Source organism: Cryobacterium roopkundense, assembly GCF_014200405.1.
Lineage (GTDB): Bacteria > Actinomycetota > Actinomycetes > Actinomycetales > Microbacteriaceae > Cryobacterium > Cryobacterium roopkundense.
On record NZ_JACHBQ010000001.1, the window covers coordinates 1541176 to 1771861 of the forward strand.

The following is a 230686-nucleotide window of genomic DNA, read 5'->3' on the forward strand; positions in this document are numbered from 1 at the left end:
CGACCGCGCCGTCGACGGCCTTCGGCTCGCACAGCCCAGAGGAATCAACGCCGCCCGCGCTCCTGGTGCACGTGCTCGGCGCGGTCCGAAACCCCGGCCTCTTTGAGGTCGTTCCGGGGGCCCGCGTCCTGGACGCTGTCGCGCAGGCCGGGGGACTGACAGACCAGGCCGACCAGGCCGGCATCAATCTGGCGCGCGTGCTCACCGACGGCGAACAGTTCTACGTGCCCCGTGTCGGCGAGTCTCCACCGGCGCCGATGCCCGGCGCCTCGACCGGCCAGGCCGGCGCTCCAACGGCCAAAGTTAACATCAACACCGGGGCGGCCGCCGATCTCGACACCCTGCCGCACGTGGGGCCGATGATGGCCCAGCGCATCATTGACTACCGCACCGCCAACGGTCCTTTCTCGAGCGTCGACGACCTGCGCAACGTCACGGGAATCGGCGACAAGACCTTCGAGGCGCTGAAGGACCTGGTCACCACGTGAGGCATGATCTGCGGCTGGTTCCCCCGGCCCTCGCCATCTGGCTGACCTCTGGGATTCTTATCGTGGTCCCCGATCAGAGCCGGGTGGTGTCAGCGGCCTGCTGGGTCGCTGCCGGGCTCAGCCTCTGCGCCATGCTTGTCGTGCGCAGACCGCGCTGGCGCGCGGTCTGCGGCGGGTGCGTTGTCTCCGCAGCTGCCGCGGCGCTCGTGGCTGTCGTCGTCGGCGTGACCGCTCCCGCGCGCCTGCCGGACGCTCTCGTCGATGCTGCGTCGCGGCACCAGACAGTCACCGCAACGGCCACAGTGTGGTCCGTGCCCGTGCCGGCGACGAGTTTCGGACGGCCTGCCCCGGCAGGCGGGGACCGCGAGCGCTTCAAAGCGACCGTGGTGAGCATCGGTGCTGCGGGCTCACTGACCACAGTGTCCGTGCCCATTGTGGTGTTCGCCCCTGCTTCGTCGGACCCCGGCCGCACGGCATCGATCGGGTCGACCGTAAGGCTCGTCGGCACTGCCCGGCTGGCGGACCCTGGTGACGCCGCAGCGGCCCTCTTCTTCTCAGACACTGCGGCCCGGGTGGTGGCAGAGGCGCCGTGGATGCTGTCGTGGGCGAACGCGTTGCGCTCCGGCTTCTCCCGAGCGGCGTCGACGCTGCCCGGGGACGGTGCCACCCTGTTGCCCGGTCTCGCGATCGGTGACACGAGCGCGGTCACCCCCGCGCTCGATGACGCCATGAAGGGCAGTTCGCTCAGCCACCTCACCGCGGTCTCGGGCGCGAACTGTGCGATCGTCATCGCGTCGATCATGCTGCTCGGCTCCGTCGTGGGACTCCGACGCCGCCTCAGGATAGCCCTCGCGCTCGGCGCGCTCCTGGGGTTTGCGGTCCTCGTCACGCCCGAGCCGAGTGTTCTGCGATCCGCGGTCATGGCCTCCGTCGCCCTCGTGTCCATCGGCATCGGGCGACCAGGGCGGGGCGTCGCCACCCTGGCACTGTCAGTGATCATTCTCCTGGTGTCCGACCCGTGGCTCTCTCGCAGCTACGGTTTCACCCTGTCGGTGTTGGCGACCGCCGGCCTGCTGGTCGTCGCGGGTCCCCTCGCCCAGGCCCTGGCGCGCTGGATGCCGAAGGCTCTCGCCCTGATCATCGCCATCCCGTTGGCCGCGCAGTTGGCGTGCCAGCCCGTGCTGCTGCTGCTCGATCCCGCCATCGCCCTCTACGGCGTTCCGGCGAACCTCCTGGCCGCTCCAGCCGCGCCCGTCGCCACGCTTGTCGGCCTGCTCGGCTGCCTGCTGCTTCCGGTGCTGCCGGGAGTCGCCTCGGGTCTGATTACAGCGGCCTGGGTCCCCTCGGCATGGATCGCGGCGGTCGCGAAGGCGTGCGCGGACCTCCCCGGCAATCGTCTGCCGTGGCTCGAGGGCCTCCCCGGGGTGATCCTGTTCTCCTGTGGCACGTTGCTGGTCTTCGCCCTGCTGCTGAGCCGCAGAACAGCGCCCCGCCGGCGCTGGGCCGCGGCCGCGCTCGCCCTGTTGCTCGCGGGTGGGGCCAGCTATGCCGGAATCATCGCGGGCGCGGGGCTGGGGCGCACCGTCGCCTTTCCACACGACTGGCAGATCGCGGCGTGCGACATCGGCCAGGGTGATGCCGTTGTCGTGCGCGAGAGCGCACAGATCGCCCTCGTCGACGTTGGCCCCGATCCCGCGCTGTTGACGACGTGCCTCGGCCAGCTCGGAATAGATCGCATCAACCTGCTGGTGCTCACGCACTACGACCTCGACCATGTGGGCGGGCTGACGGCCGTGATCGGCCTCGTGGACACCGCACTCGTCGGAATTCCCGAGAACGCACAGGACAGGGCGCTGCACGAGAATCTCGCCGCCGGAGGGGCGGAGGTGAGGCAGACGGCCCGCGGTGACTCCGGGACGCTGGGTGGCCTCGCCTGGCGCACGCTCTGGCCGATATCGGGGTCCACGCGCATGCAGACCGGCAATCCCGGAAGCGTGACGATCGAATTCGACGGCGGAGGCACCCGTTCGATATTTCTCGGGGATCTGGGGGAGGAGGCCCAGAATGCACTGCTGCGGGCGTCGCCGCCTGGCCGGGTCGACGTCGTGAAGGTCGCCCACCACGGCTCCGCCGACCAGAGCGACGCTCTGTATGAAACGCTCGCCGCCCGACTCGGTCTGGTCTCGGTGGGTGCCGACAACAGCTACGGGCATCCCACCCAGCGACTGCTGGACACCCTGGGGCGTGTCGGTACTCAGATCGAGCGCACCGACCTGGAGGGGCTCGTCGTCGTGTCCCGAACGGCCGATGGAGCACTCAGCGTCTGGTCGGAACGGGTGGCGTCCTCGAACCGCCTCGCCGAGGCGACGGCGCGAGGGGGATGATCGCGACGGTGGGCGGTTAAGCTGGACGTTGCAGTCGAAGGGAACGGTATGGTCGTGAAAGCAACAGCAGGTCGGTCAGCGCCCAAGGGTAAGGTGGCCACGCCCAAGACGGTCATTGCGCAGCTCGCCTGGCACCAGGTGCGCCCGGCACCGATCGTGCTCGTCTCGGGAACCGAGACATTCCTGGCCGAGCGTGCCATCCGTCAGCTTCGCGATTTTCTCAAGCTCGAGGATCCAAGCCTCGAAATCACCGACGTGCAGGCCGACAGCTACGCTCCCGGGGAGCTCCTGACAGTGGCCAGCCCGTCGTTGTTCGGCGAGCCCCGCCTGATTCGGGTCAGTTCGGTAGAGAAATGCAGCGATATTTTTCTGGCCGAGGCTCTCGATTACCTGAGCAATCCCGCCGAAGACACCTACGTGGTCTTGCGACATGGTGGGGGAGTGCGTGGCAAACGCCTGCTCGAGAGCATCAGGGGCGGCGAGGGCGGTGGCATCGAAGTGGTGTGTGCCGAGCTCAAGAAAGACACCGAAAAGTATGAATTCGCGTCCGCGGAATTTAAGGCCGCCGGAAAACGCGTCACCGCGAGCGCACTTCGCTCGCTCGTCGCGGCGTTCTCCGACGACCTCGCGGAGCTCTCGGCGGCGTGCCAACAGCTCATTTCCGATGCGACGAGCGAAATAACCGAAACCACAGTCGATCGGTACTACGGCGGACGGGTCGAAACGAATGCGTTCAAGGTCGCGGACGCGGCGATAGCCGGTCGCAATGGGGAAGCGCTCCTCACCCTGCGCCACGCCCTCGCCTCCGGCTCGGATCCGGTTCCGATGGTGGCCGCCTTTGCAAGCAAGATCCGTACCATGGCCAAGGTCTTCGGCGCCAGAGGCTCGTCCGGTCAGCTGGCCTCCACCCTCGGTCTGGCGCCGTGGCAGGTGGAGCGCGCCCAACGCGACCTCCGCGGCTGGACCGACGAGGGTCTGGCCCGCTGCATTGAGCTCCTGGCCGAGACGGATGCCGCGGTCAAGGGGGCGGGACGCGATCCTGTCTTCGTGCTGGAACGCCTGATCGGCGTCATCTCCCGCCGCGGTCACGTCTAGCGGAGCCCGGTTCGCTACCGGTCGGCGACGCCGAGCGTGATGCCCGAACGCTGGAGGTACAGCCAGATTCCCCGTTCGAATTGCGGGTTCCCGCAGGTATCCGCGGTCACTCGAACCGGAATCGTTCGGGACGTGCCCGACAGGTCTGCCGTCCTGGCCTCTGCCTCGAAGGACCCGGGTAGCGTCGGGCAGTACTCCAGGATGACCCGGCCCGTGGGGTCGGAGAACTGCACCAGCACCGTCTGCTCGGGCTTGGGGGCCACCGCGAGCACCGCCATCACCCCGAGTACCAGAACGAGGCCGGCCGCCACAGCCGTGAGTACGGCTGGGAATCGGGCACGGCCGCCCCGTGTGGTGACCGGCGTGGCCAGGTTGGCAGGACTCTCTGTACTCATCACCGCGTCAGTGTAGCCCCCGAGTCAGGAACGGAAGCGGTCCCAAAGGGGGGCACACCGCGCCAGGAAACACGTAAAGCCCCCGCCGTGAGGCGAGGGCTTTAGGTGAGTGCTCTAGCGAGCAGCGGGACTAGACGAGGGCTGAAACAGCCTTCGCGATAGCCGACTTCTTGTTCGCTGCCTGGTTCTGGTGAATGACACCCTTGCTGACGGCCTTGTCGAGCTTCTTCGAAGCAACGGCGAGGCTGACGACAGCCTTGTCCTTGTCACCAGCGGCAACAGCGGTACGAGTCGCGCGGATGGCCGACTTGAACTCGCTCTTGACCGACTTGTTGCGCTCCTGAGCCTTCTTGTTGGTGCCGATTCGCTTGATCTGCGACTTGATATTTGCCACGTTTATACGCTTTCGTTAGATTCTGGTTGGGATGCCGCTGAGCGATAGAGGGCGCTGCTACGGCGATAATCGTATGGGGTGGGACCCAACACGCAAGTCAACAGCCAACGATACCAGCAAGACGCCCCGCGCCACAATCGTGGAGGGAAATGGTGCCGGGCGTCGGTGCCTAGAGTGGAGTGATGACTTCTCTGACAGCAATCATCAACGCCCACGTCGTCCCCGTTTCCAGTCCGGCCATCGTCGGGGGCACGGTTTTGCTCGAGAACGGCCTCATCTTGTCCGTGGGTGCCGACCTGGCCATCCCGGCGGGGGCGACCATCATCGACGCGGCAGGCAAGTGGGTGCTGCCCGGCTTCATCGAGTCGCACGGCCACGTGGGCATCCACGAGGAAGCCAACGGATGGGCCGGTAACGATACCAATGAGATGACGGGGCCCAACATGGCGGCGGTGCGCGCCATCGATGCCATCGACATCGACGACGAGGGGTTCCGCGATGCTCTGGCCGGTGGCATCACGACGATCGTGGTCAAGCCAGGGTCTGGCAACCCTATCGGTGGACAGTCCGTCGCGATCAAGAGCTGGGGTGGCCGCACGATCGACGAGCAGGTGATCAGCGACGCCGTCAGTGTCAAGTCCGCGCTCGGCGAGAATCCCAAGCGGGTCTACGGCGACAAGAAGCAGACGCCCAGCACGCGGCTGGGCGTGAGCCTCGTCATCCGCGAGGCCTTCACTCAGGCCCAGGACTATGTCCTGGCGCGCGACGCGGCGGCCGGCAAGGGTGAGCCGTTCACGCGCGACCTGGGCAAGGAGACATTGGCCCGTGTGCTGGCGGGGGACCTCGCCTGGGACCAGCACGTGCACCGCCACGACGACATTGCCACCGCGATTCGACTGGCCGACGAGTTCGGTTACCGCCTCGTGATCAACCACGGCACGGAAGGACACAAGCTGGCGGATGTGCTCGCCGAACGAGGCATTCCCGTGATCTACGGCCCACTCTTCACTGCACGGTCAAAGGTCGAACTGCGCGACAGGGCGTTCTCCAACCTCGTCGCGCTGGCTGCCGCCGGTGTGCAGGTTGCGATCACCACCGACCACCCCGTCGTGCCCGTGAACTTCCTCGTGCACCAGGCCTCCCTCGCTGTGAAGGAGGGCTTGCCCGTGCAGACCGCGCTCGAGGCCCTCACGGTGAATCCGGCCGCGATCCTCCGCCTGCACGAGCGGGTCGGATCGCTCGCCGCAGGACTCGACGCCGACGTCGTCATCTGGTCCGGCGACCCCCTCGACGTGAACTCCCGGGCCGAGCGAGTTCTCATCGGCGGTGTCGAGGTGTATCGCTGGGCTGACGGTCGCGGCCAGGTCGTTGAGCGCGCCGGACGGTTCTCCTAGGTCCGTCCGCACCCGGCGCGTACCCGCGCCGGGTGCGGACATGAAAGAATGGGAAAACTATGTCACCGAGAGCCCTTCAGGCGCTTGAACCCGCCGCCACGCCGCCCGAGTTCATCCGCAACTTCTGCATCATTGCCCACATTGACCACGGCAAGTCGACGCTGGCTGACCGGATGCTGCAGATCACGGGCGTCGTCGACGATCGCGCGATGCGTGCCCAGTACCTCGACCGTATGGACATCGAGCGCGAGCGGGGCATCACCATCAAGAGCCAGGCAGTGCGTATGCCGTGGGAGCTGGACGGCAAGACCTACGCCCTGAACATGATTGACACCCCCGGTCACGTGGACTTCACCTACGAGGTCTCTCGCAGCCTCGCCGCGTGTGAGGGGGCGATCCTGCTGGTGGACGCTGCCCAGGGCATCGAGGCACAGACGCTCGCCAACCTGTACCTGGCGCTCGAGAACGACCTCACGATCATCCCGGTGCTTAATAAGATCGACCTGCCGGCCGCCGAACCCGACAAGTACGCCAGGGAACTCGCCGACCTGATCGGTGGGAAGCCCGAAGATGTGCTTCGGGTATCGGGCAAGACCGGTGCTGGCGTCGCCGAGTTGCTCGACTTGGCGACCCGATCCATCCCAGCGCCTGTCGGCGACCCCAACGCGCCCACCCGCGCCATGATCTTCGATTCCGTGTACGACAGCTATCGGGGTGTGGTGACCTACGTGCGCATGATCGACGGCAACCTCGGCCCGCGCGAGAAGATCCAGATGATGTCGACCCGAGCCACGCACGAGATTCTCGAGATCGGCGTGATTTCCCCGGAACCCACGATCAGCAAGAAGGGCCTCGGCGTGGGTGAGGTGGGCTACCTCATCACCGGCGTGAAAGACGTTCGGCAGTCAAAGGTCGGTGACACCGTCACCACCGCCCTGCGCCCCGCAACGGATGCCCTTCCCGGCTACACCGAGCCCCAGCCCATGGTTTTCTCCGGGTTGTACCCGATTGACGGCAGCGACTACCCGGCCCTGCGTGAGGCTCTCGACAAGCTCAAGCTGTCGGATGCCTCCCTCGGCTACGAACCTGAGACATCCGTCGCTCTGGGCTTCGGGTTTCGCTGCGGTTTCCTCGGCCTGCTGCACCTCGAGATCATCACAGAGCGCATCGACCGTGAATTCGGCATCGACCTCATCACGACGGCGCCGAGCGTGCCGTACGAGGTCACAACCGACGACAAGAAGACCGTCACGGTCACCAATCCGAGCGAATTCCCGAACGGCAAGATCGCCAAGGTCGAGGAGCCCATCGTCAAGGCCGCCATCCTGGCCCCCAAGGACTATGTCGGCGTCATCATGGAGCTCTGCCAGAGCCGCCGCGGCACACTCCTCGGCATGGACTATCTCGGTGAGGACCGGGTGGAGATCCGCTACACGATGCCCCTTGGCGAAATCGTGTTCGACTTTTTCGACAACCTGAAGAGCCGCACTGCCGGCTATGGATCCCTCGACTATGAGCCCACCGGTTCGCAGGAGGCCGACCTCGTGAAGGTGGACATTCTGCTGCAGGGGGAGCAGGTTGACGCTTTCAGCGCGATCGTGCACCGAGACAAGGCCTACGACTACGGTGTGCTCATGACCGGCCGGCTGCGCAAACTCATCCCGCGCCAACAGTTCGACGTGCCGATCCAGGCCGCCATCGGTGCCCGTATCATAGCCCGTGAGTCGATCAGCGCCATCCGCAAGGACGTGCTGGCCAAGTGCTACGGCGGCGACATCTCGCGAAAGCGCAAGCTTCTCGAGAAGCAGAAAGAGGGCAAGAAGCGCATGAAGATGGTCGGTCGAGTTGAGGTGCCGCAGGAGGCCTTCATCGCCGCACTCTCCGGCGATGAGCCACCCAAGAAAGAGAAGAAGTAGCCCTATGCGTCGAGCCACTTTCACGGATGCCGCCGTGACCTACGGTGCCATCGGCGGCACCCTGGCCCCCGACCTGCTGCAGTACCCGCCGAAGGGTCACCGCCCGATGGAGCGCAGCGTGCGTCTCGGCAGTGGAGCCGAACGGTTCGAGGTGGCCTCCAAGCTGCTGATGACCTGGGGCGTGCAGCGTCAGAGCGGCATGAGCGTCACCGACCTCGAGGCGGGTACCGGCGTGCAGTACACGCCCGTCGAGTTCGCCCCCGACGGCACACCGCTGCCTGCCCGAACGGACTCGACTGACGAGTCAACGTTCGCGGCCGACGGCACGCCCTACATCGTGAACGGCATGACTGCGCAGCTCGAAATCAAGGTGGGACCGCTGACGGTCAAGGCACCCGTGCGAGTGGTCTACGTTATCGCCGAGGCCAACCGGGTGGGCTTCGCCTACGGAACAATGGCGGGACACCCCGAAAGCGGCGAGGAATCGTTCATTCTCGACCGGCGCGACGATGATTCAGTCTGGTTCACGTTGCGCTCATTCTCCCGCCCGAGCACGTGGTACTTCCGGCTCGCGGCACCCTTCCTTCGGGTTCAGCAGGAACGATTCACCAAACGTTACCTGCGCGCCCTCCACCCGGTCGGGTCGTTGTAAGCGCGTGGCTGGTGCACTTCCTCTCGGCGACCCGGCTCCGGCCGACGGACGCCTTCCCTCTCTCGCCTCCGTCGGCGCGTCCGATCGAGACTTCGGTGTCTACCTCCACGTGCCCTTCTGCAAGGTACGCTGCGGGTACTGCGATTTCAACACCTACACGGCCACCGAGTTGCGGGGCGTCAAACAGAGCGATTACGCCAGCCAGGCCGTGCTCGAGGTTCAGGCGGCCGGTCGCATCCTGACTGATTCCGGCCTGCCGTCGAGGCCGGCGGCAACGGTCTTCTTCGGGGGAGGAACGCCCACTCTCTTGCCCGTCACCGACCTCGCGAAAATGCTGCACGCGGTCGGTGACGAATGGGGAATCGCCCCGGGGGCGGAGGTCACCACTGAGGCCAATCCAGATTCGGTGGACGCCGGGTACCTGCAGTCGCTTCGGGACGCCGGCTTCACGCGGGTGTCTTTCGGCATGCAGTCGGCGGTGCCACGCGTGCTCGCCACGCTCGAGCGCACACACGATCCGGAGCGGGTTCCCCTCGTCGTGGCGTGGGCACGGGACGCCGGGCTCGACGTGAGCCTCGACCTCATCTACGGCACCCCTGGCGAGACCATCGACGACTGGCGGGCGAGTCTCGAGCACGCCATCGCGCAGGCACCTGACCACCTGAGCGCATACTCCCTCATTGTCGAGGAGGGCACGAAACTCGCACGGCAGATTCGCCGCGGCGACGTGGTGCCGACCAATGACGACCAGCAGGCAGAGTTCTACGAACTTGCAGACGGTCTTCTGGCCGCGGCCGGTTACCACTGGTACGAGGTGAGCAACTGGGCAACGGATGCCGCACACGAATCACGACACAACCTCTCGTACTGGCGCAGCCAGGACTGGTGGGGCATCGGTCCCGGCGCGCACAGCCACGTGGGCGGAGTTCGCTGGTGGAACGTCAAGCATCCGGCGGCCTACGCGGAACGCGTCCTCTCTGGGGTGTCGCCCGCCGTGGGGCGTGAGACCCTCGACGATGCGACTCGCGAGCTGGAGCGCATCCTGCTGCTCAGCCGCATCCGCAGCGGGATCCCGATTGCGTCGTTGTCCGCGCCCGGACGGCGCGAGATCGCCGGTCTGATCGCCGACGAGCTCATCAACGCACGAGCCGCCCTGGCCGGCGCACTGGAGCTGACTCTGAAGGGGCGCCTGCTCGCGGATGCTGTTGTGCGGCGGATTTCGGACTAGCTCGTCAGCTCACGAACTTGAACGCGAGCGGGTAGGTGTAGCCCTCACCGCGATTGGCCGCGAGGGCCGCGATGATACTGAACACCACGAGGATCACCCAGATGGCGGCCAGGGTGAGGTAGCCGATGAAGATTGCCATCAGCACCAGGGAAACCGTGGCGCCGATCGCCATGGTGATCTGAAAGTTCAGCGCTGTCGCGCCGTGAGCTCGAATGAACGGGCCACGGTCCTTCAGCAGCAGGTACCCGATCAGGGACGGCACGAAGTACAGGAAGATCCCACCGACGTGGATGAGTGTGGCCCAGAGCTTCTCGTCGGCCGGGCTCAGTGGTGCCACGGGGGACTGGTAGGGATTGGCGGGGGGAGGCGTGGCGTCGGACATTCGGTCTCCTTGATCGGGCACCGGGTGTGTGGCTGTCTGCCACCGGCTCGAACAGCGTACCCGGCCAACCTTGACGGACGGCTACTTAATGAGGCGCAACGAGATCGGGTACCGATAGCTCCCGCCGTTCTTCACCGTGGTGAAACCCATGATCGAGAAGACAATGTCGACGATCCACAGCGCGAAGCCGAGGAACGAGAACAGGAATCCGACACCAAAGGTCACCATCGCCAGGAACGTGCCGACGAAGAACACGGCGAACCAGGCGATGAGAACCGTGATCTGAAAGTTCAGCGCCTCCTTCGCCTCGGTGTCGGTGATGCGGCCCCGGTCTTTGAAAACAAGCCAAATGATCAGGGAGGGAAGGAACCCCAGAATTCCGCCCAGGTGGGCAAAGGACGCCCACTGGCGGTCCTCGGCGTCGGTGAGCGGTGCCGCCGGTGCGGCGGCGGGGTACTGGGGTTGCGGTTGGCCTTGGCCCGGATTCGGGTCGGGAGGAACCTGCGCGTGTGGATCGCTCATGATCATGCCTTTCACACTGAACGGGTAGACGGGGCACGTATACCCACAATTTACTGCCACCCCCGTGTGGGGGCAATGGGCGATGTGTGACTCGGCGGGATATGATTGGCACTCAGGCAATGTGAGTGCCAACCCAGGTGCCCGCGCGTGCAGTCAGCCAACCGGAGAGGCGGTCATCATGGTTTCCGATCGCGGCCTCGACGTTTTGCGCGTCATCGTTCAGGACTATGTCGCATCCCGGGAACCGGTCGGCTCCAAGTCAATCGTGGACAGGCACGCGTTCGGGGTGTCCGCCGCCACGATTCGAAACGACATGGCCCTCCTCGAGGAGGAGGAGCTGATCGCCGCCCCGCACACCTCGTCCGGTCGCATCCCGACCGACAAGGGATACCGGGTCTTCGTGGATCACCTCGCCGATCTGCGGCCGCTGTCGCCGGCACAGCGGCAGGCCATCGAAACCTTCCTCGGCCACTCCGCCGATCTCGACGAAGTGCTGGTGCGCAGCGTTCGGCTGTTGTCCCAGCTGACGCACCAGGTCGCACTCGTGCAGTATCCGTCGCTGTCTCGCTCGAAGGTGCGCCACATCGAGTTGGTGTCACTGACGGACACTCGTATCCTGTCCGTCCTGATCACGGATTCCGGGGCCGTCGAGCAGCGCGTCATTGATCTGCCTCGCGCGGTGGACGAGGTGACGCTGAGCGACGTGCGCGCGAAACTCACGAACGCCGTCGTCGGTTTGAGCATGACGGATGCCGCGGCTGCCCTGGCTGCGACGCCGGCGGTTTCGACGCGGCCGGAATCGCCCGAGCTGCAGCACCTGACCGACTTCATTTCCGACACCCTCCGCGAGCAGATCGGCGCCAATAAGCAGAACAAGCTCGTTATGGCGGGTGCCGCCAATCTGGTGCGCACTGAGGAAGACTTCACCGGGAGTATTTACCCGGTGCTCGAAGCCATCGAAGAACAGGTGGTCCTGCTTCGCCTGTTCGGCGAGATGGCGACCGACCAGCACGGCGTATCGGTGAGCATCGGCCGGGAGAACGCGCCGTTCGGCTTAGCCGAGACCTCGGTCCTGACGAGCGGCTACAGCTCAAACGGAAACTTGGCACGCCTCGGCGTTCTCGGGCCTACGCGCATGGACTACTCCAACAACATGGCGGCGGTTCGAGCCGTGGCCCGCTATCTCTCCCGCCTGCTCGGTGAAAACTAGGCGCCCCGCACACTTTCCATCAATCCACTCTGCCGTACATCACACACGTTTCAACAGATCAACAAGGAGAGCCACCTTTGGCTGACCACTACGAAGTCCTCGGCGTGAGCCGCGATGCGTCTACCGACGAAATCAAGAAGGCGTACCGTCGCCTCGCCCGCCAGCTGCACCCCGATGTGAACCCAGGCGCCGACGCGTCCGAGAAGTTCAAGAGCGTCACCCACGCCTATGACGTACTGAGCGACGCAAAGCAACGCCAGAAGTACGACCAGGGGGGCGGTCAGAACGGCGGAGGATTCGATGGCCAGAACTTCGGCAACTTCGGGGACATCTTCGAGACCTTCTTCGGTGGCGGCGGCGGATCGACGCGCGGGCCGCGTTCACGCCGCGAGCGTGGCCAGGACGCTCTCATCCGCGTCGAGCTCGATCTCGCCGAGGTCATCTTCGGCACCCATCGCGACCTCGAGGTTGACACGGCCATCCTCTGCGACACCTGCAAGGGCTCCTGCTGCCAGCCTGGTACATCCCCGGTGACCTGCGATATCTGTCGGGGTACCGGCAGCATTCAGCGGGCTGTGCGTTCGCTCCTCGGCAACGTGATGACGAGCAGTCCCTGTGGATCATGCCGCGGCTTTGGAACGATTATCGCGACGCCCTGCACAACCTGCTCCGGACAGGGCCGCGTTCGTGCGCGCCGCACGGTTCCCGTCGACATTCCTGCCGGAGTCGACACCGGGCTGCGCCTGCAGATGCCCGGCAGTGGCGAGGTCGGTGCGGCGGGTGGCCCCAACGGTGACCTCTACCTCGAGATGAAGGTGCGTCACCATGACGTCTTCAGCCGTGACGGCGACGACCTGCTGTGCTCCCTGGAGGTGCCGATGACCGGCGCGATCCTGGGCACAACCGTGACCCTCAAGGCGCTCGACGGTGACGTCGAGGTCGAACTTCGTCCCGGCGTGCAGAGCTCGGAGATCCTCACAGTGAAGGATCGCGGTGTGACGAAACTGCGCGGCAGCGGGCGAGGCGACCTCAAGATCGGTATCCAGGTCGTGACGCCGACGCGGCTTGACCACAAGGAGCGTGACCTGATTGAGCAGTTCGCGGCCAGGCACTCCGCGCCGGCGCCCTCGCTCAGCCACTATCAGCAGGGCCTGTTCGCCAAGCTCCGCGATCGTTTCCTGGGCTAGGCATCGGGCGCAACGACGTGGCTAATTTCTACCTCGCACCGGGCTTGCTGGCACACGAGTGCCGCACCGGTTCCGTCGTGAGCGTGGCAGGCCCAGAGGCCCGGCACGCCGTGACGGTGAGCCGGATGCGGGCGGGCGAACGCCTTCTCATCGGGAATGGTGCCGGCCTGGTCCTGTCGGGCACCGTTGTGACGGCCGACCCCGCGGAGTTCACGCTGCTCGTGGAGACCGCGACGCACACGGCGGCCGTGACTCCCCGCATCCGCCTCGTGCAGGCGCTTGCGAAGGGGGATCGGGACGAAATGGCTGTGCAGGCGGCGACTGAGCTGGGCATCGACGGTGTCATTCCCTGGACCGCAGCGCGTTCCGTGAGCCGGTGGGAAGGCGCGAAGGTGCGCAAGGGTCAGGAGCGCTGGACCAGCATCGTTCGTGAGGCGAGCAAGCAGTCCCTCCGGGCCTGGCTGCCGAAGGTGGGGGAGTTGTGCACGACGAAACAGCTCGCTGCCCTGGCCGTAACCACGCACATGCTTCTGCTGGAGCCGTCCGCCACTACTCGGCTGACCGAGTTGGCTCCGCCCGCCGACGACCGGGACATCGTGCTTGTTGTCGGGCCGGAAGGCGGAATCGCGCCGAGCGAGCTGGGCCTGCTTGAGCAGGCCGGCGCGATGCAGGTTCGACTGGGCGACACGGTTCTGCGCACGTCAACGGCCGGCCCGGCCGCGCTGGCGATACTGAATGCGATGCTCGGGCGCTGGTAGTCCCGCTTAAGATAGAGGTATGTCTTCTCAGGGTGTCGAACCGTCCGTCTTCAGCCGCATCATCGCACGCGAAATACCGGCGACCATCGTGGCGGAGACCGACCGGGTGATCGCCTTCGAGGACATCGCCCCGCAAGCTCCCGTGCACATCGTGATCACCACCAAAGACCCGCAGTACCGCAATGTCGTCGAGCTCGCAGCGGGTGACCCCGAGCTTCTCGCGGAGCTCGTGCGAGTGGCGCGAACGATCGCAGACGAGCGCACCCGGGGGGAGTTTCGGTTGGTCTTCAACACCGGTGCCGCATCCGGGCAAACCGTCTTTCATGTGCACGCGCACGTGATGGGCGTCGGCGCGGCCGCAGACTCCCTGGGAGAGGGTTCCCTTGGCTCCCTCTGACCTGGGTTCGCCCGATTCGGAACGGTCCGACGTGACCAAGCTTCGCATGCACGTTGATGGCATTGCCATGGTGCGCCTGCTCGGCCCCGAAGACCGTTACCTGTCCACGATCGAGAAACAGTACCCACACGTCAGTGTGCACGTGCGAAGCAACGAGATCACCCTCGAGGGGCTGCCCGCTGAGATAGCGGCCGTTCGCCGACTGATCGAAGAACTGCAGTCCATGATCGTGCACGGACACGATCTCGGCGAGGCGCAAGTTGCGTCGTCGGCGCGGATGCTCCGTGCCGATGCGTCGACGAGCCCGTCCGAGCTCCTGGGGGCCCCGATCCTGACCGCGCGCGGTAAGAGCGTGCGAGCCGAATCCGTGGGGCAGAAGAAGTACGTCGATGCCATCGACGCGCACACCATAGTTTTCGGCATCGGACCGGCGGGCACCGGTAAGACGTACCTGGCCATGGCGAAGGCAGTTCGGGCCCTGCAAAACAAAGAGGTGGAGCGCATCATCCTCACCCGCCCGGCCGTCGAGGCGGGTGAGCGGCTCGGTTTTCTGCCCGGAACGCTGACTGACAAGATCGACCCCTACCTGCGCCCGCTCTACGACGCCCTCGGGGAGATGCTCGACCCGGAGCTGATTCCCAAGCTGCTCGCGGCCGGGACAATCGAGGTCGCACCGCTGGCCTACATGCGCGGCCGCACCCTGAACTCGTCTTTCGTCGTTCTCGACGAGGCGCAGAACACGACGCCCGAGCAGATGAAGATGTTCCTCACCCGTCTCGGTTTCGGCTCGAAGATGGTTGTCACCGGTGACGTCACACAGATCGACCTGCCGGCCGGCTCGAGCGGGCTGAAGCTCGTCACCCGCGTGCTCGACTCCGTGGACGACATCAACTTTTCGTACCTGACCAGTGCCGACGTGGTGCGACACACACTCGTGGGGCGCATCGTCGATGCCTACACCGAATACGACGCGCAGCGGCAGGCCCTGCGCCACGAAAGTGCCGAGGCCCGCGATTTCGCGGCCCGCGGCCCCCAACGCTCGGGCGGTCCGCGGGACCGCCTTCCGAAACGGAGTCAAAGTTGAGTATTGAAATTAACAATGAGTCGACCATTGAAGTTGACGAGGCTGCCATCCAGAGACTGTCGGCCTTCGCGCTAGACACGATGCACGTGCACGCCGACGCCGACCTGGCCATCGTTCTCGTCGATGAGGGCGCGATGGAGCAACTGCACGTGCAGTGGATGGACGAGCCGGGTCCCACCGACGTGCTGAGCTTTCCGATGGACGAACTGCGCCCTGGAACCGAAGAAGCCCAGACCCCGCCCGGGTTGCTCGGCGACATCGTGTTGTGCCCGCAGGTGGCTCAGTCGCAGGCGGAGACGGCCGGCCACAGCACTCTCGACGAACTCCTGCTGCTGACAACGCACGGCATACTGCATCTCCTGGGGTTCGACCACGCCGAGCCGGACGAGGAGAAGGAGATGTTCGGAATTCAGCGCGACATCCTGCTCGGTTTCACGATGCAGGAACGGCACCGCGGCTGATGGTGATCGGTTGGTTCCTGGCGGCGGCGATCTTCCTGATCGCCTTCGCCGGGTTGATGGCTGCCGTCGACGCGGCCATCACCGCGCAGTCCAGAGCGGATATCGCTGGGCTCGTGGAGACCTCGCGGGCGAAAAGGTCTCTGCGCGCGATCGCGGGGGACACCGGTGCGCACCTGAACGCTATCAATTTCATGCGCATCATCGCCGAGACTACGGCAGCGGTGCTCGTGACCCTCGTCTTCGCCACGACGATCGACCGCCTGTGGCTGGCCCTCCTGCTGTCGGCGTTCATCATGACGGCCGTGTCGTTCGTGCTTGTGGGCGCGAGTCCCCGCAGCGTCGGCCGGGCGCATCCCATCACCCTGCTGCGGGCCAGCGCCCTGCTCGTGCACTTCGTGCGAGTACTTCTCGGACCTATCGCCAATGCCCTCGTCGCGCTGGGCAATCGGGTCACGCCGGGGCGGAGTCGCCTCGCAACGTTCACCTCCGAAGATCAGCTGCTCAGCATGGTCGACGAAGCCACGGAGCTCGACGTGATCGAGGAGGCGGATCGCGAACTGATCCACTCCATCTTCGAGTTCAACGAGACAGTCGTGCGCGAGGTGATGATTCCGCGCACGGACATGATCACCATCGAGGCCACCGCCACGATCGATGCGGCCATGGGCCTGTTCCTGAGCTCAGGCACGTCGCGCGTGCCCGTCGTAGACGGCGAGGTCGACGATGTCACCGGCATCCTCTATCTCCGGGACGTCGCCCGGCTCATCTACGAGCGTCCGGCGAATGTCGAAACGCTCACGGTGTCCGAACTCGCGCGAGGGGCCGTGTACGTGCCCGAATCGAAGAAGGCCGATGCGACTCTGCGGCAGATGCAGGCCGAGTCGAATCACCTCGCCATGGTCGTCGACGAGTACGGCGGAATCGCTGGGCTTGTGACCCTGGAGGACCTGATTGAGGAACTTGTCGGTGATATCTCCGACGAGTACGACCGGGAATCGATCGAAGTCGAAGATCTCGGCGAGGGACATTTTCGTGTCAGTGCACGTTTGCCCGTCGATGAACTGGGAGAATTGTTTGACCTCGAACTCGACGACGACGACGTCGACTCCGTGGGCGGCCTCCTGGCCAAGGCCCTGGGCCGTCTCCCGATTGCCGGGTCGGTGGCGGGGGTCAGCGGGTTGATCCTCACCGCTGAGCGAACCGAGGGTCGACGCAAGCGCATCAGCACGGTGCTGGTGGAACGAGACGAAGCATTGATTGACGCGCAGACGGCATTCCTTGGAGTGTCGGACGATGAAGGAGCAAGTGGCCATGACCAGCACAAGTGAAAACCGAGCCGACGTGTATCGCGCCGGATTCGTGTCTTTCGTGGGACGCCCCAATGTGGGCAAGTCCACGCTCACGAATGCCCTCGTCGGTGAGAAGGTCGCCATCACATCGTCGAAGCCGCAGACGACGCGCCGGGCCATTCGCGGAATTGTGCACCAGAAGAACGGCCAATTGATCCTCGTGGACACCCCGGGAATCCACAAGCCTCGCACGCTGCTCGGCGAACGGTTGAACAGCCTGGTGACGGCCACCCTGGCGGGCGTCGACGTGATTGGGCTCTGCATCCCCGCCAACGAGCCCATTGGCCCGGGCGACAAGTTCATCAACGAGCAGTTGGATGCCTTCCCCCGTGCGCGCAAGGTCGCGATCGTTACGAAGATCGACGCGTCATCGAAGACGAATGTGGCCAACCAACTGCTGGCCGTGTCACAGCTGCGCGATTGGGAGGCGATCGTTCCGATCTCGTCGACCAGTCGCATCCAGCTGGACACTCTAGCGATCGAGCTGCTCAGGCTGCTGCCGACCTCGGATGCTCCGCTATACCCCGCTGATACGGTGACCGATGAGACACTCGAATCGCGCATCTCCGAGTACATTCGCGAAGCGGCCCTCGAAGGCGTCACCGACGAACTTCCGCACTCGATCGCGGTGACCATCGACGACATCATTGAGCGGGACGACCAGGAACTCGTGGAGATTTATGCCAACCTGTTCGTGGAGCGAGACAGTCAGAAGGGCATCATCATCGGCAAGTCCGGCAGCCGCCTCAAGGACGTCGGCATACGTGCCCGCAAGGAGATCGAACCGCTCGTGGGCAAACGGGTATTCCTGTCTCTTCGGGTCAAGGTCGCCAAGGAATGGCAGCGCGACCCCAAACAGCTGGGGCGGCTCGGCTTCTGATCAGTGGCCTGGTTGAGCCTCGGGGGAGCCGGAGCCGCCAAACGGTGCTAGCCTGATTTCGTGTCGTTCGGTGAGCTCCTCCTTAGCTGCCGCGACGAGTCCTAATCTGAGGCCTCCCTCGTCGCGGCGTTTGTCGTTGGCTGCTGACAATCCTGAGGAGATCACAGATCATGAAGAACAATCAGACCGCATCCAACCTGCCGGTGCACCGCTACCGTCCGTACCACGAGCAGTTTGGCATCGACCTCGCCGACCGCACTTGGCCGTCCAAGCACATTACAGAAGCTCCGCGCTGGTGCGCTGTCGATCTGCGTGACGGCAACCAGGCCCTCATCGACCCGATGAGCCCCGAGCGCAAGCGCATTATGTTCGACCTGCTGGTGCGTATCGGCTACAAGGAAATCGAAGTGGGCTTTCCGTCCGCCAGCCAGACGGACTTCGATTTCGTACGCAGCCTCATCGATGAGGACGCCATTCCGGATGACGTCACGATTCAGGTGTTGACGCAGGCCAGGGAAGCCCTCATCGCGCGCACGTACGAATCCATCAAGGGCGCCAAGCAGGCCATCGTGCACCTCTACAACTCCACGAGCGTGCTCCAGCGTGAAGTCGTCTTCCGCGAAGACAAGCAGGGCATCATCGACCTGGCCCTGTTCGGTGCGCGCACCTGCCGGGCCATGGAAGCCACCGTGCCAGGCACCACCGTGTATTACGAGTACTCGCCGGAGAGCTTCACGGGCACCGAACTCGAATTCGCCGTCGACGTGGCCAACCAGGTGATCGAGATCTTCGAGCCCACCCCGGAGCGCAAGGTCATCATCAACCTGCCGGCCACGGTCGAAATGGCCACGCCCAATGTGTACGCCGACTCGATCGAGTGGATGTCCCGCCACCTCGCGCATCGTGAAAACGTCATCCTGTCCCTGCACCCGCACAATGACCGGGGAACCGCCATTGCGGCGGCCGAATTGGGCTATCTGGCCGGTGCCGACCGCATCGAAGGCTGCCTGTTCGGCAACGGGGAGCGCACCGGAAACGTCGATCTCGTCGCACTCGGAGTCAACCTGTTCACACAGGGTGTTGACCCGCAGATCGACTTCAGCAACATCGACGAGATCAAGCGCACCGCCGAGTATTGCAATCAGCTCCCCGTTCCCGAGCGCAGCCCCTGGGCAGGCGACCTGGTCTTCACCGCATTCAGCGGTTCCCACCAGGACGCCATCAAGAAGGGCTTCGAAGCGATGGACGCGGATGCGGCCAAGCAGGGATGCTCTGTCGCCGACCTGGTCTGGGCGGTTCCGTACCTGCCGATCGACCCGAAGGATCTCGGCCGAAGCTACGAGGCCGTCATCCGGGTGAATTCCCAGTCCGGCAAGGGCGGTGTCGCGTACCTGCTCAAGACCGACCACTCCCTTGACCTCCCTCGCAAGCTGCAGATCGAGTTTTCGGGAGTCGTGCAGACGAAGACTGACAGCGAAGGCGGCGAGGTCACGAGCGCCCAGATCTGGGACATCTTCAACGACGAGTATCTGCCGGCTAGCATCAAGACTCCGGACGCCAAATGGGGCCGCTTTGAGCTGTTCTCGACGCGCACCTCAAGCGACCTGGCGGGGCACGTTGCCCTCACTGTGGACCTGCGCGACGGTGACAGCGTGGCAACGTGCCACGGCGAAGGGAACGGCCCGATCAACGCGTTCCTTACGCTGATGGCCGAGCGCGGCATCGAGATCACCCTCTACGACTACGTGGAGCACGCCCTGTCCGCCGGTGGGGACGCTCAAGCGGCCGCCTACGTCGAACTCGACGTGAACGGCAAGCGCTTCTGGGGAGTCGGTATCGACGCGGACATTTCGACAGCGTCGCTCAAGTCGGTTGTTTCGGCCGTGAACCGTGGCATCCGTTCCGAAGTGGGCGACCGCGAACTCAGCGTCGTCTGAGCGCATCCCGGCCGGACCCATCCCGGCTGTCATAGCGTCGCGGTGAAGGCTCGTCCCGTTCGCGGGACGAGCCTTCAGGCGTTGCGTGCTGCAGTGTCAGGGGGTGCGCGGAACGCTCTCGGCGGTCTGCGGCTGCACGACTGCCGGCTCGGGCATAGGATCCAGGACGGCTCGAGTGTCCGCGATGGCGCCCGACAACAGTTCGCGGAGCAGCGCATCCGGGTCGGGGATACACCCTTCAGCAATACCCTGCACGGAGACGCGCAGAATGGAGTCTGCCGTGCGCGGCGTGAACTTGGCGTGCGACCACGAGCGCACGGAGGCAATGAAGTCCCGAGCCCACTTCTCTGCGTTGGGCACCGCGTCGAGCGCGGCGCGGATCCGTGCGGAGATGGCAGGGCTGCCAGCACCGAGCCGGTCAAGGTTTCGTTCGCACGACAGGATCCCCACCGCGAGGGCGCGTTGACGATCCAGGCTTACCACGGGGAGGGCGGCGGTAGCCGCTCGCAGGGAGACCATGATCTCCACCCTCGGGTCGGTGCCGCGCAACCCGATCACGGAGGGGATCAAGTCAGTGAGGCGTGAGCGACCGTCATCCGATGTGCAGTCGTTGACCATGCGGGCCAGGGAGGCGAGCACGGGATGTGTGCAGGCCGGATGGTCACTCCAGGACTCTCCAGCCAAGTACGAGGCGAATTCCATGAAGCAGCCACCGCTGCGCGGGTTGCGATGTTTTCCCCGTGAGAGCACGGGCATGACGTCTGGCATAACGCTCTGAACCGGTTTCATAAGTGACCTCCACGCCACGAGAATCTTTCACAGACAGTCTCCCCCCGCCACGCGCTAAATACCAGTGTCATAAGTGGGAGAATCAGATGTGCCTGTTTACCGTGATGAAGCCGTCGTGCTCCGAACCCACAAGCTGGGTGAGGCCGACCGGATCGTCACCCTGCTCACCCGCACGCACGGCAAGGTTCGGGCCGTGGCCAAGGGCGTTCGGCGGACCGGGAGCAAGTTCGGCGCGAGGCTCGAACCTTTCATGGTCGCTGACGTGCAGCTCTATGAGGGGCGCAGCCTCGACATCATCACCCAGGCGGAGTCCCTCGGGTCGTACGGCGCTCTGATCACCGCGGACTACGACAGTTACACGGCGGCGAGCGTCATGGTGGAGACCGCGGACAAGCTCACGGAGTCCGAGGGATCCCTGCAGCAATACCTCCTGCTCGTCGGCGCGCTTCGATCACTGTCACGCCGCGAACATGGCCCGAGCCTGACTCTCGACTCGTACCTGCTGCGCGCGGTGTCCATGGCGGGCTGGGCACCCAGTTTTCAGGATTGCGCCCGCTGCGGCGCCGTGGGCGACCACTCGGCCGTCGTTGTGCAGCTGGGAGGCGTGGTGTGTGATGACTGCGCCGCCCCCGGCTCGCCCCGGCTCGATGTTGCCACCATCACACTGCTGAGTGCGCTGCTGACCGGCGATTGGGAACATGCGCAGTCCGCACCCGCGAAGACTCAGGCCCAAGCCGGCGGCATCGTCGCGGCATACACCCAGTGGCACCTCGGCAGAGGGCTGCGCTCCCTGGAACACGTGGCCAGATGACACAGACCAACCCCCCCGCCCGGCGCGGCTTCCTGCGCAAACCCGGCGCGAAGACCCCCTACACGCATAAAGATGCCGTGGCCTTCAAACCCCTCGACTGGACCGGCGTCTACCCGCCGAGTATCCCAGCGAAGGCCGTTCCGGAGCATGTCGCGATCGTCATGGACGGTAACGGACGCTGGGCGAACGCCCGGGGGCTCACCCGCATCGAAGGGCACAAGGCGGGGGAGGCCTCTCTGCTCGACGTCGTGGCGGGCGCCATCCAGCTCGGCGTTACACACCTGAGCGTCTACGCCTTCTCGACCGAGAACTGGAAGCGCTCGCCCGAAGAGGTTCGCTTCCTGATGGGATTCAACCGCGACGTTCTGCACCGCCGCCGCGATCAGTTGAACGACTGGGGCGTGCGCGTGCGGTGGGCGGGCCGCAAGCCGCGACTGTGGACATCCGTCATCAATGAGCTGCTCTACGCCGAGCAGCTCACCGCGGGCAACACCGTGCTCACCCTCACCATGTGCGTCAACTACGGTGGTCGCACGGAGATAGCGGATGCCGTGCGCGAGCTCGCCGAGGAGGTGGCGGCCGGCAGGCTGAAGCCGTCCGGAATCACCGAGAAGGCCATTCAACGGCACCTCTACACGAGCGACCTGCCCGACGTCGATCTCTTCGTGCGCAGCTCGGGCGAGCAGCGCACCAGTAACTTCCTGCTCTGGCAGAGCGCCTACGCCGAGATGGTCTTTCTCGACACGCTCTGGCCGGATTTCACCCGGGTTGACCTCTGGCACGCGATCGAACTGTACGCCTCGCGCAACCGCCGCTACGGCGGCGCTGTCGACGCCCCCACCGCCTGACTGGAACCACGCTCCACCTACTGGAACGACCTTCCAAGGTACGTCTCAACTGCGAAACGACCTTGGCCGGGAATACGGCACGGGGTCGCTGCGGTTGCGCCAGAGTGACCGAAACAACGAGCGTGACCGAACCGACCACTGGCACCGACACCATCAAGGTAGACATCTGGTCCGATGTGCAGTGCCCCTGGTGCTACATCGGCAAGCGAAAATTCGAGGCCGGAGTCGCTGCCTTCGGCGGCAACGTCCAGGTCGAGTACCACAGCTTCGAGCTGAGCCCGGATACCCCTGTCGACTACGCGGGCACGCCCGTGCAGTACCTCAGCGAGAAGAAGGGTATGCCACTCGCCGAGGTCGAGCAGATGCTCGAACGTGTCACCGGCATCGCCGAGAGCGTCGGCCTGCACTACGACTACGACTCCGTGCACCAGACGAACACAGTCATCTCCCACGAGCTGCTGCACTACGCCAAGGCACATGGACGACAGCTCGACATGAAGGAGCGGCTGCTCAAGGCGTACTTCGTCGAAGGCAAGCACGTGGGCCGCATCGAGGACCTCGCCGACCTCGCGGCCGACATCGGCCTCGACCGCGCCGACGTGGTGCGAGCCCTCACCGCCCACGAGTTTCTCGCGGACGTGAAAGCAGATGTCGCCCAGGCCACCGAATACGGCATCCAGGGTGTTCCGTTCTTCGTGATCGACGGGCGCTACGGCATCTCCGGGGCGCAGGATCCTGATACGTTTGCCCAAGCTTTGAACCAGGTACGCACCGAAAAGTCTGAGGAGAAAATCGCATGAGCGACACCAACACCACGAGTACCCCCGCCGACGCCACGGCGCGCCCCACGATCGAGCTCCTCGGCCAGTCCGGTGAAGCCGCCGGCGCCTGCGGCTGCGGCTCGTGCGGGTGCGGCGCATAACCCCTAACACTTTCTCGACGGCGGAGGTGCCCACAACTCAGGTTGCGGGCACCTCCGCCGTTGTTAGGTCGGGGTGCATTGTTCTGGAAGAATTGACGAACACATGACTCTTACACTTCCGACCCCCGCGCCGCTCAAGATCGGGCCTCTCACACTCGACGTTCCGGTCGTGCTCGCGCCGATGGCCGGCATTACCAACACCGCCTTTCGTCGGCTCTGCCGCGAATTCGGCGCCGGTCTCTACGTGAGCGAGATGATCACGTCCCGGGCCCTCGTTGAACGCACGCGCGAATCCATGCGACTCATCACGCACCATCCCAGCGAGACCACCCGGTCTATTCAGCTCTACGGGGTGGATCCCAAGACCGTCTCCGAGGCCGTCACCATGCTCGTGGCCGAGGACCGTGCCGATCACATCGACCTCAACTTCGGCTGCCCGGTACCCAAGGTCACACGCAAGGGCGGAGGCGCGGCGCTGCCGTGGAAACTTGGTCTGTTCCGTCAGATCGTCGAAGCGGCCGTCGATGCCGCCGGCGCGGTTCCGGTAACCGTGAAGATGCGCAAGGGAATTGACTCGGACCACCTCACGTACCTCGAAGCAGGCAAGGCCGCGGAGGGTGCTGGGGTTGCCTCCATCGCCCTGCACGCGCGCACCGCCGCCGAGTTCTATTCCGGCCACGCCGACTGGTCGGCCATCGAGAAGCTCAAGAGCACCGTCACCGGCACGCCCATCCTCGGCAACGGCGACATCTGGTCGGCGGAGGACGCCCTGCGCATGGTCGCAGAGACCGGATGCGACGGCGTCGTTGTCGGGCGCGGCTGCCTGGGCCGTCCGTGGCTGTTCGGCGACCTCGCCGCGGCCTTCCGCGGCGACAGGTCGCCAGGCTCAGCGAGCGTAAAGAATGAGCCCAACCTCGGCCGGGTTTGCGCGACCTTCCGTCGGCACGCCGAGCTGCTCACCGAATTCTTCGAGAGTGAAGAGCGTGCCTGCCGCGACATCCGTAAGCACGTCGCCTGGTATTTCAAGGGATACCCGGTGGGCGGCGACCTGCGGGCACGACTCGCCGCCGTCGAATCCCTCGCGATGCTCGACGACCTGCTCGGAACCCTCGACTGGGACCAGCCGTACCCGGGCGACGGCGCCGAGGGGCCGCGCGGACGAGCCGGATCACCGAAGAAGCCGAGCCTGCCCGAACGCTGGCTCGACTCTCAGGATCTCGCCGGAACCGAACGACTGAATCTCACCGAGGGCGAAGGGGACACCAGCGGTGGTTAGCACAGGCGAGTACCGAACAACGGCGTACAGCGAACACGATGAGGATCGCTGGTTCCCCGAGGAGCACTACTCGCGGCGCAGCGACTTCGCCCGGGATCGCGCCCGGCTGCTGCATTCCAGCGCACTGCGCCGGCTGGCGGCCAAAACACAGGTGCTGAGCCCGACGGCCGGGCTGGACTTCGCCCGAAATCGGCTGACTCACTCCCTCGAGGTGGCGCAGGTCGGCCGGGAATTGGCTCATCGGCTGAACGTAAACCCCGATGTGGTCGACACCGCCTGCCTCGCGCACGACATCGGGCATCCGCCGTTTGGCCATAACGGGGAAAAGGCGCTCAACACGTGGTCGCTCGATATCGGGGGTTTCGAGGGCAACGCGCAGACGCTGCGCCTGCTCACCCGTCTCGAGCCCAAGGTGTTCGGGCCGGACGGCCAGAGCTACGGGCTCAACCTCACCCGTGCCAGCCTCGATGCCAGCTGCAAGTACCCCTGGCCAGAGAGTTCGTCGGTGCGTGACCCGAGCGGCCGGGCGAAATTCGGCTTCTACGAAGACGACATCGCCGCCTTCGAGTGGTTGCGGCAGGGAGCTCCGGATCGGCAGCTGTGCATCGAGGCGGAGATCATGGATCTCTCCGACGACATCGCCTACTCGGTTCACGACTTCGAAGACGCCGTCGTGAACGGTTACGTCGACGTGGCGCTGCTTGGCAGTCGCGCGAACCACGACGACCTGCTTGCCGCCATGTCGGAATGGATCGGCGACGAGCTCTCCGAGAACGACCTGCTGAAGGCCTTCAACCGTCTGGACTCCCTCGATGTGTGGCTGTCAGAGTGGTCCGGCGGGCGCCGCGACCAGGGGCGCCTCAAGAACCTCAGCAGCCAGTTGATCGGTCGCTTCAGCGGAGCTGCCGTGCGGGCCACGCGGCTGGCTTACCCCGGTGAGGCCTTCATCCGCTTCGGCGCGCACGTCGTAGTGCCACGGGAGACCCAAGCCGAGATCGCCGTGCTGAAGGGCATCGTGGCGGCATTTGTGATGACAAGGAACACCCGCAAGCCCATTTACATCCAGCAGCGCCAAGTGCTCACACTGTTAGCTGACACGCTGCTCGCGAGCGGGGACGAGCACCTCGACCCCGGCTTCAGCGAGGACTGGGCCGCTGCGCGCGACGACGGCGCCCGCAAGCGGGTCGTCGTTGACCAGGTCGCGAGCCTCACCGACCAGTCGGCGCTCGCCTGGTACGAGCGCCTGGTGCAGGGCTAGCTGTACTGCCCGCCCGCCCCGCTGGTCGAGCAGCGGGCCCGCTTTTGGCCCGCGCCCGTCGCGACCCCGTGAGCCAGTCTCGCAAGTTGCCTTGCAAGGTCTCGATCTCGACAAGCTTGATCCAAGCGCTCGCAAGCTCGCTGCTCTACCAGCGGTAGTGGGGTGCTGGCAAAGAGCCACGGCTCTTTCGTCCTCCACTACGGCGCGAAGCGCCGCAACCGCTCGACAGGCCGCCGGATCGGGCCTGTTAGATTTCGACAACCGGCGCCGTTTACGGCGTGTCTAGAGACCGGGTGACCCGAGTCTGGGAGTCGGGTCGCGCGGTCTCGATCGCTCCTTCGTCGCGCCTCGACCAGCGAGAGAGGGAGACGCGATGCATTTCCCTAGGAGGCCCAGCGGACGGGACTCATCCGGCGCCAGTAAATGGCACGCTCGCGGACGGATAGAATTCACACATGGCTGGACTGATTCGACAGGGTGACATCGAAGAGGTCAAGGCCCGCACCAACATTGCGGACATCGTGGGCGACTACGTGCAGCTGAAATCGGCCGGCGTGGGATCGATGAAAGGGCTCTGCCCCTTCCACGACGAGCGCACGCCGAGCTTTCATGTGCGGCCTCAGGTCGGTTTCTACCACTGCTTCGGCTGCGGCGAGAGCGGGGACGTGTACTCGTTCCTGCAGAAGATGGACCACGTAACGTTCAGCGAGGCCGTGGAGCGCCTCGCCGGCCGCGTGGGCCTCGAGTTGCACTACGAGGACGGCGGGGGAGCGGCTCCCGACCACGGCAACCGCGCCAGACTTCTCGCTGCCAACCAGGCGGCCGCCGAGTTCTTCGTGGATCGGCTCGGCAGCCCCGACGCGCAGGTGGGGCGTGACTTTCTCGGCGGGCGAGGCTTTGACGCGCAGGCCGCGGCGCATTTCGGCGTGGGGTTCGCCCCCAAGAGCTGGGACGAGCTCACCAAGCACCTGCGTGCTAAGGGCTTCACGACTGAGGAGCTGACCCTCTCGGGTCTGGTTTCGAGCGGCGACCGCGGCGTGTACGACCGTTTCAGGGGCCGGCTCGTGTGGCCCATTCGCGACATCACCGGCCAGACGATCGGCTTTGGGGCGCGCAAACTGCTCGATGACGACAAGGGCCCGAAGTACCTGAACACACCGGAGTCTCCGGTGTACCACAAGGCACAGGTGCTCTATGGGCTTGACCTCGCGAAGCGAGACATTTCCCGCAACCACCAGGTCGTCGTCGTCGAGGGCTACACCGACGTGATGGCCTGCCACCTGGCCGGTGTCACGACGGCGGTCGCCACCTGCGGCACCTCGTTTGGCGTGGACCACATCAAGGTTCTGCGCCGCGTGATGGGAGATGACTCCGGCGTCGGAGAGGTCGTTTTCACCTTCGACCCTGATGCGGCGGGACAGAAAGCGGCCATGCGCGCGTTCAGCGAGGAGCAGCGCTTCAGCGCGCAGACCTTCGTCGCGGTGGCCCCGGAAGGGTTCGACCCCTGCGACCTGCGCCTGCATCGCGGTGACGATGCCGTGCGGCGGCTGGTCGATTCCAAGAAGCCGATGTTCGAGTTCATGATTCGCCAGTTGCTCGGCCAGTACAACCTCGAAACTGTCGAGGGGCGAATCGGTGCTCTCCGAGCGGCGGCTCCCATCGTCGGTGATATTCGTGACCCTGCCCTGCGACCGGGCTACACCCGCGAGTTGGCCCGCATGCTGGGCGTCGACCTGGGCGAGGTGCGCAAAGCCGTCTCAACGGCCCAGGGTCGTTCCCGCGTGCCAGAGACGCCGGGGAAGCATGCCCTCTCGGCCGACGACGTTCCTGCCGAGATGCCGTTCTCCCTTCTGGAACTGCCGACCGATCCCGTCACCCGGATGGAACGCGACGGGCTGATGGCCATGCTGCAGCATCCCACCCTCGTGGGAACCGACCTCATCGCCAGGGCCGTGCAGACGAGCTTCTCCAATTCCAGCTTGGCGATCGCGCGCGACGCGATCGCCGCGAGTCTGACACACGCCGGAGGACCGGAGTGGCTCGACCAGATTTTCGCGGCAGTTCCGGAATCACTTTCCAACCTCGTGAAACAGTTGGCCATGGCACCGCTGCCCGAGCGACCGGGGCGCGAAGTCACGAAGTACGTGCGTGACGTCACCATCGCGTTGATCGAGAAAGACCTGTTGCGCCAGAACGCCGAACTGCGTGGACGATTGCAACGAACGGATGCCACCAACCGCGAGGTCTACGTGACCTTGCAACGGGAGATCATGCGTGTCGAGGCCGAGCGCCGCGGCCTCCGGGACGAATAAGTCTCGGTTATGTTGCAGCTCTGTAAAGAAGCTGCGGCTGACTAGGGAGTGCGACGAATTCTGTGCTAATTCTGTTCCTACAGCTAATCGGTGGGCGGATCCCCTCGCGGGTCGAGCAGCCGGTTCTCCCAACAGGAAGAGGTCTACGGATATGACATCCGCATTCACCAACGGCAGGCGCACCCTCGCTGCCACAGCAGGACTCGCCATCGCGGCATTCGTCCTGGCCGGCTGCTCCGCCGGCGGTACCTCCGGCGACGACTCCGCAGGCGGTCCCATCGTCATCGGCACGACAGACAAGATCACCGCCCTCGACCCCGCCGGTTCGTACGACAACGGTTCGTTCTCGGTCCAGACTCAGGTCTTCCCGTTCCTGATGAGCAGTGAATACGGCAGCTCTGACGTGAAGCCTGACATCGCGAGCTCGGCCGAGTTCACGTCGCCGACCGAGTTCACTGTCACTCTCAAGCCCGACCTCAAGTGGGCCAACGGCAACGACCTCACCGCATCCGACGTGAAGTTCAGCTTCGACCGCCAGCTCGGGATCGCCGATGCGAACGGCCCGTCTTCCCTGCTGTACAACCTCGACAACACCGAGGCCGTCGACGACACCACAGTTGTCTTCACCCTCAAGCAGGCCGACGACCAGATCTTCCCGCAGATTCTGTCCAGCCCGGCCGGTGTCGTCGTGGACGAGGACGTCTTCTCGGCCGATGCGATCACCCCCGACTCGGAGATTGTGGACGGGAAGGCATTCGCCGGTCAGTATGAGCTCACGAGCTACGACTTCAACAACCTGCTCGCCTACAAGGCCTACGAGGGATACCAGGGCCTCCTGGGCCCGGCTAAGACCGACGTCATCAACGTGAGCTACTACGCCGACGCGTCCAACCTCAAGCTCGACGTGCAGGAGGGCAACATCGATGTGGCCTGGCGCAGCCTGTCGGCGACGGACATCGACGACCTGCGTGGCAACGACAAGGTCAAGGTCGTTGACGGCCCCGGCGGAGAGATCCGCTACATAGTCTTCAACTTCGACACCCAGCCGTTCGGTGCGACGACCGCCGAGGCCGACCCGGCCAAGGCCCTCGCCGTTCGGGCAGCGACCGCCGACGTGATCGACCGAGCCGAGATCGCCGATCAGGTGTACAAGGGCACGTACACGCCCCTGTACTCCTACGTACCGGACGGTCTTACCGGCGCGACGGAATCGCTCAAGGGCCTCTACGGCGACGGTGAGGGTGGAGCCGACATCGAGAAGGCCAAGGCGACACTCGATGCCGCCGGCGTCACTACGCCGGTTGCCATCAACCTGCAGTACAACACCGACCACTACGGTCCCGGTTCGTCCGACGAGTACGCGCTGATTAAGGACCAGCTCGAATCGTCGGGCCTGTTCACCGTTGACCTGCAGTCCACCGAGTACGTGCAGTACTCGAAGGACCGTGTTGCGGACGTCTACCCGCTGTACCAGCTCGGATGGTTCCCGGACTACTCTGACGCCGACAACTACCTGACGCCGTTCTTCCTCACGGACAACTTCATTGGGAACCACTACAGCGACCAAGAGGTCAACGACCTGATCCTTCAGCAGGCCGTTACACCCGATGCCGCTGAACGCACGGCCCTGATCGAGCAGATCCAGGACAAGGTCGCGGCCCAGCTGCCGACACTGCCCCTGCTGCAGGGCGCGCAGGTGGCAGTCACCGGAACCACGATCGAAGGCGCGAGCGACACGCTTGACGCCTCGTTCAAGTTCCGGTACGGAGCCTTGACTAAGGGATAAGCAGTTCACCGGCTAGAGTTTTCTCTAGCTTGATCGCGGGGGCATCCAGTTCTGCTGGATGCCCCCGATTCATTTGAAATCGTTAGGTGAGTATGTCCACTGTGGCAATGAAGCCGCCGTCGCCGGCACTCCGGTCGACTCGGCGCAAGAAAACACGTTCCGGCGGGGGGATCGGCCGTTATCTGCTGACTCGCTTCCTGCTCATCATCCCGACGATCTTCATTCTGGTGTCGATGGTCTTCTGGCTCATGCGTACCACGGGTGACCCGATCACGGCGGCGCTCGGCGGCCGTCTGAGTGCGGCCCAGCTGGCGGAGCGCATCAGTGCGGCCGGCTATGATCGGCCCGTTTTCGTGCAGTACATCGAGTACCTCGGCCAGGTCTTCACCGGTAACTTTGGCACGACCATCAGCACGAACCAGCCGGTCTCCGAGGTGCTCGCCACCTACGGCGTTGCCACGGCCGAGCTCGTGTTCTACTCGCTGCTTGTTGCGTTCATCGTGGGAATACCACTCGGGATGGTTGCCGCCTACTGCCGGGACAAGGCACCGGATGCCTTCCTGCGAGTCTTCGCCATCCTCTGCTATGCCACACCGGTTTTCTTCGCCGGTATGCTGCTCAAGCTCGTTTTCGCGGTCTGGCTCAACGTGCTTCCCGTGGCCGGGCGTGCCGACGTCAGGTCGGAGCTGCAGATGCAGCTGCTGCCCAACAAAACCGGCTTTTACACCATCGATGCCATCCAGACCGGGAATCCCGCCGTGCTCGGCGACGTCCTGGCCCACGCGGTGCTCCCGGCCGTCGCCCTCGGCCTGCTTACCGCCGGAGTGTTCCTGCGCCTCGTACGCACCAATGTGATCGGCACTCTCAATACGGACTATGTCGACGCCGCCCGCTCCCGCGGCGTTAATGAATTCCGGTTGGTTCGCGTGCACGCCTATCGTCCGGCGCTCATCCCCATCATCACGGTGATCGGGCTGCAGATCGCTCTGCTCCTCGGCGGTGCGGTGCTGACCGAGACGACCTTCGAATGGAAGGGGCTCGGGTTCATGCTCATCCAGTTCATTCAGGCCCGTGACTTCGTCGCCGTGCAGGGCATCGTGGCCTTGCTCGCCGTAATTGTGGCCCTGTCCAACTTCATCGTGGACATCATCGCCGCGGTCATCGATCCCCGAGTGAGGTATTGAGATGACGTCGATCGCGCCTCCTGTGGCTCACAAGTCGCCCTTCTGGACGAAGCTTCCCGTTGTGCATCAGCTCCGACAGAGCGTCGGACTTCAGCGCGGCATGCTCGTTGCCGGGCTCGTCATCACCGGTGTTTTCATTCTCACGGCGTTGTTTGCGCCGCTTCTGGCGCCCTATGGCTTCAGCCAGCTCCGTGACGAGAGTGGTCTGTTCGGCGCTCAGCAGTCCCCGAGCGCCACCCACCTGTTCGGCACGACGGTCGGTGGCTACGATGTGCTCTCCCGGGTGATCTGGGGATCCCGCACCGCCCTCGCGGTCATCATCGTGGCCGTGGTCCTGTCGATTTTCGCCGGAGTGGCGCTCGGACTCTTCTCTGGATACTTCGGCGGCTGGCTCGACCGCGTGCTCGTGGTCATCTGCGACGCCGTGTATGCCTTCCCCGCTCTGCTGCTCGCCATCGTGATGGGCATCGTCATCTCCGGCGGCCGGTCCAACCTGGTCGGCGGTATCCTCGCCGCGGCCATCGCCATCACCGTTGTGTTCATCCCACAGTATTTCAGGGTGATCCGTGCCGAAACGGTGCGGATCAAGGCTGAAGCCTATGTTGAATCGGCGCGCGTACTCGGGGCGAGCAACTCGCGCATTATGTTCCGCCATGTTCTGCGCAATGCCACGCGCACGTTGCCGCTCATCTTCACGCTCAACGGGGCAGAAGCCGTTCTCACGCTCGCGGGTCTCGGGTTCATCGGCTTCGGCATCGAGCCGTCGTCCGCAGCCGATTGGGGATATGACCTCAACAAGTCGCTCGCGGACGTATCGAGCGGTATCTGGTGGACGGCCCTCTACCCGGGCCTCGCCATCGTTCTCGTCGTGATGGGGATCACCCTCGTGGGTGAAAGCCTCAACGACCTGGCCGACCCGCGCCTGCGTAGCCGTCGCCGCGCTGACGCGTCTGACGCCACCGTCGCGGCCTCCACGGTCGTGCCCGGCGGCACACTCGCTGCCGGTCCAGGCGGCGTTGAAGGTCTGGAAGGTCCCGGATATACCCACACCGACGGAATCGAGGATCGACCATGAGCGGAATGCGCGAGAGCGTCGTCACCATCTCCAACCTCAACGTGGCGTTTGCAACGGATGCCGGAGCGGTCAAGGCCGTCGACGGGGTGAGCCTCACGGTGGCACCCGGCGAGGTTCTGGCCATTGTGGGCGAGAGTGGGAGCGGCAAGACCGTCACCGCGAAGACCATCCTGGGCCTGCTGCCCGACACGGCGACCACTCGCGGCGCCGTCGTCCTCAGCAGCAAGGACGGCGCGCACTCGAATGATGTGCTCTCCGTAAGCCGCCAGAAGCTGCGCCAGCTGCGCGGAACCGATGTGGCCATGGTGTTCCAGGAGCCGTCGACTGCACTCAACCCCGTTTACACCGTGGGCTGGCAGATCGCGGAAGGCATCCGTGCCCACGGCCAGTTCAGCAAGGCCGAGGCACGCGCCAAGGCGATTGATATTCTGGGCCGCGTCGGCATTCCCAGCCCGGAAGTCCGGGTGAATTACTACCCGCACCAATTTTCCGGCGGACAGAAGCAGCGCGTCGTCATAGCGATGGCACTGGTTCTCGACCCCGGGCTGATTGTCGCGGATGAGCCCACGACAGCCCTCGATGTGACCGTTCAGGCCGAGATCCTCGACCTGCTGCGTCGGTGCCGCGACGAATTCGGCACGGCCATCGTGCTTATCACGCACAATATGGGTGTCGTGGCCGACCTTGCCGACCGGGTTGTCGTGATGTTCGAAGGCAAGGTGGTGGAAGAAGCCGGGGCCCGCGAGCTGTTCAGTGCTCCCCAGCACGAATACACCAAGAAGCTCCTCGGCGCGGTGCCGCACGTAGGTCAGGGGATTGTGCGGGCCCAGGATCGGGCGGCGGCGCGGGCGCCGGGCTGGTTGCTCGAGGCGCCTGTCGTCGTGGCAGACGACCTGAAGATTCAGTACCCGGGCCGTCTGGGCAAACCTGGTTTCACCGCCGTCGACGGCGTGAGTTTCGTCATTCGGCCCGGCGAGGTGCTCGGGCTGGTCGGGGAGAGCGGGTCGGGCAAGACCACGATCGGTCGCGCAATTGCGGGCCTCACCCGTGTGACGGACGGTTCACTCACCGTTTTGGGCCACGAAATGCTCGGCTTCAGGGAGCGTCGGTTCAAACCGCTGCGCAGCGATATCGGTTTCGTGTTCCAGGACCCCGCGTCCAGCTTCAACCCGCTGCTCACGATCGCGGAGTGCGTGGCGGAGCCGCTCGTCGTCCACGGGCGGGCGGCCAACCCACGGGCGGCGCGCCGGCGCGTCGACGAGTTGCTCGAGGCCGTGCAGCTGCCGCGCAGCTTTGGGGACAGATTCCCGCACGAGCTCAGCGGTGGACAGCGTCAACGAGCCAGCCTGGCGCGGTCGCTGGCCCTGGAGCCGACCCTGCTCATCGCCGACGAACCGACAAGTGCCCTGGATGTGTCGGTGCAGGCGCGGGTGCTGGAACTCTTTGCCGAGCTCCAGCGTGAATTGGGTTTCGCGGCCCTGTTCATCAGCCACGACCTCGCGGTTGTCGATATTCTCGCCGACCGGATTGCCGTGTTGTACAAGGGCAAGCTTGTCGAGGAGGGCACGGGAGCTCAGGTGCTGGGCGCGCCAAAAGACCCGTATACGCAGCGGCTGCTCGCGTCCCTGCCGGTTCCGGATCCGGTGCAACAGGCCGAGCGTCGGGAGGGTCTGCGCAGGTTGCGTGCGGCAGTATAGAAGTCATGAAACCTGGCGCGGCATCCGTTTCCCCGATCACGACCAGTGACCTGACCATCGAGTATCCACCGCATGGGGCCAGCCCGGCCTTCGTGGCCGTGCATGGTCTGACCCTGCGGATTGAGCCGGGTGAGGTGCTGGGGCTGCTCGGCGAGAGCGGCTCCGGCAAGAGCACGGTTGCACGGGTGTTGTCCGGCACCGCTCTGGGGAGCGGCTCGGCACTCGGGAGTGGCACCGGATTGCGCCCGCAGATCACCGGGGGAGAGGCGACCGTGCTCGGGTTTCCGCTTCGCCGCATTACGCGGCGCAAGCTGGCCCGCCTCACGTTCGGTGTGGGCATGCTCGCCCAAGACGCCGCAGAGACGCTCCCGGCCACCATGACGGTTGCCGAGATCGTGGCGGAGCCGATTCTCGAACGCGACCGTCGCTACAACCACGATGCTCTCGCGACACGAGTGGCGACCATGGTCGACGCCGTGCGGCTGCCCCTCGCCGTGCTCGGCACATACCCGTACGAGCTCTCGAGCGGGCAACGGCAGCGTGTGGCCCTCGCTCGCGCCCTCGTCTTCGAGCCGAGCCTGCTCATTGCCGACGAGCCGACGGCGGGCGTGGACGTGATGGTGCGCGATGCCGTGATCGACCTGATCGGCGAGTTGCAGCGCGAACGCTCGTTCTCAGCCCTCGTGATCAGCCATGACCTGGCGGTGCTGCGTCGTGTTGCCAATCGAATCGGAGTCATGCACCAGGGCGTTCTTGTTGCCCTCGGCACCATCGACGAGGTGTTCAACGATCCGTGGCATCCCTACGTTGCGGGGCTGGCCGCTGCCCTGAGCAGCGATGAAGAAGTGCTCGGACCGGAGGAGTTGAGGGACGTGGACTTAGCCTAGAAATTCTGACCGCCCCCCAACGAGCGACACGCCCGAGGGCGCACACGATTGTAGGACCGCCGGGTGGCGAAGTGAGGCGTCTTTCGGCCCGAAATGACCGACTGGAGGGGCGCGGGCGCCCTGATGGCTTTTGGGAGCCCGTCCGTCTTGGTAGAGTAGTAAAGCTGCGCCGGTTGGTAAGGCAACAACCAGTACAAGTATTCCTCGATAGCTCAATTGGCAGAGCAGCGCACTGTTAATGCGCAGGTTCTTGGTTCGAGTCCAAGTCGGGGAGCGAAAGGTCACTCAGGGCTCCACCCCGGGTGGCCTTTTTTTGTTTAAGGCTCTCTGTGGTTCTTGGCAGACGAAAGCGGGAGCGATGAACTCGGTGGGTGGGTCCGAGGAGGTACGCGACGAGCGGCAGAACCGCCGCCTGGCGGTTCGGAGTGGACTGGCGGTAGGGCTGGCCACGGCGGCCTACGGCGTCTCGTTCGGGGCGCTTTCCGTCGCCGCAGGCCTCACTATCCCGCAGACCTGCTTCATCAGCCTCGTGATGTTTTCGGGCGGTTCTCAGTTCGCCCTTGTGGGTGTGCTCGCGGCCGGGGGAGTTGCGGCCGGGCCGGCGGCGATTGCCGGTGCCACACTCCTCGGCGTGCGAAACGCGATCTACGGCATCCGCACCTCGCCGATCGTGGGACCCGGGCTGTGGAAGCGCGTCGCAGCGGCCTGGGTCACCATTGACGAATCAACCGCGGTCGGACTCGCGCAGCCGACGCCGAGCAGCCGGCGCGTCGGCTTCTGGGTGACGGGTCTGGCCGTGTTCATCGGGTGGAACATCACGACCCTCGTGGGTGCCCTGATCGGCGACGCCATCGGCGACACGCGCACGTTCGGTCTCGATGCGGCGGCGGCCGCCGCCTTCGTGGGGCTGCTGTGGCCGCGCCTCAAGCACGTCCAGCCCGTCGTTGTGGCAGTCGCCGCCGCGGTCGTCGCGGCGGCGCTGACGCCGGTGCTGGTGCCCGGCTTGCCGGTTCTCGTGGCGGCCCTGGTCGCTGTCTTCGTCGGACTGTTCAACTGGTTCGGACGGGCAGCGGATGTCGCTCCGACCGGACGGATGGCACCATGACCATCTGGCACATCGTGATCGCCGCGTCCATCGCCGTTCTGGCCATCAAGTTCGTCGGCTACCTCGTGCCGCCGACGCTCCTCAGCCGGCCGGCGCCGGCAAGGATCGCTGACCTGCTGACCGTCGCTCTGCTCGCGGCGTTGATCGCCGTGCAGACTCTCGGCAGCGGCCAAGCCGTCGTACTCGATGCCCGGGTGCCGGCCGTACTGGTTGCCGGCGTCTTGTTTTGGTTGAAGGTGCCGTTTATCGTTGTCGTGATCGCGGCGGCCGTCGTGGCCGCCGGCATCCGAGCCCTCACGTGATTCGGCGCCGGCGCATTCGGGGCCGGCTCAGCCTTCGAGGTTGTCGACCCCCGGCACCCAGCTCAGGCCCGGTTCGCCCCAGCCTCGCTTGCGGGTGACCTTCTTCGCCATCTTGGCGTAGACGTGCTCGAGCCGATCCACGTAGATCGTGCCGTCGAGGTGGTCGAACTCATGCTGGAAGATGCGGGCCAACCAGCCGTCGGCGCGAATTTCGAAGGGCTTCTGCTCCAGATCGAGCGCGTGAAGAATCGCGGATTCAGCCCGGCGCAGCGGAAAACGCTCCCCGGGGAAGGAAAGGCACCCCTCGTCCTCGTCCAGTTCGTCCTCGTCGGCGTGTCCGGCCGGAACGGGGGTGATCCAGAGCTCCGGGTTGATGGCGACGCCGCGCCACACGACCTCGTCATCGTCCTCAAAGCTGTAGGTGAAGAGGCGCAGGCCCACACCCACTTGGGTGGCGGCGAGGCCAACGCCCGGCGCGGCGTCCATCGTCTCGAACATGTCCCGCACGAGGGTGCGCAGCTCGTCGTCGAAGTTCTCGACGAGAGCGGCGGGGGAGTGCAGAACGGGGTCACCTGAAATTACTATTGCGCGTACGGCCATTCCTCAAGAATATCCGCATGGATCTCGGTACAGTCATCTGGTGACCACGGACCTGACAGATCTGGCAGCGGAGATCACGATTGACCCGCGGCAGGCCATCGGTATTCCGCTGGCCCTCATCGGCGCGATCTTCCTGTCCCTCGGCGCTCAGTTCCAGCACCGCGGGGTCACCAAGGTCGAGGCGTTGACGGTGCAGGCGACAGGGGGCCTCAACACGAGGCAGCTCATGCTGCTGCTGGCTCGGCCCTCGTGGGTTCTGGGCACGCTCATGCTCGGGCTCGCGATTGCCTTCCAGCTCACCAGCCTGGCCTTCGCTCCCCTTCTCGTTGTTCAGCCACTCGGCGCGGTAGCGCTCGTGATGACGGCCATTCTCAACGCTCGAGTGAGCCAAGTGCGACTGAACCGGGTGTCCATCATCGCGATCACCATGTGTGTGGGCGGCGTTGGCCTGTTCGTGACCGTGGCCGCGTTCACTGCGGTGGACAAGCCCGTGACCGACGCAAACCTCATCACCATCCTGATCGTGCTCGGCATCGTGTTGGCAGTGTTCGGCGTGACGTTTGCGCTCTTCCGCAATCGCTTTCGGGCGGTCTATTACATCATCGGTGCGGGGGTGCTGTACGGCTTCGTGGCCACGCTGGCCAAGGTCGTCATCAACCGTGTTCGCTTTTCGAATTTTGAGTGGCTCACCGTGCTGTGCGTGCTGGGGCTGCTCCTGGCGGCGGCGCTCGGCGCGTACTTCGTGCAGAACGCCTATGCGAGTGGACCCCCAGATCTGGTCATAGCTGGGCTGACCGTCGTTGACCCGCTCGTTGCTGTCGGCATCGGCATCGTGGTCTTGGGTGAGGCTTCGCAGGCCCCGCCGTTGGCGGCATTCGCCTTTATCGTTGCGGGAATCATCGCCATCTGGGGTGTCTTCCTGCTCGCGCGCTATCATCCGCAATTCGAGCAGTAGTCGGTTGAAAACCCGGCGCGCCCGTCTGCCGGGCCCGGGAGTTGACTGTGCGGTTTAGACTGAATCGCTAAGACACATCATCTCCACCCGACAGATATCAGTTTTCTCGCCGGACGAAGATCCCCGGCACACCTACGTAGGGACCTCGCCTCTTGTCAGATTCGACCGACGTGCAGGGCACAACCGCACCGGAAGTTGCACCACAGGCAAAGGTGCCGATTCGCGTCCTGATCGCTGCGGACACATTCGCTCCCGACGTGAACGGCGCGGCCAAATTCGCCGAGCGACTCGCGGCCGGCCTCGTGTCCCGTGGGCACGAAGTGCAGGTCATGGCGCCGTCGGCCTCGCGCAAGTACGGCACGTGGACTGAGATGCATGAAGGCCAGCCCATGACGGTGCATCGCCTGCACAGCTGGCGTTGGTACCCGCACGACTGGCTGCGTTTCGCCCTGCCGTGGCTTGTTCGGCGCGACAGCCGCCGTATTCTCGACACATTCCGGCCCGATGTCGTTCATTTTCAGTCCCATATCAATGTGGGGCGTGGGGTTACGATCGAGGCCGAGAAGCGCGGAATGCGCATCATCGGCACGAACCATTTCATGCCCGAAAACATGGTTAAGTTCTCCCTCGTTCCGGTGGGGTTTCAGGACCGGGTGATCAAGGCCGCATGGCGGGCCGCACGACGCACCTTCGGGCGCGCAGAGGCTGTGACGACACCGACGCGCCGCGCGGCGCAGTTCCTCGAGAAATACACCGGGCTGACCGGGGTGCACGCGATTTCGTGTGGAATCGACGCCGAAAACTACTCGCCGAACTTCGAACCGCGCGCGGAGAATCGCATTCTCTTTGTGGGGCGGGTGACGGGGGAGAAGCAGATCGATGTGCTGCTGCAGGCTGCCGCGCTTCTCAAGCCCGACTTGAACGCTCAGATTGAAATCGTGGGAGGCGGTGACCAGCGGCGCAATCTCGAGCACCTGTCGGAAACCCTCGGTCTCAGGTCCCGGATCACCTTCACCGGCTATGTGACAGATGAGGAGCTGCGCTCGGCGTACTCCCGCGCCACGCTCTTTGCCATGCCGTCGATCGCCGAGCTGCAGAGCATCGCCACGATGGAGGCGATGGCGTCCGGCCTTCCCGTCGTCGCCGCCGATGCGATGGCCCTGCCGCACCTCGTGCACGATGAGCAGAACGGCTTCCTGTTCAAGCCCGGAAACGCCCAGGACTTGGCCGACAAGATCACTCGCGTTCTTGAACTGTCGCCAGATTCACTCGAGGAGCTCAAGCGTGAGTCGCTCAAGTTGATCGTTGCTCACGACATCCGCCGCACGCTGAACACATTCGAATGCCTGTATCGTGGGGAGCCGGTGACCGATACGGTCACTAACGGTGCCTCCGCTCACTCGTCAGAATAAACTCTGACGGTATTGGAAGGTTTCGGGGCGGTAGCTCAGCTGGTTAGAGCACCGGGCTCATAACCCGTCGGTCCTGGGTTCAAGTCCCAGTCGCCCTACTGAAAATGTGGTTTGATCAGGATTTCTTGTTTTCGCTTTAGTGGCAAGACTTGATATATCCATTGTTTATACATTGTTTATTGCAAAATAACCGGCCCTTTCGGGCCCTGTCCATGATCGAGTTCGTCGGGATCCGACCCGGTTCGAGTGGTCTGGAATGGCCTTGAACACCTATGGGTTATGGACACTCAACAACTCATGGGGCTCGGTCTTGAGCCGGTATTAACGACAAGCGAACTCGCCGAGTATCTCGGCGTGAACGTGCAGGCCATCTACGACTTGCGAAACGACGGGCGTGGCCCGTCTGGCTTCCGAGTTGGCCGGGAGATTCGCTACCGCGTCTCCGACGTTCTCGGCTGGCTCGAGGGTCTCCACGAGCCAGCACCGTCTGTGCGTGAACGCGGGGGTGGTCGCTGATGGCTGGGCGACCGCGACTGCCGATCAGCACCTTCGGCTCCATCACGACGACCAAGGTTGGCCCAGAACGCTTTCGGGCGACGACGGTCTTCCGGGACTCTGATGGGCAGGTTCGGCAAGTGGGCGCGACGCGTCCGAGCCGTAACGCGGCGGTGGCAGCGCTGAAGGAGGAGCTGGCATCTCGTGTGCGCGCCGGTGGTGTCGGCGACTCGCTGAATGCGGGCTCTCCGTTCCGGCTGCTCGCCGAAGCATGGATGGAGGATGTGCTTCTGGACGTGGACCGTGCCCAAGGGACAAAGGACGTCTACGAGAGTGAGCTGCGCCGGCTCGTGTTACCACATTTTGAGAACTTCACCATTCGCGAGGTGACGGTCGGTCGTATCGAACTTTTTCTTCGGATGCAGCGTGCTAAGTCGTACACGCGGGCAAAGCATTCCCGAAATATCCTCGGCATGATCATGGCTTTCGCGGTGCGACGGGAGATCATTCCGCGCAATCCCGTGACGGAGACGTCGCGAATGAAGAAGCCTCCTCATACCCCGAAGGCGCTCACGCCCGAGCAGTTAGGCGCCATCCGCCTGGCGGCCCGTGAGTGGCGCACAGAGGAGGGCAGGATGGGCCCCCGATCGGACGGGCAGGTGCGGGACATTATCGAGGTGATGCTCGGCACGGCGACGCGTATCGGCGAGGTGCTCGCGCTTCGGCAATGCGATATCGATATGGATGCCGATCCGCCGAGGGTGACCGTCTGCGGCACGATCGTCGTCAATAGGGGCGCCGGGGTTCTCCGGCAGGAGCATCCGAAGACCCACGAGTCGAACCGGGTCATCGGTGTGCCGGAGTTTGCGGCCGATGTCATTCGTGAGCGCCTGAAACTGATCGATCCGGCGGACTCCGATCACTTGTTGTTCTTCTCGCGGACGGGCACGCCGTTGACGCCGTATAACGTGAGGCGAACGTTCCGCGGGATACTCCGAGCCGCCGGTCTCGAGGGGCTGAACATCTCACCGCATTCCTTCCGCCGCACGGGGGCAACGCTGCTCGCCAACGAGCTCGGTATGCAGGCTGCGGCCGACGTGCTTGGGCACACGTCCACGTCGACGACGAAGGCTCATTACGCCGAGCCGGACCGCACGGTGAAGCCCGGCCCTGCCGCAGTCATGCAGAAGCTGGCACCGCCCAAGTAGGGGGTTTCAGTCGGAACGGTCAGCGGATATCAAGAACGTGACCCGCAAGTGAAATGGACAGTCATTCCTCCGTACGCATGGGCTCGCAGCAGAATGCCCAGGGTTCGTTGGGGCGCGCCTTGATCGGCCATTTCCTGCTTACATGTATGGTTCGAGTGGGGCTAGACGCGGCGTTCTAATGCGGTGGTTCTACACCGCGGAATTCCGCGGGCGCTTCGACGTCGAACGAAACTGGGACTGAATCGTCATGATTTTTTTCAAAGCACGGGTCTTGCTCTGGCCGCTTCTGCTGATCACTGTGCTGGTTGTCGCGGGAATGGGTGCAGCTTTCGCATTCGGTGGACTCAACGCTCTCGCTCTCAGTTCGTTGTTCACCAGCAGCTCGAGCGAACGCGATTCGCAGGTGGTTCAGTCCGTCACGCGTGTGCAAGAGGTCGCTTTGCTTAGCCTCCATATCGAGGGCGTCGCGAGGGATGAACGCACTGGAGAGATCCTCGGCGTGGCGGTGCCAGCGAGCGAGAAAACGACGCTGATCCAGTACAAGTTCGACGCAAAACTAGGCATCGATGGGTCACAGGTGAAGATCGAAGCCACAGGCCCAGACGCGTTTCTGGTTACTATCCCTCAATTTGTCGGCATCGGCTTTGACGATCCTGTGTTCGAGGATCCCCTCGAAGACAACAACGCGCTTAGCTGGGTGACACCGCCAGCCATTCAAACTCGTATGGTCAACAACATACTCAGCGACGAGAATAAGCAGGCCTACATTACGCAAAACACAGCAGCGCTTAAAGAGCAGACCAAGGTGTTTTACTCCGGAATCATCGCAAGCGTCGATCCCGCAATCACCCTAGACTTTGAGTTCGCTGGGTAGATGCCCGCAGCGCTCGGCCCTCGCCGCGTCGATAGGCTCGCCCTTCCGGCAGCCATCTGGGGCGTTGTCGCCATCGCCTGCTGACAGGCCGCGTTGCCGTCATCCCGGCATGACGTCGACGTGGCGGCGCCCTTGGGAGCGCCGCCACGTCTTGGCCGGGCAGTGTTGTCAGGACCTACTTGCCTAACCTGTCTTCGTGAGGGGTGCGCAGCGTGAGGTCTTGATCAAGCCGTCAGAGGCCTGCACGGTGACCACGGCCGGGCCTGAGCTCAGGTCGTTGTCGATGATGTCATCGCCCGTGGCGTTCAGGCGTGCCCAGTAGCAGTTCGATCCGCCATCAGAGGTGTATGTGCCTGGCTGAACATCTGCGCCGACTCGAAACGTGCCCTCGCCGGCGAACGTGTTGGCAGCGGCGACGTCTTCGGCGCCTTTGACGGCCGCCTCACGGGCATCGAGTTCCGTCGCCCGCGTGGATTGCGCGGTTTCCGCCGCGGCCAAGTCAGCCTCGCGCTTGTCCGAGGTCTTCACCGTGGATCGCAGGGTGCTAACTTCGCTGCCGAGTTCCTGCCATGCGGATTTCATCGAGTCATAGTTGCTTGATTTGATGGCCAGATCCTCGGCCAGAACGTCGGCTCGATCCGTCGCGGTGCCGAGGGCTCCCGCGAGGATCGCCGTGAGAACGATTGCGGCGACCCCGGTGAGGAGCAACGCGGACACGGGCACTCGGGCGGTCAAACCTGAACGCAGTCCCATCAGAACACGTGAGCCCAGCGGCTTTCGCGCAGCGGGCGGTGGATTCGACATCATCAGTCTCTTCGTCGCTTGTCTGCCGGGTCACCTACTCGGCGACCATTGTCCAGTTGCCGTCGGCGCTCACCACGATGGCTGACGGGCCCGAGCTGAGCGGAACGGTTCCCGAGTAGGTGCCGATCTCGTTCACGAGCAGTCCCATGCTGAAGGCTTCGTCTGTCTCCTCGATGATCGCGAAATTGCTTGAGCCGTCGTGGGTGGCCGAGAGCTTTCCGGCGCTGCCCTCGTACAGAAACACGCCGTCGCCGACACCGGATGCTGCGAGCACGGGTGCGGTGGAGATGGGCGTGATAGTCAGGCTCCAGTTTCCGTCGGCCGTGATCTGCAGGGTCGCGTCGTCGCCCATTGAGTTGAAACCGTATTCGGTGGTGCCGGTATAGGCGCCGATGGTGTTCACGAGCAGCTGACCGGTGGAGGCGTTGGCCGCATCGAGCACGGAAATGGCGAAGTTGCTGGAGCCGTCGTGCGTCGCGGTGACGATGCCTGCGGTTGCGCCGGCAGGGAGGGTGACGAGGTTGTCGCCGGCCCCGGTCTGCGTGACGGGGGCGAAGGTGCCGAAGGCGTCATCGGCCCAGGACTGAACCGTGTCCGTCTGAACAGGAGTCTCTTCGACTACGGGGGCGTCTTCGGCAACCGCGATATCCTCCGCCGACCCAGCGGGCGCATCCGCTGCCGGGGCGACGGCCGACGTGGTGTCGGGTGAGTTGGCGCCGCTTGAGATTCCGCCAATTAGCAGGCTCAGTGCGGTGACCGCGAGCGTGACGATGATGGCCACCTTCTTGTGCTGTCGGTAGCCGGCGAGCTTGCGGCCCTGCTTGTCATGCTGCACACCGCCGAGGGTGAGAACGATGTCGACGAGCCACCAGCTGCCGAGGCCGGCGAATGTGAACAGTTTGAGCAATCCGGTGCCGGTCTTGCCCAGGTAGAAACGGTCGACGGCGAAGAAACCGAGCAGCCAGGCGAAGAGCCACGTGGCCACGAATGATTTGTCGGAGACGGGCAGATTCGCGTCCATGTCCCCGTCGGGACCCACCGGGTATGCGGCGAGGAACTGTTCCTGCTGTTCGACGGGAACTCCGGTCGGAATCGGGCGCTGATTGATGTTGGTCATGGTGTGTCCTGTTCTGTTGTGGTTCAAATGAGAGGAAAGGGGCCTTATGGTGCGGAAAGTTCGATCACGATGTCGAGACCGTTGTCAGGGTGGTAGCCCCAGGAAGCCGAGTAGTCGCTCCACGTGGCGGTCTGGCGTCCGTCGAGTGCCCGGGTGCTGCTGATGCGGGTCAGCACGCTGTCGGGGATCTCGAGTTCGCCGAGAACGCAAACGACATCGGCTACATCGGCACCGGGAGATTCCTCCCCATCGGTCTGCATCGACAGGCTCTGACCTTCGTCACCGAGTTCGATGAACGGGTCTGTCTCCACCTCGCACGCCTGGGTGGCATCGGTCATGGCCGAGGACGGAATAAGCGAGTCGATGCCGCCGGCGACGGATGCCACGAGCAGCGAACCGAGGATGCCGACGACGATGCCCAGCCCGCCGAACACGCCACCAATGGTGAGGTCTCGCTTGCTAAACGAGGGTGTCTGCGCAGCGGGCGCCGGCTGGTCGGTGGCGGTGGTTTCGTCGGTCATGTCCTGATCTCCCTGTCGTGTGCTGAGGGCAGGTGGGGCGCGGCCATTCCCCCCAACGCAACGGCCGATCCCCACCTACATGTGGCCGGCGCATTCAGCAACCGGGCACAACGTCAAGGTAGGGCTCCGGGCCGTTCAGGTACATGTCCAACGTTGATAAGGAGGGTTATCACAAACTAGTGAGAGACTATGCCTGGGAGCCATAGTCTGTACTCATACACGAGAAGGGAATGCGCATGACCATTACCGAGCCCGGCCTGCTGATGACCATGTCCGACATCGCCGCCCTCGCCCATGTGCAGCGCCCGGTCGTCTCCATGTGGCGCACCCGCGCTGCACTCACCGACTCACCCTTTCCGACACCCATCCTTCGCCAGCGTGGGGTCGACCTCTTCGACGCACACCGAGTGGGCAGCTGGCTCCGCGACACCGGTCGCGGTAACAATCCCCAGGCTGCCGCGGACGCCGCCGCCTACGCGGTTCTCGCCGCCACCGGCGGTTCAGACGAGAGCGCCTTTCGCAGCGTCACGGCTCTGCTCGCCCTACGCGCCGCCAGCGACCAAGCCCTGGGCGGCCTCAGCGTCGCGGGTCTGCTCGACGCAGCCGACGAGCACGACCCCGACGACGAGATGTTCTTTCGCGAGATCGAAGCCATCGGTGCGAGCCTGCCGGCCGTTGCCGGCTACGTTGACGCCCTTGTGGAAGCCGCGTTCGGTGTGGGGCCGGCATTCGAACGGATACTTGCCGACCGCACCAAGCGCGACCTCGCCGACGAAGGCGACCTCATGCTCAGCGGGCCCGCGCTCGAACTGGTGGCCGAAACGGTCACCGCACTCCGCCTCACCCAGGCCGCCGAGTCTGTGCTCGCGGATCCGACCGGAAGCGCAAGCGACCTCCTCCTGGCCATCCATGCCGCACAGGGCGGCGAGCTCTCCGTCACCACCGCGAACGATGCCCGGCCAGCCGCCCGGCTACAGCGCCGCCGCCTACTTGTGCATGGCATCTCGCGCCGTGGGCTCGACGTGCTCCCCTCCGGTGCTTTCACGGTGTCGGGTGCGGCCGTGCATGTGGCCCAATACCCGTCGGCGAATGACCCGGCCATGAGCGCGGTCAAGATGCTTTCGTCCATCGAGCAGATTGTGCTGCAGATGACCAACGACCAGCTCGCTGTGGTGATTGCCCCAAGCCCAGTGCTCAGCGACGCGGGCCTCAGCCGCGAGGCCGAGGAACTGCGCTCCTCCCTTCTGCGGTCGGGGCGGGTGCGTGCCATTGTGCGCCTGCCCGCCGGCCTGCTCACCCGCAAGCCCCAACAGCTGCAAGCGCTCTGGGTGCTTGGCGCCGCCCACGCCCATGTTTCCCTCGCTGACCGCTGGACGATGGTGGCCGACCTCACGGCGACGCCGCTCGATGGCGCGGTCATCGACGACCTCGTGGGGGATCTGGCTGCGTCACTCGGCGACCGCAAGACCGTGCGCGCCCACGCCTTCCGCTTCGCCCGCCTCGTGCTCACCCGAAGCCTGCTCGCCAGCCGACAGTCGCTCGTGGCTGGAGCGCTCACCGCTACGTCGGCAGCGGCCTGGCCCGCCGCGGCACGCGCCGTGGCCGTCGACCGGCTCATTGTTCTGCTCAACGACGACACGATCGCCGCCGTCAACGTGCCCGTGCAGCCAGCCGCCGGCGACCCTGCGGACTCGTCGACAGTGGGTGAACTTCTCAGCGCCGGACACCTGCGATACTTTTCGGGAAACCGCATAGCCGCCGGCGACGTGATTTCGGGGGCAGCGGATGCCGCGGGCATCCGTTTGATCGGCCCCGCCGAAATCGCGGGACAAACCGTGCTCGGTAGTCGCCGTATCGACCGTCTCCGGTTCGCGGCGGCTTACCCTTCCGGGCGCGTGACGGAACCAGGCGATCTGGTGTTCTGTACGTCTCCGAAACCGGCCGCACTAGTGGACACCGACGGCACCGCCGTGGTCGTGTTTCCGGCCCGAATCCTGCGCATCGACCCCGGCAATACGAACGGATTGCTCGGCGAGGTGCTTGCCGCCGACATCGACGCACTTCCGCCCGGGCATCGCCGCTGGCGGGCTTGGCCGGTGCGCCAGGTACGCAAGTCACAAGAGAACGCGCTCGCGCAGGCTCTCACCTCGATACGGTTAGAGCAGAAGCGTGCGCGCGACCGCCTGGGCCATCTCGATGAACTCAGCGCCCTGCTTATGGCCGGCGTCACTGCCGGCACCCTCACGCTCGCTTCCGAAATACCCGCTCCAGAAGAAGGAACACCGTAATGGCACCGAAGGTCAAAGTGGACGCACTGCCGACGACGATGAAAGAGCTCAAAGACACCCTGTGGAAGGCCGCCGACAAGCTGCGCGGCTCCATGGATGCCTCGCAGTACAAAGACGTGATCCTCGGCCTGGTGTTTCTCAAGTACGTGTCGGATGCCTTCGACGAGCGTCGCGAGCAGATCCGCACCGAGCTCGGCACCGGCGGCTATGAAGCCGACCAGATCGAGCTCCTTATCGACGACGTGGACGAGTACACCGGACGACGCGTGTTCTGGGTACCGGAACGCGCCCGCTGGACCTACATCGCCGAGAACGCCAAGGGCCTGCAAGCAATTGCGGGGGAGCCGGCCAAGCAGGTGGGCCAGCTCATCGACGAGGCCATGGATCTCATCATGACCGCCAACCCCACCCTCGCGGCCACCCTGCCCCGCATTTACAATCGAGACGGCGTCGACCAGCGGCGTCTCGGCGAATTGCTCGACCTGTTCAACTCTGCCCGGTTCACCGGCGAGGGGTCCACCAAAGCCCGGGACCTGCTCGGCGAGGTGTACGAGTACTTCCTGGAGAAGTTCGCCAAGGCCGAAGGTAAGCGCGGCGGCGAGTTCTACACGCCCGCCGGCGTGGTGCGCGTGCTGGTGGAGATGCTCGAGCCCACCCGCGGACGCGTCTACGACCCGTGCTGCGGTTCCGGCGGTATGTTCGTGCAGGCCGAGAAGTTCCTCGAGCACAACCACAAAGAGGGCTCAGAGCTCTCCGTGTTCGGGCAGGAACTCAACGAGCGCACGTGGCGCATGGCCAAGATGAACCTCGCCATCCATGGACTCAACGGCAACCTCGCCAGCCGCTGGGGCGACACCTTCGCCCGGGACCAGCACCCCGACATGCAGGCCGACTACATTCTCGCCAACCCGCCCTTCAACATCAAGGACTGGGCGCGCAATGAGCAGGACCCGCGCTGGCGATACGGCGTGCCGCCTGCCGGTAACGCCAACTACGCCTGGATTCAACACATTATCTCCAAGCTCGCCCCCGGCGGCACCGCCGGCGTGGTGATGGCCAACGGCTCCATGTCGTCGAATTCCGGCGGGGAGGGCGACATTCGCGCCCAGCTCGTGGAGGCTGACCTCGTCACCTGCATGGTAGCCCTGCCCACGCAGCTGTTCCGCAGTACCGGTATCCCGGTATGCACGTGGTTCTTCGCCAAAGACAAGACGGCCGGAGAGAAGGGCAGCATCGACCGCACCGGCCAGGTGCTCTTCATCGACGCCCGAAACCTCGGCACCATGGTCGACCGCGCCGAGCGCGCCCTCACGGACGAGGACATCGCCAAGATCGCCAGCACGTACCACGCTTGGCGGGGCACGGCCTCGCCTGCGTCACCAAACACCCAACTCCCGCTTGTCGAGCCTGTCGAGACCGAGACCCCGCCGGCCTACGTTGACGAGCCCGGCTTCGCCTACTCCGCGTCGCTCGCCGAGATCAAAGCCGCGGACTACGCGTTGACACCCGGGCGCTACGTCGGCGCCGCCGAGGCCGAAGCAGATGCCGAGCCTATCGAGGAAAAGATCGCCCGGCTGAGAGCCGAACTCTTCGCCCAGTTCGATGAGTCCGAGCGGCTCGCGGCGGTCGTGCGTGAGCAGTTGGCGCGAGTCGATGTCTGAGTGGAATTCCGATTCACTCGATCGCCTCACAACCAAAATTGGATCGGGGGCGACGCCGCGAGGCGGGTCAAATGTTTACCGGTTGACAGGCGTGAAGCTGATTCGTTCGCAGAACGTTCTTGATAATGCCATGAAGACACAGGACATTGCTTGTATTACAGACGAGGCAGCGGATTCACTCAGGGGAGTGACCGTCGAACGTGGCGATGTGCTAATCAACATCACGGGTGATTCGATCGCTCGTTGTGCGGTCGTTGACGAACGGCTGCTGCCGGCAAGAGTCAATCAGCATGTCGCGATAATACGGACAACGTCTGAGCTCGATCCACGATTCCTTCAAAGATTCCTTGTCAACCCCGTGTTCAAGGAATCTCTTATCGCGTCCAGTACCGGAGGAACGCGCAAGGCGCTAACGAAGGCCGACTTAGGGAAACTGGTCATTAAATTCCCGACGTTAGCGGAGCAAACTGCAATCGCCGATGTGCTCGGCGCCCTCGACGACAAGATCGCCGCCAACGCCGCAATGGCTGGTAGTGCGACCGAACTCATGTTCGCGTCCTATGCGGGCATCATCGGCTTGGGCGGCACGCGGACGATGTTAGTTTCTGAGATGTCTCGCAGGCTGGCATATAGGAATGATTTCAAGAAGGATCAGCTCGGTTTGACGGGTGATTTTCCAATCTTCGACCAAAGCGAGTCTGGCTTTCTTGGGTATGCCCACGGGACCGCCTCTCTGCAGGCTTCAGCAAATCAACCAGTCATCTACTTTGGCGATCACACTTGCACGCTGCGGTTAGCGACGGAGGATTTCGGGCTGGGTTCCAACACGATCCCTTTTGTTGGTCGCGACATCCCCTCTTCGGTTTTGTATTGTGCCATCCGTGGTGTCCAGGAGCATCAAGAGTACAAAAGGCACTGGCAGGATTTGATGGTGAAGCAAGTTGCTGTGCCCGGGGTTCCAAGTGCTCTGAAGTTTGCAATTGAATTCGAGACGGTACTCTCCCTGCCAGCTTCCGCCCGTAGGGAGAACGAGACACTGAGCGCGACGCGTGACATTCTGCTCCCACAACTCATGTCGGGGAAACTTGGCGTCAAGGACGCCGAGAAGTCGCTCGCGGGGGTGCTCTGATGCCCGCAGTTCATGTGCCCCACGTCCCGTAACCGGGTTCGCAGGGGTCCACTATAACTAGCTTTCACCAGCGTCAATGTATTGAGGGGATAGGCAATGACGATCAGGACACCGATGAACGAGCCACCAAGGGGCCTGTCCGAGGCGGCCTGGGAGGCGCTTGCGCTGGACCAGCTGGGGGAGCCGCTGGGTTGGAAGCCCGTGGCCGGTGCGACCATCGCCCCGGGTACGGGGGAGCGCGAGTCGTGGAGTGAACTGCTCATTCGTCCGCGGCTGCTGGAGGCGCTGCGCACGCTGAACCCGACCGTTCCGGTGGAGTACCTGCGGCAGGCCCTCGCCGAACTCACGTCGCCGAAGTCGATGGACGCGGTCACCGAGAACGAGCGCATCCACAACTTCCTGGTGCGTGGGTTCCCGTTCAGCTATCTCGATGCGAACGGGGCCGAGGTGAATCCCAGCATCCGCTTGATCAGCACCGACCCCGACCAGAACGACTGGCTGGCAGTGAACCAGGTCACGCTCATTCAGGGCGACGTGACGCGGCGCTTCGACCTGGTGCTGTACTGCAACGGCATGCCGGTGAGCATCATCGAGCTGAAAAAAGCCGGCAGCGAACGGGCCACTGTCGCATCCGCGTACGCCCAGCTGCAGACCTACCTGCGCGAGTTTCCGATGGCGTTTCGGTTCTGCGTGTTCACCCTCGCCTCCGACGGGCAATCCGCCGCATACGGCACGCCGTTCACCCCGCTCAACCACTTCTCGCCGTGGAACGTGGACGACGACGGCAAACCGGTTCCCGCCGGTGCCACCACGGTCGACGGCGACGCGGTCACCGGCCTCGACACCGCGCTGGCCGGCCTCTACAACCAGGAGCGGTTTCTGCAGCTGCTCACGTCGTTCACCGCGTTCGACGAGGGCGACGACGGCCTCACCAAGCGCATCGCCAAGCCGCACCAGTACTTCGCGGTCACCAAGGCGGTCGGCAGCACGGTGCAGGCCGTGGCGAGCAACGGCAAGGCCGGCGTGGTGTGGCACACGCAGGGCTCGGGCAAGAGCATGGAGATGGAGCTGTACACCAACCTGGTGGCGCGGAATCCGAAGCTGAAGAACCCCACCGTTGTCGTGATCACCGACCGCAATGAGCTCGACGGCCAGCTGTTCAGCTCGTTCGATCGCAGCCTGCTGTTGCCGAGCAAGCCGCAGCAGATCAAGCGCCGCGCCGAACTGCGCGCGGAACTGAGCAATCGCACCACGGGTGGAATCTACTTCACGACGCTGCAGAAGTTTGGAATCAGCAAGGCCGAGAAGGATGCCGGGGCGGAGCATCCGCTTCTGTCGGATCGGCGCAACATCATCGTGATCGTGGATGAGGCGCACCGCAGCCACTACGACGACCTCGACGGCTACGCCCGCCACCTGCGCGACGCCCTGCCGCACGCGACGCTGATCGCGTTCACCGGCACGCCCATCTCGTTTGATGACCGCAACACGCAAGACGTGTTCGGCGACTACATCGACGTGTATGACCTCACCCGTGCGGTCGACGACGGCGCCACAGTGCCGGTGTATTTCGAGCCGCGGCTTATCAAGGTGTCGCTGGCAGCGAATGTGACGGAGGAGACCCTCGACGAAGCGGCCGACGAGGCCACCCAGGGCCTCGATGAGACCGAACGCGCGCGCATCGAGCAGAGCGTGGCTGTGGTGAACGCGGTCTATGGCGCGCCAGAGCGCATCGACGCGCTGGCGGCGGACCTGGTGGAGCATTGGGAGAACCGGCGCAGCCGCATGATCAAGTTCATCGAAAAGCCGGGAAAGGCCCTGATCGTGGGTGGTACGCGGGAGATCTGCGCGAACCTCTATGCGGCGATCGTGGCGCTGCGACCGGAGTGGCATTCCGGCGCGCTCGACAAGGGTGTCATCAAGGTGGTGTATTCCGGTGACGCGACGGACCAGCCGCCGGTGGGGTTGCACGTGCGGCGCACGTCGCAGAATGATGCGATCAAGGCACGGTTGAAGAACGTGGATGACGAGCTCGAAATCGTGATCGTGAAAGACATGATGCTCACCGGCTACGACTCGCCGCCCCTGCACACCCTGTACCTCGACCGGCCGCTCAAGGGCGCGCTGCTGATGCAGACGCTCGCGCGGGTGAACCGCACGTTCCGCGGCAAGGAAGACGGCTTGCTGGTGGCTTACGCGCCGCTGGCCGAGAACCTGGCGAAGGCGCTGGCGGAGTACACCGCCGATGACCAGAAGGGCAAGCCGCTCGGCCGCAACATCGACGAGGTGATCGCGCTTACGGAGACCCTGGTTGAAACCCTGCGCGGGCTCGTGGCCGGGTACGACTGGAAAGTTGTCCTGAACAAGGGCGGGCCGAAGGCCTACCTGAACGCCGTCACCGGAGCCACGAACTACCTGCGCGCACCGACGACGCCGGGCAACAAGATGGTTGAGGGCGAAGAGACGATCGCGTCGAAGTACCGCCGGTATTCCGGACAGCTGTCCCGGGCGTGGGCGCTGTGCTCGGGGTCTCAGAACCTGGCCGAGCTGCGCCCCGAGGTGCAGATCTATGAGGAGATCCGTGTGTGGATGGCCAAAGCGGATGCCCTTGACCGGCAGGCGCGCGGCGAACCGATCCCCGAGGAGATCCAGCGGCTGCTGGGGGAGCTGATTGCGTCGGCCACGTCGTCCGGTGAGGTGCTCGACATCTACGAGGCGGCCGGCATGCCGAAGCCGTCGCTCAGCGACCTGACGCCGGAGTTCGTGGCGAAGACGCAGGCGGCGCGCAATCCGCACCTGGCGATTGAGGCGTTGCGCAAGCTGCTCACCGAGGAAGCGACGGCATCCACTCGCAACAACATGGTGCGGCAGCGGGCGTTCTCCGAGCGCGTCACGGAGCTGATGAACAAGTACACCAACCAGCAGCTGACCTCGGCGGAGGTGATTGCCGCCCTGGTGGACATGGCGCGCGAGGTGGCCGCAGAAGGCAACCGCGGCTTGCAGTTCACTCCGGCACTGAACAGCGACGAGCTGGCGTTCTTCGACGCGGTATCGCAAAACAACTCGGCGGTCGATGTGCAGGGCACCGGGAAGCTGGCGGAAATCGCGCGTGGGCTCGTGGAGGTAATGCGGCGCGACGTGCGCACCGACTGGACGGTGCGGGATGACGTGCGGGCGAAGCTGCGTTCATCGATCAAACGGCTGCTCGTGCTTCACGGCTACCCGCCGGACAAGCAGCCCGAGGCGATCAAGCTCGTGATGGAGCAGATGGAGTCCATGGCCCCGCGCTTTGCGGAGGCGCGGGCGGTGTGACGAAGCTCACCGCCAAGGGGTATCACGGGGTCCCGACCGTCAATCGTCGCAGGCGTCGGATCCTTCCGGCCCAGACGAAGATCGTTTATCGTTACGGCATGTCACACGTACTTAGCTCGATATAGGCAAGAAAAGATTTTCGATGCTCACACAGGTCACGTCTCCACAGCAGGTCTTCTTTTCACCACAGCGTTTGGTCGTTCCGCTGTTCCAGCGACCGTATGTGTGGTCGAGGGAGGTGCAGTGGGAACCATTGTGGAATGACGTGACTCGCCTCATCGAGGTGATCGAGGGCGGTGACGGAGACGCAACCCACTTTTTGGGGGCAGTCGTTCTACAAGCCCAAGCAACGGCACTCGGAGAGCTTCCTCAATACACGGTTATCGACGGGCAGCAGCGTCTGACGACCCGGCAAATCTTGCTGGACGCGCTCCACGGTCAGCTGGAGCAGCGAGGGCTCACGCACCTGGCCGGCCAGGTGCTCACTCTGGTCGAGAACCCCGACTCGTTTCGACTGCACCCTGACGATCGTTTCAAAGTGTGGCCGACAAACCGTGACCGAGCGGCATTCTCGGCGGCGATGTCGGCAGTCGCGCCGATAGATCACTCGTCGTTGCCCGCCGGCAAATTAGTGAACGCTCACCAGTATTTCTTTGAAGCTATCGGCGAATGGCTGGACTTGGACCCATCGGGCGCCGAACGGCGGGCAGGCCTGCTCGTTCCAGCCATCACCACTCGGCTTCAGATCGTGACGATCCAGCTGCTCTCGAACGAAGATGCCCAGGAAATCTTCGAAACCTTGAACGCTCGTGGTACTCCGTTGACGGCCGCTGACCTCATCAAGAACTATCTTTTCCAAAGGCTGGAGAAGGACGCGCTCGCGACTGAAAGCGCCTACCAAGACTATTGGTCTGACTCGGAGACACCCTTTTGGGAGGCCGAGGTCACGACTGGTCGCATCAAGTACGCCAGAAGCTCCCTGTTTCTCACGCAGTGGCTGACCGCCAAGACGTTGAAGGAAATACCCGCGCGTGAGGTCTTCATGCAGTTCAAACGATATGCCGGGGGCTCCGGGACGGATGTCCTGACCCTCCTGCGAACTCTGCGGTCCGCCGCCGATCGATACCGGGCTTTCACAGAGGGAGCTGCGATTCGGGACGGTGTACTCAGCCGGCTGAACCTCTTTGTATATCGCACGAGCAATCTCGACTCAGAAATCACTAAACCTCTTCTCATCTGGCTGGGGGAGCCAGAGCAGGCCGCTCTTGAGATGTCCGAGCGCGAACGCCTCTTGGACACTTTGGAAAGTTGGTTTGTCAGGCGTGCACTCGTTCGAGCGCAGTCGCAAGGGACAAACAGGTTGATGTTGGACCTGCTCATTCACCTGACGAAGCGCTCACCGGGAACTGCTGTGGACGACGCTGCGCGAACGTTTCTCGCCGCCCGGACCTCGAGCTTTGGTTATTGGCCCGATGATGCCGAGCTCCGACGAGAGCTCATTGATTTGCAGGCCTATAAGAAGCTGCGAAAAGGACGACTGCGGATGGTCCTTGAAGCGATTGAAGACCAGCGCCGAGGCTTCCCCGGCGGGCATTCCTTCTCTGTTTCTCCTGTCTCCCGAGGGGTGTGCACGATTGAGCACATCATGCCGCAGGAATGGCGCAGCAACTGGAACGATGCGCCCACCCTGGAAGCTGAGGACGGGCGCGACAGCCTGATCCAGACGCTCGGTAACCTCACGTTGGTGACGCAGAGTTTGAATGCTCGCCTGTCTAACGCCGCCTGGACTGCGCCAAACGGGAAGCGTGCCGCTTTGATCAGGCACGACACCCTCTTGCTCACACGCGACGTCGTTCATTCTGATTGCTGGTCCGAGGCCGAAATCGTTTCTCGCACAGACGACCTTCTCGAGGCTATTGCTGAGATTTGGCCCGTGCCCGCGGGGCACCGGGGAATAAGCGAGGTCGCCGTTGATCGAGCGCAATATCGCACGGAGGTTGTCGACATCATGCGTGCGGGTCTAGTGAATCCCGGGGCAACTCTTTACGCCAAGCCCGCCGCTCACCGGGGCGAAGTAGCAACCGTCAACCAAGACGGAAGCCTCCTTTTGAACGGTGCGTTGTATGCCACGTTGAGTGGTGCGGCGCGGTAGGGCGGCGGTACGGTGGCCGGGTGGCAGTTCTGGTGCGTCGACGCCGGTTTTCAGCGAACAATGGCGGATGTCCGAGCAGAGTACGCCGGGGGTGGTGACAAATCTCCGGTCCAGTAACGGAGGCACACCGTTCACTCTGTGAACGGTTGGATCACCCATTCGCGGCAGCGGGCGACAAGGAGCTGACGTGAAAGAGGACGGAGAAGCAGCCTCGGAGATCGTGCTACTTGCCGTTCCAGATTCCGCAGATGCTCGACTGTTTGTGGAACTGTCGAGCTACGGCGCCGACCTGGCAGAGGCCCGACACGCCCTTGAACTCGCAATTCGGGGATCTAACGACACGCTACTCAGGGATGCAGCGCCCTATCTCAGTGGATTCGCTGCACTCGCCTACTGCCGCACCTATTTCCCTTCAAACGTCAGACGACCTCTCACCGATCATGTCGTGATCCCGGGGGAGCTCCAAGACATCCATCTAATGATCGGCGCATTTCGGAATACAACGATCGCGCACTCACAATCCCAGCTCACGACGACATTCCCAGTCGCTCTTATTGATTCGTCATCTTTGCAACTGCGGGACGTCATGGCATCGACATTTGTTCAGCCGCTACCGCCACCGCTGGTGTCTCGATTCCTCGAACTCGTCAAAGCCGTCGATGACCTCCTCCTCGAGGTGACTGAGCCGGTTCGCCAGCGTTTGATGACGGAGATGCGCCATGCCGATTTGGCTCGGATGGTGGCCGAGGGGAAGAGCCCTGACGTTATTCACTCGACCGATGCTGACTTCAATCCGAGGACAAAGCGCCGGGCCTACCCCTCCGGGAACACGATCTACTGGTCAAAGACCGAGATTGATGACTGAACGGGCCTCGTGACGTGGAATCGGTGAAGCGCCAGGCAGTTTGCTGAGGCGAGTGCGGCAACCGTTCTGTTGTTCACAGATCAGGACGTGTCCGTGCGGGCATAAAACTCGGCCTCGGCTTGGCGCCGGGTGGCGACGTCGTCGATGACGAACTGGGCGAAGTCTTGGTCGCGATCGCCAATCGGTATGTCCTCAATGGCGTCGGCGGGCAGTTCTCCTGGCCATGACGTCTGACGGGCGGGCCGGTCACGGTCAAGGCGCGTGCCGGAGGTGGCCACCCAGTCGTGGAGGCGTAGGCGCGCGTCGGCGAAGTCGCGGTGCCAGCCGAAGGGGGCGGAGCCGTGCTGGTCGGGGTCGTAGGCGCAGAGCCAGTGCAGGTGCAGCGCGGAGAGTTCCCAGAAGAGTTCGGGGTGTCGATGCCAGAACGGTGGCACGACGGACGCTGGGAGTCCATACGTCCGTCGTAGCCAGTTCACCCACCGGTTGAGTTCGATCCATTCAGTTTCGGCTTCGTCGGCGGTGAGGAGGTTCCAGTTGATTGGATGCGGCGGCTCCGCAACGAGCGGCCCGTCGAGGTCGTCTGACTCCTCACCGAGTGGGACATCGTCACCGCCGAGCGGCCACTCAATCGGAAGTTCCACCATCGTCGCGCTCAGAACCCGAGTACGGCTGAGCCGGTGCGAACGGGCGTTGCCTCTTGGGAAATGATCTGCTGTGCAGCGGATACCTCCCGCTCGGCACCCGGAGTTGAGCGGCGGGTTCGGTCGACATCGTAGTTCGTGCGGGCGAGGTCGTGGCCGATCTTCTTCGCGACGAACTCCTCCCGCGGGATGATCTCGTCGTCGCGCTCGAACTCGAAGCTGCGCACGTAGCCTTCGGCGACGAAGCTGTCGCCCTTGGCGAACCGCGTGAGTGCCCGGTCGGCGGTGGCGCGGTAGGCAACGAGGTCGTGGAAGCTCGGCTCGAGCACGGTGAAGCTGCCGTTGTCTTCGCGACGGAAGTGCGGCTGCCCGACGCGGACGTAGAAACGGGTTTCGCCGTTCTCGGTGACTGATTGCTGTGGCTCCGAGGCGATGAAACCTGACAGTGATTGCTGCGTGTGAAGTGGCATGGGACTCAACCTCCTATCGTGAGCGGACCGTCGTGATCCGCGTTCACTACGAGGTGCGCCATTCGGCCCACGTTGGAGGCAAGTTCGGGGCTGGATGCCACGTGCCTGTGGTGGACTCCGTGGCCGTATTGCGGGCATTCTGCCCGTAAGGAACGCACAAATATGAGGAGCTCTTCTCAAACGGCCGCTGCGCCAATTGCTGCTGGCGCCTCCATCGAAATCGACCGCCACAAAACACTTTGTTAACCTGCACTCCTTCTGAAGGTCCCGACCGCCGAATGCGTGCTTTGTGACGATCAGCACGGTTTGACGTGGCAGACGAGAATACGAACCCTCCCGGTGCTCGAGACGACGAAAAACGCGTCGCGGAGGCACCATAATGAAAGCACACGTGGCACGGGGGAACCGGTATGGAATCTTTTTGGAATGGTACTGTCGGCAATGTTGTCGTCGGCCTTATTGGCGCAGCAATTGTTGCCGCATTGACATATGGCTTAACGAGGATCCGAGACGCCGTAATCGACCGCCAATTCCCGGTCGCTGGTATGTACCGAAGCACTTTCGAAGACACTGTTGATGGCGTTGCCGTCCACACGAAGGCGATAGCAACGCTCAAGCAGCGGGGGCGCAAGGTTTGGGGCCCAACTACTGTCATCAACGGCGAGAGGACGTGGATTCTCGACGGTCGCATTGCAGCTGGCGGTCGGATCCATGGGCGGTACACCGCGGATGGTCCCCACGACGAAGGATTAGGTGGATTTTTTCTTGAACTATTATCTGACGGGCATCTGGAAGGGATGTGGACTGGGTATGACACGGAGAATAAACTCGTGAGCGCAGGCCGCTACAGCTTCTGGCCAATGATGGCGATGCCCATAAGACGCATGGCGACTACAGATTTGGACGGCACGCTCAGCGTTCTGGGAAACGCGCTTGGATCCCGATACGTCTCCCGCGCCGAACTTGCCACCTATGTCGGGCGAAATGACAGAATTGCGTTCGTGGCTACGGGGAAGGATGACCAAGTCTATGGAGCCGCAACCTCCGACCTGCCTGCAGGCGCCAGCAGCGTCCTAGAGCTCTTGCCAACAGACGCACAGACTCGTGTTCTTGCCCTTATTCCTGAACTTGAATTCAACAGGACCGGTTTGTTGCGCTCCGTCGCTGTGTCCCCGAAAGCACGCGGCAACAGCGTGGGAACAAGCCTGGTGCGAGCTTCCGTGGAAGCGCTCTGGGATATGGGGGCGACGAGTATCCTTTCCATCGGTTGGACAGACATAGATGGATGTCACATTCAGGGTCCACTCGAAGCGATGGGTTTCGCCGTGCAGGGTGACCTTGAGGATTTCTGGGGCGCTGATTCCATCAGCAAGAACTACCAATGCCCAACATGCGGGCAGCCCTGTTCGTGCACGGCACGTATTTTCCTGCTGTCTAGGGTTTAGCTCGCATGGAGGGAGCAAACACAATTCAGGATTGCTCCATACAGGAATGCTCACACGGCTATGACTACGAAATGGCTTTGTCCCGGTTCGTGGATGGAAGTGGCAATCGTGCCTGGAGCCGTCGACGACGAGTAATCTTGAGCCCGCACGCCGAGTGCTGGACTTCATTCCAGGCCGGCTGTCCCGTAACGACGGCTTGGTTACAAACGGAACGACAGCAACTACTCGACTGCTGAATCGTGGGGAAGCTGCGGTGGATTGACCGCCTGTTGCAGCGGTTCGTCGTGAGCCGGTTCGCGCATCAGCCCTTCGATCTCCTCCCGGTTGGCGCGCAGGGCTTTGGCATCGGGGCGGGCGGTCCACATGTGCAGGGTCGCGATGATGGGTGGGGCCGCGCGGAGCATGATCAGTCCGGTGCCGAACGGGAGAGTGCGGATGGTGTCGGGCGGCAGAATCGGGACACGGCGGATCGAGCGTTGCGCTGACCGGGAACCGCGATCGCCGATGGTCGTGGAGTCGGTTGATTCGTCGCGGTCGCCGATCAGGGTCGAAAGGTCGTGGAGGTCTTTTGAGTTGGATCCTCCGCCGAGCACGATCTTGACGATGGATGAATCCCAAATGGTGCCAGCTGCGTTGTCGCTCCACTTCGTGCGTGCCTGCGAGAGGGACTGCAGCACCGGCATGGTCGTGATGCCGGTGCCGCCGCCCTCAGCCATCAGGTTGGGGAGGGAGGGGAGAGGTGCCAGGTTGCCGATCTCATCGAGCGCGAGGAGCAGCGGCGGGTCAAGTCGCGCACCGGCGCTGCGCGCTGCAAGGCGGCGAGCGGTCTCGACGAGGTCCTCGACGAACGCCGACACGAGTGCGGCAGAGTTGTTCGATCCGGCGCCGGTGGCCAGAAGATACAGCGTGCCGCTGCTGCGCAGGAACCCTTCAGGGTCGAACCCCTCGCCTTCGCTGGGTGAGACGGCGTCCAGCACTCGAGGGTCAGCCAGCGCACCCAACGAAAGTGAGACGCCCTGCCAGATGGAGTCACGCGTGCGCGGGTCGGCCTCGAGCAGGGCCTGGAGGGAGTCGCCCCATCCGGTGGCCGCGGCCGGGGTACTCATCAAGATGGAGACGGCGTCGTGGGCGGCGGCAGGGTCGAGGGTCCAGCGAAACAGCTCGGCAGGTTGGCAGCCGTCGAGGGCTGCGGCGTGCAGCAGGCATTGCAGGGCAGTGCGGGTCTTGGCTTCCCAGAAGCCGCCTCCGTCGACGCCGCCGGCGGCCAGTCCGGTTCCGGCTGCGAGCCCGGACGCGCGGATCATCGCCGTGAGCGGGTCTTCGCAGCCGCGGATCGGCGACCACCGGAGACCCACCGGCACGCCCGCTGCCAGCCGTTGCGGGTCGAAGACCGCGACGGGGCCCATCCGCTGCCGTGCGCGAAGCGTTGTCGTGAGGTTATCGGGGCGGGTCGACGTGGTCACCACCGGGCCCGGGGCGTCGAGGATGGCGTTGATCACGATATGCGCTCCTTTGCCGGAGCGCGGCGGGCCGATGACCAGGATGGAGTCCTCGACGCTTGCCCAGACGGTGGTGTTGCGGGATCGGCCGATTCGATAGCCGACGTCGCTGGGGCCGGCGTTCGTGAGGGAAGGGCGAAGGTGCGCCGCGCGCTTCATGAGGGCCGAGTGGGATGCGGCCCGCGTCACTTCGGCACTGGTCGCGATGCCGAGGATCCGGTGCGGATCAGCCTTGGCCGCGCGGCCCACGCCCCTGAACATCCTCCACAACCAGAGTGTCGCAGCCACAGTCAAGCCAAGCATCACGCTCGTCGTCAGCCAGTATGCGATGGGGTTCAAGCCAGGTGCTTGCAGGGCTGCCGACGGATGCCCCGGGTCGAGCAGCACGGCGAGCCCGGTCGCAGGGCCGCCCGCTGGTTGCCTGGCGCTTGTGACCCAGGCCGCTACGGCACCTGCGGCGCGGAGCAGGAGCGCGAACCCGGCTGTGGTGATTAGTAGCGCGATGCCGAGGTTGGCGAACTCGTCGCCGAGCGCAGCGTGCGGTCGCGGAGTGGTCATCGGTGATGCCCCCATTCGACGGATTGGTTAGAAGGTCAGGTGAGGACCGGTTCGGGTGAACCGTCTGGTGGGGGAGTAGGCGAAAGTCCGATCTCCGGAGAAGCCCACCGTCGAGTCCAGCAGGTCCGTGACATCCTGGGCGTCGATGACGAGGCTCGCGACGCCTTCTTGGATCAGCCGGTGGCAACCGGCGCTGGCGGGGCTCGTCACCGGTCCTGGAACGGCGCCGACCGGCCGTCCCAGGGCGTGGGCCTGGGCTGCGACGTTCAGGGAACCGGATCGATGCCCGGCTTCAACCACGACAGTTGCGCCCGAGAGAGCTGCGAGGATCCGGTTGCGCTGAAGGAAGCGCCACCGGGTGGGGGCGGAGCCGGGCGGTAGTTCGCTGATGAGCAGGCCGCCGCTCTGTTCGATGCGTTCGAAGAGCTGTTCGTGCCCGGTGGGGAAGAGCCGGTCGAGCCCGCCGGCCAGAACGGCGATGGTCGAGCCGGGGTAGGACACGCTGGCCGCCCTGTGTGCTGATTCGTCGATGCCGTAAGCACCGCCGGAGACGATTGAGCGGCCCTGCGAAGCGAGATCTGAGGAGAGTTCGGTGGCCACCTGGCTCCCATACGCTGTGGCGGCGTGAGCGCCGACGATGGTGACTCGGGCCGGCAAAGGCGCAGAGAGTTGGCTCGGGTCGCCCTTGAGCCAGAGCGCGATCGGTGCGCTCGTGCTGAGCTGTTGCAGTTCGCCGGGCCAGTCGAGGTCCTCTGGTGTCAGCAGCCGGAGGTCGTGGCGTTCCATATCGGCGCGGATCCGGTCGACTTGGCCGGGGTTGATTCGGGGGGCGAGTCGTCGTCGCCACAGCTCGCCCTCCGCGGGATCGATGCCGTTGGGAAGTCGAACGCCCGAGGTGATCAGCTGCACGGTCTCCGCTGCGCCGAGTCGGGCGATCAAAGTTCCGGTGATGACGTCGCCGGGCTCGGACAGCGCCGCGAGCATCATCCTCGCTTCTCGTTCATCTTCCAGAACTGTCTCGGCCATGGCATCCATCCTCACTCTGAATGAAAGGTGCGCTGCGGGCACCGCACGCGATTACTGAACTCCGGTCATCCGGGCGGTTGTGTCGAAGGCCGCAAGCTCATCAGGGTGCAACTGATGTTGCACTACAAAGCTGCGGTCCTTGATGCGCCAGAGCCCTTGGCCGGTGCCGAGGGCGGGGAGCAGCTTCTGTTCGGTTCGGCTGAGCCCAAGCGCGGTCGCCGTGGATCCGAGCTGGTCCGGTTCCTGACGGTAGACGATGCGAGTCTCGGCGTTGGCCAGCAGTGATGAGGCGAGGGCGCGCATCGCGGATCCTGAGTCGCCGACGTTGTCGAGGTCGCTGAGCTTGTGGAAGACGAGCATGTTCGCGATGCCGAAGTGCCGGGCCAGGCGCCACTGGGCATCCATCCGGCGAAGCAGCGCCGGATACGCCATCAGCCGCCAGGCCTCGTCGTAGATCACCCACCGCTGGCCGCCGTCTGGATCCGCCAGCGCGGACTCCATCCACGCCGACGAGCACGTCATCAGCACCGAGATGAGCGTCGAGTTCTCGGCCACCCGCGACAGGTCAAGGGAGACCATCGGAAGCGACGGGTCGAAGCGCACGGTGGAAGGTCCGTCGAAGAGCCCCGCGAGGTCGCCGGCGACCAGGCGGCGGAGGGCATGGCCGACGAGGCGTCCGTCTTCCGCGAGGCGTCCCTCGTCGTCTTCGGGGTTGGGAGAGAGGATGCGGTCCACGACCATGGGCAGGATGGGCACAGGGGAGCTCCGCACAGCATCCGCTAATGCGAGGTCGATGGCCGTGTGCTCGAGTGGGTTGAGCGGTCGTTCGAGTACCGTCTCGGCGAGGGCGCCGATCAGGTCACGGCGTCGCGCGGTCAGCTGCGCTGCCCACTCGGCATTCGAAACGGATGCCGCTCGGTGACCCTCGTCGAGTGGGTTGAGCCGGTTGGGGAGTCCATGGCCGAGGACGATCGCCTTGCCGCCGACGGCTTCGGCGACGGCGGTGTGCTCGCCCTTCGGGTCGCCGGGCACGTAGACGCGCCGGCCGAAGGGGAGCGAGCGGGTGTAGAGGGACTTCGCCAGGGAGGATTTGCCGGAGCCGACGATGCCGGCGAGCACGATGTTCGGGGCGGTGATCATGCCGCGTTGGTAGAGCACCCACGGGTCGTAGACGAACGAGCCGCCCGAGTAGAGGTCCTGCCCGACAAAGACGCCGGCCGAGCCGAGTCCGGCCTCGGCGAGGAACGGGTAGTGGCCGGACAGCGTCGCCGAGGTGTCCTGGTGCTTGGGGAGCCTGAGTCGCGCAGGCATGCGTAATTGGGCGGGACCAGCCTCGCCACTTGAGGCCAGGTAGGCACTCGATCGTGCTTCGTCCCGCTCGGTACGCCACCGGGTGCGGGCTTCGAGTTGCTTGGCTTTGCGGGCATCCGCTTCGATCTTCGCGGCGGCTCGCCTTCGGGCGCGACGGTCGCAGCGGAGCTCGCCGTGCGGTTCGACCAACGCGGCCGTGTGCATCCGCTCGTTCGCGTCGGCGATTCTCACAGCGCGACCGCGTGCCCCGCCGTGCTGCTCGCCCGGTCTCCGGGAGGAGCCCAGATGTCGGCGGCGTGATGCGTTCGAATCGCGGGCATGGTGGACGGCGCGGGGGCGGGTTCCCATTCTGGGGCGACCGGGTACCGACGCAGGAGCGAGACGTACCGGAATTGCGTGCTGTAGGTCAGGGCGTAGGGCGAGGTGGCGTCTTCGAAGGTTCGGTCGGTCTTTCCGGCCGGGATGTGGTCGTAGACGTACCCGTTCGTGAGCGCGGCTTCGGTGGTCTCGTCGCCGTAGTCCCACTGCCGGAGGAACTGACGTGCCATGGCGGGTCCGCTGCGGTCGATCATGCCGAGTACGTCCTCGGCGTGCTCGCCCTGGAGGAAGATGACGCTGATCCAGCGGGAGTCTGGTGGCTTTGGGTGTTGGTCGAACATCTCGGCTCCAATCGGGGTGCTTTGCCCGACAGGTGCACACCGGTCACACCCACGACGGACTGCCACCTTCGCGAAGCTGCCTGCGTGCGTTTGGGTCGGCTTAGCCTGAATCCACCGGTCGACCTCAGATTCTGACGGCGCGTTAAACCGAGAATACCCCTCTGATCAGCTAAAATAGTTGTTACTTAGACAAACTATTCAACGATCAAGGAGGCATCTCGTAGATGCAACTTTCTCACACTCACCGGTCCTTTTCTGCATCCTTCGACGACCCCAATCTCGTGTCGTCGGCCGGACTGGTGCCCACGATGGCTCTGGCCGAGAAAACAGGCCTCGGCGCGCTGGTCGATGAGTGGGTGAAACTGCCCGGTTACTTCGGCGCGAATGCCGGCCTGAAAGCGGTGGCACTGGTCGCAGGAATGCTCACCGGCGCCGACTCCATCGACGATATGGCCGTGCTCCGGCACGGCGCTCTCCGGAAATTGTTCACCGGAACCTATGCGCCCTCGACCCTGGGATCGTTCCTGCGCGCGTTCGCTTTTGGCCATGTCCGCCAGCTCGACGCCGCCGCGTCCCGGTGGCTGCAGAACCTCGGCGCCGTCACGCCGATCGTGACCGGTATCGACGACCTCGCCCTGGTCGATATTGACGACACCATCAGGGAAGTGCACGGATATAAGAAGCAAGGCGCCGGGTTTGGCTACTCCGGTGTTCGCGGCCTCAACGCCCTGCTCGCCATCGTCAGCACCGGATCGGCCGCTCCGATCATCGTCAGCTCCCGGCTACGCAAAGGCCCCACCAACTCCGCCCGCGGCGCAAAGAAATTCGTCTCCGACACCCTCGCGACCGTGAAACGACTGCGCAGCCCAACCGCAAAAGGAATGCTTCTCCTCCGAGCCGACAGCGCCTACTACGTCAGCGCCGTCATCCAAGCTGCCCTCCGTGCCGGGGCGATGGTTTCGATCACGGCACGCCTGAATTCATTGGTGAAAGCGGGTATCAGCACCATCCCCGATACCGCGTGGACCCCGATCAAATACACCAATGCGATCTTCGACGACGCCACCGGGCGGTGGATCTCCGACGCGGAAGTCGCCGAAATCCCCTTCACCGCGTTCGGCTCCAAGAAGAAGAGCGAACAAATCCCTGGACGCCTCGTCGTGCGCCGCATCCCGGAACTGAACAAGACCGTCGCCGCCGGGCAAGGCACCCTTTTCGACCTGTTCCGCTTTCACGCGTTCTTCACCACCAGCACCCTGAACACCGTTGACGCCGACAAAACCCACCGCCACCATGCGATCATCGAAAATTTGAACGCCGACATGAAAGCGTCGGCGATGGCGCACTTCCCGTCCGGCGTATTCACGGCCAACGCCGCCTGGCTGGTGCTGGCCTGCATCACGTTCAATCTCACCCGCGCCGCCGGCACCCTCGCCAATCCCGCCCTCGGAAAAGCCGTCACCGCGACCGTTCGCCGCAAACTCATCAACGTCGCCGCCAGAGTATCCACGTCGGCACGACGCGTCACATTGCACCTGCCCGAAAGCTGGCCCTGGGAAGAAGGCTGGTCGGCGCTGTTCACCAGCGTTTGCAACCCGCCCGGCCGCGCCGCCACCTAACCATCGAGCCCGACCGGGCGCAACCAGGAACCCCAGTGGAACACTCAGGCATCAAGGCCCACAGCTCGACCGAGCCCAAAACCCCGAAAAAGGATCGCGCCCAAATCAAGAATTCATCAGAGGCCAACCGGTGGATTCAGGCTTAGCCTGGTGCGGCGACGTTGAGGAGATTCCGTCGAACGGTCGCGATGGCGACTTAGCGGACCTTTGCGCAACTGGGTGTTTCATAACTAACGGTGAGTACCGTCATAAAACCAGAAGGTTATGCGACGTAGTTATGCGAATCGCCGCACCGCGAGATTCTGGCGATCGGCGAAGGCCACAGGTGAGAGTCGTGAGACGCCCTATATCCCTAGGAGCGTGGGTCAGTAGTACCAAACTTTAAAACGCCGGTCGATTTCCCGGGCTTGGGGTGGTGGTCTGGGAAAATTGCTTATGAGCGATTCTGATGGCCTGTTCCCCGCGACGGAACTTGAGCATGTTGACGTGGTCGTGGATGACGGCGTTGAGGCTGGCGGTGGCGTGAACAAGCGGTTTCGGGCTTTCGAGCCGAATGCTGTGATGTTGGTGCCGCCGGATTTGGGTGAGTGGTTGCCGCAGAATCACCTTTCCCGTTTCATCGCGGACATCGTCGAAACTCAGCTGGATCTGAAGAAGTTCTATGCCTCTTACGCGAAGTCGAAGGGGCAGCCGCCGTATGACCCTCGGTTGATGGTCCGGGTGCTCCTTTACGGGTATTGCGTCGGGGTTCGTTCGTCACGCGAGTTGGAGCGGGTGTGCGTGGACGTGGTCGCGTTTCGCTGGTTGGCGGCGCAGCAGGCACCTGATTTTCGTTCCATCGCCCGGTTCCGCAAGCGTCATCTCTCCAGTCTGGGAAACGTGTTCTTGCAGGCATTGGAACTCTGCCGCGCGGCCGGAATGGTCTCACTCGGGCAGGTCGCGTTGGACGGCACGAAGGTGCGCGCGAATGCGTCCCGGCGCAAGGCGATGAGTTACGCCCGGTTGACGGAGAAGCAGAAGGTCCTCGCCGACGAGGTGTCTGCACTGCTGGCTGACGCGGACGCGATCGATGACGCGGAGGATGCTCGTTTCGGAAAGGACAAACGCGGTGATGAGTTGCCGCCGGAGCTTGCCCGGCGGGAGTCACGCTTGGTGAAACTGGCCGAAGCGCGCGCTGGCTTGGAGGCCGACGCGGCCGTCCGGGCGCGGAAAGAGGCCGAGAAGAAGGCCCGGGACAAGGGCGACGATGACGACATTGCTGCGCAGAAGGGTGATGATGCGGCGAAGAACGCGGTCGTGAGGCCGAAGGCTCAACGCAACTTCACCGACCCGGATTCACGGATCATGAAGACCGCCGACGGGTCGTTCCACTACGCCTACAACGCGCAGGCCATCGTTGATGCCGACCATCAGATCATCGTGGCGACGACGCTGACGAATATTGGCGTGGATGTTGAACAGGTCGTGCCGCTGGTCGAGAAACTCCACGCCACGACCGGCGTCTTGCCCGGGCAGGTCCTGGCGGATGCCGGGTATTGTTCCGCATCGAATCTGGACTACGCGAAGACTGTTGAAGCGGGCAGTGACGGCCGGACCGAGTTTTTCATCGCGACCGGCCGAATGAAGCACGGCGAACGTGTTCCCGAGGTTCCCCGGGGCCGGATCCCGGCCAATGCGACGCTGCGGGAACGCATGGCGCGGAAGCTCAAGACGAAGAAGGGCCGCGCGGTTTATGCGCGGCGCAAAGCGATCGTGGAGCCCGTGTTCGGTCAGATCCACACTCGGCAGGGCAAGTTTGTGTTGCTGCGCGGGTTGGAGCAAGCAGCGCACGAGTGGTATCTGATCGCGGCCTGCCACAACCTGATGAAGCTGCACACCATGCAAACCAAGGCGCTTCTGGCCACGCCGGCCGCGCTGATAGCTAGCCCGGCAACCTAAAGAGCAGGGCGGAACCGCCCTGACGGGCCGCGGCAACAACCTCGCCTGAACCACCAACGCGACCGTGGCCCTCTTTTCAATCGGCACAACCACAATCCCTGCGCCACAGGCCTTGATTGCCAGGCCAGCACCGCCCAACCCATCCCGAGGCTTGGACCCGTATTTCGCGGCACCAACCGTAAATAGGCGTTACTGACTCACGCTCCTAGGTAGTCGGCGGTGGTTTGAGCATCGTCTTCGCCAGCTTGATCTTGGAAGACTTCACTCTAGGCGCTGTCCACGAGGGCTTCGGCGCTGTGTCAACGATCGACTTTGGCTTGCTACAACGTCACCGCGGAGCTCCACCGCTCTGAAAGTCGGCCCATCACTCACACGCTGCGGCAGAGGGGGAGCGCTGCCGCGGTGAACGCCTGCGCCTGCTGGCCGACGAGTCGGCGGGTTTCGCAGGATGCCTGGATGGCGGCTTGCTCGATGGATGCCACGGCGGCGTCGAGTTCGTCGAGGGTGGGCGCGGTCACGCACACGAGTCCGGTTGTTCGGAGTACGCCGTGGCCGGCGGTGAGGTCGGCCTCCTGGTGCAGGAGGTCGTCGTATTCGGCGGTGGCCCCTGCATCCGCTATTTGGCCGATGCGAGTGCGTTGGTGGGCGTCGCTGATCAGTTCGGTCTTCTTCTTGCGCAGGTCGCGCGCGGCCTGGTCGGGGCGGACGGGCAGGTAGTGCAGCGCCACTGTGCGCAGGATGCCGTTGGTGAAGACGAGGGGTGAGAGGAATCCCGGGAACACCTGTGACCTCGGCCATTCGCTGATCCACAGCACAGCGTGGAAGGCGCTGTCGGTGCGGAGGTGATCCCAGCTCTCGGCGACCGCAACGGGGCCGGCAGTTTCGAGCGAGCGCCCGACGTCCGGGTGGCGTTCGAGGTCGACACCGACGTCGGGGTCGTATGCGGTTCGCAGTATTCTCGCGAGCTCGTCCGCGGGGAGCCAGCTGCCCACGGTGAGGTCCGCGGCGCGCAGGGCCGCGGTGAGGGCGGTCATTTCCTGGCGAAGCACGGCCGCCGCGCCGCGCATGCCGCCGCCATGGGTACGTACTTGGCGGGAGGCTGCGTTGAGGTCGAGAGAGAGGCTAATCGTGGTCGCATGGCGTTCGTTGGTGGGGCCGGCCCGCGCGATGAGTTCGCGGTAGGTGGCTGCGGCCCAGCTGTCGTCGTTGGTGCCGTGACCCTCCCACCACTCGGCGAGTCCGGTGCCGGAATCGGGCAGGGTGCGCTCAGACACCTGCAGCCGCGCGATACGCCCGGAGCGGCAGGCGCCGGCCAGCACGCGTCCCCACCCGGCGACTCGGCGGTGCTGTTCGCCGGGGTCGAGCAGGGCGAAGGCCGGGTGCGAGACTGCCACTATCGCGGTGAGTGTGCGCGCGTGCGGGTCATGGATCATCACCGCGCCAGATTCGGGGTCGGTCCATTCGCGCAAAGCGGATGCGTCGCCCGGCAACGACAGGGTGCCGACCGGGCGCAGGCGCACGATGCGGCGCCGATAGGTGAGCTGCTCGGTGCCGGCACGCAGCATCCATCGCGTGACGATCGGCACCCACTCGACGATCTTCCGGCCGCCGAGAGGGATGAGGGCTATCAAGGCGGCGGTGCCCCACAGGGGAGCCGACCAGGGGATACCCGAGGCGCCGGTTGTGTAGAGCACCGTGACGATGGTAAGCGTGCCGATCGACAGGGCGATCAGTTGCGGCACGGACAGGCCGAGCATGATGCCGCGTTTGGTGAGGCGTGAGAATTGCGCCGGCGCGAGCGCGTATTCGGTGCGGGCCTTGTCTGTGTCCATGGCTATACGTCCTTGCTTGGTCGTCCACGTGCGGAGTCTGGTGAGCTTCTGGGAGTGCCCGGTTGCGACGGGCCGGATGCCGGGGGAGTGCTGGGCGCGGCGGCGTTGCTCGAGGACTGGCTGTGGGCATCCGCTGCCTGACCGACCGTGCTGGCCATCTTTGGACCGGCCTCGGCGGCGGCCTTGATCACCTGCGCGCCGACCGCGACGCCCGCGGTGGCTGCCCCTGCTGCGGCACCCGCGCCCGCCGAGCCGGCCTTGGCCGACGCGCCCTTACCGGCGGCAGCACCACCGGAGCCGCCGCCCGACGACGTCGGGCCCGGCCCTCCACCGCTTGAGGAATTCGTCGGTGCTGGCCCGCCTTGCGATTCCTTCCCGTTTCCTCCATTGCCGCCAGGCTCAAGGATCTTCTTCGGCTCGTCGACCATCGGACCTTTCGGCACCGGGACGGGCCGGTTCATCGCTGACTTTGCCTCCTGCTCGCTGGACATCGCGTGGTACATGTCGACGCCAAGAAAGTTGAGGAACTTGTAGGTGATGTAGGGGGCGAAGGCTGCGATGAACATCAAGACGATGCCGGCGACCGGATCGCTGACGGAGGCGAGATCCGCGTCGATTGGTGCCGAGACTTGCGCGACAGCGACGAGAAAGATCACGACGAGCACGAGTTTGGAGAGGATGAGGGCCATCACGAAGGCGACCCATTTCGAGAACCAGCCTTTGGCGGAGTCCCAGGTAGCCCCTGCGAGGGCGATCGGTCCGAAGACGATCGCCACCAGGAGGAGGGCTTTGCGGATGAGGAGGGAGAACCACACGATGGCCGCGCCGGTGATCGCGAGCGAGGACAGGAAGATGGTGACGATTGCGCCAACGCCGGGGGAGGCGATGGTGATGCCTGTGAGGCCGGTGGCGAGGAGGGCGATGCGGTCGCCCATGCCCTCCATCGTGTTGCCGCTCGCTTGGACGACCCCGATGGTGAGCTGGTCGGTGATTTCGAGGAGCAGGCCGGTGATGGTGATGATGACAAATGATCCGAGCACCGACTTGGCGACGCCGATCGCGGCTCGGGAGAGCGCCGTCGGGTCGCGGTGCACGAGGCCGGTGAGCAGTTGTAGGCAGAACAGCACCAGGGTCACGAAGACGGCCACGCCGAAGAGCACGTTGTACACGTCGATGTATGCCGGGTCGGTGAGGTCCACGAGCGTGGTGGAGTCGAAAGCGGCCCACACGGCCTCGAAGAGCCAGGCGGCAGCGGAGCCCATCGCGTGGGCGAGCCAATCGAAAGGCGCCGCGACCAGCGCAGCGGCGCCTTCGCCTGCGGTGCTGCAGACGTTGGCGATCACCGGCACGTCGCACACGCTCATCTGGTGCCCCGTTCACGTGGGAATCGGAGTCAGACGGCTTGGCCGACGGTCCAGAAGAAGTTGACCAGGGTGACGGCTGAGCCGCAGACGATCGCGGCACCGCAGGCCACGAGCACGCCGACCTTGCCTCGTGAGGCGAGGTGCGGGTTGGACGAGTTCGCGCCGAAGCCCCACACGATGGCCGCGATGATCAGCGCGAGCACGCTCAGGATGAGCCCTACGGTCATCACCGCACCGACGATGATGCGTAGTTGCTCGATGCCGGGAAGGCCCGTCCCGTTCGGAACAATGTCAACCACAATCAGCTCCCTCAGTCGGTTGATGGGTACGAGAGAGAGGTGCGCAGGCGGTTTCCGATTCAGGCACGTGGAATGCCGAATGCGCCGATTTACCTTCGAGCGTTGACTACCAGCATTCCATGGCCCGTGCGGCTTAGGACCACACCCACCCAAGGCGACGGCGCAGTCGTCGTCGGACAACAGCGGTCGGCGATTGAAGGCCGGACCTGTCTATCCCGATGGGCATCGCACAGAAGAGCGCTGCAAGTCGAAGTAATAGTGCAGATTGGCTCTCAGAGAAACTCATCGCGAATCCGTGAGCAGAAAGGTTACGAAGGTTCATACCGGGTGACAGGAGTGTCACGCGAAGCGCTCGAACCCAGTTCGGGTCTAGGTCCCGATTTGCGAGTGCATTGACGTAGAAGTCCATGGACGGAAAGCGGCCCGGGGATTCGCCACGCTCGGTTCGATATAGCGGTTCGTCGAGCTTGAGGAGCAACTCCCGCGCAGCTCGTTCGATAAGTGGAAGAGACAGGCGAGCCGAATCGGAGAAATTTCCGGCCCAATGCAACATGACCGAGTCGGCGAAACATTCAGCCAGCTCCGCATCAGCCGAGAACCTGTCCACTATGTAGCTGGCAATTTTGTCGGACGGCGGTGGGGAAAACCGATCACGAATATGCTGCAGTTCGAGTGCCAGAAGGATTGAAGACATGTTGAGCGTGATGGTCTCAACTCGAGTGGTCTCTTCAGCCATGAAATCCGCGTTAGTGCGCTCAGGAAGACCGTGTGAACCGTAGACCGTTCGAGTGATGAGTGCCCTTATCGAGCCGGAAGCGGTGCGTTCTGCCGTTCTGATATTTGCTTCGTGGTCTCCGGATGGGCAGATGCCGGCGAAGAAAATCAGAAGTGCATGGTCCCATTTGCGTGCACGACGGTATCGCCGAAGGTGCGCACGAAAGAGGTTCTTGGACATCGGCACATCAACACCAGCGGTTTTCCATCCCATCGATTCCTGACTAACGGACTGCATGATTAACACGGCGGCGGCTTTCAAATCGGCGAGACCATACGATTTGGCCAGGTCCGCGGCTGTTTGCGCGTGATGCATCTTTTGGATCCCGTGATCGGCAGAGTCGGCGAGCATCAAATATTGACTAACGTGCCAGCGCCTGGCGAGCTGCAACTCCCGGGGGTTCTCTGCGAGCCTTGCGATTGTTTGAGCAAGCTCGTCGATGAATGAGATTGATGAATCTCCGATGGCAAAGAGAAGTTTCCGCAGGACCTCTCGCTCGCTGGGCCCAAGTAAGCCAGCGCGAGGGGGCGTCGAAAGTGCGGATAAGAGAGTAAGTGCAGTGCCGCTCGTCGCCGGGTCGTTGACGAGCGCCTCGCTCTGACGAAGCATGGCTGCGCGGACGGGTAGTTCCTCCATCATTCCGCGAGAACGAGCGATATTGTTCGCTCGCGCGAGTGAAAGCGCGGCCTGAAATACGGGAATCTCTCCAGAGTCGGCAGCCTCCATGTAGGCCGCGATTGTGAAAGCAGCATGCGCCGGTGACGTTTTCACGCGTGCTGTCAGGAGGATATCGGCAATGTGTGCACGGAGTCCCTGGTTCTCCAGGACCGTGATTACTTGGGACCACAGGTCCCATGCGCTCGCTGGAGTCGCAGACATGGGACGCGTGGCAGTGAGGGGAAGCCCAGATTCCACGAGTTGGACGTCGCCCGAACTATCGAAGTCTTCCTGGAGCTCGTAGGCGAATATGAAGTCGATCTCTACCCGTAGGTCCTCGTCGAGGAGCTTGTACTGTTCGTCCAGCCAGAGGCGTTCCCAGACCATGATGAGGTCATCTCCGGAGTTCACGACTCTGTCGAGTAGTGGAGCGACGACGTGTACATGGGGCGGGACAAACTCGTAAACCACGATTCCTCTTTCTCGATCGCTGTCGGTAGCGCGGTCGTTGGCGACGTGTCTCTGACCGCTGTAAACAAACGCAATTTACCTTCTCATACGGCGTATTGGGCAAGGGTGTTGTGACGGCAGATCCCGCCCTGCCTATGCCCCGGATCTTGCATCCGGGACACGATTGAGCGGCGTTCCTCGATACCGTTACCCACTACAAACAGTGCCAAATCACGGAGTGCCCCAAAGATGGGCCCCCGGTGCCATATCGTTGAGGCGAGGGGGCGGTTTCCACACCTATGTGCGAGATCGGGGTCCGTCAGAAAGAGCGTGTGCAATGACGGACAACGAATGGTCCGACGAGGATTTTCATAAGAAATGGCAAGAGCAGGCGGATCAGATGGGCCGCTTCAACTTGGCAATTTTCGGCAAAACAGGGGTCGGAAAATCCACCCTGATAAATGCAATCTTCGGTGAAGACGTCGCCCCGACCGGCGTCGGAGAACCGGTTACGATGGAAAATCACCTCTATCTACACCGAGAGGGATTCCTCGGCCTCCTCGACACGCGTGGCCTTGAAATCGGTAAAGACACGGACACACTCATCGCTGAGCTCTCAACGTATGTCCTGCGCATGCGCGAGAACCCACTGTCTGAGCAAATCCACGTGGCCTGGTACTGCGTACGCGCAACCGATCGCCGGTTTGAGGACACTGAGCGGAGTTCATACGTCGGCTACACAAGCTCGGGCTTCCAGTCGTGGCCGTTCTTACCCAAGTGCAATCGAGAGACGGCGAGTTGCACGGCGACGCAGTGGCACTGGCCGACCACATTGCCGAACTCGGGCTGCCGATCGTTGGTGGCCGCCCGATTATGGTGATGGCCGAGAGGGATAACTTCACTGGACAGGTCGAGCACGGCTTGAAGGACCTCCTGGATGCCACGTTTCGTGTTGCTCCGGAAGGCGTCGAGTTTGCCCTCGCTGCAGCGCAAAAAATCGATATGGGCCGAAAACGTCAACAGGCTAAGACCGCGGTCCGGTTGGCTGCGGCAGCGGCTCTGACGGTCGGCGCGATTCCCATTCCGGTCGCCGACGCTGGCGTACTAATTCCGATTCAACTCGGCATGATGGCGAGAGTTGCAGCAATCTATGGCGTCAAGGTGGAAACTGCCACGCTCGCAGCGGCCGTCGCGACGACGGTAGCTGCGGCGGCGGGAAGAAGCGCCGCTGTCGGCCTTCTGAAGCTGATCCCTGGCGCCGGGACGATTGTTGGGGGCACTATTTCCGCTGCCGTCGCGAGCACATTCACATTGGCCATTGGATACGCCTGGGCAGTTGTATGCGGCGAGCTCACACAGGGCAGGCTCAAGGGCGCCGATGGTGCGCTTGACAACGATATGGTGCGCGAACTGTTTCAAGCTCAGGTCGCACTCTGGTTCAAAACGGTGCGCGCAGGCAACGCGTAGTTAGGTCCGAGGCCGCTAGAGGAGGAATTCGGCTAGAGAGTAGAACCGACGCCGAGAAGGAAGTTGACCCAGGCTACGCCGGCGCCCGCGAGGGCGGCTGATCCGCAGGCGACCCAGAGTCCGACGCGCCCTCGGGAGGCGGTCTGGAAGTTGCCATTGGCCGCGGCGAGCGCCCAGGTTACGCCGCTGATGATCATCATGAGCACGGAGATGATCAGGACGATCATCAGCATCGCGCCGACGATGCTCTGCAAGTCTGCAGCGCCACGGACGGCGCCGAAGTCCGGGAAAACGTCCATGTCAGTGCGCCCTTCCGCATCCGGCCGCGGCGACCCCGGAATAGGCCGAGCCTGAGGCATCGTGTTCGGCCAGCCAATTCAAGGCATTGACGGCGGGCTGGCTCGCGCCGCCCGGGTGGATCTCGAGGTGAAGGTGTAGGCCGGTTGACTTGCCGGCCGAACCGACGTCACCGATGTGCTGGCCGGCGGCGACAGCGTCGCCGGTCGCGACGTGGATGCCGGAGTCGTAGAGGTGGGCGTAGTAGGACGTGACGCGCTGGCCGCCGACAGTGTGTTCGATGGTGATCAGGCCGCCGTAGGTGCCCCGCTGCCCAGTAAAGCTGACGACGCCGTCAGCCACCGCGCGGATCGGAGTGTTCATTGGCGCCGCGAGGTCGCTGCCCGAGTGGAACTTCCGCGCGCCGCTGTACGGGTCGATGCGCCATCCGAAGCTATCCGTGTTTGTGTACGTGCCAGCGGGAAGCGGGAACACCACACGCGCGGTCTCTGTAATGGTCAATCCAGATCCAACCGCGGTCGCCGAGGGCGCCTGAGTGAGCGCGGCGAGGATCGACTCAGCGACGGGCTGGTAGTTCTGGTACCGATCCGGGTAGGCGCTGACCTCGACGGCCTGCGCGACTGCGCTCGGGTCGAGCGCCTGCCACCCGGCGATGTCGAGCAACCCACGTGGCGAACCGGCGTTGGGGCCCGAGGGCCCTCCGAAGAATGCCTGTGCCTGATACTCCGGGCTCATGAGCTCGGCCACCGTTCCCCAGCCTGAAACCGGGCGCATCTGGAAGAGGCCCAGGGAATCGTGATCGGAGCCCACCCCGTCGTTCGCATACCCCGCGGACTCCGGATACGCGCTGGGGTTGGCGAGCATGCGCAGCGTCGATTCGGTGAGCGCGGCCATCAACGCTATGAGCACACCGGGTCGCCCCAGGTCGGCGTAACGCGCGCCGACCGTCATGATCGTTGCGGCATGGGTCAGCTGGGTCCTGTTCAGGGTGGTCGATCGGCCGTCTCGGGTTCGAGCCGCAAGAGTGTCAGGGATGCTGCCGACGAGGAGCGATCCCGATCCGCAGGAGCTCGAAGCGGGATTTGTGATCGCGGCAACGCCCACCAGCCCGACCAGTGGGCCGACGATCACGAGCACCGCGACGAGGCCGATGAGCTTCTTCATCGGTCGGCCTCACTCCAGGGGGCGGTCGGGCTGGGACAGCCGCAGGAGCGTGCACGTCTCCTCGGCTGAGCACACGACGAAGACCGTGAAGGTCACCTGTCTCTCCGTGTCCAGGGCCTGCGTGTTCCACGTGCCGGCTCGATAGCGGGTTCCCGACACGGTGAAAGCCCTCGTGCCCGGCGGTATCTGCCCTGCGGAGGCCTGCTCGAGCGCGGTCGACCAGGCGGCGGGCACCACGACCGATTCGACTTCGATCCATTGCCGGGTGCCATAGGTGGTGAGTTGCTGCCAGATCGGGGCGGCCGGGAAGTAGCCCCGAACGTCGGATGCCACTGCAGGGGCATCATCCGTGTCGGCGACGTCGACGAGCACCTGGGCCCAGTCGGAGAGGCCAACGTGGTACCGCGTGTCCCAATTGAACAGGGCGCGGGCAACGCTGCGTGTGAACAGCTCGGGGTCTGTCGTCGCCAGAACGGGCGGCGGCTGCTCGGGGTTGGCCGTGGGCGTTGGTGAAGCGGATGCCACCGGCGTCGGCCGTGGGGCCTCACTCGGCTTGTCGGGGCCGCGGAATAGCCCGAACAGGCCGACGACGATGAGTATGAGCAAAGCGAGGCCGCCGCTGACGATCGCGATGACCAGGCGGCGACGGTGGGTGCAATGCATTGTGGTCTCCTCTGGGTCAGGGCGGCGGGTTGCCTTATCGAGCAAGTGATCGTGCCGGCAACAGGGCAACTGCGGGGGAGTCGTCACGAAGGGAGCGCATCCGCTCGGCGAAGGCGATGGTGCCGGCGAGCGTCGCTTCGAACTGCTGCCATTGCTCATCGGTGAGTTCGGACACGATCTCTGCGTAGTCGTAGTGGAGCCACCATTCGTGCAGGTCGTTCCACAGGAACACGAACGATCGCACAGGCAGCCGTGAGTGGCTGGAGGCAACCGGCCGCGTGTTCCGAGCCTTCGTCGCTGTCTTGGCACGGGAGAGCGCTTCCTTAGCGAGCTTTTCGAGTTCGATGTCGGTCTGGGTGTTCTCGGCGGCGTGTACACGTGACGCTCCTGCCGATGCGGCATGACGGATGCCCGCGGGCTGCGCCGCATCCGCTGCCAGTTGCTCGAGTTCGGCGAAAGCCAGCTGAGTCTTCATGCGACGGTGTGCCGCGGCGACGGAGCCTCCGTCGCTGATCAGGTCGAGCTCAGTGGACGCGAGACGGCGGAGTGCCTCGTCCTGACTGTCATCGGCAACGATGCCCTGCAAGTAGCCGATGCGCTCGAGCGTCGTGTACGAACGTGTCCCGGTCACGAGGAGAGCGGCTTGCGCCCGGGCATAGCCATCGAGAGAGGTCACCGGCGCTGCCACGGTGGCAGCGCCGTCTGATCGGGGATTTCCCTGCTCCACACCGAATCGTGACGCTACCTGACGACGCCGTGCGTCCTCGGCCAGGAGCATCTTCACCTCGCGATACAGGGTGGCCGCTTCGGTCGGGCTGAGGGTCTTGTGCAGCGCGTTGTCGTCTTGCTCCGCGAGTAGCTGGGCGAGTCCGTCTGAGATGCCGGAGCGAACCCACACGTTGAGCTTGCGCACCCCAAGCTGCCGGAGAGCGGCCAGGCGGCGGGCACCGCAGACGAGGGTGCCGTCGGGCGTCACGGTGATCGGCTGCAGCAGTCCCTGCTTCTCGATCGAAGCAGCCAAGGCGTCGATGTCGCCGAAGTCGGTGCGGTGCCGCGAACCTATCCGGATGGAGTCGATCGACCGCTCAAGTTCGATGTGACCCGGCGTGCTGATCATACCCGCGCTCCGGGGGCGTTGTTGACGATGTCGGAGACCAGGTCGTCGTCGTGGAACAGGGCCCGCAGCGGTTCGCCGAGGAGTAAGCGAAGCAGGATGCCGTGGCCGGCCTTGGTGTGCACCTGCAACGGGTTGCCGTTACCCAGGAGCGCCCGGAGCATCGCCATCCAGGCTCGCTGCGGGAGGTCGAGCAGCGCGCGGGCGGGATAGTCGCGGCGTAGGGCTTCGTAAGCGGATGCTCGAGAGGGTGCGTCCGCGAGTCGGCCGCAGACGTACTCGACGCCGCTGCGGGCGCGATCTGCTGGCCAGTCGAGCAAAGTGAACATCATGATCGCGTCCTCGACCGCTGCGGCGACTTCGACCACTGGCGCTTCTTCAGGCTGCGCGTCGGTCGTGCTGAAGGCGGGGTGGTAGTCGGTCAGGGCGTGCTCGCGATCGCTGAAGCGTTCTGCGTCGTGGAACGCGGAGACCTTGGGCCGGCGTGCCTGGTGTACGGAGCACAGGAGCCCTTGGGCGCGTTCCTCTGCGATGCAGGTCACCTGCACGGCTCGGGTGACCATCGCCCACGGGTCGTCGGCGCGCAGTGTTGACGGTGCCCGCATGGCATCGTAGGCTGCCGCCGCTGCCTCCCACGGATCCAGGCCGTGCTTTCGGGCCAACCCGGCGTAGCGCCGAGCGGCGAAGTGCATGAGTTCGGATGCCTCGGGGTCCGAGCGCCAGCGGACGCCGCCGTCCGCTTGAAGTCGAGCCAGCAAGAGTCGAAGACCTTCGGAGTCGCGGAACGACTTCGACCCCTTCTCTCGCTGCGTGTGCCAGTCCATGGCGGTACCTCCTGTCGAATAAATGCGTGTTGTTTCGCTCAACAGGATGCGCATGATCAGATCCGTCCGAGCCCGTGTCGGGACATCGGTGGACGCTCTGGCGACTGCCCGAACTCGGAGAGGGGAGGCAGCCGGTCGGCACGTTCGCGCATCGCCCGACGGGCGTTGGACGGGCCCCGTCGCAGCCGCCGAGCGAGCTCGGTCTCGAAATCGAGGCCGCGACCGGCAATGCGACCGGTACCGATGCTCAGTAAATCCGAGGCCCGAACCCAGTCCAGGCCCGGGCGGGCGGCACGCCTCTCGGGCATTATTGCGCGGGTGGGCCGTGGATCGGCGATGCCGCCGTGGGCCAACGGTACGTGGGCAGAGGCCTCTCCGTCGATGGCAAGGCTCGGTGCGCGGCGTGACTCCTCGAAGTCGTCTTCGTCCATGGCCTTCTCTCTTTCACGTTGGTCTTCTTAACAGCAGGAGCGACGACGCTTACCCAGAACCAGCGCGGCACATGCTCGACGGATGCTTCGTCACACCAGGCATTGTCCGTCACCTCGTCTGCTGCCCAGGGGTGTTTGGTCGCGCCACTGGGCTCCGGCAGCGGGGGGTTGATTCTCCGTGGCGCGTCGATTTGCCGATCTGATCGTGACGGCAATCTCCGTCTCCTCGAGGCCGGCGCTCTGGGCAGCCGGGGCGAGCGCTGCTTCGACGGCGGCGGGAGTGAAGCCGGCTTCGGTGAGTCGGCAGGCGGCCCAGAACAGTCCGCTGTTGCGCTCGCCTTCCTGCAGCTTGCCCACCCACTGCGCTAGCCGGGTCGGCTTGAGTACGCCTGCTGTCCCTGGCCGCGCCATCGCTCGGGGCGCGTGCGGGTCGACGAAATTCCGTAGGGCCGCGGCATCCACTGGCTTCGAGCCCCCTTCAGTCAGCGTGACGAGGCGATAGCCCACTCGGCCGTTCTCCCGCAGAAGGGTAGAGGGAGGCACGACCACGTAGCCGCCATTGCCCCGAAAATCGATGTGCGCAGCCGCAGCCTGCCAACAGCGTTGCGGCCGGGCAGCGGATGCCGGGAAATAGACGTGCATGCCCCCGGATGGAGTGCGCACCCGGGCAAGATCTCCGTCGACGAGCCCGGCGACGCTGGCGCGCTCGAAAGCGTCGAAGCCTGAAATGGTGTGTGCCACGTCGATGTCTACGACGTCGACACCTGACGGGCTGCCGGTGGGCATTCCGATGTTCGCGCGGGGCCAGCGAGCCCACCACGCGCCGACCTGGTCGAGGTCGCGGCTCGCGTCGTTGAACCCCGCAGCGGTGAGCGGACGCTTGCCGTCGCGTACACACGGGAAGATCGGGATGCCCGCCCGGGCGAACACGAGGGCGGCGTCCCGTGTGGTGAGTCGGTTCGTGTCGATGAGTACCTCGGCGATATCCATCAGAGGCTCCGCACTTCGGGCCGAACCGTCGACAGATCGGTCGAGGGTGCCACGGCGAGTGTTGCGGAGAGCTTCTCGCGCTCAAACACCAGTGGATCGCCGGCGTCGAGCTGCGCTGTCGGAAGCTGGTCGAGAATGGCCACGGCCACGCGACGCACCCGCTCGCCCGTTTCTTGGGCGACCTCGCTGGCGCTCTTGCCCGGTACGGAACTCGCCCAGGCCGACACGTACGGGATCGTGTAATCGCTTGTATCCATGCCATGTGCGGCGCCGATCATCAGGGCGACCGACTCCGCTTCGACCTCGCCGATCCCGCGATGCGAGATCGTGCCGGCCTCCGGCTGGTGCATCCGGATGTGTACCAGTTCGTGTGCGAGGGTCTTCACCTGAGCGGCGGCGTCCATATCGGTGCGCACCGAGACCGATCTGCCGGTGAAGTTGGTGAGTCCGTTGGCTCCGCCGAGCGAAGCGGCATCCGCTTTCGACAGCAGAGTGAAGCCAGCGTCGCGGACCAGCGCGGCGAGACCATCCCAGAGACCGCGCGGAGCCTCGCCCGTGAGCAGAACCGGGGAGGGACGTTCCTGAATCGGCTGCCCGGCGGTCTGCGACACGTCCCAGACGTAGGCGGGCCGGGAACCGACCATCTGCTGACGTACAACCTCCCCGGGGCGCGGCCGCTCGTTTCGGTCGAGCCTGCGCCACGAACTCACGACAGCGGGGGAGGAGGTGGCAAAGCGCGCGGTGACGGGCGCAAAGATCATGTAACCCTTCTGTCCGGCGACGACGTGACGGCCGAGAGCGTTCCACTGCCGGAACCCGGCGACGTAGCTGGGGACCGCGCTCGACACCATTCCGCTCTCGTGCGCCGCAGAATGCTGCGCCCAGATCAGGAGGGTGTTGTTGAAGGACCGCGTGCGGAAGCGGGCGGCGAACTCGAGTGCTTGCTTCCACTCGTTGCCGGTAACCAGAGCTTCGACAGACGCGACTAGGCGTTCGTGAAGTTCGGTGAGTTTCGCATCTCGCTCCTGCGGCGAGTGCGCTTGCATAGACATAGTGATCACCTTCCCGAGGGGGGCCACGTGCTCGTGGCTGACAGACAGGTGCGCCTCGCCGTGCCAGTGCCCTCGGCGAGGGGAATCGTATTTGAGCATGCTCAAATGGTGATTCTGGATATGTTGTATCACCGGATTTGAGTATGCGCAACCCTTGCGTTGGTCATGCTCAACGAGTACATTGGGCACTCTCAAAGTCCCGCATGCGTTCATTGCTTGAGGAGTTGAAGGTTCCCGATATGACCGAAGTCGAAAGCACAACAGCCGCGGAGAATCTCGCGAAGCGCCTCCGCCTGCTGCTCGACGTCGCCGAGGCCGAAACGGGCAGCGAGCCGACCTTCACGCAGATCGCGGCGTTCCTAGAGGAGCGCGGCACGAACCTCTCGCGGTCGCGGTGGACCTACATGGTGAACGGCCACCGCTACGTGCAAGACCCGGCGGTCTTCAACGGCCTCGCCGCGTTCTTCGACGTTGAACCGGCGTTCCTCGCTGGATCCGCGGACGCCGAGACCCCCGCCAAGGTGACCACACAACTCGATTTGGTGCGGGCAATGCGTGCCGCGCGCGTGAAGACCTACGCCGCCCGCACGCTCGGAGATATTTCCCCGAACGCGCTGCAGGCGATCAGCAGATTCCTGGATGCAGAGGTTTCGAAGGACCTGCCCGGACGGCCTGACGACTCTGACACAGGTGGAGATACACAGAGGTCCGGAGGGATGTGACGCGGCAGTGAACAACGGAGTGACCGTGGCAAGGGCAGTCGATCGACTCGCGTTGGGCGAGACCTTCACCTTCGACCAGCTCGTCAGAGCAGTGCAGCGAAGTCGCCAACGTGGATTGCGGATAGTCGAACTCGCAGATCTCGGCGATCACGACGGACTGTGCGCCGTCTGGCTCATGAAGGAGAACGAGGATCTCATCCTTCACGCGCACAGTGACTCCGCGCTACATCGACAGCAGTTCGTGCTGCACGAACTCGCGCACATGATGCTCGGCCACGATTTCGAAGACGACCCCGAAGAACCCGACTTCCTTCTGCCTGATATCCCACCGCAGACAAGGCGGCGGCTCCTCAGACGCCAAGACCTGGACACCCCCGAAGAAATCCTCGCGGAGACCCTCGCCGACAACCTGGCCGCCGCGATCAGGGGTTCGACCATGCATTCCTCGCGGTACCTGGAGATATTCGGATGATTACCGGCATCGTCTCCGTGCTCATGTGGCTCCTCGTCGCGAGCCTGCTGATCTTGCGACGAGGTAGAGCCGAGCGCAACATCACGTATGCCGCCCTCACAATCGCGATCGCGATGACGTTGAATGCCGACGCGCCGTATCAGGCGCTCGATAGCCTCGCCGGGGGCACCAACGTAGTCACCCTTCTCGCGGATGCCGCGTTGATGGTCGGTGTGTTCTTCCTCGGCCGTGGTGTTCTGAAGGCTTCCGACCATCAACCGCGGGCGGTCCAGATTGCGCTGGGACGGTCGGCGCTCGTGGGGGCACTGGTCGGTGTGGTCGTTGCCTTCTCTTTCATTGACCGTGGCGAGACCACCACCAGCTTCATGCTTGACATTGGCGACCAACCTGTCGCGGCCACTTATTCGATCATCCAGTTCGCCTACTACGGGCTCGTCCTCTCCGCGATGGCCGTACTCGCTGCGCGGCAGCTCCGGACTAGTATCGGCGCCCAGCGTCTGCCGCCGGCATCGTTGCTCCTCGGAAGCATCTTCGGCGTCATGTTGAGCGTTGTCGTCGTCACCATGGATGTCGCCCATGTGATGGGAAATCTGGACCTCATGGCGGCCGCCGCTGTCGCCTACGAACCGCTGCACCTGCTGACGTTCCTGCTCCTCGTGCTCGGGTTCGCCGGGCAGCCCGCTGCCCGCACCGCGCAGGCGCGATCTCGCGAGCGGAAGACCCGGATGCTCATTGATGGACTCAACCCGATCTGGACTGACGCGAAAAGGGCCCGGCCAGGCATCAGCCAGAACGAGCAGATTGTGTTCGATACGGATGATCCAGAGACGCTCCTTCATCGCCAGGTCGTCGAGATTCGCGACGCGCTGATCGACACCCGGGTCGCCTTCGACGTCAGCCCTGAGACCAGGGACCTCGTTGAGTGCGCCGAGCGGCACCTTCTCGGGGCCGGGCCGAAGGACACAGCGACAGTCGCGTATCGTTCGGCAACCGGACCGCAGCAGTGAGAGTTGTGTCGGCGGTCGCTGGAGCCGTGGTTGCTGCTGGCCTGGCGCTCGGAGGACTCGGCCTGGTGATCGCAAGGAGCCTCACGGCCCCGGTCGGTCCGCGAACATACGACCTCACGATTCGAGGCGTGGACGACTCGGGGGAGCGACCCGTCGTCATCCTCGATCGGACCCCGCGCACCGCAGCAGCCGGTGACTACTGCCTCATCCTCGAGAACGGCGACTTGGTTCAGCTGTCGCGCGAAGTCCAGAACCGCGGGCCTCGCCTCATCGGCCGGAAGGGCGTGGGGGAGCCGCGGCGAGACTTATCAGCGGGTCAACGCGCATCCTGGAGCGGCATCTACTTCGCTACCCCAGCGGATGCTGCGCTTGAGTCAACCGATGTCATCGTGCCCACCGATGTCGGCCCTGCGCCCGCATGGCTCATCGCCCCTCCTGGCGAACCGTCCACCACATGGGCCATCCACATCCACGGCCTCGGAAGCACCCGCGCTGGCACGCTGCGCGGTGTTCAGGTGGCCTCAGAATCTGGTCTGACGTCACTCGTTGTAACGTATCGGAACGACGGCGAAGGCCCCAGAGTCGGCGCCGGACGATCCGAACTCGGTGCCGCCGAGGTCAATGACGTGCGCGCGGCCGTTGCCTTCGCCCAAGAAAACGGCGCCTCCAACGTCATTCTCTTCGGCTGGTCGATGGGCGCCGCCATCGCGCTGCAGCTCGCCGCAGATGCCCAGTTGCGCGGCATCATCATTGGCCTCGTACTCGATTCACCCATCCTCGACTGGGTCGCGACAATCATGGCAAACTGTACGCGCACAGGCCTGCCTGCATGGACTGGCGTGCTCGCCATGCCGTGGCTCAAGGTCCGACTCCTGGCTAGAATGACTCGCCTCACTAACCCCGTGGATCTGCCCAGTTTCGACTGGATTACGCGCGCCGGGGAGTTGACAGTCCCAACTCTCGTCCTCCACGGTGCCTTCGACACGTCGTCGCCGTTTGGCCTCTCGACTCGCCTCGGCATTCTAAGCCCCGGCGTCGTCGACCTTGAGAAATTCAAGGCCGACCACACAATGAGCTGGAACGCAGACCGCACGCGTTGGCGGGCAGCCGTCTCGTCTTGGTTGGTAGCGCAGCTAGCACCTGGGGATCGATGAGACCCAAATGCCAGTGACCGAATTCGTGCCTGAAGCGCCCGTGCGGTGGGTCTCGTCACCCTCAGCAGAATGCTGGTCAAGCGCCGCCGGGAGAGACGTGCGAACGGGTCCACCGGATTCCCGAGGGTCCAAGTCGATGGCTTGTGGAGTGGGCGGGACTCGGGCGAGGGTGCTGGTGGTGGGGCCGTCTTTTCGCCGCTGGCGGCCGGGGTGTTCGAGCTCTTACCAGAACATAGAACGGGCAGGTACTGCCATAGTGGAGAGGCGCCGTTCTCCGGGGGCGATTTTGGGGGTTGCATGACTCAGTTCTCTTTGTGGACCACGCGCGATGATCGCGTAGTCGGGACCCACCGCTTGTCGATCTTGGAGATGGATGAGAGCAAATTCGATGACGCGGTAGCGGTGTTGATTCCGTCATTCACTCAGCACTACATCAAGCCTGAACGACTTGAAAGGGCCTTGAGGAGAGGCGGGCGGCGGGCTGAAATTGCTCTGGCTAATCGGACGCCGACGACGAGTCGCACGAGATCAGGTGACTTCGGCGAGATCCTTGGAACGAACTACCTGAAAGAGGAACTCAACTACATGGCTGTTTTCCGTCTGCGCTGGAAGGATAACGCGAAGCTGCCTATGCGCGGAGACGACCTGCTCGGGGTGCGGGTCAACATTAAGAACGAGTTGGAATTCCTTAAAGGCGAGGCAAAGAGCGGTCAGAGGCCGGGCGCCTCCGTTATCTCAAAAGCGCGACAAGCTCTGGACCAGTACAACGGCATGCCGAATCCCGTCTCCGTCGCATTTCTTGTTGACCGGCTTGAGGAGAGCGGAGAGGTCGAGCTTTCTGACCGTGTTGATGATGTTATGACGGAGGAGGGCATAACAGCGGACAATGTCGAGCACCTCCTGTTTATCTTTTCGGGAACGGATGCATCCTCGCTTGTAAACAATGACATTGGAGCGCAGGGTGGCAGAATTGCCCAGGTCGGGGTAGTCGTGCGTGCTGTTTCGCACCAGAAGTTGATTCAAACCGTATTCGACGGAGTCGTCCATGGCTGATGCCACAGAGATCGACGAGCAGATTCGCAAACGGACCGCCCCTGCATTCCGAGGCAGCCTCTTGGCTCGAGGTCAGGCCCGATCTCTGGTTTGGAGAGATGGACTCGTACCCAAGGGTGGGCCCAACTTCTCAGATCACCTTTCCTACGATCTGCTCACCTACGGCTACGGTCTACTCGGCGAGGGTCTGCGCCTGATCGATCTTGAGGGCGCGTCACCGACGACATCGCTCGCTCTCGAGCGGGCTGCGGAGTCATTGGAATCCGTCTTACGAAATGGTGACGGTCAATTACCCGAGCGTGATCTAAACGTTCTGGTGGCCGCCGCCGCTTACCACGTGGGGGGCTTCGCGGCTCGGGCCTATTCCCTTTTGGATCAGCAAAATTTTGGAGAGGCTCATCCCGCCTCTGGTCAGGCGCTCGTATTCCTGATGCTTCGGCGCCTAGATCATTTGGAACACCTCGTGTCCCAGACCCTGCCCCGAATGGACGTCGACGTCGAGCCGCCGCTACCGTCGACGGATGCCGAGCTCCACGAAATGGCCTACGAAGTTCTTGATGACCTATTCCTCCAGGCCATGTCTACAGCTCTCACGGCTTTGGAGCACGGCTCACAGGGCCTTCTTCAAGAATCATTGAAAATGCTCGAGGAGAGCGCCGCCCTCGCGGGAGCGGGAGGATACGTCGAGCAATGGTGGATCCATCGGTTGGCACGATTCGTATTGGACGGCCTGTGGAGAGCAAGCCTTCACCTTCGGATTCCCCTCGCAGACGATCACACGACCGCGCCGTGGCGATGGGACCACCTGCGCTTGCTGTTTATCACCAGCCTGCTCAACCGTGAGCGCGCCGAGATTGAACTCTGGCCTTCCCAACTCGAAGCTGCTGAGCAAGTATTCGGCTCGGATGACAGCCTCGTTGTGTCCTTGCCGACGAGTGCAGGTAAGACGCGCATCGCAGAGTTGTGCATCCTAAAGGCCCTAGCCGAGGGACGGCGTGTGGCCTTCGTTACCCCTCTCAAGGCTCTTTCAGCTCAGACAGAAAGGTCTCTCTCGAAGACCTTTGCACCGCTCGGGGTCAGCGTCTCCAGCCTGTACGGCGGCATCGGCATGACGTCTGTTGACGAGGACCTCGCAATGAGCGTCGAGATCCTTGTCGCTACGCCAGAAAAACTCGACTTTGCGATTCGGAGTGATCCGAATCTCCTGGACAACGTCGGCCTTATCGTTCTCGATGAGGGGCACATGATCGGGACGGGTGAGCGCGAGATTCGCTATGAAGCGCAAGTCCAGCGACTTCTGCATCGATCCGACGCCAAGACGCGGCGAATAGTCTGTCTCTCAGCCGTTTTGCCGTCTGGTGAGGCGCTCATTGATTTTTGCGGCTGGATGTCAGGTGACGCCGAGCGCGGCCTCGTTACGAATGAGTGGACCCCAACTCGTCGCCGATTCGGTTCCGTTACGTGGAACGGCACGGTGGGGCGGCTCGAGCTCGAACTCGGCGGCGAGACGGCGTTCGTCCCAGCCCTTGTAAAGCTCAAACGGGCACCCATCACGGTAAGAAGGAGCCGGACGTTTCCTCAGGATCAGGGAGACCTTACTCTCAGCGTTGCCTGGGCGATGGCCGACGAGGGGCACTCGGTTCTCATCTATTCCCCGCAGAAGAACTGGGTAGTTTCGCTTGCGAAGAAGGTCGTGGAGCTGATCGGCTTGGGACTCCTGACTGACTTTTCGCCGCAATTGACCGACAAATACCGTAACGCGGTGACGGCCGGCGAAGAGCTGTTTGGGGCCCAGCATCCCGTCGTCCAATGCCTACGTCGAGGAGTCGCCGTACATCACGGCAGCTTGCCGGCCGCTTTCAGGAGCCAAATCGAAGAACTGCTCAGGGAGGGGGCCATTCGGATGACTATCTCGTCACCGACTCTTGCCCAGGGTGTCAACCTCTCAGCGACGTCTTTGGTCTTTCATAGCCTCTCTGCGATGAGCGGCTCTGATTTCAGAAACGTTGTTGGCCGAGCCGGGCGCGCTTATGCGGATGTCGAAGGGCTCGTAATCCTGCCCGTATTTGTTGAAGACAAGCGGAAGCAGCGCAGGCAACTCGCCCTGTGGGCCGATCTGAAGAGTGGATCCCGCGAAATGGATGTACGGAGTGGTCTGGTTCGGCTCGTCGCCGAGCTATTGAGCGCCCTCCAGATGCGGACCGGTGCCGTCAGTTTGGCCGAGCAAACTGAATATCTAGTTAATCAGCCAGACCCGTTCAGCTGGGCGAAAGGAGGCGAGTCGTCGGTGGACATTGTCCAGCAGTTGGATGCCCTCGATATAGCAATTCTGAGTTTGCTCGGCGATGAGGGAGTGCCCGAGGCCGCCCTCCTAGCGACGCTTGACGAAGTGCTCCAGAGTTCACTGTGGAGTCGAACGCTGAGCCGATTGACCCAAGGCGATCAGGACCTGCGGACGCTGCTGCTGCGCAAACGCGCTACGTACATTTGGGAAAGCACGTCAGCGAACCAGCGTCGTGCGCTATATCTCGCCGGAATCGGTCTCTCATCGAGCGAAGAATTTCGTGCTGTGCTTCCGAAGCTCGCGTTGGCATTGGAAGCGGCCGAAGTTGCTGTTGCCGAGGGCAATGAGGACCTCGCCCCACTGGCAATCACAGCGTTCGCCGCTACGGCGTTCCAATGCCAGCCGTTTGTACCGAAAGCTCTTCCCACCCGCTGGCGGGAGATGCTCACCCAATGGATTAGAGGGGAGGCTCTCACGGTAGCCGAGGACGAGGATCCGCTTGAGGCCATGGACTTCGTGGAAGGTGCCGTTGGGTATCGCTTGGTCTGGGCACTCGAAGCGGTGCGAGTCATGTCACCACTCTTCGATAAACCCGACCTCGAATCCGATTCCGAAGCTTTCAGTCTCCTAGTTCCCGGCAACGTCGTTGCCGCCGTTCAAGCGGGAACGCTGAATACTTCAGCTCAAACAATGCTTCAAGCGGGCCTAGCATCGCGAGAGGTTGCTCGAATTGTCGTGGCCGATTTCGCACCCACATTCAGTTCGGTTCAACAAATGACTCTGTGGCTGAAGTCCGAATCCGTCGCACTTTACTCAGAAGAACCGACCAGTCCTACCTCCAAGTTGCATGACATTTGGTTGTCATTCGTTGAGCGCAGCAGTTTCGAAGTCTCGTCGGCTTGGTCTCGGCGGGAGTATGACTTGGAAGTTGATTGGTTCGAAGAGTCTCCAACAATTGGTTGGCCCCTCATCGTGCGCCACAATTCACTCGATGTTAGATCGGCCGACTTCACTCTTCTCGGGCATCTCAGAGAATCGATCAAAGTGGCGCCAGGCCGCCTTCAGGCATACGCAACCGGTCCCACGACCATGCGAGTCGTTCAAATCGGCCCCGATGATGCTCCCTCGACTGAGTTCTTCTGATCCTGTCGTTGGCTGCGGCCTGAAATCGGCTAAGCGGCGTTGCGCTCGTCTCGGTAGAGTGCACGGCCGATGATGTCGATGATCTTGGCGAGCTTGTCGTCGCTGGTGAGCGCCTCGGCGACCATCGCCGTGAAGTTGGTCCCCGACGACACGATTGCGTTTGTCACCGTGCTGCCCAGGTCAGGGCTCGCGAGGAACTGCTGCTCGCTGTTGACCTTGATCTGGGTGGTCACCTTCTCATTCTCGGCGACTTTGCCCTTCACATAGGTATAAAAGCCCATCATGTCGGCAGCCGTGAGGCCGTCCCCGTCGAAGAGCTGGTTCAGCTGGTTCACGGCCTCGAGCAGGCGCGCAAGAACCGGGTCCACAGGGGTCTTGGAGCCGGGGGCTTTGAGCGGGTCCAATTCCTCATCTCCGGTCAGACTGATGTTCTGCTGGTCGTGCTTCTTAATTCCGTACCCGATCATCGACACACCGGTGAGGTCGATCGCGCTGCGCCGTGTCTTCTCGCTGATCACGCGAGCCAGCGTCCGGTAGTAGATCGAGTGCTTCTCGATCGCCACGTCTTCAAAGTTGATGATCTGCGACAGAAAGTCGTATGCATTGATGAACGAGGTTAGGTCGCTGCGGAACAGCTCCAATCGGTCGACCTCTTCAAGGTCACCGGCCTCCGTCGCCGCGTCATAACGCTTGTTGAACCTGTCCTTGCCCGGTGCGATAGCGGCGGCGAGAGCGTTGTTACCCTTCTTGAAGACCTCGACGGATGCCGCAGCATCCACTTCGTGCTCCTCGTAGAGGTGCAGGGCGTCGAGCTTGCTCTTGATGTCGTGCACGATGTTCGGGTCCGACACTGCAGACAGGCGGGCGTCCTTGAAATACGGTTCGAACGACTCCCGAATGACCTCGGGATCGTTCACGAAGTCGAGCACATACGTGGTGTCTTTGCCCTTAGCCATCCGGTTCAGCCGAGACAGGGTCTGCACTGCCGTGACACCGGAGAGTTTCTTGTCGACGTACATGGCCACGAGCAGCGGCTGATCAAACCCGGTCTGGTACTTATTGGCCACCAGCATCACCTGGAAGCTGTCGGTCTTGAACGCTTCCGGAAGGGAGCGGCCCTTGAGACCGGTGTTCATACTCGCCTCCGTGAACTTGTCCGGGCTGAGGTCCTCGTCGAGCACCTCGCCGGAGAACGCCACGAGAGCGCGAACGTCCGTGTGTCCGGTGCGTTTGAGGTAGGCGTCGAAGGCGAGTTTGTAGCGCACGACTTCGCGGCGCGACCCCGTGACAACCATCGCCTTGGCCTTGCCGTTCAGGCGCCAGGCCACGTTTTCACGGTAGTGCTCGATGATGAGCGCAACCTTTTGGGTGATGTTGAAGTCATGCAGGCGAACCCACTGCATGAGCTCCTTCACCGCTTGGGTCTTCTCCACCAACGGCCCATCGGAGTGATACTCCTGACCGCTGTGAGCGAGCTTGAACGCAACCTTGTAGGGCGTGTAGTTGCGCAGCACATCGAGGATGAAGCCTTCCTCAATGGCCTGCTGCATTGTGTACAGGTGGAACGGCTTCGGCAGGCCCCCGTCGACGGAGCGACCGAAGAGTTCTAGAGTCTTGGCCTTGGGCGTGGCCGTGTACGCGAAATAGGAGATGTTCTTCGCATTCGCGCGAGACTCCATGTCAACAGCGAGGAGTGCCTCCATGTCGACCTCACCACCGTCGGCGAGGTCTGCGAGTTCGTCGGCGTTGAGAACCGACTTCACCTTGTTCGACGTGGTTCCCGTCTGAGAGGAGTGCGCCTCGTCGGCGATGATCGCAAAGCTGCGCCCCGCGAGGGAGCCTTCGAGCTTGGCTAGCTCGGCCATCGCGAACGGGAACGTCTGGATGGTCACGACGATGATCTGCGCGCCCTGCGTGAGCGCCTCAGCCAATCGGCTCGACTTCGACCCGCCGGTCTTGCTGTCGATGCCGATGACCACGCCCGTCTTGGAATCGATCTGCTTGATCGCATCCTGCAACTGCGTGTCCAAAACGGTGCGGTCGGTGACCACGATCACCGAGTTGAAGACCTTACTGCCATCGGCTCGGTGGAGCGTCGAAAGCTGATGCGCGGTCCACGCGATCGAGTTCGTTTTTCCCGAGCCCGCCGAATGCTGAATCAGGTACCGGTGCCCCGGCCCCTCCTCACGTGCTGCCTCGATGAGTTTCGTCACTGATTCCCACTGCTGAAAGCGCGGAAACAGCAGAGTCTCTTTCTTTTCAACTTCCCCGGTCACCGGGTCGATGCTCTTCTCCACTTGGAGGTGCATGAACTGCCCGAGGATGCCGAGCCAGGCGTCTTTCTGCAGCACGCGCTCCCAGAGGTACGCGGTCTCTGACCCGTCGGGGTTGACCGGGTTGCCGGCCCGCCCGTCATTGCCCTTGTTGAACGGCAGGAAGAACGTGTCCGGCCCCTGTAGGTGTGTGGTCATGAACACTTCACTGTTGGACACGGCGAAGTGCACCAGCGCACGGTGTCCGAAGGACAGCAACGGTTCGCCCTTGGGGTTACGGTCGGTGCGGTACTGCGAGATCGCATCCTGCACGCTCTGCGTGAAGTCTGTCTTCAACTCCAGCGTCGCCACCGGCAGCCCGTTGACGAACAGGACCAGGTCGATGCTCTTCTGGTTTGCCGTGGAGTAGAACACCTGCCGCATCACGCGCAGGCGCATCTTGCCGTAGTCAGCCGTAGTCGTGGGGTTCAACCCGTCAGCCGGGCGAAACTGCGCCATGCGGAACGAAGCCGGCGTGTACTTGAATCCGCGCCGCAACACCGACAACGTGCCACCCTGCACTCCGGCGACACTGTCGAACGAGGCATCGAGAGACTTTGCCAGCCGGTCGAGAATCGCGTTTCGCGCCTTCTCCTGAACGGATGCCGCATCACCCGGCTTCACGACCTTGGCCAACGCCTCGGGCTGGGTGTCGGCCAACCAGCCGAACACATCCTCCGGGAACAGCGCTCGTTCCTTGTCGTATCCGGTGCCCGTGGGAGAATACAGCCACCCCTGGGATTCCAGGTAGAGAGCGATTTCTTCTTCGAATGGTTTCTCGTTGTGCTGCCCCATTAGAGCCCCCTCACATCAATCTTCCCCATGACCGCCGCACTTATCAGTGCCTGACGGCGCTCCTTCAATACCTCGACAACCTCGCGTGCCTTACCAATGAGCGCGTCGATTCTGGAGGTCTCCAGGTCCAAAAAGATACCGATTTCCTTCTGAATCGATCGCGCCGGAACTGAGATCTGAATTTCCTTGAAATCCTCATAAGCGAGGTTCTGCATGCTGCTGCTGGTACCCACACGAAGAGCACTTACCTGATCTTTATAGGTTCGTGTTTGGAACCACCAGTAGGTGAAAACTGACTCGGAGCTGAATCCAAGTTGCCAAAGCTTGTCTGAGAGAAAAAGGTTGTCGTGTTCTTCTCTAACGAGCGCGGCAGACCCCACGAGTTCGGGGGAATTGGCGCGGTTGATGATTATCTTGCTTTTGCGCACAGGACAGGTGACGCGGGCTATGTCTTCGTCCAAAACAACTTTGTTATTCGAAGCATCGAAGATTCCCCTTGAGGCACTGCCTGTCTTCAAAACCCCGACCTCACCAGACTCCGCCGGCGTATTGATGGCATTCACGCTGGTACCAGATTCGCGATCAGCTACGAGGTGCTTCATCCGGGAGAGTAACCACCCCGTCGGAACCTTTCCGAGCCACGGAATCCCTGATTCGGTGAGTTCTAAAGCGGGGTCGAGGCCACGGGTGACGGCTTGGGTGATCACGGCTTGACGGCGCTCGGTCAGCGTCTCGGCTAACTGCTCCTGCTTGGTGATGAGCGCGTCAATCTGCCCGGTCTCCCGACCCAAATACTCCGCAATTTGCCTTTGCTCGGCGAGTGGCGGAATAGGGAGGGGCAGTGAAGCGAGTGCTGACTGCCCTAGCCCGACACGCGTCAGCCCATTCGATCGCGTAGCCAAGACGCTCTTCACGAAAGTTGAATCAAAGAGCCACTTCAAGAACAAACCGTCCGAATCTGGGTTCGTCCGAAGGATGGCTAAATGATACCCGTATATGACACCAGGCAAGTCTTGATCCGCGAATGCTGCAATGCCGATGTCATCGGCTGATTCCGAATCCTTGGTGATGGCTACGTCCCCTGCACGAACAGTAAAGCGCGCTATTTCTTCTGCACTCGCGGTTGCTTCCATGAAAGAGAGGGCGCTTGAGATTCGGTCGTTGTAATACACGTCCACGTAATTGCAGAGTCGGACCGCCAATTGGCCGTCATAGCTCTTCTTATCAACAGTGCTGGCGAGGCTCGTCGCAATATCTTTCAGGCGGCCTCGATTCCAGTGCGACGGAAGTTGCCCCATCCATGTAGCACTCTGGTCTAGCGCCGCTGACAAGCGATGGTCGTCATTCACGAGCGTTCAACTTCCCCAAGCAGAACGGTGATTTCTTGCACCAACTTGTTGAGGTCGGCGTCGATCTCATCGAGCGAGCGCGGCGGCAGGTATTTGTAGAAGTGCCGGGTGAAGGGGATCTCATACCCGACCTTGTCCTTGGTGCGGTCGACCCAGAAGTGCTCAACATGCGGGGCGATCTCGCGCTGGATGTAAGTGTCGACGTTCTCGGTGAGCGGCACGTTCTCTGTGTCCCGAAGGCTAGTGTCGGCAACCGGCTTGCCTTTGGTGTCCGTTACAACCGGCGCGGTCTCGTCTCGCTCGGCTAGCCCGGCGATGAGGGCCTTCAGCTGCGGCGCAGCGACGGTGACGCCAGCGGAGTCGAGTGCCTTCTTGATGTGAGTGGTGAACGCGGCGGCATCGGTTGTTCTCTCGGAGACGGTGCTGAGACCCAGGAGCGCGGTCTCGATCTGCTCTGCGAGGGTGGCGAGATTCTTGGCCGCCAAAGCGAGCTGCAGGCGCTCCGGGGTGACAGCCCAGCTGAACTGTTGGGGTCGTTCGACGGTGATAGTGGTGTAGCCGAAGTCGGCGGTGGAGAAGATTTTCGAAGCGTCAGCATCCGTTGTTTCGGCGCCGTTTCTGTTGTTGCCGTAGAGCTGGACGATGTGTTCGATTTGTTCGGGGCTGATGAGACGGCGTTTGGAGCCCAGGCTCTTGCGCATTTTGATCCACTGGTCGGTGGCGTCGATGAGCTGCACTTTGCCCTTGCGGCTGGTGGGCTTGTCGTTGTCTAGGATCCAGATGTAGGTGGCGATGCCGGTGTTGTAGAACAGGTCGGTGGGCATGGCGATGATGGCGTCGAGGAGGTCGTTCTCGATGACGTACTTGCGGATGTTGCTTTCGCCGGAGCCAGCGCCGCCGGTGAAGAGCGGGCTGCCGTTCAAGACGATGCCGACGCGGCCGCCGCCCTGAGCCTTTGGGCGCATCTTCTTCACGAGGTGCATGAGGAAGAGCAGAGATCCGTCGGAGACGCGGGGCAGGCCGGGTCCGAAGCGGCCGTCGTAACCGCGCTGGTCGTATTCGTTATGAACGAACGACTGCTGTTTCTTCCACTCGACACCGAAAGGCGGATTCGAGAGGCCATAGTCGAACGTTTTTCCGAGATGCCCGTCGTTGGTGAGGGTGTCGCCCCAAATGATGTTCTCGATGGCCTGGCCCTTGATGACCATGTCAGCCTTGGCGATGGCGAAGGATTCGGCGTTGAGTTCCTGGCCCACGAGGGTGAGGGAGGCCTGGGGGAAGTGTTCGCGCACGTAGTCATCGGCGACACTGAGCATGCCTCCGGTGCCGGCGGTGGGGTCGTAGACCGTGCGCACGGCGCCGGGAACGGAGAGGGACTTCTCGGGGTTTTCATCTGCGTGCTCGGTGAAGAGCAGGCTGACCATGAGGCGTACGACTTCGCGCGGGGTGAAGTGTTCTCCGGCGGTTTCGTTGGAGGCTTCTGCGAAGCGTCGGATGAGCTCTTCGAAGATGAGGCCCATCTCGGTGTTGCTGACCCGGTCAGGGTGCAGGTCGACGGCCGCGAACTTCTGGATGAGCAGGTAGAGCAGGTCGTTCTCGTCGAGGCGGGCGATCTGGGCCGGAAAGTCGTAGCGGTCGAAGATGTCACGCACGTTGGCAGAGAAACCATCAAGGTAATTGAGCAGGTTCGCACGCACGTTGGCGGGATCACCGCTGAGCTTCTCGACCGTGTACAGGCTGGTGTTGTAGAAGTCGTGCTTAGAGATGGCCGGGAGGAGCTTCTCGACTGGGATGCTGCCGTCTTTGTACTTGGCGTATTCGGCAAGCACGGCGTCTTTGGTCGGCGCCAGCACCGCGTCGAGGCGGCTCAAGATGGTGAATGGCAGCACGATCTTGCCGTAATCGGACTGCTTGTAGGTGCCGCGAAGCAGATTCGCGATCGACCAGATGAATGCCCCGTTGTTATTTTCAGCCATGTGCTGCGGTGTTTCCCCTCGAATTGCCTAGGTTCAGCCTATTGGGAGGGTGCGACAAGAAAAGGACCGACGCTCGGCTCATATCTATACAGTCACCCTGGACCGACACGAAGCCTCTACGGGAAAGAGGTCGAGGGCAATGAAACCGAAATTCAAGGTCAGCGACACAGGTCTTCCCCTGAACGCTGGCTCGATGGGCATTGCGGTCATTAAATTACCGTCACATCTTTAGTAACGGTAGATTCAAGCCCTTCCCCGGTGCGGATCCCCTCGCCTGCCGAGGACTGATCCTCAATGGCCAGCAACTCCAAACGGCTTGTTCCCGTTCCTGAGAGCGCGGTAACCGACGGGACAGAATCAATTTTATTGAGACAAATCTTGGCCTTCTGCTCGAAATCCTTCCGGTCGATCTTCGCGGTTAGCTGGTGGACTTTGGCTTCGTCGGCCTTGGCCCAGTTTTCGCGCCACGCTGTAACTGCACGCGGGATTGCTTCCGCGACCTTGGTTGGGTTCCTGACCAGGTAAATGAACATGGCCGCGAGGCCACCTGTTCCGAGCACGCCGTTCCAATTGAGACTTATCGATGCGAGCAAATCTAGTGGGGAACCGGCCGATAACCGGCGCACGGTCAACCCGGGAAGGCCAACTGTTTGGTCGGGGTTGATAGTGGCAGCGCAGAGCTTCCATAGGTCGTTGAGGGCGACCAGTTTCTGCGATATTTCGTCAAGGGTCCAATCAGAATGCTCAAATCGGACGGCCAAGTGCACCATGTTCTGCGAGTCGAACGTATCCTCCATGCCCGGTAGTCGTCGCTGGTTGAGTTGCTCACTGGCGAGCAGCAACCACTCGAGAGAGTAGACACGTTCCACGCGGCTTCCGAAGGTGATCCATTGTGGTTCCGGGAGAGTCCCGCTCTCGATCATTGCCCGCACGGCGACCGGTTCAAGACCGAGCGCACGCGAAACAACGCCTGTCGAAAGAAATGAAGCATCTTGCGTGTTCGCGGTAGAACCCATAAAGCGACGCTACTGGGTCTTTCCCTAGCCTCAAGACCATGGGGGACAAACCCCAGAGGCGTCCGCTCATCGCTTGGACCGGCAGATCCAGCCAACACGTCCGGAGTCCCACGCCTCTTGCAGATCGAGGCGGAGTGGGCATTATCGCTGCAGAAGTCACAGGCCATGCCGTTGCTGGCCACGATGTTCTCGGGCCGGGCTGCTCGGATGTTGCGTCTCTCAACTATTCGTGTTGGTTCCGGTCGTCACGGACCACGCCGACTGTGACAGACTCGTTGTCATCAAACACTTTTGGGTCGGGCGGCCGCTCCGCGATGCTCGTGACATCGCTGAGCAGCTCACATGGAGGGGCGTCGCGCTTGGCCTCGACCTACTGATCTACGATCCCTCTGAGGGCAGGGTGCTGGTCTCAAACTGAGCTCTGTATCGCAGCCGGCGTGTCGCGCCGGACCGTCGCGGGCATTGGAGGTGGCGCATCGGCCGCCACTAAGACTCCGGCCAATTCACAAAAACGCTTGGCGATAAGCTCGAGTTCGAAGTATAGAACTAAAGCTGTTAATGACGGGGGTGCCAAGTGGTCGATCAGATGCCCAACTGGGAAGGCTTCATGATCCCAACGCTTCACGTTTTGAGCGACGGGGTCGTTCGCCATTGGCGTGAGTTTCAGCCTCTGGTCGCTGACCAGGCGGCCCTGACAGACGAGCAGAGGCAAGAGATGCTGCCGTCGGGTAACCAGATCAAGTACGAGAATCGCATCGGCTGGGGTGTCTCGTTCCTGACGAACGTCGGCGCACTCACCCGTCCCAAGCGTGGGCACTACGGCACAACCGACGCTGGCAGGCAGCTCCTCTCGAGGTTCCCGAACGGTGTGAAAGAGAGCGACATTCGCATGCTCGGGAAGGATCCGCAATCCCCGATTCGTATCTATCAAAAGAGTGAGCGATCGACGATTACTGTCGATCCAATCGCTGTGTCCGACACGGAAACGATGACGCCCACTGAACAGGTCCAGAGCGGGGTTGAACGCATCCATGAGGAAGTGGCCGTGGAGTTGCTCGAACGACTCCAGGTGTCGCCCGTCGCGTTGTTTGACGATGGCGGCGTCATCGTGAGTGACGATGGCCGGGTGTGAAAAGGCCCCGCCGGTGGATTTCGGCGGGGCTTTCATCGTGATGGTGACGTGGTGGTCGTCAGGGGTGACGCGACCTCATTCGCTGTTCTCGGTGATCGCCGATTGTGCGGCGGCCAGGTCGACGATTGCTTTGTCGGCGGCGTAGGTCGCGATCAGCGCGGCGACGGCGAGGTTGTTGACCGCCCGTGGATACCCCCTCGAGGCGAGGTGGATCGCTTGGATGGCGTCGTCGGAGAACAGCGGGTCTGACCGGCCAGCGAATTTGAGGTGTTGCCGGATGTAATCGGTTGTGTCGGCGGCATTCATCCCGGTGATTGTGTAGCATGTGGAAATGCGTTGATCCAATGCCGCGAGCACGGCAAGTTTCAGGCGGCGCCGCAGGGTGGGTTGGCCGATGAGGAGCATCGCGAAGTGCGACCCGGTATCCATTGCCACGTTCGTCAACATGCGTAACGATTCCAGGTCGGTGTTGGTGAGCAGGTGCGCTTCGTCGATGACGACGACGGGCAGGCGGGCTCGTTCGTCGAGTTCCCCGGCGAGTAGCGCCGCGGTTTGCGAGGACAGCACTCCGGAGAAAAACGCCGGGGTCCCGCCAAGCGCCGTGACGATCTGAGTGTGGATTCCACGCATCGTGATCGTCGGGTCGGGGATGTAGATGATCTGGTGCCGGGAGGGTTCCAACTGGGCCAGGGCCGCGCGGACGGCGACGGTTTTCCCGGCGCCGACTTCACCGCTGATCACGCCGAGCTGGCGTTGGCTGACGCACCAATCGATGCGGGCGATCGCTTCCCGGTGCGAGGGGTGCGGGTGCAAGGCCTGCGGCGGAATATCGCGGGCGAAGGGCATACGCGTGAAGCCGTAGTGCGATTGCAGGGTGTCGATACTCATCGGGCGGCCTCCGAAACTGTCGGCACGAAGACGACCTTCCTCGCCGCCGGGGTGGATGCTTTCACGAAACTAATCGGTTCCCCAGCCATCGTGCCCTTGTGCCGGGTCTCCACCAGGCGCAGGTAGTCAATGCCGGAGGCCGCATTCCGGGCACCGGTGTCGGCCTCGTCAGCCGCCGCGGTCGCGGCCTTCTTGTGAACGTGCCGGCGAATTTCACTCAGTACGGCGATGCCGGCCGGGACGCCGTTCCCGGCCGAGACGGTGATCAGCCCGGCGAGGTCGAAGGGGTCATAAACCAGCTCCACTCGTTTGCCGACGAGGAGCTGATCCACTTGATACGTGTTGGACTGCAACGACACCGTCGCGGACTTCGTCACCGTGCGGATCGCCGACCACTGGAACGCCTCCGCAATGACGGTTTTCTCCTTCCGCACCGGGCGTCGTCCCGCCCAGCCGGCATCCCAGCGCTGCACCGGTGTTTGCCCTGTCGTCGAATGCGTGGCCTGGTGATAGACCATCTCCACCCACGACGTGAACAGAGCATTCATCTCTTCCAGCGTGGTGACCATGCTGCCCACCCCGGCATCTACTACGCCGGTCGTGGTATCGACGGTGGTGATCTCGGTGAGGAACTGCGAGTTGACGGTGTTGAAGAACCGCTCGATCTTTCCGCGGCCCTGCGGCCGATACGGCTTCGAATGCGTCAACCGGATTCCGAGGCGCGCGCAGGTCCGCGAGAGCGACTCATCAACAAAAGCGCTTCCGTTATCGACGTAAATCGTCCCGGGAATTCCGCGCGCTTCCAACGCCGGGCGGAGGGCCGCGGTGAGGCGGACGGAGTCTTCGGCGTAAGCCCACCGGCCCGCCGTCACCATCCTGGAGTGGTCGTCGAGGAACGCGAACAGATACGTCTTCCGCCCATTGATCCGCGGCCCGTGCAACCCGTCACCGACCCATATTTCATTCGGGTAGTCCGCTTCAAACCGGCCGAAAACCTCCCGCACCCCGGTCGAAAGTTCCAGCGTGCGGAAGTGCCGCAGCAGCGTCGACTCCGACGGAGCATCACCGAGCGTGTCGATCATGATGCGCCGCACCTGCGCCGAGGTGCGGGCGGGCCGCTCCCTCTTCAACGTCGCCGCCAACGACAAGATCTGCGCCGGCGTCACCGCGCCCTGCGCCCGGCCTCGGGGTCTCAACGCGTCGAACCCTCCGCGCCGCCACTGCCTGATCCACCGATCAAGAGTGTCCTTGCTGACCGTCACCGTCCCGCCGAATGGACCCGGATGCACCAGCCCTGCCAGCGCTCGAACCATCGGGCCGCGCTGCCGCGTCGTCACACTGTCATCGGCGGCGTCCCGGATCAGGTGGTAACGAAACAGCGCGATCTTCTCCGTCCGTCCGCGGCGCACCGCCGAAGCAGACGGCGGTCCCGCCGGCGGCGGCGGGACGAGCAAAGCATCGGCTGGCTCCGCTGGGGAAGCCCGCGGCGAAACGGGGAGCAATGCCGGGGAAAGTGCGGGCATGAAGAGTCCTCTCAAACAGTGAACACACCCATCACAGGGATATGGCAGGCGCTCCTGCCACTGTTGCCGCCCACCACGGACGGCATAAGGGCCAGTTGGTGTTGGGGACCGCCGCCCACCAGCTCCGGCAAAAAAACAGCCCGTTGGTCTGAGCGATCGCCACCTGAACCCACGCCACCGTGACGGTCGCGACGAACCGGCGAGCCAGCCCCCGTGCATACGCCATCAACGCCGACAACGCCTCACCCGAAACAGTCCCAGCAGGCCTTGGCCAGACGACCACCGCATCGGGAGCATCCCGCACCAACAACCCCGTGAACCGTTCACCCATCGCCGCGGCCGAAGCGGCGAAAGCACGCAACCAACCACGAACCGTCGAAACCGGTCTTCCGCAGTCCGCAGCGATCCTCCGATGACCCCAACCCAAAGCAGTCTTCGCCTCGATCGCCGCCGCAATCACCTCGGCGGTATCTGCTCGCCGCGCGGCCAACCGCACCTCCAGGAGCACATGCGTGCCCTGGCAGGCCGTGCACCGAGACCGACGCGGGCGAAGGCCCCGCGGCACCCAATCTGTGCCGAGGCCCTCACGGATCACACGCGCCCGAGCCCACCCCCACGGGCGCAAACGGCCACCACAATCGGGGCAGGCAACCCGCCCGACCCGAAGGTCCAACTCGACAACAACAGAATCATGACTTACCGTGAGCATCAGCGCGGCCTTACGCGTTAGAACGGCCCGGCGTGATCCTTCAAGATTGCACGCCGGGCCATTCGTCTATCCGGACATCGTCAGCCTGACGCCGCCGACAACCAGAAACCAAATCCAGGCGCACTAAACCCATCGTCACCGACCCCGACGCCTACGTCGTCACCCCACGAGACGCACAACACCAGGGTAAGGAACCAGGCTTCTTCGAGCAGGCAGTTGTGCAATTGTTGCTTGCCATGGGCTACGGAGGTACGACCGGTAGCGGCAGTGTCACGCAGCTGAGCAACGACGGCGGCATCGATGGCGTGATCGACCAAGACGTGCTGGGCCTCAGCCGCGTCTACATTCAAGCGAAGCGATACGCGGACAGTAACGTCGTCGGGCGACCTGATATTCAGGCCTTCGTAGGCGCCCTTAGCGGAAAAGCAGACAGCGGAGTCTTCATCACGACCAGCCGCTTTTCAGATGGAGCCCGCGTTTACGCCGAAGGTGTTCCAACGCGCGTCATTCTGATCGACGGTAAGCGCCTCACCAGCTTGATGATTCGTTACGGGGTTGGAGTCCAAGTACGCGAGACCTACAGGGTCGTTGAGATCGATGAGGACTTTTTTGCATGATCAGTGTCTTCGAAGCCAGTGAGTGAAGACATGCCGGGCTCGCACAAGATTCACCTCGGAAGCGACAGCGGCTTCTGCCTGTGCGGCGTCATTCGCCTGCGCCTCACTTCAGGCGAGCGGAATGATGTGGCGTGCCACCTCTGCCGCAAGAATGCATAGTGGGGTACGACCCCAAGAATCAGCGGCGCTTCGTTGAGGGCAGTGCCTTGCTCGAATGGTGCAACACCCCGGGGTTGACCACTGCTCTCTGGTCTGAGTGGGCATCGTGTAGCCCCTAAATAATGACTCGTGTTTTCAATCCACCCACCGCCGGCCAACGGATTTGCGCCACGCCCGTCTGGCAGACCACGCACGTTCCCACGACCCGAATGTTGCCAACTTTGCCAGCGCTTGGGCACTGCGGACCATTGGCCACAACGACCTGAATTGTCTTGGCAGGGAAAACATTCGCCCCGTTCCGCGCGGTTTCCTGTGACGCAGAGGCGTGCACCGAAATCTCTTGTGGGCCGCGGCGCACCTTCGTGACGAATGCGGAGGTGCGCGCGGTGACGGTGTCGATGCGGGTGATGAGCGCCGGCGACGGGTACAAGTACCTGTTGCGCACGGTCGCCGTGGCCGACGGGAACCGCTTGCCATCGACGCCGCTGACCCGCTACTACACCGAGCAGGGCACGCCGCCCGGCCGATGGATGGGCAGTGGCCTTCCGCGGCTCGGTGGGGGCTTCATTGTCGAAGGCGACGAGGTCACGGAGGAGCATCTTCAGCTCCTCATCGGATTGGGCCGCGACCCGGTTACAGGTGAGGCGCTGGGGCGGGCGTACCCGGTCTACCGGACTGCCGCGGACCGCGCCGCCGTGGCCCGAGATGAGGACGGTGCCGGCCCGGACCCCAGCGAGGGAGCATCCGCTGCCGCACCACCCTCCGAGGAGGAGCCAGCCCGAAGCCGGCAGCGCGCCGTCGCCGGCTACGACTTCACGTTCTCGATTCCGAAGTCGGCGAGTGTGCTCTGGGGTGTTGCCGACGCAGCCAAGCAGGCGCGCATCGCCGAGGCTCACCACTTTGCGGTTGCCGAGGTGATTGCATACATGGAGCGCGAGGTGGCGGCAACGCGTATCGGCGCGACGGCGCAGGGCGGCGCCGTCGCGCAGGTCGATGTGACCGGCCTGATCGCGACGGCGTTCGATCACTTCGACAGTCGGGCTGGCGATCCTCATCTGCACACGCACGTCGTGATCAGCAACAAGGTGCAGACCGTGCTTGACGGCAAGTGGCGCTCCCTCGATGGCCGGCCGATGCACGATGCCGTGGTGGCGCTCTCCGAACTGCACGAGACCCTGTTCGCCGACGCGCTCACGCGATCCCTCGGCGTGCACTGGGAAAAGCGAGAGCGGGGGCGGGATCGACACCCTGCCTGGGCGATAAGCGTCATTCCGGAAGCGCTCGTTGTGGAATTCTCGTCGCGGTCCCGGCACATCGATGTGGAGACCGACCGGTTGATCGAGGCATACGTCGGGAGCCACGGGCGTCGCCCGAACCCGGTGACCATCACCAAGTTGCGGGCACAGGCCACGCTCTCCACTCGGCCCGTGAAGCAGGTGCACTCGTTGGCAGAGCTCACTGCGGCGTGGAGAGAACGGGCCAGGCTCGTGCTCGGGCGCGACGTGTCGGCGTTGGTGAGTGCGGCATCCGCTCACCCGCCTGCGCCCGCGCTGCGCGCACAGGACGTGCCGCGCGATGCGATCGAGGCGCTGGCATTGAGCGTGATGACGGCCGTCGGTGAGAAGCGTGCAACCTGGCGGCACTGGAACCTCACGGCCGAGACAGCGCGCCAAACGATGCCGTACCGCTTCGCATCCGCTTCGGATCGAGAGGCTGTCGTTGGGCTCATAACGGATGCTGCCGAGCGCGCGTCCCTGCGCATCACGCCACCCGAGCTCGCCTCGAGCCCTGCCACCTTTCAACGCGACGACGGCACGTCGGTCTTCAGGGCGAAGCACTCTGTCGTGTTCACCTCGACCGAGTTACTGGAGGCTGAGTCTCGGCTGCTCGAGCGTGCCGCCGATCAGACCGCTCCACGAGTCGCGGCGACCACGCTGCGTTCGGCCGCGCGCACGAAGCTGCCCGGCGGGGGAGTGCTCGCCGATGACCAGCTCGCGGCACTCCTGTCGATCGTCGGCTCCGGCCGGGTCATCGATGTTCTCGTGGGACCGGCCGGTGCGGGCAAGACGACGGCCATGAGCGTGCTTCGGCACGCCTGGGAGAAGGCGCACGGTGCGGGCTCCGTCGCCGGGCTCGCACCCTCCGCCGCCGCCGCGACCGTGCTGGCGACGGACCTCGGAATCACCACCGAGAACCTGGCGAAATGGTGGCAGACCCATCTTGACCACCGAACGACCTTCCGGGCCGGTCAGCTCGTGATCATCGACGAGGCATCGTTGGCGGGCACGCTGCCCCTGGATCGGATCACCGCGTTGGCCGCGACTGCCGGCGCGAAAGTTCTGCTTGTGGGCGACTACGCCCAGCTCCAGTCGGTGGAAGCGGGTGGCGCGTTTTCGATGCTGGTGCACGAGCGAGCGGATGCGCCCGAACTCATCGACGTGCACCGCTTCGTGCACGAGTGGGAGAAGACGGCATGCCTCGGGCTGCGCCAGGGCAACTCTGAGGTGATCGGCCTCTACGTCGTGCACGACCGCCTGCGGGACGGCACAACCGAAGCGATGGCGGATGCCGCCTACGAGGCCTGGCACGCAGACACCCGAGCTGGCAAGGAGACAGTGCTGATCAGCGACTCGAACGAGGCGGTGGCAGCGCTGAACGTGCGGGCCCGCACAGAACTGATCCTCGAGGGCCAGGTCGATGCGCTGCGCGAAGTCGCCCTGCACGACGGAACCTGCGCCGCTGTCGGTGACACCGTCATCACCCGACGCAACGACCGCCGGCTCTATGCGTCGCGGACATGGGTGCGCAACGGTGACCGGTGGGCCGTGATCGACGTGCACCGGAACGGTTCGGTCGAAGTGCGACGGCACGGTCGGCGGTGGGGGAGCACGGTGCTGCTTCCCGCCGAGTACGTGCGCGACCACGTTGAACTGGGCTACGCGGTCACATCGCACCGGGCGCAGGGAATCACGACCGACACCGCGCACGTGGTCGTCGCGCCGAGCATGCCGCGCGAGAACCTCTACGTCGCGATGACGCGGGGTCGCGAGGCGAACACCGCCTACGTCGCCGTCGACCGGCCCGATGTTGCCCACGTTGGGCCGCGCCCTGGTGTCGATGGCGACGTGACGGCGCGCAGCATCCTCTTCGGCATTCTGCAGCACGTCGGCGCTGAGCTGTCCGCGCACGAGACGATTGCGGCGGAGCAGGATGCGTGGGGATCTGTGGCGCAACTCGCGGCGGAGTACGAGACACTTGCAGCGGCCGCGCAGCACGACAGGTGGGTGTCGGTGGTGCGCGACTGTGGCCTCTCGGCCGGTCAAGCTGACGCTGTAATCGCATCGGATGCCTTCGGGCCGTTCACCGCGGAGCTCCGGCGTGCGGAGGCCCTCAACTTTGATGTCGCAAGCATGCTCTCACGTGTGGTGGCGGTTCGCGGGTTCGAGGATGCCCAAGACATCGCGGCGGTGCTGCGAGCCAGATTGGCGTCGGTTGTTTCTCAGGACAGTGGAGCCGGCCGCTCGCGTCGTGCTCCGCGCCTCGTTGCAGGGCTGATCCCACGGGCGATCGGACCGATGGATTTGTCCATGCAGACCGCCCTCGGCGAACGTGCCGACTTGATCGAATCGCGGGCGAGCGCCGTCCTGAATGATGCGGTGCTCGCGGGGGAGACTTGGACTCGCGCGCTCGGTGTTGTTCCGCGAGGGGTGACATCCGCGGTGTGGCGACAGCACGCGTGCACGGTCGCGGCGTACCGGGACCGTTACGGCATCGTGGGCGGCCGACCGCTCGGTGCAGCACCGGAAACGACGGCGCAGAAACTTGACTCAGCTCGCGCCCATGCCGCGCTCCAGACTGCTCAGCATTTGGCGGCAGATTCTCGCACGGACGCGGCACCCGCACTGACTCCGGTGACCCGGGTGGCGGAGTACCTGACCCGCGGGTGACCCTGGTTGAGCGCACGGTGTCGAGAAGGTCCGCCCCAGCTTGGGACGTGACCGTCGAGCGGCGCCACGAAGCCAATCTTCATCGCGGTCAGTTCTGACCATGCATGGGTGATCACGCCGTTGCACCATCTTGCAACGGCCAAGCTGCCAGTCGACGGGGGTATGGCGGTTGTCGCGCCTAGCGTGCCTAAGGTTTTACTCACTCGGTGGCGACACCCTATCTGCGCACTAGCATAGGTATCCCCCTTACGATTTCAGTGAGATGCCCATATCTAAGTGGCGCATGACCGTCTGCAATGGAGCAATCGCTATCTCACTGAAATCGTAAAGGGGATAGGTATTTGGTTCAAAGGGGGAACAACATGGGACGTCGACGAGGATTTCTTGCCGAGATTCAGCACCAGTCGCGACTTGCCGAGCAACGGCAGCGCGCCGCAGTTCGCGAGCAGGATGCCGCATACAGGCGCGCTGTCGCCGCACAGAACGCCGCTCAGCGGGCGAAGCTGGCGGCGTCGAGAGCCTCTGATGCCGATCGGAAGCGTATGGAGAAGGAGGCAGCCGCGGCGCACGTGGCCGCGATGCAGGCAGAAGTCGACCAACTCAATGCCACCCTTTTCGCCGGCTACGACGAGTTGGACAGTTTGCTGGCCGCCACTCTAGAAGTTGATGACTATGTCGATTTGGAAAGCCTGCGTCAGAGGGCTGAACATCCTCCGTTCTCAAAACCCAACCTTCAGACGGCAATTCCCGTTCCAACCCCGCTCACCGTCCCAGTCAAGCCCACCCGTCGAACTGTCGAAAAGCCCACGGGCCTCTTCGGCCGCAAGAAGAAGCTCGCAGAGGCCGATGCTCAGGCGGATGCAGAAATGGGCGTCGCTCTGCGGGCTTGGGAGATGGCAGGGCAAGCTCTCCCCGCGCGTCAGGCACAGCAGAGCTCATCGTATGCAGCCGCTGAGAGGGCCCGGGTGGAGGAACTCGCGACTGAACAGGCGCGCTACGAGGCGGATTGCGCGAGCAGAGAGGCTCTTGTTGCCAAGAACAACTTCTCGCTCGACGAACTAATCGCAAACCTCGGGTATGGGGATGCTGCGGCTATTCACGAGTATGTCGGAATTGTCATCGCAAACTCCGTATACCCGGACAGCTTCGACATCGACCACGAGTCGGAGTTCGAGGCGTCATCCGCCGAGCTTCGCCTACGCGTTCTTGTTCCGGGGCCAGACCAGATTCCGACTGTAAAGGCTTACAGGTATGTCAAGGCAAGCGACGAGATCACCTCTGCCGAGTTGTCACAGAAGGATGCTAAGGATCGGTACGCCGGAATCGTGCATCAGGTAGCCCTGCGCAGCCTCCACGAAGTATTCGAAGCCGACCGTCGAAAACTGATCCAAGCCATTTCACTTGAGGTCGGGACGCAGACGGTAAGTCCCGCTACGGGAAACGAAACGTACGTCCCTTTCGTGGCGGTCGCAGTTTCGCGTGAGGCATTCGCTCAGATTGAGCTGTCTGCAGTTGTGCCTGCCGCGACTCTTGAACACCTCGGGGCGGCGCTTTCCAAGAACCCCCTTGGGCTAATTCCATCCAACGGTAGCGGCGTACGTCGGTCGTGATGGGAACTCCCGCAGGTCCTGTCTTTAACCCACCGCCCGGCTGGCCGAAACCGCCGGCCGGGTGGCGTCCGCCAGCGAGCTGGAGTCCTGACCCGTCGTGGCCCGCAGCGCCAGAAGGTTGGCAGCTTTGGCTCAATGCTGACGCCGGGGAGTCCTTAAGTGTGACCGAACCCGATTTGATCGAATCCGCCCAGCCCATTGGGGCGGCCACAGAGCCAGGCGCTGCGACTTTTCGTCAGAACGCATCAGCTCGCCTAACGTACCTTGAGGCCGAGAACGCGGAACTGCGAGCACGTCTGGCGAGCCTTAGCTCAGCAGGTGATGAGTACATTGAGCTTGACGACGCGCGTGTGCTGCAGAACGTCGGAATCTACCGATATCACCATCCGTTGGAGAATGCAGCGCTGCATCGCGAACGTCTCGACTCGATCGAGACCCGAATTGCTGAAGTAGTGAAGTCCGGCTTGGCCATAGTGAAGTCGAATCTCTTCACATTTGACAATTCCTTGGCCAAGGGGCGGCGGATGACCGATGACCTGTCACGTCTCATGCTTCGCGCATACAACGCTGAAGCTGATAACAGCATTCGCTCGTTGAGGGTCGGCAACGTGCTGACCGCCAAACGGCGGTTGGAAGCGTCTCGGACGGCAATCGCAAAGATCGGCTCATTGATGGAAATGCGCATCAGTGACGACTATCACAATCTCCGCGTCGAAGAGATTGAGCTCACCGCTGATTGGCTGATGAAGCGGCAGGAGGAGAAAGAAGCCGAACGGGAGGAACGCGCACGTCTGAGGGAAGAGCGCCGCGTTGAAAAGGAACTGGCTGAAGAGCGAGCGGAACTCGACAAAGAGCGCCAACATCTTATTAATGCGTTGAATGCGATCCGTGCCGGTGGCGAGGAGGACCCCGACTTGGTTCTGCGCCTCGCCGACCTCGACGCCGCGATTGCGGACAATGACTTCCGGGCCGCGAACATTCGGGCGGGATACGTCTACGTCATTTCGAATCGTGGAGCATTTGGGGAGAATGTCGTTAAAATCGGCCTCACCCGACGTCTCGAGCCAACCGAGAGGGTTGCTGAGCTGAGTGGGGCCTCCGTTCCTTTCCGTTTCGACATCCACACGTTGTTTTTCTCCGAGGATGCAGTGACGCTTGAGAACGAGTTGCATAAACACTTTGCGGCCCGCGCCATGAATCAAGCGAATTCACGTAAGGAGTTCTTCTTTGCGTCCCCGGCCGAGGTGCGCGAGGTCTTGATGAAGAAAGTCGGTAACCTTCTCGAATTCCGAGAACATGCAGAGGCAACCGAATTCATGCAGTCTGTGGGGCTCTGGCCCGAGAGTGAAAGCCGTTTTCAGGCCGTCAACCTACTGTGACCCAGTCTTCACGTTGGGGTAAATGGTCCCCGCGGTTGCGCAGCAGCCAGCGAGCAACCCAGCTTCTGATGAACCCCGTGGGGTTGCGGTCATGAGGCCTTCCTCTCGCTGGCTGTTTCTGAAGTGTTGTCAGGCCACCCCCTGGAATGAAGCCTGTCCGAAGGGCGCACCAGGGGAGTGGTTTCCTAGTCTGGTTAAATAATGGATTCTGGCAAGAAGCGAGCACCTGCGAAAAGTGACGGGGGGAGGTGCCTCCCGTGTGATCAGGTTCACTACCCGGGCTCCTCCGCGCCACCGTAGCAAGTAGACGGCGAAGCAATCGAGGCAGTAGACGTTGTACTGAACGTGAAGCCATTTGAAATCGATGTGTGGTTCACGGAATCGCAGGTTGCGGAGGACGGCCTGAATGTTGAACGGGACCAACGCGGTGACTGGTCGCTGGTGCCCATGGACCAGAACTGGGCTGCGATGCAAGCGGTTTGAGTTGTCCCCGGGGGCTTCCGCCCACGGGCATCCGGTTCTAAACTCTCTTCAGGCAACCTCTATGTGCGCCATCGCTCGGTGCGATGGCATGACCCCCGGTCACCGGGCAGTCCTTTCAGGTTCTTGTTGCCGAACTTCTGGAAGGCTGCATCATGTTCGGACTCATCTTGGGCGTCACCGCTCGCATCCATTACGCCGTGCGCGGGTTCATGCCGAGCAACATCCTGCTCGACGCGCTCCACACTCGGCGCGGTCTCAAGTGGGGCGCGCCGGCGATGCTGCTCGCTGTCCCGTACGCACTCGCCGCGGTGTTCAGTGCCGGCCAAGCGGATGCCGGTGGCTCCGGCTGGTTCAACCTGCTGGCACTGGTCTTCGTGTGGAACGCCCTCAAGTTTGTTGTTGCCGGGCCGGTGACGCTGATGCGGTTGCTCCGCCTGCGCAGCCGAGCGGCCCAGGCTCGGCGCCGCGCGGCGCGAGCCGTCTACGAGGTCGTCGAACCAGACCGGATTGCGGAACCTGCGCTTTCATCGACGCAGGCGTGAGCCTGTCCTGGTCGATCGCGTGGTGGGCGACTCGGTTCGGCTTGCCCGGCAAGTCACTGCCAACGCACCTCCTAGTCACGGCAGTATTGGGCACACACACGTCCGCCGGTAGGAGGCTTCCCCATGACGATCCCGCAGGAACAGTTCGACGATCTGCTCAGCCGCACCGCGCTCGCTTCGCTCTTCTATTACCCGGAGGTCGCGGTGGACGATAACGAATACAGCCTCCAGAATGACATCTCGTATTGCTTGGAGCCCGTCGCGGGGATCTCCGGCGAGGATGCCGAACGGCTCCGGGTCGCCGTCGGGCACGTGATCGCGAATCCGACCGCGCATCGCTCTGAACTCCTGGCCCTGGTCATCGAGCTGGCGCCCCCACCCACCGAGTAGCAGCGACTATGAACGTGCCATCCGCTGACAGCACAGGGCCTCGCCAGGAGTTGGTGCAGCATCCGCCTGCTGACGCTCCTGACGAACCGGGCCGGGAGAGCCGCACTGACCGTGTGGCTGAGAGTAGGCGTGAGTGGGTGGCCGCGAACCGCGAGCTGTGCGGGAGATGAATCGGCGCTGGCGCGCGGAGCACCTGGAGCGTTCGCGGCAACAGAACCGCGATTCGATGCGTCGGGCCGCGGAGCGCAGGCGTCGCGAGGAAGCGGCGCGTGCTCGGGGGAGGGAGCGTGCGAAACAGTGGCGGGAGGATCACCCTGATCGTAGGCGCGAGTACCAACAGAGGTGGGTCGAGGAAAACCGCGACAAGATCCGGGAGTACTACAACCGCTACTACGAGAAGCACCGCGAAGAGGTGAACGCTCGCGCGGCAGCCCGGCGCGACGCCGACCCCGAACGCACGAGGCAGGTCACTAAACAGTGGGCCGACCGGAACAAGGAGCGCCGGGCCGACTTGCAGCGTAGGCGGCGAAGCGACCTAGAGACCTACCAGTCGGAGTTGGAGGCCAACGCCGCAGCTCGACGGCTCAAGCGCTCACTCGCGCGGGCAGGCCTCCCTCCGAAGTCGCTCCACTCGGCATCCGCTGCCGAGCGCCGCGCCAACGAACGTGACGCCGACACCTATTTCAATGATCCGGCATTACCCGAGCATCTGCGTCAGTTCACGGTGTTCGCGGAGTCCCTCACCGAGCATATGCTCACGCACTGCACCCGCATGCGTGAGTTCGCCGAGGCCTATGTGGAAACCAGAGAACGGATGAGGCTCCCGCCCGTTCCGGTGGAGAATATCGTCTACGCCCGTGCTGTCGAGATCGTCACCGACCGGATGCGCCGAGTCGACCTCCTGACCAGCCGCGACGTCGCCGCTGCGGTGCGGAGCACACAGGCCGAGGTCCGTCTGCAGGAGCGGCGGCGGCAGTTTGAGGCTTTCCTGAATGCCGTCGTGACCAATGCGAACCGCAATAGAGAGCGTTATCGCTACGACGCGGAAATTGAGAATCGAGCGAGGGCGAACCGTGGATTGCCGAGTGCACCTATCGAGTCACTGATCGTGCACCTCGCCCTTCAGTACGCTATTGAGCGTGTGCCCGCGAATATGCTCACGGCTGACGACGCTCGAAATGCTGCCCGCGTCGCGAAGCTACACATCTCAGCCTTCTCGGAAGGACCGCAGCCAGCCGTCAACGATCGCGATCACCGAAGGTCATTCGGTTAGTTAATTTGGAGAATCGCGACGTGCTCTCACCAGAATGAGAGTGGCAGGAAATCAGGGACGGTTCAGGCCCCAGAGATTGCCACGACAGCTGCGAAGACCTTGAAGCCGAGCCCCATGTGCCGTTGGCTGGCGAACCCACACGAACGCGCTGGGGGAAGAGATCAGGCCGATCCAGAAGGGTGTTCTCGGGAATGTCTCCTTTTGGTATGCCGTCGCCCATCGTGTCGTTAGGCTTTTCACTCAACGGCGGGCCGCTCGAAGACGACGGACAGCGGCGTCAGGCCGATCCCGAGCCTGGTCGCACTCGCTACACGCCAGCCGTGGGCGGCGAACTCGTTGAGCTCCATCGTGACGACGGCATCGAACTCGACCGACGTCGAGAATGCCCCGACCGGCAGGGTGACGTGCTTGTACTCAAACTTCATGGTTCCCCCAGTTTTTTCCTGAGCGTAGCGTCCATCAGAGACGGGTTGCATGCCCCAGCTCGGGCGGGACAACGTGATGAAGACCCTCATGCTGGGCGCGACGGGGCGCGCGCGGTCGCACTCGCACAGGGCATGTCCACCCAAGAGTGTGCTTGCGGTGTTTGGGGCCGCTGACCAGGCCGGTATCGGCCGCGACGGTCAGACCAGCTGCAGCGATGCTGCTGTCTCTGCGTTGATCACGGGGGCGGAGGCAATCTCGAGTGCAGGCCGGACCCGCCGTCTGATTGGGGGCGCATTGGGTTTCGAATTCCACCGGTACTGCTTCGCAACGATTGGCTCTGGTTTCCAGGTGGGTCCCGCAGCACTCGGTTCCAACCCCGCTTTTACCCCGCACATTCAGCTCGAATAGCAGAAAACGAAGTGATCACGATCCCGGTGATTCACCAGGATCTCGCACCATATTTGAGGTCAAATGACCAGCCCGAATCGGACAATCGATAATCGTGGTCATGAGGATACCGCTGCCTTGAGAGCGTCGGCGCTGGAGTGCCCGAGAAGTCGCGTGCACCTTGCTTTCCGGGACGTCATTGAGCGAGTGTCCACGAATCTGCTTACGGCCGACGTCGTTCGGAATGCTGCCCGCGTTGCGAAGCTGCACATTGCCCCCTCCTCGCAAGGATTGAAGGCCGCGGTCGACGATCGCAGTCCCCGACGGTCGTTCGGGTAGTTGAGTTGGGCAGTGTCGCCGTTCACTCGGGAAGAAGCATCAAGATTTCAGGGAAAGTCCACTTCGCGTCTAGCCCGTCTCCTGGCTTGGTCAAAGAAATAGGCAGATTCATTGTAGAACGACTCACATTTGGAAAGACTAAGTTCGCTCCCATATGGCGGCGAGCCCCTGGCCGCCGCCGATGCACATGGTTTCGAGCACGAAGCGGCCTTCGGTTCGCTGCAGGTGCCGTGCTGCGGTGGCGAGGATGCGGGCACCGGTGGCTCCCACCGGATGGCCGAGGGAGATTCCCGACCCGTTCACGTTGGTGCGGTCCCAGTCGGCGTCGGTGAAGTTCCACTCGCGGGACACGGCCAGCACCTGCGCGGCGAAGGCTTCGTTGAGTTCGATCAGGTCGATGTCGGCGAGGGTGAGTCCGGCGCGTTCGAGGGCCTTGGCGGTGGCGGGTACCGGCCCCAGTCCCATGCGTGACGGGTCGACACCGGCCCGGGCCCACGACGCCAGCCGCACCAGCGGGGTCAGTCCAAGTTCGGCCGCCCGCTCCGGCGTGGTTACGATGCACGCCGCGGCGGCGTCGTTCTGCCCGCTCGCGTTGCCAGCGGTGACAGTGGAAGCGACATCCGTTTTCCCGAGTATCGGTGTGAGCACGGCGAGGGCTTCGAGACTCGTCTCGCGAGGAGTTTCATCGGCCGAGACGACGACGGTCCCCCTCCGGCCGAGCACGGTGACCGGCACGATCTCGTCGACGAACCGCCCGTCGGCCACCGCGGCAAGGGCGCGCTGCTGTGAGCGCAGGGCGAGTTCGTCCTGTTCGACGCGGTCGATCGCGTAGTCGTGGCGCAGGTTTTCGGCGGTTTCGAGCATTCCGCCCGGCACTGGGAAGCGCCTCCCGCCGGCGGTCTCCCGGCCGCGGCCGAGCGCGTCGCGCAGCAGTATGCCGGCCGTGCCGGCTGTGCCCCAGCGGGAATCAACGGTGTAGAACGGGGCCTGGCTCATCACGTCGACGCCGCCGGCGATGACCAGGTCGCTGACGCCGGTCTGCACCTGCATGGCGGCGTCGAGCACGGCCTGCAGGCCGGAGCCGCAGCGCCGGTCGACCTGCACGCCGCCGACCGTCACCGGCAGGCCAGCGTTCAGGGCGGCGACCCTGGCCACGGGGGCGGCCTCGGCGCTGGGATAGGCCTGGCCGAAGATCACGTCGTCCACGAGCCCGCCGTCGACCCCGGTGCGTTCGATGAGCGCGGCGATGACCACGGCCGCCAGGTCGGCGGGTGCCACCGTCGTGAACGCGCCGCCGAAACGACCGATCGGGGTTCGCAGCGGCTCGCAGATGACGACCTCACGCAGCGCAGTCATGCGGCCACCGCTATCGATATCTGCGTTGTGATCGTGTTTCGTGGCGTCGGCACCAGCAGCGTGACTTCGGTGGTGGCGCCGTGCAGGAGCTTTTCAGAACGGCCCGGACCCTTGATCAACTTCGGGTCCGCCTCGTGCTCCCAGGGATCCGGGCCCACGCGGGGCATGGCGTTCCTTGAGTGCACCGCCACCTGCACGCCCTCGGGCCGCAAGTTGGTGATGAGCAGCGATAGACCGATGGCGAGGTTCACGTACGTAATCGGGGCAGCTCGGGCCGCCAAATTGTTGCGGATCAGCGACAGCAGATAGTTCCTTGCCCGCCACGGCATGCCGTGGGTCACCATCGCGGCGTCGGTCTCTCGATCGGCACGCGCCCGGCCCGCGCTGTGGATTGATACCCCGTCGGGAAGATCAGCTTGGGATAGTGCGGTGCGTGTATTCGTTTCGTTCATGAAATGCGTCCCTCGATGGCCCGCCAGAAAGCGGGTACATGAAAATAACGTTGCAGCCACTTCACAGGGGCTACCGAACCGTCCCCCTGTGGCTTTGGGGGCCCTGTATGTCTAGTTGCGTGTCACCTTCCCCATAGTCGACGCGATTAACCGCAGGGATATCGGCTTCAGCGCCAACCAGGCACCCGCCATCACGACGACAGAGGCTACGAAGATCCAGAATCCCAGCCAGTTTGTAGCATCGCTTGCGGCGTACATGTGGTTGAGGTTTCGTAGAGCTCCCGTGGCGAGGACAAGTGCGACGTGGACAACGATGAAGCCTGCGAATGCCAACATAAGAGGGAAGTGCATGGCCCGGGCAACTTCGATGGGGAACGCCTTATTCAGCCATGTCGCGTTCTGTGGCCACGACGGTGACATGCGAAGTCCGGTCAAAATTGACAGTGGCGCGACGATGAAGACGATCGTAAAGTATGTGAGCAGTTGCAGAGAGTTGTAGTTCACCCAACCATCCTCAGTGGGCCAGTTGAGTGATGCGTATTGAATACCAGCCGAGAGAGCGTTGGGCACAACATCCCATGAGATCGGTACGATGCGGGTCCATTGTGCCGTGACGAAGAGGAGCACGTAAAATACGATCCCGTTGAGGACCCACAGTGTGTCCGTGACGATGTGCAGCCAAAGATTAATGCTGATCTTCTTGGGAGCCCGCTTGCTGCGGAGAATTCCGATGTTGTTTCGGGTGAAGTACAGCGCAGGTCGTTGCGTCGTGCGAATTTGCCACCCGGATTTGATGACGAAAACCATGAGGAGTGCATTGATTCCGTGTTGCCAGGCGAGCCATGCGGGAAATCCCACTGGTGCCCACTCCGGTAGGTGTGCTTCCCCTGGGTAGGTGGTCAGAAAATTCAAGCCAGCTTCCCTGGAACGGAATAGTTGTGCGGCTACACCAGTCGCGAAGACAAGCACGATGGCCGTTGGCACGATCCAGACGAGCTTGAACCATGCACTTTCTCGGAATGTCGCGAGTTGTTTCGCGGTCGTGATCGCCGGGGCCTTCTGGCTCACTGGTGACGCATTTCAAGTTGTTTGATTAGCTGTGGCACGACGGTGAACACATCACCGACGATGCCGAAGTCGGCGATGTCGAAGATGGGGGCATTAGCATCCGTGTTGATCGCAACGATTGTGGACGCGGTCTGCATGCCGGCTCGATGCTGGATGGCGCCGGAGATACCGAGCGCGACGTACAACTGGGGGGAGATCGTGACACCCGTCTGTCCGACCTGGGAGGCCTGCAGCACGTAGCCGGCATCGACGGCCGCGCGGGACGCGCCGACCGCGGCGCCGAGGGCGTCCGCGAGCTGCTCGACAAGGACGAATTTTTCCAGGGATTGGAGTCCTCGGCCCCCCGAGACCACGCGGGTCGCTGCTCGGAGTTCGGGCCGATTCGATGTCACTCGGGTTGCCGTAACCGACTCGATGACGGCACCGGGCACGGCTGACGGCGGCAGCGGCTGGGAGCTGACCTCCGCTGCGGTCGAAAACGCCGGCGTGACCGGTTCTATCGCGCCGGGGCGAATCGTCACAATCAGCGGACCATTTTCGGTGACGGAGTCCACTAAGTACGAACCGCCTAAGACGGAGGTTGTCGCGACGGGCTGACCTTCTATGTCTCGCACGTCGACTGCATCCGTTACCAGACCAACGCCGAGTCGCACCGATAGCCGACCAGCGATCTCACGACCGTCGATCGTGTGTTCTATGACGATGGCGATCGGGTCGGTGGTGGAGGCCGCGGTGGCTAACGCAGCGACCAGGGGCGTGATCAGTTGGGTCATGGCGTCGTGAGTCGTGAAGTGAAGGATCTGGGTGGCGCCGGCATCGCCGAGCGCTACGGTCGCTGTGTCGCTCAATGGGCCTGGACTAACGACGACGGCGACGGGAGTGCCGAGGCGGGCCGCGGCGGTAATGAGCGAGGCGGCAGACGTTTCTACGCGGTGCTCAGCAGTGAGTACAACGAGGGCGAGAGCGATTGTCATGAGAGTCTCCTAGATGAGGTGGGACGACGTCAGGAATTCGACGAGTTCGTTTGCCGCTGTGCCGTCATCGACGATTTTTCGACCCGCAGCGCGAGCGGGGCGCTGCGTTATGGAACGCACGGCCGAATGTGAAGAGGGCTCGACGATGTCGAGATCGCTCAACTTCACCGTGTGTATTGGCTTCTTCTTGGCGCGCATCAGGCCTTTGAACGACGCGAAGCGCGGCTCCGGGTTGTGCTCCGTGACAGAGATGACTGCAGGAAGCGGCGCCCGCACGACTCGCGTCGCCTGTTCACCCGCGCGTTCACCGGCGACCGCAGACGTGCTGATTTCGACAGTATTGAGGTAACTGGCGTGTGGAACGCCGAGTTGCTCTGCGACCATCGCCGCCATCGATCCGCCGCGGCCATCGGTAGATTCGTTTCCGCAGATGATCAAGTCGAATCCCTCACGCTGGAGGGCGGCTGCGAGCACCGCCGAGGTGCGAAGCATGTCCGAGCCCACCAGTGCGTCGTCGACGACGTGAATGGCCGAGTCGGCACCGAGTGCCAAACCCTTGCGCAGCATTTCAGCAGCGGATGCCGGGCCCATAGACATCAGCACGACCTCGGCATCGTGAGTATCCTTCTCCGTCAGCGCAACTTCGATCGCGCGCTCTGTGATTTCGTCGATGACAAGGTCGACACCCGAGCGTTGGATCCGTCGCGTGGTGTCATCGAGTCGGCGTTCACCGTAGGTATCGGGCACCTGCTTGACGAGCACGATAATCTTCATTGATTCTCCTGTATTGGGGTTCGGATGAGGCGTGCTTAGGCGATGCTCGCCAGGAGCTTGGTTGTGATGATGTCTTCCGCCTCGTCCACCATGCGGGCAATGAGTTCGGAGCACGTCGGTATATCGTCTATGAGAGTTTGGGAGAGACCGGCCCACCAGATGCCGGCCTCGAGGTCACCGGTTTCGTACACCGTTCGCCCTCGTCGCCCTGCGACTAGTTCTCGAACATCACCGAATTCTCCTCCGGCAGAGAGGATGGCAACTACCTCTTCCGAGACGCTGTTCGCCGACACGCGTGCGGTGTTGCGCAGCTGTCGGAAGATGAGCTGGGTCTGCAGCTCATCGCGGGCCACCAACTCCTCCTTGACCCGTTGATGGATGGGAGCTTCTGCCGTGGCCATGAAACGTGTGGCGAGAAGCACACCGTCGGCACCTAGTGCTAACGCCGCAGCGAGGCCCGCGCCGTTTCCGATTCCGCCCGCAGCCAGAAGTGGAATGGTGATGGTGCGCGCGGCAGCAGCAAGAAGCACAAACAGCGGAACATCAAGTTCACCGGGATGTCCGGCGGCCTCGAAGCCAATCATGGCGATCGCGTCGACACCAGCCGCTTGGGCCTTTACAGCGTGGCGGATGCTCGTGGCCTTGTGCACGATTTTGATCCCGGCTGCGTGATATGTGTCGACGAACCGATCGGGGTTTGAGCCGGACGTCTCGACCACCGGAACACCGAGGTCGATGATGACCGCCTGATATTCCTCGTAAGGGGGTGGTGAAATCGACGGAAGCGTCGTGAGATTCACGGCGAACGGCTTGTCGGTGAGTTCTTGGCATCGCGCAATCTGTCCGGCAAGGGCGTCCGGTGTCGGAAAGGTGAGCGCTGTTATCGTGCCGAGTCCGCCGGCATTGGAAACGGCGGCGGCGAGCTCGGCGTTGCCGATCCACTGCATACCGCCCTGCATGATCGGCGCTTTAATGCCAAATTCGGCGGTGAATCGTGTGTTCAGCACAGGCAGGTCTCCTTTGACCGGGTGGAATAAAACGTGAGAGGCGAGAGCTTGCAGTGGCTTGCTCAACTTGCAGATCAGACTATTTGTGTCTTCAGTATTGACTAACGAACGGTTGTCAGTCAATACTGTGGCCTGTGAACATAAACAGAGTCGTTCCTCAATATGACGAGTTGCCGGTCATCCCAAAGTTGGATTTGCCGCATTCGTGGGCGTTTTTCGGACCCGGTGATCAGTTCGGCACCCTGAACTTTCTCACTCCCGAAATCGTGGCGAGCGCCGCGCACGCGGTCGTCTCGGGCGAAGTGGTGTCGTTGAGCCTGCCGGTAGACCAGCCGAACCCGCCTCTCTTCGGCCGGGAGCCCATGAACCACATTCAGTTCGACGCCGATCGCAACACACGGGACGACCGCGTTGACAACTATTTCCCACAAGGATCCAGTCAGTGGGACGGCTTTTATCACGTGCGTGCTCGCGAGTTTGGATACTTCGGGGGAGTTGAGGCACGGGAAAATCCAGCCCAAACATGGCTCGGTATAGACACTTGGGCGGAACGTGGCATCGTGGGCCGCGGTGTTCTGCTCGACGTTGAGGCATATCTGATTGCCGCTGGTTCACCGGAGATTCCGGTTGACGAGCAGTTCACAATCGACGCGTTTCTGCTCCAAGAGGTCGCTTCTGCGCAAGGCGTTCGGATCGTGCAGGGTGACATCTTGGTCATCCGAACAGGGTGGCCGGCCAAATACACTCGACGGGAACCGGGTGCGGCTCCGGTAACGCAGATTCCTGGGCTCTCTGCAGGAGCCGCGACAGCGCGCCTCTTATGGAATTGGCACGTTGCGGCGGTGGTGACAGATCTACCCGCTGTCGAGCCTGTTCCCGGAGATCCTGCAATTGGATCACTCCATCGCAGACTTCTTCCCCTGCTCGGAATCCCGATCGCGGAGTTGTTCGATCTCGAAGCACTCTCCGTGGCGTGCGCCCGCGCGCAGCGATTCACTTTTCTCTTCACGGCAGCACCACTCAACCTCCACGGTGCTGCCGGCTCTCCTGGGAACGCACTCGCGATTCTCTAACCGATTCACCATCACCATACGAAGGAAAATTCAATGAAGAATTTTGCACAACGAACTGCTGCCATGGCACTGGTCATCGGAACAGTTGGCGTCCTGGCTGCGTGTTCTCAGACCCCAGCAGCGAGTGACAGTAGTGAGCCGATATCGATCGGCGTCGTCGGCCCGCAAACCGGCCCGCTCGCGGAGATCGGGGAGAACCAGGTCGCCGGCGCCGAAGTGGCCATCGAACAGATCAACGCAGCCGGCGGGATTCTGGGCCGGCAAGTGAAGCTGTCCAACGCGGACGAGCAGACAACCCCTGAGACGTCGACAGCAGCCGTGCGCAACCTCGCCAACGGCGGCGTCAATCTCATCGTCGGAATGCTCTCCAGCGCAGGGTGTCTCGCACTGGCACCGCAACTCGCCAGCATGGATGTCGCACTCGTCGGTACGGGCTGCACGAACGATGGGCTCACCGGCCAAAACGGAGAAGCAGCGCCATATCCAAACTTTTTCCGCACGTCGAACAATGACTCAGCACTGATCGGACCGCTCGCGCAAACCATTGCCGAGAAATTTCCTGAAGCGACTGACTACTCGGCTTTTGGGTACGACTACATCACCGGCACTACTCAGTGGGCCTTGTTTCAGGATGAGATTCAAGACGACGGCGTGGACCTAGACGTCCAGAGCGAGACGTTCGTTCCCATCGGCGAGCAGAACTTCGGGCTGCAGGTGCAGCAGTTGGTCAACGGCGCAACTGACCCGGAGAAGAGCGCCCTGTACCTCGGGACATTCAGCTCAGGCACGGGCAGCTTCCTGCAGCAAGCCGCGTCCTACGATCTATCATCAAAGCTTGCCGTGATTGTGAACCCCGGCGGCTATTACCCCATTGCGCGCACCCTTAACGGCCTCGCACCAAATGTGTGGAACTCCTACGACTACAACTACGCAGCGTTCGACAATGACGAGAACACGCAGTTCGTCGAGGATTTCAAGGCAAAGACCGGCAACATGCCCGTGGACTGGAGCTACGACGCGTACGTGGGCGTTCTGGCCATGAAAGCGGCGATCGAGAAGGCTGGAACAACCGACACCGCTGCGGTGCTTGAGGCCCTCGCCGGGCTAACGTTCAACACCCCCGGGGGAGAGCTGACTATGGACGCAACGACCCACCAGGCTAACCCGCCCGTTGTCATCACCAACACGGTCGGCGACACCTCAGCGGAGGAAGGCGTCAAGGTGCTGGAAACGGTTGTCGTCCCTCGAGATGAGGACTGACGTTGACTCTCTTATCAACGTTGATCAGCGGCGTTGCCTATGGAGTCCCGCTCTTCCTCGTCGCCAGCGGCCTGACCCTCATCTATGGAGTGATCGGAGTCCTCAACTTCGCCCACGGTTCGTTCTTCGTTGTCGGTGCGTTGCTCGCAACCACGATTATCGGGTCCACGGTTCCGACCGTGCCCACCTTCATCATTGCCGTGCTTGCGGGAGCGGCCGTTGTGGCTGCACTGGGAATGCTGACGGAAACCACGGTGGTGCGCCATCTGTATCGGCGAGATCACATCACCATGCTGCTGGCCACCTTCGCAATCCTTTTGATTGTGGAGGGGGCGGCAGAGGGGATCTGGGGCAATTCGTCTCGAGCGATCAACAAGCCTGAAATTCTGTCCGGGAGCACCCAAATTCTCGGCACGACGGTCCCGCTCTACGACATCTTGCTGGTCATAGTCGGAGCGGTAGTTGCGATTGGGCTCTTCCTGCTCATCAACAAGAGCACCTTCGGTCGTTCTGTTCGGGCGATCGCTCAGGACCAGGTGATGGGCGAGGCTGTGGGACTCAACACCAAACGCGTCATGCTTCTCGTGTTCGGGCTAGGTTCGGCCTTGGCCGGTCTCGCCGGCGCGTTGATCGCTCCGAATGTCTCCGTTTCACCCAGCTTGGGGCATGCATTTATCCTGCAAAGTTTTGCCATTGTTATCATCGGCGGTCTCGGATCGGTAACCGGTTCCCTCGTGGCTGCACTTCTTGTGGGGGTCTCGGAGGCTTTCGCAGTCGCTTACGCGACGTACCTCACCGGATTCACCTTCTACATCCTCGTGGCCATCATCTTGCTGGTGCGACCCCGCGGACTACTCGGTAGCGCCAAACTAGGGAGGGCCTGATGAGTGTACCCGTGCGCAACCCTGCGCCTCCCAAGAGCACTGCTCCGCCGCTGGAAACGGGGTCCTCCCGTTCCCGGTTCGACCTTCGACCGATCTACGAGCCCCTCATCTTCTTGTCGGCAACGACCGTGGCATATTTCGTGATGCCACCAAACATGCAATACGTGCTGGGCATCGCTGTGATTTACGCATTGCTCGCAACAAGCCTGGGCGTGCTGTTTGGCTGGACCGGCATCTACACCTTCGGTCACGCGGCTTTCTTCGGGATTGGAGCCTATGCCACGGCGCTCTTGAAAGAACAGGCCTGGGGACCACTTGCCTTCCTCGGCATCTCCGCGGTGGTCGCAGTGATCGCAGCGATGCTGATCGGCCTGATCGGGCAGCGCCTCGCCAAAGTCGAATTCGCAATGCTTACAATGATCGTCGGCCAAATCGCCTACCTGCTCACGTTCCGGGTACCAGCCCTACAAGGCGACAATGGAATCTACGGCATCCCACGAGGCGACGTTTTCGGCATCGACATCACACCTCCCGCCTCGTTCTGGTGGTACTCGATCATCGTCGTCGCAATCGTCATGGGCGTACTTCGCCGCATCCACCTGTCAGCATTCGGTGAAAGCCTCAACGCCATCCGTGACGACGCGGTCAAGGCCGCAGCCATCGGAATTCCCGTGAAATCACTTCGGCTCGCGGCCTTTGGGCTCGCAGGCGGAGTGGCAGGACTAGCCGGTGGGCTGTTTGCACAGCAGGGATCCATCGTTACCCCCAGCACCCTGTCATTTGCCTTCAGCGGCCAGATCATCATCATGGCTCTGCTCGGCGGAATGATGGGTTTCTGGGGACCAGCGCTCGGTGCCATTCTCTTTCAATTCATTAACGCGCTGGTGTTTGGCAACTCTCCCCACGGAACCCTGGTGCTCGGCATCATCCTGCTCGCTGTTGTGATGCTGTTTCCCAGCGGCGTCCTTGGGGCCCTCGCGCGACTGCGCGATCTCCTAATGAGAACACGGAGTAAACGATGAACGTTCTCGAGCTGCGTAACGTCTATAAGAACTACGGCGGCCCCCCGGTCGTACAAGACGTATCACTGTCCATCGCCGTCGGTCAGACCGTCGCGATCATCGGACCCAACGGTGCCGGAAAGACCACGCTTTTCGGTGTGATGGCCGGAGAACACCGCGCAACCAAGGGGGCACTCTCCCTCTTCGGCAAGGACGCCACGCGAGCGGGAGCCCAAAAACTATCGCACCTCGGCGTCGCCCGCACCTTCCAAATCGCCCGATACTTTCTCGCCAAGACCGTAGAACAAAACCTGGTGATTGCCCGAGATGCTCATCAATCCAAATATCGGAATCCGCTATCACGCACACCTCGCTCAGACGCGGACATTCACGCGGCATTGGACGCGGTCGGCCTGTACAACCTGCGCAACCAGCCGTCAAGCACGCTCTCCCACGGTGATCGCAAGAGCCTTGAAATTGCCATGGCCCTGACACAAAATCCCGCCGTTCTCCTGCTCGACGAACCGACAGCCGGCATGGGGGCCGAAGATATCCCCCGCACCATTCGCCTGCTCAGAGGGCTCCGCGAGTCTCGCCCAGATCTGACGGTCATCATCACAGCCCACGACATGGAGGTGGTCTTCGCGCTGGCCGATCGCGTCGTGCTCATGGCCAACGGGCGCGTTGCTCTTGAAGGTAACCCATCGGCAGTTCGCGACGATCCGCTGACTCGTGAAATCTACTTAGGTAATTCCTACGAAGGGGGCCAATCATGACCGAGCTGGTCGTGACCTCACTGTCAGCGTCGTACGGACTCGCCGTGGCGTTAACAGACGTATCGATCACCCTTGGACAGGGTGAAACCGTCGGACTTCTCGGCAGAAATGGAGCTGGCAAGACAACGCTACTGAAAGCGATCATCAACAGCGCGGAGTTGAGTTCGACCGGCGAGGTGATGGCCGGCAGCACATCCATCCGCAAATCGCCAACCTATCAAGTTGCGCGTAAGGGTGTCGCGTGGGTCCCGGACAATCGCCGAATCTTCACAGCGCTCAGTGTGGCTGAAAACCTTGACCTGGCCCGGTCCAGACGGGCATCGAAAGACCAACTCGACCGTGTCCTGGCGAGTATCCCACTCGTCGAGACCCTGCTCAAGCGCCGAGGGTTTGAACTCAGCGGCGGTGAACAGCAGGCCGTCACCATCGCTCGAGCGCTAATGGGCGCCCCCGATTTTCTCCTGCTCGATGAACCCACCGAAGGGCTTGCCCCGCTCATCGTCGAACAGCTTCAAGCGTCGATCGCCCGGTTGCCTGAACTATTCAATCTGGGAATTCTCATCACTGAGCAGAACTTTCGCTTCGTGACCGAACTCGCCGACCGCGTCTACATACTGGAAACTGGCCAGGCAGTCTGGAACGGAACGTCGGATGAACTCATCGGCCGACCCGACCTCATCGACAGACACCTCTCGGTTGGAGAAAAGTTATGAGTACCCACATGAACGACACCGAAATCCGCATCTTCGAATCGGCCCGCGTCCTCTTCAACGAGTGGGGCTACACGTCGATGACCCTGCGACAGATTGCAAAAGACGTCGGAATCGAGGTGCAAAGCATCTACAACTACACATCATCGAAGCAGGCACTCGTTGAAAAGCTGGTGCGAACAGGAACTGCCGAGCTTCACAGTTCAGTAGTTGACGCGATCGCCTCGGCCGAACCCGCACCAACAGCACGGCTGCGAGCGGCAATGCAAGCACACGTTCTCCACTACCTAAGTTCGGCGAGCGTCGTTGTCTTCTTTCGAGACAGCCTCGTGCACTTCGACAGCGATACTCGCAGTTCCCTGCTGCTGCTGCTCAAAGAATACGAACAATTGTTCAAGGACATTCTTCGAGAAGGGATCGCCACCGGAGCGTTTCGTGAACTAGACGTCACCCCAACCACGTACGCGATCCTCGGCATGGGCGACTCCGTCACCAACTGGTGGCGCGCAGGCGGACGACTTGGCGCCCCCGAGCTGAGTGAGCTCTATGGCGAGCTCGCCGTGCAGATGGTCTCGTGCACCCCCGCCGATGCCGGACTAAGGGTGCCGCCGACGCCGACCCCAGCTTTGTATCCAGAATCTAAGGAGAACGACAGCGCATGAGCATTACACGATTTGACGAACCAGCCGCAGCGAAATTTCGAGAAGACGTCAGCTCGTGGGTTCACGAAGCCTTACCCACGAAATGGCGCACCGACCGAGCCTCTCTCACCCCTGATGAGGTGCAGCAAGCTCAACGAGAGTGGGACGAGGCTCTCCACGCTGGAGGATATGCCGGGCTTGCCTGGCCCGCCGAATACGGTGGACGTGGCTTCGGTCCCATTGAAGAGCTCATCTACTACGAAGAGTCCTCCAAGGCGAATGCCCCCGACGGATTTGGAAGGATCGGGCGGGTTCTCGCTGGCCCAACGATCATCGTTGCCGGAACCGAAGCACAAAAAGGCAAGTATCTACCGCGCATTCTCGACGCGAGCGAAATCTGGTGCCAGGGGTTTTCCGAACCGGGCGCAGGATCCGACCTGGCCGCCGTGCGCACCACTGCCCAAAAGGTTGCCGGCGGCTACGTAGTCAACGGCCAGAAGACCTGGACCAGTTTCGCCCAATACTCGAAGCGCTGTCTGATGCTCGCCAAGAGCTCGACCGAACTGCGACGCCACCACAACCTCAGCTTCCTCCTCCTTGATATGGAGCAGGAAGGCGTCGATGTGAGGCCAATCCGCCAAATCAGTGGAGAGGAAGAATTCAGTGAAGTCTTCTTCACCAATGTTTTTGTGGCCGATGAAGACCTCGTCGGCCCGGAACACGAGGGGTGGGGCGTCGCCATGACCGTGCTGAGCAATGAACGAGGCACAACGGAGGCCGCAACGCGACTCGTAGAAGCGACCGCTCAAATCGACTTGCTGAACCGCTGCTGCGCGCGCCACGAGGGACTCGACGGGCCGCGGCTCCGTGACCGGTGCGAGCTGCTGCGCTGGCAGATTCTCCGCGCAACTGAAGAGAAGGCGGCCGACCTCGACTGGTTCACTGCGGGCTCGATTCTCAAAGTCCAGTGGAGCGAACTCATCCAGGACTCGACACGATTGGGGGTGGACAGCGGGTGCCCGGAACACCGCGACTACTGGCGCCACCACTATCTCGCATCGAAGGCCATGTCGATCTATTCAGGGACCAACGAGATTCAGCGCAACATCATCACCGACCGAGTACTGAAAGTAGCAAGGTAACCATGTCGACAATCGTTCAAGAAATGGGCGCCATGGCCGCATCGAGCGTCCGCGAAATCCTCGACAGCGGGCAGGGATCACCCGCTGCACCCAACCCGCAGCTCTGGTCGATTCTTTCAGACGGTGGCTGGGGATCGATTTCCAGCGATCTTGAAAATGGCGTGGAACTGCGCGACATCCTCGAAGTCGCCCGAGTTTCGGGTCGATACCCGTACTCGACCCCGATTGTTTCAACCCTGTTGGCGGGCCGTTGGTTTGAACTCGACGACGATCAGCTTGAATCGGGCATCGTCCCCGCCGTACGCCGCGGCGCTCAAGTCGTCGCTCCTTACTATTCGGATGGTGTCGCCGTCGTGGACGGACTTGGCGGAATCATCGCCGCTTCGCCCAGCGCAGCCGAACCCTTTTCTCTGCTCTCTCCCCTGGCCGTGCTGCCGAGCAGCACGACGGTATTGTCCGAAGCACACCTTGGTGAACTCCGGGCTGCCTTCCTTGCCGTTGCAGTGGGATGCGCCGACGCCGTTATCGACGCATCCATCGCCTGGTCCACCACGAGAGAACAATTCGGACAACCGATCAAGGGATTCCAGGCCGTGCGGCACCACCTCGCAAACGCACACATCGCTCGCGAGCAGGCTTGGACTGCGGCCATCGCCGCGGCCCACGAACCGGCACGCTCCGCAGCCTGGGCACGCCAAGGATTCGCCCTCGCGCGAACCTCCATTGAACTCGGAATTCAGGTGCACGGTGGCGTGGGTTTCACCTGGGAAGTGGGACTTCATCACTACCTCAACCACATCATCGAACTGCAGTCAGTTCTCGGTGACGACCAGTGACGACACTCGAGGTTGATCGCCCTGGCCCAGGGGTCCTCCGATTCCGACTCAACGGAGTCGCCACCCTCAATGCCCTCGACGATGAGGTGAAGGGGCAACTGGTCGATGCCCTCCGCGCGGCGGCCTTGGATCGCACAACACGCGTCGTGCTCCTTACTGGCACAGGACGAGCCTTCTGCGCCGGCGGCGACGTGCGGGGGATGGGCACACGAAGCCCCACCGAGACAAACGATGTGCTCACCTTTGGTAGACAGATCACGGAGGCAATCGCACATCTCCAGAAGCCCGTGGTGGCCGCGGTAAACGGTCTCGCATCCGGAGCCGGATTCAACCTTGCGCTCGTCTCAGACATCATCCTGGCTGCACCGACTGCATGGTTCCAACAATCATTCGTACGAATGGGTCTCGCCCCCGATATGGGTGGGACATATCTGCTCGGTCAGGCCATTGGGCCGCATCGCGCCAAGGCAGCCCTTATGACTGGTCGCCGATTCTCGGCAGACGATGGCGTCGAACTCGGTTTCGTAGCCGAGGTGCTCAGCGGGAACTTCGACGACGAAGCCGTCGCCTACTGCAGCGTGTTGGCACGTAAGGCCCCGATTGCGCTCGGACTCACCAAGCTTCTCGCAAATCGGGCGCACGAAGGCACGCTGGCCGACGCCCTCGACCGAGAGTCGCTGGCACAAGCCCTGCTCTCGGCCACCACCGACCATAAACGCGCCGTGGATGCCTTTCTCAACAACGGCGACCTCGATGCACTCGAATTCAAAGGCGAATGACGTGACACAACTAGTGACAACTACAGTCGACGGACGCATCGCACACGTGACGCTCGATCGGCCAAAGAAACTGAACGCAATGAACGATCAGCTGCTGGAAGAATTTTCTGCCACGATCGCAACTCTCGGAGCAGACGATGCCGTGTCGGTGATCGTGGTCGCCGGCGCCGGCAACAACTTCAGTGTCGGCTTCGATGTTGATCCGGGAAACGGATACTCCGAAGCCGCAGCCGGGCTCAGTCCCTACGCCGACTGGGCATCACTGCGCCGCAACATCCAACGGTGGCTGGCAGTTTGGGATACTCCCAAACCCGTCATTTCAGCCATCGAGGGTTATTGCATGGGCGGAGCAACGATGCTCGCCGTGTGCACAGACATCACGGTTGTCAGTGAGGATGCGACGCTTGGCTGGCCTGCCATCCCGCTCGGAGGGGGGCTCTTGAGCCCAACCACAGCGTGGCTCATCGGCCCGAAGAAGGCCAAGGAGCTCTCGTTCATTGCCGGCAGCAGCCTGACAGGAAGCGAAGCCGCAGCCATGGGCTGGGCCAATCACGCAGTACCAGCCGGCACAGCTCTCGAAAAGGCCGACTCATTGGCCGCACAGATCGCGAAGATGCCCTTAGATCTGTTGCGCCTCAAAAAACTTGCACTGAATCGCTTTCTCGATCAGCAGGGATTTCGGGAATCAGTTCTGATGGGCGCTGAATGGGACGCAATCGCTCACACGTCTCCGGCAACCCATGTCATGACCGACAAGGTGAAAGAACTTGGCTTGAAAGGCGCCATCGGCTGGTTCAACCAGGACCCAGCATGAACAGGGCCATTCCGCTCTTTGACTGGGCATTCTCCCAAGGCGACAAGCCAGCCATCATCACCGACGACAATTCCTACACTTTCGCCGAACTCCGGGATGCCATATTGAGCGCCGCGGCCGCGCTCGCGGGCCAGATTTGTACTGGAACACGTGTCGGCCTTTACATCGACAGCACGCCCAATTTTGTCATCTACCAATACGCAACGTTCTATCTGGGCGGAGTAGTAGTTCCCCTCAATCGAGCCATGCACGAGAACGAAGTCATCGACTCGATCACACACCTCGGAATAGTGCTCCTGGTCAGCGACACCCCCATTGATTTGAGCGCCGCCTCGGCGAGCAGCTACGTCGTCGACGGAGAATTCCACAATCTCCACCTCAGTGCGAACGCCCCGGAGATGGTCACGCTGGACATTGATGACCCGGCATTGCTGCTACAGACCTCGGGATCAACCGGACGCCCCAAGGGCGTGCAACTCACCATCCGCAACCTCGTTGCCAACTATGACCCTACCTACCGCTGGATCGGCGTCGGAAACCACGACGTGATACTCCTGACCCTGCCCATTTTCAACACCTATGCCCTTAACCAAGGCGTCAACATGATGGCCATGACCGGAGCAACGGTACGCCTGCTGCGACGTTTCTCTCCGGAGAACATGCGCCGCGCATTCGCCGACTCACAGCCAACCTTCCTACCGCTAGTGCCGACAATGCTCACACGCCTCTACAAAGAGAGAGTGGTATATGACCGCCCGATCACGGTTGGGATCGGTGCTGCGGCCAGTCCCGCACAGATCGCCCTCGATGCCTGGGAAGTTTTCCCCCAGGCATTCGTATTCTTCGGTTACGGCCTGACCGAGGGCACGGCCATCGCATCTCAGAATCGGGTCGGCACCAAACACTCCAACAATGGAGACTTCCTCTCGGCGGGGCGGGTAGTACCAGGCGTTTCGGTAAAACTCGCACCTTCCGACGAACCCGACGGACGAGGCGAAATCCTCATCGGCGGTGATTCCGTGTTCTCGGCTTACGTTGGAACCACGGAGGAACGTCCTGTCGTGGACGGATGGCTACACACCGGTGACATCGGAGCCTTCGACGGAGAACGCCTGAGAATCGTCGATCGCAAACGCGAACTGATCATTCGCGGCGGGCAGAACATCTATCCGGGAGAAATCGAGCGACTTCTGTCGTCTCACGAAGCCGTCCTGGAAGTCGCCGTGGTCGGAGCCCCCGAGCCCGACCTCGGCGAAGTCCCGGTGGCATTCGTTGTGCTGCGCAATGGCCACGCACCCCACCCCGCCGAGCTCATCGAGTGGATGCGTCCCCAAGCGGCAGCCTTCAAAATTCCAGCCGCACTGCACATCGTCGACGTGATGCCCAAAACACCCACCGGCAAGATTCGCAAGCTCGACCTTCGCGCAATAATCGCAGCCGGAAAAGACAAGTAGCATGCGGCAGTTGACCGGAGTGTCCGAAATCAAAGCCGCCCTTGGAGAGGAATTGGGTCTGGGGTCATGGCACGACATTCACCAATTGGAAATCGACGCCTTCGCGGCCGTCACCCACGACCACCAATGGATCCACGTTGACGAGAAAGAAGCTGCTGCCGGACCTTACGGCAGCACCATCGCGCATGGATATCTGACCCTGTCGCTGATTCCCCTGTTGGTCAGCGATGCGTACGTGTTCTCCGGATTCACGATGAAGGTGAACTACGGACTCGAGCGCGTGCGGTTCCCCGCGCCGATCCGAGTGGGATGTCGCATTCGGGCGCGCGCTGCACTCACCTCCGTGGAGGTCACGCCCGGGGGACTGCGCGCCATCGTGCGGAACACCGTCGAGGTTGAAGGCTTCTCGACGCCGGGCTGTGTTGCCGACACAGTGTCCCTACTCATAAGTTGAGCCGCGAATCTGTTTAGACCAGCCACACGCACGGTCACAAATGAAAGGAACCACGGATGCCACTTCTCGATGGTCGAACGGCAGTAATCACAGGAGCAGCGCAAGGCCTCGGATATGCGATCGCACAGGCTTTCCTCGCCGAGGGGGCCAACGTCGTGCTCGGCGACATCGACGGGGCCGCAGCTGCCACCGCCGCCGCGCGACTCAGCGCTGATTCCCGAACACTGGGGGTGGAATGCGACGTCGTATCCGAAGTGCACGTGGACAGGCTCCTTGCCGCGGCGAAGTCAGCTTTCGGAAGCGTCGATATCATGGTGAACAATGCGGGCATCACCCGTGACCTGACCATGCGCAAGATGCGCCTCGACGATTTTTCTCTCGTGATCGATGTGCACTTGAAAGGAACGTGGCTCGGCACGCGAGCGGCAGCATCCGTCATGCGCGAGCAGGGAACCGGCGGTTCGATCATCAACATGTCGTCGATCTCGGGAAAAGTCGGAAACCCCGGTCAAACGAACTACAGCGCGGCGAAAGCCGGGATAATCGGCCTGACCAAGGCTGCCGCGAAAGAAATCGGTTTCGCCGGAGTACGCGTGAACGCCCTGCAGCCCGGCATTATCGAGACATTAATGACGCAGAAGCTCTCCGAAGAGGTGAGGAGCGCGCGCCTGGCCGACGTCCCGTTGGGCCGATTCGGTACCCCTGAGGAAGTTGCGCAGGTCGCTGTGTTCCTCGCCAGCGACATGTCGAGTTACCTTACTGGGATCTCGATCGAAATCGCTGGCGGGCGCAACATCTGATGGAAATCATACGGCCTGGCTCCGCGGCGGACGTGAATCTGCGTGACATGGTTCGAGTCGACCGAGCGGACGGGGAAAGTCGATTCGTCGGAAATCTTGTCTCCGGGCCTTTCGGCCGAATCTTCGGCGGCCAACTTATCGGTCAGGCCGTAACAGCAGCGACGGCAACGACAGCGTCCTATTCCGGGCGGCAGGCTCACTCGATACACGCCTATTTTCTTCGCAAGGGTGATGCCGCCATCCCGGTTACTTATGCGGTCGACAGCGTCAGGGACGGTCGCTCGTTCTCAGTGCGATCGGTTCGCGCATTTCAGCATGATCGACTGCTCCTAACCGCGACCATGTCGTTCCACGACGCCCGCGACGGACTTACCCATCAGGCAGATCGGGCCGGCGATTACCCGGACCCGGACTCCCTGCCACCGGATAATCGACTTCTCGATGTGCCGACCAACTCTCAGAATCCAGGGCACCGGTCGGCCGTGGAACTCCGCAGGATCCCCGCCAAGTTATACCCGCCGGCAGCGGGCAGTCCGCCCGGGCAAGCCGTCTGGATTCGATCGCGAACGCCCGCGGGGGCGCATTGTCGTGCTCTGGAATCGGCAGTCCTCGCACTGTCCACCGATTTCACCGTCTTAGAGTCCATCGTCTACGGGCACGGGCTGACCTTCGCGACGCCCGGCTTGTCCATCGCGAGTCTCGATCACGCCGTGTGGTGGCACGCTCCTGGGAACATGGACGACTGGCTACTCTACATCCAGTCAAGTCCGTGGGCGGGCGGCGAGCGCGGCCTGGTAACAGGGAAGATCTATGACCGCGGCGGAAGACTGCTGGCATCCGTCGCACAGGAAGGCCTAATTCGCCTCAGCACGATGCAGGCAACAAAATGAATGCGGTCATCACCGAACGCCGGGGCAGCGTGCTCATCGTGACCCTCAATCGGCCCCAGGTCCTGAACGCTGTCAACCCGGAGGTGGCTCGAGAACTGGGCGAAGCGCTTCAGCGTCTTGATGAAACGCCTGAATTGCGAGTGGGCATCATCACGGGGGCCGGGCGCGCATTCTGCGCAGGGCTTGACATGAAGGCGGTCGTCGCAGGGGAATCTATTTCGGCCACGCGCCACCCCGAATGGGGATTCGCGGGTCTGACTTCGCGGACGGTGACGAAGCCGCTGATCGCGGCCGTCAACGGCGATGCTGTCGGGGGAGGACTTGAGATCGCGCTAGCCTGCGACGTCATCCTCGCCTCCAATATGGCTCGGTTCGGTCTGCCCGAGGTTTCGCGGGGGCTTTTGGCGGCTGGCGGTGGAGTCTACCGATTGGCCCAGCAACTCCCGGAAAAGGTTGCGATGGAGTTGCTCCTGACCGGCCGCCTGGCCGACGCCAGCGAGATGCACGGACGAGGACTCGTACATGCGGTCGTCGCACCAGGCGATGTGCTGCCAGCTGCACTCGCAATGGCCGAGCGGATAGCCAGCAACGCCCCGCTCGCTGTGCAGGCCACCAAGCGCCTGGCGAGATCGGCGCGGGTACTCGAACCGACTCACGCCAATGCCGTTGCTCTCGCCGATGAAGAAGCAGCCACCATTTTTGAGACTGTGGATGCACGGGAGGGAATAGCTGCATTTGTCGAAGGTAGGCCTCCTGTCTTCTGGGGGAGCTGACGGGTGGTGGTTCTCGTGCCGGGCGTCATCAACGAGTTGGTCCGCTCAGCGCCCAGCGTCTAGTCTCGGGGGACCGCGACGTAATCGCGATCGAGCTATGACGACGAAACCAGATGAGTGCTGAAGTGACGAAGTTCGACCATAACGGAGAGCGATACGCCCGCGACGCAGAAGTCATGGCGATCGTGATCGAGGTGATGTCTGAGCGTGGTTACGCCGGAACCTCGATGCAAGAGATCGCCGCGCGTTTGGGAATTCTCAAGGGCAGCCTCTATCACTACTTCAGCTCCAAAGAAGAGCTCCTCATGCGTATCCTGAACGAATCGCACGAGCAGGTCCTGGCCATCGACCAGCGCATTTCAGAGCAAGGGTTGTCGCCTCTGGAAGAGTTGCTTGAGTATCTGCGCGAATCCAGCCTGTGGTACCTCGCCAATGTGGAACGAGCAAATATATTCTTCACCGATCGACGCCATCTAACGGGCGAGCGACTCGAGCGGGCTAACCAATTGGGTCGGGCCTTTGAAATTCACATCCAGAATCTGATTAAGAAGGGACAGGACCAGGGCCAGATACGCGACGATCAGGACGTGCGCCTAATCTCACGTTTTGTGATGGGCACGGTGAACAACGTTCGCTTCTGGCCCAATCGTTCATCACCAGTCCCAGATGCCGTGAAAATATCCGAGACCCTCGTGGCCTTGACCCGGAGCGCGATTAGCGCCTGATCTGGGGGCTTCGCCCGACACTGAGGAGCGGCTGCTCAGATGGGCATTTGACGCATGTTCGCTTTGAAAGCGGAAGCGTGGACTCCACGCTTCCGGAGCAGCGTCAGGGCGAGGATTTGAAAAGAATCTTCGGCTAGGCCGCCATCCTGTCGGTACGCTCGCTGTGGTGCTGGTCTAGCACAGGATCTACTCAGATGCACGAGAGGTGGCTCTCCCCGAGCATTGCAGTATGCACGCGGCGCAGTACTAATTGCCCACCTCGTCGCCGACACGAGTCATGGATCGTGCGCACACCCGAACTCTCATTTGATCGCCCCCTAATGGTTTGGATCAATTCGTGCATTTGTGCATTTGTGCATTCGGTACTTCAGGACTTCAGGACTTCAGGACGGCATTGCAGGGGTCACGACAAGCCTCATGGGGGAATGAACGAAGGAGCCATTCGCTAGCTGAAATGTGGGTCATGAGTCGGGGCGTGCTCTGCCCAGCACCCTTGACGACATTCATGCAATCTTCTACGATTTTGCTCATGCTCAATTTAGGAATGGTGCTCGGCGGTCTCGGGCCGTGTCCTGGAGACTTGATACGCGCACGTTTATTCAACGTTTATTGCCTCGAAAGAGTCCGAAGCGGGTCCAGATGTTTCGAGGGAACGGAGGTGGCTAGATCAAAGAAGTCCTCGTCAGGTCGAGATTATTCGAGGTGTTGACGCGTCCTCAGTAGGGTTGAAAAAGAGTTCGGCGCAAGCCGTCGGTCCTGGGTTCAAGTCCCAGTCGCCCTACAAATAAATATTGCTTGATCAGGGGTTTTCTTCCTCAAAAATCGCCGAGATTTGATGATTTTTGGGTATGTTTTGGAGTCAATTCTTTGGGGAATCCAAAGAAGTGCCGCCTGACCAGCACGTCTTCGGGTCTTCTGTAGGGACGGATTTGATGTTTTTGGTTCGTTTATGGGTTCAAGTCTCAGTTCGTTGAAAATACTGGACTTGATCAAGTTTTTTCCTCCAATTTAGGGGAGCGTGGTTCACTGCCGATGACGTTTATCCACCGTCTATTCATAAAAGTGGTCCATTTCGGCCTTTTCTTGCGTGACTGCAAAATCGCGTTCGGTTGGTCTGGGTCCACCTCGAGCAGCTTCGGGTCGTTGAGACTTGAAAGGTTCTCCGTTCACTCGTGAGCTCACCAGGCATCGGTTGAACCTGGAACGAACGTTGTGGTTCCAGAAGGACCAGAGTGGAGGCTTGCCTTCACTTGAGCGGTGAACTGCAGGGGTAATGCTGACGGGATTCTCGCAGGAATCGCGGGGGAGAGGACGATTGCAGGCGTGCTGGAACCTCAGGTGTGTTTTGTCAACTTGAAGCCGGCCATTTGAGCGATTAAAAACCTGCCAGTGCGGCGTGGTTTCCGGCCAGTTGAGCACGGTGGTCAGAATGGCCGGTTTTCGGCGTCGTTCCAGCATTCTCGGCCAGCGCGGCCGTCGGCTGGGGTGGTGCGGGGGTTATTTCATGAGGGCGTGTTTAACTCGGTAGGACTCGCCACGAAATTGCAGGAGCCGGCCGTGGTGCACGATGCGGTCGATGACGGCAGCGGCCATGTTGTCGTCGCCGAACACGGTTCCCCAGCGGGAGAATTCCAAATTTGTGGTTATGGCCAGGCTTCTTTTTTCATAACCGTCCGCAATGACCTGGAACAGGAGCCGGGCGCCTTCGGTATCGATTGGTAAGTAGCCAAATTCGTCAATCACCACGAGCCGATTTTTGGCTATGGAGGCCAGCTCCCGATCGAGGCGCCCTTCGTCTTTGGCGCGGCGCAGCTGCATCACCAGCGACGAGGTGGTGAAGAAACGTGCCGGGATTCCCTCGCGGCAGGCGGCGGCGACCAGCGCGCTGGCGAGGTGGGTTTTCCCGGTGCCGACGTCACCGTAGAAGACAAGGTCCTCGGCCCGGTCGATGAAATCCAGCGAGGTCAGCTCGTCACGGCCGTAGTCCTCGGGGAACTTCACGCTCGAGTAGTCAAAACCCGTGAGTGACTTCAACGCCGGCAACCGGGCCGCTGTCAGCAGTCGTTGGCGGCGAGATGCTTGGCGGGATTCGTGCTCGGCCGTGAGCATTCCGTGCAGGTATTCGCGTTGCTTCGGGGTGCCTTTCTCGGCCCACTCGGCCAGCACGGTATTGGTCAGGGAGGCCTGCCGGCCGGTCTCGATGATGTTTTGAACGGTGATCAGGCTCATGCGATCTCTCCTGTCAGCGTGTTCACGGTGGTGAAGGCGTCGGCGGTGAAGATGTCATAAACGCTAAGGTCCACGTTCTCCGCCGCCGGGGCCGTGCCGTCGGCGAGGCGCCGGGCGAGCATGCTCAGCGCGGCGATATCGGGGGTGTCCCCACGCTGGATCAGCATGTCGGCGGCGCCGATTGCGGCGTCGAAACCGGCCGAACCGCTGGCGGCATCCACGGCGCTGAGGAGTCGCCGCCGGTTGGTGGCGGTGGCCGTATCGAGCCACTGCCGCACCGGATCTGGGACCAGGGGGCGCAGTTGGGAGTGACCCCAAGCGCCGGGCTTGGTCACCAGCAACGGCAGCAGCGACGCGGGTTCGAAGATCGTCTCGGTCTGTCGTCCGAACGCCCGAGGGAATGACCGCACCGGCGTGGCCTGCTCATCGAGGATCTCGACCACATCGTGTCGTAACCCCACTGTCAGGGTGCGGCTATGGAAGGAAGACCCGGCCGCATAGGTGTTCCCGTCGATGAGGAGGTTCCCGGTCTTGTCGGCGGTGCGGGACTCATAACGCACCGGGTCAAACCCGACCCCGGGCAGCGCGAGACTCGCGGCGACGTCCTGGGTAAAGAGCTCACCCACGGGCAGGCCCTTGCGATAGTGCACCGTCGAAGCCAACGCCAGGCACCGCGCCAACAACACGTCGTTGAGGCCCTGCAACGTGGCCGCCTCCGGCTCGGGGACCATCAGGTTCCGGCGGAGGAACCCGACCGCGTTCTCCACGTTGCCTTTCTCATTGCCGGAGTACGGGTTGCAGTACCGAGACTCCGAGCGGTAATGCAGTTTGAATGCGCTGAACAGTTTCGTCTCGACGACCTTGGCCCCCACTCTCCGCCCGATCCCGGTCGCGTTGTCAAAGACCAAGTGCCGAGGTGCCGCACCGATGTGATCAAACACAGTCCGCAGGCCGTGGCAGACACACTCGGATGTTTCGCCCCGGTAAGCCTGCACGAAGCGCATGTTCGAGAACGGGAACGTGACGACGAAGATATGTAGGACCTGCCGGACCCCCGCGATGATGGCCTCGGCCTGCCCAAAATCGACCTGCGCCGTGCCGGCCGGCCAGACCAGTTCGGTGAATCCCTCCCCGGCCTGGCGGTGGCGGGTCTTCCATTTAGCGACGAAGCGTTGCACCGGCGAATAACTGCCGAAGTAGCCCTGCTCGACGACGAGGCGGTCAAAGACGCGCTTGGCCGTGTGGCGTTGCTTGCGCGGCCGGCGCTGGTCCTCGCCCAACCACAACTCAATGGTGTCTTCGAACCCTGTCAACACCGACCCGGCCGGCCGAGGCACCGGCGACGGTGGCTTGGGCGAGTAGTCCAGCTGGCCGGTGTATTTCGTTACCGCGTCGCGGCTGACGCCCAGTCGGCGGGCGATCTCTCGGCCCGCGATTCCGTGGGAGTCGAGAGTTCTGATATTTTCTTGCACGGACATGGGTACCGTCATCTGCTTTCTGTTCCTTCCGGCGCGACCGCTTGGCAGTAGCTACGCCGTAAGGAACATATCTGGGGTGGCGGGCCCATGTCTCCGCGCACGGGAGAAGGGCCTCGGCCACCGGTGATCACTGTCTCGGCGCATTCCCCAAACCAACGTCTTGGCGGGGAATTGCCTGGCCTGATTCTTAGCGCTCTTTTGGCAGGAAACCAGCCGCTAACTTGGCAGGATTCCAGCGCCGAAACGGCCTACAAAGAGTTGATCACACACACTCAGGCGTGCTGGACCTGGTTCGGTGCTGCCTCCCCCGTTTTCTGGCTGGGGCGTGTCGCCTATCTCCGAGGGCCATTCAAGGTCCAGCATTGCCGGAATTTGCGTGCGTCCAAGTGCTTGCCAGGCTGTACTGACTTTTGCGTATAAGGGAGGTCAGCGGGATTCTCTGCGCGACAGGGTAAACGCGACTCACCTGTCCACGTTGGCCACCAGGCACAGTCTCCGTGGGGCCATTCCCCTATGAGGTCCCCCTGCGACACGGCGTCCGCGAACTCGGCCTCCGGGTGCTGTGGCCTAAATCTGTTTCGTTCGAGGTCCGTTCAAGATGACGCCGGCCAAGATTCGTCTGGCCATAGCCGCCGTGGGCCGGTCGGAGACGAAGGTCGGTGAACTTTGCGAGGAGCTTGGGATCACCCGGCAGACGCTGTACCGCCATGTCTCACCGGCGGGGGGACCCGCGGCCCGATGGGGCGAGACTACTTTCCAAGAAATAGAACCCCGTCCGCGGGTCGGGCTATTGGATATGAGAATCGCTACCCCGTGCCATGTGCTTGAGGGTGGCCAGATTACGAGGTGTTTTCGCTCGACCAGGCAGGCTGAAGATCTCACATTTATGTCTTGATTCCAGTGGGAGATAGTCGTATATTTTGATTGTTTAGATCAGTCAGGGCGCCCTACACGGTGTGGCTGACCTCCCTTAGATCAGCTTGCGGCCCCTGCAGGCTGATCTAGTGGGTTAATGGCTCACTTCATGCGAAACACACTTTCCAGATCCAAACGGTGATCGTCCACCGATTTCCCTGCGGTTGATGCGCAACGTGGCTCTAGCCGATGTGGATTGAGGATCAGATGGCTTCAAGGACACGCAAGTTCGAGAGTCTCTTCGAATCGGCGCCATACGCGTTGGCGGGAACGGACCACGCGGGTGTCATTTGGTTTGTCAATCACCAGACGGAGTCGCTGTTCGGCTACGACCGTGCCGAGCTCGTCGGTCGGTCCATTCAGATGCTGCTACCTGAGTATGTTCCGGCGGTCCGTGGCGGCCATTCGAACGAATCCATTGCCGATCCAACTAGTCGGACTATGATGCGGGGGCTGAAGGGGCGGAAGCAAGACGGGAGCGAGATTCCGGTCGGTATCAGTTTGTCTGCCTTAGCCTGAATCCACCGATCGGGATCGAGATCTGACGGCGCGTTAAACCGAGAATGCCCATCTGATCAGGTAAATTAGGACTTGTCAAGAGTTCAGATTTACCAACCAGAGGAGCATCTCGTAGATGCAAGTTTCCCACACCAACCGCGCCGTTTCTGCATCATTCACCGACCCGAATCTCGTGTCGTCGGCGGGCTTGGTCCCGATCATGAAATTAGCCGCCCGTGCGGGGTTGGCGACCTTGGCCGATCAGTGGCTGAGCGTCCCCACCGACAAGGGCGCCAACGCCGGTCTGAAAGTCACGTCTCTGGTCGGCGGCATGGTCGCCGGCGCGGACTCCATCGACGACCTCGCCATTCTTCGTCACGGCGGCATGCGGAAAATCTTCAGCAACTGCTACGCGCCGTCAACGTTGGGGTCGTTTCTGCGCGCGTTCACGTTCGGTCACGTCCGGCAGCTCGACGCCGTCGCTTCCCGCTTCGTGCGGGGCCTGGCCGCGGAAACTCCGTTGCTCGTGCACGACACCGACGGCTACATGTTCCTCGACGTCGACGACACCATCATCGAAGTTCACGGCCACCAGAAGGAAGGCTCCGGCTACGGGTACTCCGGGGTGCGCGGCCTCAACGCGATCCTCGCGACAGTCAAGACGGACGTATCGGCGCCGATCATCATCGGCCAGCGACTCCGGCGCGGTGCCTGCGGATCACCGCGCGGCGCGGCCCGTCTGATCCGTGACGCCCTCGCCACGATCAAACGGCTCCGCGGAGCGGGAAAAGCACGCGTGCTCTTTCGTGCCGACTCAGCGTTCTACGGGCACGCCTCCATCAGCGCAGCCCTCAAAGCCGGCGCCGACGTTTCGGTCACTGCCCGGATGGACCCCGCCATCAAACGAGCGATCGGAACGATCCCCGGCGCTGCCTGGACCGCAATTGAATACACCAACGCCATCTATGACGAAGGCAGCAAAACATGGATCAGTAACGCCGAAGTCGCCGAGGTCCCGTTCACCGCGTTCACCTCGCGCAAGAAGAGCGAGCACATCACCGGGCGCTTGGCCGTGCGGCGGATCCCGGAACTGAACAAGAAAAACCTCGACCAGCCAACCCTGTTCGACACCCACCGATTCCACGCCTTTTTCACCACCAGCACCCTCGACACCGTCACCGCCGACAAAACCCACCGCGCCCACGCGGCGATCGAGCTCGTGAATTCCGACCTCAAAAGCAGCGCCCTGGCGCACCTACCCTCCGGTGTATTCACCGCCAACGCCGCCTGGCTGGTCATGGCCGTCATGGCGTTTAACCTCACCCGCGCCGCCGCGACGATCGCGGGAAACGGTCTCAGCCGATCGACCACCGCAACGATCCGCCGGAAACTTGTCAGCGTCCCCGCACGAATCTCAACCTCGGCGCGGCGCGTGACATTGCACCTGCCCGAACACTGGCCTTGGGAGAAACCCTGGACGGCCCTGTTCACAAAGAACTTCCGGCCCCAACAACCCGCCCCCACCTGACCAACCAGCCGACACCGACATCAACAGGAGCACCAGTGGAACACCCGGGCCGCGAGACCCGGACCACAACCACGCCCGAAACTCCGAAAGCTCGCCGAAACAAAATCAGGATCCGATCAGAGGTCGACCGGTGGATTCAGGCTTAGATACGGGAGATGTCTTGATGATGATCACGGCTGCGTCCCCGGTAAACGCGGGCCCGGATGCGCTTGAGAAGTCCCAGCTTCTGGCAGCGATCATTGAGAACGCGAACGATGCCATCATCGCCAAGACTCTGGACGGCATCATCACAAGCTGGAATCCGGCAGCCGAGAGAATGTACGGCTATGCCAGCGGCGAGATCGTGGGCACGTCCGTCGAACGGCTGAGCCCGCAGGACCAGACCGGTGAGATCACCTCCGTCCTGGCTCAGGTCAAGGCGGGCGAGTACTGTGACGGATTTGAGACCCTCCGCGTCCGCAAAGACGGGACGGTGTTCCCGGCCTCACTCGCTGTGTCTCCCATCCGCAATGCCGACGGCGTCGTCGTTGGCGCATCCACAATCGCGCGGGATGTGACGTCGGCGAGGCGGGTGTTTGAGGCGGCGCGGTCGATGATTGAGTCGAGTCTGGATTCGTTGGTGGCGATCAGTCCGGAGGGGCTGATTACGGATGCGAATGAGGCGACGGTGACGGCGACCGGTATTCCGCGGGTGGAGTTGATCGGCACGGCGTTCTCGGATTGTTTCACGGAGCCGGAGAAGGCGGAGGCGATTTACGAGCTGGTTTTTGAGAAGGGCATGGCCGTTGATTACCCGTTGACGATGCGTCATCGGGACGGCACGTTGATGGAGGTGTTGTATAACGCGTCGGTGTACCGGGACGTTGAAGGCAACGTGCTGGGCGTGTTCGCTGCGGCGCGGGACGTGACAGCGGCGCGGAGGGCGTTCGTGGCGGCCCGGTCGATGCTTGAGACGAGTTTGGATTCGTTGGTGGCGATCAGTCCGGAGGGGCTGATCACCGATGCGAATGAGGCAACGGTGAAGGCGATCGGTATTCCGCGGGTGGAGTTGATCGGGACGGCGTTTTCGGCTTACTTCACCGAACCGGAGAAGGCTGACGCGATTTACCGGCAGGTCTTCGAAAAGCGTATGGGCCTCGGTTACCCGTTGACCCTCCGCCACCGGGATGGGACGCTGACCGAGGTGCTGTACAACGCATCGGTGTACCGGGACGCTAGTGGCAACGTGCTCGCCGTGTTCGCGGCGGCACGTGACGTGACAGCCCTGCGGAGAGCGTTTGAGGCGGCCCGGTCGATGATTGAGTCGAGTCTGGATTCGTTGGTGGCGATCAGTCCGGAGGGGCTGATCACCGATGCCAATGAGGCGACGGTGACGGCGACGGGCATTCCGCGGGTGGAGTTGATCGGTACGGCGTTCTCGGAGTGCTTCACGGAGCCGCAGAAGGCTGAGGCGATTTACCAGTTGGTGTTCGAGAAAGGCATGGCCGTTGATTACCCCCTCACGATGCGTCATCGTGATGGGACGTTGATGGAGGTGTTGTATAACGCGTCGGTGTACCGGGATGTTGACGGCAACGTTTTGGGTGTGTTCGCCGCGGCACGCGATGTGACCGGGGTGAGGCAGGCGCAGGAGGCCCTGATCTACCAGGCCTTCCATGATCCGCTGACCGGTTTGCATAACCGTGCCTGGATTCTGGACATCTTGGACGTCGATCTTCTCGCCGCGAAACGTGTGGGTCATGCGGTGGGGGCGCTATTCGTGGACCTGGACCACTTCAAGGCCGTCAACGACTCGCTGGGGCACGCGGCCGGCGACGAGGTGCTCACCACGGTGGCGCACCGGATCGTGGCGGCCCTGCGCCCCGGGGACAGAGTCGGACGCATCGGCGGAGACGAGTTCGTCATCGTGATCCAGGACGTCCAAGATGTTCAAGATGCGCTGCGCTGCGCCGAGCGAGTGTCTGCCTCGATCTCGGCCGACATTGAGGTGCGCGGTCATCGAATCATGCCGACCGTGTCCATCGGCATCGCCACGTCGACGCCGACGTCAAACTCCGACAGCTTGCTGCGCGACGCGGACTCCGCACTTTTTCGAGCCAAGGCCTCTGGGCGAGCCCGCTGGCACTTCTTCGATAGCGCCATGAATGACCAAGCCGTGGCGCGTCGCACCCTCGAAGAAGACCTGCATGAGGGGATCGCTCGCAGCGAATTCGTCGTGTATTACCAGCCCATCGTGGCCCTGACCGACGGCCGCGTCGTCGGCCACGAGGCGCTCGTGCGGTGGGCACACCCAAGTCGCGGGCTCCTACGTCCCGGGGACTTCCTCAACGTCGCTGAGGCCACCGGTCTGATCAAAGGCATCGGCGCGCAGGTACTGCGCCAGGTGTGCGCACTCCTTGCCGAGCGTTCCGACTTGCCGGGACCGGTCAGCGTGAACGTCTCGGCAGTTGAGCTGGCTGCGCCCGGCTGGCTTGCCAACGTGCAAGCCCTTCTGACTGATCACGGGGTCGACGCGGCACGGATCGTCATCGACGTGAACGAGACCGCGGTGCTCAGCCTTACTGAGTCCGCGCGAGACGCGCTGGTGTCCGTGCGAGGCATCGGTGCGGGCATCCACCTGGACGACTTCGGCACCGGGTACTCGCCTATCTCGGTGTTGCGCCAACTGCCGGTCACCGGGGTCAAGCTCGACCTGCGATTGGTGCAGGAACTCACCGAGAGGGATAGCCCGGCCAATGCCTTCGCCCAAGGAATGAGCGGGCTGATCACAGGCTTACATCTCACCGGGATCGCGGAGGGGATCGAGACGCAGCTGCAGGCCGACCTCCTGCGCGCTCGGGGATGGGAATGCGGACAGGGCTACCTCTTCGGCAGACCGGCCCCACTCCCGGCAACGGAGAGAGAACTTCCTGGAAGGTAGGGCGAGTCTGTCCTAGGGGAGCGAGCAAGAATCGCGAGCCTGCTTGCTGTGCAGGCGACGGGGCCACGTCAGTTTCTAAGTTATGCGTCTCGGATTATTCGAACGAGTTGCACTGTTTTGCTCGAAGTCCGCCAATCAGGCAAGGCAAAGCGTGTTCAGTTATCAAGTCACCGGCGTCCCGTAGCGGGTTCCCCTCCGAAACAACGTCGGCGAAGTCGGCCGCCAGGTAGTTTGGCCCCAGATCTGTCGCGCTCGACGTCCGGCATGCGACGCACCACCGGCCATGGCTTGTCAGATCACTCGACGGCTAAGACCGCCATCTAGCCATTCTCCGTGCGGCGACGGGCTGCCTTGATCAATCAATTCCTCGGGCCGGCCAACTTGCGTCATGCCGGGCCGGGTCCAGTCTGGGGTGGCGACGAGAGCGGCAACCCGTTTGACGCGGGGGTCGACACCGGCCAACGCGACGGAGATGTCACCGCCCATGGACACGCCGCCGGCGACGACATCGCTGCTCAGGTCGTGTGTCTCGATTGCCCAATCAACGATTCGGAGGGCATCGAGGGTGGTCTGTCCGAGGATGGGCCACATATGCCTGCGGAACCCACCGAACACTCGCGCCATCAAGTCGTGGGGGGTGCCCCTATGTAGTTCGTCAAGGGGTAGTGGGTGATTGGGCTTGATAAATTGTGCCGTCGCGGAGCATGGCGTAGAGGACATCGCAGCGACGTCGGGCGAGGGCGATGAGGGCTTGGTTGTGGCGTTTCCCTTGGGCGATCTTGCGGTCGTAGTACGTGCGGGAGACCGGGTCGCTGAGCGCCGCGAAAGCGGAGAGGAAGAGCGCGCGTTTGAGGGCTTTGTTCCCTCGTCTGGAGGGGTGCTCGCCGCGGATCGATGATCCTGATCGCCGGGTGACCGGGGCGAGGCCGGCGTAGGAGGCGAGGTGCCCGGCGGTGGCGAAGTCTTTGCCCGAGACTTCTGTGATCAGGCGGGCGGCGGTCCTCACGCCCACCCCGGGCATGCTGGTCAGGATCGGTTCCAGAGGGTGGGCGTCGACGAGCTCCTCAACCTCCACGGCGATCTCAGCGCGCTGGCGGCGGAGCGTCGCCAGCTGCTCGGCGAGGCGGGGCAACACGGCGCGCGTCGCGTTCGTGCCGCCCACGACGACGGTCTGTTCGGAGAGAGCCTGGAAGATTTCCTCGGCCAGGCGGCACCCGATCCGCGGCGCGAGCTTGAGCAGGCGCGTGCCGAGCCGGGTCAGGCCGGCGGCTTTCATCGCGGTCGGCGTCGGGTATTTCTGCAGCAGGTCCAGGACGGCAGGGTGGTCGAGGTGCGGGCCCAGAACCCGCTCGAGGGCTGGGTGGACCTGCATCAGTAGCCCCCGGATCCGGTTGCTGGTCGCGGTCATCTGACCGACGATGTCATCGTCGAATCCGCACAGCATCGACAGCTCCGCCAGCTGCTCATCCTCGAGGCGCAACGGCCGCAGCGCATGCGGGAGGGTCCGGGCGGCCTCGGCGATGATCGCGGCGTCGCGGGCGTCGGTCTTCGCTTCGCCGGGGTGCAGATCGGCGATGCGCCGCATCGCGAGGCCGGGTAGATACCCGACGAGGATGCCTTCGGTGTAGGCGACGGCGACGGCGACGGGCAAAGCACCGACGGTCTCGGGCTGGTCAACGACCAAGAGCACCTGGCCGCGGAGCTTGAGCTTGCGGATCACCGCGCGCAGTTGTACTTCGTCATTCGGGAGGGCCTTGTCGTAAAGTCGCTTCCCAGTGCGGTCCAACGCGACCGCGTTATGCTCGCTCTTCCCGACGTCAACACTGATGAACACGTCAACGCTGTCGTAGTTCTCAATCATGAGTTCCCCTGTCAGCCATGCGGACCGGTTGGCCTGTCCGCGGCATCGAGTCTCGGCATCCACGTTACGTTCGGCCAAGAAACGAGTTCCAGTCGAGCCCCTATTAGCGATCACCCAATACCAGTCAGGCCCGGTGACAACACCCCCCGGATCATCAATGACTGGGGGCAATAACCATGCCGGGCCTAACAGGCCAACACCCTTCAGAAGCAAAGCTTCAAGGGCTACCTACAAGGTAACGGGGCTTCGGTCGATCGTTCGCCGTGCTGCCACGGGTCAAGGCTCACGGCGAGGTAGCCCGCGTCGGACAGGCGGCGCAAGAACGGTGCGACAGTCTCTTTGGTTCCTCCGAGGAAGGGAAGCCAGAGCGCGAGGCGACCAATCGCCACTTCGGACTCGGGCGTAGACCAAAGGACAGGGATGCCGTCTACGTTGGACGAGTGCAGGTCGGAAGCGGACTTGAGTGGCGGGGACGTCATGGGTTCAGGATATTGAGCGGGTCTGACACGAGGTCTAGTCTGTGTCTTTCGCCCAACCTGGTCCTGCAACAGCTTGTCCACCCCGGATCTCCCTAGACGTCTCGGATCTTGAACACGGGGAAGTCGGCTGCAATGGTCTCGAATGACGCGACCGGCTCCGACTGATCGACCGGAATGTGCGGTCTCGCGCCCGGCGCTTGGGCCAGGTAGGCCTCAAGAATCGGCGCGCGAGCATCCGCCCGAACCTCTTCGAGCACCACCGGTCGCCTGCGCCCCGCGCAGATGACGGCTTTCCCATTCGCGGCCCGCACATTACGCACCCACCGCGAGCCCTGCCCCAGCATGGAGACCGCATACTCGTTGCCTTCGTAGCGGGCGACCACGAGGGGCAGGGTGAGCAATGTTCGCGACTTCGGATTGACGGTCTCAAGGGTGACAGCGCCGTGGCCAACGACGCCGAGCGAGAACACCATCGCACTTACTCGGTTCAAGAACCGCGCCCACCGGTTCGGGCGTCCGCCAGCGTACATGCGCCGTAGGGAATCTTCACGAATCATGACAGGGAACCGCGGACCTGAAAGCGGGTGATGTGCACGAATTCGGGCATCTGGGGTGTTGCCTTTCCGGTGCTTAAGGTTGACACCAGGACAGTGGCTCCGCCACCCGGCCGGCAGTACCGACACTACCAGCGCGCAGACAGCGTTATCCCTGACCGATACCCGGTCCGACTGACCGGTCGTCGTGCTAAATCCGATCGGCAAGTCAGCCGGTCAGGGACGCATTTCGTTTCTCCGGACCAGGGAGGGCCCCTCCCCGGAGCGTTCTAGCGACGTTCGGCGTTTGTTAGGACACCCACCGGGTCTCGCGGTCTTTCTCGGCGGAGATCGGGCGTAGTGCTTGATTTCGAGCGACGCCCATCGAGGCGTGGTGCTCCGGATGGATATGTGCGGAGAAGCGGTTAACCTCGTGTGCTCGCAACCATCCGATCATCATCTGGGTAGCTTCGGAGGCTATGCCTTCGCCTTGGCGCCTCGGCGAAATGACCCAGGCGATCTCAGCAACGAGCATTGAACCGTCGCACTCAACGGTTGCCTGCACGAAACCGACCGGCTCACCAGTGTCTCGGTAGGTGACTATCCAGTTCAGCCACCATTGGGAACCGTCATCAGACTGCCCTACGGTCTGTGCGGCATATTTGCGGTGGAGCAGGTCCAATGACGGGGCATCGCCGCCGGTATGCTCGTATAGCGACGGGTCGGCCAGAACGTCGACCATCGAAGCTGCATGGGCCACCGCGAGTGGTTCAAGCAGGAGCCGCACAGAGCAGACGGGTTCAGGTCGAGGCCAATCCATCTCCTGAGAATGGCACAGTCGCGGTTGGACGGATCAAATGCGCCTTTGGTGCAGCGGATCTCGCCCCAACGGGGCGCGCTAAGCGCGAGAGATCTGGGCCAGTGCCTCACCCAAGAGTTCATGCCCCCGTGCCTGTCCGCGCCCTGCCCTCGGAATCCGTCGGTGCAACTCGACGGTCGGCCTGGAAGAATTGAGAGATGACCGTAACCCTGCAGCGAATCCTCGCCAGCGACTTCCCGACGTGGATTGAGCAAAGCAGCGTGGAGTATGCCGGTGACTTACTTGCCCAGGGCCGATCACACGAGGAAGCTCGGCGCATAGCGGTCGAGAGCATGGCTCGTTCGTTCCCGGAGGGCACTCAGAGCCCCGGCAATGAGGTCTTTCACGTCACGAACGAGGTTGGTACGGCAGTGGGATATCTGTGGATCGGGCAGGATGTCACCACCGACCCGGGGGCGTGGTGGGTCTGGGACGTTTTCATCAACGCCGACCAGCGTGGCCAGGGTCATGGGAGAACAACGATGCTGCTCGGTGAGGAATACGCACGCTCCCACGGAGCGCGCTCTCTAGGCCTCAGCGTCTTCGGATTCAACACCGGTGCCAGGCGACTTTACGATTCCCTCGGCTACGAGACAACCTCGGTGAAGATGCTCAAGAAGCTCGACTGAGCCTTCTCTTCGCTATCGCTGGTTGGCGTCACTGCAGGGCAGCGCCGAGATAGACACACGCAGGTGGAACCCGCAACGCGACTGGTCAAGGGCCGATCACCGAAAGATTATAGGGTCGATGCTTGTTCTAGGACGTTTCCTCTGGCGAGGATTCTGACGTCTCGGTTAGCTATTCACCGACCGTGCCGTCGATCGATTCGCGCAGAAAGTCGGCGTGTCCGGCGTGGCGGGCGGTCTCTTCGACAAGGTGAAACAGCACCCATCGGAGCGAGAAGTTGCGACCGTCGCACAGCGCCTTGACCGACAGCTGATCTACGCTTGCTGATTTGGACACGACTGCCCGGCTCCATTCGCAGGCTTCGCGGTAGCGACTCCGGACATTTCGGTTCAGGATCGATTCGCATTCGCCCATCCTGCCATTGGGCGGAGACACATCGTTAGGGGAACCCCTGCGAGAAACAATGGGATCAGGCAGCAGCTTGTTTCTCTAGGATGCGCATGACGGTTGGTCCGGGATCAGTCGGCCTGCGACCGAGGAGATCGCCGAGGTCGGTAGTCGTGCGCGAAAGAAAACCGTGTGCCGCATTCGAATAGATTGAAAGCAGCATCGCTGGCTGAAAGGGCAACAGCCCACTCTGTTCGAGAACAGCGCGGTGACTGCCGAGCGCAGCTGGTCGGTAGAGCAAACCGGCCCCCTCGGCGATCTGGCCGGCAGTGACCGCAATCGACCCGACTAGGTCGTACACACGATTGATATGGCGGTCGGGTACGGCTGCCACGATGGCTGCTGCCTCGGCCAAATCTGCGCGAGTGACCACAGCCACAGAACCCGTGCCAAACGGCGCGGTAATGACGCCGTCTATCGGCGCGAGCAATGACCCGAAAAGCTCGGCATAGAGGCCATTGCGCAGAATAGTCCACCGCAAAGTACTTTCCTGTATTCGCCGCTCGGTCCAGCGATGCGCGAGGGCGAAGCCCAGGTGGTCCCCGTGTGTGGCGACGCTGGTGTAAATCAGGTGCTGCACTCCGTCGCGTTCCGCAGCCGCGACGACGCTCTCATGCCGAGCAATCACCACATCATCCTCGGCATACCCAGCGGAGACCATGACTACCGTGGCGAAACCGGTGAAGTCCAAAGAACCGGGTTCGTCGAAGTCGACGCGTCGTTGCTCGCTGCCCTCGACTGGTCGTCGTGTGCCCGCCACGACTGGCTGGCCCCCGCCAGCCAGTCGTTCGACGATGGCACGGCCTAACTGGCCGGATGCTCCTGTAACCAAAATCATGTGCAAGTCCCCTCGGTGGTTCTGAACAGTAACTAGACTCATCCTCGGGAACTCACCGGCACTCCACAAGGAGGCACTTTCATGTCAGACAGTCACATTCAAGTAACCACCTTGATCGAACCCTGCGGCTTGGACGAGCACCCGGACTGCGGGATCCGCGACGTACTGACCCGGGTGGGCGACAAATGGTCCGTCCTGGTCATCGTTGAACTCGCCTCGGGCATACGCCGCTTCCGCGAATTACAACGCGGCATCGACGGAATCTCACAGCGGATGTTGACCCTGACCGTGCGCCGGCTGGAGCGCGACGGCCTTGTCACCCGAACCGTGTACCCCACAGTCCCCGCCCAAGTCACGTACGAGCTGACGGCCCTGGGCAGCAGCCTGACCGACCTCGTCAAACAACTCGCCGACTGGTCACTCGACCACCGCGAAACCATTGGGCGTTCCCGAGCCCACTACGACGCCCAACACCCCGACAACGAGATCCACTAAATACGGGCCGCCCGCAAGGGGGACCGTCAGTGCCTCGGCACTCGGCCCAGGAAGGCCAGCAGGCGATCGCTTGCGGAGGAGTTGCTGGGGACGTCGACCGGCGCAGCGAAGTTCTCCCCCCGCGAGCTGACGTTGAGGGTGGGTGAGACCAGCGCGAGGACGTCCTCGGCCAGCGACTCCGGGATGCGGTGGGCGGGGTGGCGGGCCAGCCCGATATCCCAGCCGTGGGTCGTCAACTCGACCGCGCCGGCAATCGTTGCGTTCTCGACCCGCGTCGCATCGGCCGCGACAGTGAATGCGTGCGTCAGCTTTGCCAACCGCTCCTCCACCAGCGCCACTGGGCGGAGATCGTTGGTTCGTGGCGGCTGTGGAAGGGCGAGCATTCCCGTCTCGAGCAGACCGATTAGAGCGTCGATGACGTCGGCGAGGTGCAGGACGACCCGTCCCGCATTCCAGCCCTCACACGGCGTCGGTCGTCGGAGATCGTCGTTGGTCAGCTCGGACAGGACGCCACGCGCGTAGTTGGTGGCCCGGCCGAACAGCTCGGTGGTCACGCGCGTGACCGCTCCGGCATGCTCCAGGGCGCCGTCGGCAGGATATCGCCGGTTTCCAGCAGGGACTTGAGGTTGGCGAGCACGGCAGGCCAGCCGCGCGAGATGCCGTTCAGCATGTCGGTGTTCGGGAGGTTCTCGTGGGTCACGGTCAGCCGGACGATGTTTTCGTGGGGCTCGACGAGGAACGTGACGACTGAAGGTCCGCCCGGCTTGTCGTCGTCGGAGTCCGCGAAGGTGATCACAAGCCGGGTGGGTGGCTCGGCCTCAAGTACCATGCCGGTCACGTCGATAGCGCCGGAACCGTCCACTCGCCGATGTTCCCAAGGGGAGCCGGGTTGCCAGTCGGACACATTGGCGTGTCCCCAGTAGCGCGCGGTCAGGTCGGCGTCGGTCAGGGCCTGCCAGACGTCTTCGCTGCTCGCACGGATATAGGTGACGTAAACGTACGTCAGCACTGATGTCCTAGTGTCTGTCATTGCATACTCCTCTGCTCGGTTTTTGATGGCGCTGATCGTGGCCAGCCGCGGTGCGTCGTAGGCCGCGATCCAGCGCTCGCCTATCTCGTGGATCGGTGCGGGGTTGAGGTAGTGCAAGCGCTCTCGCCCTTGCCGCACCACGTAGACGAGGTCTGCCTTGGCGAGGAGGTCGAGATGCTGCGTTGCCGACTGGCGGGCCATCTGAAGACTTCCGCAAAGCTCCGTGAGGGTCTGCCCGTTCCTGTCCCGGAGACGATCGAGCAGGACGCGCCTGGTCGGGTCGGCCAACGCCTTGAACACCGGACCCAACGCTTCGTCAGTCATACATACATCATGCAGGCAAATACCTGCATGTGCAAGGGCGGCGGGCCACGGGTCTCGTTGACGAGCCAGCCCGCCGCCCCGACTTCCAGCGCCCAACTTGGTCCCTGCTCCCGGCGCCACGGACCAAGGTCGTCAGTCGTTCGTAAGAGGGACCTCTACGAACACGGCTCGGCGCTGAAATTCGATGGCGCTGAGCCGGATCCTCCGCCGGGCATCCCGTTGTGTAGTCGGTGGGGCTATTTACGACGATCTCAGTGTTGCTTCGGTGGCGTTAGTGAACGCATCGAATAGTGCGGTAGACGGGGGCAGGACCTGAGTCATCAGGGCGACCGCGACATCGTGCTCTGGCCAGCTGTACCAGAGTGTGCCTAGTCCACCGCCCCATCCGTAGCGGCGTCCGAATTCCCCGTTCGTTATTCCCACTCCGTACCCCCATCCGCCTCCGTCCAGGAAGGCCTGCGCCGAGGGGCCGGATCGCTGCTCCGCAGTGAGTTGATCGGAGGTCATTGCCGCCGCCGATTCGGGGGATAACAATCCGCCGCCGTTATTGAGCAGCATCCTGGCGAATCGCAGCATGTCACTCACTGTGGACACCAGGCCGCCGCGCGCGTCGGGGAATGCTGGCGGTGTCGACCACCGGCTGTCGAGGGCGCTGTCGAAGCGGACCAAACCGTTCTCGCTTTGAGCGAAGGCGGGCACGAGATGTCGCGGTGAGGCGACGAACCCGGTCTGGAACATGGCCAGTGACGTGAACAATCGCTCGCGCATCAGAACATCCAAAGGGCTTTCCGCGGCGCGGGAGAGCACGACTCCCAGCAGTGCGTAGGCGAGCTCGTAGCGCCATACCGTGCCTGGCTGTTCCAGCAGGGGCAGTGCTGCAAAGCGGGTCACCCAGTCGCTGGGCTCAAGCGTCCTCGAGGGGTCAGGAGGCCCAAACCCCAGCCCGGCCGCTGCGGCTGCCTCGACCGTCGGACAGGTGCTCTCGAAAACGAAACCAAAGCCCATTCGCATCGTCAGCAAATCCGCGATCGTCATCGAGCGTTGAGCTGGCACAGTCTCCTCGAGCGCGCCATCGAGCTGACGCAGAACGCGGCGGCCGGTCAGCTCCGGGACGAACTTTTCGACGGTGTCGTCGAGGTTCAGTACCCCGTCCTGAACAAGGAGCAGTGCGACAGCGGCCACCATTGGCTTCGTGTTTGAGCTGATACGCATGACAGCATTGACGGGCATCGCGACGGTTCCACCGGGTTCGGTCTGTCCGACGGCGGCCACGGACCTGTGGTTGCCATGCAAAACGCCTACGACAGCGCCCGGGACCTCCCCATCGTCCACCAGCGGACGGATTGTCTCGATGAGCTGCTCCGCATCCACCACTCGATCGTAACAGCGGCCTACAACGGAGTGAGCACCACACTGTGACAGCCCCACGAGCCGTAACGACCTATGCACAGTGGCCTACGACGGGCGATCGATGTTCGAAAATACACACATATGGCTAGGGAGGCCGGACGTCCTCGGCCCCGGCTTGGTAGTGTGACCGCCATGGCAGGTGGAATCCGTTACACCTCGACGACGTCGGCTTGCCCCGATCCCGCAGCCTTGGCTGCGTTCTACGCAGACCTCACAGATGGGGAAGTCACTTTCGTCCACGAGGACGAGTGGGCAACGATGCGCTGCGAGGGAGCTCGGCTGGAGTTTATGGGAGTGAGCGACTACCGGGCCCCGCGCTGGCCCGAGGACTCCGCGCTGGTCCACGTCGATTTCTTTGTGCGCGATCTCCACGAGGCGGAGGCGCAAGCTGTGCGCTCCGGAGCTCGCCGTTTCGACCACCAGCCGAACGCCGCCCATTGCCTCCTTTTCGCGGATCCCGCTGGCCACCCTTTCTAGCCTCTCACCAGTCGACGAAGTCGGCTGATTCGCCTGCGCAGACGGTCTGCTCAGGCGACGACTCGGAGAACTGACTAGCACTGTCCCAAGAACCGAAGGTTGAGCGCCGCTACCTCAACAAGCGTCTCGCAGAAACAGCCGAGGTCCCCTCATCTGCACCTCAGTTCAACCAAAATACGCGCCCGATGACGGGTGCAGAGGAAAAAATGAAACACCTCATATTGATTCCGAACAATGTTGATACTTGGAAAGGGCTTCCCGCGGCCGAGATCGAGGGGATCATGCAGGCCCATACCTCCTTGCAGAAGGAGCTCACTGCGTCCGGAGAATTCGTGGAGGCACATGAACCGGGCGAGGAGGCAAAGTTCGTCAAATCAGACGACGGCAGCTGTACCGTGACTGACGGTCCCTTCATGGAGACCAAGGAGATCGTGGCCGGCTACTACATCGTCGATTGCGTTGATATGGAACGCGCGGTGGAAATCGCCGGGAAGCTCGGAGAGGCAAAACTATGGCCGATCGAGATACGCCGAATCGACGCATAATCCAGGGACGAGAATCGGCCCGCCCTACTAGATTCGAAGTTACCGCTGATTTTGGCGGTGCATCAACCTCTATGAAAAGGACCTGAAACCCCAAACGTTTCCATCACACATCAGGAGTTCACAGTATGGCTGCACCTCTCGTATACATCAGCTTCCCCGGAACGGCCCGGGAAGCGCTGAGCTTCTACGCAGACGTCTTCGGGGGCGAGTTGTCCCTGCACTCTTACGAAGATTTTGGCAGGACCGACGGACCACCAAACGCCATAGCTCACGGCGTTCTCGGCGGTGACGTAGCTCTGGCGGGAGCCGACGCCCCGGCAGGAGAACAGACCGTGCGGTTCGAAGGCCTCACGCTTTCGCTGCTGGGAACCGCTGAACCGGCGATCCTCCACGAGTGGTTCGACAAGCTCTGCATCGGTGGGTCGGCGATCGACCCGTTGGTTCCAAAGCCGTGGGGCGCTTCAGACGGTCAGGTCACTGACCGCCACGGCCTTCGCTGGCTCATCGGATACGAGCCGCAAGCATGAGTGACGAGCTGCTGCTGACGCAACTGGCAAGCGAACGCGAGCATGCACGGCACGCCGTGGACGGGCTGACCGAAGCCGAGATGAATGCGCCGCTCGTCCCATCAGGGTGGACCATAACGCGCCTCCTCAACCACCTCGCCTTCGACGGTGAGATGTTTTGGATCTCGGCCGTTCTTGGCGGCGACCCCGAAGCGATCGCAGAACTTCACAACGGCTGGGCATCCCGTCCCATGCCGGGCGCCGAAGCCGTCAACATCTACAGACACCAGATCCGGCGCAGCAACCGAATCCTTGCGAAAGTTGACCTTGATGACCCACCCAGCTGATGGCCCCCCGCCAGCGAGTTCGCCGCACAACCGATGCGTGAGGGTCGCGAGGTCGTCTTTCGCGTGCTTGCAGAGACATCCACTCACGCAGGGCACCTCGACATCGTGCGCGAACTGATCGACGGACACCAAAATTTCGTCGTCAACTGAGCCAGCGCCCAAAACGAAGGACGGGGAACTTCTTCGCAACCTGGGCACTCGGCCACGTAAACCCAACAGTTCCGCCCCAGGAGTCCACCCAAAACTAATTCTCCCACCCGCAGAGGTCGCTCCCCCGAGCATTCGCGATACAGCGGTGAACATGCGGACACCCGTCGCCCACTCCACTGCACCCTGCACGGAGACACTGCAGCCACCGGCCCGACTAGCCGATCGACTTCACGAAAGGACCACCACAATGCCGCAATTTGCCGTCCTCATCTATGCAGACGAGTCCCTCCATGCTGTCGACGCAGCTAAGGACGAACTCGAAGAGAACGACCAACACGCAAAGGATCTTTTAGCCTCAGGCACCATGTCGCTCGCCTATGCCCTGACACCTCGAGCTAGTGCGGTGTCCATCCGACGAGACAGCACCGACGCTGGACCGTTCGTTCAAGCCGACCAGTTCGTAGCAGGCTTCTACGTCCTAGATGCTCCCGATCTCACCGCCGCTGTGGCGATTGCCCGCTTGAACCCAGCAGTCCGCACTCGCACCGGCGGCGTCGAAGTCCGCCCCGTGCACAGCGGAGGCATCACGGCCGATAACAAGTAGACGATGCAGGCAGAGGTAGTGGCAGGCCGTCTCGGAAAATTACAGGTTTTCCATACACAAGTCCTGTCCAAATTGAGTCGTGTGTGACTATGTCAAGGTGTTTGGGACCCACTAGGGCAATCTAAGTCGGACCCATCTTGGCTGTTGGCGATTGGTCAGCATGCGATGTAATGTCAGTGGATGCTGACTTTCGCTTCGCGTATTGACGTGATGAACCGGTTGGGTCGTGCGATGGCCGATCCGACCAGGTCTCGGATCCTGCTGTCTCTGCTGGAGGCCCCCGGGTATCCAGGTGCGCTGTCGCGTGATCTGGGGCTGACGCGGTCGAACGTGTCTAATCATCTGTCGTGCCTTCGCGGGTGCGGGATCGTGGCGGCGGTCCCCGAGGGCAGGTCGACCCGGTATGAGATCGCGGACCCGCATGTGACGCGGGCGTTGACGGCGTTGGTGGATGTTGTTATTGCCGTCGACGACGGCGTCGAGTGCGCCGACGACGCATGTGATGTGCCGTTGTGCTGCGTGAACAGCGTATGAGCGTGCCGGTCGCAGGCCCGGCCCGGGTCGTCGGACCGCTGCGAAAGCAGGTACTGCGGCGAAGGATCCGTTGGATCGTCGCGGCAACGATTGCCTATAACGTCGTGGAGGCGGTCATCGCCATCTCGGCTGGGACTGTCGCCTCGTCGGCTGCGCTGATCGGCTTCGGCCTTGACTCTATTGTCGAGGTTCTGTCGGCTGGCGCGGTGGCATGGCAGTTCGCCGCCCCGGATCCGGAGAAGCGGGAGAAGGTCGCCCTCCGGTTTATCGCCTGGTCGTTCTTCGCTCTTGCCGCCTATGTCACCGTCGACGCCGGCCTGTCTCTGCTGGGCGTGCGGGCGGCGGAACACAGCCCGGTTGGCATTGTGCTGGCCGCGGTAAGCCTCGCCATCATGCCGTTCCTAAGCTTTGCTGAGCGACGCGCCGGCCGCGAGCTCGGCTCGGCGACCGCCGTCGCGGACTCGAAGCAGACCCTGATCTGCTCCTATCTCTCCGCAGCTCTGCTCGTCGGGCTGCTGCTGAACAGCCTCCTGGGGTGGGCCTGGGCAGACTCCGTCGCAGCCCTCGTGATTGTCGTCTTCGCCGTCCGCGAGGGGTTGGAGGCGTGGCGGGGCGACGCCTGTAAGGTGCCTGTGTCCGCCCTGACGGGTGAGCGCGACGTCAAGAAGTGCGACTGCTGCTGACCTGAGCCTTAGCCTCGATCCACCGGTCGAGTTGAGGTTGTAGCGGCGCGTTAAACCGAGAATGCCACTCGGATCAGGAAAAATAGAACTTACTTAGGGTTCATTTCGACCGATTCGAGAGGCATCTCGTAGATGCAACTTTTCCACAGTTCCAGCCGCTTGTCAGCCACCTTCGACGACACAAATCTCGTGTCGGCTGCGGGGCTGGTCCCTGCGATGGCGTTGGCGGTGAAAACCGGCCCCAGCGACCTCGCCGATGCCTGGCTGACCCTGCCGGGGTACTTCGGCGCGAACTCCGGGTTGAAAGTCACCGCGTTGGTCGCCGGGATGCTCGCTGGAGCCGATTCGATCGACGACATGGCGTTGCTGCGGCACGGCGGGATGAAGAAACTCTTCGTCGGGACGTATGCCCCGTCGACGTTGGGATCTTTCCTGCGGTCGTTCACGTTCGGTCACGTCCGGCGACTGGACGCCGTCGCCTGGCGCTGGCTAGTCAACGTCGCCGCACACACTCCGATCGTGACGGGAATCGATGATTATGCTCTGGTGGACATCGACGACACGATCAAGGAAGTCCACGGTTATCAGAAGCAAGGCTCCGGTTACGGCTACTCCGGAGTGCGCGGTTTGAACGCTCTGATCGGCATCGTCTCCACACCCCAGGCGGCCCCGATCATCATCGGGTCCCGGCTGCCGAAAGGAGCGGCAGGTTCCCCGCGCGACGCGGGAAAGTTCGTGGGAGATGTCCTCGCCACCGTGAAACGCCTCCGCAGCCAGACGGCCGCCGGCCTGATGCTGCTGCGCGCCGACAGCGCGTTCTACGGCCACGCGGTCGTCGCGGCCGCGCATCGGGCTGGCGCGAAAGTCTCCATCACAGCCCGGATGGACCCGGCCGTGAAACGAGCTATCGGCACGATCACGGATGACCAATGGACGACTATCAACTACACCGACGCGATCCGTGACGAGGCCACCGGCGCGTGGATCTCATCCGCCGAAGTCGCGGAAGTTCGGTTCACCGCCTTCAGTTCACGCAAGAAAGCCGAACGCATCGTGGGGCGCCTGGTCGTGCGCCGGATCCCGGAACTGAATCAGAAGGCCACCGAAGGGCAGCCGACCCTGTTCGACACGCACCGGTTTCACGCGTTCTTCACCACGAGTGACCTGGATACCGTCACCGCGGATCAGACCCACCGGCAGCATGCCATCATCGAGCAGATTAATGCCGATCATAAGGACAGTGCGCTGGCGCACCTGCCATCCGGGGTGTTCACGGCCAACGCGGCCTGGCTCGTGCTGGCCACGATCGCGTTCAACCTCTCGCGCGCCGTTGGTTCGCTGGCCGGCGCAGATCTGGGCAAGGCACGCAGCGGCACAATCCGTCGCAAACTCATCAGTATCCCCGCCCGCATCTCCACTTCGGCGCGGAAGATCACCCTGCACCTGCCGACAAGCTGGCCGTGGGAACCCGGATGGACGGCCGCGTTTGCGGCGGCCTGCGGCCCGCCGCAAACCGCCGCCACCTAACCACCAGCCATACGGCGAACGAAGACTTGGAACACCACCGGCAGCAAGGCCGGCAGCCTCGCCCTACCCGCCACCAAAACCCGGTTCTGAATTCAGCGACGCCGCTCACTCAAGGCGGAGCGGTGGATCGAGGCTTAGATTGCCTTGGTGGGTCCTAATAACGCAGCCATAGTCAGCCCCTCAAAGTCCAACATTCTGAAGAAATAGCTGGCTATGTCAACCTAAGTCGGCCCCGTTTCGGCAATGTAAGCGGGAACCGGGGTCAGGTCGCAACGAGTGATACTGGAGTATGCGCGTACAGATTCTTCATATTGATGAGTGTCCGAACTGGGTCGAGGCGGCGAAGCGGGTGGAGGCGGCCCTGAACGAGCTGGGTCGTAGTGACGTCGAGCTGACATACTGCCTGCTAGCGGACAGCGTCGAGGCCGCGGCGTTCCCGTTCGCAGGTTCGCCGACGATCCTTCTCAATGGTGTGGACGCGTTCCCGACAGGTGTTCGAGTTTCCGATCTGGCGTGCCGGGTCTATCGCACTGACGGCGGTTTCGCTGGCGTGCCCACTGTCGCGCAGATCGTCGAGGCGATCCAGAACCAGGCCTGACCTTGGCTCGTTCCGGTGTCGAGGACGCCACTATCAGGCGCGCGGTATTGCTGTGCGTTGCTTTCGGGCGCGGGCGAACCGGCAGGAATCGGTTCGGGTTTCGATGATGGTGCAGATATATGTCAGCCGATCAACGATCGCCGCGTAGAGCCTTCCCTCCCCTGACACAGTTGGCATCGGTCCGGGTCGATCGCGCTTTCGGGCTGTAATGTCGCACTGGCCGTGCCCGGCGTCACCGAAGGCCGGTTGGGCCAACGGAGAACCGTGGGGAACTCTCGCGGGAGCGGTCGCGTTTCTTGGCGTGTAAGTGTTCATTCAGGCGTGCCTAAGGCAGTTGCTGGTGCGACTGTCGATCTTCCGGATCCCGAATCTCGCCGCGGCCCATTTTTCGTCGACGCACGCCGGATTCACAGGTGAGGTCGCCTAACCCAGCCCTAAAACGCAGGGGCAGATCGATGAGGGACATACTGCGATCCCGTTGGCTTCACCCGGCCGGAGTACCTCGGGCTGGACTCGTGATCAAGGTAGGTTGGTGCGGGTCAGCTCGAGCACAAGCCGATAATCGCCCGATTTCCTTCTGTGTTCGCCGAGGATGTGGTGGTCGGCGATGACCCTCCACACCGGTGTTAGGCACTCTGAAGAAATTCCTTGCCGCGCTGACCTCCGCGAGGGGGATAATGGTCGGGTCGGCGCCGTCACAGCAGTGTCGAGAAGCTTCAGCAACGATGCTAGGAGACCGCATGATCATGACGCACTCGACCCTCCAAGAGGCTGTAGGGCAGGTAACCGCGGTAGCTTCCGCCCACGCCCAACAGGTAGATAGCGAGGGCACGTACCCCGTCGATTCAGTCGCGGCTCTCCGGTCGAGCGGACTGCTCGGTCTGGTGATCGGCGAGGAAGCTGGCGGCATGGGGGCCGGTCCTGTTGAGTTCACGGAGGTGCTGGGCGCGATCGCGGCGGCGTGCGGATCGACCGCGATGATTTACCTGATGCATGTCGCGGCTGCCGTGACGGTGGCATCCGCCCCGCCCGCAGCAATGCCGGACCTGCTTGCGCGGATGGCTTCCGGAGAGGTACTCGGCACGCTCGCGTTCAGTGAGAAAGGGTCGCGATCGCACTTTTGGGCTCCGGTGTCGGAGTCGGTCGCGGACGGTGACGACGTTCTCTTCTCTGCCTATAAAAGCTGGGTCACCTCGGCTGGCTACGCCGATGTCTACGTCATGTCGTCCAAGAGTGCGGTCGACCCGGAGACGGTCGACCTGTATGCGATCCCGGCCGGTACCGTGGGCTTGGATATCGCCGGTCCTTGGAGCGGACTGGGGCTTCGGGGCAATGCATCGAGCCCGATGTCAGTAGAGGTGACCATTCCGGCGAGTTATCGCATCGGTGAACCGGGCAGCGGGTTCGGCACAATGATGGCCACGGTGCTGCCGTGGTTCAATCTGGGCAATTCGGCCGTGTCGCTCGGGCTCTCCACCGCAGCAGTGGATGCCGCTGTCGCGCACGTCACCGGTGCCCGGCTCGAGCACCTGGATCAGGCGCTTTCCGCATTGCCGACTATCCGGGCGCAGATTGCGAAGATGAGCATCACGTTGGCGGCGCAGACGTCCTATCTCGCGCAGGCGGCCGCGAAAGTGGCAACCCCGGCCGGAGACACGGCGCTGTTCGTGCTCGGGGTGAAGGCCTCGGCGAACGATGCCGCGCTGATCATCACCGAATCGGCCATGCGGGTATGTGGCGGTGCGGCGTTCTCGAAACATCTGCCCATCGAGCGGGCCTTCCGGGATGCGCGCGCGGGGTCGGTCATGGCGCCGACCGCAGACGTGCTCTACGACTTCTACGGTAAGGCCTTGACCGGCCTTCCGCTGTTCTGAGGTTCGAATGTCGAAACTCATCGGAGCCCCCTTGCTCATCGGAGCGGTCGCATACACCCCTAATGTTGTTCCCATTTGGGAAGGCATCCGCGAGTACTTCGACGAACCCGACACGGCGATGGACTTCGTGTTGTTCTCGAACTATGGACGTCTCGTCGACGCTCTTCAGGCCGGGATGATCGATATCGCCTGGAATACAAATCTTGCGTATGCGCGGTCAGTGCTTCAGACCGATGGGCACGTGCGGGCGCTAGCCATGCGCGACACCGACGCCAACTTTTCCACGGTGTTTGTCGGGGCGGCGGGAAGCGGCTGGTTCGGTCCCGAGGACATTGCGACCCGGCGATTGGCCCTCGGGTCGGCGGACTCGGCTCACGCCGCGATTCTGCCTCTACATTATCTGCGCGCGGCCGGGGTGGCTGTCGATCAAATGCATATCCAGCGCTTCAACAGCGACATCGGCAAACACGGTGACACCGGTCGCAGCGAGCTGGACGCGATCGATGCGGTGCTGGCTGGCGATGCTGATGTCGCCGCAATCGGCATCACGGTGTGGGAGAACATCGGCCGTGGCGACCTGATGCCGGGGATGCTCGAGCCGGTCTGGCAGACCGAGTCCTACTCACACTGCATGTTCACTGCCCTCGACACTCTGCCTGAGGCGGTTTACGCACCGTGGGTGGCGAAACTGCTCGACATGGACTGGAACGTGCCGGCGCACCGACGAATCCTCGAGCTGGAGGGACTCACCCGATGGGTCGGGCCGCACCTCGAAGGCTACGAGGGGCTATTTCAAGCGATCAAAGAACAGGGGGTCGACTCCCGATGGTAATCATGGCGCTGATGCGCACTCTCGAGCAAATGGCCGAGGGTGATACGGCAGAGTTTGCGGTGTCGTCGGCGAGCGAACTGGACCTCGTGCGCCGATGGTGTGAAAAGACGGGCAACACCCTCGTGAGCACCCTGATGGTCGAACAGGACACTGGCCAGGTGACCGTCGGCCGAGGCCGCCCGCGAAACCCCGGCAGCATGATTCCCCCCGACCGGATGCCCGGAGCGCGCCTGTGGCTGTACACGAACTTCCACTGCAACCTGGCCTGCGACTATTGCTGCGTCGCGTCGTCGCCGAAGGCCGATCCGCGACTGCTCGGCATCGACAACATCCAGGCGCTCGTCACTGAGGCCGCCGACTGGGGCGTGCAGGAGCTGTACCTCACCGGCGGCGAACCGTTCCTGCTCCCCGACATCGACGTTATCGTGCGCGCCTGCGTCGACCGGCTGCCGACCACACTGCTGACCAACGGGATGCTGTTCCGCGGCCAGGGGTTGCGGAAACTGCAGGCGATGCCGCGGCAGGGCTTTGCACTGCAAATCAGTGTGGACTCGCCGACCGCCGAGGTGCATGACGCACACCGCGGCGCCGGGAGTTGGGGACGGGCCCTTGCCGGGATTCGAGTGGCGCTCGATGAGGGATTCACCGTGAGGGTGGCCGCGACAATCTCGGCGAATGATGATCCGGCCCTTGACGAGCTGCATGCGCTGTTCGACGGGCTCGGAATCCCGCGAGCGGATCAGATCATCCGTCCGATCGCCCTTCAAGGCGTCGCCGAAGAGGGGGTCGCATTCACGCGCGAATCGCTGATCCCCGAGGTGACCGTGACGGCGGAAGGTATCTACTGGCACCCCGTTGCAGCTCTTGACGAGAAGGCACTGGTGAGCCGCCAGATACTGCCTCTGGCTCCCGCACTCGACCGGGTGAGTGAACTCTTCACCGAACAGTGGTCCTCGGTCACGTCTGCCACGTCCATGTTCGCCTGCGCCTGACACGAAACGGGAGCGCCATGACCAAGACCACCCCCACCACCGCACTGCCATTCATCAACCAGATCGAGACCGGGCGTCCCACTCGCGTGGTTCTGGCCGCCGTCCGGATCGCAGTGGGGTTGATGTGGCTACAGAATGTGAATTGGAAACGCCCGCCCGACTTCGGGCAGGCTGCCGACAACGGCCTCTACCAGTACACGGCGGATGCGGTGAAGCATCCGGTGCTCGGGGCGTTCAGTTGGCTGGTTGAGAACGTCATTTTTCCCAGCTTCGCGCTCTTCGGCTGGGGTGTGCTGATCGCGGAATTCTGTCTTGGCGCTTTCCTGCTCGTGGGCTTCCTGACCCGCTTCTGGGCGGCCATCGGCATCCTGCAGACCCTTGCCATCACCCTCTCTGTGCTGAACACCCCCGGAGAGTGGCAGTGGAGTTACTACCTGATGTTCGTCGCACAATTCGTGATTCTGGCAACGGCCGCCGGGCGGATCGCCGGCGTCGATGGCCTGCTGAGACCCCGATGGTCGCTCACCCGCGGTCGACCGGCTCGGATTGCGATGACGCTGTCATGAACGCCAGCAGACGCACCGGTGCCACACCTTCCACCTCTGAGGTCTGGCGTACCCGTGGCCTGATAGTCGCCGGTCTCACCGTGCTCAGTTCGTTGTTCTCGGTGCTTCACTACACGCCGCTGCAGTTCGTCTCGGTGAACCTGATACAAGCACTCGTGCTGGTCGTACTCGGTGCCATCGCCGCGCTTGGCTGTCTACTGAGGTTGCCCGTGCTCCTGCTTGCAAGCGGAGCAATCCTGATTGTCGTCGGGCTGGTGCGCCTCGTCACCTACGATGCGACGATCGGCATCATTTCCGGCTCGGTCAACGCCGCCGCCCTAATGGTCGGACTGGGTATCGCCCTCATCTCCATTTGGACTACCTCTCGGCCAATGCCGGAGAAGAATTAACAACTCCTTGATGAGCAACCGAAGCGGGGCGTTGCGTATCCGCAACTTCTTCGCCGAGCTCCTGCCCGCGGGCACCGCACTCGACCCTCTCGCGGCCGAGATGAGGGTGTGCAGTGACGACGTCATCGCGCTGTTGGCCCAATTCGGCCGGGAAGTCGTGGGTGGCGTTCAGATTTAGGACCCGGAGTCGCTGGGGGAGCCGCGCACTCCCGCACTCGCCCCGCGTGACGCGACCGAAGTCCGGCGGCACGATCCTGGCAGGGGTGCGAGACAAGATCGTGCTTGCTCGACAGGGCGATCATCGGCAACGCGTCATCGAGCGGTACGAACGATCACAATCGACCCACGCAAACACAATCGTGCGCTGGAGCGATGTCGGCAACCGCGGCGGCCACTTCGCCGCCCTCGAAGAGCCGCAACTCCTCATCGACGACCTCCGCAGCGAAGTCCTTATGGTGCCCGGATGGCGCGTGACGGGAATATGACCGGCCGCTTGCTTGACGGTAATTTGACTGTCAGGCATTCTGAAGGGGATAAGGCCGTCACGAGGAGAGTGTTATGACTGCACGTGGAGAAGTGAAGGGTCCCGAGGGTCTGGGCCGAATGTTGCAGCAGGGGCGCCTTGTGAGTGGGCTGACGCAGCGAGACCTTGCCGAGAAGCTGGATACGGACCAGAAGTATATTTGGGGTTTGGAGTCGGGCAAGAACACGATTGTGCTCGAGCGCATTTTTGCGATCATGCGGGAGACCGGTGTTCGTATGTACATGGAGGTTGACGACCGGGCGGATGAGTCCGGTCCCGGCGGGGAGGAGGAGGCCCGTGGCTGACCTACGCGTGGAAGTCTACGGCGAGCTCGAAATCGCATTCGGCTGGTCTGGGTTCACCCTGAGCAGCTTCGGGTCGTTGGGGGTTGGCAACTTGTACGTTCGGTCGTGAGCTCGATAGGCATCGATGGATCTGGGCACATTCGTCCAGGTTCAGGCAAGAATGAAGCGGAAATTAGCCTCCATTTGTGCAGGAAAGCTGCGGGTTCAGGCCGTAGCCGAACGACGCAGAAATCGCGGGGGAGAGGACGACGGCGGGCTTGCTGGACATGCCAAGGCCGTCGGCGCTCAGCGCTCTGACTGATGCGTGCGGTGTGTTTGCGCGTGCCACTCACGGTCCACCGTCAAGCAGAGATGATGGGTGTCCAAGAGCCCGCCAGCCTGAAATGGTTGGCGCGTATGAGCCAGGTCAGCGGGACTGACCTGCGGACAGGGTAAACGGGACTCTCTTGACGACGCGGGCCGTATAGACCAGTCACCTTGGGGTCATTCCCATATGGGTCCGGCTTGCGGGCAGCTGGTCGAGAGAACTATCTCGCCGTTAGATGCCTGGTGACGCCTTTGACCAAACGGGGACAAGCTGCTTGACGTCAGGAGGCCCCAGGAGGAAGGGGGTGACCTCGTGCTCGTAGTCGCGATAGGCGGCGGTGGTCAGGAAAGCGGCGGAGGCGGCCGCATCGCGATACACCTGGAATGCACACACGACGTCCGGGACGGCGGGGTCGACGCAGTAAAAGTAGGCGTCGTGGCCGTCGTTGGCCTGGACGGCCGGGGCCATGTGCCGGTGCCAGATCGCACGAACGGCATCGCGTTGACCAGGCTTGGTCCTGTGCGTGATCAATACGGCGATCTGAGACATGGTTGCCCTTTCGAATCTATCGAAACGAAGCGTTTCAGTTGGCAGCCTACACGGATCGTTTCGTTTCGTTAGACTCGCCCTATGACCGATCAACACCGCGAGAACCCGATTCCTCCCTCTCGGCGTTCATCAAGCACACACGAAGCGATTTTGAGGGCGGCGATCGAGCTATTCGAAACATCTGGATACTCACGCATGACCATCGACGCGATCGCGGACCGGGCTGGCGCGAGCAAAGCCACAATCTACCGATGGTGGGCGGGCAAAGGACCGATACTTCTCGAAGCGTTCCTGTCTGGGGTCGAAGCTGACATTGCTTTTCCTGACAGTGGGACCCTGCGGGAGGACCTTGTTGCACAGGTGTCCGCTCTCGCACACGTGCTCGGACAAACCAATCTGGGGCGGATGGCTGTCGCGCTGTTGGGCGAGGCCCAGCACGACACGCAGCTAGCGGCGGCATTCAGGTCGGGGTGGCTGGAGCCGCGGCGGACAGTCGGGCGCGAGGTCCTCTTCCGCGCCACTGAGCGTGGTGAACTGCGTGCTGATGTCGACCTCGAAGTCGTGCTCGACGGCCTGTACGGACCCGTGTACCTGCGGTTACTGTTCGGCCACGGTCCTCTGGACAGGCCCACGATCGAGACGTTGGTCGACCAGGTTCTGCAGGGAATTGCACGCCAGAAAGACGCTACAAGGAAGTGTTCGCCGGCCCACGCGAATCCGTCGGTGGAAACGGAACGCTGGGCCATCCTCACAGATGGCGCATGAGACCCACTCGTCCCGTAAGGGGGTCCGTCTTCGACGCCTCAGGTTTAGGGCCGGCTTCTTCAACGTGATCTCGATGGGGCCCGCGAATGGTCTAAAGCCGACATGAGCGGGCGATTCGGCTCGTGCACGCGGTGGACCAGGCGGTCACGCCCGCGAGCAGCCGCGTCGTCGGGCACGACGGAGTGGTGCGTCTTGAGCGCTGGGCGAGCTCTCACGTTGTAATCTTTTGTCGTGGAATTTGAATCGATGCCCGCGGTGGCGAGTTGGTTGCACCGAGATGTTCGCTCCGGGTTCGAGGTGTTGTTCGTGGAGACCAGCCCCGGTCGGATATCTCTTCGCGGCACGACGACCGCTGTCGAGGGCAACTCAACCTGGGCAGTGGGCTATGTCGTCGACCTTGACGAACACTGGAATACGCAAGGAGTTGTGGCGACAAACGCGACGGTGCGCGGCGAAGCCCGCCGTGCAATCCAGCGCCTCGGTGCCGGACGCTGGGCGATCGACGGAGTGCACGACCCTGCTCTGGACGGATGCTCCGACGTCGATTTCGAATCGTCGAGTGTCACCAACGCCATCCCGATCCACAGGATGGCGTTCGATGTCGGAGAGACCGTCGAAGCGCCCGCCGCATTCGTGCGCGCTGACGACCTGTCTGTGGTGCGCATCGAGCAGCAGTACACCCTCGTAGGCATTGGTGACCGCGAGATCACCTTCGATTACATCTCGGTGACCTTCGGTTTTGCCTGCCGACTGACCTTCGACGCGAGCGGGCTCATTCTCGACTACCAGGTATCGCGGTTCGTCACGGCTAGCGGACGCTACCGGCAGCCAGGCCGAGGATGATAAACGTCGAATGCCACGATTGCTGGCGAATCCCCCTACCTGAGCACCAAAGCTTGGACTTTGAAGTGGTTTTCGGTGTGCCCGCTGTCCTTAACTGGCCCAGCCCGTTGGGGGGTTCCTCAATGGTGTGGTTTCGTCCTGCTGCAGGGCGCTAGTCGGTTACGGCGCGCTCGGGGCTGAGGTCGCGCAGCATGACGAGCTCGCGCTGGCCACCTGGCAACAGATCGCCGGGTTCGTCGGAGAGGGCAAAGCCGTTTCTTTCGTAAGTTCGTCGGGCTGCTAGATTGTCCGGCATCACGGAGAGGGCGAGCGTCGCTGCGCCAGTAGTCGCCGCCCAGTGCGCGATGGCCGTAATGAGCGCAGTGGCGACACCACGACTGCGAACGGCGGGGTCGACCCACATTGAGATGAGTTCGGCGCGGCTGGCGGGGTCGGCGGAGGGGGTCCCCGTGGCCATGCCGACGGGAACGTTCCCGTCGATGTTGACGGCTAGTAAATCGATCGCTCCTGGGATGGACAGACGGTCACGCCATCGGTCATCCGGTGCGTCGGCCCACTCTTGCAGGCGTGAGCCGAAAGCGCTGGGTGCATCGGTCAGGGCCGCGAGCCGCACCGTCCGCCATTCCCGCCAGTCGTCGACGGATAGGGTGCGCAACTCGATGGTCATGGCCCGACACTACCGACTGGCACGACGTCGTGTGAAGCGACGATCACGATGGAGAGAGAGCTTCCCGAGTGAGTCTGTTGCTCCCAATGAGTGTCAAGCGGCTACGGGAGGGCGGCCGCGAGCCGCAATTTCGTCAAGCGTCCCCGTGCTGTGTCGAGGATCCGCACCGCCCATGGAACGATGGCCACATGGCATTTGGGTTGCATCACATTGAGATTTGGGTCGGTGACCTCGACAGCGCTCGAGAATCTTGGGGCTGGCTTCTCGCGCAGCTCGGATGGTCGGTCGATCAGGAGTGGGACAACGGCACCTCGTGGCGATGCGGCGACGTCTACCTCGTGACCACACGACCGCCGGCCCTCTCCGGTGACACACATGACCGGAGGCTCCCCGGATTGAACCACGTTGCGCTCCTCGGAGGCGCTCCGGCTGACATCGACCGCTTGGCTGGAGAAGCAGCAAGCCACGGCTGGAGCTCCCTATACGCAGATCGCTACCCCCACGCGGGAGGCCCCGCCCACTACGCCGTCTACCTCGAAAACGAAGCTGGCTTCAAAGTCGAGGTAGTGGGCGCATCCTGCCCCGCTCAGGGTTCCCAACTGACACGGCATCGACGCAGTTAGCCACCGCGTGGTGTAGCCCCAGATCTGTTGCGCTGGCCGTCACCCTACGGGCGCGATAAGGAGCCGTCAGTGGCTTGAATCAACATTGCAAGTAACTTCTGAAAGCAGCCAGAACGGGTACTGCTCAGACGCTTGCGAGGTGCTCGTGCATGTAGGCAGAGTGGAGAAGACCTGTGAACTCGGCATCCGCTATCAGTCGACGATCACCGATGCGGAATCGGCGATGCCAGGAGTCCACGAATTCATGACTACGCCGGCCATCTGCCCAACAGATTCGTTTCGACGAATGGGTTGGGTCTTCTGATCCACGCCAAGAGCATTGAGTTGGCGCTTGAGAATCTGCATTATTTCGCCGGAGAGGATGTCGGCTTCGGGCCAAATTACCGAGCTTCCATCCCAAAAAGCCAGGTTCCAAATCGTCGCTTCGCTCAGTCGTCCTTCAGAATCCTCAAAGGCGGCATCATCAAATCCTTGCAGGCTGGCCTGGTGAAGAAGCAGCGTCTTGGCCACTTCGCCGACGTGCTTGACATGTGGCAGGTCGCGCTGGTGGGAAACAACGTCTAACTCCAACGGTCCCACTGGAGCCGCGGCGGCGTCTGTGGTTCTGGTCAGCACGTCCAGATGAACCTCAGAGCGAGGGACAGCGAACTCTCCCGGGTGCGACGTGATGAAACAAGTTAAGGTCGCCCTGTGACACAACATCGGCGCACCCTGCCGCCAGGTGGTTTGGCCCCAGATCTGTCGCGGTAGCCGTCCCCCTGCGGGCGATCAGTCGCCCTTAATCGATTTCCAATCTGGAATGCTCGGTTAGCTCCGAAATCAGTCGTGCCCTAATGCACCTCCGAGCGTGTGCAAAATGTCGATTGGGTCGAGTTGAGGGCGCAATGTGGGCATCTCAGTCCATTTCGGCCTGTTGTCGCAACCAGTCCATGGCCAAAATGCTGGCGTTCAGAATTGAGACGTGGCCGTCTCGTGGCCGGATCCAGAGTTCGCCGTCGGGGAGGTGTTCGAGGAGCCACTGGGAGTGGGCGGGAGGGACGATGCGGTCATCGCCACCGTGTGCGAGGAGTACGGGTGTCCGGGCGCCTGACAGATCAACGTCCCATGGTTTTACGAAGGCAAGGTCGTCGGCGATCAGCCCCTCGGGGCCAGCTGCCGTCGCGGTCCCGGCGTCTGCGTTGAGTGATGCCCACTCCGATTTCAGCGCGGCGTAGTCTCGCGAATTGAAACTGTCTTCATCGAAGTTGGAAGTTCGTTCGTAGAGTACGCGGGCATCTTCTCCGTGTTGCGCCGCACGCAGGGACGGCCCACCGCCGGCCATTCCGGCGAACCAGTTGAAGTCCGTCGTGAAGGGCGCGAGACTCGCGAACGTTGCTGCAGCCCACACCCTGTCACCCAGAGTCGCGGCGCAGGCCAGGGCATGTGGGCCGCCCCCGGATGCGCCCATGACGGCGATCTGGTCGATGCCCATCGCATTGATGAGTTGCTCGACGGCGGCTGCGGCGTTATTGACGGTGCGACCGGGTTGAGCGGACGAGTCTCCGTAGCTTGGTCGTGCGTATGAGATCCAGCGGATGCCGCGCAGCGCAGCGGCTCGCAGGTGCGGTTCGAGGGCTGCTCCGGTTTGTGGCGAGCCGTGGTGCCAGACAACGGTGAGGGGAGCGTGAACTCCGTTGGTGCTGTCGTGAACATCCAGTGTTCGCCCGTCCGTAATGGTGATGTGCATCAGCGTCTCGTTTCTGCCAGGCGTCTGCCCAGGTAGCGTTTCTCGGTCTCTGATGGGGCCAGTTGAAGTGCATTTTCGTATTCGTTTGCGGCTTCGGTCCTTCGACCCATCCTGCGCAGCAGATCGGCGCGTGTCGCCGGGAGAAGGTAGTAGTCGTCCATACCCCGAGAGGTTACGAGCGCGTCGACAAGGCGTAGGCCGACTTCTAGTCCTTGGGACATGGCCACCGCAACCGCGCGATTGAGTTCCACGACCGGTGAGGGATCGATGACGGCGAGAGCGTCGTACAGTTCAGCGATGCGCGCGAAGTTAGTGCTTGAAGCCTCCGGAGCCTCGAGGTGGCAGGCGGCAATGCGGGCCTGCAGCTCATACCGGCCCGCGCGCGGTACCAGCGACCGAAGGATGGTGAGGGCCTCGGTGATGGCATCCCGGTCCCACAACGATCTGTCTTGCTCTTCGAGGGTGACGATATCTCCGACAGCGTCGGTGCGAGCTGCGGTACGCGCATGATGCAGCAACATCAGGGCAAGGAGCGCGCGAACTTCGTCGTCGTCGGGCATCAGCTCAACAAGCAGTCGGGTGAGGCGGAGTGCTTCACGAAGGAGACGAACTCGGATGAGAACCGCCCCGCCGGTAGCGGAGTACCCCTCGGTAAACAACAAGTACAGCACCGCCAGCACACCGTCCCGCCGTTCCGGCATGAGGTGGGGCGGTGGCACACGGTAGGGGATGCCCGCGTGCTTGATCCTTGCCCTGGCACGCACCAGTCTTTTTTCCATCGCCGGTTCGGTGACGAGAAAGGCACGCGCGATCTGCGCGGGAGTGAGGCCCGCTATCGTTCGCAGCGTCAAGGCAACGCGGGCATCCATTGGAAGTGCGGGGTGGCAGCAGGTGAAAATGAGACGAAGACGATCATCGATATCTCCACCAGTGTTCGGATCGGGCTCGACCGGTTCGTACTCTTTGACGGCAACCCGCCGAAGCGCGCGATCTTCCGCGCCCGCATGCCGAAGCAGGTCGATCGCCCGCCTCTTGGCCACCGTGGTCAGCCACGCGCCAGGATTGTCCGGAATACCACCTTTGCGCCAGTCAGAGAACGCCCTCACAAACGCGTCCTGTGCACAATCCTCGGCAAGGGCGAAGTCGCCTGTTATCCGAAGAACAGTGGAGATAATGCGCGCAGTTTCCTCGGCAGAGGCACGAGCGACAGCATCCGCTACTCGATCGGCCACATCGGCCTGATCTCGATCTGACCGAGCTGGGCCATCGGATGCCTCGACGCGATCTCAATCGCCTCGTCGAGGTCGCCGCACTCGATTACGTCATATCCAGCGATCCATTCCGTCGTTTCAGCGAACGGCCCAGCAGTGACGCTGAGGCACCCACCACGCAGTTTTACCGTGGTCGCAGCGTTCGCCGGGCGCAGACGGTCGCCGTGACGCCTGGTGCCCCCATCAGTTGTTTCGGCTACCCATTCCTCGATGGTGTGGACAGTCGGCTCGGTCGTCGGCGCCGTCGAGTCTGTGCAGATGAATAGCATGTATTCCATAAGTCGCTCCTTTGCTTGTCGTTGTGTGAATTCGACGTACTGGATGAACACCTCAGGACAGCGCGTCAAAACGCGGTGTCCTCATAGTCTTTCGCTGTACGTCGCAGTAAGAAAGACATTACTGAAGGAGATCCCATTGAAGTACATGATTTTGATCCACGCGAGTGCAGCCAGCGAACTTGCGATCCAAAGCGAAGCACTCGCTGAGTTCGAAGCCGCCCACGGCGCAGTTATCGGCGAGCTCTCAACCACCGGCGAGTTGATCGACACGCACGAGCTGGAAGTCCCCGGCGCGAAAGTGGTTCGCACTAACGGCGGTCTTTCAGTAACCGATGGACCATTCGCGGAAACGACCGAATGGGTGGGCGGACACTACATCATCGACGTCGCAAGCGAAGATCGCGCGATCGAGATTGCTGCACGCTTCGTTGAAGCCCGCTACGCGGCGGTCGAAGTGCGCGCCCTCGGTTAGGGGCTGGCTGTGTTCTACGGAACCGGACTTGTGATCGAAACGCCGGTCATCGCGATTCTTCTGGTCGTGCCCAGGACGGTTGGCTACGATGACCGACTCGGAATCAGCGCCCACAACGAGATTGGCATGTGGTGTCGCGTTGGAGGTTCCCCTCTGACACGGCCTCAGAGTTTTGGGCAGTTGCGCGGATCAGCCCTAGATCTGTTGCAGTTGCCGTCTGTCTTGCGGACATCACGCCGGACGGGAGACCATCCGTGCATTCATCTTCCACTACGAACGATTGATGAGTCTCGATCGCGAGGGTGGTGCGTCCAGCGTTGGAGCAGGTCGACGATCATGCGATATGGCGCAGTTCGCCGCGTGCGAAGGCGTAGCTGCGTTGCACGAGCCGCCAGACGGTGTCGAGTTCGTCCGCGGTGCGTGGCCCATAGACCATCACCATCACCGGCGGCCAAATGCCCATGTCGACGACCGGATGGTATTTGCCCTAACCCTTGTCGATCACGTCCCGCGCTTCTGATTGAGGGAGGTTGATGTGCACGCTGCCGCCGCGGGTTGAATACGAGGCCACGCCTCTTGGCCTCTCGTTGCAGCCAGCGTTTGAACGGCTTCTCCAGTGGTCTGAGGTGCATCTGGATCAAGTTGCGAAGGCTCGCAGAAATTTTGAAGCCCTGAGTCAGGACTGATCGAACGATGTGCGTACTATCGCGCCCAGCGCTAGTGTCATTCACGGCGCAACGCCCTTCTGGCCCGCAGAGGGTTTCCCCGGGATCGGAGCGAGAGTCAATGCTCGACGGTGTGGAGTTTGGCGATTACTGGCGGCGTTCTGTGGCTGCTCGATGTCGCATGCCTGGGCTTTGAGTCGTCTTACATCTCAGCACCAAGGCACTTCGGTCAATGCCTCGAAGTGTTGCCGGGGCCGAATGCGGCTATCGGGCGCTAGATGAATCCAAACAGGGGCATGCTTCCTTGCGTGCCCTGTCAGCCGAAGTCGACTCAATCGGCCGGTGCGTAGCGGAGCGCGACCACGCCACTGGCGAATCGCGTTAGCCCGAGCAGGCGCAAAGCGGGAGCGCCCTCGACGTCTTCAAACAGGCGTTGCTTGACCGAACCAACAGCCATCGGCGTGAGCCAGAAATGATACTCGTCAACCAATTTGTGCTGCAGGAGCAGTCGGTCCAGCGGCCCGGTGCCGTATTTGATGATGTTTTTGCCGGATTGGGATTTCAAGTCCCGGACAAACTCGACAAGATCCCCCACGATCGGCTCGGCGTTCCAGGTGAGGTCCGTCAGCGTGGTCGTGGCGACGTGCTTGCGGATGGTGTTCATCCGACCCACGAAGTCGCCGAAGACGCTGTCCGCTGGGGCATCCATGCTGGGGTAGGCCGAGGAGAGCCCTTCGTAGGTTTTTCGGCCGAGAAGGAGCGCATCTGCTGATTCGAGGAGATCTCGGGAGTACCGGTTGTGTTCGTCATCGAGATACGGAGTTGTCCACTCCAAGTCACCGACCTCGCCGCCAAGGGAGACATGTGTGGCTTCGATCAGTTTTCTCATTGTGATTCCTCTCGAGCGTAGTCACAGCGCTGTAAAGATCCGGCAATTGATTCGACGCACCAGCACGACCCGCATTTGCCTTGCAGGCACCAGCAATTTCAGACTTTGATCTCAGACTACGGTTTACTTGTAGAAACTCCACCCCTCATCGGGACGTGACCCGGTCATTGCGGCTTGAAGGCTTCTCTGTCCACTCGTGACCTCGCCAAGCATCGATTGAACTCGGAACCAACGTCGCGGTTCCGGAGAGACCGAAGTGGAGGTTGGCCTTCATTTCCGCGGGAAGCTGCAGAGTCCATGCGCACTCCAATCGCGCAGAAGTTGCGGGGGAGTGGACGACGGCGACCTAGTTGGTCACGCTCCGGAGGTCACGCTCCGGAGGTCACGCTCCGTTTTCTGAATGTGGTCCGTGTGGCGTATTTGGGAGAGCCCTCAAGGTTCAACATCGTTAAGAAATGGCTGTTTAAGTAAACCCAACTCGGACCAATTTGGGCAATCCAAGCGGGACCCCCAGGTCAGGTCGCAACGAGTGATACTGAATTATTCGCGTAGAGGTTCTTTATATTGATGAGTGTCCGAACTGGGTCGAGGAGGGGAAGCGGGTGGAGGCGGCCCTGACCGTGGTTGGTCTTGGTAACGTCGAGGTGACGCATCGCACGCTAAACCTGAATCCACCGGTCGACCTCAGATTCTGACGGCGCGTTAAACCGAGAATACCCCTCTGATCAGCTAAAATAGTTGTTACTTAGACAAACTATTCAACGATCAAGGAGGCATCTCGTAGATGCAACTTTCTCACACTCACCGGTCCTTTTCTGCATCCTTCGACGACCCCAATCTCGTGTCGTCGGCCGGACTGGTGCCCACGATGGCTCTGGCCGAGAAAACAGGCCTCGGCGCGCTGGTCGATGAGTGGGTGAAACTGCCCGGTTACTTCGGCGCGAATGCCGGCCTGAAAGCGCTGGCACTGGTCGCAGGAATGCTCACCGGCGCCGACTCCATCGACGATATGGCCGTGCTCCGGCACGGCGCTCTCCGGAAATTGTTCACCGGAACCTATGCGCCCTCGACCCTGGGATCGTTCCTGCGCGCGTTCGCTTTTGGCCATGTCCGCCAGCTCGACGCCGCCGCGTCCCGGTGGCTGCAGAACCTCGGCGCCGTCACGCCGATCGTGACCGGTATCGACGACCTCGCCCTGGTCGATATTGACGACACCATCAGGGAAGTGCACGGATATAAGAAGCAAGGCGCCGGGTTTGGCTACTCCGGTGTTCGCGGCCTCAACGCCCTGCTCGCCATCGTCAGCACCGGATCGGCCGCTCCGATCATCGTCAGCTCCCGGCTACGCAAAGGCCCCACCAACTCCGCCCGCGGCGCAAAGAAATTCGTCTCCGACACCCTCGCGACCGTGAAACGACTGCGCAGCCCAACCGCAAAAGGAATGCTTCTCCTCCGAGCCGACAGCGCCTACTACGTCAGCGCCGTCATCCAAGCTGCCCTCCGTGCCGGGGCGATGGTTTCGATCACGGCACGCCTGAATTCATTGGTGAAAGCGGGTATCAGCACCATCCCCGATACCGCGTGGACCCCGATCAAATACACCAATGCGATCTTCGACGACGCCACCGGGCGGTGGATCTCCGACGCGGAAGTCGCCGAAATCCCCTTCACCGCGTTCGGCTCCAAGAAGAAGAGCGAACAAATCCCTGGACGCCTCGTCGTGCGCCGCATCCCGGAACTGAACAAGACCGTCGCCGCCGGGCAAGGCACCCTTTTCGACCTGTTCCGCTTTCACGCGTTCTTCACCACCAGCACCCTGAACACCGTTGACGCCGACAAAACCCACCGCCACCATGCGATCATCGAAAATTTGAACGCCGACATGAAAGCGTCGGCGATGGCGCACTTCCCGTCCGGCGTATTCACGGCCAACGCCGCCTGGCTGGTGCTGGCCTGCATCACGTTCAATCTCACCCGCGCCGCCGGCACCCTCGCCAATCCCGCCCTCGGAAAAGCCGTCACCGCGACCGTTCGCCGCAAACTCATCAACGTCGCCGCCAGAGTATCCACGTCGGCACGACGCGTCACATTGCACCTGCCCGAAAGCTGGCCCTGGGAAGAAGGCTGGTCGGCGCTGTTCACCAGCGTTTGCAACCCGCCCGGCCGCGCCGCCACCTAACCATCGAGCCCGACCGGGCGCAACCAGGAACCCCAGTGGAACACCCAGGCATCAAGGCCCACAGCTCGACCGAGCCCAAAACCCCGAAAAAGGATCGCGCCCAAATCAAGAATTCATCAGAGGCCAACCGGTGGATTCAGGCTAAAGGACAGCGTCGAGGCTGCGGCGGTCCCGTTCGCAGGTTCCCCGACGATCCTTCTCGATGGTGCGGACGCGTTCCCGACAGGTGTTCGAATTGCCGATCTGGCGTGCCGCGTGTATCGCACTGACAGCGGTTTCGCTGGCGTTCCCTCCGTCGCGCAGCTCGTCGGGGCGATCCAGAACCAGGCCTGACCCTGGGTCGACTCTACGATGGCCTATGAGTAGGCCCACTGACCGTCGATGCCTTCGAGTGCAACTGTTCCTGTGTTCATACGCCACTTCTCGCGTACGTGAGGGCTTAGGAGGTTTGGTAGCCGAGAATTGTCATCATCCCGGCCTCCGCGTGGTAGATGTTGTGGCAGTGCGCCGCCCACAACCCCGGGTTGTCGGCGTCGAAAATGACGGACAGGGACGTTCCCGGGAGTACGATCGAGGTGTCTTTACGGGGCCCTGCTTCGGAGTGCTGATAGGTATGCCCGTGCAGGTGGAACGGATGCCACATCTGCGTTGTGTTCTTGATGCGCAGCCGTACGCGTTCGCCCTGAATCACTCCGAGCGCGCCAGCCAAAGGCTTGGCTGGGTCGAACTGGCGGCCGTTAATGGCCCAGTCGTACGCCATCATCGATCCCGACAACGTTGCCGTCAACTCAGGGTCGATCGAGCGCGTCGGGAGAGCCGCGTTAGCTGTGGCGACCAGCGCGTCGGCAGTGAGGACCGATCGGGTCAGCTCGGGAATTGTCACCGAGGCGGACGGGGTGTCACCCGGCCCTGAACGCACGATGGCCAGCGCCCTATCGCCCTTACCTTCCGCCATTGCAACGAATGGGAAAACCCCGTCGCCCAGTGTGACAAGAACGTCGTAACGCTCGCCCATACCGATCAGGATCGCATCTGTGTTCACGGAGTTCACCGGGAATCCATCGCTATGGGTGACCGTCAGCCGGTGCCCGCCCAGGGCCACGCGGAACGCCGTGTCGCTTCCGGCGTTGATGATTCTGATCCGCACGCGCTTGCTTGGCGCACTGGCGAACGTCTCCGGGTCTGCGGGCGGGCGGCCGTTGATGAGAAAATGTGGGTATCGGACATCACCCGCATCCCCGCCCAGCAGGTCTGAGCGGGCACCCATCATCATGTGACTACCTGTGCCGCCGCTGCCCATCATCCCGCCCATGCCGCCGCGAAGTTCATCCAAGACCTCGTCTGGGGTACCTGTGACCCCGTCAAGCCAGTCGTCCAGTACGACGACCCATTCGTCGTCGTAGTGAAGTGGTTCGTCCGGATCCTCAACGATGAGTGCACCGTAGAGACCCCGATCAAGTTGCGGGCCGACGTGCGGGTGGAGCCAGTAGGTTCCCGGTTGAGCGGTGACGAACTCGTAGGTGAACTTCTTGCCGACGCCGATCGGCGCTTGTGTCGCTCCGGGAACGCCGTCCATGTCGTTGCGCAACGCCAGGCCGTGCCAATGGACTGAGGTGTTGTCCGGGAGTTGATTGTGGACGGTTGCACGGAGGGTATCTCCCGCAGTGAGTCGGATCGTTGGCGCTGGAATCGCTCCGAAACTCCAGGTATTCGCCGTTGTGCCAGCGAGGTCGATCTGGTTCTCAGCGGAGACCAGGCCGACGCGGGTGACATGGCCTGTTCCGCCTCGGGCGAGTTCCGCTTGGCCGACGGGCGCACCACCCGGAGTGATGAACCGGGGCGTCGGCGTGCACGAAGCGAGGGCGATTGTGGCGAGGGCGCCCGTACCGACGGCAATGAAGCCGCGTCTGGTCAGGTTTGCGTTGAAACTTCCGGGTCTCACATCGGTCCGATCTATCTGGAATACCAATTTTGCGGACAAGCCTGATCCAACACTGCCGCCAGTTGACTGCGGAAAACCAGAGGCGAAGGTCCCCGCCCGGGGCCGGCTCCATCCCAATACCCACTGGGGGTATATACTCCAGAATACCCCTAGGGGGTAAGTGCTAGCGGGCGGTCTGTAACAAAATCGCAACGGAACGAAAGGGTTATCTACTCATGTGCTCCAACACCAACACCAACGACCTCGGTTTGACCGACGCATCCTGCTCTTGTGGCACCCACGCGCACAATTCTGCAGGAGCGACGGTGACTGGCGTCGGATTGACTACGCACACGTACGAGGTGTCAGGGATGACGTGCGGACACTGTGTGTCCAGTGTGACCGAGGAGGTCAGCCGTCTCGATGGAGTCTCAAAAGTTGATGTTCAGCTGGTCCCCGGCGGGGCCTCACTGCTAACTGTCTTGAGTGCGGTCGAGCTTGATCGTGGTGCAGTCGCCGCAGCGATCGATGAGGCGGGCTACGCGTTGGCGGCCGAACCCCAATAGGACGGTGTAACGCGGAGCGGAGAGATGCCGGGAGTGCGCAGGCTTAGACTGCGCAGAATTACGGCCTACGACGACGTCATCGGGCGTGCTATCGATCCTCGCCGAGTATTCGTAAGTGATCGCGATACTGCTCCGCCGTGAGTTCACCTCGCGCGAAACGCTCGTCCAGGATGTGCCGCGCATCGCTCGACTCAAGCGAACTGTCTGTCGAGGGTGGACCTTCGCCCCCAGGCGTCTTCGACAGCGAGCGAACGACGACGTAAACGATCAGGGCAATGAACGCTATCGCCAGTAATCCGAATCCCCAGGACCACCCCATACTTGATGTATCCCACATCATCAGATTTCGTTCCTTTCGATCGGCCTATTCACGACCACGATATACCCAGAGGGGTATATCAGATTCGGACAATAACGACAGTATCGGTGCGATGCCCCCGAAGGGATCAGTCGGCCATCGAAACCAGTTCCGTCCAGGTGACGCCATAGTCGTCGCTGGCAGCAATACCGCTGGCGTCCGCAACCAGGATCCATGGCGAGGAACCGCCGACAAAAGCAAACGCTTCCGGCGGCCCGTTGGTCGTCCCTCCCCGTGTCCAGGTACCAGAAGTGCCGTCTTCGCTCCACACCGCGCCCGACGCGTCAATTCCTACCAAACCTCCGCCGGCAGCATCATCGACTGCGTCGACCAGAAGAAGCGCGGGCGCGCCAGCCACGAGGCGGAAAGTTCGGCCGACATCAACGCTCATCGCGAGGCCGTCAGCCGTCGTCGCGAAGACGCGATCAGGTCGTGACGGAGATGCGGTCAGGTCGCGTAGCGCCAGTACCGCGCCGTTAGACCACGTCGCGCCTGAATCATCGCTCACCAGGATGGTCCCGGCACCGGCGTCGTACCCATATATGCGCAGCGTTTCATCCAAGGGGACTGCCACCAGATCGTGGAAATCCGTCTCCCCCTCCAGCGACAGGGCGGTCCAAGACTCGGCGCCGTCGGTACTGGAGATCAGGCCGAGGTTGGGCAGGTTCAGATCGGTCTGCTGACCCGGCGACGGGTGCCCAGACGCCAGCAGGTGACCGGGCGCCGCGACGGTGAACCCCATCGTGTCTTGCGCTAAGCGGGCGATCTGGACCGGCTCGACCCCAGGGCCGCGCGGTGTTCCCTCAAGATAGGTGTCAGGCAGGGGCCCCGTCGGGATGAGCCAGACTCCGTGGTGGGTGGCCGCATACGTGTTTCCCGTCAGGGGATCGGCGCCGAGGCCATGGACATGCTCGAATGCGTTGACCGGCGTGTTCCCCGGCGAGCCACTGCTCTGCCCGGTAGACGCACTCGCGCAACCCGCGAGGGCAAGGATACTGAACGCTGCTGCGGCCAGCCCCGTCGTGTAGCGCTGTGGGCTGTTGAATTTAGCCAAGTGTGACTCCCCTTGCACTCATGACGGATTGTGGATTCACACGCGCACCGTTGACGCGCGTTTCACAGTGCACGTGACAGCCCGAGGACGCGCCTGTCGTACCGACGAGAGCCACTGTCGCACCCGCGGAAACCTGCTGTCCGTGGGTCACCAACACTGAACTGTTATGGGCGCACCCGGTCTGAGTGCCGTCTCCACGGTGGATGAGAACCCTATTGCCGTATGAGCCGAGCCACCCGGCATAGGCGACGGTCCCTGACGATGCGGCGTGCACACCCTGACCACACCCCGCCGCAATATCTGTGCCAAAGTGAAACGCTCCGACGCCTGCGACCGGTTTGTTGGGCCGGGGGCCGTCGGCGGAGCTGATCCAACGTGAGCCCGGCAACGCCCACCCCTGGCCACCGGTAACGCTCTGGCCGCCGGACGACGGTCCCGGGCAAATTGCTTCGGCTGCGGCCTGGGCGGCACGAGCGGTATGAGTAATTGTTGCCCACTTAGCCAAGAGACACTCCTTGTGCGCTCATGAATGTCTCCGGGTTGATACGCGTTCCGTTCACCCGAGTTTCAAAATGCACGTGGCATCCGCTCGAGGACCCCGTGCTCCCTACGAGTGCGATGACGTCGCCAGCGGCGACACTCTGCCCGGCGTCGACGAGGACCTTGCTGTTGTGGGCGTACCCGGTTTCGACACCGCCCCCATGGTCGATCAGAACCCAATTGCCGTACGAGCCCTGGTATCCGGAATCGACCACTGTTCCTCCCGTCGCGGCGAACACGGGTTGCCCGCAGGGAGCCGCGATGTCGGTCCCATTGTGGTAGTCGCCGACGCCCGCGACTGGCTTATCTGGACGAGGGCCAAAGGGGCTCGTAATACGGCCCAGCACCGGCAAAGCCCACCCCTGAGCCGTCAGCTGACTCTGATCAAGACTGGCCCACTTGCCGTCGCTCGCGGGCTCCGTGTAAGACGCTGGTTTGGGAATGTCGGTGACAGTGAACCCATCCCGTTGGATGCGCGCCGACGCCATACTGGAAAAACTGAGGCTTTGCGCGGCCTCAGACTCGACAGCGGAGGTCGCCAGAGCCTGTGGCGCTTCGGTGTTCACCGCCAGGGCAGGGAGGGACGCTGCCACGGTGAAAAGTGCGATCATCGCCATGGCGGCACCGGCGGACGCGCGTTGGCGAATCGAGGCCCGCTTGGGTACTGTTCGCGGCGGTCTCGGTAGCGGTGGGGTGGTGGATCGGCTCGCGCTCAAGCGGCTCTCGAGCGCGCGTATGTCTCGACGTGACATCACGGGTGGCGGACCGGGCACCGCTGGGGCGGTCGCAATGTGGTTTGTACTATCCACGAGTGTCCGTCCGGGTCACAATCTGGGGTCGAGCAGAAAGGAAGGAATGCATCAAGAAACGTCCTTGGGGAGATTTGGTCAACGAAACAGTCACTCAAGCAGAGGCGTCACCAGAAAACGGTGGAGATCACCTCGCGGTCACCTACTGGGCTGCGAGAAGCTCCGCCATGACGGCAATTTCTGCGGTCTGCGTCGTTACGATCGTTTCCGCCATTGCCTGCGCGTCCGTGTTCTCGCCATTGTCGATTTCGATCTGTGCCATCGCGATGGCGCCCTCGTGATGCACCGTCATCTGCTCGAGGAAGAGCTGCCCTGCGTCGGTTCCGGCGGCGTCCTGAAGAGCCATCATGTCGTCGTCTGACATCATGCCATCGGAGCCATCACCCATGTCGTGCATCCCCGACATGCTGTTGTCTTCCGCATCCCACTCGGTCAGCCAGGCGTTCAGCTGGGCGATTTCGGGCTCCTGTGCGGCCTTGATCTCGGTGGCGAGATCGACAACATCTTGGTCGATGCCATCCTTGGCGAGCAGATCATCGCTCATCTCGACAGCCTGCTCGTGGTGGGGGATCATCATTTGCGCAAACGTCACGTCGGCGTCGTTGAAAACGGCCACCGATGCATCCGCTGACGAGCTCGCCGAGGTACCGGCGGGGCTGCCGCCAGCGCACGAGCTGAGAGCGAGGGCTGCGGCCACTGCTACTGCGGCAGAGAAAAGGGTACGAGTTTTGAGCATTGTTCATCCATTCATCGTCAAAGGGTAGACCGAGCGGCCGCAGGTGCGGCGGAGCACAGGCTCGGTCTAAACGCGACTGATGGAGAGAACAGTGAGACTGGGACGAGGCAGGGGCACCACGACTAGGTCGACGACCCTGAGTAGGGCGCCACCCGCGTCACGAAGCCGCCGATACGTGGCCGGCAATCGGGTGAGAAACACGAGGGCGATGAGCACCAGCAACAAAACACACGCCATGGCCAACAACGCGCAATCGAGCATTCCATTGTGGGTGCCAGCAGAGAGGGACGCGACTACGGGGGCGGTCCAGGCAACCCCGACCGCAGCGACCTCCACAGGGGCACTTGCACCGGCAGGCGTCGACGAACCGGCCGTGTGCATGTCGTGTCCGGTTGCCTCCGAGTGCATTGCGAAGACTGCGAAGAGCAAGGCGGTCAAGGCCAAAAGGCTGACGAAAGGTGACAGGAACGTCGTTGAAGCTATTCGCGTTCCTCGATTCACGCTGATGTCACCACCATTCTTCAGTCAGGCCCCGGGCACATAGATCCCGAGGCTCACTTCGAACACTAGCCCATGCCGTTCTCGCGAGCCTGAGAGTGCTTGCGTTATCGCTGGGCGCCTTTCCCAAGACGTTAGTGGTTTCGCGCGATCTACTCGCTCGCCTGGCATGCCTAGGTCGGAGTTGAACGCATCTCGGGGGTCAGACAGAAATGTCGTCAGCATAGAAATCGGCCGCGGTTTGGCGTCGTTGGGTGACGTCGTAGACGACGAACTGGGTCAAGTCCTGGAGAACCCCGTACTCGACCATTGCCCGCACGCGGTGGCTCACCGCCGGCTGGCTCAGGCGCACGGCGGTGGCGAGCGCCCGACGAGAGCCCTGCCACCTGGGCTGTCAATGACCATTCCGAACAGCTGCACCCTGGTCGGATCCGTCAACACCTTCAAGCGGCGAGCGATGCCTTCCGCAGCCTCCCGGCTGGCCACGAGGGGCCTGTCGGCGTCGCGAGTGGTCGCGGCCATGAGTGGGAGCCCAGTCGCGGCAGTGCCCCATCATCGGCCTCACGCTGTGTCATTGGAGCCGCCGCACCAAGGGTGTCTGCGCAAATTCACACAGATGGTCTACTGCACGCGCAAGAGTTCCGGGAATTCGTCCGCCAAAGCGAGCTGCTCCTGGAGCTTCGCCCTGCGCTTGTCAGCATCGGCGATGAAGGAGTCCAGTTCGCGCCGCACAGCAGGGTGAGCTGTCGCCGTGCTGTCGCAGCCGCTGGAGATGTCATCACGTGCAGCAGGTCAGTAAATAGCCTTTGATCAAGGATCTTCTTAGCAAAATATTGTCAATATCTGATGTTTTGGCGCATCGGTCTCGGGTTCAACTCGTCGGTGCCTGGTCGAAAAATATCGTTGATCAGGGCTTCTAGGATGCCGTGACCCAGGTTGGATTCGCTGAATCGCGTTCGGTCTTGAATTCAAGCTTCGCTCAACTCACTCGAAATATAGTTTGATCAAGTTTTCTTGTCCTAGAAAGAGAGGACAAGAATTGATCCAACCATTGTTTGTCCATTGTTTATTGCAAAATTGGTGCCTGTTACAGGCGTTCGAACATAACGTGCACGGCCCGGTTCGAGTGGTCTGGGCGGATGTCGAGGGGCTTCGGCCTGTTCGGCGGCAGTCGACGCCAGGCTCGTGTGTCGGCGGCCGAAGGGACGTTCGGTGATGGCCGGTCGACCCCGTCTTCCGATCGGCACCTTCGGGTCGATCACGGCGATCAGGCTCGGTCCCAGACGGTTCCGGGCAACGACGGCGTTCCGTGACGTGGACGGCCAGATACGTCGGGTGTGCGCTACGCGTTCGAGCCGCAGTGCAGCTCAGGCAGCTCTCAAAGTCACGCTGGTGGAGCGCGTGCGCGCAGGCGGAGTCGGCGACTCACTGACGGCGACTTCGCCATTCCTGCGGCTCGCCAAGGCATGGCTCGAGGACGTGGTGCTCGACGTAGACCGCACCCAAAGCACGAAGGACACCTACCAGCGTGCGGTACGCAGTCTCGTGCTTCCCTTCTTCGAACACTTCACCGTTGGCGAGGTGAGCGTCGGCCGGATCGAGCGATTCCTGAAGCTGCAGCGTGAGAAGTCCTATACGCGGGCGAAGCAGTCGCGTGCCATCCTGTCCATGATCTTAGGCTTCGCGGTGCGACGGGAGATCATCCAGCGCAATCCCGTGAAAGAAACGTCGCGCATGAAGAAGCCCCCGCATACCCCGAAAGCGCTCACGACGGAGCAGATCGCAGCAATTCGTGTCGCAGCGCGCGAGTGGCGCGTGGCGGAGAGAACGATGGGGCCCCGCGCTGACGGTCAGGTGCGGGACATCATCGAGGTGATGCTCAGTACGGCGACGCGCATCGGCGAAGCACTCGCGCTTCGCCAGTGCGACGTCGACCTAGGCGCTGAACCGCCACGGGTGCGCACTACGGGGACGATTGTCGTGCACAACCGTGCCGGCATGTTCCGTCAGAAGCATCCCAAAACACACGAATCGAACCGGATCATCCGCGTGCCCCCCTTCGTCGTCGACGTGATTCGTCAGCGCCTGAAGCTGATCGATCCGGAAGACACCGAGCACCTCCTGTTCTCCTCACGCACGGGCACTCCACTCACGCCGTATAACGTAAGGCAAACATTCCGGGGCACGCTCAGGAGCGCTGGCCTCGACGGCCTGACTGTGTTTTGTCAACTTGAAGCCGGCCATTTCAGCGCTAATTCACCGGCCAGTTCGGCACCGTTTCCGGCCAGTTGAGCACCGCGGTCCCAACGGCCGGTTTCTGGGGTCGGTTTCGTCGCTGTGCCCTCGGCGGAGTGGCGTTTGCGGTCGGCCGGGCCGGCTTCAGGATCGAGGTCGGCCGGGCTGGTGCGGGGTTATTTCATGAGGGCGTGCTTGACGCGGTAGGACTCGCCGCGAAACTGGAGGAGCCGGCCGTGGTGCACGATGCGGTCGATGACGGCCGCGGCCATGTTGTCGTCACCGAACACCGTTCCCCAGCGCGAAAACTCCAAATTTGTGGTGATGATCAGGCTTCTTTTTTCATAGCAGTCCGCGATGACTTGAAACAGGAGCCGAGCGCCCTCGGTATCAATCGGTAGGTAGCCAAATTCGTCAATTGCGAGTAATCGGTTTTTCGCTATGTTGGCCAGTTCCCGATCGAGGCGGCCTTCGTCTTTGGCGCGGCGCAGCTGCATGACCAGCGACGAGGTCGTGAAGAAGCGTGCCGGGATTCCTTCGCGGCAGGCGGCGGCGACCAGGGCACTGGCGAGGTGGGTTTTGCCGGTGCCAACATCGCCGTAGAGGACGAAGTCCTCGGCTCCGTTGATGAATTCCAACGACGTCAGCTCTTCCCGGCCGTAATCCTCGGGGAACCTGACGCTCGAGTAGTCGAAACCCGTGAGTGATTTCAGCGCCGGCAGCCGGGCCGCCGTCAACAGCCGGTGCCGGCGTGAGGCTTGCCGGGATTCGTGCTCGGCGAGGAGCATTCCGTGCGGGTACTCGCGTTGTTTCGGGGTGCCTTTCTCGGCCCATTCGGCCAGCACGGGGGTGGTCAGCGATGCCTGGCGGCCGGTCTCGATGATGTCTTGAACGGTGACGGGGGTCATGCGATTTTTCCCGTCAGGGTGTTCACGGTGGTGAAGGCGTCGGTGGTGAAGATGTCGTAAACACTCAAGTCCACGTTCTCCGCCGCCGGGGTGCTGCCATCGGCCAGGCGACGGGCGCCGGGCGAGCATGCCCCACGCGGCGATCTCGGGGGTGTCTCCGCGTTGAATGAGCATGTCGGCAGCTGGCGGCGTCGAAACCGGCTGATCCCGATGCGGCATCGACGGCGTTGAGCTGTCGGCGCCGATTGGTGGCCGTGGCCTTGTCGAGCCAGTCCCGCCCCGGCTCGGGGACCAACGGCCGCAGTTGGGAATGGCCCCAGGCTCCGGGCTTGGTTACCAGCAACGGCAGCAGCGACGCCGGCTCGAAGATCGTCTCCGTCTGCCGACCAAACGCCCGTGGGAAGGAACGGACGGGCGTGGCCTGCTCGTCGAGGATCTCGACGACGTCGTGGCGCAACCCGACCGTGAGAGTGCGGCTGTGAAAGGACGACCCTGCCGCGTAGGTGTTCCCGTCAATGAGCAAGTTCCCCTTCTTATCAGCCGTGCGGGACTCATAACGCACCGGGTCAAAGCCGACCCCGGGCAGCGCCAGACTGGCGGCAACGTCCTGGGCAAAGAGCTCGCTAATCGCCAGGCCCTTCCGATAGTGCGTGGCCTCAGCCAACGCCATGCACCGCGTCAACAGCACGTCGTTCAGGCCCTGCAACGTGGCCGCCTCGGGCTCAGGGACCATCAGATTCCGGCGGAGAAACCCGACGGCGTTTTCGACGTTGCCCTTCTCATTGCCCGAGTACGGATTGCAGTACCGAGACTCCGACCGGTAATGCAACTTGAACGCGCTGAACAGTTTCGTCTCGACGACCTTCTGCCCCACTCTTCGCCCGATCCCGGTGGCGTTGTCAAAAACCAGGTGCCGGGGCGCGGCACCGATGTGATCGAAAACGGTGCGCAGCCCATGGCAGACGCACTCGGAGGTTTCACCGCGGTAAGCCTGCACGAAGCGCATGTTCGAGAACGGAAACGTGACAACGAAGATATGCAGAACCTGACGGAGCCCGCCGATGATGGCCTCCGCCTGCCCAAAGTCAACCTGCGCCGTGCCAGCCGGCCAGACCAGTTCGGTGAAGCCCTCCCCAGCCTGGCGATGAAGGTCGTTCCACTTCTTCACGAAACGTTGCACCGGCGAATAACTGCCGGTGAAACCCCTCTCGACGACCAGGCGGTCAAAGCCCCGTTTGGCCGTATGGCGTTGCTTCCGAGGCCGGCGCTGATCCTCGCCCAACCACGTTTCAACGGTCGTTTCGAACCCGGTCATCGCCGAGCCGGCAGGCCGGAGCACCGGGGCCGGAGGCTGGGGTGAGTAGTCGCGTTGCCCGGTGTATTTCACCACCGCGTCGCGGCTCACTCCGAGCCGGCGGGCAATTTCCCGGCCCGCGATTCCGTGGGAGTCGAGAGTTCTGATATTTTCTTGCACGGACATGGGTACCTTCATCTGCTTCCTGGTTCCTTCCGGCGCGACCGCTTGGCAGTTGCTGCGCCGTTAGGAACCTACTGGGGGTGGCGGGCCCATGTCTCCAGCTCGCTGAAGAGGGCCTCGGCCACCGGTGATCTCAATCTCTGCGTCTTCCCCAAATCCACGGTCTTGGAGGGGAATCGACTGGCCTGATTCTTAGTGCTCTTTTGGCAGGAAACCAGCCGCTAACTTGGCAGGATTCCAGCGCTGAAACGGCCTATAAAGAGTTGATCACACACACGCGTAGAGAATCCCGCTGACCTCCCCGAGTGACACGGCATCAGTGGGCGCGGCCGCCGGGCGGTTTGGCCCCAGATCTGTCCCGCAGTCCGGCGGCGAATTCAACAATTCGTTGCGACGAGCGGTTGAGTTCGCCGTTCTGGGTGGCCCAGGGGGGCGATCGGGACCTTTTCAAATTCACATGGTGCATGATGAGAGGAATGTTCACTCCTACCCGAGCTGCCGGCCTCGAAACCCTTGGCCTGTTCGTCCCTCATGCGGGGTTGGATTACGCGCGAGACCGCAATCACGACACTGGACCCTCGCGTGAAAACGTCTCCGGTCTCTCTCCGTATCTCCGCCACAGACTCCTGACCGAGCGTGAAGTGGTTTCGGCTGTGCTTGAACGGCATCGGTTCGGTGCATGCGAGAAATTTGTGCAGGAAGTCTTCTGGCGGACGTATTGGAAGGGGTGGCTCGAGCAGAATCCCGAGGTGTGGCGACGGTATCGTCGCGATGTGGCCGAGTTCGGGCTCGCTTCTGACACACGTTCCGGGGGTTACCGCGAAGCTATCGCTGGGCACACCGGCATTGATGCGATGGATGCGTGGGTGCGTGAGCTTGTGGACACCGGATACCTGCACAACCACACCCGCATGTGGTTTGCGAGCATCTGGATCTTCACGCTCGGCCTGCCGTGGCAACTCGGTGCGGACTTCTTCTATCGACACCTTCTTGATGGCGATGCCGCCTCCAACACGCTCTCCTGGCGGTGGGTTGCCGGGCTCCAGACAGCCGGAAAGACCTACCTCGCGACGGCATCGAACATTTCTCGCTACACCGAGGGCCGGTTCTCGCCATCGGGACTCGCCACGTCGGCACGAGCGATCATCGAAGAGCCACTGCCAACGAGGTCACCGATTGCTCTCGCCGAGTGCACCTCATTGGGTGCCCGAGTGGGGCTGTTGTTGCACGAAGAGGATTTGGACGCGGCAAGCCTGCGCGCCGAGTTTTCCTGGTTGGATTCGAACAGCCGACTGGTGGCTATCGCCGGATCCGCCGATCCCGGCGAGCGCTCGCCCTCCGGTGCCTCGGATGCAGTGCGGCGATTCACGGTATCAGCCCTCGATGACGCTGCCAAGCGGGCCTTAGACGCCTTCGGGCGACCGGCGAGAGTGCTGCCCGACGCGCTCCCCTCCACGGTTCTGAAGTGGGCGGAGTCCGAACGCCTCGATACGGTGGTTGTGCCGAACGCACCGGTAGGCCCGGTGCAGCAACGGATGCTGACGCTCGGCGCAGCTCTCGCCTCGGAGGGAATAACGGTCACGATCGTCAGGCGGCGCTGGGACACGCTCGCTTGGCCCTACGCCGCGCGCGGGTTCTTCCCTTTCAGCGAGCGTATTCCTGAACTGCTGCACCAGCACGGCTTGTAGACCCGGGACCTTGACACAGGGCGATCTGGCCTTGTCGGGGAGCGTCGTAGGTGAGCGCGTGGGTGGTCACAGGTTGGCAACGAGCCGTACCGCGCAATCTTGGCTGGGTTACTGTCAAGTGTGCGGAAACTCTGGGTGGGTGCGTTTCTCGTGTTGTCGAGTCTGAGTCTGACGGCGTGCGCGCCTTCCGGGTTCGCGTGTTCCGCCGTTGGGTACCCAAGCGTGGCCAAGATCGCTTTGGCTGAGCCGAAGGCGGGCGTCGCGCTTGAGCTGTGTGATGGTGTGGGTTGCGTGCCGGGACCGCCGATGGCGCCAGTCAAGTTGCAGCCAGCGGGCACAACAGTGGAGCCGATTATTGAAGAAACGGGTGTGTTCACTCTCGTCGGAGACGGTATTTCAGGTTGGAGAGCGGACTTTGTCGGCGGCCAATCGATGGTGGGATATCGATTGACTGACACGGTCGGTGGCGTGGTTGCCGAAGGCGCCATCGACGTCGACTGGGTTCGTGTCGGCGGAACTGAACGGTGTGGTGGGCCCAGGGAAGCGGACATCGAACTGCCCTCCTGAAGAGCCCCGCCGATCGTCCGAGTGAATTATCGGGTCAACCTCCGCATGCACTGCGTCTGCGAGCCCGACGTGTACTTCCAGTGTTTCGCGTCGATCGGTGGAAGTGCCGTCAGCTTCTCGGCTGCTGGGTGGAATTGTTGGCGATGATGGCCGTGCCAGGAAGCAAAGGCACTATCGCGGATACGGCCCAATCTGGCTCGCCCATACGAGGTGATCCGATTTTCCATCACGCGATCAAACTTGGCCAGACGCTGCCGCATCGAGGCAGGGGATTCGGGTTCTGCCGATGACGGCGAAGCTGTCGGGGTGGAGGGCGTCAGGCACGGTTTCGATGACGGGGTGGGAACGGAGTCGGTGTAGGCGCCCAGACGTCCCAGGTGATTATGAAGGTTGTTTTGTCCCATCCGGCGCCGTCGATGACGGGTTGCACGCGCTCCCAGACCGGAGCACAACTCAGGCCGGTTCGGTTGGCAGTCAACTGAATGCCTCCTATCGATTCAGATTGATCGCCGGCGGGCTCTGCGCTGTCTGACTCAGGCCTCCGCGGCAGATCAGCTCAGGGCCAACGGCCACGTCTGGACGACATATATCCGCTCCTGGGAACACCCCCATTTCGGCCGTTCTGTCGACTTGTTATGGGGTGGGGTGGAAAGCACACCTTATGAGATCCGAAGAAGAGGCTGTTGCGGTTGCGAAGGTTATTGACCGGATGAGTGAACGCTTCCCTGGTGTAGCGCAGGCGAGCGTTGAAGAAGTGGTGTAGTCGGAATACCAACTTTTCGAGGGCCACCCTGTTCGTAATTTCGTTCCGATTCTGGTGGAGCGAGCGGCAAAGACACGTCTGAGCGGCCGGCCTGTATCCGCGCTAGTCGCCTAGCTCTGATTACACTCACGCATTCGGGATGCAACGTCACGCAGCATCACGTGCACGGTAGCCGTATACGTGAAGCTGGTTGGAACGGGGCCTCGGGGATTGGAGAACTTCTCTGCGAGACGGCCGTGCCTGCTCACTGGCTGGTGCCACGGCCTGTGCACACTCCGGCTTCGCGATGAGACTGACATTGTTCAGGCGCGATGAGTCACAGAACCCGTGTGCGCGTCGCTGAAGGTGAAGTACTCCCGCCGGTTGGACCGGACGGCCGTGATGGGAGCATCGCGGCGCATGACCGCCGCGACCCGCCTATTCGTGCCGCGATCCCCGTTTGACCTTTGGCGCGGGGTAAACGTGCTTCCAGAGTTGGGTGAAGACGCGTGCGGCTTCGGTTCCCGGTGCGTAGATTCCGATCGGGGCGCGTTCTGACCCCATCCGCTCGATGATGACGGTCGAGGGTAAAACAAGGTCGATCACCTGGGGGTTGTCCCGTGACAACGTCTGAGCTGCGGTGCGATGCACGAGTTTGCGGCGGTCCACCATTGAGAGGAATGCGAACACCTTCGGGGGTCTGTCGGAGGCTGCGACGATGTCGTTGACCTGGTTCAGTGACCGAACCGAGAGCGGCGACGGAACGAGCGGCACCACGACGAGGTCGGCGGCGTGGAGCGCGTTCTCGGCGACGAGGGACGCCCCGGGTGGGCAGTCCAGGATGAAGACATCGTATTCAGATGACACCGATTCGAGCACCTTCGCGATGCGGTGCGTTGACTTCTTGGCCGCGTCGAGCACGAGGTCGAGCGCACGATATGTTTCGTCAGCCGGGAGCACATCGAGGTTCGGGTACGACGTGGAACGGATAGCGGCGTCCATCTCTGTTTTGCCGCGAAGGAGGGCAGTCACGCCGCCCTTGACCCTCGGTTTCACATTGAGGAGATAGGTGGAGGCGCCTTGTGGGTCCAAATCCCAGAGGAGAACCCGGCATGCACGGGAGGCCTCCCAGGCGAGATTCACCGCTGTCGTTGTTTTGCCCACCCCCACCCTTGGTGCTGTACAGTGCAACGGTCTTCATCACCCCATCCTAGGAGGGCGGCTTTCAGGCCAGGGGAAGAATTGTTCTGCTCAGGAGGTGCACGTCTGAGATGACGACCATTCGATCAGGGCTCGATTGAGGCATCGTAGGGCGAACACGGCAACGTCGGGAGGGTTGTTCAGGCCGGAGCCGAGCATCACAACCCGCGTCGATCACCCTGCTGCGCCGAGCAGGTTGACGAGCGTGAATGTTGGGCGTGGCATCTTGCCCACTCCTGCGGCGACGGGCGCGAAGGATCGTATAGCGGTACCAAGTGTGCGATCGTGACGGCCGCCGGGCGAAGCCGTCAAAGAAGCCTGGTGTTCTGATCGTACTTTTTCGGCTGAAGCGGCCGGGGTTGGGTCGTTCGTCGCCACTCGTCACTGAACGGTGAAACGGACGGACAAGACGCGCGGTTCCCGTCCCACAGAAGGTTCCCCTCTGACACCGCCTCCGGGCATTGGGAAGTTGCATGGAGCAGCACTAGATCTGTCGCAGTGGCCGTCCACCTGTGAGCCGGCTGACTGAACCGTCCCTGATTTCCTGCCGTATAGTTTTTGGGTAAGCGAGTAAAACGTTCGGGGCCAAGCTTGGGAGGCATCGGTGAGACTGCCGTCATCGGAATCGAAGTTGTCGCTTACTTCGGCCAGCTACGTTCCGAGATGCCTGCGGTCTGGCGTGAGTTGTTTTCGCGTCAAGATGAGCTGCCCGCCTCAGGTGCCGACGTCTTCGTCGAGACCAGCAACTATTTAGGCGACGGCCTTTACCGCGAGACTGTTGGAGCAGTAGCGGTCGTCGACGTTCCAGTGCCTGATGGTATGGCTGTGGCCTTCCTGCCCGGTGGCAGATTCGTCCAGCACCGGCATGAGGGTTCGGTGGCCACCATCACAGGCGGTTTCCAGAGCATTTATGACTGGGCTGCAGAGCAGGGGTTGACTCTCGGGAACCGCAAACTCGATGTTGGATACACGGCCGACGGTGTTCAACAACCGCACGAACTATACGTCGACATTCTCATCTGACGGCCTTCCCCGTCACGACGGAATCACACTATATCCGGCCGAAGCGCCGTGCAATGCCGGCGATTCACGCAGCTGTCGTAGGCGACCGGATGAGGGAGCCTCGTCTCCCTGGTGAGAACGGCGCGAACAGCCCATTGGCCGTGGCTGGGCGGGATTTCACTCCGGGACGGGTCAGTGTCCGGGCACCTTTGCTCCCATGGGGCGCGTGGTGCCGTCTTCGCGGGGCCGTTGCCGTCAGGTTCGGCGAATGCAACCAGTGTGCGGTGGAGGTTGATTTTTCTTTGTCGGACGTTGCCAAGGATGCCGTCACCGCGTGGCCATTTCTTTCGTCGCCGGTTCACACTTCTTGTCGGCCGGATCGTTTCAGAGGCGGAGGTCGCCTTCGACGAGTCGTTGGGCGACGCTGCTGAGTGTTGCCTGTTGCGATCGGGCGTAGTGGCGGAGGCGTTGGAACGCGTCGTCCATCGACAGGTGTGAGGTTTCGGAGACGACTCCTTTGGCTTGCTCGATGACGATCCGGCTGGAGAGCGCGTTCTGGAGCTGGTCGCGGATGGCAAAGGAACCGTGGATGGTGCGTTCTTGGAGGATGCCGATGGTGGCGACGTCGGCGAGGGCCTGGGCCGCGCGGATATCGTGCTGGTTCAGCTCGCCGCGTTCTTTGCGCATCAGATTGAGAGTCCCGATGGTGGTCTCGCGCAACCGCAGTGGGATGGCATAGACGGAGAGGATACCGTGGGCGCGGGCTGTGGTGCAGAAGTCTGGCCAGCGGTCAGATCCGATGTCGATGTCGGGCAGAGACACGACGGTGCGGGTGCGGAAGCATTCCAAGCAGGGACCGGCTTTGGCGTCGAGCTGCATGATGTCCACGAGCGTGTTCGCTTCACTGGTAGAGGCAACAACTTCCAGGGTGTTGTCGCTCCTGAGCAGCAAGATGCCGGCAGAGTCCACGTCGAGGAGGTCGTGGCAGTTCTCGACCAGGGTCTGCAGCAGGTCGAGGACGTCATATCCGACAACGAGGCTGTCTGCGAGCGTGGCGAACGCTTCGAAAAGCTGCGCCGCGCGGTCGATGCTACTCACGGTATGTCCTCACCGTGATCGACGGCTTCAGTGAAGCGGATCCGACGCGCGACGATGTCCTCGGAAACCTCCTGCATCGACCGGTTCTCCGCGAAAGCGCGAACTTTGATGATCAGGTAGGCGTCGGCGGCAGCAATCCCGAGTTGAGCCAAGACCATCCCGGTGGCTTGATGAATCAGGCGCCTCGAGAACGTCGAGGTGTCGATTGTTCTGCCGGCGGTCTGAATGGCATGACTGAGGACGCTGCGGCTGACCATCGCCGACAATTCCAAGACCTCGTGTTGCTGACCAGGAGTGAGTGTGACCGGGTCAATGGAATACAAGTCGACCGCTCCGATCTCAAGCGGGCCGAAGACGAGGGGGAAGGCGAAGAGCGCTCCGACGTTCTCTGCCCGGATCGCGTCCGTGAACGCTGGCCAGGACGCGCCGGTGCGGGTAGCGAAGTTGGCTTCTAAGACGGGCTGCCTTGTCGCCAACGCATCCCAGCACGGGCCCTCGCCCAGGTCAAACTGGAGTTCGTCGACACGTCTCGCTTGTTCATCGGTAGCGGAGATCGTCTCAGTGCCCATAAGTGGCCCGAACGTAGAGATGGATGCGCCCGTCACCGGGAGGAACTGCGTGAACGGGTAGGCGAGTTTTGAGCCTGGGATGTCAAAGTGAGACAGAGTATCCGATGCGGCCAGGAATGAATGGTTCGACATTAAAACACCTCGTCTGTTTTTCATGAAGCTATTCCTAAATGCCACCGGTTTCTAGGGCTACCCGCCGACAACGAGCCATTCGACACGATAGACATTCCCCTGCGACATAGAGGGCATCGGTCATGGACCATCACCCTTCCCCGCTGAATTGGCGCATTGGTCGTTCTCCTCTGACACGGTCTCCGCGTTTTGGGCAGTTGCGCTGACTAGGCCTAGATCTGTCGCAGAAGTCTATGTGGCACATGCCCGCCGCGGTGCTGCCCGGACCCCGGAGATCCACATTATCTTCGTGCGCCGGACGACTTTAGTGTCGGTATGACGACCGGAGCCACGCAGACAGATGCAGACAAACTGCCAAAACACTGACACTTGGGCCGAATGCGCTCCCGTTTGAGTAATCGGGTGCAAAGTACAGTGCATGATACGTATGAAGCGCACGTCACGCGCCTCGCTGGTCAGCGGGGCATTCGTAGAACTCGCTGACGCACTGGTCGGAGAATACGACGTGCTCGATTTGTTGCGCACTCTTGTCGATCAATGTGTTGTGTTGCTAGACGCCAGCGCAGCGGGCGTGGTGTTGGTGGATCAAAACGGCCAACTACAGGTTCTCGCCTCGTCGAGCGAAGAAGGCCACATCGTTGAAATAATGCAGCACCGAGCCGGTGCAGGTCCCTGCGTCGACGCGTATCTGACCGGGGAGGTGGTCACACTGAGTGACATTGAAGCGGAGGGACACCGATACCCTGCTTTTCAGATGGTTGCGCTCAGCCAAGGTTTCCAATCAGTTCATGCCATTCCGATGCGCTTGCGCCCAAATACCATCGGGGCACTGAACCTGTTCCGAACGCACAAAGGCGTACTGAGTGATGAAGACGCGACAATCGGTCAGGCATTGGCAGACGTCGCGACCATCAGTCTTCTGCATGAAAGCGCCGCTCGGGAAAGTACGGCGGTGAACGAACAACTACAACGCGCGCTGAACAGTCGTGTCTTTATCGAGCAGGCCAAAGGCGTCATCGCCCAACGTAATGGCATCAGTATGGAGGATGCTTTCAAGCGTCTGCGCCAGCACGCCCGGTCACGCCAGGAGCCCATGCACGTCAGCGCCGCAAACATCATCGATAACCTCATCTTGATTTAGGGTGTGGAAGGTGACGTCGACTTTCAGGGCGGGCTGGTCGCACCAATAATGGTCGCGGTCCCGGTACTGGACCAAGAGCTTGGACAGCTGCGCCAGCGATTCGGGCGAGCACGTCTGTTGTTCGACATTTGGCTATCCACACCGGTGGAACTGCGTCGCGGCACCTCTCGTATCACCGCGGTGCTACAGATCGGAGAGGACGAGAGAGCCTAGCGAAAGAGCACTTAGAGGGGGCGTGTGTGGTGCTGCGAGGTGACAGCCCAGGCAGTGGATAAGACGATGGATTGCGTTGAACCCGATTGATCATTCAGCGCGGCGGCGTGGCTCCATATGAAGATCCAGGTCCTCACCATGGCTTTGTCGGCCGCCGACGGGTTCGCCAAGTTGTGCAGGCAAATGGCATAGGTTTCAACCACGACGGCGTCATAGAGGTTGCCGAAGGCGAGGGCATCGCCGGCGGCAACTCGTTCAAGAAGCAGATGACCGCCGACACCGTCCCCTGGAGCATGCGGCTGCGTTTCAGCGGCGGTCACGGTGTGGCCCAAGACGATGATCGGCGGACAGCTGTAAACAAGGCACTCCCTAGAAATGGTGAGTGAATCCGGTCACAGAATCTGGAAAGACACAAGAAATATAGGAGGGCTAAATCGGGTGTGTCAAGGCCGCGGACGAAGAAATAGGTGATGGGACGCCGTCGAAATACACGATCTGCCCGTGCGGTTCAGGAGGCAGTACCTCAACAAATGAGGCACTGAATGAATGAACTCGGCCCGCCAGGAAGGGCGATCAATCTGATCCGAATAGGTGACCAGCAAGCGCAAACGTAGGCCCGATTTCGCGGCGCATGCACCCCAAACTCGACGAGATGGTCCTTGAGCTGCCGCTCCGACGCGTCCCGGTCGTTGGCCAGAAACTCGAGCGTGATCGATCCGTCGTGATCTGCTGAGAGCGCGCACGCGACGCTTCCGAGCGCATATGGGAAGAGAGAGTTAGGGTGACAGCATGGCCATCGTGCCCATTGCATTCCACGGGACTACCCTCGAATACGGGACCCCAGATCAGCCGTTGGTTCTCGTACTGCACGACTGGTACGGCCGGCTAAACGGCCTGGAAGACTATGGCAGGTCTCTTGCCCAACAAGGCTTTCACGTGGTCATCCCGGATCTTTACGACGGGTGGGCTGCCACCGACGATGAGGATGCGGCAGTTCTCGCCCGGCTCAGCCTGCCGATGGCCGTGGTGAGGATTCAAGAGTTCGTGCGCGCTGGGCGTGCAGGCGACGCGCCAGGAATAGGGGTGGTCGGCTTTTCGATGGGTGGCTGGCTCGCACTTCTCATAGCTCAATCCGGGTCCGTCGATGCCATCGTCGTCCATGACGCGATGCTCAGTAACGTGGATCAAGGGGTGGTGCCCTGCCCTGTTCAACTCCATTTTGCGGGGGCTGACACTCCTCATTCTGACGCTTTCGTCGTCCGGCTCATCGGCGACGGGACGACCCTGGAACGCTTCGACTATGTCAGGTCAGAACAACCCTTCGCAAACGCGAGTGTTCCCCGCACCATGACGCCAGCATCTGCAATTCTCGCCCGAACACGCACAGCGTCGTTTCTCCAGAAATACCTCGCAGAACGTCACTGACGTAAGCGGATGCCGGGTGCTGCTTGGGTGATGCTCGCCCCTTGGCAAGGATGTTCTTTGGTACAAGGATGGAGAACGTACTCGTGCCGGTTGGAGGGCATCGTGACCATCGAGGGCCAAATCATTGTTACGTTACTCGGACAGACCGCGATGAAGAGGTCCAAGACCGTCTCGTTGAGCATGAATCAGTTTGGCCAACTGCCCACTGTTCTGATCAACCCGAGGAGCAATGCTGGTCGCGCTATTTCAGGCATTTGGCTGGGCGATCCCCAAGATTTCACGACTGACGGAACGACGTACCGGTGGATAGCTATCGTTGACTACGTTTCGCTGCTCAACTGGGGGAACAGTGAGATTGACGAAACGGTGAATCCGGACACCTAGTGAGACCTCGGTGAGTGGGAGTCGTCGCACACAGCAACTGACACAGTCCATTTTCGGCAGAGACAAGCGTCTGTGCGGAAGTCCACGCTGTGATGAGACGCCGTGGAACAACCCAGACGAGAATATGCGGCGGCGGCTGATGACGAGTGCGGCCATCGTTCAGCTCGATCTCAGCGAACCCCGATTATCGTGAATCCACTAGCTGAGTTACCTCCCACGAACTACCCCGATCACGAGGAGAGAACATGCCCTTCATCACCGTCCCCAGTAACAACGAGCCTGACGTTGAGCTGAACTACGAAGACGTCGGCACAGGCAAGCCCGTAGTGCTGATTCACGGCTGGCCGCTCAGCGGCAGATCGTGGGAGGGTCAAGTACCCGCGTTGGTCGACGCCGGACACAGGGTCATCACCTACGACCGTCGGGGGTTTGGCCAGTCATCACAGCCGTGGAACGGGTACAACTACGACACTTTTGCCGCTGACCTGAAGGCCGTTCTTGACACCCTCGACCTGCAGGAGGTCACCCTCATTGGATTCTCCATGGGCGGCGGTGAGCTGGCCCGATACGTCAGCACATATGGCACCGACCGCATCGCGAAGCTCGTCTTCGCCAGTGCCGTGCCGCCGTACCTGTGGAAATCGGATGACAACCCTGACGGAGGTATCGACGCCGAGCTGGCCCAATGGTTCCACGACGGCCTGACCGGAGACCGGCCCGCGTTCCTGCACGAATTTCTTCAGCTGTTCTTCACCGCCGGCAAGCCCTCACTTCTCAATAAGCCGAAGGTCAGTCCCGAACAGATTGCCTACAACCTCGACATCGCCCAGACGGCGTCGCCGAAGGGCACGCTCGACTGCACAACCGCATTCGCGACGACGGATTTCCGTGACGACTTGGCAAAAATCACCGTTCCGACCCTGGTGATACACGGTGACTCCGACATCATTGTGCCGTTCGAAGTCAGTGGGAAGCGCACTCATGAGGCCATCTCCGGCAGCGAGCTGGTCTTGATCGAAGACGCCCCGCACGGTCTCACGCTTTCACACAAAGACGAATGGAACCAGCACGTCCTCGCATTCCTCGCGAAGTAGCGATGCTGAGGTCAGCAATTCTCGCCTAGTCCTGCTTGCCGTCTTCAACGGTGACGCCGTTGATGTTGTCGTGGCGTCGGTCGGCGATTCCGTACCCAATTCGGTACCGGAATAGGCGGCGGCTCGACGTCCGCGCCACCGTCTTGGACCTCGCGCTGAACGTTTCTGGTATCCACGGGTTGTCGCATCGGATTCAACGCTCGAAGAGACGGCAGGGCGGCTGGAGTCGCTTGGGATCCGGAGGTGAGGGTGATGCAACAGCGCAGCACTCAGGGAAAGTGCTCCTGGGATTTTCTCCCCTGGTCGCGGGCTGTCGTTCAAAGCGCAGGACAGCCCAAGAAGGTGGCGGATCGCAACCATGACCCGTGCACAGCAGCAGACCTCGAATTGTGTCTTCTTTCCGACCGCGAGTGGAGAGTGGGCGACCGACGGCAAGTCGAGCAATCACCCGAGAAGGTCCTCGGGTCCATCAACCACAGCGGTTCAAGATTTGAAGTCCTCAATATCGACGCCCCACGCCGACACCTCACCTCACCTTTGGACACCTTCACACAGCCGTGGCGTCCTTCGTGGCCGCATCAAACCGCTGACGTCCCTACGAACAGGGGTGACGGGAATCCTCTGGCCGACGAACCGTTGGGGGTGGACGTCCAAGGGCGTTGGAGTTGACTCGTGATCATTTCTCTCGCCTCGTCTGTCTGGAATTGATCGACGATCCGGATGCCCACGGGGGCACTGCAAAACATGAGAAGTCCTCATCAACTGCTTGATTCTGCCGTGAGGGCGTCGTATATTCTTCTTGTTCAGATCAGCTTCATCGTCTTACGGATCATGGGCTGAACTGCTTTTGGATCAGTCTGGTCGCCCTGCAGGTCAGGCTGATCCATCTGTTTAGGGCGTAGAAATTGTCGAGACCGCCGCTTGTGAGTCCCACTGGTCAATGGCCGAGCTCCGGAAGGGATGGTGACCGAACCACCGTCGTTAATCATCTTGACACGCCTGCGTTGGTGACCTAGATTTTCTTCTGTTCCACCCAGACGCTGTCACTGGATTCAGCCACCACGTTCAGGGAGGCCCATGACTACACTCAACGTTCGATCATCCGGAACGACCTCGTGACCGCCGCAGAGACCGAGCCGCATTCAGCCAAGGGCGGCTCCGGCCAGCACCTCGTCCTCGAACGCGTGGCGGCCGGTGACAGGGTCGCCTTCGGCAACCTTTATGACGCCTTCGCAACCGAGACATATGCGATCTGCTTATACCACTCGGCGAACCAGACGGCAGCCGAGAAGAGCATGACCAAGGCCTGGATCTTCATCTGGAGCCACGCGGCAGCTCTGAACAATCAGTCCGGCTCCACACAATCCATCGTGCTGTCAACAACGTGGTCTGTCACCTCAAAGCGCAGCCAACAGCCGGCACGGAAAAAGTAGCCGGCAGTGCGTTGAGCTTACGCCGCGCTCCAGACTGCATGTCAGAATACATCAGTTGACGTGCGAGGCCGTTGAAGAACGAAATGACCCGGGCGAATACAAACTTGATCTGCCCATTTCTAATCACGTTTGTCCTCTAGGAGCGTGGGTCAGTAGTACCAAACTTTAAAACGCCGGTCGATTTCCCGGGCTTGGGGTGGTGGTCTGGGAAAATTGCTTATGAGCGATTCTGATGGCCTGTTCCCCGCGACGGAACTTGAGCACGTTGACGTGGTCGTGGATGACGGCGTTGAGGCTGGCGGTGGCGTGAACAAGCGGTTTCGGGCTTTCGAGCCGAATGCTGTGATGTTGGTGCCGCCGGATTTGGGTGAGTGGTTGCCGCAGAATCACCTTTCCCGTTTCATCGCGGACATCGTCGAAACTCAGCTGGATCTGAAGAAGTTCTATGCCTCTTACGCGAAGTCGAAGGGGCAGCCGCCGTATGACCCTCGGTTGATGGTCCGGGTGCTCCTTTACGGGTATTGCGTCGGGGTTCGTTCGTCACGCGAGTTGGAGCGGGTGTGCGTGGACGTGGTCGCGTTTCGCTGGTTGGCGGCGCAGCAGGCACCTGATTTTCGTTCCATCGCCCGGTTCCGCAAGCGTCATCTCTCCAGTCTGGGAAACGTGTTCTTGCAGGCATTGGAACTCTGCCGCGCGGCCGGAATGGTCTCACTCGGGCAGGTCGCGTTGGACGGCACGAAGGTGCGCGCGAATGCGTCCCGGCGCAAGGCGATGAGTTACGCCCGGTTGACGGAGAAGCAGAAGGTCCTCGCCGACGAGGTGTCTGCACTGCTGGCTGACGCGGACGCGATCGATGACGCGGAGGATGCTCGTTTCGGAAAGGACAAACGCGGTGATGAGTTGCCGCCGGAGCTCGCGCGGCGGGAGTCACGCCTGGTGAAACTGGCCGAAGCGCGCGCGGCCTTGGAGGCCGACGCGGCCGTCCGGGCGCGGAAAGAGGCCGAGAAGAAGGCCCGGGACAAGGGCGACGATGACGACATTGCTGCGCAGAAGGGTGATGATGCGGCGAAGAACGCGGTCGTGAGGCCGAAGGCTCAACGCAACTTCACCGACCCGGATTCACGGATCATGAAGACCGCCGACGGGTCGTTCCACTACGCCTACAACGCACAGGCCATCGTTGATGCCGACCATCAGATCATCGTCGCGACGACGCTGACGAATATTGGCGTGGATGTTGAACAGGTCGTGCCGCTGGTCGAGAAACTCCACGCCACGACCGGCGTCCTGCCCCGGCAGGTCCTGGCGGATGCCGGGTATTGTTCCGCAACAAATCTGGACTACGCGAAGACTGTTGAAGATGGCAGCGACGGCCGGACCGAGTTTTTCATCGCGACCGGCCGGGTCAAGCACGGCGAGCGTGTTCCTGAAGTTCCTCGGGGCCGGATCCCGGCCAATGCGACGCTGCGGGAACGCATGGCGCGGAAGCTCAAGACGAAGAAGGGCCGCGCGGTTTATGCGCGGCGCAAAGCGATCGTGGAGCCCGTGTTCGGTCAGATCCACACTCGGCAGGGCAAGTTTGTGTTGCTGCGCGGGTTGGAGCAAGCAGCGCACGAGTGGTATCTGATCGCGGCCTGCCACAACCTGATGAAGCTGCACACCATGCAAACCAAGGCGCTTCTGGCCACGCCGGCCGCGCTGATAGCTAGCCCGGCAACCTAAAGAGCAGGGCGGAACCGCCCTGACGGGCCGCGGCAACAACCTCGCCTGAACCACCAACGCGACCGTGGCCCTCTTTTCAATCGGCACAACCACAATCCCTGCGCCACAGGCCTTGATTGCCAGGCCAGCACCGCCCAACCCATCCCGAGGCTTGGACCCGTATTTCGCGGCACCAACCGTAAATAGGCGTTACTGACTCACGCTCCTAGAGAGCAGCCGAGGCGGGCGGAGGCTGCCCGAGACTCCGCGACCCGGATCGGACTAGGTCACGAATGCGCCGCGGTGCCGGGGCCCTACGTGTCAGGGTTGGGAGAGGCCAGTGGCTCAGAGAAAGTCCGCCGTTTGACGTAGAGCGAGAATCACGAATCATGACTATGGCCAGTCCGTACTTGAGCGCAGTGCGCGACGATAGTCATATTAGTAATCCCGGAGCCGTCGCTGGTGGCCCGACCTCGAGAAGGTCGTTCAGCCCAGCGCAGAAGCTTGCGTACCTCGCCGCGTACGACACCGCCATCAAGAACAACGGGGGCAGTGCGTATCTGCGCACCGAAGGGTTGTACTCCTCGCCGATCACGAAGTGGCAAAACTGCGCGCCGCCGTTGTCGTCACGGGAAAGAGACCCGGCTAGAGGATTGGCCGTTAACTAAGGAGCAGACTGAAATCGCTCGTCTGCGCCGCCGGCTGAGCAAGATCGAGCAGGACCTAGAAACGATGGGGTGTTGATCAAGCGCCCCGGCCCTGCCGCAGTGCTGTAGAAGCTCGCGCCGCCTAAGTAGAAATCAGTCACCGCTTGTCGCCGTAGATGGAACATATCGCGCCTGAACCGATGTAGTTGTCGATGGTGTCGTCACCTGCGGCGTTCATCCTGGACCAGTAGCAGCTCTCGCCTCCCTCGGAACGATACTGGCCGGGCTGAACGTCCGTCCCCACCATGAAGGTGCCGTCGCCGGCGAACGCACTGGCAACGACGACGTCTTCGGCACCCTTGACGGCCGCCTCGCGCTCGTCAAGTCCCCTTGCCCGCGTGGATTGCGCGGCTTCCGCTCCCGCCAAGTCTGACTCACGCTTTTCGGAGCTCTTCACCGTGGATCGAAGGGTGCTCACTTCGCTCCCGAGTTCCTGCCATGCGGATCTCATCGAGTCATAGTTCGTTCACGATCTTCACGGAATCCGTGGCCGAGCACATGCCCAAGCACGGCACTCGCATGCGTGAGTTTGCCGAGGCCTACGTGGCAACCAGAGCGCGGCTGGGACTCCCGACTGTTCCGGTAGAGGACATCGTCAACGCCCGAGCCGTCAAGATCGTCACTGAGCTGATGCGTCGCCTAGACCTGCTGACTAGCCGTGACGTCGCGGCGGGCGTCCGGAGCACCAGAGCCATATGCGACGGGACGAGCGACGGCTGCAACTCGAGAACGTTGTCAACGCAGTCGTGACCAATGCAAACCGCAATGGCAAGCGGTATCACTCTGACTCCGAAGTGGAGAACAGAGCGAGGGCGAATCGGGGAATGCCGCGTGTGTCCATCAACGTGCTTATCGTGCAGCTCGCGTTCCAGGACGCCACTGAGCGGATGCCCACCAATATGCTCACGGCCGACGACGCTCGGAATGCTGCCCGCGTCCCGGCGCGGAATATCTCACCCTCTTCGCGTGGACCACAGACAGCGGTCGAAGGTCATAATAACCGACCGCTGTTCAGGTAGTTAATCTGGGGAATCGGCACGCCCTGTCACCGGAAAGAAAGCGGCAGGGTATCAGGGCCAGTTCATGTGGCGTCGCTTGAGCGGCCGGCGCTGGTCCTCGCCCAACCACAACTCGATGGTGTCTTTGACAGCCTGTCAACCCCGACCCGGCCTACAAAGTGTTGATCCCACACACCAGTCAGGGCTGACGTGATCTGACCTCCTGCCAGGTCACGTCAGCCCTGAGAGGCCATCGCCCTTATCTGCACTCCCCTCCGAACGAGCCTGAGAAGGCGGCGAGGGGCTCCCATTCCCACCCCGTGTCCACGCCCGTCTCATCCCGATCGGGCAGGGTGAGGTCGACCCGTCTTCACGCGATTCCTGCGAATCTAGTCGGGCCGTGCAGTCTGTGTTGCCAGAGTGTCCCAGAAGGAGGTATCGGCATCTGCAATGGAGCCGTCCGAGATAGCCGCGACCGTGGCATCCAACGTCGTGATCGTCTGCTTAATCAGGTAGCCGTTACTCTTCTGCCCAAGTACCGCTCCTTCGTTGTAGTGGTCTGACATGCCTCGCATCTCAAAGAGCAGTGTTGAGATGCCATACTCGACGGCGATGCCGTTGCGACTGATAGTTTCGGCCGAGCCGCCGCTGTACTTGCCGAGGTGGCCCCAGCCGGTTGAGTCGACGGCATCAAATACTATTGCGCCGAGCTTTTTGGAGCCTTCCAGCACAGCCGGATCCACATTTGGCGTTGTCGGGTACAGGATGGAGCCGGAAACCAACTTCCCATCGCGCTCGCTGTTGGCACCCTGGTGGTGCAGATCGATCATGTAATCGACGTTGTACTTGCTCAGGACGTTCTCATGGAGGGCCCTCGTCTCTGGCTCAATTTTGGTCACGTGGTCACGGTTGAGATCGACCCCATTCGCGTTGAATCGGGTCAGGTGGCGGTCGCCGCTAGCAATATAGTCGTCTAGGGAGAAGTCGACATCACCCATAGCACCGTCCGCATTGAGCATCGGTACTATAAGAACGTTCACGCTATCCAGAACATTCTTGGTCTTCCCACTCCCCAAGTGCTTGATGAACTCCAAAGCCCCCTCCGTCGTCAATTGCTCATTGCCGTGCTGCTGAGTCAGGAACAGGATGGTGGGGTTGTCTTCGTTCTGGACGTACTTCGCAAGAAAAAGGTCACGGCCCTTGACCGACTGGCCAATGACTTCGAGCTCAATTTGGGGTTGCTTGGCGTCCTGAACCTTTAAGTAGTTCGCCACCTCGTCATATGTGCGCAGGATGGAAGTATTGATGGTCTCATTGCCACCATATCCAGGGCCTTCGCCCACCGCGTGTGCGGTCGTAGCGGTCAAGGAGACCGAGGCAAGTAGCAAGGCTCCCGTCGCGGCTGCAAATGATTTCTTCATATACGCAATTCCTCTCGAAAATACTTCAATGGATTTTTCTGTGCCTCGGACATCACAGTTTGAGCCGCGGGCAGTCGAGCGCGGAGCCGAGGGGAAGGCGCCCCAGGCACCAGGCGATGCAGGTAAATTTGCGCGGCATCGTCTCTTCTGAAACGGTGGTGTGATTCTGAAATTAAGGACCGACTGGGATGGTGCCGGCGTAATCGGTGCTGTAACCAGTCACAGGCGTGTGAGGAATGTCTTTCCATACGTCTGGATCCACGTCCTGAACCTCTTTTGTTGCTAGACCGAGCAGGAGTGTTTTCATTGCAAGCGAGTTCTGCTGAATGCTCTTTCCGCGGGCTTTCTGACCCAGTGAGCCGTCGCTGGTGTTTCCGGAGGTCTCGAAGAAGACCACTGGATTGGAGTGTCCGGTTGGGTTCATATCCTTGTAGTTCAAGCCCAGCATCATTGCGGACACCACGCCGCCCTTAATATCGATTTCCAGTCCGTTGCCAACCTGGTACCGGTCCATATTTATGTACCCGTAACCGCTCAGTTTCTCGTACACGTAGCCGTGCATCTGGCGGGTGAGCACATCGTAGGCGCCGTCCTTGATGGATGGCAGGGTTGGGCCGCCCGGTGCCAGGGAGATGCCCAAGGATAGGGTGACGTCGTCGCCGGTCGCGTATTCCTTTTTCAGGCCTTGATGGTGAATGTCGATGCCGTATGAAGGCTTTACCGCCGTCCAATATTCGTAGAACGCAAGCGACTCTTGAGCTTGAAACTTATCCGACACCCAGTCGCGGTTCAGGTCTACGCGCTGCTCGGTGCCGTCGGCAGCGAGCAGCGGCTCGCCGGCGGCTTGGTCCCAGAGGACGGTCTGGCGGATGTTCATCTCACTTCCATCCGGGTTGTACATGGGTATGAAATGGATGGTGAAAGCATCGCGAATATTTTGATACTCGGCGGAACCATTTGTGCCCAGGTCCTTTATAAGGCTGAGGATGGATTCAGCACCATAGGGCTCGTTTCCGTGAATGCGGCCCTGAACCCAAACGTCCTCGGCACCTTGCCCCACGGTCGCCACGTAGAGGTCTCGACCCTGCTCGCTCTTATTGACATATATTCCGGCTTCTTCGAGAGTGAAGACATCTACCTGATGCCGGCTGGTCTTTTCCAGGCTGAGGAGCTTCTTGATCGTGTCCTCGTAGGTGAGGATACTGGCGGTGTTGGTTTCGCCTTCGGGTGACGGGAAGTTGGCATTCGCGTAGGCGGGTGCCGTTCCCAAGAGAGGCAGCGCAAGAATTGATGCGGCGCCTATTGCCCAAAGTCTGGTGGATTGAAGATGTTTTCTCATACTAAATACCTCCGTTGACTGCATTGTCTGGTGGGGTGTTGCAAGGGGGTTTCTCTCCGGAAGCCCAGCCCGTCAAGACGACGTGGCGAAATCTGGCAGGGGGCCTCTAGACCGCACGGGCACCGACGGCGACGATCCACAAGATCGGCAGGTTGGCGATGGCAAGGACGTCGATTGAGTCGGGGTCACCGGGCAGGGACGTTATCATAATGCTCCAGTGCTGGAATGCGGGTGGGGCAGTGCGTGATGATAGGTTCGGCGCTAAGGGAATCCTTGTGTGTTCAAGGAACGGCGTACGGGCAAGGGTGAGTTATGCGGCTACTGGATCCCCTGGAACGGCGGATCGCGGCCGCGCTGCAGTTCGACGGGCGCAGCTCCTGGAGCCGGATTTCCGAGGTACTCGGCGAACCGGAACGCACTATCGCGCGTCGGGGCAGCGAACTGCTCGAAGCGCGGCTGGTGCAGGTGGCTGGGCTCCGACCACAATCCACTTCGGTTATTATCCGCGTGCAAACCGCACCGGGCACCACCCGCTCGACAGCGAACGCACTGGCACAACGTCGGGATTCGACCTTCTCGTACACCATGACCGGCGGCGTGGACTGCGTCGTTGAAGTGCTGACCGAGGCCGAGCGGATGTCGACGCTGCTTACGGAGGAGATACCGGGAACTGTCGGCTTGGTGCGCGCCGTCAGCTACCCCGTGATGCGGTACTTCCGCACCATCCGCGGCTGGCAGCCCGACCTTCTGACAGAGGTCGAAGCGGATGCTCTGCGGGCCGGTGTGACGACAGACTCCTGGAGTCTGCAGGAGCCACAGCGGCTGAGCAGGGTGGACAACGAGATCGTGGAGGCGCTCTGTCAGGACGGGCGGGTGTCCTGCGAAAGGCTGGCCCGCCTGACCGGGGTGTCCAACGCTACTGCCCGCCGCCGCGTGGAATGGCTGCTGCAGAACAACCATGTCTATATACGGGCGGTCGTCGAGCCGGCGAGCGTCGGCCTTCCCGTCGAGGCGTTTCTCTGGATCCGCAGCGATCCGAAGAACGTCGAGGCGGTCGGCCGCGAACTCGCGGCCTCGCCGCTGGTGAGGTACGCGGCCGCGGTCGCGGGCGATTATCAGATCGTCGCGAATGTTACAGCCAAAGACCAGGCCGCCCTCTACGCTTGCGTGACGTCGGCGCCCTGGGTCGCCTACGCCAAGTCGATCGATGTCAGTCTGTTGCTCGAGGCATTCAAGCGAGGCGGACGAATGCTGCAGCCCGCCCGGATGTGAAGGTCGGCGACGCATTTCAGCCCCCCGTGTCGTGCAGCTCGGGTGCCTGCCACGCATACCGGATGGCCTCTTCGAAGCTGTAGCCCACCCGCAGCAGCTCGACATCCTGCCCGTGGTCCATGACCAGCTGTAGCCCGACCGGCAGACCGGACTCGCTGAAGCCTGCGGGCACGCAGAGGGCGGGGAGCCCAGTCGCGGAAATGACGTAGGCAGAACACATCCACTCGAGGTACTTGTCGAACTGCACGCCATCGATTTCGGTCGGGGACCGCAGGGTGGCATCGAAGGGAAGTAACTGGGCGGCCGGACTCGCGAAGACATCGTATCGGGAGAAGAAGGTGCGGGTCGCCTGAGCTAACCGGGTGCGGGCCAACGACGCTGAAACGACGTCGGCGCCTTTCAGGGTGAGGCCGCGCTCCACATTCCAGCGCACCTCGGGTTTGATCTTGTCGCCGTGCTGGGCCACGAGATCGCCATAGGCCAAGGCAAAGTCGAACGCGCGCACTGTGCTGAACACCTCGTCGGCGTCACGCAGGTCGGGGGCCGCCTGTTCCACCGTCGCGCCGAGGTCTTCGAACACCCGCAGCTGCTGCTGCAAGACACGAAGCACCTCTTTCTGCACCGGCAGACCCAGGCCAAAATCGTCGGACCAGCCGATCACGACTCCAGTGAGGTCGCGCTCCAAGAGTTCAAGAAACCGATGTGCCGGCACCGGGTTGGAATACGGTGTGGCGGCGGCTGGTCCGGCAAGCACCGACATGACTAGGGCAATATCGGTCACTTCCCGGGCGAGCGGACCGCTGCGGGCGAGCCAGCTCCAGGCGTTACGGTTCGGCTGCAAGGGGATCACACCAAGCGACGGTCGAAATCCCACCACGTTGCAAAAAGAGGCGGGAATGCGTAGCGAGCCGCCCATGTCGCTGCCGTCGCTAATGCTCTGGATGCGTGCGGCCAGAGCATTAGCGGCCACTCCGCTGCTGCCGCCCGCGCTACGCGAGGGGTCATATGGGTTGGTGGTGGTTCCGAAGACCTCGTTGAAGGTGTGCGACCCGGCGGCGAACTCCGGCACGTTGGATTTACTGGTGGTGACGACGCCGGCGGCCTTGAACCGCTCGATGATTAGATCGTCGTGGTCGGGCACGTGGTTCGCGAACACTTGTGACCCGAAGGTCGTGCGCAGGCCGGCGGTGGAATGAGTGTCCTTATGCGTCATCAGAACGCCGTGCAGTGGAGGCAGATCGTCGCCGCTCAGGGTGCGGGCGTCGGCGGCCACCGCGAGGTGGCGGGCCGTGTCACGGTCCTGGGTGACGATAGCGTTGATACGCGGGTTAACCCGATCGACCTGGGCGAGGTGCGCGTCGAGGGTTTCGTTGGCCGAGATATCGCGTCGGCGAAGGGCCAGAGCAAGAGCGGATGCTGACAGCTCGGTAATCTGCTCGCTCACGGCTCATCCCCTCCTTGGGCGGTAGATCGGATATCCCGGGTGGGTAGAAGTCTGGTGGTTGGCAGGCGTAATAGTGAGCGCAGGTCCTTGAAAACTGCCGATTAGATGTTTATGGCCACGAGTTTGGCCGAATTCGTCATGATGAGGTAGGCCGTGGTCAAAGTTGAAACCCCCGCCGCTCTATCTAGTCGAGGCCGTGCCCGTCGGCGGGCGCCCTGACATATCGTTCCGCTGGCCTCTTTGAACCCGGCCCATGGAATGCGTGTGGCTCGCGGCTCTGAAACCACGAGAGCGACGTCGTGGCGGTGCCCTGCAGCCAGCAGACGGACTCGGATCGCGTTTCATGAGTATGTGAAGCTTTGAGCACCACCCAATCGTGCGGGTAAGAACCACCGATCGTGCGAGAGAGCGACAGCGGTGGTGTGGATGGGCACCGCTGACGCTCTCCGTCATCGATTACGCGGAGGCCAGCGCGGTGTGCTCCCTCATGTTGTATGTGCCAGTCTCGACCCGAACCGTGTTGTAGAGGATCCGGTCCATGATGGCGTCGGCGTGAACTCCGGAGCCGAGGCGTTGGTGCCAGTCCTTCTGCTGATACTGGGTGCAAAAGACCGTCGAGGTGTCGCCGTAGCGGCGCTCCATCAGTTCCTGCAGCATGCCGCGCATCGATTCCGTTGGCCGGTCCAGCAGCCACTCGGCAATGACCAGCAGCGTGAAGGCCACATACTTGCGCAGGAACTTCCCGGTTTCACCGGGAGTTTCCGCTGTCATTTTGAGGAAGGGGTCAGGGCTGATTGTGACGACGCGCAACGAGAAGCAATTCGCCATCAGTCTCGACGATCCGGAAACGCCGGCAGCTCTACTGGCAACGCTCCGAGACGACTAGGCTGCAACGACAGAGAAGTAGAGGGAAAGCTCGCCATGATGGGAATGCACGGCCACGGGCTTGCTCGGACGACGCCTGGGAGTGGCTTAGGTCAATGCACGTGGTTAGGGTCGTTCGCATGGCTGGCTGGCTGGCTGGCGCATTGACCCATCCGGCGTCAGTCCGTTCTCCAGGGTGAGCGAACTCGTCAGCGAGGCCATCGACGCACTCGCGCCACTGTCCGCTCGAGATCAAGAACTCGTCACCCGCCTCGCCTGGGAAGGCATCAGCATCGCCGAAGCCGGATCCGCTCTTGGCATCCGCCCAGACGCAGCACGCGCCCGCTACTCCCGAGCCCGTCGCAACTTCAGAACCCGACTCACGTACGACAGCAATGAGTGCTGCAGGCTCTCGTTCCCGTAACCATGCAACTCAGACGTGCACGCGTCCGGAGCGCGGCGAAATTCAGGCGTGCGGTCTCCAGCTGCGCACGCAAGCGGTCAGCTTGGACGATGTGTTCCGGGCGTGATGCGTGTCGTAGCCGGTACCGCCGCCAGGGCCGCGCGCGACAACGCGAACCCGGCAACAACGACGAGGAGCAGTCCAAGACCTGCCCCCGTGGTGAGTGGCCAGTTGGTGATTGTCGCCGAGACCGTGCCCCCTTCTGCCGCCGTCCAGGTGCAGCCATATCCGATCGGAACGGCCGACGCGAATGAATCGACCAAGCTCCCTTCCGCCCGAAGCGCGCCAGACGGCAGCGCGGCGTATGTGCAACGGTCGTACGCGAGGCGAAAGTCACCAACCGTCGCTAACCCATAGGACATGACCAGCAAAACGACCCCGAGGACTCCGGCCGGAATCGCGAGACTTCGAACGCGAACTGCTCTCTTCGACATTTGTCCCCCTCACGCAGACGTTCAGCATCTCACGTCTGAGCGGGACAAAGCCTCGCCGACCTCGCCGGGAACATCTCCAGCGGAGTGGTCTTTCACGGTGACATTCGTGATGCCCTCTCCGGTGTTGTGAACCTTTACTTCATCTCCACCGCGTCCAGCGTTACCGCCCTTATCCCCATCGGCGGCGACATCGCAGCCGGAATCAACAAGACCGAGAAATTCATTAGTGCCGCGGACGAGATCTCCTCGGGGGCCTCGCTCCGCTTCACCCTGAAGGACTTCGGCAAGTCGACCTCGGACGAGAGGGACCTGCTGCGGAAAGTCTTCATGAGCCCCAACAACACACGAGCTTTGCCTCCTGGGTTCAAGCCGGCGCAGGTGCATCTTCGGAGTCGGTTGAACGGACCGAGTGATCCGCAACTCGACGGCAGCTTTGAAAGCCTGCACACCATGAATGACCGGGTTCCTCCTGCTGCAACCAAGACCCCTCAACTGTGAACAGAGTCTCAGGAGTTGCCGCCCGTGGGGGGTCATCGGGACGCTGTGCCAGGATGCTGCGCGGCCGATAGCGTTGTCAGGTTCGGCTGATCGACCGTCCAGCGACATAGTTTCTGGTTTCACTCGTGCGCCCCCTTGGTTGAGCGTCCGGTCCTAGCCGCAGACGCTCAACCAAGGCGGTGTCGCTCCTTCTCAGGCCGGCGGAGCGAAGAACTCGAGCGGCAGCCCGTCGGGATCGCGGAAGGACAGGCCTGACCCGTATCCGGCGTCCTTGATGGTGTCGTGGCTGACGCCGAGTTGGTCCAGGCGCTTCTCCCACAGCTCCAACTCAGACCGGTCCGCGACGCCGAATGCGACGTGATCCAAGCCCGCACGGCGCTCACTGAACGGTGTCGTAACGTCCGAGTCGGGGAACTGGTGCAGACCGACGAGGGTGCCGCTCACCATCCAGACGACGTGGCGGAAGGGTCCGGTGTCCTCATCGAGCACTGGCTGGTCCTCGAACAACTCCGTGTACCACGGGATGCTCACCTCGAGGTCTCGTACCGTGAGCGCCACATGGGCGAGGGGTGGGAAAGTGGCCATCGATGGTTCCTCCTGGATTCTCATAAGCACGATCGTTCGTGCGTTCATCAACCCTATGATCGTTTGTCTCGCAGCAGTTGAGGAAATCAGCGGCCATGCCTCAACAAGCATGTGGTGGGGGTGATCGCCAGAGTCCTGACGCACCCTGCGCATCGGATGCCTGGCGTACTGCCGATCCGGTGTCATCAGCGGTTCGTCACTGCCAAGAGTGCCATCGACACTTTTGGACTGGCCAGCACAATCCTCTCGGAAATCGGCCGAAGTCTGGCCGCATGTCCCTGGCGGGTGTGCAAGACCAGATCGTGCTCGCCGGGAAGGACGATCGGTGGTTCCAGGTAGTGGAAGGGAGTCCGTCGACCCACATCGTGAAGCCGCCGTCGGCGCTCTTCCCGACGATCATATTCGACGAGGAGTACGGCTTTCGTGCGGCCCAAGCTGCCGGATCCCACTCCGGGGTGTGACGGGAATGATCCGGTCATCGCCCGTGTGCTCTGTCGAGGCGATCCACCAGGCCGAGGGTGTTTTCCAGTCTCCGTATGGCCCTTCCCGCAGCAGGTCCCGCCTGCGGGCGTCGATTGGTCAGCTCAGCTCGGTAACGAAACCTATCTTGTTGCCGTCCCGATCGGTGACCTCGAAGAACTCAACGGCCCCTTCGAAGCGTTGCAGGGCGGTGACTGTCAGGCCACGTTCCGCAAACTTCTGTTGCTCTGCCGAAGCATCCTTCACACCGATATTCAGGGAGAGGCCATAACTGCCAGCGAGCTCTGGGGACAACGCCAGCTGCAGCCATAACGCGCCGAGATCAAATTCCGCGAGTCCGTCCATAGGAATCTGGTCAGGTTCACCCAGCTCAAATGCCGATTGATACCAAGCGATCGCGAGGTCGAGATCACGAACGGGAACGCCGACGGTAACAGCCTCTGCCTTCATGAAACTAACCTAGCAATCCGGCCACCTCGCTTTGGCGACACGCTGCCGGCGCAATCCTCACCGAGAAAGTCATGCCAGGCCGAGTGCGGATCGATTAGCTTCCTCGTCTGGGTCGCAATCGCGTCCATCGGTGTATTCCCCCCTCGCCGTCGGAAACGCACGCACGAGCTCCGTAGCCACACAACGAGTCCGATCGATTTCACGCTGCGCGTCCCGCAAGAAGTTCGGCTGCCGGTACCGCCCTATTTCTCGGAGATGCTCGTATCTGCGGTCGGCTGTGGACGGTTCCTGCGGTCAGCAAGAACGATGGCCAGGACTGCTAGCAGCACGGTGCCACCAGCTCGGGTGAGACTCTCCAGGCTCAACAGGGCGTTGCTGAAAACGATCGCGCCCTGTGTCGTCCCGAGTGCGCCGAGGACCTGTGTCAACAACCAAGAAGCGGATACTGCGGCCAGCGTCCAGGCGGGTACCCAATTCCACGGGGACGGCACGACGCCGAGGCGGCCTATTTGCATGACGGCGACGAGTGCCAGCAGGAACTGGACGAACACGTTGGAATAGGCGAATGCCATGACGGCCGCCGGCGCCGTGTCGAGCGAAATTGACGAGGTCACTACGCCGGCCAGCCCTAGATCCAGCAACAACCACAGGGCCAGCACTGTCAGTGCCGATGTTCCAAGGGGGCGGCGGGCGGTGATGCTGCCGGCCCCGCGAATGCCGAAGGCGAAGATGAGCAGGGCAGCGGAAAACAGGACTGTGCTGAGGGTGCCTCCGCCAGGGACCACTGCGATCGCGGGTTGTGAGACCGCGATCACGATCGATGCAAGGAACAACGTCCCGCCCAGGAACCACGCTCTTGGCGCGTTACTTGTGGTGCGGGCGAAAACTCCGATGTTAGCCATACTCGACTAGTGTACTCAGGGCCTTCACAAGCCCCAGTCAGGGTCGGATAGGGGACAGGTAGGTTAGGAAACCTCACCTGCGGCTAGGTGTACCCGGCCAGGACGTTGCCGTCGGATGCGGCAACAATTTCTCACAGGTTCTCACTCGCGGACGTAATCGTGGGGCGTTCGACCTCGTTTGGCGCCCGCCGATCCAGAGTCGCTGCTGCTGCCAATGTCCCAAAGGCGACAGCGACGGCCGAGAGGCTACCCGGCTGGATGAGCGCCGCTGCGACTAACAGTGCCAGTGACACTCGGAATCCGATCCTGCGGAACCGAGGCCGAGACGGAAGCCCTGCTGCCAGGATGACGACCACGGCAGCGGAAAGGACTGCCGTCACGGCGAGAAGGGGCTGTGCCCAGTAATTGACATCCGGTGCCTGATCAATAGGACGGGCGCTTGTCGCGTACCAGGTGGACCAGCTGAACATGGCAATGGGCAGGATCGAGATGCCGGCCAGGAGCCGCGATTGCAGTCCCGCGCGTTTCGGGCCGGCGGTGGTGACAGTGAGAGCGATCAGCAGAACCATGCCGTACACACCGTACGTGGCCACCCCGACGCCGATGTAACTAATACCATCCGCGCAATAGAACGAGCCGGGATCGTCGCTGCCCATCTTGAGGAAACTGCATTGGAAGTGCAGGTCGTCACGCACTAGGGACAGCAGGAAACCGCTCCCCGGAAGAACGGAAACAACGAAGCCGATACTCAGACTCAGTATCGCGCGACCCCTCCGACTCAAGGCGTCCTACTCATGAGGCCCTGCCCACTCCACCACGGTTCATCCGCCCACCCTATTGTGCGGTTGGTAGGACCTACAAAAGCAGCGCCAGTGCCCCCTGCTGGGAATCTGACATTCGGAGGGGGGGTGGGGCTGCCTGGCGACGCCACCCAGATCCAGAAGGTGCGCCTGCGTGAGCGTGAAAGTGCGTGCTCTCAACTCGGCGGCGTCGATCGAAGAGCCTTGCCTTCCTCGGCGTGCGGCGTATTGTCTAAGGCGTTACGGAGGAGGGTGTCGGATGCGCAAGGTGATCTATTCCATGAGCATGTCCCTGGACGGCTACATTGTCGGCCCGGACGGCAGTTTCGACTGGGGTGCGCCCGAGGAGGATGTTTTTCGCTTCTGGATCGACGACATCCGCACTGTGGGCGTGCATCTGTTGGGACGGCGGCTGTACGAGACGATGCTGTACTGGGAGACCGCCGTGCAGAATCAGTCTCTCGATGATGCAGAGGTCGAGTGGACCGCCCTCTGGAACCCGCTTCCGAAAGTGGTGTTCTCCACGACCCTGTCTGCGGTGCAGGGCAACGCTCGACTGGCCTCCGGCGGTATTGCGGAGGAGATCGAGCGGTTGCGAGCCGAGCCTGACGAGGGTGACATCGCGATTGGTGGTGCGACTCTGGCCGCCGAGGCCGCTGCCCTGGGGCTGATCGACGAGTACCAAGTCATGGTGTACCCGGTGCTGGTCGGCGGCGGCATTCCGTTCCTGCCCCGGGGTGAGCGACGCGTCGTCCTCGAACTCGTCGAAAGTCGCACCTTCACATCAGGTGTCGTTTACCTGCGGCATCGAGTGGTTCGCTAGCTGATTTCCGGCCGTGTCTGCTTCAGGAATCGTGAACTTCTCGGCCTACGAGGTCGTCCGCGCCGTCGTGTCGAAGGCCGCGAGCTTGCGGCGCTGGGGACCCCGTCGTCGCCAGCGGGACCTTCGGCATCGGGTGTATCTTTCTCGCTGACTGAAACCCGCCGTGTGATCGACGAACGCAGCTCCGCCTGGGGACCTTTGACCCTCCCGCCGGACGCTCATCTGCTGAAAGACTCAACTGAATCCCCTGGGTGGCGTCGGCCGCGCGGGTTCTGCCCAACACATCAATCACGAAAGCGTCTGATACGAGGCATGAGAGAGGCATCGAAATGAGAGTTCTGTCCCACACCTGGCGGTTCGCCGCCACTGTTCTCGCCGCGGGGCTTCTGATTCTCCCCGCAGGCACGGCCGCAGTCGCCGCATCGGCGACGTCGACCCCGGCTTCCGCGCCAACTGTGCTTTCTGCGGCGAACGACGGTGAAGGCCCGCAGTTTTACAGTGATCTGGCCGTCGACGTCACGGGTGAGGTTGACGGCGACGTGTATGCCACTGGCCAGAGCGTCACCGTCAGCGGCAATGTAACGGGAGACGTGATCGCCGCCGCCCAGACCATCACCATCACCGGGACCATCGACGGCAACGTGCGTCTAGCCGGACAGAGCGTCACAATCAGCGGCGACGTCGTGCGCAGCGGAACAATCTTCGCCGCCACAGTGGACCTCACCGACACCGGATCGATCGGTAATGACTTGGTGAGTGCCGGGGGAGACGTCGCGATCGCCGGGGAAGTCGGCCGTGACCTCCAGGCAAGCACTCAACAGCTCAGCATCGACGGAACGGTCGGTGGCAACGTCACCTACGACAGCACCAGCCCCGCGAACATCGCCGCGGGCGCCGTCAGCGGAACTATCGAGCGCATCGCCCGGCCGGAACCGACCACCGTCGAAGTGTCGCCCTGGGCGGTGTTCGTCGGATGGCTTCTCGGTTTGCTCTACGCGCTGGTCGCTTTGAGCATCGTCACCATCGCGGCGGTCCTGCTCATTCCGCGCGTGCTGTTGCGGGTGACGGACCAGCTCGTCCCGTTCCCCTGGAAGGCGTTGCTCGTGGGGTTCGTGGCGTCCATCGCCGTACCCATTGCGTTGCTGGCCCTCCTGGTGTCGGTGATCGGGGCACCCCTCGGGCTGGCCGGCCTCCTGGTGTGGATCGTGCTCACGCTCGCGACGTTCGTGTATGGCGCGTTCTACATCGGGCGGCTCCTGTTCCGCGGCAACCAACATCCGGTCGTGAAGGTGCTCGTCGGCGGCCTGATCCTGATCGTCGCTCTGCAGATCCCGTGGCTGAATGTCCTTGTCTGGGTCGTCATGGTGCTCTTCGGTCTCGGCGCGCAGCTCCTGGCACTCCAGAGTCAGCGGCCTTGGCGCACCCAGGCCGAAGCGGATGCCACGCCGCCCACAGCAGCGTCACCGGAGAGCGGGGAAACGCCTCCTACGAGTTACTTGTTGTAACCAGGCGGGAGTCCAGCGAGCATTCGCTGGGCTCCCTCTTGTTGTTGCGCAGGTCGCGCGATGCGGCCCGGGGAGCACCCCGCCGCGAGGACCAGCTGGCACGCTCAGTGTCCGCGCACCGCTCTCGCTTGCGCTTGTGATGGCCGTGGTGACGTCAGTCTCAGTCTCTCATTGTCGGTAGGAGCTACGCAGGAGGAGTGCTCGGGTTGGGCATCCTTGGGTTCGCCTTAGGCTCGAGGCATGACAGAAAAGCGCGCGATCGATTTGGACACGTGGCCTCGGCGGGAGCACTTCGAGCATTACCTGACGCGGGTCGAATGCACGTACGCCATGACTGTCGAACTTGACGTCACCGAGATGGTGGCGGCACTTCGGGTGGTTCCGTGGAAAAGCTATATCGCGCAGATCTGGGCCATCGCCTCCGTCGTGAATCGTCATGCTGAGTTCCGGATGACTCTCACTGCCGACGAGGCCCCCGCGACGTGGGACATCGTGCACCCCGCGTTCACCGTCTTCAACCCCGAGCGAGAGACTTTCGCCAACGTCTGGTCGCCGTTCCACAACGACTTCTCGACCTTCCATGAACGCACGGCCGACGTCTTGGCCAGATACCGCACCGCCACCTCCTTTCAACCGCAACCGGACATACCGAGCAATGTGTTTGATATATCGAGTGTCCCGTGGGCATCGTTCACGGGATTCAGCCTGCAGACACGTGACGGCTGGAAACATCTGTCACCAATATTCACGCTCGGCAGGTACCGGGAGACCGAGGGGCGAACCGTGATGCCCGTCGCCATTCAGGTTCACCATGCGGCAGCTGACGGTTTCCACACCGCTCGCATTGTTCAGGAACTGCAGGAACTCTTTTCCGACCCCGGATGGCTCCCTAAATAGCGAACATCTACCGGACCTCGGCCGGACCAGCGCGTTGTCCTTCACCTGTCGGGGAATCGACTCGCTGTGACATTGCCAGAACCGCGAATACCAAGCACCCGGCGCGTTACTTTTTTTGCTTCAGCCTTCGACCCACGACTGGAAAGCTCTGTACGCGGATCGGGATCCCCACGCGCGAAGTCCCGACCACTACCCTCCATATTTCGAAAACGAAGCAGATTCAAGGTCGAAGTCGTCGCCGCAGTGGCCTGACGTCTCGTCTCGGGCTTCCCAAGCACCGATATTCAGGACTGTGCTGGGGGAGACAGTTCTACTGCCCTGTAGCGTCGAGTCATGCCACGCTATGACAGCTCCGATGGTTCGGCCCTTTACTATGAAGACATCCCCGGCGTCGGCGGAGGGATTCCGGTCATCGTCCTGGCCGGTGGCGCGGCCCGTCATCCTAGCTACTTGGGCGATTTGGCGGGGCTGGGTGAGGAGCACCACCTGATCATGCCGCACTTGCGAGGTGTCGGCCTGACCGAAGCACCCAGTGATCCACGACGGGGGTCATGGTGGAGTCAAGCTCTCGATATGGAACAGCTGCGCATTCATTTGGGCTTCGACCGGGTGGCTTTAGTCGCGCATTCGGCTGGAACGCGCCTGGCTATTGCCTACGCCTCGCAATTCCCGCGAAACGTTGCGGCCCTGGTACTGATCACCCCGCCCGCAGGGTACCTGGTGGATGAGCCGACGGACACCCCCAATCTCATTGAGCGACGAAGCGGAGACACAGATTTCGAACGTGCACTACGAGTCCTGAAAGCGGGACCGGCAACATCCACTGACGACGATTTCACCGCCTGGCAGCGTGACTCGGCAGCCGCGGGTTACGCGACTTGGAATGAGACGGGGCAGGCGCACGCAGACTCCGGGCGCTGGAATCTAACCGCAGCAACGGCATATTTCAGCGTCGACTCACCACGCGATCTCGCCTCGCGGCTGAGTGAGATGAGGGCGCCCGTGCTGGTCATTGCAGGGGCGCAAGACTGCCTCGTCGGCGTTGAGCCCGTCAAAATCTTGGCGGGCTTGTTCCCCGCCGGAGAATTCGTCACGATCGACGCGTGCGGGCACTATCCCTGGGTCGAGCAACCGGCAGCATTTCGACGCGTCATGCAGACGTTCCTCAGGCGTCTGCAGCAGATCACGTCGGATTCGTAGGGGGTTCCGCAATCAATCGCGCGGTACTTCCGTCTCATACCGATCTTCGAGAACTCGGTTGACGAGGGCGCTGAACGTTTCGGATGACCGATTCGGCGTTCCTGACCAAGCGGATGTTGTCTACATTCCATCCGATTGAAGGTTGGTCCTTGAAACAGGCTCTGGTGACGACTGCGCTCCCTTTGCCGTGGACAAAACAGCCTTGGAGCTTTCCACTAGTCAAGACCTGGTGAGGCGATTGACATGTCGCTCCGGTGGGCGATGATCGCGGCGTGGGGTCGCTTGCCCGGATCGGTTCGAGTGTGCACCTCATAAACCACGAATCCGGCGGTCTTGAGCTGAACGCTCATCTCTCCGACGGGCCAGAAATACGCGGTGGTGACGGCGTGCGAGAACGGCACAACGGAGTCGCCCTCGAAGAAGGCGATGAGGAGACTCCCGCCAGGTGCAATGCATCGAGCGAACTCACACAAGACAGGCGCCAACTCATCGGGCGCAAGGTGGATGAGGGAGTACCACGCAAGGACTGCAGCTGCGTATCCGTCTGGGACGTCGAGATCGCCAAGCGACCCTGTTCGGAAAGGGACCGCCGGAAATCGTGCTTTCGCTCGCCCGATAAATTCTTGAACCTGATCGACGCCCTCCGCCTCCACACCGAGTTCCCTGAGGAATTCCGTCCAATGCCCAGGACCGCATCCCGCATCGATTACCCGCCCCCGTAGGTCGCTCGCCCACTTGGCGACAAGCCGCTGATCCGATTCGTGCGTATTCGCCATCGACCCGAGTAGTGCCGTGTACTCCTCTGCTCGATCGGCATACGCCTCTCGAACCACATTGCCAGTCACTGGATCGAGTCTAAGTGAATCCCCGCTGGGGGCTCCCTCCGTCTGCGGGCATAGAGAACGACCAGGTTCCGGCATCCACCTCGTGTCGTCGGGTTGCCTAATCGGGATGGATGATTCCGTGTTCTGCGCGCGCCTGTCTGAGCAGTGCGTGGCCACCTTCACAGTTGGGCTCGATGTCTTCGCCGGGTGCGATAGGCATCTCCTCATCAGACCGCACTACCCCTGGACCGACGGACAGGCCGAACGCCTCAAGCGCGCCCTGTCCACCGACTGGGCCTACAAACGCAAATACACCAGCAACAGAAGCCGCGCCGACGCCCGTGCACCGTGGCTGACCCCATCCAACACTGAACGTGTCCACACCGGAATCGGAGTGACACCCATCGGCGGAGTGTCAGCAACCTCATGTCTCAGTACAGCTAGTCGACGACGTCCGCGTCGCGAAGGAGGAGCTGCATGTGCGCGTGGGCTTCGGCCATCCCCACATTCCTGCATCGGAGATCGACGGACTCCCCTCGACTCGTCATCTCCTCGATGTAGCGGCGATCCGCCTCGAGGCGCGCCGCTGGGTCGTGCCCAACCGTTCCGTGACCGGGGATGACGAGTTTGGCCTTGTCAATGAATGGCGAGAGTTGATCGAGGGCGTCTAGGTATGAAGGGAGATCATCCGGATAGAACGGCAGTGGCAGTTCTACGTCACTGAGGATGTCGCCAGCGATGAGCACGCGCTGCCTCGGCAACCACAGCGCTGTGTGACCTGGGGCATGCCCGTTATGGGAGATGAGTTCGACATCGAAGCCATCAGGGATGGAACCGGCCGGAATGTGGTCCTCAACTGCGCGAACGCGCCCCATCAAGTTGACGAGGTACTCGGGAAATTCGCCGAGTAACTCAACCAAAGCCGACCGCTCGACGTCGGCGAGTTCTGCAGTCTTGGCGGAAGCCCAACGTGGCGAGTCTCCGAACCCGGGATGCCAGAGGAGATGGTCGTGGTGGGCATGGGTCGCAAAACCACCGACGACTGTGAGCCCGCGTTCACGAATGCTCGCTGCAAGCGCGTCAAGTTCGTCGGGCAACCACCCCGGATCGATGAGCAGAGCATCGCCTTGCCCGCTGAGAATCATCGAATTGGTGGACATTTTTCGGCTGGTTGCTACAAACACACCGTGCGCGACTTCAACGCAACCTCTCATCGAATTCCTCCGCATCGAATGCCTCAACTCTAGCGAGGGCGTTTCGACTGCGGCTGACGCAGCCTGCCCGATCGGGAATCGGAGTTCTTGGTTCTGAAACTCCCGTCGCACGGTCCGACTCTCGGGTGGCGAAGCATCGATGCACGAGTCACACACGGTCCTCGCAGATGTTCCCTCTGACGTCCTGCCATAGGTAAACCCAGACTCGGAAAAGTGGCGTCAGCCTTCTCGCTCAACGGTGGGCATGGCCGATAATGGCGAAGTGGCCCTCACTCTTCGTAAACTGACCCCCTCGGATGCTGACACGCTTGCCGAATGGCAAACGGACGCGCTGTTCTGTGCGCACGCGGGCTGGCACGTGAGGGAGTCCCCACACCAGGCGGTCGAATGGTGGCGGGAGCAGGTTTCTCATCCTGACCCGCACCTCATCCGCTTGCTCGCGCTCGAGGCCCAGGACCCGGTTGGCTTCATCGACCTGCATGGGAGCGGTCTAGCAGAACGGGAGCTGGGCTACTTGGTAGCCCCGTCCACATCCTGGGGTCGCGGCCTGGGGACAGCTGCTGCGCGTGCCGGAATCGCATTTGGTTTCGATGGCCTCGGGCTCAGCCGGATCTGGGCCGAGGCGGTCGAAGCCAACGTCGCGTCAGTCAAAGTGCTTCGCCGTCTCGGTATGCGAGAGACTGGACTCGGAAGCGCAGAAGACTTCTTGGGGCAAGCTTCTCGATACGTTCAATTCGAGATTTCAGCCGTGGAGTGGCGGCAGTCCGTCAGTCTCGCCGCCCGCTGAGGGCTCCCCTCGTAGGTGTGGAACTCGACCGGGAGCGACGCGAGAGACCCCGTGCGAGGAGGTGAAGTCCGGCGCCGGGCTCTCGAAAACAGGCGAGAAGAGGAATCCCCACGCCGAACTTCCGCTTTGCGACGATCACGTTGTGCCTGCGAATCGACTCCGAAATTGGTCCAGAATTTCCCATTCCGGGAGCGGGCGAGAATTATCGATTTGCAGGTCCCAATTGAGATCGACAGTGGCGGCCTGTTCATTGATCGACCGAAGGAGTTGCTCTGAAACGGGAATATGAGCGGTCTGATCTCGGTCGTGCACCCGCTGATAACACGTCTCGAGAGGACTGTAGATGCGCAGCAGCTTCACATCGTATTTCGACCGAAGCCGCTCCAGAACGACGTAAAAGTATTCCGCAGCCCCGGTCGATTCACATGACATCGCATCTGTTCCCGCAAGAATCCGGTCAATTTCGACCTCCTCCTGGTGGAAGCCTTCCTGGAGTAACTCACGGCCCGTCAGCGTCGATTGTGGAATGTTCGCGAGCCCTAGTTTCTCGACGCTCAGGAACGTGATGTCGAAGGCGCGCTCGAGCAGAGTGCCAATATGTGTCTTGCCTGAGCCTTTAGGCCCGATGAGAACGTAGACCGTTTTAGTGGGGCTCATGCCTTCGAGCCTAGGCGAGCTGGTCACGGGCAGAACCCGAATAGGGAAGGAACACAAAACACGGCGCGGAGCCCGAGCCACCGTGTTCTCCGGTCTTCGGCGCAACACCGGGCCGACAGGCGTAGACAATCCGGAACAATCACGGAGACGCTGAGGATCAAAACTCGCTCACCACCGTCCGCCCGTTCGTTGTGACGAGTCGTCGGCCAGCTTAGATGAGTGGCTGCGTGGCAGGCACGCCTCACTTGCTCGAGCGGCCGCGCCCCGGCCGTCGTAAACCGAGCACAATCAGGATGATGCCTACGATGGTGAGGGTGAACCCGATGGAAAGCCACATCCTGCTACCCGTCATGAAACTTCCCGGGATCAGGTTGATACCCTGCCCTGCCCAGATTCCACGAAAGACCAGACAGATCATGCCGACGGTGATCAGGGGAGTGCGTCTGTTCTGGCGAGTCGCGTCATCCAGGGTAGCCTGACCGTTGCAGTTGTGATCGGTCTGACAGCTCCCGAGCGAGTTTCTGGTCGCTCAGCTCTTGACTAGCGCCCGCACGTGCCCTCCATCAGGTGCCATGAGGATCGGTGCTCGTACAGCAGAGGCGACTTTTCGGAAGGACCGCGATCAATCTGAATGGAACTTGATTCGGTCCTGCCGGTAGGCAACCCGCCCTCCAGCGGCTAGATTGTCAGCGCTCTGCATCAAGGGTTGGAGGCGACGATCGTGATTTTCAAGAACCGAAGCGAGGCCGGCAGGTTGCTCGCAGAACGCGTGGCAGAGCTGGAACTCTTTGAGCCCATCATTTATGCGCTACCTCGCGGCGGCGTTCCCGTAGCGGTGGAGATAGCGCGCACACTCGCGGCGCCTCTGGACCTCCTGATCGTGCGTAAGATCGGTGCTCCCAGAAACCCGGAGGTCGCCGTAGGCGCCGTCGTGGGTGGCGAGCACCCCCAACTTGTTCTCAACTCAGACGTCTTCGCCATCACAGGCAGCGATGAGGTGGCCTTGGATCGAGCACGCCGGCAGGGATTGGCGGAGATTGATCGTCGTCATGAGCGGTACCTCGGTGACCGACCAGCGCTCGATCCTGCGGGGCGCGTCGCCGTTGTCGTCGACGATGGCGTCGCAACAGGCGCCACGGCACGGGCAGCACTGGCGGCCCTTCGCGCTCAGGGTGCGGTGGTGACCGTGCTTGCGGTGCCCGTCGCGCCCGCGAGTGCAGTCGAGGATCTCGGGGACGTGGCCGATCTGGTCGTCGTGCTGCACGCGCCCGAAGTATTTTGGGCCGTCGGCCAGTTCTACTCCGATTTTCACCAGCTCAGCGATGAGGAAACAGCCGATGCCCTTCACGGTGAATGGGACATCACCTGAGAACATCGGCCCGCAGCGCAGGGCAGAATTGACAGGTGTATCAACTTGTTTCTTCCGCAGGTCCTGACGGCGTCATCGTAACGGTCTTGGACCGCTCCGGCACGCCTCGCGGGCTGCCGCGAACCCTGTCGATGCAGGCCTTTGGACGCTACGTCATCGAGCACGAGCGCGATCGCCCGCGGTGGGTGTGGGAAGACACCGCCCGTTTATACCCGAATCTCTTGCGGCACTCGATTCGCGTGCAGAGATGTCATGATCTTCGACTCTGCCATGTCATCCTGCGCAACTCCGCGCTCACGGCGCGAAGCGAGATCGGCCGGAGCAAGCCAGGCGCGTGGGACGCCGGCGTGCCCCTCCACCTAGTCGACGCGTCTGGTCCAACACTCTTCGAGCTGATGGACGGCGAATCGCCTGAGGGAGCTGAGGTGTCGAGTCGCCCGCTCGACGAGTTTCTGCTGCAGTTGCGCGCCGTGTCCGATGCCGACCAGCCTGGACGCATCCGCCTGCTCCTCGCCGCTGAATCGGCGGGCGCACTGATCGCCGCGGAGATGACCCACGCCGGCCTGCCGTGGCGATCCGACATCCATCACGACCTGCTGACCCGAGAATTGGGGGACAGGGTTCCACCGGGTGTCCGGCCGGAACGGTTGGAAGCCCTGGCGACAAGAATTCGAGTGGAATTGGGGGACTCCCTCATAAACCCGGACTCACCGACCGAGCTGCTCAGGGCGCTCCAGAGGGTGGGCCTGGCCGTGACGTCCACTCGGGCCTGGACGCTCAAGGAAGTGGATCATCCCGTCATCGAGCCGCTCCTGCTCTACAAGAAGCTGTCCCGGCTGCTCAGCGCCAACGGGTGGGCGTGGATGGAATCATGGATATCGGCGGGCCGGTTTCACCCGGAGTATCTGCCAGGCGGGGTCGTGACCGGACGATGGGCGGCACGAGGCGGTGGGGCGCTCCAGCTTCCCAAGCAGATCCGTGGGGCCGTTGTCGCCGACCCCGGCTGGAAGCTCGTCGTGGCCGACGCCGCCCAGCTCGAACCTCGCATCCTGGCCGCGCTGTCCGCGGACCTCAGCATGGCGGCAGCAGGTCGCGGCACGGATCTCTATGCGGGAATCGTCGCGAGCGGGGTCGTCGAGTCACGGGACCACGCCAAGGTCGCCATGTTGGGAGCCATGTACGGCGCCACGACAGGTGAAAGTGGACGACTCCTACCACGCCTTGCGAAGGCCTACCCACGCGCGATTGGCCTCACGGAGACAGCCGCACGGGCGGGTGAACGGGGCGATATTGTCACGACGAGGCTGGGCAGGTCATCCCCGCCGCCCCAGGCGTCCTGGTACGACACGCAGGCGCAGGCCTATGACTCGGCGGCATCGAGTCTCGACGAGAGCCGGGCCCGTGCTCAGGCCAGGGATTGGGGGCGGTTCACACGCAATTTCGTCGTGCAGGGAACCGCGGCCGAGTGGGCACTCTGCTGGATGGCGGAAATCCGCCGGGAGCTGCAGACCCTGCACGATGCGGGGGATGGTTTTCGAACCGCACCGCACTTGGTCTTCTTCCTGCACGACGAGGTCATAGTACACACGCCCGAGGGACTCGCCGATCGCGTTGAATCCATCATCATCGAGGCCGCAGCCACCGCCGGGAGGCTGCTCTTTGGAGATTTCCCCGTGGACTTCATGTTGACCACAGCAACCGTCGACAACTATGCGGAGGCAAAATAGCTCGGCGTTGTGGATTACCAGTGAGGTGGGGCATAATGCACGTAACGGCAGCACTGCCGTTGATTTTCGTTCCGAGGTCGTTGGGGAAGACGCATCTCACAGGAACGGAGAGAAAAGATGGTTGCAACACAAACCCGTCGGGCACCCACCGCGCGGGGTGTGCTCTACGTGCACTCCTCACCCCGTGCGCTGTGTCCACACGTTGAATGGGCCGCAGGACGTGCCCTCGGAGAGGCAGTGAACTTTGACTGGGCTGACCAGCCCGTGCTCAAGGGTGCCCTGCGCGCCGAGTACTACTGGGAAGGCGAGCGCGGAACCGGAGCAGCGCTGGCGTCGGCCCTGCGCGGCTGGGAACATCTGAGGTTCGAGGTGACGGAAGACGCCGGCCTCGGCACCGACGGTGGTCGCTGGCTGAACACGCCCGATCTGGGCATTTTCTATGCCCAGACTGACACGGCGGGAAACATCGTTATAGCCGAGGATCGAGTGCGCTACGCCATGGAAGTGGCGGGTGCCAATGCGCTCGATCTGCATCGGGAATTGCGGCTCGCCCTCGGGCAGGCCTGGGACGATGAGCTCGAGCCCTTCCGACATGCCAGCGATTTCAATTCGGTGGTCTGGCTGCACAAGGTGGGTTGAGTGACCGCTGCCCACAGACCTCAGGCCCGACCGGAGAATCGGTCGGGCCTGAGGTCTGTGCCGCGCAGCTGCCGGGTTAGACCGAACGAAAGGCGACGACGGCGTTGTGCCCGCCGAAACCGAACGAGTTGCTAATGGCCAGCAGATCCCCGGTCGGCAGAGTGCGAGGAGCCGTCACAACGTCCAGGGGGATCGTCGGGTCCTGATCGTTCAGGTTGATCGTCGGCGGCGCCGTACGCTCGGCGAGTGCCTTCACCGTGAAGAAGGCCTCGAGTGCCCCCGCGCCTCCGAGAAGGTGTCCGGTCGATGCTTTGGTTGCTGAGACGGGGATGCCATCAAGCAGATCACCGAAAACGCGGCGCAGCGCGTTGTACTCGGCGATGTCGCCCACCGGGGTGCTGGTGGCGTGCGCGTTGATGTGTGAGACGTCAGACAGGTCGGCGCCGGCGTTCTGGATGGTGGTGATCATGGCTCGGGCCGCAGCCGACCCCTCTGGGTCTGGAGCGGTGATGTGATAAGCGTCGCTGTTGACCGAACCGCCCACCAGCTCGGCGTAAATATGCGCTCCACGGGCCTTGGCATGCTCTTCGGTCTCGATCACGAGGGCGGCTGCGCCCTCCCCGAGAACGAAGCCGTCACGGGTGAGGTCGTAGGGACGGCTCGCCGTGGCCGGGTCGTCGTTGCGTGTCGACAGGGCGTGCATGGCGGCGAATGCCGCGATCGGCAGCGGGTGAATTGCGGCCTCTGAACCTCCGGCTATCACGACATCAGCGAGCCCCGATTGGAGCCGGTTGTACGCGTTGACGAGGGCCTCGGTGCTCGAAGCGCAGGCCGACACCACTGTCGTGATTCCCGCTCGGGCGTGCAGATCCATTCCCACCGCCGCTCCAGGTCCGTTGGGCATCAGCATCGGAACTGTCATGGGCAGAACGCGACGCGGTCCGCGCTCCCGCAGGGTGTCCCAGGCGTCGAGGAGTGTCCACACTCCGCCGATGCCGGTGGCCCAGTCCACGGCGACCCGTTCGGGCTCTGCCTCGGGCGAACCCGCATCCGACCACGCCTCGCGCCCGGCGATCAGGGCAAACTGGCTGGAGGGGTCGAGGCGCTTCACTTCAAAACGCTCGAGAACTGTGCTCGAATGCACTCGCGCCTGTGCCGCGAACGTGACGGGGATCTGCGTTTCTGCGACCCACGCCTGTTCGAGCGTGGTCGCGCCGGATTCTCCGGCCAGCAGGGCGGTCCAGGTGTCGGACGCCGTGCCACCGAGCGGCGTGGTCGCGCCGATGCCGGTGATAACAATTTTCTTGGTCATAAGTCAACTCTCCATGCAACGACAAACCTGCGGGTCGCAACGGGCTCGGGTCATAACGACACACGAGAGCGGCGGTGCTGGCCCAATGGCACAACCCCTGAGCAGACCGGTCGACGAGTGTCGGCCGGTCTGATCTCAGGCTGGTGTTCTAGGCCTGGGCCTTGACGATGAAGTCGACAGCGTCGCCGACGGACTTGAGGTTCTTAACCTCTTCATCGGGGATCTTCACGTCGAACTTCTCTTCCGCGTTGACGACGATGGTCATCATCGAGATGGAATCGATGTCGAGGTCGTCGGTGAACGACTTGCCGAGTTCAACCGTGTCGGTTGCAATTCCGGTCTCATCGTTAATGAGCTCGGCCAGGCCGGCAAGAACTTCTTCGGTAGACAATGCCATTTTGTTTTCTCCTTGGGGGGTTGACTCGGTTGACCGAGACTTAGTTTAGAGGGAACGGGGATGTGAAAAGGACGGCGGATGCCGTGGCACCCGTGCGCTTTAGGGCAGCACGACCACCTGGGCGCCGAAGACGAGACCGGCTCCGAAGCCGATTTGGAGGGCCAGGCCCCCGCTGAGTTCGGGGTGTTCCTCGAGCAGACGGTGTGTTGCCAGCGGGATGGAAGCTGATGACGTATTGCCCGTAGTGGCGACGTCGCGCGCGATGATCACGGACTCCGGCAGCTTGAGCTGCTTGGCGAATTCGTCGATGATGCGCATGTTCGCCTGGTGGGGGATGAACGCGTCGAGCTGATCGCTCGTTATCCCAGCTTCCACCAGGGCTTTCTTCGCAACCTTTGCCATGTCCCAGACGGCCCAGCGGAAGACCGCCTGGCCTTCCTGACGCAATGTGGGCCATTCGGACTCACCGCGACGGTACTCCTGCAGCGTGTGGTTGGTGGAGATGGTGTCGGCCTTCGACCCGTCCGAACCCCACACCGTCTTGGAGATGCCGGGGAAATCACTCGGGCCGATGACAACCGCTCCTGCACCGTCGCCGAGCAGGAACGAAATGCTCCGATCGGTGGGATCTACCAGGTCTGAGAGTTTCTCTGCTCCGATGACCAGCGCGTAGTGCGCGGCGCCGGCCCGGATCAGGGCATCCGCCTGTGCGATGGCATAGGCATAACCGGCGCAGGCGGCGTTCACGTCATACGCGGCAGCAGGGTTCGCTCCGACGCGGTCGGCGACGACAGCGGAGATGGACGGGGTCTGTCGTCCGTTGCTGATCGTCGCGACGATGACGGCATCGATGAGCGCCGCGTCTATTCCGCTTCTCTCGATGGCCTCACGGGCGGCATCCGTTGCCAGGTCAACGGCCTCGATGTCCTGACTGGCACGGGTGCGCGTGATGATTCCGGTGCGCTGCTGGATCCACTCGTCGGAAGAGTCGATCGCCGCGACCAGTTCGTCGTTGGCGACCACCCGGTCGCCGCGCGCGGCACCGACGGAGAGGATACGCGTGTACTGCGATCCCTGGGACTGCTGGAGCGTTGGCTTACTCATTCATCTCTCTCTAACTCGCGACTGCGTGCAGTGCGATTCATGACTGCTGGTCGATCAGGTCGAAGGCGGCGGGCAGATCATCGGGTGTCTTGATGGCAACGCTCGGCACACCCTTGAGCCCGCGTTTGGCGAGGCCGACGAGTGCACCGGCCGGAGCGACCTCGATGATTCCGGTCACACCTGCTTCGGCGAAAGACTGCATGCACTTGTCCCACCGTACCGGCGAAGAGACCTGGCCCACGAGAAGCTCGACGAACCGCGCGCCGTCAGACACGCCGCCGCCCGTGCTGTTCGACCAGATGGGCAGTGTGGGCACGTGCGATTCCAGCGAGGTGGCGACGGCACTGAGGTGATCGACCGCCGGGCGCATGTAGCGAGTGTGGAAGGCACCCGCGACCTGTAAGGGGATGACCCTGGCGCGGGTCGGGGGGTTGGCCGCGAGCTGTGCCAAGGCGTCAAGAGCGCCGGCGACGACGATCTGGCCGCCTCCGTTGAAGTTCGCCGGTTCGAGGCCGAGCTGGGCAAGTTGTTTGAGCAGGGCGGTCTCATCGGCTCCGATGACCGCGCTCATGCCGGTTGCCTCGAGGGCTGCGGCGCTCTGCATGGCCAGGCCTCGTTCGCGGACGAAACGCAGGGCATCCGTTGCACTGAGAATTCCGGCCCCCGCGGCCGCCGTGATCTCACCGACGGAGTGACCGGCTATCCCGGCCACCCGATCGCGTCGGCCATCGGCGAGCAGCGCCTTGAGAGTGAGGAGCCCTGCTGCCACGATCAGCGGCTGCGCGATCGCGGTGTCCCTGATCGTGTCGGCGTCGCTCGTGGTTCCGTGGGCGAGCAGGTCGATGCCGACGGCGGCAGACATTTCGCTGAGATCACTTTCGAAATCGGGAACAGCGAGCCACGGTTCGAGGAACCCGGGGGTTTGGGAGCCCTGTCCAGGGCAGACGACGACTATCACCTAACTAGTCTTCCAATCTGAGTTTCGTGAGGAGCTTTGATAATCCATGAAGTATTGCGGAAAGCTTTGTGCGATTCCGCAAATGCTGCTGGTTCAGCGGCGGCGGGAGGAACCGTCGTGGTCGCTAATGGACCCCAGAATCAGGGCCGACTGCAAAATCAAGGCCTCACGGGCCCCGGTCGCATCATAACCGATGACCTCCGAGACGCGCTTGAGGCGGTAGCGCACCGTATTGGGGTGCACGAACAGCTCACGAGCCGTCGCCTCGAGGGATCGCCCATTGTCGAGGTAGCACCACAGTGTGGTCAGAAGTTCGGTGGAGTGTGCCTGAAGAGGGCGATAAATGCGATGGATGAGTGTGGCTCGAGCAAGCGGGTCACCCGCGAGTGCACGTTCCGGAAGCAGGTCGTCGGCCTGAACCGGCCGGGGTGCGTTACGCCACGATCGAGCAACAGCGAATCCCGCCAGGGCGGCCTTTGCGCTCTTGGACGCATCAACGAGGTTCGGAACCTCATGCCCCAGAACGAGATGTCCGGATCCGAAACTCGGTTCGAGCTGGACGGCGATCTCCATGAACGTCAGGGCCGCTGCGGTGCCAACGGGCTCGTCCACGTCGACCGGCGTGGGACGGGCACGCCCGATCACCAGCACCAGTCGGTTCCCCTGTACGCCGATCAGCACATCCGCTGCCATATGGCGGGCGGAACGCCGCAGCTGATCGACGTCGAGCATCTTCGGCGTCGTGCCCACGAGCACGCAGACCTCACCGTGTCCGTGCCAGCCCAGTGCAGCTATCCGGCTCGGGAGTTCGTCGTCGTATTCGCCGCTCAGAATCGAGTCGACCACCAGAGCTTCCAATCGGGCGTCCCACAACCCGCGAGCCTCTGCGGCGCGGGCGTAGACATCCGCTGCACCGAAGGCGATCTCGCGGGAGTACAGCAGGATCGCCTCCCGCAGCAGCTCGCCGCCGTCTTTCACCCTCTCCTCAACGACTTCGACAGTGACCCTGATGAGCTGGAGGGTCTGCTGCAGGCTGACGGAGCGCAGCAGCTCCCGGGGGGCAGCGCCGAAAACATCGGCCGCGATCCACGGTGTCGACCGCGGATCTTCGAACCAGGAAATGAACGAGGTGATGCCCGCCTGGGCCACGAGCCCCACGGCCGACCGCCGCCCCGGTGGCATATCGCCATACCAAGGCAGCGTGTCCTCGAGACGCTTCAGCGTCGCGGTGGACAGCTCACCGGAAATCGTTCGCAGCCAGTTAAGCGTCTGTTCCTTTGTTTTCGGCACCGGTGCCACGGTTGTCTAGCTCTCGCCCCCGGCGGAGCCGGTGGTGCCTGCCCTGACATCGTGCAGCTGGTACTTCGTGATGGCCTGACCGACCAGGCTGCGGTCAATCTCTCCGCGACGCGCCAGGAGTTCCAGAGTGCGCACAACCATCGACGGGCTGTCGATCTTGAAGAAGCGTCGTGCCGCCGGGCGGGTATCCGAGAAGCCGAAGCTGTCGGCACCGAGCGTGGCGAAGTCGCCGGGAACGAACTGGCGAATCTGATCGGGAACGGCGTGCATGAAGTCGGAGACTGCTACGAAGGGGCCAGCGGCTCCCGCGAGCTTCTCGGTGACATACGCCGTGCGAGGTTCGGCGTCGGGGTTGAGGAAATTGTGCTCGTCGGCGGCCAGGCCGTCGCGTCGCAGCTCGTTCCACGAGGTGACCGACCACACGTCGGCAGAAACTCCCCAGTCGTCGGCGAGGAGCTGCTGGGCTTCGAGCGCCCACGGCACCGCGACACCGGAGGCGAGAAGCTGTGCCTTGGGACCGCCGGTAGCTGATTCACTGACACGGTGGATTCCGCGCAGAATACCGTCGACGTCAACGTTCTCGGGTTCGACCGGCTGCACGGCAGGCTCGTTGTACACCGTGATGTAGTACATGACGTTCGGATCGGTGTGGGTGCCACCGTACATGCGCTCCAGCCCGGCGCGCACGATGTGGCCGATTTCGTACCCGTAGGCCGGGTCATAGGTCACGACTGCGGGGTTCGTCGAGGCGAGAAGGGGAGAGTGTCCGTCAGCGTGCTGCAGGCCCTCTCCGGTCAACGTCGTGCGGCCTGCCGTTGCACCGATGATGAACCCGCGGGTCATCATGTCGCCGGCGGCCCAAAATGCGTCACCGGTGCGCTGGAATCCGAACATCGAGTAGAACACGTAGACCGGGATGAGCGGTTCACCCTGAGTCGCGTACGACGTTCCCACGTTGGTGAACGCGGCGGCGGCGCCGGCCTCATTGATGCCCACGTGCAGGATCTGGCCCTGCGGGCTCTCCTTGTAGGAGAGCAACTGGGCGTGGTCCACGGAGGTGTAATGCTGTCCGTTGGGGTTGTAGATCTTCGCCGTGGGGAAGAACGCGTCGATACCGAACGTACGTGCCTCGTCGGGAATAATCGGAACGATGCGATTGCCGAAGTCCTTGGCACGCACGAGTTCCTTGAGAAGTCGCACGAAAGACATCGTTGTGGCGATCTCCTGCGTTCCGGAACCCTTCTTGGCCACGGCATACGTCTTTTCATCGGGCAAGTTGAGCTTCGTGTGCTTCGTGCGACGCTCCGGCAGATAGCCGCCGAGCGCGCGGCGGCGCTCGTGCATGTACTCGATGGCCTCGTCCTTGTCCCCGGGCGTGTAGTACGGGGGCAGGTACGGGTTTTCCTCGAGCTGGGCATCCGTGATCGGGACATGCATGCTGTCGCGGAAGGACTTGAGGTTCTCGAGGGTCATCTTCTTCATCTGGTGGGTCGCGTTGCGTCCCTCGAAGCTCGGGCCGAGGCCATAGCCCTTGATCGTCTTCGCCAGGATGACGGTGGGCTGCCCCTTGTGCTCTGACGCTGCCTTGAAGGCCGCGTAAACCTTGCGGTAGTCGTGGCCGCCGCGCTTGAGGTTCCAGACCTCGTCGTCGCTAAGGTGTTCGACAAGCTTGAGGGCACGCGGGTCCCGACCGAAGAAGTTTTCGCGCACGTAGGCGCCGCTTTCGGCCTTGTAGGTCTGGTAGTCGCCGTCGGGTGTGACGTTCATCAGGTTGATGAGCGCGCCGTCTACGTCGTTCCTGAGCAGGGCGTCCCACTCGCGACCCCAGACCACCTTGATGACGTTCCAGCCGGCACCGCGGAAGAAGCTCTCAAGCTCCTGGATGATCTTGCCGTTGCCACGCACCGGGCCGTCGAGGCGCTGGAGGTTGCAGTTGATCACGAAATTGAGGTTGTCGAGGCCTTCGTTGGCGGCCACCTGCAGCTGGCCGCGGCTTTCGACCTCGTCCATCTCGCCATCGCCCAGGAATGCCCAGACCTGCTGGTCGCTCGCATCCTTTATGCCGCGGTTGGTGAGGTAACGGTTCACCTGGGCCTGGTAAATGGCGTTGATCGGGCCGAGTCCCATGGAAACCGTGGGGAACTGCCAGAACTCGGGCATCAAGCGCGGGTGCGGGTACGACGAGATGCCGTTCGGGCCGTGCGACTTCTCCTGGCGGAATCCGTCGAGCTGATCCGTCGTCAAGCGTCCTTCTAGGAAGGCGCGGGCGTACGTTCCGGGGGAGGCGTGGCCCTGAATGAAAATCTGGTCTCCGCCGCCGGGGTGATCCTGGCCGCGGAAGAAGTGGTTGAAACCCACCTCGTAGAGCGCTGCGGACGACGCGTACGTCGCGATGTGCCCGCCGACTGCGATGCCGGGGCGCTGGGAGCGGTGCACGAGGACCGCGGCGTTCCAGCGGATCCAGGCCCGGTAGCGGCGCTCGATATCTTCATCGCCCGGAAAGTCGGGCTCGTTCTCGGTGGCGATCGTGTTGATGTAGTCGGTGGTGGGCACCATCGGTACGCCGAGGTGAAGTTCCTTGGAGCGTTTCAGCAGGCTCAGCATGATCTCGCGGCCGCGCTCGTGGCCGTGTTCGG

219 protein-coding genes, 2 tRNA genes and 5 pseudogenes (2 of these 226 running past the window's edge) are annotated in these 230686 nt (G+C 62.5%); 133 read left to right on the plus strand and 93 right to left on the minus strand.

The window, feature by feature from the left end; translation table 11 throughout:
- The 3 genes in view from BJ997_RS07190 to holA are tightly spaced (at most 54 nt apart) and all read left to right on the plus strand, a layout consistent with a single transcriptional unit that may run on beyond the window.
- A protein-coding gene (locus BJ997_RS07190) for a ComEA family DNA-binding protein (protein WP_035834396.1) crosses the window boundary here: on the plus strand, positions 1 to 488 show its 3' portion. The gene continues 190 nt to the left of window position 1, outside the view; the window shows 488 of its 678 coding nt (coding positions 191-678); its start codon lies off the left edge, out of view; it ends in the stop codon at positions 486 to 488.
- Complete coding sequence (locus BJ997_RS07195; protein WP_052541814.1) at positions 485 to 2872, plus strand: ComEC/Rec2 family competence protein; 2388 nt, start codon at positions 485 to 487, stop codon at positions 2870 to 2872. The genes BJ997_RS07190 and BJ997_RS07195 overlap by 4 nt, the downstream gene beginning before the upstream one ends.
- Positions 2873 to 2926: 54 nt before the next feature.
- Complete coding sequence (gene holA / locus BJ997_RS07200) at positions 2927 to 3967, plus strand: DNA polymerase III subunit delta (RefSeq protein WP_236628681.1); 1041 nt, start codon at positions 2927 to 2929, stop codon at positions 3965 to 3967.
- A gap of 14 nt (positions 3968 to 3981) precedes the next feature.
- Here the strand turns inward: holA and BJ997_RS07205 are convergent, their stop codons facing one another.
- Both BJ997_RS07205 and rpsT read right to left on the minus strand, forming a co-directional pair.
- Positions 3982 to 4362, minus strand: a complete 381-nt coding sequence (locus BJ997_RS07205) for a hypothetical protein (RefSeq protein ID WP_035834393.1) — start codon at positions 4360 to 4362, stop codon at positions 3982 to 3984.
- A 130-nt stretch (positions 4363 to 4492) separates the two neighbouring features.
- Positions 4493 to 4756, minus strand: a complete 264-nt coding sequence (gene rpsT / locus BJ997_RS07210; protein WP_035834391.1) for a 30S ribosomal protein S20 — start codon at positions 4754 to 4756, stop codon at positions 4493 to 4495.
- 182 nt (positions 4757 to 4938) lie between these two features.
- Here rpsT and BJ997_RS07215 point away from each other — a divergent pair, with 182 nt between their 5' ends.
- Genes BJ997_RS07215 through hemW form a run of 4 tightly spaced genes read left to right on the plus strand, consistent with a single transcriptional unit; the run spans position 4939 to position 9946 of the window.
- A complete protein-coding gene (locus BJ997_RS07215; RefSeq protein ID WP_183323320.1) occupies positions 4939 to 6150 on the plus strand; it encodes an amidohydrolase in 1212 nt (403 codons plus the stop codon).
- Positions 6151 to 6209: 59 nt separating this feature from the next.
- Positions 6210 to 8066, plus strand: a complete 1857-nt coding sequence (lepA, locus tag BJ997_RS07220) for a translation elongation factor 4 (RefSeq protein WP_035834388.1) — start codon at positions 6210 to 6212, stop codon at positions 8064 to 8066.
- A gap of 4 nt (positions 8067 to 8070) precedes the next feature.
- Positions 8071 to 8718, plus strand: a complete 648-nt coding sequence (locus BJ997_RS07225) for a DUF1990 family protein (RefSeq protein WP_035834386.1) — start codon at positions 8071 to 8073, stop codon at positions 8716 to 8718.
- Positions 8719 to 8722: 4 nt separating this feature from the next.
- On the plus strand, positions 8723 to 9946 hold the full coding sequence (hemW, locus tag BJ997_RS07230; RefSeq protein WP_035834385.1) for a radical SAM family heme chaperone HemW: 1224 nt from the start codon (positions 8723 to 8725) through the stop codon (positions 9944 to 9946).
- Positions 9947 to 9950: 4 nt separating this feature from the next.
- On the opposite strand, the gene BJ997_RS07235 is transcribed toward hemW, so the two are convergent.
- Together BJ997_RS07235 and BJ997_RS07240 are read right to left on the minus strand one after the other, a co-directional pair.
- The gene (locus BJ997_RS07235; protein WP_052541813.1) at positions 9951 to 10328 is read right to left on the minus strand and encodes a DUF4870 domain-containing protein; all 378 of its coding nucleotides are present in this window, start codon (positions 10326 to 10328) and stop codon (positions 9951 to 9953) included.
- 81 nt (positions 10329 to 10409) lie between these two features.
- Positions 10410 to 10850 carry a DUF4870 domain-containing protein gene (locus tag BJ997_RS07240; protein WP_035834525.1) on the minus strand — a complete coding sequence of 147 codons (441 nt, stop codon included), beginning with the start codon at positions 10848 to 10850 and terminating at the stop codon, positions 10410 to 10412.
- 178 nt (positions 10851 to 11028) lie between these two features.
- Here BJ997_RS07240 and hrcA point away from each other — a divergent pair, with 178 nt between their 5' ends.
- The 9 genes from hrcA (at position 11029) to leuA (ending at position 20113) form a co-directional block, all read left to right on the plus strand.
- Complete coding sequence (gene hrcA / locus BJ997_RS07245) at positions 11029 to 12060, plus strand: heat-inducible transcriptional repressor HrcA (protein ID WP_035834384.1); 1032 nt, start codon at positions 11029 to 11031, stop codon at positions 12058 to 12060.
- Between the two features lie 77 nt (positions 12061 to 12137).
- Positions 12138 to 13247 (plus strand): molecular chaperone DnaJ, encoded by a 1110-nt coding sequence (gene dnaJ, locus BJ997_RS07250; RefSeq protein ID WP_035834382.1) that lies wholly within the window; start codon positions 12138 to 12140, stop codon positions 13245 to 13247.
- Between the two features lie 17 nt (positions 13248 to 13264).
- The gene (locus BJ997_RS07255) at positions 13265 to 14005 is read left to right on the plus strand and encodes a 16S rRNA (uracil(1498)-N(3))-methyltransferase (RefSeq protein ID WP_052541812.1); all 741 of its coding nucleotides are present in this window, start codon (positions 13265 to 13267) and stop codon (positions 14003 to 14005) included.
- A 19-nt stretch (positions 14006 to 14024) separates the two neighbouring features.
- Positions 14025 to 14402 (plus strand): HIT domain-containing protein, encoded by a 378-nt coding sequence (locus BJ997_RS07260; protein WP_035834381.1) that lies wholly within the window; start codon positions 14025 to 14027, stop codon positions 14400 to 14402.
- Between the two features lie 46 nt (positions 14403 to 14448).
- Positions 14449 to 15486, plus strand: a complete 1038-nt coding sequence (locus BJ997_RS07265) for a PhoH family protein (RefSeq protein WP_035834521.1) — start codon at positions 14449 to 14451, stop codon at positions 15484 to 15486.
- On the plus strand, positions 15483 to 15947 hold the full coding sequence (gene ybeY / locus BJ997_RS07270) for an rRNA maturation RNase YbeY (RefSeq protein WP_035834379.1): 465 nt from the start codon (positions 15483 to 15485) through the stop codon (positions 15945 to 15947). Before BJ997_RS07265 ends, ybeY begins: the two co-directional genes overlap by 4 nt.
- Complete coding sequence (locus BJ997_RS07275) at positions 15947 to 17275, plus strand: hemolysin family protein (RefSeq protein WP_052541811.1); 1329 nt, start codon at positions 15947 to 15949, stop codon at positions 17273 to 17275. Before ybeY ends, BJ997_RS07275 begins: the two co-directional genes overlap by 1 nt.
- Positions 17259 to 18176: a GTPase Era gene (era, locus tag BJ997_RS07280; RefSeq protein WP_035834518.1), complete on the plus strand. Its 918-nt coding sequence runs from the start codon at positions 17259 to 17261 to the stop codon at positions 18174 to 18176. Before BJ997_RS07275 ends, era begins: the two co-directional genes overlap by 17 nt.
- Positions 18177 to 18346: 170 nt before the next feature.
- A complete protein-coding gene (leuA, locus tag BJ997_RS07285) occupies positions 18347 to 20113 on the plus strand; it encodes a 2-isopropylmalate synthase (RefSeq protein WP_035834378.1) in 1767 nt (588 codons plus the stop codon).
- 96 nt (positions 20114 to 20209) lie between these two features.
- On the opposite strand, the gene BJ997_RS07290 is transcribed toward leuA, so the two are convergent.
- Entirely contained in the window at positions 20210 to 20902 is a 693-nt protein-coding gene (locus tag BJ997_RS07290) for a hypothetical protein (RefSeq protein ID WP_201771680.1), read from the minus strand.
- Between the two features lie 88 nt (positions 20903 to 20990).
- On the opposite strand from BJ997_RS07290, the gene recO reads away from it, so the two are divergent.
- From recO to BJ997_RS07360, 15 genes are all read left to right on the plus strand, one after another.
- A complete protein-coding gene (recO, locus tag BJ997_RS07295; protein ID WP_035834377.1) occupies positions 20991 to 21713 on the plus strand; it encodes a DNA repair protein RecO in 723 nt (240 codons plus the stop codon).
- Positions 21710 to 22561: an isoprenyl transferase gene (locus tag BJ997_RS07300; protein WP_052541810.1), complete on the plus strand. Its 852-nt coding sequence runs from the start codon at positions 21710 to 21712 to the stop codon at positions 22559 to 22561. Before recO ends, BJ997_RS07300 begins: the two co-directional genes overlap by 4 nt.
- Before the next feature lie 122 nt (positions 22562 to 22683).
- Positions 22684 to 23361 (plus strand): DsbA family oxidoreductase, encoded by a 678-nt coding sequence (locus BJ997_RS07305; RefSeq protein WP_052541809.1) that lies wholly within the window; start codon positions 22684 to 22686, stop codon positions 23359 to 23361.
- Positions 23358 to 23483, plus strand: a complete 126-nt coding sequence (locus BJ997_RS21745) for a hypothetical protein (RefSeq protein WP_268871341.1) — start codon at positions 23358 to 23360, stop codon at positions 23481 to 23483. The genes BJ997_RS07305 and BJ997_RS21745 overlap by 4 nt, the downstream gene beginning before the upstream one ends.
- A 103-nt stretch (positions 23484 to 23586) precedes the next feature.
- The gene (dusB, locus tag BJ997_RS07310) at positions 23587 to 24759 is read left to right on the plus strand and encodes a tRNA dihydrouridine synthase DusB (RefSeq protein ID WP_035834376.1); all 1173 of its coding nucleotides are present in this window, start codon (positions 23587 to 23589) and stop codon (positions 24757 to 24759) included.
- Positions 24752 to 26017, plus strand: a complete 1266-nt coding sequence (locus BJ997_RS07315) for a deoxyguanosinetriphosphate triphosphohydrolase (protein ID WP_035834375.1) — start codon at positions 24752 to 24754, stop codon at positions 26015 to 26017. The genes dusB and BJ997_RS07315 overlap by 8 nt, the downstream gene beginning before the upstream one ends.
- A gap of 455 nt (positions 26018 to 26472) precedes the next feature.
- Positions 26473 to 28329 (plus strand): DNA primase, encoded by a 1857-nt coding sequence (gene dnaG, locus BJ997_RS07320; protein ID WP_035834374.1) that lies wholly within the window; start codon positions 26473 to 26475, stop codon positions 28327 to 28329.
- Between the two features lie 151 nt (positions 28330 to 28480).
- Entirely contained in the window at positions 28481 to 30115 is a 1635-nt protein-coding gene (locus BJ997_RS07325; protein WP_035834373.1) for an ABC transporter substrate-binding protein, read from the plus strand.
- A gap of 107 nt (positions 30116 to 30222) precedes the next feature.
- Positions 30223 to 31299: an ABC transporter permease gene (locus BJ997_RS07330; RefSeq protein ID WP_236628691.1), complete on the plus strand. Its 1077-nt coding sequence runs from the start codon at positions 30223 to 30225 to the stop codon at positions 31297 to 31299.
- 1 nt (position 31300) lies between these two features.
- A complete protein-coding gene (locus tag BJ997_RS07335; RefSeq protein ID WP_052541808.1) occupies positions 31301 to 32374 on the plus strand; it encodes an ABC transporter permease in 1074 nt (357 codons plus the stop codon).
- A gap of 5 nt (positions 32375 to 32379) precedes the next feature.
- Positions 32380 to 34071 carry a dipeptide ABC transporter ATP-binding protein gene (locus BJ997_RS07340; RefSeq protein WP_035834508.1) on the plus strand — a complete coding sequence of 564 codons (1692 nt, stop codon included), beginning with the start codon at positions 32380 to 32382 and terminating at the stop codon, positions 34069 to 34071.
- 5 nt (positions 34072 to 34076) lie between these two features.
- Positions 34077 to 34958 (plus strand): ATP-binding cassette domain-containing protein, encoded by an 882-nt coding sequence (locus BJ997_RS07345; protein WP_052541807.1) that lies wholly within the window; start codon positions 34077 to 34079, stop codon positions 34956 to 34958.
- A gap of 201 nt (positions 34959 to 35159) precedes the next feature.
- Positions 35160 to 35232: transfer RNA gene (locus BJ997_RS07350), tRNA-Asn, on the plus strand.
- Between the two features lie 84 nt (positions 35233 to 35316).
- Positions 35317 to 36063 (plus strand): AzlC family ABC transporter permease, encoded by a 747-nt coding sequence (locus tag BJ997_RS07355; RefSeq protein ID WP_052541806.1) that lies wholly within the window; start codon positions 35317 to 35319, stop codon positions 36061 to 36063.
- Positions 36060 to 36365, plus strand: coding sequence for an AzlD domain-containing protein (locus tag BJ997_RS07360; protein ID WP_035834370.1), 306 nt, complete (start codon positions 36060 to 36062; stop codon positions 36363 to 36365). Before BJ997_RS07355 ends, BJ997_RS07360 begins: the two co-directional genes overlap by 4 nt.
- Before the next feature lie 27 nt (positions 36366 to 36392).
- On the opposite strand, the gene def is transcribed toward BJ997_RS07360, so the two are convergent.
- On the minus strand, positions 36393 to 36965 hold the full coding sequence (gene def, locus BJ997_RS07365) for a peptide deformylase (protein ID WP_035834368.1): 573 nt from the start codon (positions 36963 to 36965) through the stop codon (positions 36393 to 36395).
- A 40-nt stretch (positions 36966 to 37005) separates the two neighbouring features.
- Between def and BJ997_RS07370 the strand changes: the two genes are divergently transcribed.
- The 6 genes from BJ997_RS07370 (at position 37006) to BJ997_RS07395 (ending at position 41909) form a co-directional block, all read left to right on the plus strand.
- Entirely contained in the window at positions 37006 to 37920 is a 915-nt protein-coding gene (locus BJ997_RS07370) for a DMT family transporter (protein ID WP_035834367.1), read from the plus strand.
- A gap of 170 nt (positions 37921 to 38090) precedes the next feature.
- Positions 38091 to 39332, plus strand: a complete 1242-nt coding sequence (locus BJ997_RS07375; RefSeq protein ID WP_338080939.1) for a glycosyltransferase — start codon at positions 38091 to 38093, stop codon at positions 39330 to 39332.
- A gap of 24 nt (positions 39333 to 39356) precedes the next feature.
- Positions 39357 to 39430, plus strand: a tRNA-Ile gene (locus tag BJ997_RS07380).
- 181 nt (positions 39431 to 39611) lie between these two features.
- Positions 39612 to 39848: a helix-turn-helix transcriptional regulator gene (locus tag BJ997_RS07385; protein ID WP_052541805.1), complete on the plus strand. Its 237-nt coding sequence runs from the start codon at positions 39612 to 39614 to the stop codon at positions 39846 to 39848.
- On the plus strand, positions 39848 to 41035 hold the full coding sequence (locus BJ997_RS07390; protein WP_035834366.1) for a tyrosine-type recombinase/integrase: 1188 nt from the start codon (positions 39848 to 39850) through the stop codon (positions 41033 to 41035). The genes BJ997_RS07385 and BJ997_RS07390 overlap by 1 nt, the downstream gene beginning before the upstream one ends.
- Positions 41036 to 41282: 247 nt before the next feature.
- Positions 41283 to 41909 carry a hypothetical protein gene (locus BJ997_RS07395; protein WP_052541804.1) on the plus strand — a complete coding sequence of 209 codons (627 nt, stop codon included), beginning with the start codon at positions 41283 to 41285 and terminating at the stop codon, positions 41907 to 41909.
- Between the two features lie 183 nt (positions 41910 to 42092).
- On the opposite strand, the gene BJ997_RS07400 is transcribed toward BJ997_RS07395, so the two are convergent.
- The 3 genes from BJ997_RS07400 to BJ997_RS21190 all read right to left on the minus strand — a co-directional run bounded on the left by BJ997_RS07400 (position 42093) and on the right by BJ997_RS21190 (position 44351).
- The gene (locus tag BJ997_RS07400) at positions 42093 to 42662 is read right to left on the minus strand and encodes a hypothetical protein (protein WP_052541803.1); all 570 of its coding nucleotides are present in this window, start codon (positions 42660 to 42662) and stop codon (positions 42093 to 42095) included.
- Positions 42663 to 42747: 85 nt separating this feature from the next.
- The gene (locus BJ997_RS07405; RefSeq protein WP_236628680.1) at positions 42748 to 43830 is read right to left on the minus strand and encodes a TM2 domain-containing protein; all 1083 of its coding nucleotides are present in this window, start codon (positions 43828 to 43830) and stop codon (positions 42748 to 42750) included.
- A 44-nt stretch (positions 43831 to 43874) separates the two neighbouring features.
- Entirely contained in the window at positions 43875 to 44351 is a 477-nt protein-coding gene (locus tag BJ997_RS21190) for a hypothetical protein (protein ID WP_201771679.1), read from the minus strand.
- Between the two features lie 236 nt (positions 44352 to 44587).
- Here BJ997_RS21190 and BJ997_RS07415 point away from each other — a divergent pair, with 236 nt between their 5' ends.
- The 6 genes from BJ997_RS07415 to BJ997_RS07440 all read left to right on the plus strand — a co-directional run bounded on the left by BJ997_RS07415 (position 44588) and on the right by BJ997_RS07440 (position 55758).
- Positions 44588 to 46639: a hypothetical protein gene (locus BJ997_RS07415; protein WP_035834364.1), complete on the plus strand. Its 2052-nt coding sequence runs from the start codon at positions 44588 to 44590 to the stop codon at positions 46637 to 46639.
- On the plus strand, positions 46639 to 48300 hold the full coding sequence (locus BJ997_RS07420) for a class I SAM-dependent DNA methyltransferase (RefSeq protein ID WP_035834363.1): 1662 nt from the start codon (positions 46639 to 46641) through the stop codon (positions 48298 to 48300). Before BJ997_RS07415 ends, BJ997_RS07420 begins: the two co-directional genes overlap by 1 nt.
- Entirely contained in the window at positions 48293 to 49429 is a 1137-nt protein-coding gene (locus BJ997_RS07425; protein ID WP_160175823.1) for a restriction endonuclease subunit S, read from the plus strand. The genes BJ997_RS07420 and BJ997_RS07425 overlap by 8 nt, the downstream gene beginning before the upstream one ends.
- Before the next feature lie 96 nt (positions 49430 to 49525).
- On the plus strand, positions 49526 to 52741 hold the full coding sequence (locus tag BJ997_RS07430; RefSeq protein ID WP_420827178.1) for a type I restriction endonuclease subunit R: 3216 nt from the start codon (positions 49526 to 49528) through the stop codon (positions 52739 to 52741).
- Between the two features lie 142 nt (positions 52742 to 52883).
- Positions 52884 to 54893, plus strand: coding sequence for a DUF262 domain-containing protein (locus BJ997_RS07435; protein WP_052542652.1), 2010 nt, complete (start codon positions 52884 to 52886; stop codon positions 54891 to 54893).
- A gap of 187 nt (positions 54894 to 55080) precedes the next feature.
- Positions 55081 to 55758, plus strand: a complete 678-nt coding sequence (locus tag BJ997_RS07440; RefSeq protein ID WP_035839597.1) for a hypothetical protein — start codon at positions 55081 to 55083, stop codon at positions 55756 to 55758.
- An 80-nt stretch (positions 55759 to 55838) separates the two neighbouring features.
- Here BJ997_RS07440 and BJ997_RS07445 read toward each other — a convergent pair whose 3' ends face one another.
- Together BJ997_RS07445 and BJ997_RS07450 are read right to left on the minus strand one after the other, a co-directional pair.
- Positions 55839 to 56402: a hypothetical protein gene (locus tag BJ997_RS07445; RefSeq protein ID WP_035839594.1), complete on the minus strand. Its 564-nt coding sequence runs from the start codon at positions 56400 to 56402 to the stop codon at positions 55839 to 55841.
- Positions 56403 to 56410: 8 nt separating this feature from the next.
- Positions 56411 to 56869 (minus strand): single-stranded DNA-binding protein, encoded by a 459-nt coding sequence (locus BJ997_RS07450; protein ID WP_052542651.1) that lies wholly within the window; start codon positions 56867 to 56869, stop codon positions 56411 to 56413.
- A 410-nt stretch (positions 56870 to 57279) separates the two neighbouring features.
- Between BJ997_RS07450 and BJ997_RS07455 the strand changes: the two genes are divergently transcribed.
- On the plus strand, positions 57280 to 58314 hold the full coding sequence (locus BJ997_RS07455) for a GNAT family N-acetyltransferase (RefSeq protein WP_035839592.1): 1035 nt from the start codon (positions 57280 to 57282) through the stop codon (positions 58312 to 58314).
- Between the two features lie 221 nt (positions 58315 to 58535).
- On the opposite strand, the gene BJ997_RS07460 is transcribed toward BJ997_RS07455, so the two are convergent.
- The 4 genes from BJ997_RS07460 to BJ997_RS07475 are packed head-to-tail and all read right to left on the minus strand — an operon-like array spanning position 58536 to position 63367.
- Positions 58536 to 60371, minus strand: coding sequence for a type IV secretory system conjugative DNA transfer family protein (locus BJ997_RS07460; RefSeq protein ID WP_052542650.1), 1836 nt, complete (start codon positions 60369 to 60371; stop codon positions 58536 to 58538).
- A 27-nt stretch (positions 60372 to 60398) separates the two neighbouring features.
- On the minus strand, positions 60399 to 61397 hold the full coding sequence (gene dprA, locus BJ997_RS07465; protein WP_052542649.1) for a DNA-processing protein DprA: 999 nt from the start codon (positions 61395 to 61397) through the stop codon (positions 60399 to 60401).
- A 51-nt stretch (positions 61398 to 61448) separates the two neighbouring features.
- On the minus strand, positions 61449 to 62912 hold the full coding sequence (locus tag BJ997_RS07470) for an ATP-binding protein (protein WP_035839589.1): 1464 nt from the start codon (positions 62910 to 62912) through the stop codon (positions 61449 to 61451).
- A gap of 23 nt (positions 62913 to 62935) precedes the next feature.
- Positions 62936 to 63367 carry a hypothetical protein gene (locus BJ997_RS07475; protein WP_052542648.1) on the minus strand — a complete coding sequence of 144 codons (432 nt, stop codon included), beginning with the start codon at positions 63365 to 63367 and terminating at the stop codon, positions 62936 to 62938.
- A 224-nt stretch (positions 63368 to 63591) separates the two neighbouring features.
- On the opposite strand from BJ997_RS07475, the gene BJ997_RS07480 reads away from it, so the two are divergent.
- A complete protein-coding gene (locus tag BJ997_RS07480) occupies positions 63592 to 64986 on the plus strand; it encodes an IS1380 family transposase (protein ID WP_183323324.1) in 1395 nt (464 codons plus the stop codon).
- Positions 64987 to 65508: 522 nt separating this feature from the next.
- Positions 65509 to 66924, plus strand: a complete 1416-nt coding sequence (locus BJ997_RS07485) for an IS1182 family transposase (protein ID WP_420827195.1) — start codon at positions 65509 to 65511, stop codon at positions 66922 to 66924.
- A 368-nt stretch (positions 66925 to 67292) separates the two neighbouring features.
- Here the strand turns inward: BJ997_RS07485 and BJ997_RS07490 are convergent, their stop codons facing one another.
- The 4 genes from BJ997_RS07490 to BJ997_RS07505 form a co-directional block, all read right to left on the minus strand.
- The gene (locus tag BJ997_RS07490) at positions 67293 to 68756 is read right to left on the minus strand and encodes an SCO6880 family protein (RefSeq protein ID WP_035839809.1); all 1464 of its coding nucleotides are present in this window, start codon (positions 68754 to 68756) and stop codon (positions 67293 to 67295) included.
- 2 nt (positions 68757 to 68758) lie between these two features.
- Positions 68759 to 70120, minus strand: a complete 1362-nt coding sequence (locus tag BJ997_RS07495) for a TrbL/VirB6 family protein (protein ID WP_035839807.1) — start codon at positions 70118 to 70120, stop codon at positions 68759 to 68761.
- A gap of 29 nt (positions 70121 to 70149) precedes the next feature.
- A complete protein-coding gene (locus BJ997_RS07500) occupies positions 70150 to 70419 on the minus strand; it encodes a DUF6112 family protein (RefSeq protein WP_052542689.1) in 270 nt (89 codons plus the stop codon).
- A 133-nt stretch (positions 70420 to 70552) separates the two neighbouring features.
- Positions 70553 to 72322 carry a hypothetical protein gene (locus BJ997_RS07505; protein ID WP_035839805.1) on the minus strand — a complete coding sequence of 590 codons (1770 nt, stop codon included), beginning with the start codon at positions 72320 to 72322 and terminating at the stop codon, positions 70553 to 70555.
- Positions 72323 to 72638: 316 nt separating this feature from the next.
- Between BJ997_RS07505 and BJ997_RS21195 the strand changes: the two genes are divergently transcribed.
- Positions 72639 to 73181 carry a GTPase family protein gene (locus BJ997_RS21195; protein WP_201771752.1) on the plus strand — a complete coding sequence of 181 codons (543 nt, stop codon included), beginning with the start codon at positions 72639 to 72641 and terminating at the stop codon, positions 73179 to 73181.
- A complete protein-coding gene (locus BJ997_RS21200; protein WP_201771751.1) occupies positions 73115 to 73768 on the plus strand; it encodes a DUF697 domain-containing protein in 654 nt (217 codons plus the stop codon). The genes BJ997_RS21195 and BJ997_RS21200 overlap by 67 nt, the downstream gene beginning before the upstream one ends.
- A 32-nt stretch (positions 73769 to 73800) precedes the next feature.
- Here the strand turns inward: BJ997_RS21200 and BJ997_RS07515 are convergent, their stop codons facing one another.
- From BJ997_RS07515 to BJ997_RS07550, 8 genes are all read right to left on the minus strand, one after another.
- Complete coding sequence (locus BJ997_RS07515; protein WP_035839802.1) at positions 73801 to 74067, minus strand: DUF6112 family protein; 267 nt, start codon at positions 74065 to 74067, stop codon at positions 73801 to 73803.
- 1 nt (position 74068) lies between these two features.
- Entirely contained in the window at positions 74069 to 75229 is a 1161-nt protein-coding gene (locus tag BJ997_RS07520) for a M23 family metallopeptidase (protein WP_035839797.1), read from the minus strand.
- A 9-nt stretch (positions 75230 to 75238) separates the two neighbouring features.
- Positions 75239 to 75892 carry an OadG family protein gene (locus tag BJ997_RS07525; RefSeq protein ID WP_035839793.1) on the minus strand — a complete coding sequence of 218 codons (654 nt, stop codon included), beginning with the start codon at positions 75890 to 75892 and terminating at the stop codon, positions 75239 to 75241.
- 34 nt (positions 75893 to 75926) lie between these two features.
- Complete coding sequence (locus tag BJ997_RS07530) at positions 75927 to 77009, minus strand: ParB N-terminal domain-containing protein (protein ID WP_052542687.1); 1083 nt, start codon at positions 77007 to 77009, stop codon at positions 75927 to 75929.
- The gene (locus BJ997_RS07535; RefSeq protein ID WP_052542691.1) at positions 77006 to 77830 is read right to left on the minus strand and encodes a hypothetical protein; all 825 of its coding nucleotides are present in this window, start codon (positions 77828 to 77830) and stop codon (positions 77006 to 77008) included. Before BJ997_RS07535 ends, BJ997_RS07530 begins: the two co-directional genes overlap by 4 nt.
- Before the next feature lie 56 nt (positions 77831 to 77886).
- A complete protein-coding gene (locus BJ997_RS07540; protein WP_052542686.1) occupies positions 77887 to 78261 on the minus strand; it encodes a hypothetical protein in 375 nt (124 codons plus the stop codon).
- A gap of 90 nt (positions 78262 to 78351) precedes the next feature.
- The gene (locus tag BJ997_RS07545) at positions 78352 to 79251 is read right to left on the minus strand and encodes a bifunctional DNA primase/polymerase (protein ID WP_183323326.1); all 900 of its coding nucleotides are present in this window, start codon (positions 79249 to 79251) and stop codon (positions 78352 to 78354) included.
- Entirely contained in the window at positions 79251 to 80402 is a 1152-nt protein-coding gene (locus tag BJ997_RS07550; RefSeq protein WP_052542532.1) for an ArdC family protein, read from the minus strand. Before BJ997_RS07550 ends, BJ997_RS07545 begins: the two co-directional genes overlap by 1 nt.
- Positions 80403 to 80542: 140 nt before the next feature.
- Between BJ997_RS07550 and BJ997_RS07555 the strand changes: the two genes are divergently transcribed.
- The 6 genes from BJ997_RS07555 to BJ997_RS07580 all read left to right on the plus strand — a co-directional run bounded on the left by BJ997_RS07555 (position 80543) and on the right by BJ997_RS07580 (position 88138).
- The gene (locus BJ997_RS07555) at positions 80543 to 81025 is read left to right on the plus strand and encodes a hypothetical protein (RefSeq protein WP_052542531.1); all 483 of its coding nucleotides are present in this window, start codon (positions 80543 to 80545) and stop codon (positions 81023 to 81025) included.
- A 25-nt stretch (positions 81026 to 81050) separates the two neighbouring features.
- Positions 81051 to 81497 carry a hypothetical protein gene (locus tag BJ997_RS07560; RefSeq protein ID WP_236629087.1) on the plus strand — a complete coding sequence of 149 codons (447 nt, stop codon included), beginning with the start codon at positions 81051 to 81053 and terminating at the stop codon, positions 81495 to 81497.
- Positions 81494 to 82504: a DUF6545 domain-containing protein gene (locus BJ997_RS07565; RefSeq protein WP_052542530.1), complete on the plus strand. Its 1011-nt coding sequence runs from the start codon at positions 81494 to 81496 to the stop codon at positions 82502 to 82504. Before BJ997_RS07560 ends, BJ997_RS07565 begins: the two co-directional genes overlap by 4 nt.
- Positions 82501 to 83658 carry an alpha/beta hydrolase family protein gene (locus BJ997_RS07570; RefSeq protein WP_052542529.1) on the plus strand — a complete coding sequence of 386 codons (1158 nt, stop codon included), beginning with the start codon at positions 82501 to 82503 and terminating at the stop codon, positions 83656 to 83658. The genes BJ997_RS07565 and BJ997_RS07570 overlap by 4 nt, the downstream gene beginning before the upstream one ends.
- 297 nt (positions 83659 to 83955) lie before the next feature.
- Positions 83956 to 84711, plus strand: coding sequence for a Hachiman antiphage defense system protein HamA (locus tag BJ997_RS07575; protein ID WP_476695898.1), 756 nt, complete (start codon positions 83956 to 83958; stop codon positions 84709 to 84711).
- A complete protein-coding gene (locus tag BJ997_RS07580) occupies positions 84704 to 88138 on the plus strand; it encodes a DEAD/DEAH box helicase (protein WP_052542527.1) in 3435 nt (1144 codons plus the stop codon). Before BJ997_RS07575 ends, BJ997_RS07580 begins: the two co-directional genes overlap by 8 nt.
- A 29-nt stretch (positions 88139 to 88167) precedes the next feature.
- Here BJ997_RS07580 and BJ997_RS07585 read toward each other — a convergent pair whose 3' ends face one another.
- The 4 genes from BJ997_RS07585 to BJ997_RS07600 all read right to left on the minus strand — a co-directional run bounded on the left by BJ997_RS07585 (position 88168) and on the right by BJ997_RS07600 (position 95586).
- The gene (locus tag BJ997_RS07585) at positions 88168 to 91245 is read right to left on the minus strand and encodes a type I restriction endonuclease subunit R (protein ID WP_035838436.1); all 3078 of its coding nucleotides are present in this window, start codon (positions 91243 to 91245) and stop codon (positions 88168 to 88170) included.
- Positions 91245 to 92594, minus strand: coding sequence for a restriction endonuclease subunit S (locus BJ997_RS07590; protein ID WP_052542526.1), 1350 nt, complete (start codon positions 92592 to 92594; stop codon positions 91245 to 91247). The genes BJ997_RS07585 and BJ997_RS07590 overlap by 1 nt, the downstream gene beginning before the upstream one ends.
- Positions 92591 to 94570, minus strand: coding sequence for a type I restriction-modification system subunit M (locus BJ997_RS07595; protein WP_035838434.1), 1980 nt, complete (start codon positions 94568 to 94570; stop codon positions 92591 to 92593). Before BJ997_RS07595 ends, BJ997_RS07590 begins: the two co-directional genes overlap by 4 nt.
- A 209-nt stretch (positions 94571 to 94779) precedes the next feature.
- Positions 94780 to 95586, minus strand: a complete 807-nt coding sequence (locus BJ997_RS07600) for a hypothetical protein (protein WP_152602303.1) — start codon at positions 95584 to 95586, stop codon at positions 94780 to 94782.
- A 607-nt stretch (positions 95587 to 96193) separates the two neighbouring features.
- Between BJ997_RS07600 and BJ997_RS07605 the strand changes: the two genes are divergently transcribed.
- The gene (locus BJ997_RS07605; protein ID WP_244962578.1) at positions 96194 to 96718 is read left to right on the plus strand and encodes a winged helix-turn-helix domain-containing protein; all 525 of its coding nucleotides are present in this window, start codon (positions 96194 to 96196) and stop codon (positions 96716 to 96718) included.
- A gap of 75 nt (positions 96719 to 96793) precedes the next feature.
- On the opposite strand, the gene BJ997_RS07610 is transcribed toward BJ997_RS07605, so the two are convergent.
- Together BJ997_RS07610 and BJ997_RS07615 are read right to left on the minus strand one after the other, a co-directional pair.
- Positions 96794 to 97606 carry an ExeA family protein gene (locus BJ997_RS07610; RefSeq protein WP_183323330.1) on the minus strand — a complete coding sequence of 271 codons (813 nt, stop codon included), beginning with the start codon at positions 97604 to 97606 and terminating at the stop codon, positions 96794 to 96796.
- Positions 97603 to 99129 (minus strand): DDE-type integrase/transposase/recombinase, encoded by a 1527-nt coding sequence (locus tag BJ997_RS07615; RefSeq protein WP_221243938.1) that lies wholly within the window; start codon positions 99127 to 99129, stop codon positions 97603 to 97605. The genes BJ997_RS07610 and BJ997_RS07615 overlap by 4 nt, the downstream gene beginning before the upstream one ends.
- Positions 99130 to 99308: 179 nt before the next feature.
- Between BJ997_RS07615 and BJ997_RS21205 the strand changes: the two genes are divergently transcribed.
- The 8 genes and pseudogenes from BJ997_RS21205 to BJ997_RS07655 all read left to right on the plus strand — a co-directional run bounded on the left by BJ997_RS21205 (position 99309) and on the right by BJ997_RS07655 (position 110238).
- Positions 99309 to 99545, plus strand: coding sequence for a hypothetical protein (locus BJ997_RS21205; RefSeq protein ID WP_221243939.1), 237 nt, complete (start codon positions 99309 to 99311; stop codon positions 99543 to 99545).
- 475 nt (positions 99546 to 100020) lie between these two features.
- A pseudogene (locus tag BJ997_RS07625) lies at positions 100021 to 100455 on the plus strand (restriction endonuclease); the annotation flags it as partial.
- Positions 100456 to 101012: 557 nt separating this feature from the next.
- The gene (mobF, locus tag BJ997_RS07630; protein ID WP_052542276.1) at positions 101013 to 104561 is read left to right on the plus strand and encodes a MobF family relaxase; all 3549 of its coding nucleotides are present in this window, start codon (positions 101013 to 101015) and stop codon (positions 104559 to 104561) included.
- 362 nt (positions 104562 to 104923) lie between these two features.
- Positions 104924 to 106171: a hypothetical protein gene (locus BJ997_RS07635; RefSeq protein WP_035836820.1), complete on the plus strand. Its 1248-nt coding sequence runs from the start codon at positions 104924 to 104926 to the stop codon at positions 106169 to 106171.
- Complete coding sequence (locus BJ997_RS07640) at positions 106171 to 107550, plus strand: SNIPE associated domain-containing protein (RefSeq protein ID WP_035836819.1); 1380 nt, start codon at positions 106171 to 106173, stop codon at positions 107548 to 107550. The genes BJ997_RS07635 and BJ997_RS07640 overlap by 1 nt, the downstream gene beginning before the upstream one ends.
- 635 nt (positions 107551 to 108185) lie before the next feature.
- Positions 108186 to 108575: a sulfate permease gene (locus tag BJ997_RS07645; RefSeq protein ID WP_236628973.1), complete on the plus strand. Its 390-nt coding sequence runs from the start codon at positions 108186 to 108188 to the stop codon at positions 108573 to 108575.
- A 123-nt stretch (positions 108576 to 108698) separates the two neighbouring features.
- Positions 108699 to 108965 carry a hypothetical protein gene (locus BJ997_RS07650; RefSeq protein WP_035836818.1) on the plus strand — a complete coding sequence of 89 codons (267 nt, stop codon included), beginning with the start codon at positions 108699 to 108701 and terminating at the stop codon, positions 108963 to 108965.
- Between the two features lie 226 nt (positions 108966 to 109191).
- Positions 109192 to 110238 carry a hypothetical protein gene (locus BJ997_RS07655; RefSeq protein WP_035836817.1) on the plus strand — a complete coding sequence of 349 codons (1047 nt, stop codon included), beginning with the start codon at positions 109192 to 109194 and terminating at the stop codon, positions 110236 to 110238.
- 236 nt (positions 110239 to 110474) lie between these two features.
- Here BJ997_RS07655 and BJ997_RS07660 read toward each other — a convergent pair whose 3' ends face one another.
- From BJ997_RS07660 to BJ997_RS07690, 7 genes are all read right to left on the minus strand, one after another.
- The gene (locus BJ997_RS07660) at positions 110475 to 110663 is read right to left on the minus strand and encodes a DUF4177 domain-containing protein (protein ID WP_035836816.1); all 189 of its coding nucleotides are present in this window, start codon (positions 110661 to 110663) and stop codon (positions 110475 to 110477) included.
- An 865-nt stretch (positions 110664 to 111528) separates the two neighbouring features.
- Complete coding sequence (locus BJ997_RS07665) at positions 111529 to 112746, minus strand: acetyl-CoA C-acetyltransferase (RefSeq protein ID WP_183323336.1); 1218 nt, start codon at positions 112744 to 112746, stop codon at positions 111529 to 111531.
- Positions 112743 to 113198, minus strand: coding sequence for a hypothetical protein (locus BJ997_RS07670; RefSeq protein ID WP_183323338.1), 456 nt, complete (start codon positions 113196 to 113198; stop codon positions 112743 to 112745). Before BJ997_RS07670 ends, BJ997_RS07665 begins: the two co-directional genes overlap by 4 nt.
- A gap of 111 nt (positions 113199 to 113309) precedes the next feature.
- Positions 113310 to 114245: a cytochrome b/b6 domain-containing protein gene (locus tag BJ997_RS07675; protein WP_035836826.1), complete on the minus strand. Its 936-nt coding sequence runs from the start codon at positions 114243 to 114245 to the stop codon at positions 113310 to 113312.
- A 17-nt stretch (positions 114246 to 114262) separates the two neighbouring features.
- The gene (locus tag BJ997_RS07680; RefSeq protein ID WP_035836814.1) at positions 114263 to 115240 is read right to left on the minus strand and encodes an electron transfer flavoprotein subunit alpha/FixB family protein; all 978 of its coding nucleotides are present in this window, start codon (positions 115238 to 115240) and stop codon (positions 114263 to 114265) included.
- Positions 115241 to 115249: 9 nt separating this feature from the next.
- Complete coding sequence (locus BJ997_RS07685; protein ID WP_035836813.1) at positions 115250 to 116014, minus strand: electron transfer flavoprotein subunit beta/FixA family protein; 765 nt, start codon at positions 116012 to 116014, stop codon at positions 115250 to 115252.
- Positions 116015 to 116049: 35 nt separating this feature from the next.
- Positions 116050 to 117021: an NAD(P)H-dependent flavin oxidoreductase gene (locus tag BJ997_RS07690; protein WP_035836812.1), complete on the minus strand. Its 972-nt coding sequence runs from the start codon at positions 117019 to 117021 to the stop codon at positions 116050 to 116052.
- A 134-nt stretch (positions 117022 to 117155) separates the two neighbouring features.
- Here BJ997_RS07690 and BJ997_RS07695 point away from each other — a divergent pair, with 134 nt between their 5' ends.
- The 17 genes from BJ997_RS07695 to BJ997_RS07775 all read left to right on the plus strand — a co-directional run bounded on the left by BJ997_RS07695 (position 117156) and on the right by BJ997_RS07775 (position 132033).
- The gene (locus BJ997_RS07695) at positions 117156 to 118094 is read left to right on the plus strand and encodes a cyclase family protein (protein ID WP_160175879.1); all 939 of its coding nucleotides are present in this window, start codon (positions 117156 to 117158) and stop codon (positions 118092 to 118094) included.
- Positions 118095 to 118127: 33 nt separating this feature from the next.
- Entirely contained in the window at positions 118128 to 119354 is a 1227-nt protein-coding gene (locus tag BJ997_RS07700) for an ABC transporter substrate-binding protein (RefSeq protein WP_035836811.1), read from the plus strand.
- A 2-nt stretch (positions 119355 to 119356) separates the two neighbouring features.
- Positions 119357 to 120238, plus strand: a complete 882-nt coding sequence (locus BJ997_RS07705) for a branched-chain amino acid ABC transporter permease (protein WP_052542272.1) — start codon at positions 119357 to 119359, stop codon at positions 120236 to 120238.
- A complete protein-coding gene (locus tag BJ997_RS07710) occupies positions 120238 to 121260 on the plus strand; it encodes a branched-chain amino acid ABC transporter permease (RefSeq protein ID WP_035836809.1) in 1023 nt (340 codons plus the stop codon). Before BJ997_RS07705 ends, BJ997_RS07710 begins: the two co-directional genes overlap by 1 nt.
- Positions 121257 to 122015, plus strand: a complete 759-nt coding sequence (locus BJ997_RS07715; RefSeq protein ID WP_035836808.1) for an ABC transporter ATP-binding protein — start codon at positions 121257 to 121259, stop codon at positions 122013 to 122015. Before BJ997_RS07710 ends, BJ997_RS07715 begins: the two co-directional genes overlap by 4 nt.
- The gene (locus BJ997_RS07720; RefSeq protein ID WP_035836807.1) at positions 122012 to 122728 is read left to right on the plus strand and encodes an ABC transporter ATP-binding protein; all 717 of its coding nucleotides are present in this window, start codon (positions 122012 to 122014) and stop codon (positions 122726 to 122728) included. The genes BJ997_RS07715 and BJ997_RS07720 overlap by 4 nt, the downstream gene beginning before the upstream one ends.
- Positions 122729 to 122736: 8 nt before the next feature.
- On the plus strand, positions 122737 to 123387 hold the full coding sequence (locus BJ997_RS07725) for a TetR/AcrR family transcriptional regulator (protein ID WP_160175878.1): 651 nt from the start codon (positions 122737 to 122739) through the stop codon (positions 123385 to 123387).
- Positions 123384 to 124508: an acyl-CoA dehydrogenase family protein gene (locus BJ997_RS07730; RefSeq protein WP_035836805.1), complete on the plus strand. Its 1125-nt coding sequence runs from the start codon at positions 123384 to 123386 to the stop codon at positions 124506 to 124508. Before BJ997_RS07725 ends, BJ997_RS07730 begins: the two co-directional genes overlap by 4 nt.
- A 2-nt stretch (positions 124509 to 124510) precedes the next feature.
- Complete coding sequence (locus BJ997_RS07735) at positions 124511 to 125344, plus strand: acyl-CoA dehydrogenase family protein (protein WP_035836804.1); 834 nt, start codon at positions 124511 to 124513, stop codon at positions 125342 to 125344.
- A complete protein-coding gene (locus tag BJ997_RS07740) occupies positions 125341 to 126123 on the plus strand; it encodes an enoyl-CoA hydratase/isomerase family protein (RefSeq protein ID WP_052542271.1) in 783 nt (260 codons plus the stop codon). The genes BJ997_RS07735 and BJ997_RS07740 overlap by 4 nt, the downstream gene beginning before the upstream one ends.
- Positions 126098 to 126937 carry an enoyl-CoA hydratase-related protein gene (locus BJ997_RS07745; protein WP_052542270.1) on the plus strand — a complete coding sequence of 280 codons (840 nt, stop codon included), beginning with the start codon at positions 126098 to 126100 and terminating at the stop codon, positions 126935 to 126937. Before BJ997_RS07740 ends, BJ997_RS07745 begins: the two co-directional genes overlap by 26 nt.
- Positions 126934 to 128391, plus strand: a complete 1458-nt coding sequence (locus BJ997_RS07750) for a class I adenylate-forming enzyme family protein (protein ID WP_035836802.1) — start codon at positions 126934 to 126936, stop codon at positions 128389 to 128391. Before BJ997_RS07745 ends, BJ997_RS07750 begins: the two co-directional genes overlap by 4 nt.
- A gap of 1 nt (position 128392) precedes the next feature.
- A complete protein-coding gene (locus BJ997_RS07755) occupies positions 128393 to 128845 on the plus strand; it encodes a MaoC family dehydratase (RefSeq protein ID WP_035836801.1) in 453 nt (150 codons plus the stop codon).
- 56 nt (positions 128846 to 128901) lie between these two features.
- Positions 128902 to 129645 (plus strand): 3-oxoacyl-ACP reductase FabG, encoded by a 744-nt coding sequence (gene fabG / locus BJ997_RS07760; protein ID WP_035836800.1) that lies wholly within the window; start codon positions 128902 to 128904, stop codon positions 129643 to 129645.
- A gap of 47 nt (positions 129646 to 129692) precedes the next feature.
- Positions 129693 to 130535, plus strand: coding sequence for an acyl-CoA thioesterase (locus tag BJ997_RS07765; RefSeq protein WP_160175877.1), 843 nt, complete (start codon positions 129693 to 129695; stop codon positions 130533 to 130535).
- The gene (locus BJ997_RS07770; protein ID WP_035836799.1) at positions 130532 to 131308 is read left to right on the plus strand and encodes a crotonase/enoyl-CoA hydratase family protein; all 777 of its coding nucleotides are present in this window, start codon (positions 130532 to 130534) and stop codon (positions 131306 to 131308) included. The genes BJ997_RS07765 and BJ997_RS07770 overlap by 4 nt, the downstream gene beginning before the upstream one ends.
- A gap of 125 nt (positions 131309 to 131433) precedes the next feature.
- On the plus strand, positions 131434 to 132033 hold the full coding sequence (locus BJ997_RS07775; RefSeq protein WP_160175876.1) for a TetR/AcrR family transcriptional regulator: 600 nt from the start codon (positions 131434 to 131436) through the stop codon (positions 132031 to 132033).
- 1497 nt (positions 132034 to 133530) lie between these two features.
- On the opposite strand, the gene istB (BJ997_RS07780) is transcribed toward BJ997_RS07775, so the two are convergent.
- Together istB (BJ997_RS07780) and istA (BJ997_RS07785) are read right to left on the minus strand one after the other, a co-directional pair.
- Entirely contained in the window at positions 133531 to 134262 is a 732-nt protein-coding gene (gene istB, locus BJ997_RS07780) for an IS21-like element helper ATPase IstB (RefSeq protein WP_183323340.1), read from the minus strand.
- Positions 134259 to 135740: an IS21 family transposase gene (gene istA / locus BJ997_RS07785; protein WP_084141842.1), complete on the minus strand. Its 1482-nt coding sequence runs from the start codon at positions 135738 to 135740 to the stop codon at positions 134259 to 134261. Before istA (BJ997_RS07785) ends, istB (BJ997_RS07780) begins: the two co-directional genes overlap by 4 nt.
- A 1122-nt stretch (positions 135741 to 136862) precedes the next feature.
- Here istA (BJ997_RS07785) and BJ997_RS22075 point away from each other — a divergent pair.
- The 3 genes from BJ997_RS22075 to BJ997_RS07800 all read left to right on the plus strand — a co-directional run bounded on the left by BJ997_RS22075 (position 136863) and on the right by BJ997_RS07800 (position 141601).
- The gene (locus BJ997_RS22075) at positions 136863 to 137174 is read left to right on the plus strand and encodes a PAS domain S-box protein (RefSeq protein ID WP_221243940.1); all 312 of its coding nucleotides are present in this window, start codon (positions 136863 to 136865) and stop codon (positions 137172 to 137174) included.
- A gap of 115 nt (positions 137175 to 137289) precedes the next feature.
- Positions 137290 to 138681, plus strand: a complete 1392-nt coding sequence (locus tag BJ997_RS07795) for an IS1380 family transposase (protein ID WP_035841060.1) — start codon at positions 137290 to 137292, stop codon at positions 138679 to 138681.
- A 163-nt stretch (positions 138682 to 138844) separates the two neighbouring features.
- Entirely contained in the window at positions 138845 to 141601 is a 2757-nt protein-coding gene (locus BJ997_RS07800) for a sensor domain-containing protein (protein WP_183323343.1), read from the plus strand.
- Between the two features lie 291 nt (positions 141602 to 141892).
- Here the strand turns inward: BJ997_RS07800 and BJ997_RS07805 are convergent, their stop codons facing one another.
- The 5 genes from BJ997_RS07805 to BJ997_RS07825 all read right to left on the minus strand — a co-directional run bounded on the left by BJ997_RS07805 (position 141893) and on the right by BJ997_RS07825 (position 145294).
- Entirely contained in the window at positions 141893 to 142192 is a 300-nt protein-coding gene (locus tag BJ997_RS07805; protein ID WP_035836982.1) for an alpha/beta hydrolase, read from the minus strand.
- A gap of 64 nt (positions 142193 to 142256) precedes the next feature.
- Positions 142257 to 143462: an IS110 family RNA-guided transposase gene (locus BJ997_RS07810; RefSeq protein ID WP_035836981.1), complete on the minus strand. Its 1206-nt coding sequence runs from the start codon at positions 143460 to 143462 to the stop codon at positions 142257 to 142259.
- A gap of 224 nt (positions 143463 to 143686) precedes the next feature.
- Positions 143687 to 143941: a hypothetical protein gene (locus tag BJ997_RS07815; RefSeq protein WP_152602207.1), complete on the minus strand. Its 255-nt coding sequence runs from the start codon at positions 143939 to 143941 to the stop codon at positions 143687 to 143689.
- 92 nt (positions 143942 to 144033) lie between these two features.
- The gene (locus BJ997_RS07820) at positions 144034 to 144432 is read right to left on the minus strand and encodes a PNPOx family protein (protein WP_201771719.1); all 399 of its coding nucleotides are present in this window, start codon (positions 144430 to 144432) and stop codon (positions 144034 to 144036) included.
- 352 nt (positions 144433 to 144784) lie between these two features.
- Positions 144785 to 145294 carry a GNAT family N-acetyltransferase gene (locus tag BJ997_RS07825; protein WP_035836979.1) on the minus strand — a complete coding sequence of 170 codons (510 nt, stop codon included), beginning with the start codon at positions 145292 to 145294 and terminating at the stop codon, positions 144785 to 144787.
- Between the two features lie 197 nt (positions 145295 to 145491).
- On the opposite strand from BJ997_RS07825, the gene BJ997_RS07830 reads away from it, so the two are divergent.
- Positions 145492 to 145962, plus strand: a complete 471-nt coding sequence (locus tag BJ997_RS07830; RefSeq protein ID WP_035836978.1) for a GNAT family N-acetyltransferase — start codon at positions 145492 to 145494, stop codon at positions 145960 to 145962.
- 169 nt (positions 145963 to 146131) lie between these two features.
- Here the strand turns inward: BJ997_RS07830 and BJ997_RS07835 are convergent, their stop codons facing one another.
- Positions 146132 to 146374, minus strand: a complete 243-nt coding sequence (locus tag BJ997_RS07835) for a mycothiol transferase (RefSeq protein WP_052542302.1) — start codon at positions 146372 to 146374, stop codon at positions 146132 to 146134.
- A 55-nt stretch (positions 146375 to 146429) separates the two neighbouring features.
- Complete coding sequence (locus tag BJ997_RS07840; protein WP_338080940.1) at positions 146430 to 147287, minus strand: NAD(P)H-binding protein; 858 nt, start codon at positions 147285 to 147287, stop codon at positions 146430 to 146432.
- Between the two features lie 39 nt (positions 147288 to 147326).
- On the opposite strand from BJ997_RS07840, the gene BJ997_RS07845 reads away from it, so the two are divergent.
- Positions 147327 to 147740, plus strand: a complete 414-nt coding sequence (locus BJ997_RS07845; protein ID WP_035836977.1) for a winged helix-turn-helix transcriptional regulator — start codon at positions 147327 to 147329, stop codon at positions 147738 to 147740.
- A gap of 26 nt (positions 147741 to 147766) precedes the next feature.
- Here the strand turns inward: BJ997_RS07845 and BJ997_RS07850 are convergent, their stop codons facing one another.
- From BJ997_RS07850 to BJ997_RS07860, 3 genes are all read right to left on the minus strand, one after another.
- Entirely contained in the window at positions 147767 to 148294 is a 528-nt protein-coding gene (locus BJ997_RS07850; protein WP_035836976.1) for a maleylpyruvate isomerase family mycothiol-dependent enzyme, read from the minus strand.
- Positions 148291 to 149094: an ArsR/SmtB family transcription factor gene (locus BJ997_RS07855; protein WP_035836975.1), complete on the minus strand. Its 804-nt coding sequence runs from the start codon at positions 149092 to 149094 to the stop codon at positions 148291 to 148293. The genes BJ997_RS07850 and BJ997_RS07855 overlap by 4 nt, the downstream gene beginning before the upstream one ends.
- Before the next feature lie 240 nt (positions 149095 to 149334).
- The gene (locus tag BJ997_RS07860; protein ID WP_052542300.1) at positions 149335 to 150465 is read right to left on the minus strand and encodes a serine hydrolase domain-containing protein; all 1131 of its coding nucleotides are present in this window, start codon (positions 150463 to 150465) and stop codon (positions 149335 to 149337) included.
- Positions 150466 to 150636: 171 nt separating this feature from the next.
- On the opposite strand from BJ997_RS07860, the gene BJ997_RS07865 reads away from it, so the two are divergent.
- From BJ997_RS07865 to BJ997_RS07945, 17 genes and pseudogenes are all read left to right on the plus strand, one after another.
- Positions 150637 to 150981: a VOC family protein gene (locus BJ997_RS07865; RefSeq protein ID WP_035836985.1), complete on the plus strand. Its 345-nt coding sequence runs from the start codon at positions 150637 to 150639 to the stop codon at positions 150979 to 150981.
- Positions 150982 to 151166: 185 nt separating this feature from the next.
- Positions 151167 to 151526, plus strand: coding sequence for a YciI family protein (locus tag BJ997_RS07870; RefSeq protein WP_084141251.1), 360 nt, complete (start codon positions 151167 to 151169; stop codon positions 151524 to 151526).
- A 125-nt stretch (positions 151527 to 151651) separates the two neighbouring features.
- Complete coding sequence (locus BJ997_RS07875; protein WP_035836973.1) at positions 151652 to 152053, plus strand: VOC family protein; 402 nt, start codon at positions 151652 to 151654, stop codon at positions 152051 to 152053.
- Positions 152050 to 152529, plus strand: a pseudogene (locus BJ997_RS07880) (mycothiol transferase). The gene BJ997_RS07875 and the pseudogene BJ997_RS07880 overlap by 4 nt, the downstream one beginning before the upstream one ends.
- A gap of 247 nt (positions 152530 to 152776) precedes the next feature.
- Positions 152777 to 153133: a YciI family protein gene (locus BJ997_RS07885; protein WP_035836972.1), complete on the plus strand. Its 357-nt coding sequence runs from the start codon at positions 152777 to 152779 to the stop codon at positions 153131 to 153133.
- Positions 153134 to 153313: 180 nt separating this feature from the next.
- The gene (gene cmtR / locus BJ997_RS07890) at positions 153314 to 153667 is read left to right on the plus strand and encodes a Cd(II)/Pb(II)-sensing metalloregulatory transcriptional regulator CmtR (RefSeq protein ID WP_035836971.1); all 354 of its coding nucleotides are present in this window, start codon (positions 153314 to 153316) and stop codon (positions 153665 to 153667) included.
- Positions 153664 to 154350: a cation efflux transmembrane domain-containing protein gene (locus BJ997_RS07895; protein WP_035836970.1), complete on the plus strand. Its 687-nt coding sequence runs from the start codon at positions 153664 to 153666 to the stop codon at positions 154348 to 154350. The genes cmtR and BJ997_RS07895 overlap by 4 nt, the downstream gene beginning before the upstream one ends.
- A gap of 132 nt (positions 154351 to 154482) precedes the next feature.
- Positions 154483 to 155877, plus strand: a complete 1395-nt coding sequence (locus BJ997_RS07900) for an IS1380 family transposase (protein WP_035836969.1) — start codon at positions 154483 to 154485, stop codon at positions 155875 to 155877.
- Positions 155878 to 156166: 289 nt separating this feature from the next.
- On the plus strand, positions 156167 to 156475 hold the full coding sequence (locus BJ997_RS07905) for a hypothetical protein (RefSeq protein WP_035836968.1): 309 nt from the start codon (positions 156167 to 156169) through the stop codon (positions 156473 to 156475).
- Between the two features lie 740 nt (positions 156476 to 157215).
- Positions 157216 to 158349 carry an Rv1679 family acyl-CoA dehydrogenase gene (gene fadE16, locus BJ997_RS07910; RefSeq protein ID WP_035836967.1) on the plus strand — a complete coding sequence of 378 codons (1134 nt, stop codon included), beginning with the start codon at positions 157216 to 157218 and terminating at the stop codon, positions 158347 to 158349.
- Positions 158350 to 158356: 7 nt separating this feature from the next.
- Positions 158357 to 159181, plus strand: coding sequence for an Rv1680 family SBP-like protein (locus tag BJ997_RS07915; protein ID WP_035836966.1), 825 nt, complete (start codon positions 158357 to 158359; stop codon positions 159179 to 159181).
- Positions 159182 to 159192: 11 nt separating this feature from the next.
- On the plus strand, positions 159193 to 160173 hold the full coding sequence (locus BJ997_RS07920) for an Rv1681 family radical SAM protein (RefSeq protein WP_201771718.1): 981 nt from the start codon (positions 159193 to 159195) through the stop codon (positions 160171 to 160173).
- Between the two features lie 17 nt (positions 160174 to 160190).
- Complete coding sequence (locus BJ997_RS07925; protein ID WP_169743172.1) at positions 160191 to 160739, plus strand: DoxX family protein; 549 nt, start codon at positions 160191 to 160193, stop codon at positions 160737 to 160739.
- Positions 160736 to 161128, plus strand: coding sequence for an Rv1678 family membrane protein (locus BJ997_RS07930; RefSeq protein WP_035836964.1), 393 nt, complete (start codon positions 160736 to 160738; stop codon positions 161126 to 161128). The genes BJ997_RS07925 and BJ997_RS07930 overlap by 4 nt, the downstream gene beginning before the upstream one ends.
- Before the next feature lie 10 nt (positions 161129 to 161138).
- Positions 161139 to 161306, plus strand: coding sequence for a HipA N-terminal domain-containing protein (locus tag BJ997_RS07935; RefSeq protein ID WP_084141250.1), 168 nt, complete (start codon positions 161139 to 161141; stop codon positions 161304 to 161306).
- Positions 161307 to 161352: 46 nt separating this feature from the next.
- A complete protein-coding gene (locus BJ997_RS07940) occupies positions 161353 to 161613 on the plus strand; it encodes a hypothetical protein (RefSeq protein ID WP_035836963.1) in 261 nt (86 codons plus the stop codon).
- Between the two features lie 73 nt (positions 161614 to 161686).
- The gene (locus BJ997_RS07945) at positions 161687 to 161956 is read left to right on the plus strand and encodes a helix-turn-helix domain-containing protein (protein WP_035836962.1); all 270 of its coding nucleotides are present in this window, start codon (positions 161687 to 161689) and stop codon (positions 161954 to 161956) included.
- 538 nt (positions 161957 to 162494) lie between these two features.
- Here the strand turns inward: BJ997_RS07945 and BJ997_RS07950 are convergent.
- Entirely contained in the window at positions 162495 to 162812 is a 318-nt protein-coding gene (locus BJ997_RS07950) for a putative quinol monooxygenase (RefSeq protein WP_035836961.1), read from the minus strand.
- Positions 162813 to 162893: 81 nt separating this feature from the next.
- Here BJ997_RS07950 and BJ997_RS07955 point away from each other — a divergent pair, with 81 nt between their 5' ends.
- Both BJ997_RS07955 and BJ997_RS07960 read left to right on the plus strand, forming a co-directional pair.
- Complete coding sequence (locus BJ997_RS07955) at positions 162894 to 163577, plus strand: TetR/AcrR family transcriptional regulator (RefSeq protein ID WP_084141249.1); 684 nt, start codon at positions 162894 to 162896, stop codon at positions 163575 to 163577.
- Between the two features lie 231 nt (positions 163578 to 163808).
- Positions 163809 to 164420, plus strand: coding sequence for a putative glycolipid-binding domain-containing protein (locus BJ997_RS07960; RefSeq protein ID WP_152602206.1), 612 nt, complete (start codon positions 163809 to 163811; stop codon positions 164418 to 164420).
- A 151-nt stretch (positions 164421 to 164571) separates the two neighbouring features.
- Here BJ997_RS07960 and BJ997_RS07965 read toward each other — a convergent pair whose 3' ends face one another.
- Positions 164572 to 165087, minus strand: coding sequence for a GNAT family N-acetyltransferase (locus BJ997_RS07965; protein ID WP_035836960.1), 516 nt, complete (start codon positions 165085 to 165087; stop codon positions 164572 to 164574).
- A 188-nt stretch (positions 165088 to 165275) separates the two neighbouring features.
- On the opposite strand from BJ997_RS07965, the gene BJ997_RS07970 reads away from it, so the two are divergent.
- The gene (locus BJ997_RS07970) at positions 165276 to 165710 is read left to right on the plus strand and encodes a VOC family protein (RefSeq protein WP_035836959.1); all 435 of its coding nucleotides are present in this window, start codon (positions 165276 to 165278) and stop codon (positions 165708 to 165710) included.
- 192 nt (positions 165711 to 165902) lie between these two features.
- Here BJ997_RS07970 and BJ997_RS07975 read toward each other — a convergent pair whose 3' ends face one another.
- The 4 genes from BJ997_RS07975 to BJ997_RS07990 form a co-directional block, all read right to left on the minus strand.
- On the minus strand, positions 165903 to 166412 hold the full coding sequence (locus BJ997_RS07975; RefSeq protein WP_084141247.1) for an aminotransferase class IV: 510 nt from the start codon (positions 166410 to 166412) through the stop codon (positions 165903 to 165905).
- Positions 166413 to 166605: 193 nt separating this feature from the next.
- The gene (locus BJ997_RS07980; RefSeq protein WP_035836958.1) at positions 166606 to 167436 is read right to left on the minus strand and encodes an alpha/beta fold hydrolase; all 831 of its coding nucleotides are present in this window, start codon (positions 167434 to 167436) and stop codon (positions 166606 to 166608) included.
- Complete coding sequence (locus tag BJ997_RS07985) at positions 167436 to 168668, minus strand: RNA polymerase sigma factor (RefSeq protein ID WP_035836957.1); 1233 nt, start codon at positions 168666 to 168668, stop codon at positions 167436 to 167438. Before BJ997_RS07985 ends, BJ997_RS07980 begins: the two co-directional genes overlap by 1 nt.
- Complete coding sequence (locus tag BJ997_RS07990) at positions 168653 to 168985, minus strand: YciI family protein (protein WP_035836956.1); 333 nt, start codon at positions 168983 to 168985, stop codon at positions 168653 to 168655. The genes BJ997_RS07985 and BJ997_RS07990 overlap by 16 nt, the downstream gene beginning before the upstream one ends.
- A 145-nt stretch (positions 168986 to 169130) precedes the next feature.
- Between BJ997_RS07990 and BJ997_RS07995 the strand changes: the two genes are divergently transcribed.
- Positions 169131 to 169457 carry a YciI family protein gene (locus BJ997_RS07995; RefSeq protein ID WP_052542297.1) on the plus strand — a complete coding sequence of 109 codons (327 nt, stop codon included), beginning with the start codon at positions 169131 to 169133 and terminating at the stop codon, positions 169455 to 169457.
- Between the two features lie 334 nt (positions 169458 to 169791).
- Here the strand turns inward: BJ997_RS07995 and BJ997_RS21750 are convergent.
- A pseudogene (locus BJ997_RS21750) lies at positions 169792 to 169926 on the minus strand (hypothetical protein); the annotation flags it as partial.
- A gap of 64 nt (positions 169927 to 169990) precedes the next feature.
- Between BJ997_RS21750 and BJ997_RS22080 the strand changes: the two are divergent.
- Complete coding sequence (locus BJ997_RS22080) at positions 169991 to 170143, plus strand: winged helix-turn-helix transcriptional regulator (protein WP_084141245.1); 153 nt, start codon at positions 169991 to 169993, stop codon at positions 170141 to 170143.
- Positions 170144 to 170453: 310 nt separating this feature from the next.
- On the opposite strand, the gene BJ997_RS08005 is transcribed toward BJ997_RS22080, so the two are convergent.
- Entirely contained in the window at positions 170454 to 171011 is a 558-nt protein-coding gene (locus tag BJ997_RS08005; RefSeq protein WP_035836954.1) for a dihydrofolate reductase family protein, read from the minus strand.
- A 784-nt stretch (positions 171012 to 171795) separates the two neighbouring features.
- Here BJ997_RS08005 and BJ997_RS08010 point away from each other — a divergent pair.
- Positions 171796 to 173190: an IS1380 family transposase gene (locus BJ997_RS08010; RefSeq protein WP_035841044.1), complete on the plus strand. Its 1395-nt coding sequence runs from the start codon at positions 171796 to 171798 to the stop codon at positions 173188 to 173190.
- A 439-nt stretch (positions 173191 to 173629) separates the two neighbouring features.
- Here the strand turns inward: BJ997_RS08010 and BJ997_RS08015 are convergent, their stop codons facing one another.
- Complete coding sequence (locus tag BJ997_RS08015; RefSeq protein WP_035837876.1) at positions 173630 to 175132, minus strand: multicopper oxidase family protein; 1503 nt, start codon at positions 175130 to 175132, stop codon at positions 173630 to 173632.
- A gap of 215 nt (positions 175133 to 175347) precedes the next feature.
- Here BJ997_RS08015 and BJ997_RS21755 point away from each other — a divergent pair, with 215 nt between their 5' ends.
- A complete protein-coding gene (locus BJ997_RS21755) occupies positions 175348 to 175677 on the plus strand; it encodes a heavy-metal-associated domain-containing protein (protein ID WP_084141394.1) in 330 nt (109 codons plus the stop codon).
- A gap of 446 nt (positions 175678 to 176123) precedes the next feature.
- Here BJ997_RS21755 and BJ997_RS08025 read toward each other — a convergent pair whose 3' ends face one another.
- The 7 genes from BJ997_RS08025 to BJ997_RS08050 all read right to left on the minus strand — a co-directional run bounded on the left by BJ997_RS08025 (position 176124) and on the right by BJ997_RS08050 (position 180194).
- Positions 176124 to 177089 (minus strand): F510_1955 family glycosylhydrolase, encoded by a 966-nt coding sequence (locus BJ997_RS08025; protein ID WP_084141396.1) that lies wholly within the window; start codon positions 177087 to 177089, stop codon positions 176124 to 176126.
- Positions 177082 to 177594, minus strand: coding sequence for a M23 family metallopeptidase (locus BJ997_RS22085; protein WP_084141398.1), 513 nt, complete (start codon positions 177592 to 177594; stop codon positions 177082 to 177084). The genes BJ997_RS08025 and BJ997_RS22085 overlap by 8 nt, the downstream gene beginning before the upstream one ends.
- Entirely contained in the window at positions 177587 to 178246 is a 660-nt protein-coding gene (locus BJ997_RS08035; RefSeq protein ID WP_244962579.1) for a M23 family metallopeptidase, read from the minus strand. The genes BJ997_RS22085 and BJ997_RS08035 overlap by 8 nt, the downstream gene beginning before the upstream one ends.
- A 334-nt stretch (positions 178247 to 178580) precedes the next feature.
- On the minus strand, positions 178581 to 179054 hold the full coding sequence (locus BJ997_RS08040) for a DUF305 domain-containing protein (protein ID WP_338042585.1): 474 nt from the start codon (positions 179052 to 179054) through the stop codon (positions 178581 to 178583).
- Between the two features lie 186 nt (positions 179055 to 179240).
- Entirely contained in the window at positions 179241 to 179612 is a 372-nt protein-coding gene (locus BJ997_RS08045) for a hypothetical protein (protein ID WP_152602271.1), read from the minus strand.
- 262 nt (positions 179613 to 179874) lie between these two features.
- The gene (locus tag BJ997_RS21760; RefSeq protein WP_268871395.1) at positions 179875 to 180003 is read right to left on the minus strand and encodes a hypothetical protein; all 129 of its coding nucleotides are present in this window, start codon (positions 180001 to 180003) and stop codon (positions 179875 to 179877) included.
- 11 nt (positions 180004 to 180014) lie between these two features.
- Positions 180015 to 180194 (minus strand): hypothetical protein, encoded by a 180-nt coding sequence (locus BJ997_RS08050; RefSeq protein ID WP_035837884.1) that lies wholly within the window; start codon positions 180192 to 180194, stop codon positions 180015 to 180017.
- A gap of 792 nt (positions 180195 to 180986) precedes the next feature.
- Between BJ997_RS08050 and BJ997_RS21920 the strand changes: the two genes are divergently transcribed.
- On the plus strand, positions 180987 to 181964 hold the full coding sequence (locus BJ997_RS21920) for a tyrosine-type recombinase/integrase (RefSeq protein ID WP_160175897.1): 978 nt from the start codon (positions 180987 to 180989) through the stop codon (positions 181962 to 181964).
- A 119-nt stretch (positions 181965 to 182083) separates the two neighbouring features.
- Here the strand turns inward: BJ997_RS21920 and istB (BJ997_RS08060) are convergent, their stop codons facing one another.
- Together istB (BJ997_RS08060) and istA (BJ997_RS08065) are read right to left on the minus strand one after the other, a co-directional pair.
- Complete coding sequence (gene istB / locus BJ997_RS08060; protein ID WP_183323348.1) at positions 182084 to 182815, minus strand: IS21-like element helper ATPase IstB; 732 nt, start codon at positions 182813 to 182815, stop codon at positions 182084 to 182086.
- Positions 182812 to 184295, minus strand: a pseudogene (gene istA, locus BJ997_RS08065) (IS21 family transposase). The gene istB (BJ997_RS08060) and the pseudogene istA (BJ997_RS08065) overlap by 4 nt, the downstream one beginning before the upstream one ends.
- A gap of 473 nt (positions 184296 to 184768) precedes the next feature.
- On the opposite strand from istA (BJ997_RS08065), the gene BJ997_RS08070 reads away from it, so the two are divergent.
- The 3 genes and pseudogenes from BJ997_RS08070 to BJ997_RS22090 form a co-directional block, all read left to right on the plus strand.
- Positions 184769 to 185980: an FAD-binding domain-containing protein gene (locus BJ997_RS08070; RefSeq protein ID WP_035837886.1), complete on the plus strand. Its 1212-nt coding sequence runs from the start codon at positions 184769 to 184771 to the stop codon at positions 185978 to 185980.
- 222 nt (positions 185981 to 186202) lie between these two features.
- Positions 186203 to 186547 (plus strand): hypothetical protein, encoded by a 345-nt coding sequence (locus tag BJ997_RS08075; RefSeq protein WP_152602273.1) that lies wholly within the window; start codon positions 186203 to 186205, stop codon positions 186545 to 186547.
- 778 nt (positions 186548 to 187325) lie between these two features.
- A pseudogene (locus BJ997_RS22090) lies at positions 187326 to 187424 on the plus strand (three-helix bundle dimerization domain-containing protein); the annotation flags it as partial.
- Positions 187425 to 187727: 303 nt separating this feature from the next.
- On the opposite strand, the gene BJ997_RS08080 reads toward BJ997_RS22090, so the two are convergent.
- Positions 187728 to 188459, minus strand: a complete 732-nt coding sequence (locus BJ997_RS08080; protein ID WP_338042586.1) for a ParA family protein — start codon at positions 188457 to 188459, stop codon at positions 187728 to 187730.
- A gap of 621 nt (positions 188460 to 189080) precedes the next feature.
- On the opposite strand from BJ997_RS08080, the gene BJ997_RS08085 reads away from it, so the two are divergent.
- Positions 189081 to 189512 (plus strand): effector binding domain-containing protein, encoded by a 432-nt coding sequence (locus tag BJ997_RS08085; protein ID WP_035837890.1) that lies wholly within the window; start codon positions 189081 to 189083, stop codon positions 189510 to 189512.
- Between the two features lie 363 nt (positions 189513 to 189875).
- On the opposite strand, the gene BJ997_RS08090 is transcribed toward BJ997_RS08085, so the two are convergent.
- A complete protein-coding gene (locus tag BJ997_RS08090) occupies positions 189876 to 190589 on the minus strand; it encodes a GAF and ANTAR domain-containing protein (protein WP_035837892.1) in 714 nt (237 codons plus the stop codon).
- Complete coding sequence (locus tag BJ997_RS08095) at positions 190586 to 191314, minus strand: GAF and ANTAR domain-containing protein (RefSeq protein ID WP_236629060.1); 729 nt, start codon at positions 191312 to 191314, stop codon at positions 190586 to 190588. The genes BJ997_RS08090 and BJ997_RS08095 overlap by 4 nt, the downstream gene beginning before the upstream one ends.
- Positions 191315 to 191717: 403 nt before the next feature.
- On the opposite strand from BJ997_RS08095, the gene BJ997_RS08100 reads away from it, so the two are divergent.
- Entirely contained in the window at positions 191718 to 192431 is a 714-nt protein-coding gene (locus BJ997_RS08100; protein ID WP_035837894.1) for a GAF and ANTAR domain-containing protein, read from the plus strand.
- Positions 192432 to 192655: 224 nt separating this feature from the next.
- Here the strand turns inward: BJ997_RS08100 and BJ997_RS08105 are convergent, their stop codons facing one another.
- Entirely contained in the window at positions 192656 to 192964 is a 309-nt protein-coding gene (locus BJ997_RS08105; RefSeq protein ID WP_152602274.1) for a hypothetical protein, read from the minus strand.
- A 469-nt stretch (positions 192965 to 193433) separates the two neighbouring features.
- Between BJ997_RS08105 and BJ997_RS08110 the strand changes: the two genes are divergently transcribed.
- The 5 genes from BJ997_RS08110 (at position 193434) to BJ997_RS08130 (ending at position 198702) form a co-directional block, all read left to right on the plus strand.
- On the plus strand, positions 193434 to 194069 hold the full coding sequence (locus BJ997_RS08110; RefSeq protein WP_035837899.1) for a dienelactone hydrolase family protein: 636 nt from the start codon (positions 193434 to 193436) through the stop codon (positions 194067 to 194069).
- Between the two features lie 102 nt (positions 194070 to 194171).
- On the plus strand, positions 194172 to 194453 hold the full coding sequence (locus BJ997_RS08115; RefSeq protein ID WP_152602275.1) for a hypothetical protein: 282 nt from the start codon (positions 194172 to 194174) through the stop codon (positions 194451 to 194453).
- 245 nt (positions 194454 to 194698) lie between these two features.
- Positions 194699 to 195547: an alpha/beta fold hydrolase gene (locus tag BJ997_RS08120; RefSeq protein WP_035837902.1), complete on the plus strand. Its 849-nt coding sequence runs from the start codon at positions 194699 to 194701 to the stop codon at positions 195545 to 195547.
- A gap of 1115 nt (positions 195548 to 196662) precedes the next feature.
- The gene (locus BJ997_RS08125; protein ID WP_035837904.1) at positions 196663 to 196980 is read left to right on the plus strand and encodes a hypothetical protein; all 318 of its coding nucleotides are present in this window, start codon (positions 196663 to 196665) and stop codon (positions 196978 to 196980) included.
- Between the two features lie 306 nt (positions 196981 to 197286).
- Entirely contained in the window at positions 197287 to 198702 is a 1416-nt protein-coding gene (locus BJ997_RS08130; protein WP_420827196.1) for an IS1182 family transposase, read from the plus strand.
- A 783-nt stretch (positions 198703 to 199485) separates the two neighbouring features.
- Here BJ997_RS08130 and BJ997_RS08135 read toward each other — a convergent pair.
- A complete protein-coding gene (locus BJ997_RS08135; RefSeq protein WP_183323350.1) occupies positions 199486 to 199806 on the minus strand; it encodes a hypothetical protein in 321 nt (106 codons plus the stop codon).
- 20 nt (positions 199807 to 199826) lie between these two features.
- Between BJ997_RS08135 and BJ997_RS08140 the strand changes: the two genes are divergently transcribed.
- A complete protein-coding gene (locus tag BJ997_RS08140) occupies positions 199827 to 200138 on the plus strand; it encodes a hypothetical protein (RefSeq protein WP_035840660.1) in 312 nt (103 codons plus the stop codon).
- Positions 200139 to 200775: 637 nt separating this feature from the next.
- On the opposite strand, the gene BJ997_RS08145 is transcribed toward BJ997_RS08140, so the two are convergent.
- Positions 200776 to 201807 carry a M14 family zinc carboxypeptidase gene (locus BJ997_RS08145; protein WP_035840658.1) on the minus strand — a complete coding sequence of 344 codons (1032 nt, stop codon included), beginning with the start codon at positions 201805 to 201807 and terminating at the stop codon, positions 200776 to 200778.
- 172 nt (positions 201808 to 201979) lie between these two features.
- Positions 201980 to 203146, minus strand: coding sequence for a M14 family zinc carboxypeptidase (locus tag BJ997_RS08150; RefSeq protein WP_035840664.1), 1167 nt, complete (start codon positions 203144 to 203146; stop codon positions 201980 to 201982).
- 312 nt (positions 203147 to 203458) lie between these two features.
- On the opposite strand from BJ997_RS08150, the gene BJ997_RS08155 reads away from it, so the two are divergent.
- Complete coding sequence (locus tag BJ997_RS08155; protein WP_183323351.1) at positions 203459 to 204418, plus strand: Lrp/AsnC family transcriptional regulator; 960 nt, start codon at positions 203459 to 203461, stop codon at positions 204416 to 204418.
- 16 nt (positions 204419 to 204434) lie between these two features.
- On the opposite strand, the gene BJ997_RS08160 is transcribed toward BJ997_RS08155, so the two are convergent.
- Both BJ997_RS08160 and BJ997_RS08165 read right to left on the minus strand, forming a co-directional pair.
- Entirely contained in the window at positions 204435 to 205862 is a 1428-nt protein-coding gene (locus BJ997_RS08160) for an amidase (protein WP_035836494.1), read from the minus strand.
- Between the two features lie 456 nt (positions 205863 to 206318).
- On the minus strand, positions 206319 to 206633 hold the full coding sequence (locus tag BJ997_RS08165) for an ATP-binding protein (RefSeq protein WP_084141191.1): 315 nt from the start codon (positions 206631 to 206633) through the stop codon (positions 206319 to 206321).
- Between the two features lie 289 nt (positions 206634 to 206922).
- Between BJ997_RS08165 and BJ997_RS08170 the strand changes: the two genes are divergently transcribed.
- On the plus strand, positions 206923 to 207150 hold the full coding sequence (locus BJ997_RS08170; RefSeq protein ID WP_035836495.1) for a sigma factor-like helix-turn-helix DNA-binding protein: 228 nt from the start codon (positions 206923 to 206925) through the stop codon (positions 207148 to 207150).
- A gap of 77 nt (positions 207151 to 207227) precedes the next feature.
- Here BJ997_RS08170 and BJ997_RS08175 read toward each other — a convergent pair whose 3' ends face one another.
- Entirely contained in the window at positions 207228 to 207623 is a 396-nt protein-coding gene (locus tag BJ997_RS08175; RefSeq protein ID WP_183323353.1) for a hypothetical protein, read from the minus strand.
- Positions 207624 to 207707: 84 nt separating this feature from the next.
- Here BJ997_RS08175 and BJ997_RS08180 point away from each other — a divergent pair, with 84 nt between their 5' ends.
- Positions 207708 to 208121: a hypothetical protein gene (locus tag BJ997_RS08180; protein ID WP_035836496.1), complete on the plus strand. Its 414-nt coding sequence runs from the start codon at positions 207708 to 207710 to the stop codon at positions 208119 to 208121.
- Between the two features lie 192 nt (positions 208122 to 208313).
- Here the strand turns inward: BJ997_RS08180 and BJ997_RS08185 are convergent, their stop codons facing one another.
- Positions 208314 to 208706 carry a VOC family protein gene (locus BJ997_RS08185; protein ID WP_035836524.1) on the minus strand — a complete coding sequence of 131 codons (393 nt, stop codon included), beginning with the start codon at positions 208704 to 208706 and terminating at the stop codon, positions 208314 to 208316.
- Between the two features lie 272 nt (positions 208707 to 208978).
- Between BJ997_RS08185 and BJ997_RS08190 the strand changes: the two genes are divergently transcribed.
- Positions 208979 to 209167 (plus strand): hypothetical protein, encoded by a 189-nt coding sequence (locus tag BJ997_RS08190; protein WP_035836497.1) that lies wholly within the window; start codon positions 208979 to 208981, stop codon positions 209165 to 209167.
- A gap of 118 nt (positions 209168 to 209285) precedes the next feature.
- On the opposite strand, the gene BJ997_RS08195 is transcribed toward BJ997_RS08190, so the two are convergent.
- The 3 genes from BJ997_RS08195 to BJ997_RS08205 form a co-directional block, all read right to left on the minus strand.
- The gene (locus BJ997_RS08195; RefSeq protein WP_052542203.1) at positions 209286 to 209636 is read right to left on the minus strand and encodes a VOC family protein; all 351 of its coding nucleotides are present in this window, start codon (positions 209634 to 209636) and stop codon (positions 209286 to 209288) included.
- Between the two features lie 242 nt (positions 209637 to 209878).
- Positions 209879 to 210538 carry a hypothetical protein gene (locus BJ997_RS08200; RefSeq protein ID WP_152602164.1) on the minus strand — a complete coding sequence of 220 codons (660 nt, stop codon included), beginning with the start codon at positions 210536 to 210538 and terminating at the stop codon, positions 209879 to 209881.
- Positions 210539 to 210669: 131 nt separating this feature from the next.
- Positions 210670 to 211320 carry a hypothetical protein gene (locus BJ997_RS08205; RefSeq protein ID WP_035836498.1) on the minus strand — a complete coding sequence of 217 codons (651 nt, stop codon included), beginning with the start codon at positions 211318 to 211320 and terminating at the stop codon, positions 210670 to 210672.
- A 277-nt stretch (positions 211321 to 211597) separates the two neighbouring features.
- On the opposite strand from BJ997_RS08205, the gene BJ997_RS08210 reads away from it, so the two are divergent.
- From BJ997_RS08210 to BJ997_RS08225, 4 genes are all read left to right on the plus strand, one after another.
- Entirely contained in the window at positions 211598 to 212161 is a 564-nt protein-coding gene (locus tag BJ997_RS08210) for a dihydrofolate reductase family protein (protein WP_035836499.1), read from the plus strand.
- A 329-nt stretch (positions 212162 to 212490) separates the two neighbouring features.
- Positions 212491 to 213666 (plus strand): hypothetical protein, encoded by a 1176-nt coding sequence (locus BJ997_RS08215; protein ID WP_052542205.1) that lies wholly within the window; start codon positions 212491 to 212493, stop codon positions 213664 to 213666.
- Positions 213667 to 213906: 240 nt separating this feature from the next.
- Entirely contained in the window at positions 213907 to 214563 is a 657-nt protein-coding gene (locus BJ997_RS08220; RefSeq protein ID WP_035836500.1) for a CatA-like O-acetyltransferase, read from the plus strand.
- A 333-nt stretch (positions 214564 to 214896) separates the two neighbouring features.
- On the plus strand, positions 214897 to 215763 hold the full coding sequence (locus BJ997_RS08225; protein WP_035836501.1) for an alpha/beta fold hydrolase: 867 nt from the start codon (positions 214897 to 214899) through the stop codon (positions 215761 to 215763).
- 215 nt (positions 215764 to 215978) lie between these two features.
- On the opposite strand, the gene BJ997_RS08230 is transcribed toward BJ997_RS08225, so the two are convergent.
- Together BJ997_RS08230 and BJ997_RS08235 are read right to left on the minus strand one after the other, a co-directional pair.
- The gene (locus BJ997_RS08230; RefSeq protein ID WP_035836502.1) at positions 215979 to 216608 is read right to left on the minus strand and encodes a class I SAM-dependent methyltransferase; all 630 of its coding nucleotides are present in this window, start codon (positions 216606 to 216608) and stop codon (positions 215979 to 215981) included.
- A gap of 419 nt (positions 216609 to 217027) precedes the next feature.
- Positions 217028 to 217747, minus strand: coding sequence for an MBL fold metallo-hydrolase (locus tag BJ997_RS08235; RefSeq protein ID WP_236628936.1), 720 nt, complete (start codon positions 217745 to 217747; stop codon positions 217028 to 217030).
- A 316-nt stretch (positions 217748 to 218063) separates the two neighbouring features.
- Here BJ997_RS08235 and BJ997_RS08240 point away from each other — a divergent pair, with 316 nt between their 5' ends.
- Complete coding sequence (locus BJ997_RS08240; RefSeq protein ID WP_160175865.1) at positions 218064 to 218588, plus strand: GNAT family N-acetyltransferase; 525 nt, start codon at positions 218064 to 218066, stop codon at positions 218586 to 218588.
- A 135-nt stretch (positions 218589 to 218723) separates the two neighbouring features.
- On the opposite strand, the gene BJ997_RS08245 is transcribed toward BJ997_RS08240, so the two are convergent.
- Positions 218724 to 219245: a nucleoside/nucleotide kinase family protein gene (locus BJ997_RS08245; protein WP_052542207.1), complete on the minus strand. Its 522-nt coding sequence runs from the start codon at positions 219243 to 219245 to the stop codon at positions 218724 to 218726.
- Positions 219246 to 219966: 721 nt separating this feature from the next.
- Here BJ997_RS08245 and BJ997_RS08250 point away from each other — a divergent pair.
- From BJ997_RS08250 to BJ997_RS08260, 3 genes are all read left to right on the plus strand, one after another.
- Positions 219967 to 220614, plus strand: coding sequence for a phosphoribosyltransferase (locus BJ997_RS08250; protein ID WP_035836530.1), 648 nt, complete (start codon positions 219967 to 219969; stop codon positions 220612 to 220614).
- 35 nt (positions 220615 to 220649) lie between these two features.
- Positions 220650 to 222341 carry a bifunctional 3'-5' exonuclease/DNA polymerase gene (locus tag BJ997_RS08255; protein WP_035836504.1) on the plus strand — a complete coding sequence of 564 codons (1692 nt, stop codon included), beginning with the start codon at positions 220650 to 220652 and terminating at the stop codon, positions 222339 to 222341.
- 117 nt (positions 222342 to 222458) lie between these two features.
- A complete protein-coding gene (locus tag BJ997_RS08260; protein ID WP_052542208.1) occupies positions 222459 to 222980 on the plus strand; it encodes a DUF3145 domain-containing protein in 522 nt (173 codons plus the stop codon).
- Positions 222981 to 223056: 76 nt separating this feature from the next.
- Here the strand turns inward: BJ997_RS08260 and BJ997_RS08265 are convergent, their stop codons facing one another.
- From BJ997_RS08265 to aceE, 6 genes are all read right to left on the minus strand, one after another.
- On the minus strand, positions 223057 to 224292 hold the full coding sequence (locus BJ997_RS08265) for a beta-ketoacyl-[acyl-carrier-protein] synthase family protein (RefSeq protein WP_035836505.1): 1236 nt from the start codon (positions 224290 to 224292) through the stop codon (positions 223057 to 223059).
- Positions 224293 to 224440: 148 nt separating this feature from the next.
- A complete protein-coding gene (locus BJ997_RS08270) occupies positions 224441 to 224689 on the minus strand; it encodes an acyl carrier protein (protein ID WP_035836506.1) in 249 nt (82 codons plus the stop codon).
- Between the two features lie 99 nt (positions 224690 to 224788).
- Positions 224789 to 225793: a beta-ketoacyl-ACP synthase III gene (locus BJ997_RS08275; RefSeq protein ID WP_035836507.1), complete on the minus strand. Its 1005-nt coding sequence runs from the start codon at positions 225791 to 225793 to the stop codon at positions 224789 to 224791.
- A 37-nt stretch (positions 225794 to 225830) separates the two neighbouring features.
- Positions 225831 to 226751, minus strand: coding sequence for an ACP S-malonyltransferase (locus BJ997_RS08280; RefSeq protein ID WP_035836508.1), 921 nt, complete (start codon positions 226749 to 226751; stop codon positions 225831 to 225833).
- 93 nt (positions 226752 to 226844) lie between these two features.
- Complete coding sequence (locus BJ997_RS08285; RefSeq protein WP_152602166.1) at positions 226845 to 228041, minus strand: PucR family transcriptional regulator; 1197 nt, start codon at positions 228039 to 228041, stop codon at positions 226845 to 226847.
- A 15-nt stretch (positions 228042 to 228056) separates the two neighbouring features.
- Positions 228057 to 230686: the 3' portion of a pyruvate dehydrogenase (acetyl-transferring), homodimeric type gene (aceE, locus tag BJ997_RS08290; protein WP_035836510.1), read on the minus strand. Its footprint extends 97 nt past the window's final position; the window shows 2630 of its 2727 coding nt (coding positions 98-2727); its start codon lies off the right edge, out of view; the stop codon is at positions 228057 to 228059.

Coding starts and splice junctions, on each gene's coding strand:
- BJ997_RS07205 (WP_035834393.1), bottom strand. CDS start 4,362: ATGAGTACAGAGAGTCCTGCCAACCTGGCCACGCCGGTCACCACACGG.
- BJ997_RS07215 (WP_183323320.1), top strand. CDS start 4,939: ATGACTTCTCTGACAGCAATCATCAACGCCCACGTCGTCCCCGTTTCC.
- lepA (WP_035834388.1), top strand. CDS start 6,210: ATGTCACCGAGAGCCCTTCAGGCGCTTGAACCCGCCGCCACGCCGCCC.
- BJ997_RS07225 (WP_035834386.1), top strand. CDS start 8,071: ATGCGTCGAGCCACTTTCACGGATGCCGCCGTGACCTACGGTGCCATC.
- BJ997_RS07235 (WP_052541813.1), bottom strand. CDS start 10,328: ATGTCCGACGCCACGCCTCCCCCCGCCAATCCCTACCAGTCCCCCGTG.
- BJ997_RS07240 (WP_035834525.1), bottom strand. CDS start 10,850: ATGAGCGATCCACACGCGCAGGTTCCTCCCGACCCGAATCCGGGCCAA.
- hrcA (WP_035834384.1), top strand. CDS start 11,029: ATGGTTTCCGATCGCGGCCTCGACGTTTTGCGCGTCATCGTTCAGGAC.
- BJ997_RS07260 (WP_035834381.1), top strand. CDS start 14,025: ATGTCTTCTCAGGGTGTCGAACCGTCCGTCTTCAGCCGCATCATCGCA.
- BJ997_RS07265 (WP_035834521.1), top strand. CDS start 14,449: ATGCACGTTGATGGCATTGCCATGGTGCGCCTGCTCGGCCCCGAAGAC.
- BJ997_RS07275 (WP_052541811.1), top strand. CDS start 15,947: ATGGTGATCGGTTGGTTCCTGGCGGCGGCGATCTTCCTGATCGCCTTC.
- era (WP_035834518.1), top strand. CDS start 17,259: ATGACCAGCACAAGTGAAAACCGAGCCGACGTGTATCGCGCCGGATTC.
- leuA (WP_035834378.1), top strand. CDS start 18,347: ATGAAGAACAATCAGACCGCATCCAACCTGCCGGTGCACCGCTACCGT.
- BJ997_RS07290 (WP_201771680.1), bottom strand. CDS start 20,902: ATGAAACCGGTTCAGAGCGTTATGCCAGACGTCATGCCCGTGCTCTCA.
- BJ997_RS07300 (WP_052541810.1), top strand. CDS start 21,710: ATGACACAGACCAACCCCCCCGCCCGGCGCGGCTTCCTGCGCAAACCC.
- BJ997_RS21745 (WP_268871341.1), top strand. CDS start 23,358: ATGAGCGACACCAACACCACGAGTACCCCCGCCGACGCCACGGCGCGC.
- dusB (WP_035834376.1), top strand. CDS start 23,587: ATGACTCTTACACTTCCGACCCCCGCGCCGCTCAAGATCGGGCCTCTC.
- dnaG (WP_035834374.1), top strand. CDS start 26,473: ATGGCTGGACTGATTCGACAGGGTGACATCGAAGAGGTCAAGGCCCGC.
- BJ997_RS07325 (WP_035834373.1), top strand. CDS start 28,481: ATGACATCCGCATTCACCAACGGCAGGCGCACCCTCGCTGCCACAGCA.
- BJ997_RS07330 (WP_236628691.1), top strand. CDS start 30,223: ATGAAGCCGCCGTCGCCGGCACTCCGGTCGACTCGGCGCAAGAAAACA.
- BJ997_RS07335 (WP_052541808.1), top strand. CDS start 31,301: ATGACGTCGATCGCGCCTCCTGTGGCTCACAAGTCGCCCTTCTGGACG.
- BJ997_RS07340 (WP_035834508.1), top strand. CDS start 32,380: ATGCGCGAGAGCGTCGTCACCATCTCCAACCTCAACGTGGCGTTTGCA.
- BJ997_RS07345 (WP_052541807.1), top strand. CDS start 34,077: ATGAAACCTGGCGCGGCATCCGTTTCCCCGATCACGACCAGTGACCTG.
- BJ997_RS07355 (WP_052541806.1), top strand. CDS start 35,317: ATGAACTCGGTGGGTGGGTCCGAGGAGGTACGCGACGAGCGGCAGAAC.
- BJ997_RS07360 (WP_035834370.1), top strand. CDS start 36,060: ATGACCATCTGGCACATCGTGATCGCCGCGTCCATCGCCGTTCTGGCC.
- def (WP_035834368.1), bottom strand. CDS start 36,965: ATGGCCGTACGCGCAATAGTAATTTCAGGTGACCCCGTTCTGCACTCC.
- BJ997_RS07385 (WP_052541805.1), top strand. CDS start 39,612: ATGGACACTCAACAACTCATGGGGCTCGGTCTTGAGCCGGTATTAACG.
- BJ997_RS07390 (WP_035834366.1), top strand. CDS start 39,848: ATGGCTGGGCGACCGCGACTGCCGATCAGCACCTTCGGCTCCATCACG.
- BJ997_RS07395 (WP_052541804.1), top strand. CDS start 41,283: ATGATTTTTTTCAAAGCACGGGTCTTGCTCTGGCCGCTTCTGCTGATC.
- BJ997_RS07400 (WP_052541803.1), bottom strand. CDS start 42,662: ATGGGACTGCGTTCAGGTTTGACCGCCCGAGTGCCCGTGTCCGCGTTG.
- BJ997_RS07405 (WP_236628680.1), bottom strand. CDS start 43,830: ATGACCAACATCAATCAGCGCCCGATTCCGACCGGAGTTCCCGTCGAA.
- BJ997_RS21190 (WP_201771679.1), bottom strand. CDS start 44,351: ATGACCGACGAAACCACCGCCACCGACCAGCCGGCGCCCGCTGCGCAG.
- BJ997_RS07415 (WP_035834364.1), top strand. CDS start 44,588: ATGACCATTACCGAGCCCGGCCTGCTGATGACCATGTCCGACATCGCC.
- BJ997_RS07420 (WP_035834363.1), top strand. CDS start 46,639: ATGGCACCGAAGGTCAAAGTGGACGCACTGCCGACGACGATGAAAGAG.
- BJ997_RS07425 (WP_160175823.1), top strand. CDS start 48,293: ATGTCTGAGTGGAATTCCGATTCACTCGATCGCCTCACAACCAAAATT.
- BJ997_RS07430 (WP_420827178.1), top strand. CDS start 49,526: ATGACGATCAGGACACCGATGAACGAGCCACCAAGGGGCCTGTCCGAG.
- BJ997_RS07435 (WP_052542652.1), top strand. CDS start 52,884: ATGCTCACACAGGTCACGTCTCCACAGCAGGTCTTCTTTTCACCACAG.
- BJ997_RS07445 (WP_035839594.1), bottom strand. CDS start 56,402: ATGGTGGAACTTCCGATTGAGTGGCCGCTCGGCGGTGACGATGTCCCA.
- BJ997_RS07450 (WP_052542651.1), bottom strand. CDS start 56,869: ATGCCACTTCACACGCAGCAATCACTGTCAGGTTTCATCGCCTCGGAG.
- BJ997_RS07455 (WP_035839592.1), top strand. CDS start 57,280: ATGGAATCTTTTTGGAATGGTACTGTCGGCAATGTTGTCGTCGGCCTT.
- BJ997_RS07460 (WP_052542650.1), bottom strand. CDS start 60,371: ATGACCACTCCGCGACCGCACGCTGCGCTCGGCGACGAGTTCGCCAAC.
- dprA (WP_052542649.1), bottom strand. CDS start 61,397: ATGGCCGAGACAGTTCTGGAAGATGAACGAGAAGCGAGGATGATGCTC.
- BJ997_RS07470 (WP_035839589.1), bottom strand. CDS start 62,912: ATGCACACGGCCGCGTTGGTCGAACCGCACGGCGAGCTCCGCTGCGAC.
- BJ997_RS07475 (WP_052542648.1), bottom strand. CDS start 63,367: ATGTTCGACCAACACCCAAAGCCACCAGACTCCCGCTGGATCAGCGTC.
- BJ997_RS07480 (WP_183323324.1), top strand. CDS start 63,592: ATGCAACTTTCTCACACTCACCGGTCCTTTTCTGCATCCTTCGACGAC.
- BJ997_RS07490 (WP_035839809.1), bottom strand. CDS start 68,756: ATGGACACAGACAAGGCCCGCACCGAATACGCGCTCGCGCCGGCGCAA.
- BJ997_RS07495 (WP_035839807.1), bottom strand. CDS start 70,120: ATGAGCGTGTGCGACGTGCCGGTGATCGCCAACGTCTGCAGCACCGCA.
- BJ997_RS21195 (WP_201771752.1), top strand. CDS start 72,639: ATGACGGACAACGAATGGTCCGACGAGGATTTTCATAAGAAATGGCAA.
- BJ997_RS07515 (WP_035839802.1), bottom strand. CDS start 74,067: ATGGACGTTTTCCCGGACTTCGGCGCCGTCCGTGGCGCTGCAGACTTG.
- BJ997_RS07520 (WP_035839797.1), bottom strand. CDS start 75,229: ATGAAGAAGCTCATCGGCCTCGTCGCGGTGCTCGTGATCGTCGGCCCA.
- BJ997_RS07525 (WP_035839793.1), bottom strand. CDS start 75,892: ATGCATTGCACCCACCGTCGCCGCCTGGTCATCGCGATCGTCAGCGGC.
- BJ997_RS07530 (WP_052542687.1), bottom strand. CDS start 77,009: ATGATCAGCACGCCGGGTCACATCGAACTTGAGCGGTCGATCGACTCC.
- BJ997_RS07535 (WP_052542691.1), bottom strand. CDS start 77,830: ATGGACTGGCACACGCAGCGAGAGAAGGGGTCGAAGTCGTTCCGCGAC.
- BJ997_RS07540 (WP_052542686.1), bottom strand. CDS start 78,261: ATGGACGAAGACGACTTCGAGGAGTCACGCCGCGCACCGAGCCTTGCC.
- BJ997_RS07545 (WP_183323326.1), bottom strand. CDS start 79,251: ATGGATATCGCCGAGGTACTCATCGACACGAACCGACTCACCACACGG.
- BJ997_RS07550 (WP_052542532.1), bottom strand. CDS start 80,402: ATGCTCAAATACGATTCCCCTCGCCGAGGGCACTGGCACGGCGAGGCG.
- BJ997_RS07555 (WP_052542531.1), top strand. CDS start 80,543: ATGACCGAAGTCGAAAGCACAACAGCCGCGGAGAATCTCGCGAAGCGC.
- BJ997_RS07565 (WP_052542530.1), top strand. CDS start 81,494: ATGATTACCGGCATCGTCTCCGTGCTCATGTGGCTCCTCGTCGCGAGC.
- BJ997_RS07575 (WP_476695898.1), top strand. CDS start 83,956: ATGACTCAGTTCTCTTTGTGGACCACGCGCGATGATCGCGTAGTCGGG.
- BJ997_RS07580 (WP_052542527.1), top strand. CDS start 84,704: ATGGCTGATGCCACAGAGATCGACGAGCAGATTCGCAAACGGACCGCC.
- BJ997_RS07585 (WP_035838436.1), bottom strand. CDS start 91,245: ATGGGGCAGCACAACGAGAAACCATTCGAAGAAGAAATCGCTCTCTAC.
- BJ997_RS07595 (WP_035838434.1), bottom strand. CDS start 94,570: ATGGCTGAAAATAACAACGGGGCATTCATCTGGTCGATCGCGAATCTG.
- BJ997_RS07600 (WP_152602303.1), bottom strand. CDS start 95,586: ATGGGTTCTACCGCGAACACGCAAGATGCTTCATTTCTTTCGACAGGC.
- BJ997_RS07605 (WP_244962578.1), top strand. CDS start 96,194: ATGATCCCAACGCTTCACGTTTTGAGCGACGGGGTCGTTCGCCATTGG.
- BJ997_RS07610 (WP_183323330.1), bottom strand. CDS start 97,606: ATGAGTATCGACACCCTGCAATCGCACTACGGCTTCACGCGTATGCCC.
- BJ997_RS07615 (WP_221243938.1), bottom strand. CDS start 99,129: ATGCCCGCACTTTCCCCGGCATTGCTCCCCGTTTCGCCGCGGGCTTCC.
- mobF (WP_052542276.1), top strand. CDS start 101,013: ATGCGGGTGATGAGCGCCGGCGACGGGTACAAGTACCTGTTGCGCACG.
- BJ997_RS07635 (WP_035836820.1), top strand. CDS start 104,924: ATGGGACGTCGACGAGGATTTCTTGCCGAGATTCAGCACCAGTCGCGA.
- BJ997_RS07640 (WP_035836819.1), top strand. CDS start 106,171: ATGGGAACTCCCGCAGGTCCTGTCTTTAACCCACCGCCCGGCTGGCCG.
- BJ997_RS07645 (WP_236628973.1), top strand. CDS start 108,186: ATGTTCGGACTCATCTTGGGCGTCACCGCTCGCATCCATTACGCCGTG.
- BJ997_RS07650 (WP_035836818.1), top strand. CDS start 108,699: ATGACGATCCCGCAGGAACAGTTCGACGATCTGCTCAGCCGCACCGCG.
- BJ997_RS07655 (WP_035836817.1), top strand. CDS start 109,192: ATGCGTCGGGCCGCGGAGCGCAGGCGTCGCGAGGAAGCGGCGCGTGCT.
- BJ997_RS07660 (WP_035836816.1), bottom strand. CDS start 110,663: ATGAAGTTTGAGTACAAGCACGTCACCCTGCCGGTCGGGGCATTCTCG.
- BJ997_RS07665 (WP_183323336.1), bottom strand. CDS start 112,746: ATGACTGCGCTGCGTGAGGTCGTCATCTGCGAGCCGCTGCGAACCCCG.
- BJ997_RS07670 (WP_183323338.1), bottom strand. CDS start 113,198: ATGAACGAAACGAATACACGCACCGCACTATCCCAAGCTGATCTTCCC.
- BJ997_RS07680 (WP_035836814.1), bottom strand. CDS start 115,240: ATGACAATCGCTCTCGCCCTCGTTGTACTCACTGCTGAGCACCGCGTA.
- BJ997_RS07685 (WP_035836813.1), bottom strand. CDS start 116,014: ATGAAGATTATCGTGCTCGTCAAGCAGGTGCCCGATACCTACGGTGAA.
- BJ997_RS07700 (WP_035836811.1), top strand. CDS start 118,128: ATGAAGAATTTTGCACAACGAACTGCTGCCATGGCACTGGTCATCGGA.
- BJ997_RS07710 (WP_035836809.1), top strand. CDS start 120,238: ATGAGTGTACCCGTGCGCAACCCTGCGCCTCCCAAGAGCACTGCTCCG.
- BJ997_RS07715 (WP_035836808.1), top strand. CDS start 121,257: ATGAACGTTCTCGAGCTGCGTAACGTCTATAAGAACTACGGCGGCCCC.
- BJ997_RS07720 (WP_035836807.1), top strand. CDS start 122,012: ATGACCGAGCTGGTCGTGACCTCACTGTCAGCGTCGTACGGACTCGCC.
- BJ997_RS07725 (WP_160175878.1), top strand. CDS start 122,737: ATGAACGACACCGAAATCCGCATCTTCGAATCGGCCCGCGTCCTCTTC.
- BJ997_RS07730 (WP_035836805.1), top strand. CDS start 123,384: ATGAGCATTACACGATTTGACGAACCAGCCGCAGCGAAATTTCGAGAA.
- BJ997_RS07735 (WP_035836804.1), top strand. CDS start 124,511: ATGTCGACAATCGTTCAAGAAATGGGCGCCATGGCCGCATCGAGCGTC.
- BJ997_RS07745 (WP_052542270.1), top strand. CDS start 126,098: ATGCACTCGAATTCAAAGGCGAATGACGTGACACAACTAGTGACAACT.
- BJ997_RS07750 (WP_035836802.1), top strand. CDS start 126,934: ATGAACAGGGCCATTCCGCTCTTTGACTGGGCATTCTCCCAAGGCGAC.
- BJ997_RS07755 (WP_035836801.1), top strand. CDS start 128,393: ATGCGGCAGTTGACCGGAGTGTCCGAAATCAAAGCCGCCCTTGGAGAG.
- fabG (WP_035836800.1), top strand. CDS start 128,902: ATGCCACTTCTCGATGGTCGAACGGCAGTAATCACAGGAGCAGCGCAA.
- BJ997_RS07765 (WP_160175877.1), top strand. CDS start 129,693: ATGGTTCGAGTCGACCGAGCGGACGGGGAAAGTCGATTCGTCGGAAAT.
- BJ997_RS07770 (WP_035836799.1), top strand. CDS start 130,532: ATGAATGCGGTCATCACCGAACGCCGGGGCAGCGTGCTCATCGTGACC.
- istB (WP_183323340.1), bottom strand. CDS start 134,262: ATGAGCCTGATCACCGTTCAAAACATCATCGAGACCGGCCGGCAGGCC.
- istA (WP_084141842.1), bottom strand. CDS start 135,740: ATGTCCGTGCAAGAAAATATCAGAACTCTCGACTCCCACGGAATCGCG.
- BJ997_RS22075 (WP_221243940.1), top strand. CDS start 136,863: ATGGCTTCAAGGACACGCAAGTTCGAGAGTCTCTTCGAATCGGCGCCA.
- BJ997_RS07795 (WP_035841060.1), top strand. CDS start 137,290: ATGCAAGTTTCCCACACCAACCGCGCCGTTTCTGCATCATTCACCGAC.
- BJ997_RS07800 (WP_183323343.1), top strand. CDS start 138,845: ATGATGATCACGGCTGCGTCCCCGGTAAACGCGGGCCCGGATGCGCTT.
- BJ997_RS07805 (WP_035836982.1), bottom strand. CDS start 142,192: ATGTGGCCCATCCTCGGACAGACCACCCTCGATGCCCTCCGAATCGTT.
- BJ997_RS07810 (WP_035836981.1), bottom strand. CDS start 143,462: ATGATTGAGAACTACGACAGCGTTGACGTGTTCATCAGTGTTGACGTC.
- BJ997_RS07815 (WP_152602207.1), bottom strand. CDS start 143,941: ATGACGTCCCCGCCACTCAAGTCCGCTTCCGACCTGCACTCGTCCAAC.
- BJ997_RS07825 (WP_035836979.1), bottom strand. CDS start 145,294: ATGGATTGGCCTCGACCTGAACCCGTCTGCTCTGTGCGGCTCCTGCTT.
- BJ997_RS07830 (WP_035836978.1), top strand. CDS start 145,492: ATGACCGTAACCCTGCAGCGAATCCTCGCCAGCGACTTCCCGACGTGG.
- BJ997_RS07835 (WP_052542302.1), bottom strand. CDS start 146,374: ATGGGCGAATGCGAATCGATCCTGAACCGAAATGTCCGGAGTCGCTAC.
- BJ997_RS07840 (WP_338080940.1), bottom strand. CDS start 147,287: ATGAGTCTAGTTACTGTTCAGAACCACCGAGGGGACTTGCACATGATT.
- BJ997_RS07845 (WP_035836977.1), top strand. CDS start 147,327: ATGTCAGACAGTCACATTCAAGTAACCACCTTGATCGAACCCTGCGGC.
- BJ997_RS07855 (WP_035836975.1), bottom strand. CDS start 149,094: ATGACTGACGAAGCGTTGGGTCCGGTGTTCAAGGCGTTGGCCGACCCG.
- BJ997_RS07865 (WP_035836985.1), top strand. CDS start 150,637: ATGGCAGGTGGAATCCGTTACACCTCGACGACGTCGGCTTGCCCCGAT.
- BJ997_RS07870 (WP_084141251.1), top strand. CDS start 151,167: ATGACGGGTGCAGAGGAAAAAATGAAACACCTCATATTGATTCCGAAC.
- BJ997_RS07875 (WP_035836973.1), top strand. CDS start 151,652: ATGGCTGCACCTCTCGTATACATCAGCTTCCCCGGAACGGCCCGGGAA.
- BJ997_RS07885 (WP_035836972.1), top strand. CDS start 152,777: ATGCCGCAATTTGCCGTCCTCATCTATGCAGACGAGTCCCTCCATGCT.
- cmtR (WP_035836971.1), top strand. CDS start 153,314: ATGCTGACTTTCGCTTCGCGTATTGACGTGATGAACCGGTTGGGTCGT.
- BJ997_RS07895 (WP_035836970.1), top strand. CDS start 153,664: ATGAGCGTGCCGGTCGCAGGCCCGGCCCGGGTCGTCGGACCGCTGCGA.
- BJ997_RS07900 (WP_035836969.1), top strand. CDS start 154,483: ATGCAACTTTTCCACAGTTCCAGCCGCTTGTCAGCCACCTTCGACGAC.
- BJ997_RS07905 (WP_035836968.1), top strand. CDS start 156,167: ATGCGCGTACAGATTCTTCATATTGATGAGTGTCCGAACTGGGTCGAG.
- fadE16 (WP_035836967.1), top strand. CDS start 157,216: ATGATCATGACGCACTCGACCCTCCAAGAGGCTGTAGGGCAGGTAACC.
- BJ997_RS07915 (WP_035836966.1), top strand. CDS start 158,357: ATGTCGAAACTCATCGGAGCCCCCTTGCTCATCGGAGCGGTCGCATAC.
- BJ997_RS07920 (WP_201771718.1), top strand. CDS start 159,193: ATGCGCACTCTCGAGCAAATGGCCGAGGGTGATACGGCAGAGTTTGCG.
- BJ997_RS07925 (WP_169743172.1), top strand. CDS start 160,191: ATGACCAAGACCACCCCCACCACCGCACTGCCATTCATCAACCAGATC.
- BJ997_RS07930 (WP_035836964.1), top strand. CDS start 160,736: ATGAACGCCAGCAGACGCACCGGTGCCACACCTTCCACCTCTGAGGTC.
- BJ997_RS07935 (WP_084141250.1), top strand. CDS start 161,139: ATGAGCAACCGAAGCGGGGCGTTGCGTATCCGCAACTTCTTCGCCGAG.
- BJ997_RS07945 (WP_035836962.1), top strand. CDS start 161,687: ATGACTGCACGTGGAGAAGTGAAGGGTCCCGAGGGTCTGGGCCGAATG.
- BJ997_RS07950 (WP_035836961.1), bottom strand. CDS start 162,812: ATGTCTCAGATCGCCGTATTGATCACGCACAGGACCAAGCCTGGTCAA.
- BJ997_RS07955 (WP_084141249.1), top strand. CDS start 162,894: ATGACCGATCAACACCGCGAGAACCCGATTCCTCCCTCTCGGCGTTCA.
- BJ997_RS07965 (WP_035836960.1), bottom strand. CDS start 165,087: ATGACCATCGAGTTGCGCACCCTATCCGTCGACGACTGGCGGGAATGG.
- BJ997_RS07970 (WP_035836959.1), top strand. CDS start 165,276: ATGGCATTTGGGTTGCATCACATTGAGATTTGGGTCGGTGACCTCGAC.
- BJ997_RS07975 (WP_084141247.1), bottom strand. CDS start 166,412: ATGTTGTGTCACAGGGCGACCTTAACTTGTTTCATCACGTCGCACCCG.
- BJ997_RS07980 (WP_035836958.1), bottom strand. CDS start 167,436: ATGCACATCACCATTACGGACGGGCGAACACTGGATGTTCACGACAGC.
- BJ997_RS07990 (WP_035836956.1), bottom strand. CDS start 168,985: ATGGAATACATGCTATTCATCTGCACAGACTCGACGGCGCCGACGACC.
- BJ997_RS07995 (WP_052542297.1), top strand. CDS start 169,131: ATGATTTTGATCCACGCGAGTGCAGCCAGCGAACTTGCGATCCAAAGC.
- BJ997_RS22080 (WP_084141245.1), top strand. CDS start 169,991: ATGTGCACGCTGCCGCCGCGGGTTGAATACGAGGCCACGCCTCTTGGC.
- BJ997_RS08005 (WP_035836954.1), bottom strand. CDS start 171,011: ATGAGAAAACTGATCGAAGCCACACATGTCTCCCTTGGCGGCGAGGTC.
- BJ997_RS08010 (WP_035841044.1), top strand. CDS start 171,796: ATGCAACTTTCTCACACTCACCGGTCCTTTTCTGCATCCTTCGACGAC.
- BJ997_RS21755 (WP_084141394.1), top strand. CDS start 175,348: ATGTGCTCCAACACCAACACCAACGACCTCGGTTTGACCGACGCATCC.
- BJ997_RS08035 (WP_244962579.1), bottom strand. CDS start 178,246: ATGGCGATGATCGCACTTTTCACCGTGGCAGCGTCCCTCCCTGCCCTG.
- BJ997_RS08050 (WP_035837884.1), bottom strand. CDS start 180,194: ATGGCCGCGACCACTCGCGACGCCGACAGGCCCCTCGTGGCCAGCCGG.
- istB (WP_183323348.1), bottom strand. CDS start 182,815: ATGACCCCCGTCACCGTTCAAGACATCATCGAGACCGGCCGCCAGGCA.
- BJ997_RS08070 (WP_035837886.1), top strand. CDS start 184,769: ATGTTCACTCCTACCCGAGCTGCCGGCCTCGAAACCCTTGGCCTGTTC.
- BJ997_RS08095 (WP_236629060.1), bottom strand. CDS start 191,314: ATGAAAAACAGACGAGGTGTTTTAATGTCGAACCATTCATTCCTGGCC.
- BJ997_RS08100 (WP_035837894.1), top strand. CDS start 191,718: ATGAAGCGCACGTCACGCGCCTCGCTGGTCAGCGGGGCATTCGTAGAA.
- BJ997_RS08110 (WP_035837899.1), top strand. CDS start 193,434: ATGGCCATCGTGCCCATTGCATTCCACGGGACTACCCTCGAATACGGG.
- BJ997_RS08120 (WP_035837902.1), top strand. CDS start 194,699: ATGCCCTTCATCACCGTCCCCAGTAACAACGAGCCTGACGTTGAGCTG.
- BJ997_RS08140 (WP_035840660.1), top strand. CDS start 199,827: ATGCGGATCTCATCGAGTCATAGTTCGTTCACGATCTTCACGGAATCC.
- BJ997_RS08145 (WP_035840658.1), bottom strand. CDS start 201,807: ATGAAGAAATCATTTGCAGCCGCGACGGGAGCCTTGCTACTTGCCTCG.
- BJ997_RS08150 (WP_035840664.1), bottom strand. CDS start 203,146: ATGAGAAAACATCTTCAATCCACCAGACTTTGGGCAATAGGCGCCGCA.
- BJ997_RS08155 (WP_183323351.1), top strand. CDS start 203,459: ATGCGGCTACTGGATCCCCTGGAACGGCGGATCGCGGCCGCGCTGCAG.
- BJ997_RS08165 (WP_084141191.1), bottom strand. CDS start 206,633: ATGACAGCGGAAACTCCCGGTGAAACCGGGAAGTTCCTGCGCAAGTAT.
- BJ997_RS08175 (WP_183323353.1), bottom strand. CDS start 207,623: ATGTCGAAGAGAGCAGTTCGCGTTCGAAGTCTCGCGATTCCGGCCGGA.
- BJ997_RS08185 (WP_035836524.1), bottom strand. CDS start 208,706: ATGGCCACTTTCCCACCCCTCGCCCATGTGGCGCTCACGGTACGAGAC.
- BJ997_RS08190 (WP_035836497.1), top strand. CDS start 208,979: ATGTCCCTGGCGGGTGTGCAAGACCAGATCGTGCTCGCCGGGAAGGAC.
- BJ997_RS08195 (WP_052542203.1), bottom strand. CDS start 209,636: ATGAAGGCAGAGGCTGTTACCGTCGGCGTTCCCGTTCGTGATCTCGAC.
- BJ997_RS08200 (WP_152602164.1), bottom strand. CDS start 210,538: ATGGCTAACATCGGAGTTTTCGCCCGCACCACAAGTAACGCGCCAAGA.
- BJ997_RS08210 (WP_035836499.1), top strand. CDS start 211,598: ATGCGCAAGGTGATCTATTCCATGAGCATGTCCCTGGACGGCTACATT.
- BJ997_RS08215 (WP_052542205.1), top strand. CDS start 212,491: ATGAGAGTTCTGTCCCACACCTGGCGGTTCGCCGCCACTGTTCTCGCC.
- BJ997_RS08220 (WP_035836500.1), top strand. CDS start 213,907: ATGACAGAAAAGCGCGCGATCGATTTGGACACGTGGCCTCGGCGGGAG.
- BJ997_RS08225 (WP_035836501.1), top strand. CDS start 214,897: ATGCCACGCTATGACAGCTCCGATGGTTCGGCCCTTTACTATGAAGAC.
- BJ997_RS08235 (WP_236628936.1), bottom strand. CDS start 217,747: ATGTCCACCAATTCGATGATTCTCAGCGGGCAAGGCGATGCTCTGCTC.
- BJ997_RS08245 (WP_052542207.1), bottom strand. CDS start 219,245: ATGAGCCCCACTAAAACGGTCTACGTTCTCATCGGGCCTAAAGGCTCA.
- BJ997_RS08260 (WP_052542208.1), top strand. CDS start 222,459: ATGGTTGCAACACAAACCCGTCGGGCACCCACCGCGCGGGGTGTGCTC.
- BJ997_RS08265 (WP_035836505.1), bottom strand. CDS start 224,292: ATGACCAAGAAAATTGTTATCACCGGCATCGGCGCGACCACGCCGCTC.
- BJ997_RS08270 (WP_035836506.1), bottom strand. CDS start 224,689: ATGGCATTGTCTACCGAAGAAGTTCTTGCCGGCCTGGCCGAGCTCATT.
- BJ997_RS08275 (WP_035836507.1), bottom strand. CDS start 225,793: ATGAGTAAGCCAACGCTCCAGCAGTCCCAGGGATCGCAGTACACGCGT.